The organism is Maribacter chungangensis (assembly GCF_042676845.1).
In the GTDB taxonomy this organism is placed as follows: domain Bacteria; phylum Bacteroidota; class Bacteroidia; order Flavobacteriales; family Flavobacteriaceae; genus Maribacter; species Maribacter chungangensis.
This window is the reverse complement of record NZ_JBHTHY010000003.1, coordinates 288,357-519,042: the sequence shown is the minus strand read 5'-3', so window position 1 is coordinate 519,042 and position 230,686 is coordinate 288,357. Positions and strand designations below refer to the sequence as shown.

Here is a 230,686-nt window from a genome sequence, read left to right as displayed (position 1 = left end):
GGCATCAATATCTTCCGAATCTTTGTCCTGGGTTAGAGGTATTTGGGTAGATGCCTCAAATTTACCTGAGGTAGTTTGTATGAACAAGGTGCCCGATGTTCCCTTAGCCCCTCCGATAAACACATCGATCAACCCGTCTCCATTGACATCGGCGGTAGCTAGGGCAGGGCCTTGTGTGGAGAGTTTGTGTGGTAAAAGTTGTTCCCGTTTAAAATCGTTATAATTATTTTCCTGATGACTATAGGTGATTATACTATCATTTGAGACGGCGGAAAAAAAGGTGTTTTGTTTTTGTTCCTTTATGGTTGACCCGTGAGCAGCATCTTTTTGCGCCAATACCACTATTTGATTGGCGGGAACATCACTTACTTCCTGTACTTGACCGTTAGACCAGGTTACCTTAACACTAGCTACTTCATTTGCAAGGCCTAAACCAAATACCAGAGCATAATCTACAGAAGATTGATAGCCCCTAGTAGGATATACTTCTTGCACCAATAGCTTATCCGCAACAAGGAGTTCCACTTTTGCTCCAATACCATAGGTATTGCCACCATTTCCCAAAAGTTTTAGTTTTAAGTGATTATTGGTGTTTTTTAGGTTACTATTATTTTTATACACAAAAGCACGTTCATCAATATTGTTCACCACAAGATCTAAATCGCCATCATTGTCCAAATCTGCAAAACTAGCACCATTGGAAAGTGTTTTTTGGTCCAGGCCCCATGTGGTGTTCATTTTATCGAAGGTTAGGTCTCCATTATTCCTATAGGTGTAATTCTCTTCTATGGTGGCAGGAATATTTGAGATAAGCTCCATTATCGCGGTCTGTTGTCCAGTTTTGTTTTCGTTTAATTTTTCCTGTACGGCATAGTTCATGAAATCCATATTGGTATAATCCTTTTTATAGCCGTTGGTAATGAACAAGTCCTTAAAACCATCATTATCCAAATCCGCAAAAAGCGATGCCCAGCTCCAATCCGTATTGGAAATTCCAGAAAACTGTCCTATTTCAGAAAATGACATGCCCTTGTTGTTGAGCTGTAACATATTCCTCATGGTTTGATTGTAAAACCCTGAGTTTACGAGTCGTTGATACTTATCGTAATTATCAGGTCCGGAAACCATTTTTTGGCGATCGTTACCTTCTGGAAGCATATCCAGGGTCATAATATCCATAAACCCATCATTATTAATATCGGCGATATCCGACCCCATTGAAAATAGGGAGGTATGCCCAACAAACTGTTCTAAACTTTCAGTAAACGTGCCATCTTGATTGTTTATATACAAATAATCCTGTTCGTTGTAATCGTTGGAGACATAAATGTCCGGCCAATTATCATTGTTCAAATCAGAAATACCTATACCTAAGCCAAAACCCAATACATTGGAAATGAGTCCGGCCTCATCACTTACCTCTTTATATTTTCCGTTATCGTTCCTATATAATTTATCTGAATACGACTTGTTTTTTCTATTTTTCAACGAGGCTGTTATTTGTCCAAAACCGGCATACTCCTGGGTTGAATGATTCAATACATATAAGTCCAAATCTCCATCCCTATCATAATCAAAAAAGGAACCCTGGGTTGAGTATCCGGAATCCGCTATCCCATATTCCTCAGCGCTTTCTGTAAAAGTAAGATTTCCATTATTAATAAATAACAGGTTTTTTCTTTTACTGGCTGCAGGTGCGGCAGAACGGCATACGTAAATATCCAAAAAGCCATCTGCATTTACATCGGCCATAGTTACCCCTGTATTCCATAACCCTTCGGCAAAAACTCCGGCGTCCTTGGCTACCTCCTTAAACTCCAAATCTCCTTGATTGATGTATAGATGACTACCCACCATATTACCGGTAAAGTAAATATCTGGTAGTCCGTCATTGTTTACATCACCAATAGCGACACCACCACCATTATATAGATATCCATATTTTAAAACATTGAACTCTTCAGTTTCTTTCAAGATATTCCTAAAATCGACCCCAGTTTGGTTTGAAGACAAAAGCGTAAACATTTTATCATCATTTGTGTTTCCACAGGATACGAAGAGCATTACAACTCCGAATAACATAATCATTTTACACTTTCGCATGCTAAAAAGTTCTTTTTTTTAAAATCCCAATTCTAATTTCACAAACTAAAAGGTACAAAAAAGACCGCTGCGGCAGCGGTCTTTTTTTTACTAAAATATAATTAAGTTAGTTCTTCTTATCCCACCAAAGTTTGGTTGTCCCTAAATCGGGGCCACCCAATAAGTTGGCAACAGCGGCTAACGTCTGCGCATTATTATCGGCATATTCGGTAGCTGTGTACGTCATTCTTCTTGGAATCTCCGTCACTGGGATATCTGGATTCAAGGTGTTTATACGGTCATAAAGAATAGGATATCCAGTTCTCCTGCGTTCTGCATAGGCTTCTTTACTGTCCGGCCAAAGAGCAATCCATTTTTGTGTAATGATCTGCTCTAGCTGTTCCTCCTCGGAGCCAGCAGCATTATACGCCACCGGAACAGTTGAAACAGGAGGTGTAGTGCCATCATAAGAAGCAGGTGTTAACGTACTGGTCACATAATCGTCTCCAGATAAATTAGTTCCATCATACCCCAACTGCACATGGTTTTCTACTATCCCTTGATTATATAAATCAGCAGCAGAGCCCCCCATATTCCAACCAATCATAGCACCTTCCGCTCTTAAAAAATAGGCTTCTGCGGAAGACATGATCCTTACCGTAGGCCCTGGATCTCCACCCAAGGTATAAGGAGCAGCCATATTTGAGGCCAGTGCGTTAAAATTAGTAGTTGCTTTTGTTTCAGCAGTTTGTCCATTTCTCATACCTTCATAAGGAAAAGGTACCCCTGCAGGATCATCGGTAGGGTCTGGCTCCCCGGCCGGTGCGGCAATGCTAGCGATACGTGGATCTTGATATCCCTTTAGAATACTTTCCATATCCGCGCTCATTCTAAACTCACCCCATTGTGTTATAGTGGTATAGGAATTTTGAAAGTTAATATTCGTATCTATTGTTGCGTTATCGTCATTGGATAAAAACACACCATCGGCAACAGCTTTTTCCGCATTTGTTTGAGCTAAAGAGGCATCGGCATATCTTACTCGCATAGCCAAACGCAATCTCAACGTATTTGCAAATTTTAACCATGAATCTACATCACCTCCATAGATTACATCATTTCCTGCCAAAAAAGACGTACCGCCGGCGTTCGCTTTAAGTACTGCGACAGCTTCGTCAAGTGTTACAAAAAAGTCGTTATAGATAGCTTCTTGAGAATCATAAGGCACTTCGTTTTCTCCATTCCCAAACTGAGAATAGGGAATAGGACCCCAATAATCAGTGATTCTATGGTAGGCATAAACCCTCCAAACCTTCATCATAGCGCCCTCCAAAGCAAAGTCCAAATCTGCGGCGGCATCTTCGCTGAATTTGATGTTGGTCGCAGCACGCTGATAAAAGTACCGATACGCACCGTTTAGCCAACCGCCTACCAATTCGTATTGATCACTGTTAAAGTTAGGTGCGGTGGTTGCAAAGTAATTGGAATACACATCTGCAAAAAGAGATTGTGATAATTGAAACGGACCTCTAGCCTGATCAAAAGGCATAAAATTGGGTGTATACAAGGCACGTTTAACAAATAAACCATATTCCGAAGAAGTTACTGCATCTTCCGTAAAGTTTTTGGGGTCGGTATTTAACTCCGTAAAGTCATCCGTGCAGCTAATCCCAAAAGACGTAATGGCAAGCCCTAAGACTATTAATTTTAATTTATTTTTCATTTTTTTTCTTTAAAATTACAATTTTATTTTTAGAATCCAAGGTTAATAGATACCCCGATGTTTCGTGTCGTTGGCAATGCAAAGGACTCACGACCTTCTTGATCATTGGCGGTACCGCCTACAACTTCAGGATCAAAATTTTCGGCCGCATTACTGAAAAAGAATAAATTCCTTCCAACTAAAGATACATTTGCCGATGTTAAAAAGGTTTTAGAAAGAAAGCTTTGTGGCACAGAATAACCTATAACCAATTCCCTTAACCGAACGTTAGAAAGCTCGCGAACGAAGGCCTCCCCTACAGGTGTGTTCCTACCCCCTACACGGTTCCAGAAATCTTCTGCCGTAACAGCGATATTGTTTGGCGTACCATCTGCAAATACAGCGTTCTGCCCACTAAAGAAGTTATCTCCAAAAACGAGTCCTCCATCACGACCCTCCGTGGTATAATCCAATACACCATCACGAGCTAAAATAGCTTCCGAAAAACTAGTTACGCTACCACCTTGACGAATATCTATCAAAACGCTCGCATTAAAATTCTTGTAACGGAACGAATTTCTGATACCGCCCAACCAGTCAGGATTAAAGTTGGCTACCTTAACCGCGTCACGACCCGGTGTAATTATTGGAAGACCAAAAGCATCCACAATTACATCACCGTTAGCATTACGCTCATAGCCCCTGGAATAAATATCACCAAACTGGCCTCCTACTTCCAGGACATAATCCCTAATAAAATCGCTATTTACCGTTAATCTGTCAAAACCGTCCGCAATCGCCAATACCTCGTTCACGTTTCTTGCCCAGTTCAGATCTAAATCCCAAGAAAAATCAGGATTATCAATCAAAGTACCTCCCAAAACTATCTCAAAACCTCGGTTCTGAATATCACCACCATTCTGGAAACGACTTGCTATACCTGAACCAACTGGGGTTGGAGTGGCAAAAATTTGATCAAAGGTATTTGTTTTATAGTACGTCAAATCAAAACGAAGACGGTTCTCAAAGAAACGGGAATCAAAACCAAGTTCCAAGGATTGTGTGCTTTCAGGTCTTAAATCTGCATTTGGCTGGGTTGGGTTAATATCCAAACTACCAAAACGAATATCCGCACGTCTAGACAAACTAAAAGCGTCTGTATCATTACCAACTTCTGCCCAGTTGGCCCTTAATTTCAGGAAACTTAATGGCGTGCTACTTACATCCACCAAATCGCTTACTACAGCGGTAAGACCCACCGAGGGATAAAAATAAGACCTATTGGCCTCCGGAAGCGTAGAACTCCAGTCATTCCTTGCCGTTGCGTTAAGGAAGATGGCGTTCTTATAAGAGAATTCGGCTAAACCGTATACGGATTGCACCTCAAATCTTTCCAGTTCCTCAGTAGCTAAGGGCTGCTGCGTGTTACTCAAGGCAAAGAAATTCTCAATGGTAAAATTATTTCCCTGACCTTGTAAACGATTTCTCTCGAAAATTCTTTGGTTGGCTCCTGCACTTACATCAATTTTAAAATCGTCAGAAATCTGCTTTTTATAATTTACCAGTACATCGTTGTTCCAATCGTACTGATTACTTGCCACCTTTTGATACTGACCAAATTGAGCCACTGTATAGGTGTCATTATACCAGAATGTTTCCTGAGAAGCACTGGTACGGTCCAAAGCCGACCTAAGCAGTACAGATAGATCATCATTAACCTGATATTTAAATGAAAGCAATCCAAGTACCTGTTCGTTCAATCTAGGATTGGTTCTATTATTAATGGTCCAATACGGGTTACCACCACCGTTAAATTGTGGTAAAAAATAATGTTGCCTTAGTTTCCCCTCAGGATTAATGAACTGAAAATCCTGAAAATCCTCGGTGCGAATATTCCTTGGTATTTTGTACAGATATCGCATTGGATTATCAAAACCTTCACCTGTTGCCAAAAAGTTGGAGAAATTATCGCGAATATAATTCACCTTAGCATCTACTGTTAGCTTGTCGGTAATGTTAGAATTTACCCTAATGTTGATACTATGCCTGTCCAAGTTGTTTCCTGGCACGATACCACCTGCATCTGTAAACGTATAGCCTAAAAAGACGTTACTCTTTTCACTATTCATATTTACACCTAAATTGGTCGCCAATTCATGACCTGTAGCAAAAAAGTCGTTTACGTTATCAGGCTGGGCTTCGTAGGCGTACGTAGACCCAAAATTAGGGTTCTCAGGGTTATTGGACCAATGCGCTACCTGGCTACCATCAAAACGCGGACCCCAAGATGTAGTTGCCACCTCAGAATAAGAACCTCCGGCACCTTGACCATACTCGTTCTGTAGTTTCAATAAATTTATTGGTGTTGAAATTGTAGATGCGAATCCTATGGTAGTCGAAACTCCTGATTTTGCACCTTTACCGCTTTTTGTAGTAATAACGATTGCACCGTTAGATGCCCTACTTCCGTAAAGTGCAGCGGCATTTGCACCTCTTAAGACCGATATTTCTTGAATATCATCAGGGCTTATGTTGTTAATGTCCCCTGACAAAAGTATACCATCAACTACATATAGCGGTTGACTGCTACCGCCAATAGACCTGTTACCCCTCATAACCACCTTGGTAGGAGCACCAACACCCGAAGCAGAACGTGTTACCGAAATACCGGCAACCTTACCACTTAAACCTTCCAATACGTTTACCGAACGCGCTTTGGTAAGCTCATCGGTTTCTACCTGCTGGTTAGAGTAGGATAACGACTTGGATTGTCTTTCCAGACCCAAAGCAGTTACCACCACCTCATCTAGTTGACTTGCGTCTTCCTCCATGATTACATTAACCGTACTAGAAGAACCAACTGTTACCGTTTGTTGTTTCATCCCTAAATAAGAGAATACAAGAACATCTCCCGTGGAAGCGGAAATCGTATAATTTCCATCAAAATCGGTCTGTGTACCATTTGTAGTTCCCTGAACCAAGACGTTTACACCTGGAAGCGGCATATTGTCACTGGAGCTGGTTACCGTACCAGACACCGTGCTATTCTGTGCTAGTACCCCTTGTGAAAAGAGAACACACACTAATGTCAAAAAACTAAAGATTTTTTTGTTCATAAAGTTGAGTTTAGTTTAAAATTAGCTTGTTAAGATAAAGTTAACGCTTAAAAGTGAGAACTTACCCCTGTGGACTAAAAAAAATTCGACCAACGACGAACATGCAAAGCTAAAGAACGTTGCAATTAAAGGATGAGCGTTAGGTACTGTTATAGGAATCCAATGTTTAAATCCTTAGTTGTTCTTCTAGGATTGGCTTCCTATTGCTATTTTGGCAACCTAAACGTTAAAGAATATCCCCAATGGTTTTAAGTTCCAAACCCTTATGATTTAAAAGTAAACCAGCTAGCTTACACTACCAAAATACGACTGTAAGTACGTTGTGTTAATACTCCAATTCTAAATAATCCATCACCTCTTCATAACAGCTTGTATCAATACCCGCGCTTTTCATTCCTTCTAAAGAAGATATATCGTTTCTTCCTAAAAGACTTTACGGGGCAATAAGCACATAACGTATTTCATGGTTCTTTGTTGGAGTCTGAAATAGCAAAGATAATATGAGCATTATACGTATCACTTGTTATTTCCATGATATATTGATGACTAAAACTGTAGCCATCCAATTTTTCAGCCTTATTTTTTTTAAAAAGCCTACACTTATCATTAATGGCCGTATCAAAGGTTTTATCCGTTTCGCGTTCTGTCTTCACAGAAACCTTACGTTCTATTGTCTGTTCTGCAGCTTCCTTGGCGCGGTACGTTACTTTTTTCCCAAACTGGGTATTGGTCGTCAACGTAATTCCAAATAACAAAATAAGACTGTAGTTTAATTTTGCGTTGACAGCTTTATGTTGTACTAAGCAAAATAGAACCTTTTGAAATTATCGCTATACACTTTCATTTTCGGTCTGTGTTCCTTCCCCTTTGCAGGGTAAGGAACCATAATGGGAACAGTTTGTTCAAAAAAAAAGGAGTTCCTGTCAAGAAATATGCGCAAGCGACCCATAGCCCACAGGGCTTCGAACCTTAGCGAACCCTTTTAAACGATACGTTTATGGATTTGGTAAATCATCGCTGTTTTTAACTAGAGCTTAAAATAATAATAGGATAAGTATCTTGCCGGTTTTGGTGCTGTTGTAATTTTATATTCCCTAATGTATCTAGGTGTTTCAAAAAGCTTAACACCGATCTTATGTTTTTAACCTAAGTTTCTTTAAACAGTTTCCTAAACTAAAACTGATTAAATGGTGTCAATGGGATTTCAGAGTTGATAAATAATTAGCAAAACTAATTGTTGTAAGGGAATTAAATGACCCGTTTCTTATGGGAGAAGCCTAAAAAAATACAAGTGAGCGTCCTTTAATTTGTTTGCCATAAAATTAGAACATAGACTAGCGATAAAAACATATAAAACTTTACAATCACTTTAAATCGCACTAAATATCAGGTTTGTGTTGTTCTATATTCTAGGACGTTTTTAAGATTCCACGTAAATATCGATTGTTGTGCCTGTAACTTTCCATCATATCCGAATTTTCGGGAACGGCACCTTCTATTTGCACCCAGCCTTCATATCCAATATCGGTCATGGCTTTATATACTTGGGCAAAGTCTACCGGACCCTGCCCAAGTAAAAAACCATTTTCCTTTGCATGGAATTCACATATATTTTCTTTCCCCAACAACCGGATTTCTTCATAAATATCATAACCCATTTTATTGGAGTTTGCCACATCATAGTACACCTTAACGTTGGGAGAGTTTACCTCGGTTATGATTTCCAAGTGCTCTTCTGCACTTAACCATGATTCAATTCCTAAAATTATTCCTTGACCCTCTGCTTTTCTTGCGACTCCTTTGAGCCGTTTTATGGTTTCTTGTGTGCCTTTGGCATCGTTCTTAAGATCACCCTTATTAAAAAAGGCCAAAAGAACTACCTTAACGTTCAAAGCAACTGCAACATCTATACTATCCATGACCCATTGCTTTGCTCTTGGGTCGGATTTATAGGGAACGTTGTTCAATTCGCCTATGGCTATACCACCAATGGCCATGTTCAGTTCCTTGCAAGCTTCCTTATAGGCCAATTGTATTTTTTTGTTACGAAGATGCATATCGTCCTTTAGGGTCCCCAAACTAATTTGAACACCATCCAACCCTATCCGTTTGCCAACCTCCATAGCTTCTACGTTAGCCATTTGGTTGATAGACCAATCACAGGCCCCAATGCGAAAGCGATTGTTTTTTTCCGTTGCAAAGGCTTCATAAGCCGTTAGATAGGATATTCCTACCAATCCTAGGGCCGATTTCAAGAGCTCTCTTCTTGTAACTGTGGTATTCATAGTGGTATCATTTTAGGGTAAGTAAATAGGATGATAGATCGGACAGTTCCTGCTCTTTTAAGCCTAGCGTAAACGCATCTGGCATTAGGCTGAGCTGTAAACGTGTTTTTTCTATGACATCATTTGGATCCAAAATTATTTTATTGCCCAACACATCTTTTAGGACCATTGTTTCGCCTTCCGAAAGTAAAAAGCCGTAAAAGACAAGACCGTTTCTAAGTTTCACCATTAGAGGTTCATATCCGAAGACTATCGAAGCACTTGGCTCTATTAGCGCTTGTAGCATTGCGGTCTTATCAAATTTATTCCCTATTTGGCTAAGATCGGGACCAATATCATTACCACCTTCAGGGGATTTATGACAACTGGCACATTTTGCCATAAACAGGTTTTTTCCATCAGCGGGCACTCCTTTCAAGGCAATGGACTTTACCAATGATACCTCTCTACTCGTGCTTTGCTTAAAATAGACTTTTGCCAAGGTGCGTACTTCAAGATATGGGTTATCAAATATAGTCTTGGCAATTTCAGGCAAAAGTTCTTGGTCTAGTTCACCATTATGAGCCATCGCCATCAATATACGCGCTCCAACCAAATCTTGCGACAAGGCCTTGGCCGCACCCACTTTGTCCTTAACATTGTTATTGTTCTCAAGGACGGTTCTCAGCGAATCTATTGCCTGCGGTAACTCAGATGCTACACCGTCTTCCGGCTTCCAACTCCATAGCGAGAACCAATCGTTGGTTTTCCGAAAATCCAACCACCAATCTGCCCACTCTTTTATTATATCACTATCGGAAACCTCTTGTATCTCTATCATCGCCGCTACCGCATCTTCATCCTGTATAAAAGCCAGGGCATCTATGGCCTGCTTCCGCTGTTTGACCGAAAGGGATATTTCCGTTGCCCTTGCCTTAAGTGCTTCAATAGCAGTTTTGGGGCGTATTCGCCAAACTACATTTGCAAAAGTATCTGACCATTGTGCATAATCCTTCTCTTGCCCTTCTAATAGCGCAGCGTAACTTTCTTCTTCTTTCCCTTCCATTGCGGTACCCAATGCTTCAAGATACCAAAGGTCGGTACCGTTATAGCCTTCGTATAGTTTTTGAATAAGCGATCCAGATTTTAGCCATGCCACGTCACGTAAAGAAATGGCAACCTCTCTCCTAACTTCTGGAGCTGGATCATCTACAGCCCATTGGGCATATTTTAAGATGTCCCCTTCATTATTTTTAAGTGCCCTATATGCAGTGACGCGGAGTCTCGGGTCTGGATGATATTTAAGAATGGACTCCACTTCCAAGATACCGAGCTCACCCAAATTGGACAAAAGCCATACGGCCCTGGCTTGGTGCAATGAACGTGGAGATTCCAATACTTTTTTCACCTCACCTATTACGGCCGTGCCTTGGCTTTTTAGTTTTTCAAAGCCCAAATTCCTGACATTAATGGCAGGGTTAAGTAGCGCTTTGATTTGTCCCTTAATGGTACTTAGGTCGATTTTCGGGGTTTTAAGTACTTTTCCTCTTGGGGTTATCCTATAGATTCTGCCATAAGCCAAGGTATCCATCATTTGATGCCCTCCCACTACGGGATCGTACCAATCTGCAATATAAATCGCACCATCGGTACCTACGGTTACATCGCTAGGACGAAACCATTTTCGATTGTCACTGTCCACATCGTTCCAAACATAGTCCTCCGTAGATTCTTGAGTAGAGGTAATCAAGTCTTTTCTGTTCAAGTGGAAACCTGCACCGTTCTGCGAAGGCTGATAGGCGAAAATGACATTTCTTCCCGCGTCTGCACTCAGTAGCATACCTTCAAACTCGGCACCGAAAGCATCTCCTTCATAAACAACGACCCCTGTTGGCGATCCGGCACCTGTATTGTCGCCTGCGGGCATAACACCAGGGTCTTCTTGATGCCAGTGCGAAGTAAAAATTTCCTGTCCAGGGCGTTGATCCGCCTGCCATGTCCTTTTACCGTTCGCGCTAAAATATCCGGCGTTTCCTCCTTCCATTACATAGGACACCCGGCACGTGACCACCTGATCATCGTTATCGTTTTGCCACATGGTACCATACGAATCCAACGCCACCTCATACGAGTTTCTGAAATTATGCCCCATAACCTCCAACTCGCCGCCGTCTTTGTTTGTGCGCAATGCAAGACCACCTACCCAAACACGGCCATCGTCGCTTACCTGGGCGGGCTCATTTTTGAGGTTATGAGGACTACCGCCGGTGTAAACGCTACCGGAACGTAAGGTCCATCCAGATCGATCGGTTACAAGATGCGGGCCAGCATTGCCGGCATTGAAATAATATTTACCGTCCGGACCTACAATCAATGAGTGTAGACTATGATCATGGTCCAATCCACCAAAACCAGTTAGGAACACTTCCTTTTTATCCGGCACGTCGTCGCCATCCTCATCTGTATATACTAGTAAATTTGGAGCGGATGAAACAAAAATCCTATTGCCAATAACAGCGATTCCCATAGGAGCGACCAAATCTTCGTCTTGTACAAAAACCTTTGAGGAATCACTTACGCCATCGCCATCCGTATCTTCCAAAATTACTATTCTGTCCCCTCCCTCGAAATTTAGATGTGTTTCCGAACTATTATTAAAATTCCTATAATTTACGGCCTCCGTTACCCATACGCGCCCTTTGGCATCAACATCCATATTTGTAGGATTGAAAAGATCTGGTGATTCCGCCCATAGTTTTACCTCCCAATCCTTAGGAACAACGAACCCATTATTGATGGTTGTGGTAAAATCGAGAGTTGGGGTACTATACTCGCGTAATCTGGTATCCGTACAACTCGCTAAAATTGAAACAAAAGCGGCTGTTAAAAAAATGGCCTTGGTTGGATTAGCACTATAGTTCCTTTTCATAAACTGGTTTTTAAAAGAAATGCTCCCTAAAGATAAACCATATTACTTGTACGTACAAGCTGAAAAATTATTAACTCTAACACCCTTAATAGTAGTTCATTGCACTGTTAATCAAACACATACTTGCTAAATATGAAAGACGATTTACCGAGAACCATCTTCTATAACGGGTTTACCGACTTCATGCAGGGAAACCTTATGCAGGCGATCCTCTTTCTGAACACCTCTTGTTTGGGGAATCGCGCCGGGATTTCGTTCATCGACTCGACCCCGGTCGGGGTCTGTAAGAACAAACGTGTAACCTACCGTAAAGTATTCAAACCAATTTAAGTTTTGAATGTCGTATTGAAAATTTGAATTATTTTTTTCTCAGTTTAGGAATGAAATCTAAGCATAGCATTAGCTATGGTTCTATTTTATGACGACAAATGAGTAAAAAAGAAACTTGTTTTATGCGACATCTAGAATTTAAATTGGTATCAAAGGTATCGCGACCACAGAGTGTTCCACCGTGGGATGGTTCCGCAGTTTCTAACTGCTCATTATCATAAACGATAAAGGGGCTATACTGAACTTTGCGATAACCTAGGTAAACCTGTAGGTTAGGGGACCACTTTAAGTAGAACGTTTTCTGTATAAACTCTTTGTAAAATTTTTAACCGCTAAACGCTATATTAGGAATGAGCCTTACGGAAATATAGCTCATATACGAGGTACACTTTACAACCTAAATTAGGAAGAATATAAAAAAATCCCTGATGACCATGTCCGACAAAATAGCAATAAGAGAACGCTCCGTCATGGAAACGGTCAACAACGAACCCAAGAACATATACCAAATAGAATAGTTAAGGTACAGGAATTTTGACAACTCCCTTTATGCTATCATGACAGGAGCAATAGTCTATTATAGTTTCTTGATTAAAAAAACAAGTGTTAAATAGCACGCCGTCAAGATTAATCAGCTTATCCTTTTTTAATCGAACTTAGGTTATTAGTACCTTTGAGAACTAATAAGCGTAAGAATATAGAACAGCTACTTTTAAGCACCTAAACGCCATTTCTAAGCTATCACATTAATTACGATAAGGGTTAAATAGGTATTACTGCGTTCTTAAATTAAAACCATGTCCGGCGAAACATACAGAAGATGCCCTAATTGTGGAAAAATGTCTTTAAACCAAGACTATTGTCCGGCGTGTGGCAGTATTGTTAATATCACCTTAAAACGGGAACTGGAACGAAAAGAAAAAGCACGTCAACGGATCAAGGAACTCAATGATCCAAAAAAGAAAAGTGCGGTTACGCTGTTCTTGGAAAACGTAAAGGACCACGATAATGTATTTATAAAATATATTGCCCGTTTCTTTTACGGTATTTGGATCGTTGTACTCGCTATAGGTTCTTTTTTAGCACTGCTCTTTAGTTATATAGCGGCCTAACACTTACCCTATGCTCATTACCAATATACGACGATGGTACTTCTTGGTTTTTGCCTGTATCGCTATTGTAGTGTATGGGGCACAGCAGCTCTCTTTCCCCTTGTACCATCCCATAAACAATTACCTCAACGATTTACTTTGCATGCCCATTGTATTGAAACTATGCCAATATGCTGTTCGATCTATCAAAAGGGATGAACACCTAAACATACCCGTAAAACTTTCGGTTACGGTTACAATTTTATACGCTATCTACTTTGAGGTGCTACTTCCAAAATTCAATGATCGATATACGGCTGATTTTATTGATGTTATTTTATACTTTATAGGACTAGTGTTTTTTATATGGATGGAAAATATAACACAACCGCAACATAAAAATGAACCTGACAAAAACAGCACTAGTCCGTAAGTTATTTTTGATCTTTAATTCGCCAACGGGTTCTTTGATTTGCCAAATACCTTGGCGCTCGTTTTCATATCGGCATATCTAGGGTCTTGCACATAGTCCTGTTTTTGCATTTTCACTACCTCGATACTCAAAAACCCGAATTCGCTCACCACCTTGCCGTAAAAACGATAGATCCCCCTCCCTTGAAAAGGATATACCGCTGCCACGGGAGGAAACAGCACCGTATCAAAAACAGCGCCTTGCTGGTCTACCAAAGTAGCAAACTGCATTCGTTTTCCTTTATGGGTCTTGGTATTTTTAACCGTAACGATATACCCATAAATATCTATATGCCTGTTCAGGTAGCGTTCCAAATCTTTACATCCCGTACTATTCTTAGGAGGTTCCACTAATAAATCATAGGGGCTGCACAAACAAAACCCCAACAGTTCCAATTGGGTAAAGGCCTGTTCTAAATCCGTGGTATGCAATTTGGGAATTTGAAAATCCTGCTGCTTGGGCCTAAACAATTTAGGATGGTCTATTTTAACGTTCTTGGTCAAATACAAATGTGCTTTCCACAAGAGTTCGTGCTTATTGGTTCCCGTGAACCTAAAGGCATCGATACGAATGAGAATACTTGCCTGTTCTATGGATATGAGCACACGATCTAAAAAATCTTCCAAAGAAATGTAGCTACCGTTTACTGTCCGTTCCTTTAAAATTCGGTCTACTACACGAACCTCCAATTCCTTTAAATACATAAAACCCAAATAGAGTTCTTTTCCATAGATGCGATTCCTGGCATCGCTATTGTTTATGCATGGAGCATGAATGATAGCCCCCAACATACGCGCCTCATGGATATAAAATTCCGACCGATAAAAACCACCACCATTATTGAGTACGGCCACCATATATTCCAACGGAAAATAGGCTCGCAGAAACAGCGTCTGGTAACTCTCTACGGCATAGGAGGCAGAGTGCCCTTTGGCAAAGGCATAGCCGGCAAAACTGGCCACTTGGTTCCAGATTTCAAAAATCAACGTATCCGCGTATCCCTTTTCCCGGCAATTGGAAATAAACTTCTCCTCTACCCTTTGGAACTCTGCACGCGACCTAAATTTACCGCTCATACCACGCCGCAGCACATCTGCTTCGCCCAGATCCAGCCCTGCAAAATGGTGGGCCACCTTGATCACATCTTCCTGGTAGACCATAACGCCATAGGTTTCTGGCATAATGCGCAACATTACAGGATGTGCCAACTTCTCTGCCCTACCTGGATTACGGTGGCGTAAAATATACTCCCGCATCATCCCACTTTTAGCGACCCCCGGACGAATGATGGAACTCGCCGCTACCAAGCCCAAATAATTAGCTACCTGTAACTTTTTTAGCAGCATACGCATAGCTGGGGATTCCACGTAAAAACAACCCATGCACTGCGCGGTCCTGACCAACCCGTTTATCTTGGGGTCGTTCTTGAACCGTTTGATGTCGTGAATATCCCACTGGGCAATCTCGTCTGGTCTGGCTTCCTCTAAAATGGTGATGCATTCCTTGATCTTTGAAAGTCCGCGCTGCCCTAGAATATCAAACTTGTACAAGCCTACATCCTCTGCAATGACCATATCGTAATGCGTTGTTGGGTAACCTTTGGGCGGCAAATGCGTTGCCGAAAACCAGTGCAAAGGCTTATCGCTGATCAAAATACCACCGGCATGGATACTCAGATAATTGGGCATGCCTTCCAAAAGTTTGGTGTATTTGACCACCAAGGAAGAAACACCGTCCAGTCTGGCATCTTTAAAATTACCATCACATAATTTATCTATTTCATCCTTGGGCAGGCCAAATACCTTTCCCAATTCGCGCACCATACCGCGCCACTTAAAGGTAACGTAGGTACCCAATAGGGCCACATGTTCAAAACGTTCAAAAATATATTGGGTCATGATGGGCCTATCATGATGTGAGAAATCGATATCAAAATCGGGGGGATTGGCGCGGTACAGGTTCATGAAACGCTCAAAATAAAGGTCCAGCTCCATAGGGTCCACATCCGTAATACGCAATAAATACGCAACGATGCTATTGGCACCACTGCCCCTTCCTACATGGAAAAAATTGCGGCTACGGGCATAACTTACAATATCCCAATTGATTAAAAAATAGGAAACAAAACCCATTTGCTTAATGAGGTCCAGCTCCTTTTCCAAGCGCGCGCGCACGTCCTCGCCTACTTCTGGATACCGATACGGTAGCCCTTCTTCACAGAGTTTTTCCAACAGTCGCTCGTCTTCGGCCTGACTACCTAGATAATTTTTCAGATTTTGAGGTTTTCGTCCTTTGGAAAAATCGAAATGAATGGAACAGGCCTTCATGAAACGTTCCGTGTTTTCCAGTATAAAGGGGTATTCAGAAAAGGCTGCCGCTAGGTTTTGGATCGGAAACATCTTCTCCTCTGGATCGGCCTGTTCAGTAACACAAAGCTTGCTCAACAAGGTGTTATTATCTATGGCACGCAATAAACGGTGGGCGTTAAAATCTCGTTTGTTCCTAAAAGTTACGGGCTGTTGTACTACCAGTCTATCCTTGAGACCTATCAACCTAGAAAAACGTAAACGTCTTAAATCGGCAATGGAAATACCTATAAACTCATGTTCCAAAAAGTTTGTTATCTCGTGCTGTAGCACGGTTTCAAAAGGATAGATGACATAAGCATTCTTAAATTTGGGAGGCCTGACCGGAAAATCCTTTTTATGGTGCAAGTGTTCCGACAAGTAATCATTGAGTTCCAGGTAGCCATGATTATTCTTTGCGATGCACACAAAGCAGGGTTCTACCCCATTTCTAAAATCGATTCCCAAAATAGGTTTAATGTCCAATTCCTGTGCCTTTCTTACAAAATTTAATCCCGCCGAAGTACAGTTGATATCGGTAAGCGCCAATTGGGCCACCTGATTTTCTTGCGCCAGTTGCAGCAGCGCCACCTCTGAAAAAGTACCGTAACGCAAGCTGTAATATGTATGGCAATTGAGATAGATAGTAGTATTGGGATTTTTAGCTATTAAACTTATTTTATTGTTGGATGTTGGGTCTTATTTTAAGTTTCTTTTGTTTCAAAGCCTCCCCTGGCCCCTCCCAAGGAGGGGGATGGTTTCTGACCTGGAATAGGTATTTTTAACACTTAGACTTTGAGCTTATGTAGTACCCTCTTTTTAAATACAAATCCAAATATTAAACACAAATACAATTCTTGCCTTTACATTTTTTCTATCCTCTAAAGACTACCAACTTTCTATCGTTCGTCTTTGCGAGGAGCATTTTCGCGACGAAACAATCTGTTGATGGCGGTTATCTTGGCCAATAGCCATATTTCACTTAATTCAACAAAGTATACTTTCTGTACCAAAAACCTCCCCTAGCACCTCCCGAGGAGGGGAATGACTTAGTTAATATTTTCAAACGAACCTCATTGCAAGGCCCTTTTCGGCCAAAGCAATCTGTTGTGTAGAGGTTCCAAGACTACAGATCACTTCGTCGTACCTCCTCGTGAGGACGTGCATTTTTTATCGCTATTGCACACTTTTTACTAATTACTTTTTACTTAATACAAAATACTACCTACCGCTACTGCATACTAAAAACTATTTTACTATCGACTAAAGACAACCAACTACCCTCTAAGTCATTGCTTCCTGTGCGCCAACACCACCGGCGGCCTCCCGTCAAACGGATTGTTCATCCTACCTATCGTTTTGGCATCCATACCCGCTGCCCTTAGTACACTTTTGTCCCCATACCGTTTTCTAATCGTATCCATCGCATTGTACAGGTTAAGCGTTTCTTCGGTATCCTCGAACAAGTCTATCTGGTAATTACCTGTGACCAAGTGACTGAACCGAACTCCTATGAGACGCACCAACAAACGCCTATTATAAAGTGTTCTGAACAGCTCCAAAACCTTGGGAATCAAAATATGGTCTGCGCTCGTATACGGAATCCGCAATTGCTTGGAGTAGGTATTAAAGTCCGAATATCGAATTTTAACGTTGATACATGCCGTCAACTTTTCGCCCCTACGTAGTTGATAGGCCAAGTTCTCGGTCATGGCAATAAGGATACCTTTTAGTTTTACAACATCGATCGTATCCCTGGTAAAGGTACGTTCGGTAGATATCGATTTTCGTTCGCAAAAGGGAATCACCGGGGTGTTGTCTATTCCGTTGGACCGTTTCCATATAATACCCCCATTTTTGCCCAATACCCGCTGCATTACATGTATTGGCATTTCTTGCACCGTACGCACCTGGCGCAATCCTAGGTTACGGAGTATTTGGTAGGTTTTATCCCCTACCATGGGTATTTTTTTTACGGACAAAGGTGCCAAAAAGGACTTCTCAAAACCTTCGTCCACCTTTAAATGGTTATTGGGCTTGGCCTCGTTCGTAGCTACTTTGGACACTACCTTGTTAGCGGAAAGTCCAAAGGAAATGGGCAATCCTGTTTCTTTAATAATACGCTTACGCAACTCACCGGAAAACTTATAGGAACCAAAAAAACGGTCCATCCCCGTTAAGTCGGCATAAAACTCGTCTATACTGGATTTCTCAAAAAGGGGCACTTCTTCCTTTATAATTTCGGTCACTATATCCGAATGCTTACTGTACTCTCCTGAATTGCCACGGATCACAAAAGCCTCCGGGCATAGCTCTTTGGCCATTTTCATAGGCATACCGGAATGCACCCCAAACCCACGTGTTTCATAACTACAGGCAGCTACGACACCACGGTCCCCGGTACCACCGACCAACAAGGGTTTGTTTTGTAAATACCGGTTATTGAGTCGCTCAACGGACACGTAAAACGTATCTAGATCGATATGTAAAATGGTTTTTTGCATTGCTATCCTGAAATTTGGGATAGCTAATTTATGGATTAATTCCTATTTTTTGGATTTATTCCAATAAAAATGATTAAGATTTTTGATAAAAGTGTTCAATCCAACATTTTAGCATAATTAACGTTATGCTAGTGATAAACTATTTTATATTAATTAAATTTAGATTAGGTAAATCGATATGTTATTAAATCAAAAGTGTCTTTTGAATCCTATCTATCCCCTATGACATCCCCACTACTAAATTACTTCTCTCTCTTTGTTATTGGTATATCGACATGTTTTTCCCAAAATGGCAAATCGGAAATTACCATAACGCAACCCACCACAGGTACTATATGGTCAATCCCCGACATGGTTACCTTGGAATGGTCCGTAAAAAATATCGATTCGGAAAAATCTACCCGTTTCTTTCTGATCAGGGACGAGATGGTAGTACAAGAACTAGGATCCTTTAAAAACAAGGGCATTGCAGAAGATATCGTATTGGCGAAAAACATTGGTTCCGGAGACCGGTACCAAGTAGTAGGCATAGAATTATTCCCAGAAGATAAATTTCAGATCGCTAAATTCATAAGTCCGTTATTTACAATAGTCAATAAGGCCTCCGATGAACGCAAAAAACAGCGAGAACAGGCAAAAGCAACAGAAATAACAAAAACGCCTGCAAAAAGGAAAAAACAAAAACGGAAGAAAAAAAACAAAAAAGCGGAAGAAAAACCCTTGGTAACAAAGAACATATCAACACAAGAAAAGAAAAAAGAAAAGGCACTACCATCAGAAAACCAAAACAAAGTAGCCATAGAAACCAAAAAAGCACGAGAAGAGTTTGAAGGCAGAAAAATATCCTATACCAAGGATTTAGAATTTAACAGCACAAGTATTGTCGTAAAAATATGGGATCACGGAAGACAGGACGGGGATATTGTTTCTATATACCTCAATGGTGCCTCCGTTGTCAACAAACACTACCTAACCTATTACAAGAGGGAGTTTAAGATAGAATTAGACCCCTACAAATCCAATGACCTTTTTCTATATGCCCACAACTTAGGCAATTCCCCACCAAACACCGTATCCATTGAAATTTCAGATGGCACCAAATCTGAGAATATTATACTTAATTCGGACTTGGAAAGCTGTGAGGCGGTCATGATAAGTGTTAAAAAGTAAAATTTCCCTTTAAGACCATAGCCTCAGTTAAATCAAAAAGAGGCACTTTTTACAAAGAACTTCTTTTCAGTACTCGGGGCGGCCCCGAAGCCTCGGGGGAACCCACACCCTCCAAAACCAAAAAAACCTCCCCGAAATGGGAAGGTTATTTTTCTGTACTCGAGGTGGCCCCGAAGCCTCGGGGGAACCCACACCCTCCAGAACCAAAAAAACCTCCCCGAAATGGGAAGGTTATTTTTCAGTACTCGGGGCGGGAATATCCGTTTCATACCAAATGAAACCATATGAATACAAATAACTGTAAATCAGTTATTTAAAATGTTAAAAATTTGGTTTGCTTTCCCTTTATTTCCTATTTTTAGATGAAAACCGTCACTAAACCGTCACTTTTATGTCTGTACAATTAAGAAGTAGGAAGCTAAAATCTGGAGAAAAAAGTTTGTATTTGGATATACATCACAATGGAGAACGATGGCGGGAATTTCTCAAAATTAGATTGTCGCCAAAAGATGCTGACCGAATTGAAAAGAAAAGGTTAGCGGATAAAATTAGGGCAAATCGTGAATTGGAAATACTATCTGATGAAACCGGGCATGTACCGCAACATTTAAAAAATCAGAACTTCTATTTATTTGCGGAACACTTCATCAAGACATACAAGTTTAAAGATGTTCGAATTGTGGCTAGTGCAGTTGAAAAATTTAAACTGGCAATAGATAACCCAAGGTTAAAAATTTCTCAAGTTACCCCTTCAGTAATGGAAATTTATAAGAACTATTTAGTATATGACGCCGGACTTGCGGGGGAAACGGCCCATAATTACTTCACAAGGTTTAAGAAAGTTCTACGGTCTGCTAAAATCCAAGGATATTTAAAGGTAATGCCTACCGAGGATATTCGGTTTTCGAACCCTAATAAGGATGATACTTTAAGAAAACAGGTGCTTGACGGAGAAGAATTGCAAAAGCTTGCTAATACACATTGTGGCAATTCAGAAGTAAAGAAAGCCTTCTTGTTCGCCTGTTATACTTCATTAGGTTTTGCCGAAATTAGAGAATTAACTTGGGGGAACATCAACAAAAGTCGTTTAATTACAGATAGAAAAAAGACAGGTGAATTGATTAATAATCGATTGAACCCGACTGCTCTTGCTATACTCGGCACACCTAAAAAAAAGGACGATTTTGTTTTTAATGTTCAAGACCTTAGTATTAATGGTCTCAACAAAACAATCGGTTATTGGGTGCAGCGGGCGAGAATCAATAAACATATTACTTTCTACTGTGCCAGACATACATTTGCCTGTTTGTTGCTTATGAATGGTGCAAACCTAAAAACGGTAGCCGATGCTATGGGGCATAGCTCTACCAAAAGCACATTAAAATATTTAAACTTCATCAACAAGCTGCAAGACGAGGCCATTGACAATCTCCCAGCTTTAAAAATTGCTTAATTAATAGCCCATATTGAGCGTGGGCAAGATAAGGGCATGGAGCGTTTTTCGCGCTCCATGCTATTATGCACGGTGCCGAGGGTGTTGGAAAACCCATAGGTTTTTTAACTTCCGCAGGTACATGGACTTATATGGATAAAAGCTCTTTTTTATTTCAGTAGTAGTAAGTCAAGTTTTTTGCGCAAAAAACTTGACATTTTAGACTTCTAGTCCCGTTTTTAGAGCAAAAAAATCAAAAGGTAGTCCGAGAACGAGAGGAGTAATACTGTACCCTTTTTACCTTGCGAGTAACAAAGGCACTCGCAAGGTAAAAAGGGTACATGGGCAATGCGAATAAAAATATCAAAACTTATTAAAATATGTCCAGTTTTTTAACAAATAAACTGGACATTTTGAATACCTTTGTGAAAATAGCTTCCAATGAAAACCTCTGAATACATTGAAGATAAGATTAATAAATTACCCAAAGGGTATGTGTTTACCTATATGGATTTTATGAACGAGGTGACTAGAAGGGAAGCCATCATTAAACATTTGAATAGAATGGCTGCTTCCGGTAAGATAAACAAACTATCCAAAGGTAAATACTTCAAGCCGCAAGAAACGGTATTCGGTACGTTGTTGCCAGACCAACATCAAATTGTAAAAGACTTGTTGGAGGAAAATGGAAAACTTGCCGGATATATTACGGGGTATAGCGTTTATAATTCTTTGGGACTAACTACACAAGTAAGTAGCACGATACAGATAGGCAAACGGGAGATACGCCCCTCTTTTAAAAGAGGACGTTTTAGAATTTCGTTCATCAAACAAAAGAATACCATTAATAAGGAAAATATTCCTTTACTACAATTGTTGGATGCCATACGCTACATCAAGAAAATACCCGATACCATCATTGAGAAAAGCTGTATCCGATTGATGGCATTATTGGGCGAATTGAAAACCAGCGAAAAAATAAGGCTAATAAAATTGGCTTTTAAATATTCTCCAGCAACCAGAGCTTTATTAGGTGCGTTGCTAAGCGAAATTGGTTGTAAGGCGGAGACTGAACTAAGAGACCTTCAAGACAGTTTAAACCCAATAACGATTTATAATTTTGATATTTCTGAAAAGGTATTGTCAAATGCTAAATACTGGAATATAAAATGAAGCTGCACGAGAACGAACCACTTTTCAGGCAAGCGGTACAGGTAACCGCAGAGCGAATGGGTATTTTAGATATCTATATCGAAAAGGACTATTGGGTATGCTATGCCTTAAAACTAATCTTTGATAGTGCAATCAAAGATGAAGTCATATTTAAGGGAGGTACGGCCTTGTCAAAGTGTTATAAATTCATCGAACGTTTTTCCGAGGATATTGATTTAGTCGTATTACGCAGAGAAGAAGAAACAGGGAACCAACTAAAGACGAAGCTCAAAAAAATTACTAAGGAAATAACTGCACCATTCGTAGAGGTAGAAATGGAAGGGATTACCAACAAAATGGGAATGATTCGAAAGATAGCATATAACTACCCCAAAATTTTCAAAGGAAATTACGGACAGGTACGGGATGCAATTATCATAGAAGCAACATGGTTGGGCTATTTTGAACCATACACTAAGCGAGTCTTGAATACCTATATCTATGATATGATGAATGCCACCAATCAAACGACATTGGCGGAAGAATACAACCTACGGCCTTTTGAAGCACTTGTTCTGGATTCTCGAAGAACGCTTTGTGAAAAGATAATGAGTTTGGTTCGGTTCTCACATACTAAAAAACCAATTATCGACCTGAATGCTAAAATTAGGCACGTATATGATATTCATCAGCTATTGACAGATGAAACAGTTCTAGAATTCTTCACTTCGGCTGCTTTTGATACAATGTTATTAAAGGTGGCTCATGACGACGTACAAAGTTTTAAGAACAACAACGATTGGTTAAAGCACCACCCTAAAGAAGCATTGATTTTCAAAGAACCGGAAGAAACTTGGAACCAACTGAAAGTAACATATCAAGATGATTTTAAGAATTTAGTTTATGGAGAGTTGCCAAAAGAAGAAAATGTTTTGGATACAATTATTAATGTATCTAAACGATTGGCTATTTTAAACTGGACTATATCGCTTTAGAAATCCATAGATTTACTCAAAATATTACAGCTATTAGATGGAGTTACATACACATAAGAGATTAAATATTCTTTTCAAAAATCCGTTTAGGAAACTACTTCAAGTAACAACTGGTCGACTTGTCAAGCAAATTAAAGATATGCCTGATAATTTGTTTTCGTCGCAAAGTGTTGATGATATTGTTAATGACCTTTTTGAAGAGTATAAAATTGGCGATTTACCAATCATTTTCTGGGAAAAAGGAACTACCAAAATATCTAATGTACAGTTGACTTCACAGGATTTACCAAGTTCTTTTGACAGAGGTTTTAATGGCACGATTGAGCGAAAAAAAATCGACTTCTTTATACCAATGAGTGATGGCAGACACGACATAATGGTCTACAGGCAAGACAAGATAGACTATAATAAAGCCTTCGTGGGAAGTATGAGCTATTCTACCAAGGCTTTTAATCCAGTCGGAGTGCCGTACGTAATTGATGGCAACAAACTTCAATTTACATACATAGACCTTTGGCAAAATCCAGAAAAAACCAATGAAACGTTTTTTGATGACAAGAAAATTTTCAATGAATTTTACTTAGGGTTAAAAACCACAATTGAAGAGTATAATTTTAATTTACCCAATGTTTTACGTTCACTTGTAAATCAAAGAATTGAAAAGTCAAAACGGGATGAGGAATATGAATCAAAGCTTGTCTTCCCCATAGTTAGCGACCCAAATCTAACCGATTTTTTTATACCTAAAAAGGTTCTTAAATCAAAAAAAATTCAACCCAAACCTAAAAAGATAACTCCGGACACTCCTGCTTATGAGTGGTATATTACCGAAGATGATTACGCTAATATTTTAAAAATACTCCATGATTGTGGCAAGATGTGGGAAAAATATCCAAGATTATATAAGGGTAGGGATGAAGAAACCTTAAGGGATCAATTGTTGTTTGTATTGGTGCCCAACATTATTGCCGTAGTTGCAGGCGAAGCCTATAACAAGAAAGGTAAAACGGACATTTCAATTAAACATGAGAATACAAATCTATTTATTGGAGAATGCAAGATTTGGAAAGGGCCTAAAACTCTTCTTGAAACAATAAATCAAATTTTGAAATATTTGACTTGGAGAGATTCCAAATCAGCCGTACTGAACTTTGTACCCAATGACGATTTTTCACACGTCTTGGATAGTGCCGAAAAAACTATTCAACAGCATCCGAATTATATTAGTAAGATTAAAGAGTATGAAAAAGGATGGTCTAATTATAGTTTTCGTTTATCAGAGAAATCTGATGTAACTATTACTATAGCTTTTCAATTTGTACACACACCAGAACTTTATAATATAGACTAGATACTAATACTCATTTGAAGATTTGCTGTTCAGTTTTAAACGATGAACTTTTACTGGGACGCCAAGCACTTCTAATTTCAAGCAAACAGCGTGTCCCCAAATCTTACCCAAAAACTTTGCGCGTGGATCCTGTCCGGTTTTTGCAGCGATTCCGGCAGATTAGCGTAAAGCAAAAACCGGATAGGGCGCACCCTACTTTTTGCTTTGGGGTTCTCGCCATTTTTGGTAGAGTTCGCTGGCCTCTGGGCTGGCCTCGAAGAAAGCCCTGAAATGCCCTATTGCATTTTCTTCTCCCTGTCCATAAGCCTCTTGCCTTATTTCAGGGATTCGGGAGACCCTGTAAAAGGAGAAGCCCAATACCAGAAAGATTATTACCAAAAGACCCCAAAACAGCTTTATGGCCCATTTCGGAAAAGTCAACGACTTTTTAATATAGTAGACCACGTTCCCCATTAGTTTATGGTGGTCATCAATTACTTTCTTTTGATGGTCATTGTATCGCTTCAAAATAAAGTCAATATCCGTAGTGTCGGGCTTGATTTTGTAGTTCATCAAAAAAGCTTGTAGTTCTTCCAGGCGACTGACCGAGTTTTCAAACTCTTGGATTTCCTCCGTTAGCAATTCTGCTATTTCGTCTAGTTTTGCCATGATATTATATTTCCATTCCTAATCCAATTGTTTTCTTAACGGCCATTTTAATTGCCTTTTTTGTAATATTAGCTGCGAGGTTGGGGGATAACCCTACAGTTTTTCCTAGTATTGATAGTGAGTTTTCCTTGACTATTTTTTGGGCAACATTTCTATTAAAGCCAATCCTTTCGGCGATTCGCCTCATTGACATGGAACGATGTACTTCACTTCCTTTAAGGTTTTGGCCTTTGTATTCAAAACGGAAACCCCGCAATTGATTCGATTTATTGATGCTTGGAATGACTTCGACATTCCTTTGTTTCATATACTTGATGTATTGGTCAAAATCTTTGGGTTTCATTTCTGCAATAACCTTTTCATGGACATGCTTTATTTCGTGGCGTACATTTTTAATTTCGTTCAGTTTTTCTTGTTGCACTTCTCTTACCGTTGTCAATCCCATTTGTTGAGCCACTTTTTCTGCTGCCTGTTGGCTTCGTTTTCCGATGTAGCTGTCCTTGTATGCCGTGCCGTCGAAACCGATACGGTTTACATATAAATGGATATGCCGATGACTTTTATCTTGATGCACAAAGGCAATCGCCTGTCGTTCTTGTAGTTTCATTTCTTTGATGAATCTTTCCGTGATTTCCTTTAGTTCTTTTTCTTTTAATTTTTGTCCATCTTTTATCGTGGGACTAAGGACGAAACTCAGCGTGTTCTTTTTACATCGATGGTTTTGTGTTTGAATGATTTTGAATTCCTGTGTAATCTCTTTTGGATTGTCTCCTGCTAAATGTTCGCGATAAACCACCTTGGCATCTTTCTCTTCGTTCCACCCATAACCCATGGACGCTCCCGTATGCGATATCGATTTTCCCATGCCTATCATTTCTTAAAACTGTAAAGATGTTTACGTATTTCATTTGCCAGCTGTACCACTTCATCAGCTAGTTTCGGATTTCTTTTCCGGTACATATTTCCGATACGTTTAAAGTTGACTTGATACTGCACCAGTAATTTATATACATCGATTTGTTCCTCGGAAAATCGTTCGACAATTCGATGGTCAAAGGCAGCACGCCGACAATATTCACTTATGGAGAGTCCGCTCTTTTTGGCCTTGATTTTGAGCAGCTTCTTCTCATAAATAGAACATCGAAATTGTACAAATTCCTTTTTCACTTTAGGTTTTTTTTACTCTTTTTCAATCGAATTACACTTTGTTAAATTATATATCGAAAACTCATTTAATAGTTCCTATCCTTTTGCGACCAACGGGAGTAAAAGCAAGATTTGTCATGACAATGACACATCTTGAATTCTTACTCAGACGCATTTCTACACCTACCTACCGTTTCCTCCATTTGTCCCTATCCACATCTCATTCAAATCTTTATAACCTTCATATAAATAGGATTTATCGATACATCTTTTATCGTTTTTCATCAACCATTCCGTAGCTTCTTTTCCTGCTTTATCATTGTCCAGGTACAGTTTCACATCCTTGAACAATTCGATATATTTCATGGCCTTTTTTAGAAAGGAAAGCGAGTTCAAAATGAGAAAGGTCATGTTATCGTGACAGAAGTTGGTGACCGTTAAAAAATCGAACATTCCTTCCGTTACCACTAACTGCATGCATCCGTTTGAAATATAGGTAATGTCCTTTGGGGAGGAAGAACTCTTGTAGTACATGTTGCGAAGTTCCCAACCGCCCGAATCGTTCTGTAGTCCGATACCGAAATAGTGGTTTCCTTTTCGAGAGTAATGAACTTCCTTACAGTATTTATTTGCGGTTTTCAGGGTTATGTTTCTTTTCTTCAAGTAAACTTTCAGCCCGTAATGCCAAATAGGATTGGCACTTTTGATAATCAATTTATCGTTTGATGGCGGAACAAAAGGTTGCGGGTGAAAAGAAAAAGAGGGCGGTATATCGGAAAGGAAGTCAAGCGCATCCAGTAAACGGCAGTCATAAAGCCGGACGACCAAATCGAGCGTGTTACCACCGAAGCCCGACCCATGGTAGAACCAAAGGTTCTTAATTTTCGATACCTTAAAAGAGGCATGGTTTTCTAGCCGGAACGGACTTAGAAACCAAGCTTCTTTCTTTGTTTCCCTGCAGGGAAAGTGCCCTGCCTTTGCCATCGTTTTCACGATGCAGATGGCTCGGGCTTTTTGCCAGCTTATTTCATCCCCTTTCATCTACGTCTATTTCTAAAGGTATAGTCCAAGGCTTCGGTCTCGATTTCCGAATTTGACTTCCTGCTATTCTGAAGAAGCCACGCATTGAGTTTGGCCTTTTCAAAGAACAGCATCTTGCCATTGGGTTTTGAGTGCGGGATATTTCCAGAGGCCGTCAATTTGTATAGATAGCTTCTGGATATTCCGGTGTAGTCGCAGGTTTCCTCAAAGGTGAGTACTTCCTTATTGGCTATTAAAAGCCGCTCCAAACGATCAAGTCGTTCAAGGATTAAATAATTGTCCATTGTTTTCCTTTTTAAGGTTACTAAATGAACAAAAGCGCTTTTGTTTTCTTTTGAAGAATTCCTGGTATAAAGGTAAAATAAAGGAAGGTGTAACCCTTGATTTTGTGATTTTAGTTATTCACAAAAAACTGATATACAATAATTTACGTCATATAAATTCAAATGAAACTATATTAAATATAATAATATAGATTGGGTTTCAAATGGCTTCAAATAGTATCATTTGAATGTTGTCAAAAATGGCGGGATTTTGAGTTATTAACAATTTAAAATAGCTAAATATGAAAAATCTGGCTTGAGAAGAATCGATTTTGTTGTTTTAGAGCAGTCGATTACATAATCGTTATTTTAAGAAATTTCCAATATAATTAGGAATGCTACCCCTTTAAAAGTTGGTGTTACAGAACTCTTTTAATAAAACTTCTTTTTCTCGAATGATATTGGTTTTTGTCCTTATCAAAATAGATTCATTAGTGATGCTTACAACACAAAATTAGAGTTATACAACAAAAGCCATTTAGATTACAACATAAGTAGTATTATTCTTACTAATATCAATAGGTTTGTGTTCTTAACCAGTAATAAAATTACTAAAATGAGCATAAAAACCAACCTAACCTTTGCAACTCTGATTTTTGGTTTATTTGTCGTACGAGCGCAAATGATTCAAGTTTCCGGCGACAATCAATCCATAGGTGTTGAAGCCACTATATCTACTGTTATAGCACCCAATTTGACAATTACCTCGAGTACAGATATAACGGATTTTACTGTTTCCATAACCAACTCCTTTACCACGACAGATCAGCTAGGCTATAATAGTACATTACCTTCCGGAGTGACCACAAGTGGCTGGAACAGTAATACGCGGTCGATAGTCTTCAAAGGCACTTTATCTGCATCAGAATGGCAGACATTTCTCAGGACGGTGACGATGACCTCAGGCCCAATTTGCTCACCAGAAACGCGGCAGGTCACCTTTGTTGCGGAAGAAACTTTCTATAATCCCTTGAACGACCATTATTATCGGGTCACAGATACACAAACTTCATGGACAGCAACCAAGGCGGCCGCCTCTTCACTTTCATTTTTTGGCAGGGAGGCTTATTTGGTAACCCTGACCTCTAATGCGGAGAACATTTTTGTCACTAGAATTGTTGGTCAAAATTCTTGGATGGGAGCTTCGGACGACCATAACCAGATTAACGAAGCATTGGGATATAATCTATTTGCGGATACAAATGCTTCTGAAGGAAAATTTTATTGGGTTACCGGCCCAGAAAGGGGTACTCAGATTACTACGGATAACGGTAACGGGAATGGAGTTCCCGGAGTATACCAAAACTGGCGGTCCGGCGAGCCAAACGATTACAATAATGGAAATCCTGGAGAGTCATTCGGTCATGTATATTCCAGTGCCGGCGATTGGAACGATTTTCCCAATAGTTCTAGTATTTTTGGAATAATTGAATTTGGCGATATGCCAAACGACCAATTAAGTGCAACTCCTTTCTTTACAAAAGATATCACAATTAATGGAGCACCAGGCGGCAATATAAGCGGTGGAGAGGTGTCTGTATGCTCTGGCACCAACAGTACTACGCTGACACTGAATGGTCTAAATGGTTCGGTAATCCGTTGGGAGAGTTCGGATAATAACTTTATCGACAACCCAACAGTTATTAGTAATACCACGACAACATTAACGGTCAATAATATTTCCACAACAACATATTACAGGGCAATCGTGAATACGAATGCCCCGACAAATTGTAGTAATCTGACCACTTCCAGTACACCAATTTTTGTAAGGGAAGCGGATGCCGGAAACGTATTGGCCCAAAATACCACTATTTGCGCTGGATCCAACGTTGAACTCTTCGTTTCTGGGCAAGAAGGTGATGTTCAAAAATGGCAACGTTCAGACGACAATTCAAATTGGGTGGATATTGCCATTACTACAACTACCTTAGAAGAAACTATTCCTTCAACGGGTTCTTGGTACTATCGTGCCATTACGGAAATATCCGAGTGTGGAACATCAGCTATATCCGATTCGAAAGAAATCACTGTTGTTTCAGGCACCCCACCCGTTGGAGGTCAAGTAAGTTCTGGCATACATAACTCAACAAGTAATTCCGGAACCTTAACGTTGACTGGACATACGGGAACTGTTGAGAAATGGCAACAATCGACCGATAATGGTATAATTTGGTCTGACATAGTTAATTCCAACAGTACATATACATATTCCAATTTAGTCGAAACCACCCTTTTTAGAGCGGTCATTGTAAATGGTAGTTGTGGTACTACTAATAGCGATACCGGATCGGTAACAATAGATACTGAGGCACCCTCTGGATATGCCGTAGTCATTGACCAAAATCCTATTGATACTGCAAACGAAACGAACGCATCCTTTACTTTTTCTGGAGCAGAAATCGGAATAACATATAATTACAACTTTACTAGCGATGCAGGCGGAACTCCTATTACCGGAACGGGAACCATTACAACCGCTACCGATCAGATAACAGGGTTGGACCTCAGTGGTTTGGGAGATGGATCGATTACCCTTTCCGTTACCCTAACAGATACCGCAGGAAACATAGGTAATACGTCAACGGATACAAAAACAAAGGATACTACAGCTCCCTCTGGATATTCTGTAATAATTGACCAAGACCCTATCGATACTACTAATGAAACCGCGGCGTCATTCACTTTTTCTGGAGCCGAAGTCGGGACAACTTACAATTACGCATTTACCAGCAATGGAGGTGGAACCTCCGTTTTGGGAAGTGGAACAATTAGCACTCCCACCGATCAAATTAGCGGTGTAGACCTAAGCGGTTTAAGTGATGGCTTAGTAACATTGGAGGTGACCTTAACGGATACCGTTGGAAATGAAGGAAGCTCATCTACTGATACCGTAACCAAAGAAACGGATGGAGATGATGATGGTATCAAAGATGACGTGGACAATTGTCCAACCATTGCCAACGCCGACCAAATTAATACAGATGGAGATGGCGAGGGAGATGTTTGTGATGACGATGACGATGGTGACGGTACGCCCGATACGGAGGATGACTTTCCATTGGATGAAAACGAGGATACCGATACCGATGGTGACGGAACAGGCGACAACGCAGATACCGATGATGATAATGACGGTACGCCCGATACGGACGATGACTTCCCATTGGATGATGAAGAAGATACCGATACGGACGGCGATGGTACAGGCGACAATGCCGATACTGATGACGATAATGACGGTTCGCTCGATACTGAAGATGATTTCCCATTAGATGAGAACGAGGATACCGATACCGATGGTGACGGAACCGGAGACAACGTAGATACCGATGACGACAATGACGGTACGCCCGATACGGACGATGACTTCCCATTGGATGATGAAGAAGATACCGATACGGACGGCGATGGTACAGGCGACAATGCCGATACTGATGACGATAATGACGGTACGCCCGATACGGACGATAACTTCCCATTGGATGAAAACGAGGATACCGATACCGATGGTGACGGAACAGGCGACAACGCAGATACCGACGACGACAATGACGGTACGCCCGATACGGATGACGACTTCCCATTGGATGAAAACGAGGATACCGATAGCGATGGTGACGGAACAGGAGACAACGCAGATACCGATGATGATAATGACGGTACGCCCGATACGGACGATAACTTCCCATTGGATGAAAACGAGGATACCGATACCGATGGTGACGGAACCGGAGACAACGCAGATACCGATGATGATAATGACGGTACGCCCGATACGGACTATGACTTCCCATTGGATGATGAAGAAGATACCGATACGGACGGCGATGGTACAGGCGACAATGCCGATACTGATGACGATAATGACGGTTCGCTCGATACTGAAGATGATTTCCCATTAGATGAGAACGAGGATACCGATACCGATGGTGACGGAACCGGAGACAACGTAGATACCGATGACGACAATGACGGTACGCCCGATACGGATGACGACTTCCCATTGGATGATGAAGAAGATACCGATTTTGATGGTGATGGTATAGGAGATAATGCTGATACTGATGACGATAATGACGGTATTCCGGATGCGGAGGACAGTGATCCAAAAAACTCAACGGACAGTGACAATGACGGTATTCCCGATTCCGAGGACGAGGACGACGACAACGATGGTGTCCCGGACAGTGAAGATGATTTTCCTTTAGATGAAAATGAGGATACCGATACGGATGGTGATGGCACTGGCGATAACTCGGATGAAGATGATGATAATGATGGTACGACCGACGAGGAAGACGATTTCCCACTGGATGAAAATGAAGATACCGATTCGGACGCCGATGGAACGGGGGATAATGCGGATAACGACGATGACAACGATGGTGTCACGGATATACAAGACGATTTCCCGACCAACAAGGAACCGGTCTTAAGACCTGCTGAGGCCTTTACACCGAATGGTGACGGGGTTAACGATTATTGGGTAATACCGGGTATCGACAACTACTCCAATACCACGGTAATGGTGTACAACCGGTACGGTCATGAGGTCTTTTCCGCTGTCAACTATCGCAACGACTGGCGAGGTAACTACAGCTCGAATTCCGATTTGCTGCCCCCAGGATCCTATCTGTACGTTATCGACCTAGGCAACGGTAGCGCACCGATACAGGGGTGGATATTTATCAATTATTAATACTAAAAATACTTAAATGAAGACCAACCATATATATCGATTTTTTATCTTTTTTACGCTTCTTGTCGTAGGCAGGGTATCAGCACAACAAGATCCTAATTATTCCTTCTACCGATTCAATATGAACCTGATTAACCCTGCCTTTGCAGGTGCGGACGAAACGACCGATTTCGGCATTAACCTACGAAGCCAATGGTCAGGAGTACAGGGAGCTCCTGAAACGCAGAGCTTCATCTTTGGTACTCCACTTGGAAAAAATGTAGGAATCGGCCTCTCGGTAATCAACGACAAAACCTTTATCGAAAGCCAAACGGCAATCGCTCTAGACATATCCTATAAATTAAAATTGAGTGAGAGCCATAATCTCTTTTTTGGTGTAAAGGGAGGCTTTACTTCCTACGATGCCAATACAGATGGCCTGTTGACCTATGGAATTATGCAAGATGCTTCGTTGATGAATATTGACGGGCGGTTCAATCCCAATGTTGGGGCAGGTGTTTACCTCAAGCACGAATCCTACTTCATTTCATTATCAATTCCCAAGATATTGACTCCAGATCGCCTTGAGCAGAACGATGGCCTTGCGAGACTGGGAACGGACAAGCCCCACATGTACCTAGTAGGAGCGTACGATATTAATCTAGGCGGCAACTTGATGCTAAAACCTTCGACATCCATTCGTTATGTCGAAGCAGCCCCTCTTTCAGTAGACATGACAGGCATCTTAGAGTTCAATCAAAAATTCGGATTAGGAGCCGCATATCGTCTCAATGAAAGCATTAGTGGACTATTTATGATCAAAACTAACTGGATCGACATCGGCTATGCCTATGAAATTGCTCTAGAAAATAATATCAGCAATATAGATAACGGTACCCATGAAATATTGATGAGTCTGAGGCTATAAGTAGATTACTATTAGAAGAATGACTAGCGTTTTTCTGTGGTTAATATGTTAAGGTGGAATAATTATTAGGTGCACTAATTACTTACTGTAAAACGGCGGCTTTACGGGACAGTTTCGACAAAGTGCAAAATCTAACCTCGTAGTGTCCCTTTCTTAGTCTCTTTTAGTATTCTCGTTAATTAACCTTTTACGGGACAGTTATTGACACAAAAAAAACTTGTAAAGGCTTTGACCAATATTTAGATTCAATTCAGAAATCAAATTAGCCGCTGCATTCACTTTTTTATCTTTGGTTTTGCTATAGATGTCGGTTTTTTACATTTAGCATTACCTAAGATGCTTTAATATGTTTTAGATATCGACACCATTTTCAATTTGAATTAAATAAAACATCAATAACTAGCAGCAATTTTAATATCTTCCTTTCAGGAAAATAAAAGGTAAAAATTAGGTTTATATTTAAAAACCCGTCACTCAACCGTCACTTCAAAAAACACAAAACCCTGAAAATCATTAGATTAACAGGGTTAAAATGTACTCGAGGTGGGAATCGAACCCACACTCCAAAGGAACTGGATTTTGAATCCAGCGCGTCTACCAGTTCCGCCACTCGAGCTTAGCTGCCGTAACTAACGGCATTTTAAAAGTAGGACTGCAAAATTAAAAAAATAATCCATTACAGCTACAAAATTATTGACATTTATAGTTTAGCAACCCATTTTAATTTTTAAATTTGCACCTCCTTAGAAATCAGGGGTATTAAGAACCAACTTATATCGCATTAAAGACTCAATTTTGTAAATTATGGCATACCTAGTTCCGGAACCAAAGATTTTTGCCTGCACCCAGAGTATGGAGCTTGGCAAAAAAATTGCCAAGGCATACGGCACAGAGCTAGGCAATGTGCTGTTCTCTAGATATAGCGATGGGGAATTTCAACCTTCGTTCGAGGAGTCTATCAGGGGCACAAGGATTTTCATTATCGGCTCCACACACCCAAGTTCAGAAAACTTGATGGAAATGTTATTGATGATAGATGCCGCCAAAAGAGCTTCTGCGCGTCACATTACTGCCGTAATGCCCTACTTTGGTTGGGCAAGACAGGATAGAAAAGACAAACCAAGAGTACCTATTGCGGCAAAACTGGTTGCCAAAATGTTGGAAACCGCGGGGGCAACACGGATTATTACGATGGACTTGCATGCAGACCAGATCCAAGGGTTTTTTGAAAAACCGGTAGACCACCTTTTTGCCTCTACATTATTCCTGCCCTATTTAAAGAACTTAGGCCTGGAAAACCTTACGATAGCATCTCCGGATATGGGCGGCTCCAAAAGAGCTTACGCGTATTCCAAAGCATTGGAAAGCGATGTTGTGGTGTGTTACAAGCAAAGGGCAAAAGCCAATGTTATAAGCCACATGGAACTTATTGGCGATGTTCAGGGCAAGAATGTTGTACTGGTAGACGATATGGTAGATACCGCCGGTACATTAACAAAAGCGGCCGATTTAATGATGGAACGCGGTGCTGTAAGCGTTCGTGCTATTACCACCCACGGACTGCTATCTGGTGATGCTTATGAAAAAATAGAAAAATCCAAGCTTACGGAACTGATCATTACAGACTCTATTCCTATCGAAATAAAAAGTGATAAAGTCCGTGTCCTAAGCTGTGCAAACCTATTCGCAGAAGTTATGGACAAGGTACATAACAACAACTCCATTTCCTCCAAGTTTCTAATGTAGATCGGGAAATCAAAGCAAGAATTATTAATTTTTAATATATATAATGAAGTCAATTACAATTAAAGGATCAGAAAGAGAAAGCGTGGGCAAGAAGTCAACAAAGGCCTTACGTAATGCTGGAATGGTTCCTTGCGTAGTATACGGAGGGGATAAACCACTACACTTTTCAGCACCAGAACTAGCGTTTAGGGATTTAGTGTACACCGCAGCTGCGCATACCGTTGAAATTGATTTAGGCGATGGCAAGGTAAGAGCTATTATGCAGGACATTCAATTTCATCCGGTTACGGATAGGATTTTGCATATCGATTTTTATCAATTATTCGATGACAAGGAAGTTACCATGGATATTCCTGTGCGTTTACAAGGTAATTCTCCAGGTGTAAGAAATGGTGGGCGCTTACTGTTCAGAAAAAGAAAATTGGCGATCAAAGCCCTACCGGACAAATTACCCGATTTCTTTGATGTTGATATTTCCAAATTAAAGATAGGCGAGAACATTAGCGTTGCTTCCCTATTGAACGACGATTTTAATATTCTACACCCAGACAGTACAACCGTTGTACAAGTTAAAATGGCACGTACGGCCGTTGTTGCAGATGACGAAGAAGATGAAGAAGGCGAAGGTGAAGAAGGAGCAGCCGAAACACCATCGGAAGAAGGAGCACAAGAATAACCTTAAGTTATTTTTAAAGAGCGACAAAAAGCATCCCGGTACTGGTATCGGGATGCTTTTGTATTTTTACAGCTGTACAAACGATTTAAATCAATGCGCAAGCTCCTTAAATCCCTCTTTAGAAAAAATCACGATTATTTAAACGAAGAAGATCCCATGAAGAAATTTTTGATCGTAGGTCTTGGTAATATAGGTGACGAATACAAGGAAACACGCCACAATATTGGCTTTACCATTTTAGATGCCTTGGCCGCTAAAGAAGGGTTTACCTTTGAAACGGCAAAATTGGGAGCTATAGGAATGTTCAAAGCAAAAGGCCGAAGCGTACTTTGCCTAAAACCATCTACCTATATGAACCGAAGCGGAAAAGCGCTAAAATATTGGATGGACAAAGAGAATATTCCTCTTGAAAACATACTGGTGATCACAGACGATATCAACCTTGCTTTCGGAACCATACGTATTAAAACCAAAGGTAGTGATGGTGGCCACAATGGGTTAAAGGATATACAATTATTTCTTCAAAGCACTGCATATAACAGGTTCCGATTTGGTGTTGGGTCAGATTTTGGCAAAGGGAGACAGGTAGCATACGTTCTTGGAAAATTTAACGAAGAGGAAAATGCAAAAATGGACGAACGCCTTAAGAAATCTACCGAGGTAGTGACTTCTTTTGTATTGGCAGGTATTGCGCGAACCATGAACCAATTCAACAACTCATAAAACCCAATAAGGGATTTATGGAAACCACCTCTACATGAGATTAAGCCGCCAGGGAATCAATTAAAACTACAATATCTTAAAGGTATATACCCCAGAGCTGGTGGCGTTGCCTTGGGCATCCGTGGTAATTACACTCCAATAATAAACGGTATTGGACGCCACGGAAACCTTTAGTTGCAATGTGTTGGCTCCCAAGGTAGCTTTCAGGTCTTCCGGTGGGTTCTCGGTTGACAGATATACTTCAAAACTATCAATATCATTATCAAGATCGCTTGCGGACCAGGAAAGGATTGTTTCGTTATTGATATCCTTAAAAACACGTTGAGACATTCTTGGACTTATTATGTCCGCCGGAAATGGCACAAAAGAGGTGGTAGACCCTGAGTTATAAAAACTCCATACCTCACTGGAAACACTTTCTTGCACTTGGTTGTTTCTTGATCGTACCTGCCATGAAAACGGGGTCCCTTTTTCTATTGGAAGGTTTGCAGATGTTGCCGCCGTGCTAATGGTTTGCGTGCTGCCCGTATTTAGATTGGTTACCCTTAGCTCATAGGTCTGTACATTATCGGCCTCTTGCCACCTAAATGTTACCCGACTTGTAGTCGCGCCCAAAGATTGCCCCGTAGTACATTCCGAATTTTTATCCGGAAACACCAATTGCACCTGACCGGGAGGTTTAGGTTCCCGATTTTTCCTGCATCCTAAAGACAAGGTCAAAATAGCGCACAACAAGAGAATAGTCCGTGTCATTTCTTTATGATTTTAGCAGTTCCCTTTATTCCTTCTCCTTTAAACTTTACATAATATATCCCATTTGCCATTGAACCCAAATCTATTTGGGTGCCGGTAACATCTACATCCAGCATCATGCTTTTTACCAATCTACCATCTGCAGAAAATATCTGCATGGAAACATTTGCTCCTAGACCTCCAAAATAAACCCCAACAATATCCGTAAACGGATTTGGAACTATTAAGGGCTTGCTGGAACGTACAAATCGCTCTGTGTACGCTCCTTGACAGGGAATATCGGTATATACCTTTAGACTATTGATTCCTTTTTTTAGGTCTAAAACTATGCTTGATGCCCGCGTTTGAACAACTTGCCCGTTAAGTTCTATGTTATATACATCGGAACCGGCCAGACCAATGGTAAGTTTTGTACCGTCTTCCGATAATTTTGAGGTAACACCCAACGGGTCTGGTTCAGAGATGACCACCTGGGTGCAGAACTCCTCATAAACTATAGTACCATCCGTACCATTAATACAGATATCATAAGTACCGGAACTTAATTCGTCCAAGCTGAACATATTTGTAAAACCTTGGGTTTGATCAACTCCTGCGCCCGTTATCGTAACTTCGTACGCAAGGCCCACCTTTGGCGTAATTGTAATCACACCATCGTTGTTAGCCCTACAGGTTTCACTTTCAAGGCTGATATTAAAATTTTGGTTCGTAAACCTATATATGGGACATCCAGATGAATCCACCTCTTGTCCGGCGGGCGTATCCAAACACAGATCATCTCCATCATCAAAAACACCGTCATTATCCAAATCCGGTCTAAAATCCCCCTCAACGCAAATTTCCAATGAAAACGAATTTAACCTACCCCCATCGGATGCGGCATTATCCTTAATCTCAAGGGTCCACTCCCCTAGTATAGATTCTCCGTTAAAAGAGCCCAATGAGCCCAATGGCGCAACCGTTCCGCTTATTGCCGGGTTTCCACCGCAAACAAATTCCGGGGCATCATCATCAAAAACAGCATTTATATTTCTAGAGTCGTTACACGAGCTAGAGGCAAGCACTACCGTAGTGCCGGCGGGTGAGATCAGACTTATCTGTAAATCTGCCAAGAAACTGTGCTCTATATTCAAGGATACGTTAATATCCGCTATTGGCAAGTCCTCATAGAATACAATTTTTGAAGTAATGGTCGGCGTGCCTACAGGGGATATTTCTAATGGCACATCAAAAGCAGCTTGGGTATCACAATTAAAAACTATGGTGTTAAAACCAAATGGCAATCCAAAAACACCTTCACCACAACTATTCTTAGGTTTTACCCGCCAAAAGTAAGCCGCATTGTTCTCCAAGTTCGTTGGAATATAAAAGGGATTAGAAACACCTACGGCCTCCACAATATTGGTAAAAGCCATATCCGTAGCAATTTCAACATCATATTCCGTGTTTCTTTCATTACCCTCCCATGCCAAAACCACATCTGTAGAAACATCGGTAGCTCCGTTTAAAGGTGCAGTGTAAACCACATCTATAAAATCCGTATTGTAAACAGTAAGATTTAAGGTGATTTCTTTGGTTACGCTCGGCGATGTTGATACGATTTGTATAGGATAGGTGCCCACGGCCAAACTCCCCGTACCCGAAAAAGTTATGTTTACAGGAACCCTATCTGCAACGGCGGTCGTATCAGAAAATACGGCAGTCAATCCTGCAGGAAGTCCTGAGGCACTGAATACGCTTTCTTCTGCAAAGCCCAAGTAGGTTTCATAAGTAAAATCAACGACCAAATCGCCCGGTTGACATACCTCATAATCCAATTCTGTAAAGTTTAGCACCACCTCCGATGGTGTTATATTAAAATTTGTAGAATTAATAGCAAAAAAAATATTGTCGGAAGCTTTTACCATGAACCTGCCATTTGTAGTTGGCAGGCCGGGCACTACAATGTTGCGCACCCCGGTATTAGGAACATTTTCGGCAACGGTGACCGGAAAGGTCTGTCCGCCATCCGTAGATAAAAAAACATCTACCGTTTGGGCAGAAACAGGTGCCAAATGCGTGTCGGCGACCTCCCAAGTAAGGGTCTGTACCTCACCTGCCACGTAAGTCGCAAACGTATCTTGGGAGGTTACTTGGAACGGACCGGCATCATTGGTAACAAATACGGATACCTCATCAGAAATCAACTGTCCCCCGTTCAAAGCATTATCACGAACGGTAACCGCAAAATTCAGTTCCCGTTCTACCGATGGCACGGTCTCCCAAGCCTCGTTCAAGCCCGGTGCGGTTTGTGTTAGGTTTCCAGCTACTACACGGTCCAATCTTGGAAAATAACGAGTGGGCGAGGCATTGGGCGGAAGAGACCTGAACAAAGCACCTGTTGGGCTATTGGGCCCAAAAGTAGCTTGGGTTACTATTCCATTATCGGTTTGTTCCCAAGTGTATGACAATGCATCGCCAACATCTGTATCGGATGCATTTCCGGTAAGGACAAATGCCGTTCCTTTTGGAATAGTGAAATCGGCAACAGGAACCAGACTGGGCGGCATATTAATCAAGGGTATTGCTTCACCACAAGTAACGGTTTCCAAAAAATCCCGGATCTGTACAATACTTGTATAATGAAAATAAGGGTCGCTGTTCGGAGCTACATCGTTTGTTCCGGTGATACCGGCATATCCCATAATAGTAGTACCGCTACCAGGCTCTACTTGGGCCAGAGTTCCTTCGGAAATATGGGAAAATGTGTGATTTGCCCCAAATTGATGTCCCATTTCGTGGGCAACCAAGTCTATGGCAAAAGACTCTCCCTGGGGCGATGACAAGGTGCTATACGCACTGCCCTTTCTGCCAGTGCGACAAACGGCCCCTACAAAACCTGCATTGCCGTCCAAGGCATCGTCCTTTTGATTAAAAAGGTGCCCAATGTCATAATTTTCATCACCAATTACGGAATCCAGCGTATTCTGCGTCTGGGAACTTAAACTACCTGTAAAGGGATCAGTTTCGGCATCTAGGTAAATGACTTCATCCGTATTCCCTATTAACTCCAAAGTAACGGCGAAATCATTTTCAAAAACTTCATTGATCCTGGTAACCGTAGCATTTATAGCCGCTAAAGCATCAATTTTAGTGCCCCCATGAAAATTAGTGTATTCACCGGAGGCGGCTACGGCGAGTCTAAACTTTCGCAATACCTGATCGTTCACCAACCGGGCGGCCAAACCACTTCCCAGTGCCGATATTTGAGGCGATGTATTACAAACGAACGCTTCTTTAGCAGCACGATCTTTGGCATGGTACAGGACGTAGTTGCCTTTCTTTCCTTTCTCCATAAAAACAGAACCGCTTTTACCCACAGCCGACATCATACTATGGATTCCCTTGTGCGATACACTAAAGCGTATTCGTTTTCCGTCACCAAGGGTACTTCTGCCCTTATAAGATTTAATACCGGGGTATTTTTGTGCTAATTCTTCGGAAAACGTACTGGCCTCGATCACCTCAAAAGGAATCTGCGTCCCATTTTCGTCAGGAAAATAAACAACCCCGTTGCCTCTTCGGGACTTAGATCCGCCTACCAACTGGTTTTTAAAACGGGTTTCATCTAGGGTGTAGGAATTTACTTTTTGGATTCCGAACTCCTTTAAAATAGCCCGCTCTTGGGCCCGGGTCAAATCAGTATCTTTCCAATAATTGGTCTGTGCAGCTCCATAAAAGGATACAAATACCATGGTAATTGAAAAAACTAAGCGTAATTTTGTACTCATTGAGGGGCTTTTATCTCAGTTTCAAATATAGTTCTTTTATTTTCCATCATAAGTGAACACATTCCATAGCATTTCCGAATACAAAGCACTAGAACCTGTTGCCATTACCATAGGCACTTTTGATGGCGTACATATAGGTCACAGAAAAATACTTGAAAAAGTCATAAACCATGCCAAAGTAGCGCATCTAAAATCGGCGGTACTTACCTTTTTTCCACATCCTAGAATGGTGCTTCAAAAAGATACGGACATTAAATTATTGAACACCATAGCGGAAAAGGAGGCCATTCTTGCCAAAATGGGACTGGATGTTTTGGTCATTCACCCCTTTACGCGTGAATTTTCCAGACTAACGGCTACCGAATTCGTAAGGGACCTTTTAGTGAACAACCTAAAATCCAAAAAAATAATCATAGGGTATGACCACCGTTTTGGACGTAATCGCACCGCAAACATAACAGACCTCATTGCTTTTGGCAATGCCCTGGATTTTTCCGTAGAGGAAATACAGGCACAGGAAATAGAAGAGGTTTCGGTTAGCTCCACTAAAATAAGAAAGGCATTGGAAGAAGGAGACGTGGACACTGCCAACGCTTATTTAGGCTATGAATATATGCTCACGGGCACGGTTAAAAAAGGGAAAGGTTTGGGTAGACAACTTAACTTTCCAACGGCGAACCTTACCATTGACGAGCCCTACAAACTCATTCCCAAAACAGGAGCGTACGCTGTAAAAAGCAACATAAATGGAAAGGACGTCTACGGTATGATGAACATTGGCTACAACCCTACAGTGAATGGAAAATTCAAGACCATAGAAATCCATTTTTTTGATTTTAATGGCGACCTGTACGACCAAACGATTCAAATAGATTTGTTACAAAGGCTACGGGACGAAAAAAAATTCGGTTCCTTGGAGGCCCTAAAAGAACAATTAGCGAAAGATAAAGAAAGATCTCTTCGATTGATATCCCAATAATTATGTGGAACAGGTGGTTATTTCGGAAGATGGACAACAGCCCGTTGATCATCTTTCGGATATTTTTCGGATTCTTGGTCGCCTGTGAAAGTTTTGGTGCCATCGCAACAGGTTGGGTGCACAGAAATCTGATAGCTCCCCGTTTCACGTTTCCTTTTATTGATTTTGATTGGCTGCAACCCTTACCTGGTGTTGGAATGTACATCTACTTTGCTGTCATGGGGCTATTGGGTCTCTTCATAGCTTTAGGCTACAAATACAGATTCAGCATCATTTTGTTCACCATACTCTGGGCTGCGGTTTATCTTATGCAAAAGACGGCCTATAACAATCATTATTATTTATTGGTGCTAATTTCACTATTTATGTGTTTTGTTCCGGCGAACAAAAACTATTCCCTTGATACCAAAAAACATCAGGAAAAACAAACCGACGCTATGTACTCCTATGTGAAGTGGTTTATCGTTTTACAATTGTTTATCGTTTATGTATACGCATCGATTGCAAAACTATACGGAGATTGGCTGGATTTTAGTATGATTCGAATTTTAATGCAACCCGTGGCGGATTATCCTTTCATAGGCGAACCGTTGCAACAAGACTGGGCGCACAAAATTATAGGCACCACGGGTATTCTATTTGACCTATTGATTATTCCTGCACTACTCTGGAGGCGTACGCGCAAGACGGCTTTCTTTTTATCCATCTTTTTTCATTTGTTCAACGCCATTGTGTTTCAGATCGGTATTTTCCCTTTTCTATCGTTGGCGTTCAATGTCTTTTTCTTTGAGCCAAAAACGATACGGAAGCTATTTTTCAGAAAAAAAAAGGCCTATACCGCAAATGAACTTGTAATTCCAAAGTACAACAACACGCTATTGGCGGTAATGTCCATATATTTTAGCATACAACTACTACTCCCGGTACGGCACCATTTAATTGCAGATAATGTATTATGGACAGAAGAAGGGCATAGACTTAGCTGGCGAATGATGCTAAGGAGCAGGGCCGGAAAAGGACAGTTTAAGTTGGTTAACAATGACACCGGAAAAGAAACGATCATAAAGCCCGCAGAATTCTTAAACAGTAGCCAACAACGTAAAGTTTTTGCCTATCCGGACTTTGCATGGCAATTTGCAGGATATCTAGAAAAAGAATATTCTAAAAATGGAGAAGACATATCGGTATATCTAGAAAATTCTCAAGTTAGCATAAACGATAGGCCTTATGCACCTTTTATTGACTCAAGGACAGATTTGGCCAATACGCCATGGTTACGATTTACCCATCATGAGTGGATTTTACCATCACAATTGGAAGACAAATAACGGGTAGGCCTCTAAAACTTTAGAAACGAAACAGGTTTATCCATTGCCAACACCTTTTACCGAAAACCGTACCGTTCGTTGACAAAGCTGTAAGGGCATTCCAAAAGGATCTCGCAACATAACTATATGGGTTCCATCCTCCTTTTTTAGTTCTTCCACGAAAACAGCACCCTCTATTTCCAAGCGCTCCCTATCTTTTTGTGCATTCTCGGAAACAAAAGCCACATGAAATGTAAGCGGATGAGCTGTCCTGAAATCTGTAATCACGGCATCCGGCCTATGATAGAACTCTATTACCACTCTTCCGGTGGAATCTGCCAAAAAGCTCATATACGGAGGCTCTTTTTGTTGGGATGCGATGGTAAGTCCAAGATTGTCCGTATACCATTCCACTACTTTTTTAACATCTGTTACGTTTACTGCAAAATGTTCAAAAACCATAAGCTACCTGTTTGATCGTTATACAGAGCGAAGGTATCTATTTTAAATCGCAAGATTAGTTTAAATTTGCACACTTAAACAGCAAAACCATGTTACAGTTACAGGCTATTCGAGAGCAAAAGGAAGAAATGATCACGGCGCTCAAAAAAAGGAATATTGACGGCAGTGCGCTACTTGAAGATGTATTGAAATTAGATGAAAAAAGACGCACTACGCAAACACGTTTAGATTCCGTTTTAGCGGAGTCCAATTCGCTTTCCAAAGAAATAGGTATCCTGTACAAGTCCGGTAAAGGGAAAGAAGCTAATGTTCTTAAAGAAAAAACAGCGGCCTTAAAGGAAGAATCCAAGCAATTGACCGAAGAACTTGGCACCGCTACAGATGCTTTGCAAGCATTACTCTACCAAATTCCGAACGTACCACATAGTTCTGTTCCGGCAGGGAATTCAGAAGCGGATAACGAGGAAATTTTCACGGAGGGCGATATACCAAAACTACTAACGGATGCCCTACCCCACTGGGAACTGGCCAAAAAATATGACATTATAGATTTTGAGCTCGGCGTTAAAATTGCAGGAGCGGGATTTCCTGTTTATAAAGGCAAGGGAGCACGACTTCAGCGCGCACTAATTTCCTACTTCCTAGACAAGAACACTGCCGCCGGTTACACCGAAATACAAGTACCTCACTTAGTAAATGAACTTTCCGGTTATGGAACCGGACAGCTCCCTGACAAAGAGGGGCAAATGTACCATGTTACCGCAGACGACCTCTATCTGATACCAACCGCGGAAGTGCCCGTGACCAATATTTTCAGGGACCTTATCTTAAACGAAAGTGATTTTCCGGTAACCTATACCGGATATACACCATGTTTTAGAAGAGAGGCGGGAAGTTATGGCGCCCATGTTCGAGGTCTAAACCGCTTGCATCAATTCGACAAAGTAGAAATTGTACGGGTAGAACATCCAAGTAAATCTTACGAAGCCTTGGACGGGATGGTAGCGCATGTAAAGGACATTTTACGCGAACTAAAACTACCTTACAGAATACTGCGACTTTGCGGGGGCGATCTGGGCTTTACCGCAGCACTAACCTATGATTTTGAAGTGTTTTCTGCCGCTCAGGACCGTTGGCTGGAGATCAGCTCGGTCTCCAATTTTGAAACCTACCAGGCCAACCGTCTAAAATTGCGTTACAAGGATGAAAACGGAAAAAGCCAACTCGCACATACCCTAAACGGAAGTTCCTTGGCACTGCCCCGTGTTCTGGCAGGTATCCTAGAGAACTACCAAACTGCCGATGGCATTCAAATTCCGGAAGTTTTAGTTCCGTATTGCGGATTTGACGTGATAGATTAAGAATTTAATACATATTTTCCAATCAAGAAATAGTATGCCTAAGGGGTATGAAATGTATCATCCCTTAGGCTTAGTTTTTTCATCCTAGAACCCATGAAGCTATTCGCACCAAAGATCGAAACAAAAAAACTAACAAAAAAAGAACTTGCCTTATACCACAACTTAAACGCGGTTCCTTATGGGAACGCCCTGGCCACAAGTGTTAGCCAAAAACTGATAAAATCCAAAGACGCACATCATGGCCTTTACCACTCCCATCGCGATTATTGCGGCTTGGGTCTGTTTTATGAAAATGGATTGTTTACACTAGCAACGGTAAACGATGGCTATGGCCCCGATAGTACTGTTGCAAGTTTTGATTCACAAACCTACTTTATATCCTGGCTTGCCCACGAAAACGACCAAAGTATGTCGCTTTATGGGGAGAAATTCAATAACCAGACCATTACCAAGATACGACTGGAATGGTATCTAGAAGATAATTATTCACCGGTTTGGAATGCCTATTGCACTTATGTGCGTTCGTTTTAGTTGATTTATGGCACAATCGATTTTTAATTGAAAAAAACAAGAGCATATTTTTACCTTGTTTTACGACAATCAAAATAAATGGGCGTAACCCTCCTATTTCAACTAATTTTCTATGGTAAACTTCCCATTTCTTTAACACCTTCTTATCCCATTCTCCTTATCTTTGGGTATGCGTTTTTATCTTTTTCTAATTGTATTTTTTGCAGTGTGCAACACCATAGCTGCCCAAGAAGATTTCTTGGCCAAGCAATACTTTGACGATGGGGATTTTGAAAAAGCCGTTGTTTTTTATGAAAAACTAACGAAAAAAAATCCCAGAAGAACGGATTATCTTCAAGGTCTCGTGGCTTGCTACCAGCAGTTGGAACGTTACGAAGACGCCAAACATTTTTTAAAGGAACGCTTAGAGGACAAAAACGCGCATCCAACATTACTTGTGGAACTAGGTTATAATTTTACGCTCCAAGATTCTACGATACAGGCAAACACCTACTTTGACAAAGCATTGGATATAATAACCGAAAACCCTAATTATGGGTACGCCCTGGGCTACCAATTTCAAAAATATAGCTTGTTGGACAATGCGATTTCTGCCTATCAAAAAGCAATGGAACTCAACCCTAAAGCAGACTACAGCTTTCAACTGGCACGCATTTATGGGGAGCAGGGCAATGTAGATAAAATGTACCGTTCCTACCTCAACCTCATGCAGAACGGCAGAACTTCCAAATCAAATATCCTTAGAAGTATTGACGCTTTTGTAACGGCCGACCCGGAAAGTTATAATAACGTAACGCTAAAAACTATCTTGCTGGAAAACGTACAGAAAAATCCAGATGTAATATGGAACGAACTGTTGAGCTGGCTTTTTGTACAGCAGCAACAATACAGCAGTGCATTTAGGCAGGAGAAGGCCATCTACAAACGTATGGAGGACGGCAATACCCTGCGCTTGGAAAACTTGGGCAAACTTGCATTGGAAGAAAACGAGACCGATATTGCTCGCGACATTTTCGAATATATCGTTAAGGAATCCAACAATATGGTTACTGTGTTGGACGCGGAGCTAAACCTTATCGATATTGATTTACTGGACGCGAATAAAAATGAACTGGAAACCATCCAAAAAAAATACGAGGTATTGATCGAAACCAATGGATACAAGACCCAAACCTTGCAATTGCAAGTGGCCTACGCTAATTTTCTCACGTTTCGCAAAGATGATCCCGAGCCCGCCATTAACCTATTAAAAAATTCTTTGGAACTGCCGTTGAACCAAAGAGGTATGGCCTACATAAAATTAGCATTGGGGGATATTTTGGTGTACAACAGAAGATTTAACGAGGCATTGATTTACTTTTCCCAAGTACAGCAAAAATTAAAAAATGATATCCTGGGCCAGAATGCAAGATATAAAGTGGCCGAAACCAGTTTTTACAAGGGCGATTTTGAATGGGCCTTAACACAGCTGAAAGTCTTAAGAGGTTCCACATCGCAACTTATCGCCAACGATGCCATGCAGTTAAGCCTCTTAATTTCGGACAACTCGCTGGAAGACTCCACCCAAACAGCGCTTAAAAAATATGCAAGAGCAGATTTTTTAGCCTACCAGAACAAAACGCAGGAAGCTGTAGAAGCCTTAGAAGACATACTTCAAAACCACAAAGGGGAAAAAATAGAGGATGAAGCCCTGCTAAAACAGGCACAACTGTTCGAGTCCCAAAAAAAATATGAAGCAGCAGAATTGAACTACATAAAAATCATAGAATTTTATGGGAGCGGTATTTTAGCAGACGATGCCTATTTTGCCTTGGGCGAACTCTACAGGAAAATCCTGGACCAGCCGGATAGGGCAAAAGCACAGTACGAAAAAATCATTTACAATTACCAGGACAGTTACTATTTTCCACAGGCCCGCAAGAATTTTAGAATGTTACGCGGGGATGTTGTTAATTAGTGGATTGTCGGTAGGCGTTAGTCGGTAGTAAAAAATATGCAGCTGCAGTTTGCAGTAGCAGTAGGATGAGTGAATAGTAATTGGCAAAAAGTTTATAGCATGAAGTTCACTGAACGTCTTCGCGAAGAGGTACCACGAAGCGATCTGTTACTTTGGAACACCTATACAACAGATAGCACGGTCACCAAAAGGGTATCATTGACGAACCTGAAACAGACGAAACCTTAAATAACACCGAACCCATAAAAGATTTCCACTTTTAGGAAAACAACTAATTTCTAAACATGCTCATATACAACGTAACCACGAACATAGAAGAAAGTGCGGAAAAAGAATGGCTGCATTGGATGAAGGAAAAACATATTCCAGATGTATTGGATACCGGTAAGTTCCTTAGCGCAAAAATGACCAAGGTACTTGTGGAAGAGGATATGGGCGGTATCACCTATTCCGTCCAGTTCACGGCAGCGAACAAGGAAATGCTCCAAAAATATTACGACGAGGATGCTCCGAGATTACGCAAAGAAACCAACACCTTGTTCGCTGGCCGGTTCGTAGCTTTTAGGACGGAATTAGAGGTAGTGAACGAACAGCATGTCCTGCGCCCCAGTGCCACACATTTGCTATTTACCTACGGTACCTTACAGGAAGAAGCGGTACAGCTCGGTGTTTTTTCAAGATTATTGCACGGAAGCTGCGATACCTTGCCCAAGTATAAAATAGCATCAAAAAAAGTAGCCGATCGCTACCCCACCCTAGAGCACACAAAAAATGAGAAAGACCAAATAACAGGTCAAGTATATACCGTAAGTCCGGAAGAACTGAAACAAGTAGATGCCTACGAAGGAGCCGCTTACGAGCGTATACAAATCACATTGGTCTCCGGTAGGAAAGCATGGGCGTACCAAGCCAAGAACAGTTAGGAAGCAACCAACATCATGGGTAAAAAGAAAAAAAAGAAGGGCGAACCTTTCCGTAAAAAACACGAAGACAAAGGGCCGGTAAAAGCAAAAAAACACTTGGGCCAGCATTTTCTAAAGGACGAGGGTATCGCAAAACAGATTGCCGAAACCTTAAGCCTGGAACAGAGTACCAATGTCATAGAAATAGGTCCAGGAACCGGCGTGCTTACCAAGTACCTTTTATTACAGGAGATAGACCTTGTAGCGATGGATCTCGATGCGGACTCCATAATCTACCTTAACCATAGCTTTCCGTTAGAGCATCCAAAAGTCATGCAAGGAAAGGGATCCTTTAGGGTCATAGAAGCCGATTTTTTAAAATATGATCTGCATAGCCTTTTTAGCAATGAACAATTTGCCATCACAGGTAATTTTCCCTATAACATTTCTACCCAGATCGTTTTTAAAATGTTGGAAATGCGCCAGCACATCCCTGAATTTTCCGGTATGTTCCAAAAAGAAGTGGCACAGCGAATTTGCGCTCTCCACGGTAGTAAAACTTATGGTATTCTATCGGTCTTGGCGCAGGCTTTTTATGAGGCGGAATATTTGTTTACAGTGCATCCACAGGTATTTGATCCACCGCCCAAAGTACAATCCGGAGTCCTACGGCTTACCAGAAAAACGGATTTTGAACTGCACTGCGACGAAAAACTGTTCTATACCGTGGTGAAAACGGCTTTTAACCAACGTAGGAAAACACTTAGAAACAGTTTAAAGAGCCTTGATCTTTCAGATATTCTTAAAGAAGATACTATCTTTGACCAACGCCCAGAACAACTTGCCGTTGCCGATTTTATAGCACTTACCAAGAAGATAGCAGATGACACCCTTTAAACTCACCGATGAACTTGTAAACGAAATTGAGCAGCTCATTATATCTCAAGAAGATACAAAGCTCAATTCTCTGCTGGAAGATGTGCATTATGCAGATGTTGCAGAAATCATCAATGAACTTAACGAAAACGAAGCCACCTATCTTATAAAATTACTGGATAGCGATAAAACCTCCGATGTTCTTACCGAACTTAACGAAGATGTGCGGGAAGCCATTTTGGGGAATATGTCTTCCAAAGAGATTGCAGGGGAACTAGAGGAACTGGATACGGACGATGCCGCCGATATTATTGGAGAACTTCCCCAAGAAATTGTACAGCAGGTCATTTCCGAAATAGAGGACCGGGAACATGCCAAGGATATTGTAGACCTCTTACGTTATGATGAAAATTCCGCAGGCGGACTCATGGCAAAGGAACTTGTAAAAGTCCATGACAGTTGGAACGTCCTGGCCTGTGTAAAAGAAATGCGCGAACAAGCAGAAAACGTTACCCGCGTACATTCTATCTATGTAGTAAACGACGATGATATACTTATGGGCCGCCTATCCCTAAAGGATTTGCTAACCGCTAAGAACACCTCCAAAATAAAAGATGTATACATCCCTAAGGTAGACTCCGTAAACGTTAACGAGAAACCGGAGGAGGTTGCCAAGATCATGAGTAAATACGACCTGGAAGCCATTCCGGTAGTTGATGAAATTGGCAGATTGGTAGGGCGAATTACCATTGATGATATTGTAGATGTAATTCGTGAAGAAGCAGATAAAGACTACCAAATGGCCGCAGGTATCTCGCAAGATGTAGAAGCGGACGATAGTATATGGGAATTGACACGTGCACGCCTACCTTGGCTTATTTTAGGGCTCTTTGGCGGTGCAGGTGCGGCAGTTATCATGGGAGGTTTTGAGGAAATGTTCAGGCAATACACCATCCTCTTTTTGTTTACGCCTTTAATTGCGGCAATGGCCGGTAATGTAGGCGTGCAGTCCAGTGCGATCATCGTACAAGGTTTGGCAAATGATGATATTAAAGGAAGTATTGGGAGCAGGCTCGTAAAAGAAATGCTCTTGGCACTTCTCAACGGTGTAATTTTAGCTGCATTACTGTTGCTGTTTACATGGGTCTGGAAAGGAGATTTTCTCACGGCCTTGGCCATATCCCTTTCTCTAATTGCCGTTATCGTAGTTGCGGGCTTCATAGGCACCTTTACGCCACTCTTCTTGCACAAGAGAGGCATAGATCCGGCAATTGCCACAGGACCTTTTATCACCACCAGCAATGATATTTTTGGAATACTTATTTACTTTATGATCGCCAAGATGGTTTTGGGGATTTAGGGCATTCCGCACCAAAAAAGGTGCGGCCGGGCTATACGCACTACACGGTAGTTTGCTCCTATCCCTAATGCAAAAAAATACCGTACCTAGCAACTAAAATACACCAAAAGCGGTCTAACATAAAAAAAGAGTATGAAACCCATCAACCTTAAACAAAAACATTCCCAGTTCTCAAAGCAATGGCACCCACATCAAATCGCCACGGTAGACAACATGCAGGTGTTATTGGCTAAGGTACAGGGAGAATTCGTTTGGCATGCGCACGAAAACGAGGACGAGCTTTTTCAGGTCTTGAAAGGTACCTTGTACATGAAGTTCAGGGACCGTACAGAAGTGGTCAAGGAAGGCGAAATCATAGTCGTGCCCAAAGGCGTGGAACATTGCCCTGCTACACTAAATAATGAAGAAGTACATTTATTACTTTTTGAAAAACTGGACACCGCACATACCGGAGCGGTAAAGCATGAACTCACCCAAACCAACTACCCTAAAATCTAAGCCAGATGAAGGTATTACATGTAGATATAAACCACCCCTTGATTATTGAACAATTTAAAGCACTGGGGTTTACCAATGATGAGGACTACACGGCCACCAAAGCTGAAATAGAAGAAAAAATACACCGTTATGACGGACTCATCATCCGCAGTAGGTTTACGATAGACGAGTCCTTTCTTAGAAAAGCGACCCGGTTAAAGTTTATTGGCCGCTTGGGTGCCGGTCTTGAAAATATAGATACCCGTTTTGCCAAGGAACAGGGAATATTCTTGGCCGCCGCACCTGAAGGCAACAGAAACGCCGTTGGGGAGCACACCTTGGGAATGCTGCTATCCCTTTTCAACAAACTCAACAAAGCGGATCGAGAGGTACGTAATGGTACCTGGGACCGTGAAGGCAACAGAGGTCTAGAACTGGACGGAAAGACCGTAGGCATCATCGGGTATGGGAATATGGGCAAGGCCTTTGCCAAAAAACTACGGGGTTTTGATGTAGAGGTCATCTGTTATGACATCCAAGGTGGTGTAGAGGACGAAAACGCGCGACAGGTAGGGATTATGGAACTGCACCAACGAACGGAAATACTGAGTTTGCACGTACCACAAACCGAGGCCACCATAGGTATGATCAATACGGAATTCATAGACAAATTCCATCGTCCTTTTTGGATCTTGAACACGGCACGGGGCAAATGTATCCGAACGGAAGACCTTGTGGCCGCATTGCACTCCGGTAAAATTCTTGGCGCGGGCCTAGATGTGCTGGAATATGAAAAAACCTCTTTTGAAGATATGTTCAAAACAGCAACGGGCAATACCCAAATGCCCAGCGCTTTTCAAGAACTCCTAAAATTGGACAATGTACTGTTATCCCCACACGTAGCAGGGTGGACAGTGGAGAGCAAGAAAAAACTGGCGCAGACCGTGGTAGATAAAATCAAAAAGGAGTTTTGTTGAATCTCAAAGATTTCTTGAGGGAACGTTCTGCAACAGAAAGCACCAAATAGCCACTTGGCCTCAATCATCCACAGCAGTAAATACCATTTGCTTAAACTTCAAACTGGTTGCTCATGATACTGTTGACCGTAGTCCGGCTCAGTAATCGTACGCCTTTCAGTTCGCCTTTGCTAAGGCACATCTTTAAAAAAGTGGTGTAGTCGTTAGCGGTACTGGAGAATCCGGCGCAACCGAAAAAAAAGGTTTTAGCGCCTTTTAAGGGGTAATCGGGGTCGTAAAACGTAACCCGATACTTTACCCATTTGTTTCCTTCCTTACGCTGTCCAGCAACCAAGCGGTCCTGGTTTTCTTAAGAGGCAGAACCAAGGGGCTTCCATCCCCAAGGGTGCAAAAATCCTGGTTTTCAGAACATCATCAAAAGTCATTTCGGAAATCACTTCCACAAAATAGGCCGGCACGTCCAAACCCTCTATTAGGTTCGGCGATTGATTTATAGATGCCGTTTGCTCCAGGATATCTGTAAATACAGATAAGAAAAGCAGAAGGACTATTTTTTGTATCATAATTTCAATTGGTGATCGCTCTACAAATAGGGAACGTTTTATTTCTTAGTTTTTGCGTTAATTTCAAATAGTACGGAAGACATAGCATAATTTAAACCTATTTTCAGCTCCGCTATTAATCCCATGAAAGTTGGTGTGCTTCTTATGGATGTCTTATATTAGACCCTATTAATTACGTTATGACGTCTATTCTTTGAGCTTAAACCGCCTCCGGAATAACTTGAAATCTGATCAACAAACCAAACAACCTCTATTTTATGGATTTTTTAGCGATTTTATCTTTTGTAGGATTTACCACCTTGGTTGCCATTATAGCTTGGTATTCCACAAAATCAACGAACGAAAAATCATCCGACGGATACTTTTTGGGCGGGCGTAGTCTTACCGCGGGTGTTATTGCCGGCTCCCTATTATTAACCAACCTATCTACAGAACAAATCGTTGGACTTAATGGAGACGCCTACAGGGACGGAATTTTGGTCATGGCCTGGGAAACCTTAGCGGCTATCGCCATGGTTATCTGCGCCATATTTTTACTGCCCCGGTATTTAAAAGGGGGCATAAGCACCATACCTACTTATTTGGAACGTAGATTTGACACCACGACAAAAGCAATGACCTCGGGACTATTTTTAAGTGGTTATGCAATCGTTTTATTACCCATTGTGCTCTACTCAGGTTCCTTGGCCATCAGTGGCATGTTCGATCTACCCGGTAAGCTGGGTATTTCCGAGTGGGCATCTATTTGGCTCTGTGTTTGGACCATTGGTATCATTGGTGGTATTTATGCAATTTTTGGCGGACTAAAAGCGGTTGCGGTATCCGATAGCATCAATGCGATCGGTTTATTGTTGGGCGGACTCCTAATTCCTGTTTTCGGACTCTTGGCGATAAGCGACGACGGTAGTATTTTAGGAGGAATCACAAAATTAACCGCGGAGCATCCCGAGAAATTCAATGCCATCGGTTCCGAATCTTCCAGTATTCCCTTCCACACCATTTTCACGGGTATGGTGCTGGTACAGCTCTTTTACTGGGGTACCAACCAACAAATTATTCAACGTGCGCTTGGGGCAAAAAATCTCGTAGAAGGCCAAAAAGGACTTATGTTGGCCGCATTTTTTAAAATATTGGGACCCATTATTGTTGTGTTGCCAGGTATCATAGCCTATCACATGTTCGACGGACAGTTGGAACGGCCGGACCAGGCATACCCCAAATTAGTGGCCGAGGTTCTGCCCCCGGCTTTTGTAGGTTTCTTTGCAGCGGTACTTTTCGGGGCCATCTTAAGTTCCTTTAATAGCGCCTTGAATAGTTGTGTCACCTTGTTCGGTGTGGATATTTACAAACAATACATCAATAAGGAGGCCCCGGAGAGTTTGGTGGTACAAAAAGGGAAACAGTTCGGGATCGGCCTGGCCCTTTTCGCCATGGTACTTGCACCGTTTTTATACTATGCATCCAGCGGATTGTTCGGTTATTTACAACAGGTAAACGGGGCGTATAGCGTGCCTATCCTAGCAGCTATTGTCGTAGGGTTTTTGACCAAACGGGTACCCGCCATTGCGGCGAAAACGGGAATTGCCTTCGCTTTTATAGTCTATGTCGCCTACATCGTTCTATCGAGAGGTATTGGTGTAGAATGGCTACCGCACATGCTGGATGTGCAGGCGATTACCTTTGTATCTACCATTATTTTGATGTTGGTTATAGGAAAATTAAATCCAAGGGAAACAGACTATGTGCAGGATTATACCAAGGAGGTGGACATTACCGCTTGGAAATATGTAAAACCCGTGGGCCTTGTCATCACCTTGGTGGTTATTAGCACCTATATTATTTTTAGGTAACGAGCTTGATGTATTTTTAAGATCGATGCAAAAAAAAAGTAGGACTCAAAAAAAGATTTCCTGTGCCAACCGAAACGTATTGGCGTGGGCATCTACAATGGTTTTGATATCCGGGGAGTAGCCTCCGCCCATACTACATTGCACAGGGATTCCAAGCTTCTGGCAGGTTTCCAACACAAAGCGATCACGCTCTTTACAACCTTCGACCGTTAATCCCAAGGTGCCTAACTTGTCGGTCGCGATGACGTCTACGCCGCAGAGGTAAAAAATGAAATCAGGTTGTTCTTCCTGGATCAGTTTTGGGAGTGTATTTTTTAAGATGGACAGATATTCTTTATCCGATGTGCCTTTTTTCAGGGGAATATCCAAATCGGACCGTTCTTTCTTGAACGGATAATTGGACGCACCATGCATGGAAAAGGTAAAGACCGATGCATCATCCCTAAAAATCTCCGCGGTGCCGTTTCCTTGATGTACATCCAAATCTACGATGAGTATTTTTTTGGCTAGTTTTTGAACCTGTAGGTAGCGTGCGCCAATGGCTTGGTCGTTCAACATACAAAAGGCCTCGCCCCTATCCGTATACGCGTGGTGCGTGCCTCCTGCTATGTTCATCGCTACGCCATGTTGCAAAGCAAACTCACAGCCCTTCATAGTGCCATCGGCGATGATGCGCTCTCGTTCTACCAAATCTTCGGTCAGCGGAAAACCGATTTTCCGAGCTTCTTTTGGCGGAATCTTAATATTCAATAAATCATAAAAATACTCAGGGTCGTGTACCGCCACGATATATTTATCGTTGGGGATTTCAGGTTCAAAAAAATTATGTATTTCACAGGTCCCCTCGTACAGTAACTGTTTTGGCAAGAGTTCATACTTGAGCATCGGAAATCGATGGCCTTCCGGTAAGGGATGTTGGTAGATAGGATGAAAGGCAATTTTAAACATACTTTGGTTTCGTTTTAGTACTTGGTTTCTAGTGGCTTATTAATTATTCAGCAGCATTACATAGCCAACTTTTGGCGGTAGTATTTCTTGATTTGTCCGTTGGCAAAGAAAAAGGATGCAAAGATAACCACCGCTATCACAAAGAGTAAAATCCCAACAACCCCTTTATCCTGTGTCCAGAAATCCACTGGAGCAATATAGGACATGGCATCCCTCTGTTTTTTCCGTTCCGCTATTTTGGCGAGCTTCCGAACGTGTACGATCTCAAAACTTGGCGCTTTGTTATGTTGGGCCTTGTTCGTGTTGATAAGGGCCATATCCTGGGTGTCCATCGGCTTTTGATTCTTCGGCCTAAGGCAAAACAGATGGCGATCGCCACAATTTCGTAGGGCATTCATCCTATCCTCAGGCATATAGATAAACGGAATGGGTAAAAAATGGGACGCAAAGGCCACATCAGGTTGAAAGCGATCGCCATAACTTCTTATTTGCTGTTCCAAAGTGGCATTGTCCACACCCAACAAACTGGCCTTGGCCTTTTCTCGCGAAGCCTCGGATACGTCCGTACTTTTGGCAATGGCCCCAATGATCGCCATGCGATAGTCTTCCAAGATCTTGGCCGATGCCGGCTTGTGCCCCAGCAAAACGCCCGGTTGCACCTGAGATACGCGCATGATGATCTTATACTCTTCCACCGTAAGTAGGAACGGACGGTTGTTGTGGCCGAAACTGACATCAACATAGTCAAACGGTTCGGTGGGTCTCAACACCTGATGGCCATAGGTGCTATCTTCCGTAAAAAGGGGCAAACCGCGTTCCGCAAGCATTTCGGCATTAATGGCTTGCCCCAAATTCAATTCCGCTTCCAGGTGCATCACCGTGTTTTCAAGGGCTTGCACCTCTTTATTGTTGTTTTCCAGTTGAGTGGAAAGGTAAATGGACCCAAAAACGCCCACAATGGCAGCTACGAAAGCGAAGGCCAACCAAAAATGATGTCCCCTGACAAGCGGCAATCCCTGTCTTACATCTTCCTTAACGCTGAGCGGCCCACAGGAAAGAGCTTGGTATTGGTAGTCTTGAAAGCGGCTCATTTTTGTGCCTATGTTTCTTATTCGGTACAGATAGCTAAAGGCGGTATTGGAGGCATCTTTGCGCCTTACGGCCCACAAGGATAATTTTGGCAGCAGTTCTTCATCTTTGAATATGGGATAAATGTAGGGTTGCCAGTGCGGGGGTATTTGAAAGTGGGTATTGTTGAGTTTGTACACTTTTTCGGTATGGCCCACAGGGTCTATCTGAATTCCCAATTGTCCCGAAAGTTCTACCGCCTCCAAATGCTTTAGGGACAACCATATTTTTGTCCGTTTTGGGTAGCGTTTCCACGTTAAGGCGATAAAGCCCAAGGAGAGCAGTAAGGGAATTCCAAAGCGTACCAAACCGGATAGTAGGGGCGACGAAATCAATGTGCCCAGAAAAATCCCGATCAAGAGCCATAGGCCAAAAAGAATTGAAAATACAATGGCCAAATAGGAAACATAGTCGAGCAAAGCCAATATCCGAACCCAGTTGGATTTTCTAACGTAGCGCATTTCCTCTAGGGTAAGCGGGCGTGTTTGCCCTACCTCGACTTCTACCGTGGTTGTGAAAACAGAAAAGCTATCCCTTGTTTTTTCGTGTTTTGGGGTTTTGGTCATTGGGTGGTGTAGGTTTACTTATTTCTATGTTCCGATAAAATGGGATGCTGTAGTTTTTATAAAAATGCGCAAACCTGAGGTTAATTCTAAAATTTAGAAGTTGTAATAACATAAGTTATTTTATCACAGCCATGAATCGTTAACCTCAGAAAAATTTATTTCAAAATTCAGTTTGTATTCGGTTTTAAGCAATGAGAGCATTTTTTTGAATTCAGGTTTTGAGTTTGGCGAGATGTAAATATTCTTAACAAGTTCATTTAAATCTACTTCTACTAATTTACTTTCATGCTCTTCGTCATGTCTGCAAGAGGTTATACAACGTAGTTCTTTCTCAGAACTATAATAATTAAGTTTTACCAGAAAAGGATAGTACAAATTGTTGGTTGGGTATCGAAAATTTTCTTCATCAAAATAACTGACTTCTCCAATGTAAATATCTCTTTCAGTTTTATTGAAACAACTAATAAGAGAAACGAAGTCTGTCTTAATTGCAATTCCCATTTTGTCCTTAGCATACATTTTCCACATCGCAAAAGATTCCTTCTCGTCGTAAGTCCATGAAGAAATTAATGTCTCTTTTCTTAAATGTGATTCTAAATAATCATTTGTGTCTTGGTTGTTAGTATTCCCATTTTCTTTATCCTCTGCAATCATCAGTTCGTAAACAATCTTTGGGATGCGACCTTCATAGTTGTCTCCTAAATTTTCAGCATTTGAAAAATACAATGAACTAGTTTCAAGAAGATTTAAAAATTTCCAAAAATCCATATATCTCCAAATAGGCTTATGAAGAGATTCTTTAATTATAAAAGTTGGATGGTCTTTGTTGTACATAACTTATGTTATTACAAATATAATCGTAATTACTCTGACATAAAAAGTAGCGCGGCCAATCAAAACCAAAGAAGATGTATGCTATAAAATACCAACCAACTACACTACCTTTGTGGTCATGCATAATGTCATCACAAAAGATATAGCCCATTGCCAGCAATTGTTAAAAGACAACCAATTGGTGGCCGTCCCCACAGAAACGGTGTACGGACTGGCAGCGAATGCTTTTGATACGGATGCCGTGAACCAAATTTTTGAAATGAAAGGTCGGCCGCATTTTAATCCTTTGATCGTTCATATTCATGACACCGGTCAATTAAAGGACTTGGCAAAAGACATTCCGGAGGAGGCCCTAAAATTGGCAAAAGCCTTTTGGCCCGGTTCCCTAACGTTGATTTTACCCAAACAAGCCACTGTTCCTGATATCATAACAGCAGGTAAGCCTACTGTGGGCGTTCGGATGCCGAACCACCCCATGACTTTGGAATTATTAAAGGGATTACCTTTTCCTTTGGCGGCTCCAAGCGCAAATCCCTTTACACGTGTGAGTCCAACTTCAGCGGAACATGTAGCAAATTATTTTGGTACTCGCATCCCTGCAATCTTGGATGGCGGGCCTTGCCAAGTAGGGTTGGAATCTACCATTGTCGGTTTTGACGGGAATACTCCCGTGGTGTATCGCAAAGGCGGAATTTCAATTGAATCCATAGAAAACGTGGTCGGCAAGGTAACCGTGCTGACCGAAAACGACACCGCACCCCAAGCGCCCGGGATGCTGTTAAAACATTACTCCCCAAGCACCCCGTTGATCATAAGTGATGACATTCAACAAAGTCTTATTACCCATAACAATAAGCGTATTGGCGTACTATCCTTTTATTCCGACGATTTTTCGGGCGCGGAAATTATTAAAGTATTATCACCGTCTAAAAATCTTGACGAAGTCGCACGAGTGCTTTTTGCTACCTTACATGAACTCGACACCCTACATCTCGATTTGATTATTGCGGAACGCTTCCCTGAAGAAGGTCTGGGAAGTAGCATTAATGACCGTTTGCGCAGGGCGCAGAATTAACCACGTTTAATTTATTTCATCGATGACCTTGGTTTCGAAAAAAACGATAAGCTGATCTGCAGTAAAGTATTCATCTTCACAGGTGTAAAGAACATCTGAAAGGTACAACTCGGTCTCATTATTTTCGTTTTCCAAAAAAGTGAATGAGTATTCGAATAAGCCCGTGCACGACTCAACTTGAAAAGTAATGATTCCAAAGGTTTGATTGTTTTCGTTCGTTAAATCTTCCAGGTATTCGGCAGATGTAAGTGCCTCAAATTTCGCACGAACCGTATCTATGCCGTATGGCAGTATATAGCTTTTGTCCAATGGTATGAATTCATTTACTTGGTCATCCACCCGACTAGTGGCGGTGAATGCAAAAACAGCAATTCCTAAAGCTAGTACTTTAGAAATTTTTAAACTGGATAAAACGTATGCTTTTTTGGCATACATGCAGGCTAACGGGAGAACGCTCAAAGCGAAAAGATCGGTATGGTCAACAACTCTTGCAATTGTGAAGGGTGCGTAGGTATTCCATAACCCAATAAACGAACCGCTTATAGGAGATTTCCATAGTATAAACAATAGACCTATAATGAATACTATTGGTTTTTGCGCTTTCTTAGAAAAGGATAAAAAGAAAAGAGAAAACGCAAACAGACCTGCAAAATCGGATAGTTTTCCTGTAAACCAGTTGTGCAACTCAGCCTTTAGGTAAAAATCGTTCAGGAACAACAACGAAATACCGATAACAAAACCTGGGGATGTTAATAAATTTAATTTTGTGTGGCGCATCCGTTTAAAGTATTTTCAGTTTTCTGTTTTAAAACAACTATGCCGGAGTAAACCCTACTTACTGTTGTGGGATGTTACGTTTCAATTCGATAAAAAAATTTCTTGTCTAATAGGATACAAAAAGGCTGAAGCAATTAAAATTAACCTTTAGCGAACAACCCTAAATCTTATGCATCGCCAATTGAATACGTTTCCGTGGAATATCCACAGATAATACCTTTACGATAATCTGTTGGTGCAAATGCACATGTGCGTTCACATCTTTTACGAAGGTGTTGGACAGGTTGGATACATGGATCAGCCCGCTTTCCTTGATACCGATATCTACAAAACAGCCAAAGTTGGTGATATTGTTTACGATTCCCGGTAATAATTGCCCCTCCCTAAGGTCTTCTATGGAACGTATATTTTGGTCAAAGGTGAATACCTTGGCTTTTTCGCGCCGGTCCAATCCCGGCTTTTCGAGTTCTTCCAAAATATCTTTTAATGTCGGAAGGCCCACGTCATCCGTACAATAATTTTTCAACTCTATTTCTTGTAGCAAGGTTTTGTTTCCGATCAGATCCAGCACCTTGGTTTTTTTATCTTTCGCCATTTGCTGTACTACGGCGTAGCGCTCGGGATGCACTGCGGAATCGTCCAAGGGATTTTCCCCGTCTTTGATACGAAGGAATCCCGCACCCTGTTCATAGGCCTTACCCCCCAAACGGGCGACTTTCTTAATTTCGTTCCGTGATGCAAAAGCCCCATGTTCACTCCTATGGTTCACAATATTCTCCGCCAATTTTGGGCCAATTCCACTTACATAACTCAATAATGGAACACTGGCGGTATTGATGTTTACACCCACCGAGTTTACACAGCTCTCTACCACACGGTCCAACGCCGTCTTTAATTTGGTTTGATTTACATCGTGTTGGTACTGTCCCACCCCAATGGACTTTGGGTCTATTTTTACCAATTCCGCAAGAGGGTCGGCCAAACGCCTTCCAATTGAAACCGCGCCCCTTACCGTTACATCATAATTGGGAAACTCATCCCTGGCAATTTTAGAGGCGGAATAAATGGATGCCCCGGCCTCGCTCACCACAAAGACTTCGATCGGGTCTCTAAACTGTACCTTTTTGACCAAGCGTTCGGTTTCCCTGGATGCCGTGCCGTTGCCAATGGCGATGGCTTCTATTCTATAGGCATTGGCCAGGGAACTCAATTTTTTTATCGCCCCGGAAACATCATTCTGCGGTGCATGGGGATAAATGGTTTCATTATGTACCAAATTGCCCTGGGCATCCAAACAGACCACCTTACAACCTGTACGAAAGCCCGGGTCAATAGCCAATATGGTTTTCTCCCCTAGCGGTGCCCCTAATAACAATTGCCTTAAGTTCTTGGCGAAGACCCCAATAGCTTCCTCATCTGCCTTTTCTTTGGCACTTTTTACCAATTCGTTGCTCAACGAAGGGAACAAAAGCCTTTTATAGGCATCTGCAATCGCCATTTGAATCTGGGACGCGCACTCGGTATTCGGGTTTTTAATGATGCGTTGTTCTATTCGTTGCAAGGCACGTTCATCGTCAATCTCAATTTTAATACGGATGAATTTTTCCGATTCCGCACGGGAAATAGCTAAAAATCGATGCGATGGACAACGATTCAAAGCCTCGCTCCAATCAAAATAATCGCGGTATTTCTGTGCTTTTTCCTCGTCCTTTTGCTTGGCTATTACTTTGGTGGTAATCTGGGCGAATCGTTCTAACTGACTACGCAGCTGGTTTCTAATATCGGTACGTTCGTTGATCCATTCCGAAATAATATGCCGGGCACCTTCCAGCGCTTCATCCTCGTTCCGTACATCTTTGTTCACGTACTTGCCAGCCAAATATTCGATATCCTCCGAACGCTGCGCCATGATGATCTTGGCCAAGGGTTCCAGTCCGTTTTTACGCGCTACTTCTGCTTTTGTCTTTTTACTTTTCTTAAAGGGTAGATACAAGTCTTCCAATTGAATCAAGTCGGTGGCCGATTCGAATTTAGTCTTGAGTTCCAGTGTCAAGGCATCCTGTTCGTCTACCGCCTTGATGATCGCTTTTTTGCGTTTTTCCAAGGCTTCAAACTGCTCTTTAAACTGCACGATGGCCCCGATCTGAACTTCATCTAAATTACCCGTACGTTCCTTTCGGTACCGGGAAATAAAAGGCACCGTACAATCTTCATTGAGTAGGGCTACGGTATTTTGGATGCTCTTTTCAGGGAGTTGGGTGTGTTTGGTAATAAAAGATATAAGGTTCATGGCTGGTGATAAGCAACAAAGATAAAAAATACCCATTACTAGGTATTGTTTCGGATTTGTATTTACAATACTCTTGGTGAACGAAAGTCGACCACCATTCCCTCTCCGGTCCTTTTAACCCGGTCCCCCTAAAAATTCAGTTTTAGCAACCCACAATGTCCCCTAATAGACGGATATAATAATAAACACTAAATACATGATTATGAAAAAACCAATGATGGTATTAATTTGCGCAATGATGGCCTTTAGTGCCTGTAACAAAGATGATGATGGGCCAGTGAAAGAGCCTAAGAACGAAACAGTAAAACCACCTAAGGAGGAAACAGTAGAACCGCCAGCGGTGCTTACAGGTGTTTTTAGGGATAGCGAGGTACAGGGCCTTAGTTTTAGCACCACCACGCAGAACGGAATCACAAACGACAAGGGCGAATTCACCTATCTAGAAGGTGAGACGGTTACTTTTAAAGTTGGAGAACTTACGTTGGGCAGCGCAACAGGAGCTGCTTTGATCACGCCTATTTCACTACTGCAAACCGTAGATGCATCTGCTTCGATAGAAAGCCATGAAGTGCAGAACATGGCGGCTTTCCTACAAACATTGGATAAGGATGCCGATCATAGCAACGGCATAGAAATTAATGCTAGCGTGGTTGGTGCCATTGGCCTACCCGGAATAGACTTTTCCGTACCTATAGAAAGCACTTTGGCAGATATAGTGCTCAACGTAGCTCAGAACGAAGGAACCGCCTTGAAAATAGTCTATCCAGGAGAAGCGGCAGAAAACATGGCCGGTGCTTTGAATATTGAGTACACCGCATCTCCTAATTATACGCTCACGCACTTTATGCCTACATTAAAGGCGTATTTTCAGAGCTATGATCGTAACCATACACCGGCATCCGCAGTGTATAAAAACACTTTTGATGAAGAAGGAAAACTTCTTTCCACCTCCATTATTTCGAGGTTTTCCGGAAAAGTATTCTATGACTTTACCTTTAGCGCTTATGCGACCAATGGCCAACCTACGAACGGAAGCTATACGCAGTACAATGCAGCTAGTCTCAACGGTGGCTCTTTTGGTTTCCAAACTAGTATGTTGGATATAGAACTTACCTACAATGCCGATAACCAATTAGCAACGTTTACGGAATTAAGGGATGGACAAAGATTTAATACCAACCAATTTACCGCGTTTGACGAAGAAAATAGACCTTTGGCATACTTTAGGGATTTGGCCGAAAACGACTCGGATGTTACGTTTACAATCTCGCTTAGTTTTACCTACGAGAACGGACTTATAAAAACATCGGGGCGTGATTACTATAGGGAGGAAACCGGAGAGGATTATTATTACTTGGACGAAACGCAACGAGACTTCACATACACCTACAACGAATATAACAACATTACGGTAATAGATTATCCCCGTTCATTTGAGTTCACTTCTATCCTTAATGGAGAAGAAAACAATAGTCTCCTTGAATCTGTCGCCAAAGAGACGTTCAAATATGACAGTTCCCAAAAGTTGACTTCAATTACCAAAAACGAGCAAGGTACCAATACCGATGGGTCTTCTTTTCTACAAAATAGTGTAAGTATTTTTGATGAAAATGAGCTATTGGAGTCGCAAAACTATACCTCACCTAACTCAGAAACAAGCATAGACTATGAGGCCGGATTGCAGGTGTCCTATGTTTCCATTTTCAACGGTCAAGTTACTAGGGAAGAGGAATACGGTGACGATGGATCTTCCGTATCCACAACCTATTATTATGATGTAAATGGTAATCTTAAGGACACTATAAAACGTGAATATAATGCCGATTTTAACTTATTCAATGAAGTTTACACCTACTTTTTTGAAGATGGTACGGTAGACGCCATTTATGATCTGGATTACGATGCCAATGGCAACCGTATCAAGGAAACAGGCCTCGATGCCAATGGTGATATCTTTTCAGTTTGGTACTATGAAAAAAATCTATTAACTAGACAGGATATCTATTTTGAAGGTGAGTTCGATTACTATTCTGAATATACTTATAATGATACTATAGAATTGATAGCGCTAAGGAACTTTTGGCCAGATGGTGAATTATTCGGGATGATTGCCTATACCTATTATCCTGATGGAAACTGGGAAAGCTTGACATATAGCGATGCCAATGGCGAAGTATACCTGAACGATTTTTACGAGTACGATGAAGATGGATTTTTATTGCGCATAACAGGAACAGGGGGCAACGGCATAACCAATTACATTTTGTTTTATGAAAACGGGGTGTTGGTCAGAGAGGAGATTTATGACGATAGTGGCGAGTTAGTCGATGTTATTGAGTACAACACCACAGGAAAAAGTAGCGTGCTTGCCCAAAAACGTTCAAATATTACGGCCAATATTGTTGCGATGCCAGCGCAAAATCACACATTTGTAAGGGAAACAAGTGCATTTAATAGTACTACAATAAGCTCGCAGCGTAGAAAGAACAAGGTAAAAATACCCACAAACAATAAGCATTTGCAAAGGGCTTCTACACGCATTCAAAAAATAAGGATGGGTACCGAATAAGTGTAAAAACAGTAAATAGCTTAGTTTGAGTTAGCCAAAAATCTCCAGTCAGTAGACTGGAGATTTTTTAATTTATAGTATTTCCATTTTGAACGCCACCCGTATCCGGATTCACAAACACCAATTTCCCATCGGCATCTTCGGTCATTAAAATCATGCCTTCACTTTCCACGCCGCGCAGGGCTCTTGGTGCTAAATTGACCAGGACCGTGACTTGTTTTCCAACAATTTCCCCAGGCGTAAAACTCTCTGCTATTCCTGAAACGATGGTGCGCACATCCAAACCAGTATCTACCTTTAGTACCAATAATTTTTTGGCCTTGGGCATCTTCTCCGCTTCGATAATGGTACCTACGCGCATATCCAGTTTGCTAAAATCATCAAAAGTGATGGTGTCCTTTTGTGGTGCTACGGCTTTGTTCATTTGTTCGTTTGCTTTTTTGGTAGCTTCTAGTTTGGCCAGTTGGGCTTCAATTTCTTGATCTTCTACTTTACGGAATAATAGTTCGGCTTTATTTATTTTATGATCTGATCCAAGTAGCGTTTCTTTTGTAGAAACATCGCTCCAATTTAAAACACCATTTTGGGACTCCTTTTTTAGGTTCGCAGCAATCTGCTGAGGGTTGGCCGCGTCGCTATGCTCCTCGCCAAGACGTAGTATTTTTTTAAGCTTATTGGAAGTAAACGGTAAAAATGGCTCACTTAAAACTGCTAGCCCGGTGGCGATCTGCAAGGCCACATACATAATGGTCTTTACGCGTTCTTCGTCTTGCTTTATCACTTTCCAAGGCTCTTCGTCCGCCAGATATTTATTACCCAAACGGGCTAGGTTCATCAATTCCTGACCTGCCTCCCTAAAACGGTAGCGTTCAATAGAGCTGGAAATGGTTTCTGGAAATTGTTTTAATGCGGCCAACGTTTCCAAATCTATCTCTGAAAAATCGTTCGGTTCCGGTATAAGCCCATCATAATATTTATTGGTCAATACCACTACCCGGTTGATGAAATTCCCAAAAATGGCCACCAACTCGTTATTGTTCCGAGCTTGAAAATCCTTCCAAGTAAAGTCGTTGTCCTTGGTCTCCGGCGCATTGGCCGTTAGGGTATACCGCAAGACATCTTGCATTTCCGGAAACTCCTGTAGATATTCATGCAACCAAACCGCCCAGTTTTTAGAAGTGGATAGTTTGTTCCCTTCCAGATTCAAAAACTCATTTGCCGGTACGTTTTCGGGCAGGATAAAATCGCCATGTGCTTTTAAAATAGTAGGGAAAATAATACAGTGGAACACAATATTATCCTTACCTATAAAATGCACCAGTTTCGTGTCTTTGGATTTCCAGTAGGGTTCCCAGTTCTTCCCTTCTCTTGAAGCCCACTCCTTTGTAGAAGATATATAACCAATAGGTGCATCGAACCACACATACAATACCTTGCCATCCCCACCTTTTACAGGAACGGGAATGCCCCAATCCAGATCACGTGTTACCGCCCTGGGTTCCAGTCCGCCATCGATCCACGATTTACATTGTCCGTATACATTAGGTTTCCAATCGTTCTTATGGCCTTCTAAAATCCATTTTCGCAAAAAATTCTCATAACGGTCCAAGGGCAAAAACCAGTGCGTGGTTTCCTTGGTCGTAGGAACAGACCCGGTTATTGTAGATTTTGGATTGATAAGGTCCGTAGCGTTTAAGGTAGAGCCGCAATTTTCACATTGATCTCCGTAGGCTTCCTCATTGCCACATTTGGGACAGGTGCCCGTAACAAAGCGATCGGCCAAAAACTGCTTGGCCTCATCATCGTACAATTGTGCGGTGGTTTCCTCTATAAAATCGCCCTGCTCGTATAATTTTACAAAAATATCGGAGGCTGTTTTATGATGGATCTGTGCAGAAGTCCTGGAATAATTATCAAAAGTAATCCCAAAATCCAAAAACGATTGTTTGATGATGGCATGGTATTTATCCACCACCTCTTGTGGCGTAATCCCTTCTTTCTTCGCTTTCATGGAAATAGCTACCCCATGCTCATCACTGCCACATATAAAGGCAACGTCTTTTCCAATACCCCTTAAATATCTGGCGTAAATATCTGCAGGGACATAAACACCAGCCAAATGGCCAATATGAATAGGCCCGTTCGTATAGGGCAGTGCTGCGGTAATCGTGTATCTTTTTGGTAACTCTAATGTGGCCATCTAATTCTATTAAGCCACAAAAATACTGAAATTGTTGCTGGAAATAGTAGGATATTCGGCATCAAAAATGTCTCGCCGTTGCCAACGTATTAATTTAGCGAATTTGCATAAAACAAAACCTTCGACGCATCTAAAAGACACGACCGAAGGTTAAGTACATAGTGGGGAAAATTTTAAGCTACCATAACGGACTTGCTCATTCTTTGGTTTTGTACACTAATGCGATAAATGTACTTACCGGTAGATAAATGCTCGGGCAGGCGTTCTCGAATATTGATTTCTGTGGAACCTTCTAGCATCATTTCATTAAAGACGGTTCCGACATTTTGCCCCAAGATGTTGAACAGTTGAATATCTACATGAGCCGAAAATGGCATTTCCAGATAGATATGCGGTGTACTGTCCGTTGGGTAGTAGGGTTTATGCACAACGGCATTTAAAAGATTTGGGTCGAAAGGGGCTGTTGACGGATCGCTTCCGTCCGGGTCTGCGGGCGTTGGTGGTGTTACATCCCCGTCACTGTAGGCAATATCCGGAAAATCCACGCCACTGCAATTAAAACCTAGGTTTACCGGTGCGTACGGGTGGTCCAATAAATGTTGTTCCACTAAGGGAATGTCTACACATAGCCATTCCGCCAGCACCGTGGCATATAGGTCTCTAAAATCCATGGTATATTCCAGATTTCCCCTACCATCGGGATCTTCCAAGGTAGGATGGTCACCAACAAAAGCACTACCATTAAGTCCGGAACCAAAAAATAGGGTCGGTGCCGCTTTACCATGATCGGTACCATTGGAGCCATTTTCAAAAATCCGACGTCCAAATTCGGAAAAAGTCATGCTCAACACCTTATCATCTTGCTGCGTAAAAGCTAAATCTTGATAAAAAGCATTCACGGCAACGGATAAATTGGTCATAAGCCGTTCATGTGCCAAGGGTTGGTTACCATGGGTGTCAAAACCGCCCATGGAAATCATATACACTTTGGTTCCCAAGTTGCCTTTGATGAGTTTTGCCAATAGTTTCATTTGTCTGGCAAAACCGTTGTCTTGATATTCTACTTGGTTTTGACCTCTTTCGTAAGCATCATGGATAATTCCGGAATACTCGTAGGTGGTATTCGCGACACCCCTTAAAAATTTAAGCTGATCACCGTACATACAATCGTTAAAAAGCTCGTCTCCAAGACCATAAACAACTCCGGATTCCGCAATTTCCTCTAGCTGATTAATATTTGAGGTGGTGAACGCGTAGTTGGTTTCTTCACCTTGGAACACCAAATTACCGAACTGGCCAATTTGAATCGCCGCAGGTGCTGCAGGTGGATTAATAAGGTAATCCGGATATACATTTTCAAAATGTCTTCCCATCCAGCCGGTATTCAACCCACTGAATCCGTTGGTATCCAAATCGGTATTGGCAAAAATATCGGAGCCCGTGAAATGTGAAAGACTCTGGCCTTCATAACCTACACCGTGCGCCGCTTTAAACTGACCTTCGCCCCAGAGGGATTCCAATGCACTCATATAAGAAGGTACGCCAAATTCATCGGTGAGTTTTAACACCTTGCTTTCAGGAATATAAATATTGGGCCTCGCATTTGCATAGGCGTCATACTGTTCGATAGGTATAACGGTACTTAGACCGTCGTTACCACCGGATAGGCGAATGAGAATAAGAATATTGTCCGTTTCAGCCGCAGCAATACCGGCCGATAATGGAGACGGCGCGTTTGCAGTAAGCATATTCGAACCAAGCATCATGGAGCCGGATCCGGCTATTCCCAGTGCTTGTAGAAAGGAACGGCGGCTCCAGTATTTGTGTTCGTCGTCATGACCTTCGTGTTGTAATCCTTTATGAGGGGTGTGGTGTGTATGGCACATAGTAGTAGGTGTTATTTTAATTGATATTCAGGTTGTCTTGCTAGATATTGTAAAAGAAGGTATACTTGGAACGGGGCTTGGGGCCAACCGAACAAGGTCCAGGATTCCTGGTTCCCTCCTTCAAAATATACTTCTTCTACATCGCTCCTGAAAATAGCGAAGGCTTTATCATACTCTCCTTCGTCCAAAAGTCCTTTTGGGAGTATAAAATCAATAATCAATCTAGCAACAACATCGGGGTTATAGGTGGTTAAACCAACGTTACCCGTAATGGACAGTCCCAAACGTCTAAACTGCTCGTTATCCTGTTGGTAGAACATCTCCAGGATACTCTCCATGGTAAGCCAACGACCTATTATAAAATTATTGTTGATCCACTGTCTGTCGCGTTGCCAACCGGCCACGTCAAAAGGGTCAAAAAGTTCCTGGCTTAACAATCTGCTATAATTGACCACCTCGCTTATATTCGTATCCGTATACGCGAAATCTGTTTCGTTTAAGGTATTAAAGTACAGATCAAACGGACTCTTAATTATAACACCAATAGCCTCATCGTCAAAGAAATGTTGACTTTTAAATAACTGTCTCAACACGGGCGCCAATTCAAAATTGTTGGAGACCATGGTGGCGGCCATGCCGTTTAAGATAGCCTCGGCCTCCGGTGCCAAAGCATCTGGGTGGACGAAAAATTTATATAATTTCTTGGAGATGAAGAATGCGATTTGATCTGCCCTTTCATTGAAAAGGATATCGATTACATCATCATAGCCCCAATTTCCGGTCTGTCCCAAAATGGTCTTGGTACCGGCATCGTGACGGTCCGCCCTAAAAGTTACCTGCGAACAGCCCTCTTCCCCGCGTTCTACATATCCGGTTAGCGCCCTGGCGGTCTCTATAATATCTTCTTCCGTATAACCCTGTCCTTCTCCCAAGGTAAATAGCTCATATAGCTCACGGGCATAGTTTTCATTGGGATTGTTGCCGTTGTTAAAAGCACCGTCCAAATAAAACAACATGGCGCTCGTAAGTCCAATTTCACTGACAAAGGTCTTAAAATTCCCTAAGGCGTTGCGTTGTAAACAATTGATGTAATGATAGAGAAAGGAGTTACAGTTATATACATCTACCTCGGTAACAAAATGATTGCTCCAAAAAAAACTCAAACGGTCACGAAGATTGTTTTTCAATAATCCATTTGCATAATCCAGTCGAAACTGGGCGCGCTGTTCGTTTCTCAACTGTCTTCTGGCATCGTTATCCTCAGGATAATTTGCATTGTTCCAGTTTGCCCAAACGGGAGCCGGTAAAACAGGCATATTCAAGGCTTGGTCTACCAAGGAGTCTACGAGTGTACCTGCGTTTTGACCTACTGCCTGCTGAATAGTTTCCACAGATGCGCTAAATCCTAGCCTCCGGTATAGGTGCAAAGCACGTGTTTGGTCCAGGGGTACTGTGTACGGCGCAAGAGTAGAAGTATTACAATTAATGAAATATTCCATAGTCTTAAAAAGGCGTTAGTAAATTACGTTCATAGAGTTGGGGCTCTTATCTAACGTAACGAAATTTGGCTTAGTACGCTAAACCTGTTATTTTCGTTAACTGACATTCGAATGTACATTGTAAAATCGAAAATGACCGTTGAAGAGCTCATATTTTCGATGAAATACAGCTTTTTGAAACAATTCTATGGGAAAACACAACGAATTTGGTAAAGAAGGGGAACAAATTGCCGCAGATTTTTTGCTAAAGAAAGGCTATACCATTTCCTATAGGAATTATAGATACCTAAAGGCCGAAATTGATATTATTGCTAAAAAAGATGATATCATTGCCATTGTTGAAGTGCGCTCCAGAACGTCCGATTATTTGGAAAATATAGCGGAAACCATTACGCCCAAAAAAATAAAATTGCTGGTCATGGCGGCAGACCACTACATACAAAGCTCCGGTATAGACCTTGAAGTTAGATTTGATATCATTACGATCTTAAGAAATAAGCACCGTTTAGAAATCGAACATCTGGAAAATGCTTTTTATCATTTCTGATATACTTAGTAAATCATAGGGCAATTTTAAAACACATTTTGTTTTATTTGTAACAAGTTGTTATATTTGCAAATAACCCGACCCGTATGAAAACTATTTCTTCCGTAGTAGAACAGTACATTAAGAAAAAACCTTTTTTACAAAGTGCTCTTGCCCAGGGAATTATTAACCTGACATCCCTTTCGAGAATCGTTAAACCCGAAATCGAAGAAGAATTGGGCAAGGAAATTAGAAATGGAGCCATTGTGATGTCGCTTAAACGCCTATCCGACGATCTAGAGTTTAGGGCCACGCATAAAATCATTAAGGTACTTAAGAATATCGGTGAAATCACTGTACGGTCTTCCTTAACGGACTATACTTTCTTGGCCTCGGACCATATTCTGGCACAACAGGCAAAACTATTGGAGGAAATCAACGCCAATCAAGATGTGTTTTACACCTCGTCCAGAGGGGTGAACGAAATAAACATTGTCATCAGCAATGTGATGGACGACACCGTAGAACGACTCTTCGCTGCCGAAAAATGTACTCAGAAAGCGGAGGAACTTTCTTCCATCACCGTAAAGCTACCTGCAGAAAACGTTTCTGTACCCGGTATTTACTATTTTATATTCCAACGATTGGCGTGGGAGGGGATTGTTTTGTACGAAGTGATTTCTACTACCAATGAATTTACCATACTCGTAAACGATGCACAGGTAGATATCGCCTTTAAAACGATTAAAGATCTTAAGATGCTTTAAAGGTTGGTCCCTTTTTAATTTTTGTCTAAAAATTCAACCACTTCCTTATCATCTTCCGGTGCAGCCAAAAATCGTTTTTCCGTGTCCAAAATAAAATAGGTAGGTGTTTGTTGTATCCCAAAAAGCTTGGCGTGATCGCTTTCCCATTTTCCCAAAGCAATCGCGTGTTTAAAATTGGGCAAGTTCATTATCTCCTTGTTCCAGTACGTGTCATCATCTTCTAGACCAACTGCAACAACGGTTACGTTATCGTAGGTCTTCAATGCTGTATGTAGTAAAGGTAACTCCTTTAAACAATGCGAACAGGTACTACTCCAGAATACAAGCACATACTTTTCCGCCCCTTGCAGCCCCAATAACGTTTTCGTAGTTCCATTTTCCTCCCATGAAATTTCAGGAGAAACAGCCCCAATTCTTAAGCGAGACGAAAGTTCAATTGCATCAACTAAGGCCTGGTCTCCATTCTGCGTTGCCAAATCCTTTAAATAAGCATCGAAAATAGTATCTGATACCGCGTATAAATTGTTTTCACTTGCTGTTTTCCATAAATCATGGAACACCTCAGTTCTAAACGGAACCGGTGTATCGCTAAGCTTTTTGGACACCACATCAACATTAACTAAAATAGTATCTTGTATGGGTTCATTGTTTTGCCCGTTGGAAGGCAGCGCTGAAAAAACATAATTGGACAACTTTTGTTCTAAGAAACCGGATGACTGCAATAGTGCATTAGTAACATCTAAAGCATCGAAGTACCGTTTCTTCCTAATAGTATTGTACGTATCAAAATTCTCATAAGTTTCAGGTATGTACGGTAAATTAGACGATACGAATTGATGTACCAATAAGTCACCCGCCTTAACCTCGTATCTGGCTTGTACCTCGGAGATTTTTTTTGCTATTTCGCTAAATTCCTTTTTATCGTTGTTTTTAGCCGCGTAAAAATCAGAAAGCTCCTTGTCTACAGTGTTTATCTCGGAAAAGTAGTTGTAATAGGTCTTGTTTTCTTCGGATGCTATTACGTGAATACCTTCCTCTAGATTAAAATTAAATTCGATGTCTTCTTTACCGTTGTAAATCACATCGATATAGAACTCATCTTGTGGCACGGCATACACGATCCTGTACATGCCAACGGAAGCATTCTCAGGCAATTCCAACTTAAAATAGCCTTCCTTGATAGCCGTATCGGTAACGTAACGCTGGCTCCCGGGCGTTAATTGATATAAAATGAGCCATTTAAAATCGGTAGACGGGGTAAAATTACCTGATATGGAATGCTGTGCCAGCCCGGTTAGACTAAACAAAAAGATAAAAAGAACTATTAATGGGGTTTTCATATACAAGCTATACCAAAAATGAGACCTTAATTAGAATTAACGTCAAATATAAGGACTCTTAGGCACGAAAACGGCATCTGTCTAAAAGCTATCGGACTTCAGCTTGGTCCAAGAAACTTAAGGTATAGCGTAAAAAAGAGTCTTGACCCTTGTTAAGATTAGAAATAAATATCCCTGAAAAAGGGGGGCTTGTACTACAATCTACCTTGTACTTTTGCCGTTGAATAAAGTTATACGCATTAGTTATGATTTACTTTTTTGGAACAAGGGCTAGTAAAATAAAGCAGCGTAAGCTTCGCAAAACAGTTTGTCCGTATTGTAGTACGCAGGATTCTTTTGTGGTAAGCACCTATAGTAGGTACTTTCATTTTTTTTGGATCCCTATCATACCGCTTTTCAAAACGAATGTGGCGGAATGTTCGCATTGCAAAAAATCCTATTCCTTAAGTGAGTTCACACCCGAGATGCAGCGCGCCCTAGACCGCGAAAACCAGACCAATCCGGCAAAGCGTCCTCTATGGCAAGGATGCGGCTGTATTATTCTAGTGCTGTTTTTTACCATTATGATGAGTTTGTCTTTTTACGGCGTATATCTCAGGTCCCAGGGAGACGACACCTACACGGTGAAAACTGATGCCAGAATGGAACTGTTACTTGCAGATATGGATCAAATGAGCAGTCTATTGCACCGCGAAAAAGATTCCGTTTCCTTTCTGTTAAAAGAATGTGTGGACTACGATTTACTTGGTGGTCTGGACACCAAGGAAATAGGATACTTTACCAAACAACAGAACGATAAATTACTAGTATTACTCCGCGTAGAAAATATAAAAAAGATAAAACCGGAGTTTAGAAAGGACATTTTAACCGTTGTAGAAGACTGCCTATCCCAACAGGAACTGGACGTCACTGAAATTTACATAGGTATAGAAGGCCGATGGAACACTGTCTTGGTTAAAACACCAACTGATGCAGATTTAAGCGGACGATTTGCCGACAAGAACAAACTGTTGCCTTTTTACGGTGATACCGCCCAACAAGCTGATACAAATACGCTGATAGACTCTAGTATAAATCTAAATTAGACTACACCTCCATAGAAGCCAGCACATTGTTAAGGAGTTCTATTTCCTTTTCATGAACGAAGCCGTCCGATTTTGCCAAATCCTCCAAGATTTTGGTCAATCCCTTTTTTTTGTCATCCGTCATCTTTTGTAAAATTGCAACACTTTGCGATTCTTCAATGTTTTGTGCATACTGAATTTGATTGCTGTCAAAATCAATGAGTTTCATTAACTTCCCAACTTCGTTGATTTCTCCGCTATGCACAATACCATCTGCATGTACCATGGAATAGATCATTTTTATTATAGCCAGTTTCTCCGCTAAATTAAGTTCCATTTACAATGTTAGTTTATTGATGCGCTGCAAGATAAAAACAAATACCTGTTTAGGAACCATCTATAGGTAAATTTTTAAATAGGTCAATGAAATTAGGCCCCGACAACCATGGTTATTTTTTGACCATCTGTCTAATCTTGATCAAAAGCACCACCTCTACGATAACCGTAGGAAATTGAGTAACTAGACCAACCAAGGCCAAAATAACGATTAGAAAGCAGAACGCAGTAAACAGCTCCAAGCCACCGGCAACGTAGCCCAAAACACCCCATTCCTTGGACGATTTAATTAAGGAAATACCAAACAGCAACCCTAGTGTTCCTACGATAATGGACTGCGCCACGAGTATACCTTCAATGGGAAGTACGCTTGCGTAAAACAAGGAAACGATATCGTAGCTATAAAAAAGCAACAATACCGAAATAAGAAGTACGGCGGCAATTTTCATCAGGTAATTTTGATATAATTTGCCTATGATAAGGAAACCATATATGAAAAGTGCGTAGCTAAAATAGGAGACTATTTTTATAAAGACATGTCCGCCAAGACCAAATACCATACGCTCCCCCCCAAACCTGTAATAATCTAAAAACGCCTCAAAAGGGCCTACCAATAAATATAGAATACCCGATATCGCCGCGAGGGTCAATAAAAACTTTACAGACTTGACCTCGGTTTCGGAGCCTAAGACAATACTATCTTTCGCTGTCGTCTTTTCCTCACCATATAGCTCCTCATAATCGTGGTCTAAAGCTGACAATATGGTTTTGATGGTATAACTTCGTGGTGAGACTTCGCCGTTTTCTATGCGTTGTAGCGTGCGTACGTTGATGTTGCAACGTTCTACCAATTCCTCTTGTGTGAATCCTTTTTGTTTGCGTAAGGCGATAATCTTGTTCCCTAATTCCGGTTGTTGCATAATGTGTGAATTTAAAATTATTCCACAATGTTAGGCTCAAGATAAAACGAAACCAAAGAACTTTCCGTGATTTGACCCGACATTAGCACGGCATTACAGTACAATACGTGGTTTAGAGTGTTTTTAATTATAATTAGGAATCTAAAACCGATAAGATTAATGACAGTTCATATCCATTAAAAGTTTTGTTAAGATAATCCTCTTTTATTATTGAAACTCTATAAAAATCTATGTTCCGTTCCATTCCTTTCCCACTTAAAAGAGATTTTTCCAACCATATCGGAGGTTTTCTTTTTAATGCGTACCAAAATAGTATTTTTCCAAGTTTGCAAAGCACCTCGTGTGCTTCTTGTAAATCCTCCAAACGGTTAACATTAAGTGCTAGTTTTAATCTTTTTGCTGTAGTTTCTTTTCCTGTGATATAGTATGATATGTTGCTATTTAAAAATCCGTTTCCTATTTCTAAATAATCTGAACATGAGTACCAATCTTCATAAGATGACTCCTTGTAATATCCAGTACCTAGACCTTGGTTCCTAAGAACATCCTTTATTATATAAGGTGACCAACCTTTTCTTGGGTTTACTAATTTAGGATTTCGTTCTGCACGTCTCATTTTAAAGATTTTCTTTAAGGACAGAATCAAACCTTTATAACTATCAGTATTCTCCTGGTAAAGACTATTTATCCATCTTTGAAAAAGATTGATTCTAACATTGAAAACAATAACTGCAATAATTTTAGCAAAAACTCTTTTTCTTTTATTCTTAATGTAGGTCCCAAGTGTTATAAAGAAATTTTCATAAGACGATGTGACAACCATAAAAAACAAAAATGGAATAAACAGAATCGTTAGTAAAATAGGAACGACAAAATCCAAACCTGTATTTTTATTCAAAAACTCATTTGGTAAAGAAGTGACTTTAAAAATAGCATAAGACAAAAGTGCTAGACCAAATAAAGACAGGACTCCTTCTAAGAAATTCTTAACTTTTGAGTCTTTGTTTCTATGTTCATAAAATACCACAATTACTCCTATAAATACCATTACCGGTATGATTATCAATTCAGTAATCAATGAGAAGGTATAGAAGTCAACAACAAATTGGACTAATGCAATAAACTTGAAGTTATCAAATACGATTCGCTTCAAATAGTTGCCATCTTTTTTAATAGCATTCATTTGAAATTGGGAAAGAAATGCAACTGAAACAAACCAAATAAAAGTATTCTTAATTTGACTAAAATCCCAAAGGTTAACTTTGACAAGTAGATACACAATTGCCAGATTATAGAGTAGCATTAAAGCTAAGAAAATCTGAAGTTTTGAATTTAAAAATATCTTTAGAAGATTTTTAAAACTCGTTTTCATCTTTTTAGTTTGCGGCTGTACAAGTAAAATTAGTACGATTATAAAACCCCAAACAATAATTGAAATCTCTCTATTATTTAGAATTTGATTTTCAACCAAAATACTTAGTGTTAAACCGTCTCTATCTTAGACTTTTCGGTTTGTAGTGGCTGCAAGGCCAAAAACGCCCTGTCCACACTTCTAATTCCATCAAAAACCAGCAGTAAACGCAGTCCGTTTCGGGTTTTCTTTTCTTTCATGGTACATTTCTGGGGATTGCTTTGTACGAATTTTAAAACCTTGGTAAATGCAGCAGTCTGATAAAATTCGGACTGTTGGTCGGAAATAAAGTAGCCTATCAACTTGCCCTGTTTCATCACTATTTTTTCGATACCAATGCTGTTGGCGATCCACTTGATACGCACGGAATTCAACAAATCTTCGGCTTGTGGCGGTAGTTCGCCAAAGCGATCTACCAACTGCGCTTCAAATTTTTGGAGTTCTTCTTCGTCCTTTACCTGGTTTAATTCTGTGTACAGATTCAGGCGCTCCGTTATATTATTGATGTAGGCATCCGGGAAAAGCAGTTCAAAATCGGAATCTATCTGGGTTTCCTTTACATAGATTTTTTCTTTTGCGCCTTCTACCTCGTCATACAGGTCCTTGAATTCGTTTTCCTTGAGTTCGTCTATGGCTTCGGCCAATATTTTTTGATAGGTCTCAAAGCCAATTTCGTTAATAAATCCACTTTGCTCGCCTCCTAGCAAATCTCCAGCACCCCTAATTTCCAAATCCTTCATGGCAATGTTAAAGCCACTGCCCAACTCGGAAAACTGTTCTAGCGCTTCAATACGTTTACGCGCATCGCTGGTCATGGATTCATAAGGCGGCGTAATGAAATAACAGAATGCCTTTTTATTGCTTCTACCCACACGGCCCCGCATTTGATGCAGATCGCTTAATCCAAAATTATTGGCATTGTTAATAAAAATGGTGTTCGCGTTGGTCACGTCCAATCCACTTTCTACGATGGTGGTGGAAACCAGCACATCAAACTCGCCGTTAATAAAACTCAGCATTAAGGTCTCCAGTTTTTTGCCTTCCATCTGGCCGTGGCCAATACCCACTTTGGCATCGGGTACCAGGCGCTGGATCATACCGGCAACTTCCTTAATGTTTTCAATTCGGTTGTGAATAAAGAACACCTGACCCCCACGTTCAATTTCGTAGGCAATGGCGTCCCTAATGGTTTCCTCGTTAAAACCGATCACGGCACTTTCTATAGGATAGCGGTTGGGTGGCGGGGTAGTGATGACAGACAGGTCACGCGCCGCCATAAGGCTAAACTGCAGGGTCCGGGGAATAGGCGTTGCGGTGAGGGTGAGTACATCTACATTCTCTTTGATGGACTTTAATTTATCCTTTACGGCAACCCCGAATTTTTGTTCCTCATCAACAATTAGAAGCCCTAAATCCTTGAATTTAACGTTCTTGTTCACCAGTTGATGCGTCCCGATAATAATATCGACGTTGCCCGCCTCAAGATTCGCTAGAGTTTCCTTGCGTTCTTTCGCGGTTCGGAAACGATTGAGGTAGTCTACGGACACCGGCATTTCCTTTAGACGCTCGGTAAAGGTCCTATGGTGCTGAAAAGCTAGAATAGTGGTCGGCACCAAAACGGCTACCTGCTTACCATTGTCAACGGCCTTAAATGCCGCACGGATGGCAACTTCGGTCTTACCAAAACCTACATCACCGCAGACAAGTCGGTCCATTGGGCGCTCACTTTCCATGTCTTTCTTAATATCCTCGGTCGCTTTGCCTTGATCTGGTGTATCCTCATAAATAAAAGAGGCTTCCAGCTCGTTCTGCAAGTAGCTGTCCGGATCGTACTGGAACCCTTTTTCCAAACGTCTTTTGGCATATACCTTTATCAGGTTAAATGCAATTTTCTTAACGCGCGATTTGGTCTTGTCCTTTACTTTTTTCCAGGCTCCGGAACCAAGCTTATAAATCTTAGGGGGTGCCCCATCCTTACCATTGAACTTGGATATTTTATGCAGGGAATGGATGCTTACGTATAAAATATCGCGTTCGCCGTACATCAATTTGATGGCTTCCTGCTTTTTGCCTTCGACATCGATTTTTTGCAAGCCGCCAAACTTTCCAATGCCATGGTCTATATGGGTCACATAATCCCCTATCTCCAGCTTGTTAAGCTCCTTTAGCGTAATAGCCTGCTTTTTAGCATAGCCATTCTTAAGGTGGAATTTATGGTAGCGTTCAAAAATTTGATGATCGGTATAACAGACCAATTTTAAGTCTTTTGCTATAAACCCTTGGTGCAGGGGAAAGACAATTGTTTTGTAGTGTACCTTTTCTGATATCTCCTCAAAGATGTCATTAAATCGCCGCGCTTGCTGATCCGTTGCGCAACAGATAAAGTTTTCAAAACCTGCGGTATGAAATTCGTTCAAGTTCTGTATAAGCAGATCGAATTTTTTGTTGAAGGAAGGCTGTGGTGTAGTATCAAAACCAATTATTTTCTCAGGTGACGAAACATCGTTCGCATTTCCACCTAAAGTAACTAAGCCGAAGTCCTTTAATTGCTCTTTAAAGGCCGTGCCGTTAAGAAAAAGCTCGGCCGGTGCGGCATGTTTTATGTCCTCGGACAGTTTTGTAAACGCTTCTTGGGCCTTTTCAAAAAAATCGTCCAAACGAGCGTATAATAAGCTTGTATTTTTAGAGAATACTATCGTTTTGTCTGATATATAACCCAGAAAACTTTCCCGTTTTTCTTCTAGGAATTTATTGGCCACATTGGGTACGATGCTAATTTTTTTTACCTTTTGGGTAGACAATTGCGTTTCTACGTCAAAAGTACGTATACTGTCTACCTCATCTCCAAAAAACTCCAGCCTGTAAGGTTCATCGTGAGAGAAGGAAAACACATCTACAATACCGCCACGGACGGAAAACTCTCCCGGTTCCGTGACAAAATCGACACGTTTGAACTTGTATTCGAAAAGCACCTCGTTCAGGAAATCCAATGAAAGGGTATCCTCTAATTGTATTTTCAAGGTATTTTTATCCAACTCCTTTCGAGTAACTACTTTCTCGAACAAGGCATCGGGATAACTTACGATAACCGCAGGTTTTTTTCTTGAGTTGATACGGTTAAGCACCTCGGCCCTGAGCAGCACATTGGCATTGTTGGTCTCTTCAATTTGATAGGGCCTACGATAACTGCCCGGGTAGAAAAGCACATCTTTTTCCCCGATAATAAGTTCAAGGTCGTTTAAATAATAGGCCGCCTCTTCCTTGTCATTGAAAATGAGGAGAAATGGAGCCTCTGCCTTTTTGAACGCCTCCGCTAAAACAAAGGACAACGAAGAGCCTACCAGACCTTTTAATTCGGCATTTAAGAGGTTTGAAGGTTCGGATTTGGCAATAGCGTTTTGCAGTTCCTGTACGTTAGGAGCCGTTGAAAACAGTTCGGGAATGGTCAATTTTGACAAAAAATAAGGTATTGAGGTACAAAGATAGTTTCTAAAGGAGGTTTATACCAAGGATTGGTGTTTAAATATGGTTTTTTGGTTTGTTCTATCCAATTTTGAACATTAAATAGTACTAAGTTCGCACTTTATATTAGAGGAGAAAATGAGTATTGATAGTATCCTATGACACTATCAGAATTCAAAACGAACTGATAATTAAATAGTTATACCCCAGAGCATTATGTTGTAGGGTAAGTGAGTACTAAAAGGCGATTATTACATGGATGTCAGTCTGAGCGCAGTCGAAGACCGTGTTATTTCGACTGCGCTCACTATGACCTTTTTATGATGTATCCTCTACGAGGAAACCGACTTAAAAAACGGATTCGACTTCCTATTCTGAAAACCATGCCAACCCATATATATAAATATAATAAGGCTTCCTGCCAAAGCGGTGTAGGCTATTAGTTCCAACGTGTCTTTATGCCTGATGTAAATAGCAAACAAGGCCCATACACCAACAGCGGCGAACTCGCGCATATTGCGTTTCCAAATCATGACAACATTTAATATGGTAGCGATGGCAATCATAATCACCGTCCAAGTAACTTCAGAAAACGGTGCGCCCTCCCACCCTATTTTGGTTAGATAAGCCGCAATATTTGCGATGGTCGCTACAGCTATCCATCCACTATAGAGACAAATAGGCCACCAAACGAAGGCAATGGTGCTTTTTGGTGCATGCCAGCGTGCCATATTCGTGTTCAAAATGATTTTAATTAAGGAAAACAGGATCCCCAACATAATCAGCACCGAAAGACCTGTATAGTCATATACGAAGGCTATTACCCAAAGGGAGTTCAACACATTGGCAAGGACAAACCAGTAGCCGGTCTGGCTTATGAATTCAGTAGGCTTATCACTAAAAAAGGAACGTCTTACTTGAAAAATACCATACGCCAAAAGTCCTATAAAGATAATGCCCCAAATAGCGAAAGCATAGCTGGCAGGCGTAAACAAATTATCGTATTGTTTACTTATTTCACCTATGGTGGTATTGTTAAGTCGTAGGGCTTGGGAGATATAGTTTACCCCAATCACCAAGATGACCGATAACAAGTTTAGAATAGCGAGGGTTTTTTTCATATTGAAATTTTCTTAAAAGTAAAGAATGGCCGGCGTGATTACGAACCTTATCCATTTAAAAAATCATCTTTTTGACGAACGTCCTTTTCGTTTGGATTCGGTAAGTGTAACGGGTAACACGGCATCGCCTAACAGAGCAAAAACTTCACAGTCTTTTTTTGCTTCCAAGGTATAGGTGCCCGTAAATGTTCCAAAAGCGGGCAATATCATCTGTAGGGGCGATTTATAAAAACAAGGGAGCCGCACCATTTGTCTGCCGAATCCCGTCAATTTAATGGCCGGATGTATATGACCGCAAAAATTAAAAAACCCGTCCCGTTCTTCCGGATGATGGGTGAATAAAAAGGTGTTCAAAACGAGTTCTTCTATCACTTCAACTCCTAATGCCTCATACTTTAAAGGGGATATGATATCATGGTTGCCGCTCACTAAAATAAACTGTACAGATTGTGCCGTTACCCAAGTTTCAAAAAGTTCCCACTCGGTATTTAAGGAAGAATGAAACAGATCCCCCATAAATAGGACCGTTTTGGGGTTAAAGAAGGTAATGGCGGTATCCATTGCCGTAAAATTCTTTTGAACGGCCTGCTGCGGTACGGCTGCTCCAAATTTTCTAAAATGCGATACTTTCCCCAAGTGCACATCGCTGATCAATAACATAGATCGATCTTCCCAAAACAAAACACCGGAGGCATGCATTTTAAAATTCTGGTTATGGATTTGGATGGGGTGGGTCATTTTTGAATCAATAGTTTATCGGGATCTTGTCTGTTATCCCAAACGAGAGATATAATCAATTCATTGGGTTTTAATTCGTAGAATATTTTAAAATTACCCTTTATGAATACCCGTATTCCTTTGGTATCGGTCTTTACCCCTAGAAAAGGATAAAGGCTTAGTAGTTGTACTACCTTATTGATTTCGCGGTTGAGTTTTCTACTGTATGACTTTGATTTGTTTCGATTAACATAAAATCTTAAAACCTCGGAAAAAAGTTCGTCCGCTCTGGAAGTCCAGACTATTCTTCTAGCCATTTATCATTTCTTTGAAACAAAGTTTCGTGATCTATGGTTTTGCCTCTTCTGTAATCTTCTCGACTTTCTTCTATGATTTGGCGCTCAAACGTTGAAAGCACATAGTTTTCTTGATTCGTTTTTTCAGAGAGAACTTCCTTGAATAAGGCTAAGGTATCCACATCTTTAATGGTAAGTACTTTTTTAATAATATCTTCTTGCAGTTCTGAGAGTGTCATGCCTTAATCTTTAATCAAAGATACTAAATAACGCTCCAATGTTTTATTGCACCATTAAGATAGATATCCGTTTGCTGTTCATTTTAAAGGGTACGATAAACCATTGAGTACAAATCATTCAACATTGCCAAAGCTTTTCCATTTTAGTCGATGACTTAATGAGTTCCCTGCCCAAGGCGGGTTAGGGACTTTTTATTTCATTAAAACAGCCGTCATTCGTTTGATACGGTCCGCTAATTTTTCACTGGACAATTTTTCACGCAAGCGATCCGTAATAATGGGAAAGGAAAATGGTGTGGCCTTGGTACATTGTTTCCAAACGATATCCTGGGCGGCAATGCGTTCCAGTGCCATTCTAAGTCGGCCTTCTTCTAACTGATGCTCAAACGTTTCGGTATATGCTTGTTGATATAATAGATTATCGGCCTCGAAATCCTTAAAAACATCGAACAACAATTGGGAACTACTTTGCAGGTGTTTCATCTTTATGCCCTTGTTGGGATACCCTGTAAATACCATACCACTAATGACCGCGATGTCCCGGAATTTACGCCTGGCCATTTCATTGGAGTTCAAACTTTTTTGAAGGTCGGATAGCATGTACTCAGTTGTGAACAGATTATTGTCCAATACCTCTTGGATATCAATTTGTTTATCCGATAGCAACTCAAAACCGTAATCATTATAGGCGAGGGAACAGGTAATAGGCAGTAACAAACTAATCCTGTACGCCAATAGACTGCTCATAGCTTCATGTACCCCACGTCCTTCAAAAGGATAAAAAATATGGTGGTAGCCGTCTCGTGTTTTGAACGTTTCTATGAGAAATTCATTGGGTTTGGGGACTATACTTTCTTCCCGTTGTTTTTTGAACATGGGCGCTAATGATCGGATTTCAATGGACTGTTGTTTTTTCTCCAGCTCGGCCGTATACAGCTCTTGCCGCAACAATTCCGACATTTGTGCCGAAAAGCTGAGCCTCCCGCCCATCCAGCTGGGTACCTTATTCGTTTTTTTGGTCGAATTTTTAACTTGGGCCTGCATGCCTTTTACCCGGATAAACTCGAGATTTCGTCCCGCAAAGGTAAACACGTCCCCTCTTGTGAGTTTAGAGATAAAGAACTCCTCAATGGTTCCTATATACCCTCCTTTTTGATATTTTACCGTTATGTTGGCATCACCAACGATCGTCCCGATCTGAAACCGATGTCGCATGGCGATTCCCCTATTGTGCACCTTAAACTTTCCATCTTCTTCAATTTCCACTTTTTTGTACTCGTCATACGACTGCAGGCTTTGACTCCCCATTACCAAAAAGTTCAATAACCATTGCCATTGTGCTTCAGAAATACCTTGATAACAAAACGTTCCCTTAATTTCCCGGTAAATCTCCTCCGGATAAAATCCGTCCGAAACGGCCAATGTGGTAAGGTACTGCAGTAGGACATCGAAACTATTTAAATAAGGAATTCTGTCTTCTACGGCCTCATGCTTAACGGCCTGTTGCATGGCCGAGGCTTCAATGAGTTCCATGGCATGTGTGGGCAAAAAGTGGATGACACTTTCCTTTCCCGGGCTATGACCGCTGCGACCGGCGCGTTGCAAAAAACGCGCTACGCCCTTTGGCCCACCGATTTGAATCACGGTCTCTACCGGAGCAAAATCGACCCCTAAATCCAGGCTTGAGGTACAGACCACCGCTTTCAGGCTTTCGTTACGTATTGCTTGTTCTACCCATACCCGGGTCTCTTTGTTTACACTCCCGTGGTGCATGGCAAATTCCCCCGCATATTCCGGATGTTTTTCCAATATTTTCTGAAACCATATCTCACACTGACTTCGTGTATTGGTAAAGAGCAGGGTCGTTTTACTTTTATTGATAATAGGGACAACATCTTCTAAAAGCCGTAAACCTAAATGCCCCCGCCAAGGAAAAGTTTCCATCTCTTTTGGTATGATACTCTTTACCGTGATTTTTTTGTTCAGCTTCGCCTTGATCAAGACCGAGTTTTTAAGGGTACTGGTTTGTGGTCCCAACAAGACTTCACGCGCTTGTTCCAAATTCCCAATGGTCGCCGAAATTCCCCAAATTCGTAACTCCCGACTCACACTTTTTAAACGTGAAAGTCCCAGTTCCATCTGTACGCCACGTTTGGTTCCCAAGAGTTCGTGCCATTCATCAACTACAATCGCAGAGCAATCTTTAAAAACTTTCGCATAGCCTTTGGAAGATAACAATAGCTGCAAGCTTTCTGGAGTAGTGATGAGCAGGTCCGGCATGTTCCGTTTCTGTTGGGAGCGCTCCTTGGTAGAGGTATCGCCTGTGCGGATACCCACCGTCATTTGTGTACCCAAATCTTTGGTTATCCGTTCCGCGGATTGCTTTATTTCGTTGCTCAGCGCACGCAAAGGTGTTATCCAAATGGCCTTTAAGCCTTTTTTATGCTCGGTCTTATAATCAGGATTTTTTTTGATGTAATTAAGCACAATGGGAAACCAAAGCGCATAGGTTTTCCCACTACCTGTTGGGGCATTTAAGAGTCCATGTTTGCCTTGCAGAAAAGCAGTCCAGGTATCCTTTTGGAATTTAAAGGGTTTCCATTCTTGGTCTTTGAACCAATCTTGAGCAATAGTGTACAGTTCTTCTCTATTCATGTTTACTAATGACGTATAAAACTCCCAATATAATCGGATTTTTTTTGTTCCTTCCCCTAGCAGGGGAAGGTGGCCTAGCCGAAGGCGATGGTCGGAAGGGGTTGAGCCCGAGCCGTTATCTCAAATCCCATACATTTATACTAATGCTTAACCTAGTCATAAAAGTAGTGGTTTGGTCTTTAGTGCTATGGTTTGCGCTTTTACCCCTTCCGTCTTCCTATCAGCCTAAGGCTGTGGAATTCGCCTTTACAGTCCCCTCACGAAAATATTCGTAGGATACAAGTTTGGGGAAGGAATTGTTTAAGGTGTTTTCTAATTCTTTGCCCCCTTGTTTATTAAGAGACACCTTCTCTCGAATTCGGGCTCGGGATCAGTGCCTTTAGATCGGCCAAGGTATTTGCTTCATGAATGGTTTTATCCTGTCGCCAACGTAAAATTCTTGGGAACCGGGTAGCAATACCGCTTTTATGCCTTTTGGACAGGGCAATACCTTCAAAGGCAATCTCAAAAACATGATAGGGCGTAACACTACGTACGGGGCCAAAGCGTTCCAAGGTATTTTTCTTTATCCACGCATCCACTTTCTTTAGCTCGGCGTCGGTAAGTCCGGAATATGCTTTTGCAAACGTGACCAATTCCTTTTCTCCATGTTCATTTTCTTGCCATAAGGCAAAGGTGTAATCCGTAAATAGGTTACTTCTTCTGCCATGGCCACGCATCGCATAAGTAAGCACGGCATCAATGGTTAAGGGGTCTACTTTCCATTTCCACCAATCGCCTTTTTTTCTGCCGACTAAATAGGGGGAGTTTTTATTTTTCAGCATCAAGCCCTCGCTTCGCATTTCACGAGCACGCTGTCTTTCTTTAGCTACTTCCTCCCATGAATGAAAATTTATGGTTTCCGAGAGGTGAAAAGGTAATGATTTTTGTTTATCTGATGGTCTTCTACTGCGCTCAGACTGACATAAATCAACATGTAATTTTTCTAATAGCTTTCTGCGCTCTACAAACGCAAGTGCCCGAATGTCTTTCCCGTTCCATTCCAAAAGATCATAGGCTTTGAGAATCACCGGTACTTTTTGCAGCAGTGTTTTGGAAACCGTTTTCCGACCTATTCTGGTCTGCAAGTCATTAAAGCTTCCTATTTCGTTATTTGCGAAGGGAAGTATTTCTCCGTCCAATACGGTTCCATTAGGTATGCTACCTATGAATGCTGAAAATTCTGGATACTTGTCCGTTACCAGTTCTTCGCCACGGCTCCAAACAAAAATCTCGTTGTTTCTAAGGATAACCTGTGAGCGTATACCGTCCCATTTATGTTCCGCAGACCAATCCGCAACCCCTCCGAGATCGGTCACCTCGCCCTCAATAGCATACGCGAGGTAAAAAGGATAAGGTTTGGATACATAGGCACTTTCATTTTCTTCCAAGATCAATTCCGAAAAACTGATCTTGCTCGGATCCCAATTGCCCATTAGTTTGTAGGCCAATATATCCTCGTCTATTTCCGTTGCCCTGGACAACGCCCTAGTCATTAATTTTTGACTTACCCCGATCCGAAACCCTCCCGTGATCAGTTTCGTAAACACAAAACGCTCATAATAGTCCAGCATTTTCCAATTGCTCAGCAAATAGGCCTTTTTGTCTACGTCGGATTTCTTTTTCAAGGCAATCATTTCTTCCAAGAACTGGGTCAATGTTTTTTTCGTAGTAGATTTTGTTGTTGGGATTACCAAGGCAATAGTTTCAGCTAAATCACCCACAATATGATAGCTTTCTTCAAAAAGCCACAAGGGTATATTCGCCAATTCTGAAGCCCATGCCCTAAGCAAGGTGGTATTCACCGGCCTTGGAGGTCTACGATGCGATAGAATAGCAATGGTCCATACCTTGTCCCTATCGTTCGCCTTTTGAAAATATGCTACCAAAGCGGCCACCTTCAAGTTGGTCTTATTGGTGCTATCCAATGTTTTTATAAGTAGTGCAAAATCCTTCATTTTTTGTTATTGCGAACGTAGTGAAGCAATCTGTTTAATTAGTAGTTAAGCTTGCTTGATTTATCGATTCATTTTCTTCTTCTCCGTACTGCGTACTTTCCGTTCGCGCATCATATCCCAATTCTCTTAGGTACCTTGAAAAAATATCGGTATAGCCATGGGTACATATAATTTTTTCGGCACTAGTGGCTTCAATACTCGTTAACAATTGTTGCCAGTCGCAATGGTCGCTTAATACGAATCCTTTGTCCACGGCGCGCCTTCGTCTTGCTCCTCTAAAAGCCATCCATCCGCTTGCGGTACCAGTTACATAGGGCACCATTTTCCGAATCCAAGTAGAACCGTGGGCACTAGGGGGCGCTAAAACGATGTTTCCCAAAAGTTCGGATTTTTTTGTTTCTCTTGTGATAAGATGGGTTTCTGGAAAATCGACCAACGGTCGCAATACAGCGGTCATATTTTCAATGGCGCCATGGGTGTAAATCTTACCGATATCCGTATCCAAATATTTTAACAGTCGTTGTGCCTTTCCTAGACTATACCCAAATAGTACCGATGTTTGCCCATTTTCCTTATTTTGACCCCACCATTGGTTAATATTGTTCAAAACTTCCTGTTGAGGCGTCCATGAAAAGGCAGGTAGTCCGAAGGTACATTCCGTAATAAACGTATGGCATTTAATAGGCTCATAGGGAGTGGATATCCCGTCGTTTTCGGTTTTATAATCTCCGGTAAACACCCAGACTTCCCCTTTATGCTCTACCCGTATTTGCGAGGATCCGATAATATGACCAGCGGGATGTAGACTAAATTTTACATTGTTGACATAAAAATCCTCTCCCCACTCCACTCCGTTTACTTTAATCTCCCCTAAACGATGTGAAATGATGGGAACGTTTCTATGGTGGGTAATATACTGTTTATGTCCCCAGCGACTGTGATCGGCATGACCATGGGAAATAATAGCCTTGTCTACAGGTTTCCAAGGGTCTAAATATACTTTTGCCGCTGCACAATAAATACCCTTGTCCGTAAATTCTAAAAGAGGTTTTTTCATAGCACGGTGAAATTACAAATTAGCTGGTAAAACAAAGTCCGCTATCATGTAAACTATGAATTCTAAAAAATTTATCTTTGTGTCCTATAAAATAGGAAATATGTCATTTACAGATTTATACGGTAACCCCGAGCATAGAAAAAACGTAGCACATTTTGCCGCAATGGCCACATTAGCAGCCTCCGATGGCGCAATAAGTGCAGAGGAAAAAACAATGTTGGACAATTTCGCGAAAAAGTTAGAGATTTCGGAAAAAGAGTATAAGGAGGTGATGAAACCGGAGAATAAATTTCCGATAGAACCACCTGTTGATTCAGAAAAGCGATTGGAACGTTTGTACGACCTGTTCCGAATTATCTTTGCCGATCATATTATCGACGATGAAGAAATGGTCTTACTCAAAAAGTACGCTATTGGACTTGGTTTTTCTGGGGATAGCGCCAATAAAGTGATTGAACGCTCTGTGGCTATATTTAGCGGCAAAATAGATTTTGACGATTACCTGTATTTGCTGAAGCACTAAATTAATAGCAGGCCGGTACCATTAAAAAGGGAGGGAATTCCCCCATTTTTAATGATACTTATCCAAGCATTCTTGTAATTTCTCTACCATTTTTCGGCTACCACAGAAAAAAGGCACACGTTGATGCAACTCTGTTGGTTCTATGTCCATTATTCGCGACTTCCCCCCAACTGCCAAGCCATTTGCCTGCTCGGCAATAAATGCCATTGGATTACATTCATAGAGTAACCGTAGTTTCCCACTTTCGGTAACACTACTTTTTGGGTACATGTAAATACCACCCTTTATCATGTTCCTATGAAAATCGGAAACCAAGGAACCAATATATCGCGATGTATAGGGTCTGTCTCCTTCCTCCTGTTGACAATATTTTATGTAATCCTTAACCCCCTGCAGAAAGTGAACATAATTGCCTTCGTTTACGGAGTAGATCTTTCCTGTTTCAGGAAACTGCATGTTGGGATGTGATAAATAGAAGGTTCCTAAAGCTGGGTTCAATGTAAATCCGTTTACACCATCACCGGTAGTGTACACCAGCATAGTAGATGTACCATATACGACGTACCCGGCCGCTACCTGTTTGTTTCCAGGTTGCAGGAAATCTGCTAACGTAACAGGTGTCCCTACGGGAGTAACACGCCTGTAAATAGAAAAGATAGTACCAACGGATACATTTACATCTACATTGGAGGATCCATCCAAAGGATCGATAAGCACCACATATTTGTTCTGATGTTTATTATCATTACTATTGATAGCGATAAAACTGTCTTCCTCTTCCGATGCAATACCACAAACAATTTCTCTGTTCTTAAGGGTAGAAATAAATTTTTCATTGGCAAAAACATCCAGTTTCTTTTGTTCTTCACCTTGTACATTGGTGTCTCCGGCATCACCCAATATATCCACTAGTCCCGCCTTATTTACTTCGTGGTTTACCACTTTAGCCGCTAAGCGTATCGCATTGATGAGTTTTGACAGCTCCCCGGAAGAATATTTGAAGGAAGATTGGTTTTCAATGATAAACTCGCCTAGTGTCTGATTTTTCTTTGTCATGGATAGTATGGTTGTATTTACCCACAAATATCGCCTATTTTGTGAAACTACTTCGATTTCGCCCCTTTAAGATTTTGTAAATTTATAACTTTGTGTTTTATTTGTAACAATATGGGATTTATCATACGAGACGCCGTAAAAACCGATATGCCACAAGTACTGGCGCTTATACAAGAACTTGCGGTTTTCGAAAAAGAAGATGATGCTGTGGAAATCACCGTGGAAGATTTGGTTGCAGATGGCTTTGGCGCGGTAACAAAGTTTCATTGCTTTGTAGCGGAAAAGGAAGGAAGCATTGCTGGAATGGCACTAATATATCCTAGGTACTCCACATGGAAAGGTGCTATAATTCATTTAGAGGATTTAATTGTAACGGAAAAAATGCGCGGCAGCGGTCTGGGTACGGCACTTCTGAACAAAGTCGTGCAATATGGTCATGAGCTGGGCGTAAAACGTATTAGTTGGGAGGTGATAGATTGGAACGAGGCTGCCATAAAGTTTTACGAAAGCAAAGGTGCAAAAGTTATGCGGGACTGGGACGTAGTGCAATTGAACGAAGAGGGCATGCACACCTATTTAAATAATTTATAAGTAATTTTTTTCCGGTCATACCGGCAAACCAAACGATAATCTTTATATGAGGGTTTTTAAATTCGGGGGAGCATCGATTAAGGATGCAGATAGCATACGAAATGTTGTAGCAGTACTAAAGCATACAGGGCATGCCAATACGCTCCTAGTAATATCTGCCATGGGTAAGACCACCAACGCCATGGAAGCTATAGTTGATGCCTATTTTAAGGACAAGTCTGCCCTTGTATCGGAGATTGCCGAGATGGTAGACTACCATACCATAATTTTAAATGAGCTATTCCCCAATTCACAACACAAGGTTTACAAGGACATCAAAGTACTGATCGATGAAGTCAACGGATTCTTGGCTTGGAACAAATCTCCCAACTACAATTTCGTTTATGACCAAGTGGTTGGTTACGGAGAGCTTATAGCAACGACCATTATAAGCGCCTACTTCGAGGAAATTGGCCTCAAAAATAATTGGCTAGACATTAGAAACTATATAAAAACAGACGCCAATTATAGGGACACAACAGTAAATTGGGAGAAAACTCAGGAGCATATTTCCACTATTGACAAAAGTATTTTAAACATTACCCAAGGGTTCTTAGGAAGCGACGATAATAATTTTACGACTACCCTTGGAAGGGAAGGTTCCGATTATTCGGCCGCTATATTGGCCTACTGCCTAAACGCGGATTCCGTAACGATCTGGAAAGATGTTCCTGGCGTACTCAATGCAGACCCTAGACATTTTAAAGAAACCCAACTATTAAACAATATCTCTTATCGTGAGGCAATAGAGCTGGCTTTCTATGGCGCATCGGTCATACATCCAAAAACGCTGCAACCTTTACAAAAAAAAGAAATACCCCTGCATGTAAAGTCTTTTGTAAACCCTAAAGATAAAGGTACTACCGTGGGAAAAGGAGTTGGAATAGAGCCTAAAGTCCCTTGTTTTATCGTTAAAAAAAATCAGGTTCTAATGAAATTGTCGTCCCTGGATTTTTCCTTTATCGTAGAAGATAGTATTAGTGAACTTTTTAAACTGTTCCATGAGCACAAAATGAAGGTTGATCTTATACAGAATTCAGCTATTAGTTTTTCTGTCTGTGTAGACAATAAATTTGGCGGTTTGGAAGCTTTGTTAAACCGACTCAAAAGCACCTTTAAGATAGTTCATCATGAAAATGTATCGCTGTATACCATACGTCATTTTAATACTAAAGCGTTAACATCGCTACAAAATGGACATGAAATTCTTTTGGAACAACGCGGCAAGGAAACAGTGCAGCTGGTTGTAAAGTAACAACAACTTACCAAGAATTACGGCAAAAGTAAATCGCTCACTACTGCTTTTTGCTATCTTTACGCCTTCATAATTATTTCTGGCTATGGGTCTGGTAACCGCAAAAGAAGTTGCGAAAGCTATTAATGTTTCCAAGTATGGTTATTTAGGTACGTTCATTGCTTGGTTGCTGATGAGGGCAACCCGTATTTCTGCCATAAACTCCTATTACGACACTATAGCCCACCTAGACTGCGAGGCTTATGCCAAAGCCATTTTGGAACATTACGAAATTGATTATGATATTCCCGAAGAAGATTTTAAACGATTGCCAAAAGAGGGGCCTTACATAACCATATCCAACCATCCCCTAGGTGCCATTGATGGTATTTTATTGATGCGCTTACTGCTTCCCATGCGAAAGGACTACAAGATCATGGCCAACTTTCTTTTGGAGCGCATGGTACCCTTAAAACCATACATACTTCCAGTAAATCCGTTCGAGGAACATAAAGACGCCAGAAGTAGCATCGCCGGTTTTAAAAAGGCCTTACTGCATATTAGGAGCGGTCACCCCCTTGGAATTTTCCCGGCAGGGGAAGTTTCTACCCATAAAGATGGGAAGTTGATCATAGACAAACCTTGGGAAGAAGCCGTCTTAAAACTGATTAAAAAAGCTCAAGTACCTGTTGTGCCCATATACTTTCACGGAAAAAACAGTGCATTATTCTATAGGTTATCTAGATGGAACCCTATTTTCAGAACCGCTTTGATTCCATCTCAGGTGCTTTCGCAACGTAACCGCCCCTTAAAAGTGCGTATTGGTCAACCCATTTCTGTACAAACACAAAATGAACAAGAGCGTTTAGAAGATTTTACAGACCTACTGCGAAGAAAAACTTACATCCTATCGAATGCGTTCCAAAAAGAACGGCTAATAGATCAATTACCTTCAACACTTAAAATACCAAAAGCACCTAAAAAAATTGCAGAAGCAATGCGAAAAGAGGTGATGCAAGGCGAAATAGAGAAGTTAAGGGAAAAGGACTGCAGACTACTACAAAGCAAAAACTACGAAGTATTTCTTGCCAAAGAACCGGACATGCCGTTTATCCTAAAAGAAATAGGCAGGCAGCGAGAAGTAACCTTTAGGGCCATTGGCGAAGGAACCAACAAAGCCATCGATTTGGATATTTTTGACACCTACTATCATCATCTGTTTTTATGGGACAATGATGATAATTGTATTGTGGGCGCATACCGTATGGGAATGGGTTCAGAAATATTTCCAAAACACGGCATCGATGGTTTTTATTTACAAGACCTGTTTCGTGTAGAACCCGAACTGTATGGTATGATGGGGCATTCCATAGAAATGGGTCGCGCTTATATCGTTAAGGAATACCAACAGAAACCCATGCCATTATTTCTTTTATGGAAGGGAATCGTACATACCACGTTAAGACATCCGGAACACAAATACCTTATTGGTGGGGTAAGTATAAGTAATCAGTTTTCCAACTTCTCCAAGTCCTTGATGATAGAGTTTATGAAATCCAATTACTGGGATCCGTATGTAGCGCAATATATTCGCCCCAAAAAAGAGTTTAAGGTAAAACTGAACGATGCGGATAAGGAGTTTGTTTTTGATGAAACCAAGGCCGATTTAAACAAGTTTGACCGCTTAATAGACGAAGTAGAACCGGGAAGTCTACGTTTGCCCGTGCTTATTAAAAAGTATATTAAGCAAAATGCGAAAGTGGTGGCCTTTAACGTGGACCCCCTTTTTAACAATTCTGTAGACGGACTCATGTACATTAAAATAGCGGACTTACCCGAAAGCACGGTAAAGCCTGTCATGGAGGAGTTCCAGGCAGAACTGGAACGTAAACTGGCGGAAGCGCAGTCTGCGGACAAGGAGACAAACTAGTCCGTTTCCGTAACGCTACTTCGTATTTTAAAAAGTGCATTAACTTTAGTGATTCGATTTTCTGTCCCAATATTTTTCGCGATTACCGATTTTAACAACAGCTGATTTTTGAACGGTAGGTGTTCCATAACGATTTTGGCTTGTGCAGCAACAGAGCCCCATGTAAAAGGGCTAAAACGATAGCACCTGGAACGAGGTTTAAACTTACGAACATAAATACCTCTTTAGCCAAGGACAGAGGTATCGCATTTACGAATAACAGAGAACCTTCTACAACATCAATTTTTATGGCAAGGACCAACACTATCGCTGCGAAGTGGAGAGAATTCGAAAACAGATGTATGATATATTCCCATTTTGGGAGTCCGCCCATAAATTTCCTGCTCTCCGTTTCGGAATAGGCATCTATGCCCAAAACGACTAAATCCAGTACAACCAACCCGATTCCAAATAGAAATAGCGTAGCGCCAGTCTCGTTTACGAAAAGACTCCATACTATCATGGGAAAAAGTACCGCCCTTATCGTATGCGTTATATGCTCAAAAGTGCTTTCCTCATGATTAAAAAGGGAATACTTAAAAATATGTAGATAAAAACCGTCATAGGTAGCTAAAACCATAAACAGCACCAGGCAAACCGAGGCAAGAATCAAAAGAATTTCCATAATTCAAGTTTTAACCTAACAGCAAACGCTAACAGCTGTACAGCCATTATCTGAAACGCTTTCTAATTGAACCAGATTCACAAAAGTGCCATTGGCCTTGCAGTTCGTTGCATTTATTCCTAGTGCTACGATAAGTTGTCCGCCGGCTACATGGTGGTTATGTACAAACAATTGGGCGGTATGAAATTGGGCATTGCCATATTCAAATTTCACCTCAACCTCTTTTTCCAAGGGTTTAATGCTATCTACCCGGTTTAGTATTTCCAAGGCTTTATCAGTAGTTAGAAAATCTTGTTTACCTATTTCTTTAGGACTTTCCCATAGTTGAACAATTGTTTCTTTCCAGAAATTAGTTCCACCACCACAATCTACGGTGTCTATAGTAACATTTTTAACTTCCGTAATATGATAATTCGCTCCTACTGTTTTTTCGGGTGCATACCGGAACAACAACTCCTTGTTGGGATTTTGCCGTATTAGTGCTAAGAATTCATGTGTTTTCATTTGTATCTAGTTTTATATCAACAACATTTTATTTTAGTATTCGTAAAAAAAGAATTTAATCGCTTTTGAACGGCAGACCATTTTTTTAAATTGATGCAATAACAGATGCTCTTTCCGTTAACCTCACCATGGATCAACTCTATGCTTTTGAGTTCTTTTAGATGTTGGGAAATGGTAGGTTGTGCCAAACCTATCTCATCTACAATATCATTGCAGATACATGCATCTTGTTTACTTATGAACTCCAGTATGGCTATCCGTGCCGGGTTGGAAAGCACCTTAAAGATATTGGCAAGTTCGTTCTGTTCCTTGTTGTATATTTGTGTTTTGGTAACGCCCATAAATTATATTTATATATTGCAATATTACGATAATAAGTGGATTAAAAAAAGACCGATGCTAAAAATCGGTCTTTGTAAACTTATAAACTTTTAAACCAGTCTTGGAAAAGATGTCCAACACCTACGGTTGGTGTCATTTTACCGTTTGCTGCTGCGATTATACTAATCACTATTAAAACCAAGCCGATTAGTCCAGCAAAACAACCTACAATTGGCACAAACCCAAGCACCATCATAAATATCCATATACCTAGTGTTTGTCGAATATAAAAACTTCCAAATTCCGTTTTATTACTACTATTCATTACTATAGCCACTATCCATCCAATAAATGTTATGTGTGCGATTATAGCCACTGTTTTCCCGTTGTCGGGCTTGTTTGGGTCAAAAGTATCCTTTACCTCTTCTTTAAAGTCTTTTGCCGCTTCTTCTGCCTTGTCCGCGAAATCACTTGCCTTTTCTTTTGCATCATCTGCAAAATCACCAGCCTTTTCTTTGGCGTTGTCAAAAGCATCTTCAGCCTTATCCCCTAAGTTTTCCGCTTTCTTTTTTGCATTGTCCAAGGCATCTTTTGCCTCGTCCCCTAAATCCTTATTCTCGTCAGACATATTACTAATTTTTTGGTGGTTAAATAATGACTAAATGTAACAAAAAAATCAATAGCCAGAGAAACAGTTTGTCAACAGGTTTTTTAGAATCCTATCTCAATGGCTTAACTACCTCCAATTTAGAGCTTATCGGTTCTCCCCGTTCCTTCGGATTACGTTAATTACCACCTAACCGCATAAGCAGTAATCTCAGTTTTCTCCCAGATAAATAAAGTTAAGTTATCCATCCAATAAATACAGGCCCAGCTTAATTTTCCAATAGGGAACTTTTTCTTCAAAAAAATCAAAATACTCCCGTAAGCCTTGGGCATCCGGTAGTGATTCCTTTGCTTTGGCAATACTATCTTGTTCCTCTTTACTCATAAATTGGTGCATGTCCAACTCCTCGCCTTCGGCGTGTATTTTCATCAGGTGACCGTAAATCGTATTCTCGGAAAGTTCCCGTTTGTCGGCTATTTCTTGCACGGTACATCCATCTTTAAACAACAGATAGGATTGCTTATGTGTAGGCACTTTGCTTTTCTTCTTTTCGGGTTTGTATGCGGTAATTTCTTTAAGGAACACCTCGGCATATTTTTCCAATTTTGCCTGCCCTACCCCGGTAATATTCATAAACTCGGTTTCGTTCTGTGGCATTTTGGCCTCCATATCCTTTAAACTGGCATCGCCAAAAATCACATAAGCTGGTACATTTTGCTCCGTGGCCAACCGCTGACGCAACACGCGCAGTTTCTCGAAGAGTCCGTCTTTCCCTGCTCTTGTGGCTCGCTCGGTCTTCTTGCGCTCTACCGCTTTTTCCAATACGGCCAACTGAATTGGCTTTTTTGAGAACAATACTTCCTTGGCCAAAGGGGTAAGTCCCAACCGCGCACCTTCCCTAAAGTTGATACTCAATACCCCTTGGTTCAAAAGCTGGATCACGTATTGCTGAACATCCAACCAAGAAATATCCTTGACCGCTCCGTATGTTTTTATATGCTGATAGCCTTTGTCGTATACCTGGGCGTTTTTTGCGCCGCGCAACACATCTATTACCGTTCCCATGGGTTCGCTTTCCTTTAAGCGCGCCACGGCCGAACAGATTTTTTGTGCGAGAAGGGTACCGTCAAAATACGCTGGGGGTCGCCTACAGATATCGCAATTACCACAGCCTTTGGTAACATGCTCCCCAAAATAGTTCAACAAGGCGATGCGCCTGCAGCTCAAAGCCTCGGCAAATTGCTGCATGCGTTCCAGTTTGGCGTATTCTACCTCTGCATTTTCACTTTCGGATATGAAACGTCGCAATTGCGCCACATCGCCAAAACTATAAAACAACAAGGCGTGTGCCGGTAGGCCGTCCCTGCCGCCACGACCAATTTCCTGATAATAGCCTTCTACGTTCTTGGGAAGGTTATAGTGTATCACCCATCGGACATTACTTTTATCGATTCCCATACCAAAAGCGATGGTAGCCGCAATGATGGGTACCTTATCCGTAATAAACCCCTCCTGCGCGGCAGTCCGTTCTTGCGGTGATAGTCCGGCATGGTAGGCTTTTGCATTATATCCCGCCGTTTGCAATTTCTCTGCGAGTTTCTCCGTACTTTTTCGACTTAGGCAGTAGATAATTCCGCTTTCGTTGGGCCGTTCGTCCAAAAAATCCAATATGTGTTTGATACGGTTCTGCGCCGGGCGTACTTCTAAAAACAAATTGGGCCGGTTAAAGGATGCCAAGTGGCGCGCTCCTTCGGTTATTTTTAGCTGATCGGCGATATCCTCTTGGGTTGTGCCGTCCGCCGTGGCCGTTAAGGCAATGATGGGCGTGTTTGGAAAACGCTCCTTTAAATTGCCCAATTGGGTGTAGGCCGGTCTAAAATCGTGCCCCCATGAAGATATACAATGCGCCTCGTCTATCGCGAACAGACTTATATGGATTTCCTGAAACACGGTATGGAACCCGCCCAAGCTTTCCGGTGCCACATAGAATAACTTTAGCCCTCCCGATTTCAAATCCGAGAAGATTTCCTGTTGCTGTTCTTGGGATTGTGAGCTATTGTAATATGCCGCAGCAATACCGTTTGCCCTGAGTACATCTACTTGGTCTTTCATCAAGGCAATCAAAGGCGATACTACGATTGCCGTACCTTCCAAGGCCAAGGCCGAAAGTTGGTAGCAAAGCGATTTTCCGCCACCCGTTGGCATAATGGCCAACACATCTTTTTTATCCATGACATCGGCAATAACCGCCAACTGATTGGGTTTGAAGGAATCATACCCGAAATGAGTCTTTAATAAAGGTAACAGCTTTTCTTCTACGGTGGTTGTCATAGGCGTAAAAATAAGGATTGTGGGTTTGTTGTTGTGGGGTTATTGGGAGAATCTATTTAATCAATAAATCCCATACCGTCTTTGCGAGGCCATTTTCGGCCGAAGCAATCTGTTGAATCAAAGTCAGCTAACCAATTGTTCGAGTATAAGAAAAACCTATTCACCGATAACAAACAGATCACTTCGTCGTGCCTCCTCGTGAAGACGTACAATCAAAAACGTCTTTGCGAGGCCATTTTCGGCCGAAGCAATCTGTTGAATCAAAGTCAGCAAACCAATTGCTCGAGCATAAAAAAAACCTACTCCCTGATAACAAACAGATCACTTCGTCGTGCCTCCTCGTGAAGACGTACAATCAAGAACGTCTTTGCAAGGCCTTTTTCCGGTCGAAGCAATCTGTTGAATCATATTGTAAAAGGTTTTTAATGTCTATTCTAGAAAAAAGGGAACTTTGCCGCTCCAAACAAACAGCTCACGACGTCATACCTTCCCGTGAAGACGTAATGATATCTAACCTACTTCCCCAACATCAACAACTCATTGCAACGAACTTCTGTGAAATAACGCTTCTCGCCCTCCTTGGTTTCGTAGGAACGGTGCATTAACTTGCCATCAACGGCCACCTGCTTTCCTTTGGTCAGATAGTTTTCTACAAGGTCGGCCGTTTTGCCCCAAGCCACAATATTGTGCCATTGCGTATCCTCTACTTTTTCTCCTTTCGCGTTCTTGTAACTGTCCGTTGTAGCGATTGAAAATTTTGCGAGTTTCGCGCCTCCGTCCAAGGTTACGATTTCTGGGTCTTGACCTAAGTTTCCGATCAACTGTACTCTGTTTTTAAGTGCATTCATAATACTATGTTTTATTATTTATAGTTTGTAATCCCAAGCCACCTTGACTTGACACTGCAAACCTAAACCCGACTTCAAAAGTTATTCGGTTACAAAATATTTACTTTCGTTTGTAATCGTTTGTTGTCGTTTAAAAACTTTTTTATTATTGATTATCAATTATATAAATAAGTTTCGTTTTAAACTTAAATCATTATCTAATTAAATGTCAATTATATAAAAGGCAACAAAGTTGCCCTATACAATCATCAAAAGCTCCTAAATTTGAAACTCTGAAATATATTAGAAGAGAAAATTGAAGTGTGCCGTCTCTCATTTGGATAGGGCTTTAAAAAATTACCGTCGGAAAACGTCAATGTTCCGAGCATTGGCGTTTTTTCATTGGTCAAACTGAGCAAATATAAAATCGGGATTCGAATTTTAACACGTCTTTTTGTCGAAATATCATGTATAAATTATCGATTTTTCTTGTGGATGCGGTGTATTTTTACTTGCCCACTACGTATATAGATGCCTACTTACAGATAACTATATACAAAGAGCAGCAAAAAAATAAAATGTATTACGTCCTTCTAAAAGATGGAGTTCCATTAGGTACGTTCGGTAATCTAAAAAAGATCACGGAATTTGTAGAAGATGAAAACTTTCCTAGTTATTGGACATTAGTAAGAAAAGACGATAATCCTTTAGAGTGTTTAGATTATCTAATCTATAAAGTAAAGCATTATTAAATAACAATTATACTCGAAATTATTTGTATTTGTGATTTTGATCGAATATCGTAATTTTGTATCTTTACAAAATCAAAGAGCCGATAACCGTAAATTATCGACTCTAAGCAACTGAAATAATGATTTGTAACGTATAACTTTTGAATTATGATTTCAAAGTTATGTTTATTTCAACCTACATATATTGACAGGTCTTCAAATCATTACTACAATTGGTCTCCGATGAAGAGACATTTTTTGAAAAAAAGGTAGACTGCTTATCGAAGTTACTTTCGAACAACCGATAGTAGAGCTTCTTACACAGTCTCCTAAAACTGGCACTAGATAACCCCCTTACAATGGGGGTTTTTCTTTTCAAAACTTTATAGATTCTTGGGATTCTTTTTTCTTTGCTATGTACATGTGTTCTTGTTTTATGTTTTTGTTTTCATCTATCCACTTTACACTACCCCAAACGTAAGATTGATTCGATTTTGAATACTTTACGCTCGTGAGAATATCTTTTTTCTTTGCTTTGCCTAACTCTACGGCTAATCTTTGGTCTAATTGCTTTTCGCTTCTATCCTTATTAAAAGGTTTTATAATATCTGCGATTTCTGATTTATGTAAAAATCGATTAGCTTGTTTTAAAACTTCAAGAGCTTGATTCTGAATAGACTTCCCGCTTAAATTAAGTTCTTTGGCTTGCACGGGGTCTAAAATAGCGGAGGTATTGTTAATAACGCCCACTTGGTCATAACCAAGCGAGTTTAACTTATCATTTATAACATTTAGCCTTGATGTTAACTTGTCTTTCTTAGCTATTAAAAGTTCTATTACAATATCCATAACATATACTAAATTACGAGAAGATTAATTTGATTTTCAAACAATCTATGTTACATATATAGATACTTATTAGATAAGAGAAAGAAAAAATATGAAAATTTATTATTTTCTTTTATATATTGTTATATTTTATCTTATTTTGTAATATATAAAATGCTTAAAATCAGATATTTATTACTTATCTTTTATCTTATTTAAAATTATCAAATTATACTTATAATTAATTGCTTTTTTATTAAAAAATCAATTTTAAGATAAGACTATAGGTAAGTAATTTAAGTAATACTCTTGATTTTCACTCGCCCACATTGTATATAGATGCCGATTATTAGTTATTTATATGATTTCAATTATAACACTAAATCATTTTTATAATTAAATGTCATGCCTTTGAACCTCAGCAGTTATAACGTACTGAACGAAAGCGTAAAAATCAGACTAAAAATTCCATAGTCAAAACACACTCCCGTTCATTCTTTATTTCCTATCTTGTTCAGTAAGAACCTATACCGTAATAAAGATGAAAAAAACAAGTATTTTCTTAACATTTCTCCTGCTATGTATTAGCACAATATCCTGGTCCCAAACCTCAGAAGAAATCGTAACGGCCATAGAAAAAGAGGCCACAGAGAACTCCCAACTGGAACGCTTGGCCTATGAGGTCTTGGACCTGAACGGCCCTAGGTTGGTGGGCACGCCACAGATGAAGACCGCGCACGACTGGGCAGTAAGCGAATTTGCCAAATGGGGCATTTCCGCAGAAAACGAAGCCTACGGCACCTGGCGCGGTTGGGACCGTGGTATTACCCATGTGGACATGGTCTCGCCCAGAATAGTTAGTCTCAGCGCCACCCAATTGGCCTGGAGCCCCAGTACGGGAAAGAAGCCCCTGCAAGCACCCGTGATACTATTGCCCACAGTGGCAGATTCCGTGGGCTTTGCCCAATGGTTGCCCAATGCAAAAGGCAAGATCGTAATGGTGAGCATGCTGCAGCCCACGGGACGGCCAGACTACAATTGGGAAGAATGGGCCACCCCGGAATCTTTTGAAAAAATGAAGAAGGAGCGCGAGGCCCTGGAAAACGCTTGGAGCGAAAACATGCGAAATACGGGCTATACCAGCAGAAACATCAATGCCGCTTTGGAAAAAGCAGGAGCCGTTGGTATTGCCCAATCACGCTGGTCCAATGGATTTGGCGCAAACAAAATATTCAGTGCGGGTACCAAGAAAATCCCTGTGGTGGATATCTCCTTGGAAGATTATGGCATGCTATATCGCATGGCGAAAAACGGAAATACACCTACCCTAAGTATCACGGCCAAATCCAAAGACCTTGGCGAAGTGCCCACCTTTAACACCATTGCCACTATTCCAGGCTCGGCACTGCCCAATGAATACATCATCCTCTCGGCACATTTCGATTCTTGGGACGGCGGTACCGGCGCTACCGATAATGGCACGGGCGTGATCACCATGATGGAAGCAGCCAGAATATTGAAAAAAGTGTACCCCAACCCAAAACGTACCATCATTGTGGGACTTTGGGGCGGTGAGGAGCAAGGACTCAACGGCTCTGCGGCCTACGTGGAAGACCATCCTGAAATTGTGGACAACATGCAGGCACTTTTTAATCAGGACAACGGTACCGGACGCGTGGTGCGCTTAACCGGCCAAGGCTTTTTGCACGCTTATGATTATTTGAACAAATGGATGGAACCTGTGCCGGAAGATATTAAAAAACATATTGAGACCACCTTCCCCGGTACGCCCGCCAGTGGCGGATCGGACTATGCCTCGTTCGTGGCGGCGGGTGCTCCCGGTTTTTCCTTAAGCTCCCTGAGCTGGAGCTATTGGAACTACACTTGGCATACCAATTTGGATACTTATGACAAAATTGTTTTTGACGATGTGCGGAACAATGCCATCTTAACTGCGATCCTAACCTATATGGCTTCGGAAGACCCGGAGAAAACGTCGAGGGAAAAAGCCACCTTGTTCGGTAAAAACCGTAGAACCGGTGAGCCAATGACCTGGCCAACACCGCGCACACCAAATCGTAGAGGGGGATTGGATTAGAGGTCTTTAGCGATTATATATCAAGTAGCCAACATCTCGAAACGACAAATAACTGAACAAAGATGTAAGTCTTTTCGCTATGCGGTCAACCTTGGTTATGAAGTGGTTTAAACCTTTCGCGTTCAAGCGAAAATTATTGATTTTTTGAACATTTGAATACTTTTTTGAGTTGCATAGCAGCGCTACGGAAGGAAAAAAATCAGGGCCGAAACAAAAGCCAACAATTTGGCTTTTGAATGAGGAGCCAGCTACAGCGCGCAGTGAAAAAGAGCAATTTTTTAACAAACGGAAAAAGTTTAAATGACTTCTATATGAAAGGGAAAACTAAAAACCTCTTGGGAGACCTCGGTTCATTTTTTCTTCCGCTGAAAAAATTAGTTGGCAAAAAAAGTAACTATTGCTATCCCTTACCCCTCTCACAGCCTACAGTCCGCAAAGCTGTTTCAAACGGAAACATGGAAGAGGATACGTTACGGACTGGTTTCAAATTAAAAAAGAATAGGTCAGCGTATGACCTCAATTTCAAATGACCAAGTTTAACAACAAATACCGTATTGAATCCAATCGATTAAAAGGATGGAATTATGGTTCCAATGCCTTATACTTTGTTACTATTTGCTGTAAGAACAGAAAGTGTTTTTTTGGTAGTATTTCAGAAAAGAAAATGATTCTGTCCGAAGAAGGAAAAATCGCCGAAAAATTCTGGTTAGAAATACCGGAACACTTTTCTTTTGCTATTTTGCACAATCATATTATAATGCCCAATCACATGCACGCCATTATCGAAATCAATAAAACCAATACCGATAACGCCCAAGAAACCAATTTAGGCGCTTCTCCCATTAAAAAGATATCCCCTAGAACCAAAAGTGCATCTTTAAAATGGAAGCCCGGTATTTTAGGCGTTATACTTAACCAATATAAAAGGATATGCACCATCAACGCTCGCAAAATAAATCCGGATTTTGGATGGCAAGCGAATTATCATGAACACATCATACGAGACCAAAGAGCCTATAAAAATATTTTCAATTATATTACGAACAATCCGTTCAAATGGAAAGAAGATACCTTTAACCAAAGGTAACGTACAGACGCCCAAATTGGGCGTCTCAACGAATACCAAACGCCCAAATTGGGCGTCTCAACGAATACCAAACGACCAAATTGGGCGTCCCAACGAAAACCAAACGCCCAAATTGGGCGTCCCAACGAAAACCAAACGCCCAAATTGGGCGTCCCAACGAAAACCAAACGCCCAAATTGGGCGTCCCAACGAATACCAAACGCCCAAATTGGGCGTCTCAACCCTAAGAAAAATGAAAAGAATAAAACTACTCCTCATCGCACTGCTTATCCTCCCGGTTACGCTGCAATCACAAAAAAGAAAAAAGAAAGCAGTCGAACCTGTAATCACTATTCAAGATTCGCTATTCCACGGACTAAAATGGCGCAATATAGGACCGTTTAGAGGTGGTAGAAGTGTAGCGTCCACGGGCGTTTTGGGCGAACCTATGACCTATTATAAAGGTACCGTAGGCGGTGGTGTCTGGAAAACTACGGATGACGGTATCACCTGGAAAAATATTTCGGACGGATTCTTCAAGACCGCTACGGTAGGTTCCATTGCGGTATCCGAGAGCAATCCAAATATTGTTGTTGTAGGTATGGGCGAACATGCAGCGCGGGGAGTTATGACATCCATGGGCGATGGCGTGTACAAATCTACCGATGCAGGAAAAACCTGGAAACATTTAGGTCTGGATGAAACACGGCACATATCCGACGTGGTCATTCATCCTACCGATCCGGATATTATTTTCGTAGCGGCCCAAGGCGCACAATATGGCCCAAACGCACAACGTGGCATTTATCGTTCTACCGATGGCGGGGATACTTGGGAAAATGTACTCTTTGTAGATAACGATACGGGAGCATCGGATCTGGTCATGGACATGAAAAATCCATTAATTCTATACGCCGCACTATGGCAGCACCGGAGATATCCTTGGGTGATGGAATCGGGCGGAAAAAATTCCGGCCTATATAAATCTACCGATGGCGGTACTACATGGAAGCAATTAAAGGAAGGCTTACCAAAAGAATTTGGAAAGGCAGGGGTATCGGTCTCCAGGGCAAATCCGGAACGTGTATTTGCCGTCATAGAAGCGGAGGGCGAAAAAGCGGGCGTGTACCGATCTGACGATGCCGGCAAAAAATGGACACAGGTGAACAAAGAGCGGATCAACATCACCCGATCGTGGTATTACATGAAGGTTTTCGCCGATACCCAAGATGAAAATTTGGTCTATGTCCTAAACGCCCCGGTAATGAAATCCATAGACGGCGGCAAAAGTTTTACCCCTGTTGCTGTTCCGCATGGGGACAACCACCATTTGTGGATACATCCCTTGGACAATCAGAAAATGATAAATTCCAATGACGGGGGCGCCAATGTGTCCAATAACGGCGGAAATAGCTGGAGTACACAGGAAAATCAGCCCACAGCACAGTTTTATAGGGTAATAACCGATAATCTGGTTCCATATAATGTCTACGGAGGACAACAGGATAATTCTACCGTGGCCATTGCATCCCGCACCAACGGCCGGGGAATTGGTTGGAAGGACTGGGAGCGAACCGCAGGTGGGGAAAGTGCCTTTTTGGCCTTTGACCCGGACAATCCCGTTCTTGTTTATGGTGGCACCTACCAAGGCATTATAGGAAAATGGGATACCAGAACACAGGAATCCAAGTCCATAAAACAATACCCCGAACTGGGCCTGAGTATAGCGCCGAAGGATTCCCGATACCGGTACAACTGGAACGCGCCCATTATTACATCGCCCCATGACCGAAATACGATTTACCACGCTGGTAATGTAGTCTTCAAATCCACCGATGAAGGCCAAAACTGGACCGCCATTAGTCCGGACCTGACCCGAAACGAAAAAGAAAGGCACGGCCCCGGCGGCGGACCCTTTACCAACGAAGCTGCAGGCGGGGAAAATTACAACACCATTACCTATTTGACCGAGTCTCCACATGAGGAAGGCGTACTTTGGGCCGGAACAGACGATGGACTGCTCCAAGTAACACGAGACAGTGGTAGTAATTGGAGCAATGTTACGCCAACAGGCATCAAAGATGGTATCATCAATTCCATTGAGGTATCGCCCCATGATGCGGCGACGGCCTATATCGTGGTTATGCGCTACAAATCCATGGATTTAGCATCGTATATTTTTAAAACATCCGATTATGGACAGACGTGGACCAAAATCACCAACGGAATTACAGGAGAACATACCTTTACCAGAGTAGTTCGCGAGGATAAAAAACAAAAAGGACTCCTATACGCCGGAACCGAAACCGGCCTTTTTATCTCATTGAACGATGGTGCAAATTGGCAGCCCTTTCAGCTCAACCTACCTGTTGTTCCCATTAACGATATCACCATACAGGATAACGATTTGGTGATAGCAACATCGGGCCGTGCGTTTTGGATTCTGGATGATATAGCAGCAATTCAAAACATCGCCAAAACAAAACAATCCCTCACTATTTTTCAACCTAAGGACACCTATCTTTATTTTGGAGGCCATTCGGACAAACCTGTTCCCGGTCTGGGCCAAAACCCGAAAAGCGGGGTTACGTTCGACTATTATCTACCTACCAAAATGGATTCAACGGTACTTACCCTTGAAGTGTTGCAGAATGAAAAAGTGATACGCACCATTACCAATCAAAAGCCTAAAAAGTTTACGACTTGGCCGGGAGGCCCATCCAAACCGGACATCCTGCCGTCCAAAAAGGGATACAACCGATTTACATGGGATTTTACCAAAGAAGGATTGCCAAGTATAGAAAAAGTCTTTGTTTTTGGCGGACATGAAGGCTCCGCCGTAGGGCCCGGCAACTACACATTGAGACTTCGCACGGATATGGATACAGCAGAAACCACCGTAACCATTTTACCCAATCCGAAGGTAAAAGGAAGCACTGCGGATTATGACGAACAACAAGAAATGCTCACTACCATTGAAGAAACCGTACGTGCCATGCATACCGCGGTAAACGCCATGCGCTCCGCAAAATCGCAGCTAACACAATACGCCCAATTACTAAAAAACAACGAAAATGCCTCCGAGTTGGTCAAAAAAGGTGATTCCCTACTAAAACGTATTACGACCTGGGAGGAAAACCTCATACAGCCCAAGCAAAAGACCTTTCAGGATGTCATCAATTTTACAAATAAATTAAACGCTCAATTCTTGCACCTTCGCGGGTACATATCCTCCGTGGAGCCTAAGCCAACGGCAGGCTCCAAAGAGCGGTTACAGGATTTAATGCAACAGTGGCAAGGATACAAAAAAGAGCACGACGCCATTGTAAACAAAGAAATGAGCGCCTTCAACAGCCTGTATAAGGAACTGGACCTACCCGCCATTATCCTTACCGAAGAGTAACTATAATCGTGATGATGACCCATTTTGTATCCGACAAAACCTTCACCGGAGTCGATTTTTCCAAAAAACGGCTCCCTCGTGGTGAATATGAAAACTGCACTTTTGAAACCTGTGATTTCTCAGGTGGGTTTCTGGACGGGCAAAACTTCATGGAGTGTACCTTTACGGATTGCAATCTCAGCAATGCGAACATAGCGCACACGACCTTTAAAGAGGTTTCTTTTGAACACTGTAAGATGATGGGGCTGCATTTTGAAACCTGCAACCCCTTTCTTATGGATTTCTCGTTCACCCATTGCCGCTTGGACCTGAGCTCGTTTACAGGAATGGAGCTTAAAAACCAGCAATTTACAGACTGTAAATTGATTGCCGTCGATTTTTCCAATAGCATACTGTCACAAGCTGTATTTGGGGACTGTGATCTGGAAAAAGCGATTTTTTTGAATACTGATTTGAGCAAGGCAGATTTGAGCACGGCCTTTAACATCACTTTAATTCCCGATCAAAACAGACTAAGTGGTGCCACCTTTCATCGCAACAGTCTAGCAGGGTTACTTTTGAGCCATAAAATTAAGGTGGTCGACTCCTAAAGAGCCGTTTACAAACGGATAATTTGTATCTTATGGCTATAAAGTCGTCACAAATGAAGTGTTTTCTTATTTTTTTATTGGTATCGGTTACCACCTTGACCGCACAGAATACCCTGTCTTTACCTGAAGGTGAAACTTCCCCGCCGGCCACCATAGCACAAATAGAATGGATGACGGGGCATTGGAAAGGCAAGGCCTTCGGGGGAATTACCGAGGAAATTTGGAGTCCGCCCGCAGCAGGCACCATGATGTTCGTTTTTAGATTGATATCGGACAACGAAATCGGTTTTTATGAACTTGGACATGTTAGGGAACTAGCCGGCTCTTTAATCTTTGAGTTAAAGCATTTTGGTGCGGACCTTAAAGGCTGGGAAGAAAAAGACGAGGTACAAAGGTTTAAATTTATCAAGGCAGAAGAGAACAGGTTGTATTTTGAAGGGTTTACCTTTGAACGCATCAGCGACCAGGAAATTAACATCTACGGACTCATAGGGAACGAAGACGGCTCCGCCGAGGAAATGAAATTCAATTACAAAAGAACCTAAGGTGGAAAAGCGAACCTGTTTGGAATGTGATACGATAATCATGGGCCGTGTAGACAAAAAATTCTGCAACGATTATTGTCGCAATGCCTATAACAACCGTGTAAACAAGGACAGTAAAAACCTGATGCGCAACATAAATAACCGTCTGCGCAAAAACTACCGCATTTTGGACAGCTTTAAACTAACGGACGGCAAGACCAAAACTACCCGCACCCGTTTACTGGACAAAGGATTTGATTTTGATTTCATCACCAATTTGTATACCACCAAAAAAGGGACTGCGTATTATTTTGTGTACGATTTGGGATATCTGCCTTTGGACAATGATTATTATATGATCGTGAAAAGGGAGTAAGAAGACACTAACCACTAGAGGGGAAATTCTTACTCGAAAGTTTTTAATACAACAGATTTTTGTAGCAATACCAGTTCTCTTTTAAAATTCAGCCAAAGAAATTTAATTGTTTTTTTTGCCTGCGAGAAAGAAAAACCGGCCATAGCCTAGCTACGGCATATTTTTATTTTGAAGTAGGGCGTAAAAAGAAACGATTTATCGGCTTATTTTCAATTGGAAATGGTGTAAGACTGCCTCTAAGGTTGGCAGATTGTTAAATCGTGAAGAAAAACAAAAATAATCACAGCTTAATGAACACCTGATTTAGCTCAACACAAAAGTTTCTACAACGTACGGAATTACCTCCTAAGACCAGTTAGGGGACATTTTGTTATTTATAATTATGCCCACTAAGTTTCAATGCCGCAATAACAATGTCCTTTCTGCTGATCTGGCCAACGAGCACATCATTTTTCATTACGGGCAATCGTCTTCTATTGTGTTTTACGAAAATACCGGCCGCATCAAAAATGGAGGTATCATGAGGAATGGTTTCCACTCCTTTTGTCATAAAGCGCTCTACACTCTTATCCAATATAGGCTGATTAAAATATCGGCTCTCGGATATCTGTTTCATACAATCGGCCTCAGAGATAATACCTACCAAAAACCCGTTGTTGTCCAGAACCGGCCCACCTGAAATATGATTCTTCGCAAATTGTTCCATCACCTCCAAAATGGACTGATCAGGACTGAAGGTAACCAACTTTTTTGTCATGTAATCCTCTACTAAAATAGGAGCGTCAAACTCCTTTTTAACTGTCTTGCGTGCGCCTTGGAAGCTTTTGATACCCATAATAATTCTGTTTAGAGGTTGATTACTAAAGATAGGAAAAAATAATGAATTCCGTAAAAAAATCGATGTACCGTTATTGAAACGCTAATATTTCCTAATTTTAGGGTCGAACACCATACCAATGAAAAAGACAACCTCCGTAGGTACCCTACTACTGATTCTTCTAGCTATTTACTGGAGTTTTAGGTCCCAATTACCCACATACACCAAAGATGCGGATGCCCCTAAAACCGAATTCTCTACAGATCGGGCGTTAACCCATGTAAAAGCTATTTCGCAAGAACCGCACGGGGTAGGTTTTGAAGGTCACGAAAAAGTGAAACAATATATTGTTTCCGAGTTAACCAATTTGGGTCTTGAGACTACGATACAGGAAGGATATACCGCCGGAGACTGGGCAAATTTAAGCAAAGCGGAAAACATCCTCGCCAAAATTAAAGGAACCGAGAACGGGAAGGCCTTATTACTGCTCACACATTACGATAGCAGTCCCCATTCCTCCCTGGGCGCAAGTGACGCCGGTAGTGGCGTAGCAACGATACTAGAAGGAATTAGAGCCTTTTTAGCCCAAGACAAACAACCTAAGAACGACATCATCATTCTTATTACCGATGCAGAGGAACTAGGGCTTAATGGTGCAGATCTATTTGTTAAAAAACATCCGTGGGTAAAAGATGTAGGCTTGGTTCTTAATTTTGAGGCAAGGGGTAGTGGAGGCCCGGGCTATATGCTTATGGAGACCAACCGAGGTAATGGTAACCTTATTAAGGAATTTATTGCTGCGAGTCCAAATTATCCTGTTGCAAATTCCTTGGCCTATAGTATTTACAAAATGCTGCCCAATGATACCGACCTAACGGTATTTAGGGAAGATGCGGACATCGAAGGCTTTAACTTTGCCTTTATAGATGATCATTTCGACTACCATACCGTTCGAGACAGCTATGAACGCTTGGACAGGAACACCCTAGCCCACCAAGGTAGCTATCTCATGCCCTTACTTGCACATTTTAGCGAGATAGACTTAGGTCAGATGAAGAGTCTCAATGATTATGTATACTTTAACATCCCCTTCTTTAAAATGGTCTCGTATCCTTTTGAGTGGATATGGCCAATGTTGGGTTTAGCCGTGCTGTTATTTATTGTCTTTCTTAGTATTGGTGTTAGAAAAAATGTCTTGAACCTTAAGGACATGGCCAAGGGATTCCTACCCCTACTAATTGCCTTGATCATAAATGGCTTGGTCGGTTTTTACGCCTATACCTTTCTAATCTGGCTATATCCTAGTTATGCCGATATGCTTCATGGTTTTACCTATAATGGACATGCCTATATTCTAGCCTTTAGTCTATTCGCCATAGGAGTCTGTTTTTACTCCTATCATAGGTTTAGGGTGGTAAAAACACCTAATTTGCTGGTAGCACCAAGTTTCGTATGGCTTATCGTATGCGGATTAGCTGCAAACTACCTGCCCGGCGCGGCGTTTTTTGTAATCCCCGTTTTTGGGATACTCGTTGCACTTTACATCCTTGTTAATCAAAAAAATCCCAATGCGTTACTATTGGTGTTCTTGGCTATCCCAGCCATTTTTATATTCGCTCCTTTCATAAAAATGTTTCCGGTTGGCTTAGGTTTAAAAATGATGGTGGCCACGACTATTTTTACTACGCTTACCTTCTTTTTGCTGCTTCCGGTATTTTCGCGCTACAAGAACCAATTGGCCATGGCCCTATTAAGTTTTCTTTTGTGTTTAGGTTTCTTGGTATCGGCACACATGACATCAAATTTCTCTAAAGACAATGCTAGGCCTACCAGTCTACTATATGTGATGGATTTGGACGATCAACAATCAAAATGGGCCACTTACGATAAAACGATTTCCGACTGGACCGCTCAATACATTGGCGATAACAGAACCGTCCCCGAACAACTATCCGAAAACACCATAAGTAGTAAATATGGTTCTGGTTTTACGTATGTATCCGAGGCGCCCACGAAAAACATTTTAGGCCCAAAAATAGAAGTCGCTAGAGATACGTTGGTAGGAAATAATAGGGTCTTGGACTTTTGCATTGTACCCCAACGAAACGTAAATAGACTGGAACTATTTACAAATGATGTTGAAATCTCAAAAGCAACGGTGAACGGAATAGCACTTTCCGATTATTTTCTAGCAAACCGAAATAGAGGAAAATTGGTAACACACTATATTAGCGATAACGACTACACCGATATTATTTTAGAAATCCCCAAAGATGCCGTTTTGGAGCTGACCATTTACGAAGCATCCAACGATCTGCTGGATAACGATCAATTCTCAATACCAAAAAGGCCGGAGGACAATATTCCGAAACCCTTTATACTTAATGACGCCATACTAACTACACAAACCCTGATTTTTGACTAAGACAATTGGCATTATGGGCTGCGGCTGGCTTGGATTACCACTAGCAAAAAGCTTACTGGCAGACGGCTATGCGGTATACGGTACGACCACTTCACCAGAAAAATTACAAGTATTGACCAAAGCCGGAATACACGCATTCCATATTTCCATTTCGGAACAAAAAGTAAGTGGTGCTATCGATGAGTTTCTAAAACCGTGTAATGTACTCATCATAAACGTACCGCCGGGATTAAGGGGTAACCGCACAAAAACCTCATATATAGAAAAAATGCAACGGTTATTGGAATGCGTAAAAGAAAGTCCCGTTAAGAAAGTGATTTTCGTAAGCAGTACATCGGTATACGGAGACGAGCAAGGTGAAGTAAACGAGGAAACCACACCAATACCTACAACGGAATCGGGAAAGCAACTCTTAAATAGCGAACAACTGTTCAAAGGCCAAACCCATTTTAAAAGTACGGTTCTACGATTTGGTGGACTAATAGGTCCAGATAGGCATCCCATTAACATGCTCTCCGGCAAGGAAAACCTAAAAAACGGAGATGCGCCTGTAAACCTTATTCATAGAAACGACTGTATTCGCATACTAAAACAAATAATTCATGAAAAACAATGGGGAGAAACGATCAACGCAGTACATCCAGAGCATCCAACTAAACGGGTTTATTACACACAAATAGCGGTTAAAAAACACTTGCCTCCCCCCAGATACAGTGTATCTGCACACAAAAATTATAAAATTATCAATTCTTGTAAGTTTTTTCTTACTAATAATAGGGATGATTTCACATCGTTGTAGTATTAATTCACAACAGATTTATCGATTTTCACAACAGAATCCTTATTATATTGTTAATATATATCTGATTTTTAAGTACTTATCGATGAAATGCATATCTTTATATAAACCTTATAAATTGATATGTCATGGAAAAGTCAAAATTGAAAGGAAAGATCTTAATGGAGTTGGATACCTTGATATCCCTAAGTTGTAAGAGTAGCAAAAGCCTTAAAAAGTATGAAGAGCTTCACATCGCCCTACTCAAAAAGTACTACAATGCCGCCGATGTGAATATAGATTATCATAGGCATCGCGTTAAAATGGATATTGTAACGGATGACACTTTTTATGACCCGAAAAAAGTAAATACACATTTACCGATATTGTATACCAATCTATTGTTCGATAATCTAAAAAGCTTTCTTAGCTCTTGTATAGATAACGATGAAAAAAGTATTGGCTTTTATTCTCAGCTATTAACCAGTTTTACCGGTAAGAAGCTTACCCCTAGTTTAGTCTAATCCATTTTAATCATTATTACGGCACATAGTAAACCAAGTTACTTCTTAGTCTACTTAATCTTAGATTAATCTGGTCAATCAAAGCCCTAGAAAGCACTAAAAAGAAAAATAGAACGGAAAATAAAGGGGTTATCACGGTTCGTTTTATTACTCAAATTAGTTTCACTATCCCAAATAATACAGGGCGCCGTAGGGCGCTTTTTCCTTTTTCTCATATTTAAACCTTTCCTTAACAAGTTCTTAAGAATTATTTTAATAGTTTAGCCCACCTAAAAAAATAATCAAAATGAAAAAAGTATTTCTCGTGCTCACTATGCTAGTAGGAATTGGCATTAATGCACAAACTACGACCGATCTAAAGGCGCACTATGAGGCATTTTACAAAGAAATGCGTTTACAGGGCGATGTTACAGGTGTTATAAACGCACTTACCCATTTAAACATTCTAGCTCCCACACAAGCACGTAGGGATACCCTTGCATATATTTATGCCAATGAAAACCAGCACATGCAGGCATTGAATACTATTGGTATTGAAAAACTAGCTACAGATTCCGACCTTGCCGTGCAAGTAAAGGCAATTTCCCTAAAGGCACTGAACCAGCCCAAAAGAGCACTAGAGCATTTTGAGGTTTTGAATACCAGAATGCCAAATCCATATTTGGCTTACGAGCTCGCCGACCTTAAAATTCAATTGAGTGACATAGCGGGTGCCACCACCCATATAGAATATGGCATTGCAAATGCAAAAGACGATATGAAGTATGCATTCTATGAGCGCCAACAACCTTATGAAGCATCGCTTAAAGCGGCATTTTTGCATCTAAAAGCTTTAGTAGCCTTTAACAAGGATCAAAATGATTTAGATACCGCTATCGGGTTTATAGATGAAGCTTTGGCCATAGACCCTAATTTTAACCTTGCCAGCCTAAGCAAACAAGCGTTGGAATCCAAAAAAACGACACCTGAGGAGTCTAAGGAATAGTATTTCTAGAAATCACCCTATATTTCGAAAGTAAGGATAAGCCGTTTGACCTATTCGCGGTTGGAACGGTCTAAAAAATCTACAACAACAAAACCTAATTGGCTTTGTTTAGAATAAGATCTTCCGGAAGCGTATTATTAACCTCTACATTTAGCTGATTGCGAAAACTATTATAAGCCGCTATCATTTCGGTAATAGAAACTTTAGGGTCTTGACGGTATTCCAAGTCGCCCTTTGTTTTTAATATAAAGGTTTTGAGTACTTTCTGACGGCCCTTAACCTGAGGAATATCAAATTCGACCGGGTATGTAGACGATTCCAAGGCTTTCTGGTTTTCCACTAGGTCTTCAATAATAAGTACAAGATCCTCCCTGTACGTAGCGTCATACATACGGTCAAAGCTAGCATCAAAGGTGTTAAAGGCCGCCCAGTCGGCAACAATGGATTTGGACTTGCCGTTAAGGGCTATCTTTGTAGGAAGTTGGCTCGCAGCAATCTCCCACTCGGTTTCTTGCCCATCGTCGAGTGCTACATTGATATCCTTGCAAGATACAGATACCACTAGTAACGTAAATAAATAACGGATTTTTGACATGGGACGAATGTACAAATTTTAAGAAAAGGTATCTTTATGCTCGAATTGTTTTAACTCATTATTTAGATGCAAAAATACATATTGATCATAGGTGCGTGCGGACAAATAGGAACAGAACTAACCATGGCCCTTCGCGAAAAACATGGAAACGACCATGTAATCGCCAGCGATATACGTGAAGGAAACGATAACTTGATGGAAAGTGGGCCTTTTGAAATCTTGGATGCAACCGATTATGATGCTTTAGAAGAAGTAATTGCCTATTATGAAATTAACGAGGTATATCTCATGGCGGCCATGCTAAGTGCTACCGCCGAAAAATTCCCCATGAGGGCTTGGAACCTGAATATGAATTCGCTTTTTAATGTCTTAAATCTGGGCAAAGAAAAAAAGATAGATAAAATTTTCTGGCCATCTAGTATTGCCGTTTTTGGACCCAATACGCCAAAAGATCATACGCCTCAAAATACGATTATGGAGCCCAGCACCGTATATGGTATAAGTAAGCAGAGTGGTGAACGCTGGTGCGAATATTATTTTAACAAGTTTGATGTTGATGTACGCAGCATTCGCTATCCGGGCCTCATTAGTTGGAAAACCATGCCCGGTGGCGGTACTACGGATTACGCCGTAGAAATATACCACAAAGCGCTGTCCGATGGAGCTTACACATGCTTTCTAAAAGAAGATACCGCCTTACCAATGATGTTTATGGACGATGCCATTCGCGCCACCTTACAGCTTATGGAGGCGGAGGGCAATCGTATTAAAGTGCGCTCCTCGTATAACTTGTCCGGTATGAGTTTTACACCAAGCGAAATGGCCCAGAGCGTTCAGGGGAAGTTGCCAAATTTCAAAATGTCCTACGCCCCGGATTTTAGACAGGCCATTGCCGATTCTTGGCCCAGTAGTATAGATGATTCAAATGCACAACAGGATTGGGGCTGGAAAGCGGAGTTTGACTTAAAAAGGACCACGGAGGAGATGTTGGCAAACCTGAAACCGGATTAAAGCCATTATGTAACTACCGAACAACAAAGAACTCTTAAAAATAGAGATTGAAAACGATCAAAAAATATTCCCAAATCCAACAGTATATCAAAAAACGGATACAAACAGGCGTCTACCCGATCAATAGTTATTTGCCCTCGGAAAACGAAATTTGTGAGAAATTCAACACCACTAGGACTACGGTAAGAAAAGCCCTGGACGAGTTGCTACGAGAAGGGTTTATCGAAAAAGAGCAGGGAAAGGGAAGCAAGGTCATTGAGCGCCGAAAATCCTTGGGACTGCTAACGGTAAAAGGCTTCTCTGGAGCTACAGATTATAAAGTAAAAACAAAGCTCACACAAGCACCCAAAATTACGGATTGGGACCCAATTATCGTTTTTGGCTTAACGCGTGAAGAGCAGAAATCAAAATGTGTTTATTTTCAACGGATTCGTCACATAAATGGAAAACCTGTAGTTCTGGAGAACAATTGGTATGCCCTAAACGCCATGGAAATCATTAAGCCTACCGAATTCATAGAAGGTTCCTTCTTTAAAACCCTAAGTCAAAAATATTTTATTGAAATTATGGGTGCCGAACAAGAGCTAAGATCTATTCCTGCTACAGCGGAAATAGCCAAAAGCCTTGAGCTTGCCGAAGGCGAACCCATTCTTCATATTTCCGTGAGATTTAGGACCAGTAAGCCCGGTTTCAATCTCTATGGAGATCTGTACTGCAATACCAGTGAGTATCCCATTCGTAACACCTATTTTTCGTAAGCCATTATCCCAGTTACTTTCAGCAATAACACATGCTTCTTCCCTTAGTAGCCGAAGGCAAGGCTCGGAAGGGGTCGAGCCCGAGCCGTTCCGAGACCCCCGAACCCGTATTCACGCCTAGGTAATGGCGATAAAAAGAATGGTTTGGAAAGGCTTTTATTTTAATATATCCATCAAAAAAAGGAATACAAGCTTTTAGGATTATCAAAAAACAGCTTTTGATAATAATCTTCTAAGCCTTTTGATTTCAGGAAATTTGGAATGGTCTCAATTAGATAATTTAAACCGGGACTGCCGCCATAACTTTTCCAATAGGCGTTTTTGGCCATGTCCATACCTAGGGTAATCTGCTCGGGATAGTCCGGTAGTAGGTGCTCTAGCAAATTAAAGGTGTGGTTGGTTTCCCCTTTCTTCCATCTAAAGGCACTATCATATTCCACCCGGACACCAACATCCAAAACCGAACGGTTATAATCCACACTTTTGGCGCGGTCTACATGGGACAGTACTACGTGCTCCAGTTTTGCGCCCAACTGCTCAAATAGTTGTGCCTGTTCCAAGGCCTGCCTCCCAAAATTGGTATGGGTCAGGATAGGAGCCCCGGTTTCTAAATGTGCGTTGACCACTGCCCGGAAAATAAGTTCTTGGTGTTTGGTAAAAGGGTCGTCCCCGGTAGCCAGTTTTATGAGTCCGGCTTTGTAAGGCGTGCGTTTTACAAAAGGGCCCGAATAGTCAAAGGCATCGATTCCTTCTTCAATATCGGCAATAAAGAGTCGGGTAAGTTCATCTTCGGAATAGCCGTAACGCCAATGGTTCTCCGGATAATACTGTTCTAAATGAATGCCCGTTGGCACTACGATATGCACGCCACTTCGTTGGCTTACTTCTACCGACTTTAATACATTACGGCCGGCATTGGCAGGCATGGTGTCTATGACCGTTCTTCCGCCCGCCTTATAAAAATGGAGAAGTTCCTCGGCTATTCTATCGGTATCGTTCAATAAAAATTCGGGATGCTTTCCGGTGACATAGCAATCATCGATAACAATATGTTCGTGTGCGTAGGTTAGCCCCATCTCCGCACTTGGCAGATCTCCCCGCACTGTTCTAAAAAAATCCTTGTTCATAGTAGTCCTTGATTATTTGCCCAGCCGTTGCGAGAGGTATCCGCAATGGCATCGGGTAGTTCCAACACGGCACCTAAACGCACCAAGCTGTCTTGCAATTTTTTAATATCGATGTTTTTTGCGTCCGAATCGTGCCCCAAAGAAAGTACCGCGGCCATCCCTGCAGCCTGACCCATACTCATGGTCTGTGCCATAGATCGGCACGAGGCATGCGCATCGTGGGTAGCGGAAAAACAACGGCCTACCACCCAAACGGTCTGGGTTTCCTTAGGAACGATAGTACCATAAGGCACACCGTAAATACCGCCATTGGGCACGTATTGCCAAAAGGTTTCCGAACCTCCGTCCGGACCTTTCCTATGGTCCTCAATGGGCGCACCACAAAGAAAGATTTGGTCAGCAAAGGTCTTGGCTTGCATACAATCCTCTTTTGTGAGTCGGTAATTACCATAGACCCTTCTGGTCTCCCGTACCCCGATCTGATGGGAAAGTCCTATAATTTTTGCATTTTCATACCCGGGTACCTCAGCCCTAAAAAAATCCTCGAAAACAAAGGACTGTCGCCTGCCCTCTATTTCGGCCTTGGTAATGCCTTCTACATCCAAGGGGTCTAAGTCGGTCACCTTAACGGCTACGGTGGAAATACATTTGGGCTGACACATCTCGTGCGCACTTCCCTCTTTTCTAGATAAGGGATGCGTTCCCTTGCTATACGCTTCCGCCATCTTCTCCTTCAGCATTTTTTTACCTCCGGCAGCTTCGTATATATCGTGTTCCACGTTGGACATCCGAAAGGTGGTCGTCATACTCTGTGCAGGTGCCTTTTCCCCAGCTTTTTCATACCCGATATCCGCCCAATGACAAAAATCCGCATCTCCCGATGCATCTATAACACGCTTTGCGGTAATGGTAAAGAAGCCAGTACCTTTATGGAAAAAGACACAAACAGTTTGCGCTCCAAGCTTTTCTACGCCTACCAAAGTTGTGTGGTAAAAAAGTTCCACACCACTTTTAAGCAGGAGCTTATCCCATACCTGTTTCAATTTTTCCGGATTATAATTGACCCCGGTACCGGCACCATAGGTGTTGGGCCTCAAGAATATATCCCCGGAGGTATCCAAGGCGTTCACAATAGTATCCGGTATACCGCCCACTATTTTTTTAGGGCTATCGGACGGCGTAAAAAAGCCGTAAAAGGTATCCAGCATTTGTGTAGAGGTCCCGCCCGGAAATCCGTAACGTTCTACAAGGGTGACCTTGTATTTACTGTTAGCGGCCGCTATGGCAGCCGTAGATCCGGCACTGCCGCTACCAATGATAAGAATATCCGTTTGATAGGTTTTGGCGATTACAGAAGAAAATGTCATACTACTATTATTTAGGACCTACGTTGGCGTACAATTTGGCCAATAAATGTGCATGTTCGTCATAGGCGGATTCAAACAAATCTACCGCACGCTGGTCGCCCACAATTTTGCCACTGCTCAATACTTTAGGGGATTTTCCGCTTTCATGAAGTATTTTCGCCGTTTCGGCCTTTAGACAATTAATAAGTAATACACCACCTAGGGTAGAACCAGGTGCCACGGGCGAATCCAGTCCGTCCAAATAGATCATGGCATCGCCCAAGGGTGCACCCGTATCCAGTACATAATCGGCAAAATCTATCAATTTTTTTCCGTCGGATTTCTTTGAGGTACTGCCTTCCAGGTGCAGTTTGCTCACTAGCGCCACCACTTTTACGTTTCGCCTTTGAAATTCCTCGGCCATTTCTATGGGTACCACATTACATCCGCTGGAAGAAACCACCAACGCCGTATCCTGCTCGCTGGTATCAAAATTCCTAAGAATCCGTGAAGCGAGTCCGGGAACGTTCTCCAAAAACATAGCCTGCCGCTGTCCGTTGGCGCCTACCACCAAGTTGTGAAAGGAAAGGGAGAGCTCCACAATGGGGTTGAACCCTGGAAAGGAACCGTACCTGGGCCACATTTCCTCTACCATCATCCGGCTGTGACCGGACCCAAAGAGATGCACCATCCGCCCTGCCAAAATGGATTTGGCGAACAACTGCGCTACTTCTTGGATGACTTTTTCCTGTTCGGCCACGACCGAGACAATGTCTTTTCCTTTTGCTAAATATTCCTGTGTAACACTCATACTTTTTTTTGTTTATGTTTTGTTTTTGCGAAAAATGCGGCACCCATGGCGCCCGCATACGCGCCCAATTTGGCATGGACTATTTTTGCCCTATACCCTCCAGGCCTCCATTCATACTTTTCCATATACGTTTCCAAAGGCCGCATCAAAGCCTTGTTTGCTCCTGCCGCAATACCGCCGCCCAACACAATCAGTTCGGGCGAAAGGATGTTGGTCAACGAAGCGAGTCCTACCGCTAATTTTTGGACGGACTCCAGCCACCAAATCCTTGCTTTTTCATCACCTTGTTCATAGGCGGCTACCAATTCCCTAACCGATTTGTACCTGCCCCCGGTTCTTTCCGAAACCGAAAAATTTCCCACGGCATGCTCCAAACTGCCCGGCATATTGGTCATAGTTGGCTCCCCATTATACTGAACCGTCATGTGGCCGACATGCCCGGCACGCTGTAAATTACCTTGGTACAATGCACCGTTAACAATAATACCGCCACCTACACCGGTTCCTAGCGTAAGCATGAGCAAATGTTGCACGCCTTGACTACGATAAAACGATTCATATTCCGCCAAACAGGCGGAGTGTCCATCGTTGAGCGCATATATAGATCTGCCTACTGCTTCTGACCAATTGAACTGCTCTATTCCTTGCAGCCTTTCGGGCATGTGCAAGGTCATTTTATGCTGCGCATCTACCAGGCCGGGCGCGGAAATGGCACAGCGTAGGGCTTCCGGATTTGCCTTTGCATAAGTTTCGGATTTGTTTTCGATGAGGTCGATGATCTTCCTTTTCCACCGCTCCTTTTCGGGTGCCGAATCTTCCGTAAGTACTTCGCTTTGCTCCAACACGGTTCCTTCTTCGTTTAAAACCACGGTTTTGATCTTGGTTCCGCCAATATCGATTCCTAAATAATAGTGTTCCATAACAAATAGAAATCAATATTGACCTTCGCTCAGCGTCCAGCCCCCATCGACCGCCAAGACCTGTCCCGTTATAAATTTAGAGTCCGGATGCAGGAACATCAATACCGCGCTGTTGATATCTTCCGATGCTCCGGGGCGGCCACCGTCCAAAGGTTGTTTGGTTTTTAAAAAGTGAAGAATGGCATCGTCCTCGGCGGCTCGTTTGGCCATGGGCGTAATGAAGAGGCTCGGTGCAATTACGTTTACACGGATGTTCTTGTTGGCATAGTAAGCGGCTATGGATTTTGAAAACCCGATAATGGCCGATTTTGCCGCCGCATACGCATGGGTGGTAAAGTATTTGGGTGACGGACTAAATCCCAACACGGAGCCCATGTTCAAAATGACCCCGTTACGACCCTGTTCCAAAAAATAATTGACCATTGCCTGGTTGGACAGCATCATGGAGGTAAGGTTCAGTTCCATGGTTTTGTTCCAGCCCTCAAGTGTTATTTTATCCAATGGTCCGTCTCCCCATTTTCTTCCGCTACCACCGGCCACATGAAAGAGTCCTGAAATAGTTCCAAAGGTATCATGCGCGATAGAAATGGCGGCTTTCATGGTTTTTGCATTTGTTGCGTCTCCACAAAAAAAAAGGGCTCCCGCACCCAAAGTCTCTTGCGCCGAAGCGCAGCTTTCCAGATTCCTGCCTACGACAAGGACATTGGCTCCTTTTTCCTTTAAGGCGATTGCGGAAGCCAGTCCCATGCCGGTAGTGCCTCCCATGATAATGTACGTGGTGTCTTTAAAATTCATATCCTTTTAGGTTGCCCAAACTTTAGTGCCTTTTTCGTACTGAATACAGGCCTCAAACTTTCCCGGTAGCGGTAAGTATTCCCGTGCCTGTGTCATTCCTATTTCCGAGGTAAAATAGCCGGAAAGCGTTAAACTTTTCAGTTGTTGAAAGTAATGTGGCGGTATCTTCTCTTGCCCTTCCCTTTCTTCATAATAGGCTTCCGCCTCGACCTGCAAGGTTTGTAACAGTGCCAATTTATCTTCCGCTTTGGCGGATTCAAAAGCACTTGAAAAGGTCTTTGCCGCCCGGGCATCCAAATCGTTCAATCCCTCCAAAAAAATACCCTGTTCCTCCGCAGGCATGCAATCTTGGTACATTAGCAGCATATAAGCACCGATGTTGACAGCCTTTGCCCCCGGGGAATCTGCCGTTGTGGGTATAATGGCCTCCCCAATTTCATCCAATAAAGGAATATCGGCCTCGGAAAGGGTTGTTCTGGGTGTTGGTCTGTATTCACAGCCCTGCATCAAACTTAACGATGGCACCGCTAACAGGCCGCCCGTGCCCAAGGTTAATCGATGTATAAAGGTCTTTCTTTTCATCTGTTTATTTTTACAGTTCTTTCATTTGTAGGTCCATAGCATTTTGTTTTATAATACATTAGCCTGAAACAGTTCAGGTGGATGACCACTTTTGTTTTTAAACCAAGCCCTATTTTTGATTCTGGCGGATTTTCATCTTAAATATGATTGACACCTTTCATAAAACACTCATAAACAAGTAAATAAATGTAGTTCATAGTTCGGTGCTTTTATTGAATTTTGGGCATTACAATTGCGGTTTGGGCGCTCACCCCTCCGTCTTCCTCCCGAAAAGGGTCGGAATCCACCTCCCCTTGAAAAAAGGGGAGGAGCTTTTTACTACCTTTATTCATCAATATAAATAACCTACATTTCATTTTTCGCCATAAGATATTCTTTATGAGAGTCGATGCTATCTTAAAAGATTAAATTTAAAGATTCATTTTCTTGAGTTCGTTCACGGCAAAATCGGCCGCTCGTGCGGTCAGGGCCATATAGGTCAGGGATGGATTTTGACAGGCACTGGAGGTCATACAGGAACCATCGGTTACGAAGACGTTCTCCGCTCCCCAGACTTGATTGTTCCCGTTCAATACCGATGTTTTTGGGTCGCGGCCCATGCTAGCAGTTCCCATTTCGTGAATGTTAAGGCCAAAATTCCGGAATTCCTTTTTATCCGTGATATTCTTGAACTTCAACTTATCCAACATTTCCATGGCGGTCTGTACCATATCCTTGGTCATAGCGGTCTCGTTCTGCTTGTACTCGGCTTCTATTTCCAAGAGTGGCATGCCCCATTCATCCACTTTGTCCGGACTCAGTGAAATATGATTTTCGTGATAGGGCAAACACTCGCCCATACCACTAAGCCCAAATTTCCAAGACCCCAACTGCGTCATGTCCGCTTTTAAGGTTTGTCCAACGGCCGTTTCACTGATTTCGGTGGAAGCGCTTCTTGAGGCACCGCCCGCGTAGGCATAGCCCCTTTTGAAATCGGGATGCTCCTCCTTGCCCACATTCCTAAAACGCGCCAAATAGGTTCCCGTGGGCCGCCGGCCCGAATAATAGCGATCCTCAAATCCTTCATATTCGCCTTCTACCTTGCAATTGTAGTTATGGTCCATAAGGTTATGCCCCAATTCCCCGGAATCGTTACCCATGCCATTGGGAAACCGGTCGGATTTGGAATTTAGCAACAACAGCGTGGAGTTCAGGGTAGCACCGTTTACGAATACTATTTTGGCGTAGTATTCCCTAACTTCCTTGGTGTTGGTGTCAACGACCCGTACGCCAGTAGCTTTACCGGTATCGGTATCGTATAGGATGGATTGTGCCACGGAAAAAGGGCGTATGGTCATGTTTCCCGTTTTTTCGGCAGCCGGTAAGGTAGAGGAATTACTGCTGAAATAGCCACCAAAAGGACAGCCCCTGCTGCATAAACTCCTGTATTGACAGGGTCCCCGCCCGTTGATCCTGGCCGTAAGGTTCGCTGTTCTGGAAATGACCAAATGGCGGTCGTCATAATGTTTCTTTAAGGTCTCCTGTACATGTTTTTCCAAACAGTTCATTTCCATAGGTGGCAGAAATTCCCCATCGGGTATTACGGCTAGTCCGTCCCTGTTTCCACTTATACCGGCAAATTTTTCCACATAGCTGTACCAAGGAGCGATATCCCCATACCGGATAGGCCAATCGATACCGATACCGTCTTTGGCATTGGCCTCAAAATCCATATTGCTCCACCGTTGTGTCCACCGTGCCCAAAGCAAGGACTTGCCCCCTACCTGGTAGCCACGTATCCAATCGAAGGGTTTTTTCTGCTCGTAGGGATGCTCCGTGTCCTTAACAAAAAAGTGCTCCGTAGCTTCGTTAAAAGCATAACAGCGACTTACCACGGGATTCTCGTCCTTTATTTTTTGCGGGATGGTACCGCGGTGCTTAAATTCCCATGGGTGCATGGTAGCGGTGGGGTAGTCCTTAATATGTTCTACCATCCTGCCCCGTTCCAAGACCAAGGTTTTCAGTCCTTTTTCGCAGAGTTCCTTAGCGGCCCATCCGCCGCTGATGCCGGATCCTATCACAATAGCGTCATAGGTATTCTCCGCAGTTCCTTTTCCGTTGATGTACATAAATTCAGATGTTATTCTTCTGCCCGGGTCACTTTTCTTGAGACCGCGCCCGTATTTTTATTTTTTAGGATGACGGCAACATCACCGTTGGGTAAAATTTCCTCTTTTACCAGATAGTGATGCTCATCGTAGGATGCCCATTTTTTTTGGGATTTCTCAGGTGCGTCCCCACGCCAGTCCTCCAGGATTACAGGCTCCCAAAGTTTTGTTTCGGCGGACTTAAAGGCAGCGTCCAAAATCGCGTTGACCACATAGCCGTCATAAAATGTTTCCAGCGGCTCCCTGCCTTCCTCTATGGCCGAGAACATATCGGTAAACATGTGCGGATAGCCCAGTTCGTGCGCTTCGTCCCCCACGGGGAACAACCAACCGGTATTGGATTCCGCCTTTTCAGCTACATAACCATCACCGCCCTTGCCGGTAGTAAACATTTCAAAACCCGTACGAAGAAAACTATTGACCCAAATGGTGCCTTCCGTACCCATAACCTCATCGCGCAGATCCATACCGCCCCTAAAGGTCCAACTGACCTCGAACTGTCCAATGGCACCATTGGCATATTTGACCAGGCCAATGGCGTGATCCTCCGCATCTATGGGGTGCACTTGCGTATCTGCCCAACACATCACCTCAATGGGCTTTATATTTTTTCCGATAAAATTCCGGCTAATCTCCACACAATGGCAGCCCAGGTCTATAATGGCACCACCACCGGATTGTTCCTTGTCCCAAAACCAATCGCTATGCGGGCCGGGATGTGTTTCCCTTGATTTTGCCCAAAGCACCTCGCCAATAGCCCCTTTTTTAACGCTCTCCATGGACTTCAGGAATTTTGGGGTATAACACAAGTCCTCCAAATAGCCGCCAAAAATACCTGCCTGCTCTACGGCATCCAACATGCGCTTGGCCTCGGCAGCCGTCCTGCCCAAAGGTTTTGTGCAGATTACATGCTTTTTGAATTTTACACAAGCATGTACGGCAGCTTCGTGCAAATGGTTGGGAAGGGAAATCAACACCACATCCACATCCGGATGCGCAATAGCTTCATCCATGTCCGTGCTGTAATACGGTAGGCCATAATCGCTTGCAAAACGCTTTGCATTCTCCTCATTTCTTGAATACACCATTACCACCTCGTCTTTTCTGCGCTGTGCGTGCAAGGATTCCGCATAAAACCTGGCTATAAAACCAGAACCTAATACTGCTATTTTCATACTACCTTATATTACGTTTAGGACCATTTAAATGTCTCTTTAATAAAATCCCTGCTCATTTTCCAATTCTCCTTCAACTCGTTCTCCGGGGTAAAGTTGTCCGGAAAAGCCAACTCTATGGCCGCTTGTCCATTAAAATTTTGAGCTTCCAAGGCTGTTGCGATAGGCTGGAAATCCGTATCGCCCTGACCTACATATTCGCTCCACGTCCCATCTTTATATTCATCGCGAATATGGAGATAAACGATTTGCTTGCCGTAGGTATTAATGAAATCTACCGGATCTACACCGGCACGTATAAGCCAATTGATATCAGGGCCCAGTTCAAAATCGGGAATACGGGCCAAGGTGCCTTTAAGGTCGTGCATATCGTGCTCCACCTCGTAGGTGTGGTTGTGTAAGTTGGCCACGATTCCGCTATCGGTACAAATAGCCCTTATTTTCTTCAGCAGATCGGCCTGGGCGTCCAGTTCCGCTTCCGTTTTTAGCCCTTTCGGTTTGCTGCCCACGGAAATACCAAAGGTCTTGCCACCCACTTTTCCCAGTCGCGGCACTACGGTTTTAATATCTTCTAAGATCGTTTTATGTTGTGCAACATCCCACATACCAAAACCTACGCCATAGGACGATCCGGAAACCGGCACTTTGTATTTAGAACTAAGTGCATTTAGACGTGGTACGGCATCATCGTGCCGCAGTTGCCCTTCCATGAGTTCGAGACCTTGGATACCAGCGTAACTCAGGTCGGAAAAAATGGTATCCAATACTGGCGTGCAATCCCAATTGGGCGGGAATTTGCTCGCATATACCCACAAATGGGCATTAATAGGTATTTTTTTTACCTGCGTTTCACAGGCCATGGCGTTCATAGCTACCGATGGCAGTAAAAAGGACGCTGCAGCACCCGCGGCCGACTTTTTTAAAAAGACTCTTCGGGCATTGTTTGTTTTAGATGACATAGATTACAAAATAGGATGAGTGGCACGCGCCGTAATTTTATGCCCTAAATATAACAGTTTTAACTTGTACGTACAAGTTTACAGTCCGTTAAAAAATTACATTCTGTTTAGCAACAGTAAAGAGAACAATGCTAAGGACTTTTTAATCTTCGATTTAAGGAAGTATGCCTGATCGGTCCTCTCCTGCAAAGTACTTGTTTATAACTTACCCAATAGGGTGCCAAATACGTTTTGTTTTCAGGTTTTCCGATTCGATACAAGGAAACAGGTCAAAAATAAAGTAGTAAAAACAAAAGGCCGTTTGAATGTATCCCCTGTCCCAGAAAAGAACAAGAACGTAACATCATTGATTTGATTTACGCTTAGATTACTTGAACAAAACAAGTCATTATTACCTTATGACGCGTGCCCCAGTCAGTTCCGCATCCGTTGGTTTTTCAAACCAGCTTTCCATAAAATCGAAATTTTCCTGGGTGACTTCAAATGCAAAGGTTTCTCCTTTTTCGGTGTTCCTTTGCATCACCCTTTGCAGTCGGGTTTCCTTTGAAATATCCAAGAAGTGCATTTGTAGTTCATAGTTATGCTCCGCTGCAAAATTTCTAAACTTTTCCCTATGCTCAAATTTTGAGAGTCCCAAATCCAGAATAGCATCGGTTTTTGAGTCCTGTAACTGTGAAACCAAACCCAGAATAAGGGTTTCTGCACGTTCTATCCGTTCTAAAAACCAATCTAACCCGTCGGTAGGTTTTTTATCGGCCAGAAACAAGGTCTTGTTCCATGTATCGATGGAGAAAATTACCCCATTGGTTTTCGCTTTCAATTCCTTTGCATACGTGGTTTTGCCCGAACCTGTATTTCCAACAATGAGATGTATCATTTTTTAGCTATTATCGTTTGTATTTGCTTTGGATAAAGAAGTAAAAACCCATCTAAATACTAAACTTCAATTTCTTTTCGATCGCCACGATCATTTCGTTGGCAATGTCCTTTCCCGTAGCATTTTCGATACCTTCCAAGCCTGGGGAGGAATTCACTTCCAACAACAAAGGTCCTTTGTTGGAACGAATAATGTCTACACCGGCCACGGCCAGATTTAGAATTTTAGCGGCTTTTACGGCCAATTTCTTTTCTTCGGCCGTAATCTTGATAATGGATGCCCTACCGCCTTGATGGATATTGGCCCTAAATTCCCCTTTTTGAGCTTGCCGCTGCATACTGGCCACTACTTTTCCGTTCACCACAAAACAACGGATATCCTGTCCGTTGGCTTCTTTGATAAACTCCTGCACCAAAATGTTGGTGTTCACACTTTTAAACGCATTGATCACACTCTCCGCTGCCTTATTGGTTTCGGCCAGCACTACACCTTTGCCCTGGGTGCTTTCCAACAATTTTATGATCAACGGGGCTCCGTTGACCATTTTTATAAGGTCTTTGGTATCCATGGGCGATTTGGCAAACCCGGTAATGGGGATATGGATGTCGTTCTTGGAGAACAATTGCGAGGCGAACAATTTATCGCGCGATTGTGTAATGGCCTCTGCGGAATTTTGGCAATAGGCACCTAGATTGGTAAACTGTCTGATCAAAGCGCAACCATAGAAGGTAACCGAAGGTTTTATTCTGGGAATCACGGCATCGAAATCACTTAAAATAGTACCGCCACGGTAACGTATTTCGGGCGAATTGGCATCTAACTTCATGTAGGCCAACTCTACGTTCAAAAACTGGATTTCATGACCACGTGCCTCCGCCGCCTCCATAATACGCATATTACTGTACAGATTGGGATTACTTGCCAATAACCCAATTTTTAGTCCTGTTTTTTCCTTTTTGAAAGGAGCATATTTTAAATCTATTTCTGCGTTTGAAAAATCTCCGGCAGCATAGCTGACCGCGGGGTTTACAATAAAACGTTCGTTCAGCGCTTCACGGCCTAAAAGCATCCGAAATTCCATAGTATCCCTATTGGCCAAAGTCAGTTCCACATCAAAAGTATCCTCCCCAACGGTTACGGGTGTTTTTACGACCAAACGTTCCTCCGAGATTCCGGAAGAACTTTTTACCATGCGGCGATCGATTAATCTAGCCTCGCACTGGATGGCTATACTCCTATTTTCCTGTAACGGGTTTACCTCAAAACGCACCCATTCCTGGGTGCCTTTGGAAATCACCTTTAAATTAGTTGCTTGAATAGAGGAAGTCTTCGCTCCAGAATCTACCCGTGCTTTAATCGCAGGCACACCCAAATGCTCAAAAACACACCACTCTTCACTTCCTATTACTTTTAAATCTTTCAAATCGTGTTATTTTTTTCTTAGCTCAAAGATATCGGTTCTTCGGTCTTTTAAGTTACGAACGGCACCAAATTGATTCAACTCCCGCAATAAATCGATATCCACATCGGCAATCAGTATCATTTCGGTATTTGGTGTGGCCTCCGCTTTTATCCCATTTGTAGGAAAAGAAAAATCACAGGGCGTAAATACCATTGATTGGGCGAACTGTATGTCCATGTTCTGTACGTTGGGCAAATTACCCACACTACCGGCAATGGCTACATAGCACTCGTTTTCTATAGCCCTTGCCTGTGCGCAATGCCGTACCCTGGAATAACCGTTCTGCGTATCGGTCAGAAAGGGGATAAAAAGGATGTCCATTCCCTCGTCCGCCAACAGGCGACTCAGCTCCGGGAACTCGGAATCATAACAAATCAGAATACCAATTTTACCGCAATCGGTATCGAATGCCTTTAGCTGCGTACCACCTTGCATACCCCACACCTTGGCCTCATCCGGGGTTACATGTAATTTTTCGTAACGCTCCATACTACCATCGCGACGGCACAGATAACCCACGTTATACAATCTGCCATCCATCATCTCCGGCATGCTTCCGGTAATGATGTTGATGTTGTAAGAAATAGAAAATTCCGAAAACTTTTGTACGATAGCCTCCGTGTGTTTTGCAAGCTCGCGTATGGCATCCGGGGTGGACAAATGATTGTCCTTGGCCATTAAAGGCGCGTTAAAAAACTCGGGGAACAGAGCAAAATCCGATCGGTATCCAGAAACGGCATCAATAAAATACTCCGCCTGCTGCAACAACTCTTCCAAATCCTTGTACGGGCGCATTTGCCATTGGATCAGACCAAGGCGAATAACCTTCTTTTTAGTGGCGGCCTTTTTACTGGGTTTTTGATAGTAGATATTGTCCCATTCCATTAGGATGGCAAAGTCATTGGAGGCGGCATCTCCAGGCAGGTAACCCTTCATGACCTTGGCGGGATGAAAATCGTTACTGATCTGAAAGTTAAGTACCGGATCTTGAATTTCTTTTCGCCTTACTTTGGCGATGTATTCTTTTGGTGTCAGCTCGTTGGCATAGGTATGGTAATTGGGCATTCTACCCCCAAAAACGATACTCTTTAAATTTAATTTTTCGCACAGTTCCTTTCGGTAATCGTATAGTCTTCTTCCCAAGCGCAAGCCTCTAAATTGTGGCTTTATAAACACTTCTATGCCGTATAGCACATCCCCATCGGGGTTGTGTGTGCTAAAGGAATAATTTCCTGTTATCTCCTCGTATGTATGCTCGTCATCGTATTGATCATAGTCTACGATAATGGAGAGCGCAACCCCGGCCAACTGACCATTGATCTTTATGACCACCTGCCCTTCCGGGAATTTTTTGATCAAGGAAGTAATATGTTCTTCCTTCCAATATGCGCCGGGCATATTGGTATACGCAGAGATCATAGCGGTCTTTAGTTCCTGATAATCATCAAGGTCCAAAAACTTCAATTCTATATTTTCAATTTCCTCTATATTCATGTAAGATGGATTACTAAGCTGTTTTAGCTGAGGTCAAAAACAAAATTGTGCCAAAATAGTTTGGCACAATGAAATACGTGTTCAACAAAATGATGGATACCTTAGTCTTCTTCATCCTCGGTATCCGCCATATCTTCGGGGCTTGGCTCTACAACGGCAGTTGGGTCGTCATCCTCAAAATCGGCATAATCCGCGGCATCGTAATTCTCCATGGTATATTCCAGTTTTTCACTGATCTTAACCAAATACTTGGTATCGGCCGTTAAAACCTCAACCGCCTCTATGCGCTCGCCTTTGGCATTACGAAACGTGATAACATCACGGTCATCGTATCCGTCCGGATAACGTTCCACGGTAAGTTTTAAAACTTCCGGCGTCAATTTTTTAAAATCGACAATGACTTTTCTTAAATGTGGGTGCTTGTCCATAATTACATGTCCAAAAGATAAGCAAAAATTAAAGGCGCAACAATAGTTGCATCGCTCTCAATGATAAATTTTGGTGTATTGATGTCCAATTTCCCCCAAGTGATTTTCTCATTGGGTACCGCACCGGAATACGAACCATAACTAGTGGTACTATCGCTTATCTGACAGAAATAACTCCAAAATGGGGTATCCGTACGTTCCATATCCTGGTACAACATGGGCACCACACAGATTGGAAAATCCCCTGCAATACCGCCACCAATTTGAAAGAATCCAATTCCTCCCGAAGTTTCGGGATTGGAGTTTTCCGTATACCAATCCGCCAAAAAGGTCATGTATTCAATGCCGGATTTCATGGTGCTCGCCTTCAATTCGCCCTTCATTACATACGAGGCAAAAATGTTTCCCATAGTACTGTCTTCCCAACCCGGACAGATTATGGGCAGGTTTTTCTCGGCTGCGGCATACATCCATGAATCTTTTAAATCTATTTCATAATATGCTTCCAGAGCACCGGATAGCAATAGTTTGTACATGTACTCGTGCGGTAGGTAGCGCTCTCCTTTTGCTTCGGCATCCTTCCAAATTTTTACAATATGTTCTTGGATTCTTCTAAAGGCCTCTTCTTCGGGAATACAGGTATCCGTAACCCGGTTTAGTCCTTTTTCAAGTAAGGCCCACTCATCTTGGGGCGTTAAATCACGATAATTAGGCACGCGTTTGTAATGGGAATGTGCTACCAAGTTCATGATATCCTCTTCCAAATTGGCACCGGTACACGAGATGATATGCACCTTGTCCTGCCGAATCATTTCCGCGAAAATCTTGCCCAACTCCGCCGTACTCATGGCTCCCGCTAAGGAAACCAACATTTTAGAGCCTTGATCCAGTTGTGCTTCATAACCTTTGGCGGCATCTACCAAAGCTGCAGCGTTAAAATGTAAATAATACTTTTCTATAAAATCGGAAATTGCTCCCTTATGCTTCGTCATCTTGGAATTTTGAATTGGTATTGGGTTTATAATCTACGTCATACGTATTGTCATACTCCTCATCTGCATCCTGCCCCATAAACTTATAGCTTAACATTTTGTAATATAATTTAGCGGCCAAGAAATCGGAAGATGCATCGGCCTCGTTCGGACACAGCTCTACCATATCAAAGCCAACTACATTTTTCTCCGCAAATACCTGTTTTAAAAATTCCAAGGTCTCATACCATAGTAAACCGCCCGGCTCCGGTGTTCCGGTCGATGGCATTATGGAGGGGTCCAACACATCTAGATCAAAAGTAATAAAGACATTGTCTGTACAAACTTCAACTACCTTATCTATCCAATACTCGTCATTTACCATATCATGCGCAAAAAAGGTCTTTTCCTCGTCCATGAACGTTTTTTCGATAGCATCCATAGAGCGTATACCTACTTGAATTAAGTTCGTGGTCTGGCTAGCCTCGTGCACGGCGCAGGCATGATTATACACTGTGCCTTCATACGACTCGCGCAAATCTGCATGAGCGTCTATGTGAAGCACCGTAAGATTGTCAAAACACTCGTTAAAGGCACGGATACTTCCTATAGAAACCGAATGCTCCCCACCAAAAAGCGTAACAAACTTGTTGCGTTTTATGAAGTCCTTTGTAATTTTATGGACCTCGTTCACCATAGCCTCCGGACTCCTATTTTCTGTTATGGGTTCTGTAAGGTGTATGCCCTGCTCATATACTTCCGAAGCGGTTTCTATATCATACAGCTCCATGTTCTCAGAGGCTTCCAAAAATGCTTTTGGCCCTTTATCGGCGCCTTTGCCCCAGGTACTTGTTCCATCATAGGGAACGGGAATTAAAACCACCTTAGCGGTTTCCAATTGTGCGAATTCATCGGGGATACCGGCGTAATTCTTTGATGTGCTCATTGTTCGTATTTGTTAATTTTTAATATTTTTTAAAGCGCTTCTTGTTTTACCTCTTCCAGTTCTTCTACTGTTTTCCCGGAAGTACCGTAACCTAATATGTTTAGTAAATCCTCGGCTTTTTGTTGTGGATTAAATAGGCTGGTCACCATATTTCCATCGGCATCCTTATCTATTAGAATATGCTTTGGCTGTGGAATTAGGCAATGCTGCAAACCTCCGTAACCGCCAATGGTCTCTTGATATGCCCCAGTGTTAAAGAACCCGATATATAACGGTTTATCGCGCTTGTATTTAGGGAGATAAATAGCGTTCATGTTCTGCTCACTATTGTAATAGTCATCACTATCGCAGGTAAGTCCGCCTAACAGCACGCGCTCGTATTCATCTTTCCATCTATTAATGGGCAGCATAATAAAACGTTTGTTTATGGCCCAAGTATCGGGCAGGGTGGTAATGAAGGAAGAATCGATCATATTCCATTTTTCCCTATCGTTTTGTTGTTTTTGATACAATATCTCATAAATAGCTCCGCCACTCTCACCTACCGTAAAGCTCCCGAACTCGGTAAAAATATGGGGCACCGGCACATCTGCCTCTGCACAGGTAATGGTGATTTGGTTTAAGATCTCATCGATCATATACTGATAATCGTACTCGAATGCCAAACTGTTTTTAATGGGAAAGCCACCACCGATATTAAGACTGTCCAAAGACGGGCATATCTTTTTCAATCTCACATACACCTTAAGGCATTTTACCATCTCGTTCCAGTAATACGCATTGTCCCGTATACCGGTATTTATGAAAAAGTGCAACATTTTAAGTTCTACCTTATCGTTGTCCTTTATCTGGTTTTCATAAAAAGGAACAATGTTTTTATATCCTATTCCCAATCTAGAAGTATAGAACTCAAACTTTGGCTCCTCTTCCGAGGCAATACGGATCCCTACTTTAAAAGTGTCCTCTATAACATCCGACAACAAATCTATCTCCTCATAGTTATCTATGATCGGAATACAATTCCGGTGTCCACTGTTGATGAGCCTCCCAATATTTTCAACATACTGGTCACGCTTAAAACCATTGCAAATGACATAGGTGTCATTTGTTAGCTTCCCATCTGCCTTTAATTGCTCTACGATATTGATGTCAAATGCAGAGGAGGTCTCTATGTGAATATCGTTCTTCAAGGCCTCGTGCAATACATGCTGAAAATGTGAACTTTTGGTACAATAGCAATAATGGTACTTACCTTTGTATTGATTTTTTTCGATAGCATTGGCGAACCAGTTTTTTGCCCGTTGGATGTTATCGGAAATTTTGGGCAAATACGTAAACTTTAACGGACTCCCGTACTGGGCTATCAACTGGTTTAAATCTATGCCGTGAAAACGAAGGTGCTCACCTTCCAAGGTAAATTCTTCTTGAGGGAAATGATAGGTTTGATCGATGAGATCAATGTATTTGGTATTCATTTTTTAAGTAACTTTTGAAATTTGAAAATCGACAAAAATGGGCATGCGTTCTAACGCGATGCATTAAAATACTAGTACAAATGCGATTTTCAAATCAAAAATTTTTCCTCGGTAGTAGGAATAAAGAAGTAATCGTGCTGACTTTGCACAATAGTGGTGTTGTAATCAGAAGTTAGCTTTAAAATTCGGTTGCCCATCTGATGGGCCGCTAAAGGGTTTGACTTCTTAATTCCCCTTAGCCCGAACATAGAAACACGGTTCATGATGTTCAGCTAATGCCAAAAAAAGCAAATCGTTATGTTCCGATTTGATACGACAAATGAAATACAAAAAATTGGAAAAACAAGACTTTTGAAAAAAAATATTAAAAATTAACTATATACGGATTATTTATAATACAATAGCTTGATTTTTAATGGATTGATTTGGTATATTTAGCTTTATTTTAATCGATTATATCCTATGAAAATGCTTAAATCCCTTGTTTGTACACTCTTTTTTTTCGGAGTACAGGCCGCAATGGCACAAATACCCTCCGGAGTTTATACAGCCGATGTTGACAACGTACGCCACGAGATAAAAATTAATGATGGTTATTTCATCTATTCCGAATATGAAAGTAACCCGGCCGAGTTCATTAGAACCCTAGGTGGCTTTGCCCAGGTGGAAAATACCCTTGGCGGGGAAAAGCTCGTTGTGCTTCTGGAATTCAACTCACAATACGAGCAGGATTCCGTACGCCAATTAAGTATCCCAGTTAGCATGAAAGACGAAACACTGCACTTGGACTGGTTTGCAAAACTACAATTGACTCCCATAAAAAAGACAGCCCAGGATCTGGACGGACAATGGTTGTTCGCAACCCGAGGCCCCGACAAGGGACAAGAACGCCGTGGCGAGGCCAATACCCGAAAAACGCTGAAATACCTGCAAGATGGCCGTTTCCAATGGGTGGCCTACGACACCAACGATATGAAATTTAGCGGCACCGGCGGTGGCAACTACAGTGCCGTAAACGGCGTATACGTGGAACAGATCGAGTATTTTTCCAGGAACAATTCTAGGGTAGGTGCGTCTTTGGAGTTCAATTACGAAGTAAAGGGAAACGACTGGCACCATACGGGAAAAAGTAGCAAGGGCGAACCTATGTACGAGATTTGGAGCAGAAGACCTACCTCCGAATAGTCTTTCCACATTTTTTTAGGGCAGCTAACTAAATAATTTTATTTTTGCATTCTTATTTTGGCCTCGTAGTTCAATGGATAGAATAGAAATTTCCTAAACTTTAGATGCAAGTTCCCCCGAAACGTCGGGGTTGCCGGCATGTTGGTTTGACATAGTGATTTTAGTAAAAGGCCTCGTAGTTCAATGGATAGAATAGAAGTTTCCTAAACTTTAGATGCAAGTTCCCCCGAAACGTCGGGGTTGCCGGCATATTGGTTTGACATAGTGATTTTAGTAAAAGGCCTCGTAGTTCAATGGATAGAATAGAAGTTTCCTAAACTTTAGATGCAAGTTCCCCCGAAGCCTCGGGGTTGCCGGCATGTTGGTTTGACATAGTGATTTTAGTAAAAGGCCTCGTAGTTCAATGGATAGAATAGAAGTTTCCTAAACTTTAGATGCAAGTTCGATTCTTGCCGAGGCTACTTTTTTTGCGAAAAATAAGACACCCCAAAACTGGACAATGCCTTGTTTAGTTCAATTCAGATTCTTCTGTAAAGGCGTGTTCATCCAATAATCGGCAAAATTAGCTGGTTTCCTTAAAGGTTGGTCTTGAAATATGGGTTTTGTATTATCCATAAACAATTTGTCCTCTAAGTTATACGGATCCAGTTTTACTTCTTGCACAAAGAATTCTCGAAATTGGTTGTAGTCGGTATACTCCATGGTATTTAAAGAATTCCCTTCTAAATCTTGAAGGCCACTTACCGTAAATCTCAATATCTGGCCAATATCCTGTTTCTCCTGTTGCATTTTTGATAAGGTATTCATCATATTTCTCAGCTGTATGGCATCCATTCTTGGATATAGGTAAACTGTTTTATTATCCATCACCAAGATTTTATCGAATTTTAGTTTTTTTCCGTTTAGGTTAAAGTCGTACCATTTTCTGTTATCCACTTTGCGTTCAATCTCCCTCAGGGTAGGCTTTATGTAAGCTAGCGGGTTGTTAAATCTAAGAACAAAAGCACCTTCATAAGGTACTATTGCTAATTCCTCCAATAGAAATTTGGAGGGTTTAGCTACCTTAAACGTATTATGAAATGAAATATAATTCAGATACATTTTATCTTTTTCACCTCTAGCATAGGCCACCATAACCTCAAATAATAGTTTCCCGTATATGCGCCTTTGTTGCAACCAAGGATCATTATTCTTCTCGCGCTCATCATAAATGGCATATTCCAGTTTGTGAATGGCGTAGTCGTTTTTAGAAATATAAATACGCCCAATTACACTAAATCCAGGTGCCTTTTTTGTGATATTTATAGTGTATAGGTACTCTTTGTTACTATAGGTATCCGCCTTTTTTTCAAAGGAATGGTTTCGCAGGATTTCCCCTTTACTCATGTTATTGACGAAATCGAAAGAATTAGTTCTGTAGTTACGAATGGCATCATGAATGCGTAAGATAACGAACTCGTTTCCTCCATAGCTTGGTAAATAGGCATTGTTCATAATCTTGCTAACGTCGCCATAGCTGTAAGGCTTGTCAGCTAAGGTGTCCCGCAAGAAATCCGTGTTCTTCTTATAGTCATATAAGCTCGTCTTGGTTGTTTCATAGTCGAATTCATTAAATCCAGAATCAAATACTTCCAATATTGCTTCATTGAGATTGATATACTCATCCTCTTTCTTCTGGTAATCTCGATAATACCCAAGCACAGAAAAAGGCGTAGTCGGGTAATTATCCGGTATTGCTGCAATAGCTCTCTTAACTATTTGTCTAGCCGTTAAAACCCTTCTGCGCTTTCGTTTACCAACAACAACGGATTCCTCCAATTCTAGTACACCAGGTTCCAATCTAACTATGTTCAAATCCTTGGTGAGGAGACTTTCAATGGCCAGTTCTATGTTTTGATACCCCATGGAAGATACTTCAATAACATCGCCATACTCTTTATACTTCAAGGGAATTCTAAAGCTACCGTCCTCATTTGTAATGATGCCCAAAGCCCTACCCTTTACGCGTATCGTGGCAAAGACAATTGGTTCTGCCGTTTTTGCATCCACTACTTTTCCTGTTATAAATTGCTGTTGGGACCAAACTGAATTTATCATCAGAAAAAACAAAACAAGACAACTTTTTAGTGTCATAGTATTTTTCATTATGGACCTTTATTTATTCAAGGAAGTTAAAAATATATTTTGACTAAACGTTATGGCTCCACTACTCTTGTAGCCCTATGAAGCGAACCTCAGCACTTTCGCTATTATGTACGTATTACACACTAAAACTCAATAACGATCGTAGAAAAATGAAAGCCCAGGCCCGTGTTGAACGTTATTACCGCCCATCTCGATCCACCTCTATTTGTACTACCAAAAAAAACTACGGTAAGGTCAAATGTTAAAAAATTCTAAATATAGTACCTTTTTATGCATAGTACTGTAACAAAATACTTCTCCCTTCGTCTACTCAGTGTAGGTCGTTTAGAAACAACTAATAATACCCTATTATATCTAAGAAATTATGAAAACATCAATCTCAGTAATAGCAACAGAATCTATGACAGGACCTTACTTTTCATTTTTCAGCAAAAGTAAAAGAGTACCATCTTTAGGATATAGAGAATTTAATGGGTATGAATTGCTCTGGCACCGAATAACAACAGTTTGGAGCTCAAAAGTAACAACTTGGAAAAAGTAAGTTCTAAACTACCGTAAATCAATACATCTTTGTATCAACAAAACATCATTTATCAATTTAATCATCAAAAAACAAACATCATGAAAGCATCGATCTCAAAAACAGCAACGGAATCCAGAACAGGACAGTATTTCTCTTCCCTTAGTAAGAGTAAAAGAGCGCAATGGGCAGGGTACAGAAACTTTAATCGCTAATCACGATTTAAACGTCACATCAATCAATTCAATCATCAAAAAACAACAATCATGAAAGCATCGATCTCAAAAACAGCAACAGAATCCAGAACAGGACAGTATTTCTCTTCCTTTAGTAAGAGTAAAAGAGCGCAATGGGCGGGGTACAGAAACTTTAATCGCTAATCACGATTTAAACGTCACATCAATCAGCAGTCAATTCAACCATCAAAAAACAACAATCATGAATACCTTCATCAATCACAGTCCTAAAACATCGTATAAGTTCATTCTCTTTTCCAACGAACAAGAGAGAAAACGAATACGATGGTCTAGACCTGAACCTTACCTTTAATTCCGGTAAGGTTACAAAACCAAAAACGGGGATACGTTTCATCAACGTATCCCCGTTTTTATGACTTTATATTTCCCTAAATCCTTCGTTTTTAGAAACTCGTTCCTTAGCGATATGTACCTTGGGCAATACCAGCCTAAATGTAGTACCCTTTCCTTCTCCTTGGGATGTAGCGGTTATCTGTCCGCCATGCGCAACAGCGATTTGACGAACCATATACAGCCCCAAACCAGTTCCCTTAACACTAGAATGAAATCGCTCAAACGGGGTAAAAAGTCTTTTTAACGCGTCTGTATTCATCCCAGAACCATTATCCTCTACTAGAAACGTTACATACTCTCCATGGCTATGGGAATGTACGCGTATATGCGGTTGCGGTTGATTTCCCATGTATTTAACGGCATTATCCAGAAAATTACCAAATACCTGGATCATCCTGTTTCTATCCCCATAAATTTTAGGCAAGGAATCATCTACCTGAAGCGTTACTTGACCCATCTCCAAATTTTCACTGTTCATCTTTTGTGCCAAAGCTATGATCTCATTGGCATCCAAAACTTCATAATTATTTTCGATTTTACCAAGTTTGGCAATTAGGGAAATATCGGTTATAAGCTTGTTCATGATATCATAACACACATCTATTAGTCCTAGGTATTTTTTTAAATTGCTAGAACTAGCACCCGCTACTTCATTGGGAATAAGGGTGGCTATACTTTTAATATTATTTAGAGGCCCTTTTAGGTCGTGCGTGACCGCAAATGTAAAACGTTGTATTTCTTCGTTTTTAACGGAAAGTTCGTCCGCTACCTCGGCAAGTTTGTCCTTTTGATACTGCAACTCCTTGGTTCGTTCCTCTATAAGCGTTTCTAATTCTTGCTGTCTTTTTTGAATACTTCGCATTTTTATATGATAGGCCAGGGAAATACTTAGGATTATCAACGTAAGAACTAGTAACCGGAACCAAGTTGTTTGCCAATATGGGGGCTGAACAACAATAAAAAGTTGCTTTTCATTGGGCACCCAAATTCCATCGGAATTGGTGGATTTTACTCGAAAGGTGTAAGAGCCGGGATTCAAATTGGTGTAAGTAGCGTTTGCATTCGTACCCACATAGTTCCAATCCGTTTCAAAGCCTTCTAAAAAATAAGCATAGTTAACGGCCTTTGAATGTCTAAAAGTCAGCGCATTAAAGTTAAAGTTTATCACGGAGTGATCGTAGTTGAACTGAATGGAATCTAGCCTACTTATATCTTTGTCCAAAACATCAAAATCATCATTGGCCAATACGGGTTCATTAAAAATGTTTAATCCAGAAATAACCAATTCGGGAACATCTGTCCGCTTTTTTATGTTATCCGGGTCAAATAGGTTAAAACCGTTTATACCTCCAAAGACAAATTCGCCAGTTGCGGTTTTAAAAGAGGAGCTAGCATTAAACTCATTGGCTTGTAAGCCATCATTTTCAACGTAGTGTACAATACTATCGTTTTGTTTAATGTATTTGTATATACCGTTATCACTACTTAACCAAAGTGCGTCTTGCGTGCCTTCGATTATGGCTTTTACGGCCGTGGCCTTTTCCGTTTCCACAAACCGGGAAACGAAGGTGTCGTTTTCAAGGTCATATTTGTCCAAGCCTGCATTGGTTCCGGCCCAAACATTGCTTTCGGCATCTTGTAAGATCACATTCACAAAATCATTGCTTAATTTGCGAGATGCCGAGATGCTATGGTAATGGGTAGTGGACCAGCCCTTTTCGCTTTCGGTCAATTTTAGGATACCGGATGTCTGTGTACCTATCCAAATGTTCCCCTGGGCATCTTCTGCAACCTTGTATACCGTATTTATTTCCGCATTATCTACATCTGATATAAGTGTTATCTTTTCATAATGCCCGGTCTTGGGGTCGTATACCTGAAGACCGCCAAACAAATTCACGATCCAAATACGCCCTTTATGATCTCGCATCAAATCGGATATGTTGTTGGACAACAAGAACGAATTTGTAGTATCCCATGTCTCATAGGTTTTGTTTTTAGTATTGAATACCACCATTCCGTTTGCCCAAGTACCTACCCATAGCTCATCAACATCTACTTTTAGCAACGTAAGTATTACGTTACTCGGAAAATTGGACTCATTTAAGGAAAAATATGTAAACGTATCCGTACTTCTATCCCAATAATTAAGACCCCCACCGTCTGTTCCAATCCATAAGTTACCCTTATTATCCTCGTTAAAACAGTTGATTATTCCATTGTTTATCGTGTTATCTATCCACGGTTTCTGCGTGATTTTTTTAAACTTATAATATTCCGGGTCATAAAAACTAAGGCCCTTTTTGTAAGGTGCCAGCCACATTACATTGTTCTTGGTATTCAATAAGGCCCAAATAGAGTTGTTTGGAATAGAATTGGGAGAAGCTATATCCGTTTTAAAATGATCTAAAGTCTCAGTAGATTCGTTATAACGATATAACCCATTATTTTCCGTACCTATCCAAATAGCTTCGTCCCTATCCCTTGCCAGTGACAAAACAGGATAGTTAGGCGCAATTTTTTTATGCTTAGTTTCCAAGCTACCATCAGGATGAACAGTTAGCTTTATTAATGAACCTTGACCCGTTCCAATTAAAAAATTTTGGGCGTCCACGTTAACGGCTACATTTAAAAATTCATCGGACGAAATGGTTTTCAAAATTTGTAAGTCATAATCCAAAATAAAAATTTTAGAACTTGCAATAACAAGCAAACGTTTACCGGATAAAGGCACAATTTTTATGATAAGGTTATCTGTCTTGTTATCGATAACCAATTTTTCCGAAACCAAAAATTGATTGGTCTCCCCAGTATTTGTATTATATTTATATAGCCCATTGGAGAAGGTGCCCAGCCAAAGAAGGCTATCTACTTTGGCTATGGCCCTGATATTTCTAGTGTTGAGTTTTGCCCCTTCGGGTTTAAAATCAAATGGTTGGATAAGATTAAGGTCGCGATCGTATAAACTTAATCCTTGGTTGGTCCCAATGTACAAATTCGATTGAGACTCGTAAAGGGAAGTGATGTAACGATTGGTGTATATGTTCGACGAATTTTCAAATAATTCGAAATTCGTACCATTATATTTATTTAGACCGTTTGGCGTTCCTACCCATATAAACCCATAACTGTCTTCGAACAAAACAGTAGCCGAGTTTTGGGGCATGCCATTTGTAATATGATGAAAATCAATATCAGGTTCACCTTGAGCGCTGGTGCACAGGTTGTTACCAAAAAATAAAATAAACAAGCATACTAATGCAGCACGATTTATGATCATAGAGCAACCCTAATGCTAAAAAACACCTAAAATAAAATTAGAAATTTAAGACAAAAAACAGGAACTAAAAAGCCACTGGGCTTTGTTTTGCCATGAAGCTATAATGATAGTGCAACTCCTTCTATCTCACTAAAACAGCTAAAGGTAACAATTATCAACACATCTAAGTTTCTCTTACGTTTCCGCCCTAATATTTGCTAAGGTTTGGTAAAAGTACATTTTAAGCCGAACATCGGGTTTTCCATGACCTAAACCAAACCTTGATCTATTGTATGGGCAACACAAAACCCAATTTTAAAATTATCCAAATGAAATCGTTTTATAAAAATGTGAACACTGAATCCTAACATTTCCTATCTTACACGCACTAAACCAACCTAAATTTACTAAATGACCCTTTCCCCATGGGATATCGGAATCGTAATCGCCTACGTTGTGGGTGTTTTGGCACTAGGTTTTTACCTGTCCAAAAAATCCTCCAAAAATCTGGAATCCTATTTTTTAGGCGGTAACGAACTGCCTTGGTACTACCTTGGCCTTAGCAATGCCTCCGGGATGTTCGATATTTCGGGCACCATGTGGTCCGTGGGCATCCTTTTTGTCTACGGATTAAAAAGCGCGTGGCTACCATGGCTGTGGCCCGTATGGAACCAAGTTTTTGTTTTTGTGTACCTGGCTATTTGGATGCGCAGATCCAACGTTATGACGGGCGCGGAGTGGATTACCTTTCGTTTTGGGGATGGCCGTGGCGCAAAACTCTCCCACATCATCATCGTTATTTTTGCCGTGATCAGTGTTCTTGGTTTTATCGCTTACTTTTTTGAGGGTATAGGGAAATATTGCACATCTATACTGCCTTGGGATATGGCCTTTGATTTCTTGGGCTATGAAGTTTCCTCGGCCAGAAGTTATGCCCTTATCATTTGCGGACTCACATCGTTATACACCGTAAAGGGTGGAATGCACAGCGTTGTCGCTACCGAAGTAATGCAATTCGTGATCATGACCATTGCCTGTATTGGGGTGGGAATCGTTGCCTACAATATGGTCACCGCGGAACAGATTGCCGCCGTTGTGCCAGACACTTGGGACAAGCTCTGGTTTGGATGGAACTTGGATTTGGACTGGAGCAACTCCGCCTTTCCGCAGGTAAACAATAAAATCGCCTCGGACGGTTTTGACCTTTTTGGAATACTGTTCATTTTAATGGTGCTTAAAGGGGTTTTTGCCTCCGTTGCAGGGCCGGTTCCCAGTTATGACATGCAACGTATTTTGGCCACCAAAACCCCGGCCGAAGCAGCAAAAATGAGTTTTCTGACCGTGTGCGTCCTGTATATTCCGCGTTATTTTATGATCATCGGTTTTGCCGTATTGGCCTTGGTCTTTTTAGGTCCGGAGCTTATGGCTATGGGAGATTCTATAGATTTTGAACAGGTACTGCCTATGGCCATCAATAAATTTTTGCCTGTAGGTTTAAAAGGACTAATGCTTGCAGGTTTCTTGGCAGCGTTTATGGGGACTTTTGCAGCTTTTGTGAATTCGGCCCCTGCTTATATTGTAAATGACATTTATAAAAAATACATCAATCCCGGTGCGCCGGACAAAAAACTGGTACAACTAAGCATCCTCTCCTCACTTGCCTTGGTCATGGTGGGTATTGCCTTTGGATTTAATGCAGGATCCTTGAACAGTTTGATTCTTTGGCTAAGTTCCTCTTTGTACGGTGGCTATGTGGCCGCCAATGTGCTAAAATGGGTATGGTGGCGCTTTTCGGGGAATGGTTATTTCTGGGGAATGCTTTTTGGCCTTATCGCCTCTACTGTAAAATTCATATTTTTCCCTAATTATGTAGATATCTTTGTTTTCCCGATCATCTTCGCTTTTGCCTTTCTCGGCTGTATCATTGGAACGTATATGGAACCTTTACCCAATAGGGAACAGATAAAGACATTCTATAAACAGACGAAACCTTGGGGATTTTGGGGTCCGATAAAAAAAGAAGTTATGGAGGAAGACCCAAGCTTTGTTCCCAATATGGATTTCAAACGTGACAGTTTTAACGTAGTCATCGGTATTATCTGGCAAATGGCTCAAGTGCTGATTCCCATGTATTTTATGTTACGCCAAGATACCGAAATGGTGATATGGAGCGCTGTTTTGATACTAACAAGCGTACTATTGAAAAAATATTGGTGGGACAACCTTGAAAAAGCCCCCCAACCCCCAAAGGGGGAGTGAAAAAAGTTCCTGTTTTAGGTTGAAGGTTTTCTTAATGATAATCAACTATGGAATCCAACCTTTAAAAAAGAATTTTGATATTTGACACTATTATTTCGTGAGGTTAAAATCATCTAATACACAGTAACTTTTTAACTTATTTCCTCAGTAACTTAAATTTACGGAATAGACGCAACCCTGAACCTTGAACTTTACAACCTTGAATAATGAAAAATGCAAATAACAGGAACCTTTATAGACGAGATCAGCCATGATATTCCCCATCAAAACTGGGGAGCTGAAGAATGGGATACGGACTTCGCCCACATGAAAGCCATGGGTATCGATACCGTGATTTTGATTCGCTGTGGTTATCAACAATTTTTGACCTACCCCTCCAACTACCTCATTAAGGAATATAATTGCTTTGCTCCTCCGGTAGATTTGGTACAGCTCTATTTGGAACTGGCGGACAAATACGGGATGACTTTCTATTTTGGCACATACGACAGTGGGGAATACTGGAAAACAGGTGATATGCGGCACGAAATTGACGTAAACCTTCACGTAATAGAGGAAGTATATGACAGCTACGGCCACTACAAAAGCTTTGGCGGCTGGTATTTGAGTTTGGAGCTGAGCCGAAAGACCAAAGGTGCCGTAACCTCCATTGCCCAATTGGGTGCCAAATGCAAAGCGGTAAGCAAGGGGTTGCCTGTATTGATTTCCCCTTGGATCGATGGTAAAAAAGCAGTGATGGCGTCAAACAACGAACTGACCAAGGATTCGGGTATTTCCCTAAAAGAACACGAAGAAGAATGGGACGAGATATTTGAGGGCATAAAGGGCAGTGTAGACGTCGTAGCCTTTCAAGATGGTCATGTAGATTATACCGATTTGGAGGGTTATCTAAAACTGAACAAAAAACTAGCGGATAAACACGGCCTACAATCATGGACCAACTCGGAATCCTTTGACCGCGATATGCCCATCAAATTTTTACCCATAAAATGGGAAAAACTCCTCTTAAAACTGAATGCCGCCAAACGCGCCGGATGCGAAAAGGCAATTACGTTTGAATTCTCCCATTTTATGAGTCCGCAATCGGCCTACAAGCAGGCCGGTCACTTATATAACCGGTATATGGAGAGCCCTCTAGCCCGCCATAGGCGGGGAACCGAATAGTTATCATGTATAAAATTAAAGATATATTTTTAGCTCCTCCCCTCAGATGAGGGGAAGTGGATCCCGACTTCTTTCGGTCGGGAGACGAAGGGGTTGAAAGCCCAAGCCATAAGAAAAAAGACAAAATTTTGAAACAAACAAGAAAATTCCTGCACACACTGAAATAATTTCATCGCAAACGCGAGAATGACAATAAAATTTGAAATCATTGAAACACTACGCAGCACTATACAAAAACGAACTCCTAAACGAAGTGATTCCCTTTTGGGAAAATCACTCCTTGGATAAGGAATATGGAGGTTACTTCACTTGCTTAACACCAAAAGGAGATGTTTATGATACCGATAAATTCATCTGGCTACAGGCACGGCAAGTCTGGATGTTCGCTACCTTGTACCAACAAGTAGCACAAAAACAGGAATGGAAGGAAATCACCAAATTAGGTGCCGACTTTCTGGAAAACTATGGAAGAGATGATCACGGCGATTGGTACTTTTCCCTAAACCAAAAAGGACAGCCTCTGGTACAGCCTTACAATATATTTTCGGACTGTTTTGCAGCTATGGCCTTTGGGAAATTATATGAAATAGACCCGCAGGAAAAGTATGCGGAAATTGCCAAAACCACTTTTAAGCATATTTTAAAGCGGCAGCACCATCCCAAGGGAAAATACGACAAATCGGTTCCCGGTACGCGACCCATGCAAAACTTTGCCCTGCCGATGATTTTATGTAACCTTTCCTTAGAATTGGAACCTTTACTTGGTTCGGATAAGGTTTCGGAGGTGACGGACAACGTAATCGATTTGGTCATGAATACCTTTTATGACGAGAGGACCGGATTTATACTTGAAAACGTATCGGACACCGGAAAGTTTGTAGATAGCTTTGAAGGCAGATTATTAAATCCAGGACACGCCATTGAGGCCATGTGGTTTATCATGAATCTGGGCATCCGTAAAAATGATAACGCACTCATCAACAAAGCGGAGCAACTATTGTTCCAACAACTGGAGCACGGATGGGACGAAAAATATGGTGGTATCCTCTATTTTATGGACTGCAAAGGTCATCCGCCGCAGCAACTGGAACACGACCAAAAACTCTGGTGGGTACACTTGGAAACCTTGGTAGCCTTGGCAAAAACATACACCTACAACCAAAATCCAAAAGTAGCGGAATGGTTTAAAAAAGTACATGACTATACTTGGTCCCATTTTAGGGATGTAGAAAACGGTGGCGAATGGTTCGGTTACCTGAACCGGGAGGGAAAAGTGCACCTCAACCTAAAAGGTGGTAAATGGAAAGGCTGCTTTCATGTACCCAGAGCCTTGTTGGAAGTTTGGAAAACTTTGGAGAAGGTTTAGAAGTTGGATTCGAGATAAGTGTTGGTATAAGGGGCAAGAACATGGATGGACTGTCAATTTCAATACAACCGTCTATTTGCTCCTTCCTCTAGCCTTGCATCCTACGAGCGAAATATGAGCGAGAGAAACGTGTTGTTTTATTGTTCCTTCCCCTAGCAGGGGAAGGTGGCATCTATTCCCATAGGAGAATAGATGACGGAAGGGGTTGAGCACTTACCACCCCAAAAGTTCAAATTACATAACCGTTTAATTAAATTGAACCCCTAACTTTATAAGGTAAAATAATTCCATCTTTCAAAGTAATAGCGGAAGCTAACCATTATTTTTCTAAATTATACCCCAAACTAACATGACTATGAAAAAACTAACTATCGCCATTGTTTGCTTTTTTTCCGGTATTATGGTATCGGCCCAAAACAAAGTAGATGTTCTGATTATTGGCGGTGGTGCCGGTGGTACTTCAGCAGGTATCCAAGCGGCACGAATGGGCATAAAGGTGCAAATTATCGAGGCCACACCTTGGTTGGGCGGTATGTTGACCTCGGCCGGGGTTTCTGCCATTGACGGCAACCATGAGATGCCTTCCGGTATCTGGGGAGAATTTCGGCAAAAACTTCGCGACCATTACGGCGGTGCCAAGGCCTTGGCCACGGGTTGGGTAAGTCACACCTTGTTCGAACCCTCGGTGGGCAACAAAATCCTTCAGGAAATGGCAAATATTCCCAATTTGGATATCGCTTTTAACGCAGTATACACCGATGTAAAAAAAGATGGGGAAGGATGGCAAATTACCTACCGTCAAAACAAAAAAACCTACACCACAAAGGCCAAAATACTCATAGATGCTACCGAAATAGGCGAATTATTGCCCTTGGTAGGTGCCAACTTTAGATTAGGTATGGATGCCAAGAGCGAAACGGGCGAAAAAGAGGCTCCGGAAACGGCCAACAGTATTGTGCAGGATCTGACCTATGTTTTAATACTGGAGGATGTTTCAAAAAACCCTCGCCTTGATCAGGGTAGAAAAGGGCTAGTAAAGAAACCTAAAAACTACGACCCTGAAGCGTATGCTTGCGCCTGTAAACGGGAGGACGGCGAAATGTTCGGTGCAGTATCCGGATGTGAACAAATGCTCAATTACGGTAAGCTGCCCAACAACAAGTACATGATGAACTGGCCTAATTGCGGTAACGACTTTTATGTAAACTGGCCAGAACTATCGGCGCAGGAACGCGAAGAAAAACTGGAAGAGGCCAAGGATTTTACACAAGGCTTTGTTTATTACATCCAAAACGAACTCGGCTTTAAACACCTATGGGTAGCGGAAGAATTTCCTACCAAGGACAAGTTTCCCATGATTCCCTATGACCGGGAGGCGAGAAGGGTAACAGGCAAAACCTTCTTGACCGTAGACCACTTGGAACGCCCTTATGATTTTACCTTGTACAGAACAGGGGTTGCGGTCGGTGATTATCCTATTGATCATCATCATGATAAAAATCCCGATACGCCGAAAATAGACTTTATTAACATAAAAGTGCCCAGCTACAATGTCCCCCTAGGAAGTCTGGTGCCGGAAAGCGTTGAAAATTTTGTCGTTGCCGAAAAAAATATTAGCGTATCCAATATTGTAAACGGTGCTACGAGGCTTCAACCCGTGGTGCTCGGTATCGGTCAGGCGGCAGGTGCATTGGCGGCCACATCCATCCAAAAAAACCAAAAACCGTCCGAAATATCGATTCGAACCGTTCAAAATGCATTATTAGAAAGTAATGCCTACATCATGCCTTTTATCGATGTCAAAAAAGAGGATACCGCCTTTATGGCCATGCAACGTATGGGTGGCACCGGTGTACTAAAAGCAAGCGGAATAACGTACAAATGGGCCAACCAAACTTGGTTCTACCCCAATCGCATTGTTTCCGAACACGAATGGAAAACGGGACTCCTCCCCTATTTCCCACAATTGGAAAAAACAGCAGCCTCGGGCGCGGGACTTACCTTGCCCTTCGTAACATCGGTTTTGAAAATGATCCAACCAAAAACGGATACCTCCATTACGCAACAAGATTGGACGGATTGGGGAATGGACCAAGCTTTTAACGATAATACCGAACTAAACAGGCGTACCGTAAGCATTCTCACCGATAAATTATTGAATCCGTTTGAGATGGAAATAAGTTGGGACGGTAGGATTAAATAGTACGCAGTTAGCAGTAGCGGTAGGCAGTAATGAGTATTTCATTAAACGGGTTTGGTTTCATTTGGTAGTATTCCATAATTGGGAATCAAATTTTTACCATTAAAAACTAGGTGAGACAAGAAACGTAAAACCCTTAGTAACAGCAGAGACGTTTTAGTCTCAGTGAATTTGTATTTGCAACAAAACCAAAGTCTATTTAACGCGCAAGATTAAATTAATGTATAAAAGCTAATACTGCGTGGTAAACTGTGAAATCTTTTCACCACGTTCAAAAGATTGCTTCGTACCGCGCCAAGACGCCTTTGAAAACCAGCTAGAGCGAAACGGTTTGTATTTGAACTAGAACTTGACTCTTGAACTTGAACTTGAGTTTGGGTTTTGAGTTGGTATTTGAATTTAATCACTCATACACCTCAACGATCATTTCCACTTCCACCGCCATATTACCCGGCAAGGAGCCCATACCCACCGCGGCTCTGGCGTGTTTCCCGGCATCGCCAAAAACAGCAACCATAAGATCGGAATATCCATTTATGACCTTGGAATGATCGGTAAACTCCGGAACGGCGTTAACCATTCCTTTTACCTTTACTATTCTTTTTACTTTGTTCAGATTTCCTAATTCCGACTTTAAAACGGATAATTGATTAATAGCGACTTCCCTTGCCGCCGCATAACCTTCCTCAATGCTTAAATCAGCACCTAGTTTCCCAACGATATTCTCTCCATTCGCCTGTTTAGGTCCTTTCCCTGCCAAAAAGAGTAGATTCCCTGCTCTAACGGCATGCACGTAATTGGCTACAGGCGTGCCCTGATCCCTTAAAACAATATCCAATTCTTGAAGTTTTGCCTCCGGATCGTAGTCCTTTGGAGGTGCTTGCAGCGAACTCACTTCATTGTTCGTTTTAATCTCCTTTTCCTGTTGTTCCCCACAAGAAACAAACAACAAGAGTGCCACTACTATTGAGAATTTATACATACCGTTTTTCTTAGTTGATTTGCAGTCTATTATAACTTTTAATGATAACAAAAATATGATAATATGTTAACGTTGATCTCCTACAGATAGGATTTAGCTAAAAAATACGTAAAATAATTTCATTTTTATTAGATTAGCAGTTGAACCAAACCACTAAAATCAATTTCAAATATGGAAAATTCAAAGGTAAATGCCAACAGACTGTTTTATGGCAGCTGTTTTGCATTGATAACTACGGCGTTCTCCTTTGCCATTGCGGCAGGAATATTAGACCAACTTAAAACAGAACTGGAATTAACTGCGAGTCAGGCGGGATTAATTGCCTCCATGTGGTTTTTAGGCTTTCCCATTTCCATGGTCATCGGTGGACTAATATACCACAAGGTAGGAGGAAAGGCCATTATGCAATTCGCCTTTTTTGCGCATGCAGTTGGTATTATATTACTCATTTATTCCGGCAACTATATGCTTTTGTTAGTGGCCAATCTTCTTATAGGTTTGGGCAATGGCTGTACGGAGGCCGCCTGTAACCCTATGATTGCCGATGCTTACCAAGGAAATAGGATGAGTACCATGATGAACCGTTTTCACATGTGGTTCCCAGGAGGTATCGCCATTGGTAGTTTATTATCGGGTTTTATGACAGATTTTGGCATTATGGGGCAAAGCCAAATGTGGCTCCTCATGATTCCTACCGTGATCTATGCCTATCTATTTTTTGGTCAGGAATGGCCAAAAGCCAAGGTACAGGAAGCGGCTACTATTGGAGGCAACTTAAAAGGTATGGCAACTCCTTTATTCGTTTTTATAGCATTATGCATGTCACTTACCGCAATTTCTGAATTTGGACCTAACCAATGGGTTAGCTTAATTTTGGCTAAAAGTGGAGCTGAACCACTTCTGGTCTTAGCACTTACAGCAGGTTTAATGGCCGTGGCACGATATTTTGGCGGGGATATGGTAAAACGTTTTGACCAAACAGGTGTATTATTGGGTTCTGCCATTTTAGCCACCATTGGCATTTACTTGTTCAGTACGCAAACCGGGGCAATGGCTTATGTTGCCGCTATTATTTTCGCATTGGGGATTGCGTACTTTTGGCCGAACATGATTGGCTTGGTCGCCACAAAAGTACCTAAAAGTGGGGCTTTGGGAATGTCCATTATTGGTGCCATTGGGATGTTTTCCTCTTCCATTTTCCAACCGATTATCGGTGGATGGATCGATTCCGATAAGGCAGCTGCCGCCGCGGAAGGCTTTACAGGAGATGAGTTGGAATTGGTATCGGGACAAGCAACTTTAGGAACTATGGTGCTATTTCCAGGGATATTGATCGTACTATTTACCATACTTTACTTCTGGATGAAAAACAGAAAGGACGATGTGGAGATAGCTGCCGCCTAAACAGTCTTTATAATCTTAAAAATGCCCAAACAGTTTTCTGTTTGGGCATTTTAAGTTTTATTTTTAAGCGCTTTATCCTTCTAAAAGCAGCTCTAATATCTCAATAGCAGCTTCACTAACCTTGGTACCCGGGCCAAATACCGCGACAGCTCCGGCATCAAATAAAAAGGGATAATCCTGTTTGGGAACCACGCCCCCAACAATGACCCTAATATCTTCTCGGCCGTATTTTTTGAGTTCGGCGATTACTGCTGGCACTAGTGTTTTATGACCAGCCGCCAAGGAAGAAACACCAAGAATATGCACATCGTTCTCCACGGCTTGTTTGGCGGCTTCTTGTGATGTCTGAAATAACGGCCCAATATCCACGTCAAAACCTAGGTCGGCATATCCCGTAGCCACTACCTTAGCCCCACGATCATGCCCATCCTGACCCATTTTGGCGATCATAATGCGCGGCCTACGACCATCTTGCTCCGCAAAAACATCGGCAAGCTCTTGTGCTTTCTTAAAACTACTGTCGTTTTTTATTTCTTTGGAATACACTCCTGTAAATGATTTTATTTCTGCTTTATGGCGCCCAAAGGCAACTTCCAAAGCATCACTAATTTCTCCTAAAGTTGCTCTAGCTCTAGCGGCTTCTACGGCTAAAGCTAATAAATTATCCGCAGCCCCGTTACCTCCCATTTTATTTTTGGCCGCTTGTGTTAGCTCTTGCAAGCAAACTTCTACTTTTTTGGCATCCCTATTCCGCTTTATCGCCTCCAATCTTTCTACCTGTTCCTTACGCACTGCTTGGTTGTCAACCTCTAAAATCTGTAGCTCGTCCTCTTCTTCCAGTCTGTACTTATTGACTCCCACCAGCACATCTTGTGCGCTATCCAAACGTGCCTGTTTTCTGGCCGCTGCTTCTTCAATTCTCATTTTAGGGATTCCGGCTTCAATGGCTTTTGTCATGCCGCCCAATTCTTCCACCTCATTCATCAACTCCCATGCTTTGTTCGCCAGTTCGTGGGTCAAGGTTTCTACATAATAGCTACCCGCCCATGGATCTACAGTTTTGGTTATCTTAGTTTCTTCTTGCAAGTATATCTGTGTCTCACGTGCAATACGTGCCGAAAAATCGGTTGGTAAGGCTATGGCCTCGTCCAGGGCATTGGTATGCAAACTCTGGGTACCGCCAAAAACTGCCGCGGTTGCTTCAATGGTCGTACGGGCCACATTGTTAAACGGATCTTGTTCCGTTAAACTCCAACCGCTGGTCTGGCAATGGGTTCGTAAGGCCAATGATTTGTCACTTTTTGGATCGAACTGTTTTACCAATTTCGCCCACAACATACGCGCTGCCCGCATTTTGGCTATTTCCATAAAATGATTCATCCCAATACCCCAAAAGAAGGAAAGTCTAGGGGCAAAATCATCTATTTTTAGTCCGGCTTTTAGTCCCGTACGGATGTATTCTAGTCCGTCTGCTAAGGTATACGCCAATTCTATATGGGCAGGCGCTCCTGCTTCGTGCATGTGGTACCCGGAAATACTGATGCTGTTAAACTTGGGCATGAACCGACTCGTATATTCAAAAATATCGGCCACCAGTTGCATAGAAGGTTTTGGTGGATAGATATAGGTGTTCCGCACCATAAATTCTTTTAAAATATCGTTCTGTATGGTTCCGGCCAATAGTTCTTTAGCTACACCCTGCTCTTCTGCCGCTACGATATAAAATGCCATAATAGGCAGCACGGCTCCGTTCATGGTCATGGAGACCGACATCTTATCCAAGGGAATTCCGTCGAAGAGCAATTTCATATCCTCTACGGAATCAATGGCAACGCCTGCCTTACCAACATCGCCCACCACACGTTCATGATCACTGTCATAACCCCTATGGGTAGGCAAATCAAAGGCAACGGAAAGCCCTTTTTGTCCGCCTTTCAAGTTTCTTCTATAAAATGCATTGCTCTCTTGTGCCGTGGAGAATCCGGCATATTGGCGAATGGTCCAAGGCCGTCTCACATACATGGCAGCATAAGGTCCGCGCAAATAAGGTGGAATTCCTGCTGCAAAATTCAAGTGTTCCAAAGGTGCTATGTCCAGCTCGGAATAGATCTTTTTTAATTCGATGTTTTCCGCGGTAACATACCCAGTGCTACCATCTGAGGTAACATTCGTTTTTTTAGCAGTTCCCGCCAAAGAATTTATACTAAGATTGTCAAGGTTTTTTCTACTCATCCTTCAATCTATTTTGTTCTATGGATTCCGCTAAACGCTTTTCGATAATTGGAACGATCAATGTTTTTCTGGCCTTGGTTTTTACAAACGGATAAAGCTCCAAGTTCTCTTTCATGGTATCCATTTCGTTCTGGAATTTGTTGGTTCCTACTAAAACTTCTTCTTGTGCAGTAAAACGTTCCTGTTGCTTGTTGGCAGACTCTTTTATCTTTCCTTGGATGGTGTGATTTTTAAGCTGTTTTAAAAAGCCGCCACCTTTCTCGATGGACTTTAAGAGTTCCAAGCCCTTTTCCGCAAGTTGGTCCGTAAGGGATTCGATATAATATGACCCGTCCGGTGCATTGCCGACCTTATCAAAATAGCTTTCTTCTTTTAAGACCAACAACTGATTTATCGCAATGCGCTCCCCAAAATCGTTGGACTTATGATATAGCGCATCATAAGGCATATTGATAATTGTGTTTGCACCTCCCAATACGGCCGACATACATTCCGTAGTGGTCCGCAGCATGTTTACATTATAGTCGTACAGTGTTTTATTCCGTTTAGACGGATAAGCAAGAATGTGGCACGCTATCTTCATGGAATAAACTGAAATTAGATTTTCCCACAGCACTCGTAAGGCCCTTAGTTTGGCTATTTCAAAGAAATAATTACCCCCAACGGCTACCTTAAAAACCATGGATTTTATCTGGTGACCGCTTCCATCTTGATCTACGTGGTTTAAATACTCATTGGTATGTGCCATGGCGTAGCCTAATTGCTGTACCATATTGGCACCCGCATTCTCATATAAGGAAACATCCACGCTTAGGATGTGTTGCGCTTTAGTTTTCAGCATCAAATCCAAGCATCGGTGGTCTTTTTCTAGGCTAGTGTACCAATTTCCGGTTCGTGCCAAATTCCCGATGATATCTATATTAAAATAAATGGCATCTTCATGACCCTCGGCAACCTCCAAGACCGACAACATATACGCCTCCGAAAGAAACCGCATCTCCAAATAAACAGAAGTCCGTTTTAAGTCGATATTCTTTAACAACACCGAACTATCAACCGTCTCGGAAGGAATTACAAACCGTACCCGTTCTGCTCCGTTTTGCAGTACTTTAAGGGCTTTCTTATTCGCCATGGCAGCATTGCCGGCGTAAATTTCCTGTCCGATAGACCACCCATGTTCAGGCAATGTTATTTCCGAAACCGTATCCGATATGGAATCTTTATGGTAAAACGGTTTTACCTTAATCCCTTCTGGCGATTCCCAAACCAAGGTATCGTTATAGTCCGCCCCCTTAAGGTCGTACTGGATTTTCTGTTTCCAGGCCTTTTCGGAGACTTCTTCAAATTCGTTAAATAGTTTTTGATTCATATCTTAGGCAAACTTAGAGAAATATGTGGTCTTATCACGGATTTTACAATAGTCATGACCATCATTCCATTACAATATTAAAGGTAGAACCACTGACGCTAAAATCCATCGGTTTATTGTCCCAAAAGGTATCCTTAGCATTTTTTTTGAACCCCTTTTTTAAATCTATTAAAGGGCGTTTTATAACACTGATATTTTTGGTTTCTATGTCGTCCGATATGAGTGTTTGAACGTTAAAATAAGTACCCAAGTACACATTTTGAGGAGAAAACACATCAGTTGTCCTTGACATTTCAAGAAGATTGATAAAATAGGTGCCATTAACCTTTTTATAGGATTGTACAATATGATGACTCCACTTATTGGTATTCTTGCTTTTCTTTGATACGAACGGTTCACGAATAATGTAATGTTCATATTTAAGAACGGCGTAATTTTCGGTGTCTATAAATATGGAGCCATTTGATTTTTCGGGGGCTGGATACCCAAAGCCTGTAGAATAGGCTCCAGGGGAATTGTTTACAAAGCTAATTTTATGCACCTTACGACCTTCGTAATTTACAATACCCTCTGTTGCTACTTCGTAAGAAGCAGTTCTATGTAATACATTTGTCTTCCCTAAAATGATGTCTTTCCCTAAAACCACCCACAAACCACCTACTCCGTTACGCCAACGGTTTTTATCGTAGACATCGGTATTACTTCTGATATGTTGGATCTCTCCAAAAAATCCGTTCTCAACTTTATTAGATCCGTTAATGCCTTTTTTATTGAAGGTTTCAATAAACGCTTCCTCTCCATAAGTAATTGAATCCTTAACGTTGTAATCCATCACCCTAAATAAGAGTCTTTGGTTATAAGGCGTTTGCACGTAATTCGTTGGTATATTTTTTCGTGCTCTTTTTATGATTTCTTCCGCTGTTAAAGGGGTAGATTTTGTAGTGACTACTACCTCATTTAACACAATATCATCCTTTGAAATTTTCAGACCAATGCTTTGTTTCTTTTTTAGATTACGGACTTGGATAGAATCGCTCTTGTAACCTATGGCAGAAAAGACTAAATAGGCATCAGTATTGTTGGAACTGGAAATTGAAAAAGCACCTTTGGCATCTGTAACCGTGCTACGGTTCGTATCCGAATAATACACATCTGCATAAGGAATTTCTTCTGAGGTTTCGGCATCCAGGACAGCTCCAGAAATCATATTGGGTCTAGTTGAGATCAAAAGTTGTTCCCGTTCGGAACCATATTCCGTATACACGGGAGGTGTCATTTTTTCGATATAATAGATACCATCAAAAATGGTATTCCAATGAGCAAATACCGGTATATAACCTAGGACGGAGGAATATGTTTTCTCTTTGTTCTGCTCCAAAAAATGGAGTTTTTCTGTAATCCCCTGCTTTTTTAATGTGTATTCAAGGCTATTGATAGGTGGTTGCGGTACTGGAACAATGATATCATGTATAAAATTTTGATAGGTGCCTTCATACGAGGTAAAAGCCAAACTAAATAGTTTATCTCCGTATTCTTCTTTTAGGATTTGCCCCATGGGTACGGCAAAGCTCAATTCCTTTATTTGGTCTATTTCTTCTTGTAGTTCTGTGTGGTTGTGCCCTGCAAGGCTGTCTATACTTTGGAATACCTTTTTTATATAATTCTCTGTTGTCGATGTAAATTCAAAATCGCTTAAACGGTTGGCAAAATGATAGCTGGCACCCCAACCCATTATCTTTTCGTTGGGGTAGGTTTCTTTCAAAAAAATCAGATTTTCTGCCATCTGCTTGTCCCTAGGGTTCTGAACGTATATTTTTTCTTTCTGAAGGTCTTTTAATATAAAATCCATATCCGAAAACACACTTTTAAAGGTTTGCACCAGTATCTTGGTTTCTAAATCCTTTTTCGGAATCTGGTCTAGCTGATCCTGTATGGATCGTATGGTAGAATACAAGGCAGTGGAATCCTTTTGGTTACCTACATAGGACTCTAAATCCCTAACAACAAGCGTCTTTTCTAATGTCCTGTAGGTTTCGGCCGAAATGGAAATAGCATTCTTTTGACAAAGTGCTTTAAAATCATCTATAAAATAGGTTTCAAATAAGCTGGATTCCTGAGAGTCAAATCCCATGATTTTCAATTTTGGATGCATGTCCATATACTCCAAAAGTTCTTGGAATACTTTGGTGTCGGAATACAACCAACCTACACTTTGTTTAAAAATACTGCTATCCTCCTTGTTCGCAGCATACAACTGATCGGCCTTAAAATTATCGTACATCCCACTTTCAAAAATCAAGAGGTTAAAACCGCCTTTTTCGTGCAGTTCCTTGACCATTTCAAGCTTTTTTTCAAAAACGGCCCCATCGCCATGGGTTTGTTCGCCCAGCAGGACAACCTCAAACCTGTTATAAAAAGTGGTTTCAAAAATGGGTTTTTGCGCCAATGCACTAGTTGTAAAACAAATACAAAGCAAAATCAATATGTTCAATGTTTGAATTAGCTTCATTTTAATAATTTAAAAATCCAATGCATATCGTGCAATATTATCCTTTAATGCAATTTAATCACTTATTATGAACTAATTCACCTCTATATCATCAGTAAAAGAAATTATTCATTTTTCTAAAGTTTAAAGTAAACCAGTACTTATGAGCAATATCATTTTATAATGTTTAACCCATCTGTATCTTGTTATCTTAAAAACACCTTAGAATATGTTTAAAAGAGTTCTCTTTGTGCTGTTTCTTATCTGTGCTTTCTATTCTTGTGCAGATGATGATTCAAGTACTATTCCTAAAGAGGAAAACCCCATATTTCTGGCCGCTAACGGTATAAGTATAAGATGCTACGATTGGGCACAAATTGGCGACAAAGGTACTCTTAACGGTGTAATCTATACCATTGCGGACGAATCCATGTTGAGACAAGCCATTAAGGACAAAGAAGATGTGACGGGATTTTGTACGACCCGAGTAACTAGCATGAATGGATTGTTTAAACGTACAGACCTAAACCCGAATATTAGTTCTTGGGACACCGGCAACGTTAAAGATATGAGCGAAATGTTCTTGGAATCTTCTTTCAATCAAGATATTAGCTCTTGGGACGTAAGTGCAGTTACTACCATGGCAAGTATGTTTGCATACTCGCCGTTCAACCAAGATCTTAACTCTTGGGATGTGGGTAATGTTATTGATATGAATAGCATGTTTGCAGGCACATTATTCGACCAATACATTGGTTCATGGGATGTACGTAATGTTACCCTTATGTACGACATGTTCTATTTTTCTACCTTCAATAGAGATATCGGCGATTGGAATGTTGGTAATATAACTTCAATGTCGCGCATGTTTTCTAAATCTTCTTTTAATCAAGATATTAGCTCTTGGAACGTAGGATACGTCACCAATATGAACAGTATGTTTAGTTTATCACCTTTTAACCAAGACCTAAGCGGATGGGATGTGGCCAATGTGAGCAATTGTTTTTGGTTCGACCTGTATACCGAACCGACTTGGGTGCTGCCGAAACCAAGTTTTGTAAACTGCGCCTTAAATTAGAAAAGAGGACTTAAACCGGTGGTTCTTGGCTATTTTGGCGGAAACAACTTTTACGCTTATTTACTGAAACCCCGATTGGAAATATCCTGACATGTTTATAAGGCACATACATTATAACGGAATATTACCATGCTTCTTCTTGGGCATCTGCTCCACCTTATTTTCCAATAACGCAAAAGCCTTGATCAATTTTCTTCGGGTGTTCTTCGGTAGTATCACCTCATCTATAAATCCTCTTTCTGCGGCGCTATAGGGATTAGCGAATTTATCCGCATATTCCTGTTCCTTTTCGGCGAGTTTAGCCGTGGGGTCGCTGGCTTTATGGATTTCTTTCTTAAAAATAATCTCACTGGCACCCTTGGCACCCATAACGGCAATTTCGGCACTAGGCCAAGCATAGTTCATATCCGCGCCAATGTGTTTGGAGTTCATTACATCATAAGCTCCTCCGTAAGCCTTTCTTGTAATCACCGTGATTTTTGGCACCGTAGCTTCACTTAAAGCATACAGTAATTTGGCGCCGTTGGTGATAATTCCGTTCCATTCCTGATCGGTTCCCGGTAAAAAACCCGGAACATCTACCAAGACCAGCAAGGGAATATTAAAACAGTCACAGAAACGGGTAAAACGTGCCGCTTTCTTGGAGGCATTTACATCTAAAACGCCGGCAAGACTATTGGGCTGATTGGCGACAATACCCACACTACGCCCGCCCAGCCTACAAAAGCCCACCACGATGTTCTCGGCATAGTCCTTATGAATTTCAAAAAAGGAAGCTTCGTCTATAATGCCCTTGATGACCAAGCGCATGTCATAAGGTTTATTGGCGTTTTCCGGCACTATTTGCTCCAGTTCCTCCCTGATTTCATTACCCAGAGCAAGGGGTAACGTTTCTGGCCGCTCCTCGCAATTTTGGGGCATATAGGAAAGTAATTGTTTGAGCTGTGCTATACATTCGATATCGTTGGCGGAGGTCAGATGTGTAACACCGGATTTGGTCGCATGGGTCATAGCACCGCCCAGCTCCTCGGAGGTAACTTCTTCATTGGTAACGGTCTTGACTACATTGGGGCCGGTAACGAACATATAACTGGAGTTTTCTACCATCAGGGTAAAGTCCGTTATGGCGGGTGAATAGACCGCACCGCCGGCGCAAGGCCCCATAATGGCCGAAAGCTGTGGCACCACCCCGGAAGCCTTTACATTTTTATGAAAGATATCGGCATAACCGCCCAATGAGCGCACCCCTTCCTGAATACGTGCGCCACCGCTATCGTTGAGCCCGATTATGGGTACACCAATTTTCAGGGCCATGTCCATCACCTTACAAATTTTCTCCGCATGGGTCTCTGATAAAGCACCGCCAAAAACGGTAAAATCCTGCGCAAACACACACACTTGCCTTCCGTTGATCGTTCCGTAGCCTGTGACGACACCATCACCATAAAACTGTTGTTTGTCCATCCCAAAATCGGTAGTCCTGTGGGTAACCAAGGCGCCAAGCTCCTCAAAAGAACCTTTGTCCAACAAAAAATGTAAACGTTCCCTGGCGGTCAGCTTTCCTTTTTCGTGCTGCTTTTTTATGCGTTCCTCCCCACCACCCAAACGTGATGCGTTCAACTTGTCCTGTAGGATTTTTAACTTATCGCTCATTCAATATTTTTTTCTAGTCTTATCTATAACTAAACTATTTTCAAGTTTTTTAAGGTTGACCGGCCTTATTGGATGTTATAACAGCCGCTTACTGTCCTTGCCACCGTCAGCTGTTTTTCATTGTCCCATACATTCTTATAATAGGTGGCAAGCATTAGCCTAGGCAATGGTTTGATACTTTTAGCTTCTATTTTGTTTCCAATCTTTTGGGGTGGCCTTGGGCAGTTTTACCTCTTGGTTATGTTCCAAATAAAGCTGTAATCCCACCAAGGCGGCAATCTCTTCCTCTACTGCGTATTTGGACTTCAATGCAGCGGGACTGTAATGCCGTTGCACAAAATGGGTATCGAAATTGCCGGAGGTAAAGGCCTCGTGCTCACAAACGAATTTCCCGAATGACAAGGTCGTAGCCACACCTTCTACCCTGTAATCGCTTATGGCATCGATCATTAAACGGATGGCTTCTTCCCTGGTTTTTCCATAGGTAATCAACTTGGAAATCATAGGGTCGTAGAACATGGGGACCGTCATTCCTTCCTCAAAACCGTCATCGACCCGGACACCTATTCCAGTTGGCGTTTTGTAGGTAGACAAGGTACCGATACTGGGCATAAAATTATCCAAAGGATCTTCCGCGTACACACGGACTTCCACCGCATGCCCATTTATCGTTAGATCGGCCTGCGTAAACTCCAATACTTCCCCTCTAGCTATCTTTATCTGTTGTTCTACCAAATCCAGACCGGTAATAAGTTCAGTGACCGGATGCTCCACTTGTAGGCGGGTATTCATTTCAAGAAAATAGAAATTCTTGTTTTCGTCCAACAGAAATTCAACTGTTCCCGCACCCACATAATCACATGCCTTGGCCACACGGACGGCAGCTTCGCCCATTTCGGTGCGCAGTGCAGGAGTCAATACGGAAGAAGGTGCTTCCTCCACTACTTTTTGATGCCTGCGCTGTACGCTGCACTCCCGCTCGAACAAATGCACCACATTACCGTGCGTATCTGCCAATACCTGAATCTCTATATGCCGTGGCGAACCCACATATTTTTCTATGAAGACGGCACCGTCCCCAAATGCCGCGATCGCCTCACCAATGGCTCGATCCATTTGTTCCGGAAGTTCGGACATGTTGTGCACCACACGCATCCCTTTTCCGCCACCACCGGCAGCCGCTTTTATGAGGATGGGAAAACCTATTTCCCCCGCTATCTTTTTTGCCAACTCTTGGTCCGTTATGGCCTCATCTATGCCGGGCACCATGGGAATATCATAAGATTTTACGGCTTCCTTCGCCGCCAGTTTATTCCCCATAACCCTAATAGCATGGGGTAAGGGACCAATAAAAGTAATACCACTATCGGTAACCATTTGGGCAAAATCGGCATTCTCGCTCAAAAATCCGTAACCGGGGTGTATGCCTTCCGCTCCGGTCTGTTTTGCTGCAGCAATGACTTTTTCCATGACCAAATAGGATTCGGAAGAAGGAGCATTGCCCAAAAGTACGGCCTCATCGGCATAGCGCACGTGAGGTGAGTTTCTGTCGGCCTCTGAGTACACGGCAACAGTTTTTATACCCATTTTCCGTATCGTCTTCATGATTCTTAGGGCAATTTCCCCGCGATTGGCAATTAGTATTTTTTGCATTTTTTCTATTTATTCGATCTCAATAATCAACTGCCCTTTATCCACGGTATCCCCTGTTTTCAGATGAATCGCTTTAACAATTCCCGCACCCTGTGCCAACAGTTGATTTTCCATTTTCATAGCGGAAAGTACCAATAAAGGTGTGCCATCCTGTATTTCCTGACCGGCTTCCACGAGCACGTTCAATATCAAACCGGGCATAGGCGCCAGAATGTTTTTGACCTTATTGGTGGTATTGGATAACAGGCCCATCTGTTCTACCAGTTGGTCGTACTTGTCCTTTATCGCAATGGTATATGTATTGCCGTTTACGGAGAGTTTAAGGGTTTTTGATTCAAAATCGGTCTCCAAGATGTGAACATTATAAGCGATATTGTTCTTTAATACATGATACCTGTTTCCAAGTTTTTTTTGAATATCCAAAACCTTTAGGTCATCATTGCCCACTTCAAATTCCGTGTCTTTTATTTTTACTAGGTACTTTTCCATGCGCTTATTATTGGTAGTTAAATTCGATGCCGCATTAAATCGCTCTTGTTATCCTATCTTTTTTACAGCTCTAATTTACGACCATAAAACCGATCCGTCAAACCTTGCGGTTGGGTTCGTCATTACTTTTCCTTAGGAATAAAGGCACATTCCCGAATCTATCAGTTTACAGAAACCAGCATACCATGAGCCATCTAATTTTATACTTCAACAAACACCCTGAAAACAGGGAGCTTTTACATTTTCGAATACTTTAATTTTGGCAACAAGTTAGTTAGGGTTACGTTATCCCTATACATATAAGAATACTTAACCGATTTAGGACCTTGGGCAAACCTATCTATTCATATAAAAACAATTGTGCCGTAAACATGCGAATGTACCTCGTACTAGTATTGGTTACAGGGTTTTACTGTATATCACAGCAGAGATTATTGGCACAGGACATCGTTAATTTCAAGGCTTTTGGGCATACGCCTAGTTTGATAAAGGATTCTTTATATGTTGCCCTGAACAATGTGGATTCCCCGGAACGCCAATTACCCGTTCTGTACGCTATTGGCGAAGAACATAAAAACTATGGCAATGCAGATTCCGTGGTACATTACGCACAACGGATGGCCAATATCCCAAACACATATAGCGAATTTGTTATGCCTCCGTTGTATGAAGCCCGCGCACAACTACTACTTGGCGAGGGAAAATATCTTAACGGGCTGTATGACTCCGCTTTGGAAGCTTTTCTAACCGGCCTGTCCGTAGTGGACGAGCCCAAAAACGAAGCTATAGTTAGGAGACTACAACTTGGTCTTGGCAAGGTATACCTACAGAAACATAGGTATGGAAAAGCGGAAGCGATGTTCCAAGAAGTTGCCCTCATTGCAGACGATGCGAGCCTTAAAGCGAAGGCCAAACTGTTTTTAGGCCGTAGTTTTTTTCAACAGGGAGACCTTGTGGCTGCCGCCCGATATTACGACGAAGCACAAGGGTCTTTAGACGAAAAATCCGGAACAAAGCTTAAGTTAGAAGTCCGGTTGGCCATGGCCGAACTAGCATTAAAGCAAAAGAATTACACCATCTCCCTACCTCTGTACGAGGAAATAATTAGAACAGGGCTAGAAGAAAATTATTTTGATGTATATACCGTTGCCGTTCAAGGATACGGAACGGCACAGCGCGAACTTGGTAATTTCGAGGTAGCGGAAATGACCTTGTCCACGGCCTACGCCAACGCGATGCAATGGAACCGCTTGGACCTTCAGAAGAAAATAGTGAACAGCCTTCGCCTTACGTATTCGGCCAAAGGGGATTTTGAGAACGCTTACAACCTTATGACCCAATTCACGGCTATATCCAACGAAATTATTGCACAGCAAAACAGTAAGGCCATTCAGGAACTGGAAATTAAATATCAGACCCTGCAAAAGGAAAACGAAATCTATGAGCTTAAGGAGGAACAAGCGGAAAAACAGAACGAGATCGAACGCCAAAAAACCATAAAAAAAGCAGTGCTCATCGGTTTTTTGGCATTGTTGATCCCCATTATTGCCCTACTTTATGTCTACTACCAAAAATTGCAGGCCCAAAGTGCCCTGAACAAACAGCAAGAAGAACTCAATGCCCAACGTATTAGTGGCCTTTTGAACGAGCAAGAGCTTAAACTTGCACGCACCTCCCTAGAGGCACAACAAGAGGAACGTGCCCGTATCGCCCAGCAACTGCATGATAGTATTGGAGGCAACTTGGCCGGGATAAAGCTACAAATGGCAAACATGGAGGACAAAAACAAGCTACAAAAGGGCATAATGAACCAAATCAACGAAACCTACGAATTGGTGCGCGAAATTTCGCATGACCTTACGCCGAAAAAATTCAATGAAAGTGCGTTTACTCTTCTGATAGCGGAGTATGTCGAAAAAATAAAGAACAGTTCAAAGATGGAAGTTACCTTTCAGGCGCATCCAAAAGAACGCATCAATAACTTGGGAGAGCCCCTAAAAGTAGTGCTCTACCAAGTGGTACAGGAGCTTTTTACGAATACCATAAAACACGCCAACGCCAAACAGGTAGAACTACATTTAACCGTACACAAAAATGTATTTCAATTATTGTTCGAAGACGATGGAGCCGGTTTTGAAGTGAAAAATACCCCAAACGGTATTGGATTATATAACATAAAAAACAGAATAGAGCAGTGGAACGGAAGCCTACTCGTAGATAGTGCATTAGGCCGTGGCACAGTAGTCACTATAGAAATACCAATAAAACATAAGCATGAAAACATATAAACTTATCATTGCGGACGACCATAAAATGTTCTTGGATGGCGTAATGAGTATCTTGGCACATAAAGACAATTATGAGGTTATCCTTACCGCAAATAACGGAAAGAACGTGGCCAAATACATAGACATTAATGCTAAGGACGGGATAGATTTAGTAATTACGGATGTAAACATGCCAGAGTACAACGGGATAGAACTCAACAAACACATCAAACAAAACCATCCCAAAATTAAAACCTTGGTGGTAAGTATGCTGCACGATGCCACGACGGTACAGACCTTGACAAAGGACAACGTAGACGGTTACATTCCAAAAAATGCTGAAAAGGACGAATTGCTGACCGCAATAGAGACGATCCTTAATGGGGACAAGTATTTTGCACAAGCTATCAAGGACGTCTATTTAAAAGGAATGTTTTCCAACGAACAAAGCTTGGAAGACTCCTTATCCAAAAGAGAAAAGGAAGTACTTACCTTAATTGCCAAGGAATTTACCACGCAAGAAATCGCGGACGAACTGTTCTTGAGCAAGCACACCATAGAAAGTTACCGAAAGAACCTCATCTCCAAACTAGACGTAAGAAACCTCGCCGGACTGACCAAATATGCCATAAAATTCGGCTTGTTGGATTAACAGTTTCCGATAACAGTTTCTTTAACGCAACGCCTTAGCATTTTCCCAAAACAGCAATCGGTCACAAATCCGTATTTGAGAAATGTGACCGATTGCTAATTTCAATGCTTTTCGATACAACTATCACCTAGAAGATTCAAAATATTTAGGGATTGTATCCCTATCACCCTACGATGTAATGCTCCTAATTTAAACATTTACGGTACCATACCCCTGTTTTCAGGGAACGTATTTCTACGGAAAACAGGGCTAAAAAAAATAGGTGTAGGCTGCATCTTTGCAGTATAAACATATAAAAACTTACATCATGATCAACGGAATTTTTTTAGTCTTGTTAAGTATTATCGCGGTACCCTCCCTTGTACTGTCCAAAAAACCAAATGCTAAAGAATTATTGGAGAAAATAGAGCCCTACCAAGGTTGGATAGGACTAATATTTTGCATCTTGGGTGTTTGGGGCATCATTACCAGTATTATAAACCTTGGCTGGTTAACTACTGCTCCAATATGGTGGATTACTCTAGCCGCTGGTAGTGTAGTCCAAGCCACATTAGGCTTCATGTTAGGCTCTGGTCTTATGAACAAACTTTTTATGGGTAAAAACCCAGAAGCGCAAAAAAGAGCGGCAGAACTTAGAAGTAAAATCGCACCAAAACAAGGAAAACTGGGTATTCTTGGCCTTGCAGTGGGGGTATGGATGATCGTTGCCTCCTTTCTTTTCACTATTTCCTAATCCTAAAACACAGAAAGCATGAAAAAAACAATGACCCTAATAGTATTGTTCGCCGCCATAATTGGCAATGCACAGACAAAAGAGACACAAAGAACCACCACAGTTATGGGGAGCGCTACCTTAGAAAGAGAAGTAACCGCCTATAAAATAAAGGTTACCTTGAATATGGATCAGGTATATTATGCAGACCCACAATGCAAAACCTTGGAAGAATTTAAGGACAAATATTACGCCGCGCTTACAAGAGAAGGATTTGACCCTTCCCAGTTGGTTGAAAAGAAAATGGAGTTTATGACCTTGGGATACCAAAAAGAAGGTACTATACTTCAATTAGAAACTACCTCCAAAGAGATGGCGGAAAAATTGATGAAGGTAAGATTAAATGGTGTTTCACTACAGTTTAACACAAAAAATACCCTCACGGCCGCCAAGAGGAGTCTAGCGAGAAAAGAGGCTTTGGAAGATGCCAGGACCCATGCGGAAGAACTTTGTAAAATTGCCGGAAAATCTTTAGGAGAAATCGTGTATATAAGTGAAAATACGCCAGTAACGGGAATCTGGAAAAGCTATTATGATTCTTATGAAGAGTATTTTAGTATTACCGTGGGCTATCAAATGAAATAATACAGTGTTGGTTGTTTTTGGGCCCGGGAAGAAACTATTTGGGTTTTTTCCGGGTCTTTTGTTTTAATATGGGCAACAATACAAAACTATCCTAAGCGATATTAAACCAATTTAAGTTTTGAATGTGATATTGAAAATTTGAATTATTTTTTTCTCAGTTTAGGAATGAAATCTAAGCATAGCATTAGCTATGGTTCTATTTTATGACGACAAATGAGTAAAAAAGAAACTTATTTTATGCGACATCTAGAATTTAAATTGGTATTAATGGGGCAGTTACCATATTCTTTAGTGGTTTGTAGCTGCATCCAAACAATTAATTTAGCGTTACCGCATAATTAAAAGTAACACCAAAAAAATCATTTATTTTTCAAGTAATATTAAATTAAGGTGTTTTCCTTTCAATGTGGTATTTTAGGGAAAAAATTGATAGTTGTAAATTACCCCTAAACTTTTAAAACTATATGCCCAGTATCTCAAAAAGTGCCATTGCCACTGGTGATGGTAAATTTATCGTAGACCAAGTAATCGTAGCCGACCCAGGGCCGGACGAAGTACTGGTACAAATGAAGGCTGCTGGACTATGCCATACCGATCACGATTCCCTTTCTTGGGGCAAGCCCATTGTTATGGGACACGAAGGTGCAGGAATTGTAGGTGCCATTGGAAAAGACGTGCTACATGTAGCCGTAGGCGATAGCGTAATCCTTAATTGGGCTACACCTTGCAACAACTGTTTTCAGTGTAACCGAGGAAACGAACATATCTGCGAAAATAATTCCCCTGTAGTGGCCGGTGCCAACGGATACACCCAAGGACACGCGCATTTAGAAGGCACAACATATAAGGGCAGTCCTATAGAACGGTCCTTTAATATAGGTACCTTGTCCGAATATACCTTGGTAAAAGCATCCGCAGTGGTCAAAAATCCGCTGAAGACCATTTCCTTTGCCGCGGCAAGTATTATCAGCTGTGGGGTAATGACGGGCTACGGTTCCGTTATCAATATCGCAAAAGTCACTGCTGGCAGTTCCATAGTGGTGCTTGGAACGGGCGGGGTGGGCCTTAGCGTGGTACAGGGAGCCAAAATAAGTAAGGCCGATAAAATTATTGCCATAGACATCAACGAAAAACGTCTTGCTATGGCAAAACAATTCGGTGCAACACATACCATCCTGGCCCATAAGAACGATAAAGGTTTATTAAAAGCGGCCTTGAAGGTGAAAAAACTAACCGAGGGCCGAGGGGCCGATTATGCCTTTGAGTGTACAGCCGTACCGGAACTGGGTGCCGCGCCGTTGGCCATGGTCCGCAACGCGGGCACGGCCGTACAGGTAAGTGGCATAGAGCAGGAAATCCCTTTTGATATGAACCTTTTTGAATGGGACAAAATTTATATCAATCCGCTTTATGGCGGTTGCCGACCCCAACAGGATTTTCCAAAAATATTGGAGCGCTACGCCTCCGGAGCTTTGCAACTGGAAGAAATGATTACAAAAACCTATACCTTGGAAGAGCTGCCCTTGGCCTTTGACGACATGCTCTCCGGTAAAAATGCCAAGGGTGTCATCCTTTTTTAAATGGAAAAACAGTTTAGAACTACCGAAATATCAAATCCTACTTTTGAGAGCAATAACCTCCGTTTTATTACGGTAAAGAGCAATAACCTCAAAGGCAGGGGCGATATCTGCGTTTTTGTGCCGCCGTTGGCCAATCTGGCAAATATACCTTTGGCCATTTTACTGCACGGTGTTTACGGCAGTGCCTGGTCATGGTCGCAACAAGGTGGCGTACACCATACGGCATGGGAACTGATGCAAAAAGGGGCCATAGGGCCCATGGTCATCGCCATGCCCTCGGACGGACTCTGGGGAGACGGGTCGGGTTATCTACCCCATCACCAACGGGACTTTGAGAAATGGATCGTGGACGATGTTCCTACTGCCGTGCGCCAGAACATTTCAATGGTCGGCGATATGTCCCCGGTTTATATTTCGGGACTTTCCATGGGCGGCTTCGGAGCCCTGAGATTAGGACTTAAATACCCTGAAAAGTTCCAAGCGATTTCTGCCCATTCTTCCATTACCCATCTAGACCAAATGGCACTTTTTGTAGCGGAAAACTTATCGGGATACACGCAAAGCCATAGTAGCGAACATTCCGTATTGGGAATACTGGACAAGCAATCGGGCACATTACCTAAAATCAGATTCGATTGTGGTACGGAAGACCTTTTGCTGGAACACAACAGAACCCTGCACCAAGCTCTTAAACAACGTAAGGTTCCACATATTTATGAGGAATTTAAAGGTGGACATGAATGGTCCTATTGGCAAAATCATGTAAAAGACAGTTTGCTTTTTTTTAATCCAACATAAAGTATAGTGCTATCGATATGCCGATTTTATTCTTTATCCGCCACATTGTATTTACCATCAGTTTGTGTAAACAGAATAAAAAAAGTTAATATGCCCTTCATTTTAAGAAATAAGGCCCTTTATTAAAAATCTAATCCTTCTTCTTATAAAAATCGACCGTTCTCCCTTTGAAATTACAATAGATAAGATTAAACCCAAATTACGCATTAAAAAAACCATTACAATTCCGAGCTACTGCGAATACTACCCCCGCGCTACTTTTTTACGATGTAACCATAGCGGTGCTATCCTAAAATCGATACAACCCCAGATTTCATTGTATTTCGAAGCTTCTTAACGAACGATCCAAAACATAATTTGGGCTAACTTGTGTACTTCTTTTTCGCACAAAAAAAGGATGTTCGCATAGCAAACATCCTTTCTAAAACACCTTATTAAGAATTTTATTTGACTATAATAAATTCTGACCTTCTGTTCAATTCATGCTGTGCTTTGCCACATTCGATTGAATTTTCTGCGGAATTACCACAGTTGTTCGTCAATTGTGTTTCCCCATATCCCTTAGCTGAAAGCCTTGACGAGTCTATTCCCATATCTATGAGGTAACTACGTGTAGCCTGAGCTCTTTTTTCAGATAAACTTAAGTTGTAATAATCATTACCACGGCTATCTGTATGCGAACCTATTTCTATATTAACTTCTGGATATTCGTTCATGAACGCTACAATCTTATCCAGCTCCAACGCAGCATCTGGTCTTATGTTTGATTTATCAAAATCAAAGTAGATCATAGGCATATTTAAATACTTCGCTACATCTTCACCTAAGCCAACTTTATTGGCTTTAGGTGCCAGAAGGAATTCTAAGGTAATCCCATTTTTATTTGGCGTAAACGACCTACCACCTACTTCATATTCAGCTAAAGTAATAACGGTAGAAAGTTCTTTTGTTGTGCTTTTAAAAGGAATATTAAAATATCCTGTTTCATCTGTCTTAGCGGTAGCAATTATGCTGCCTTCGATATTTTTTATTTCTACGGTTGCATTGGGAAGGATGGCACCATTTTCAAGATTCTTTACTACCCCGTCCAAGGTAGACTCAAATTCAAAATTAAGATCTTTGGTTTCCTTAAACGAATAAATATCATCGTCCCCTTTTCCCTCTTTTCTATTCGAGGCAAAATAGCCAGTTTTCGATGTTTCGTTGAAGATAAAAGAAAAGTCATCTTCGGGCGTATTTATTGGGCTACCCAGATTAATTACGGTACTGATTTCCGAATCTTCCAAATTGGCAGCAAAAATATCTAAGCCTCCTAGGCCAGGATGTCCGTCCGATGCAAAATAAAGTATATTCGCTTCGGTTACAAATGGAAACGTTTCGCGAGACTCCGTATTAATACCTGGACCTAGGTTCTTTGGTGGCCCAAAGCTTCCATCGGTATTTATCTCAACGACAAAAATATCAGATGCTCCAAGGGTACCCTCCATATCCGAGGCAAAATATAATTTGCTTTCATCAGCGTTCAAGGCTGGGTGGGCTACGGAGTAATTTTCCCCGTTAAAAGGAAGTTCCTCTATATTGGACCATTCACCATTCTTTAATTTGGACCTATAAATTTTTAGCCTACTCACTCCCTCGTCATCTCTGGAAAATTTTCCATTTTTGGAATTATTCCTTGTAAAGTACATCGTGTTTCCGTCCTTAGTGAACGCTGTTGAAGATTCGTGGGTTTTTTTGTTTAACAGGCCACTTAATTGTTTGGGATTGCTAAGTTCTCCGTTTTCGGAAATATCAGCACTGTATAAATTTAAAAATGATTTGTTGTTCCAATTGTGGATTCGTTTCGCAAATAGACCACTGTCCCTTGCCGTAGAAAAAATGAGCTGTTTACCATTCAAGGAAGGCGCAAAATCTGACGAACTTGAGTTGATATCTAAATTTTTGATCTTATATCTCCCCGAATTTTCTTTAATTGTTTTCAAGTAATCATCATTATTAATGTACTTTGATAGTCTATTATCTTTTTCTTTAGCCAATTCCAGTTTTTTCATCCATTTGTCGGATTCGGCATAGTTCTCAATGGATTTTAAACTTTGAGCATATCGGTATAGGTATTCCGATGCTACCTCCGGGTTTTCCAGATCAAAGAGTTTTCCATACCATTTGGCCGCGTCTTGATAGTTGGCGTTAAAATAATTGGCGTTACCTAGGTTTTTGAATATTTCCAGATCTGTAAACCCTTGTTCCAACAAGCTTTCATAACTTTCTATAGCTTCTGCGTAAGCATATTTATTAAAATTATCGGTTACTTTTTGCACCTTCTTTTCTTGCCCTACAATAGAAGAACAGGTAAGAAGAAGCGTGTATATCGTTATCGTTGCTGTTATTTTTTGTATAAAGGTCATGTTAAAAGAATCTCGGGGTTAATACTTTATTATATCTTGTTTTGAACTCATATCTGAGAAAAACCTCAAAGGAACCGTCGTTAAATGCCGTATTCCCCAATTGTGTTGTTTCTTTGTCGTAGGCGAGACCGACCATAAACTGGTCGGAAACCTGCATGCCGACCAGGGCACTTAATGCCGCGCTCCAACGGTAGGCCGCTCCAAATGAAAACTTATCCCTTAAAAGAAATGTTGCCGATAGGTCTGCTTGTAACGGTGCTCCCTGTACCGCTTTCAATAAAATGGCGGGCTTAAACTTCAAGTCCCTGTTCATGTCAAAAACATAACCGGAAATCAAATAGAGGTTCAACCGTTCCCGTGCCAGGGCAGAAGTACCACCAGCAGCCCCTGACCGATCAAAATGTTCGGTTTCCAAGAAATTGGGCACCGAAAGTCCTGCATAGAATTTATTAGTATGATAATACACCCCTGCACCAAAGTTGGGAGAGAATTTTTTATCGATATTCACAGGGGCAACCGCCGCTCCTTGAGCTCCATAATTCCGGAGCTGGTTAAAATCTATATTTAAAAAATGACCTCCCGCTTTTAATCCAAAAGAGAGTTTTCCGTTTTCAGACGTTGGTACCGTATAGGAGAATACCCCATCAAAATAAGTATCCTGATTGGTACCGTTCCCTATCTCGTCATTTACGATAGAAAGACCTATACCTACCCGTTTAGATACAGGTGTATGGAAGTTAAAGGTTTGAGTGGTAGGAGCACCATCCAAACCAACCCATTGCGAACGGTGTAAAGCAGCTATGCTGAACACCCCTCTGGAACCGGCGTAGGCAGGATTCACCGCCATGGTATTGTACATGTATTGCGTGTATTGCGCATCTTGCTGGGCCATTAGTCCTCCAAAGGACAAGAAGGTTAGCAGCAGTGTTGTATAGATATAATTTTTCATGATATTATTTTCTTTTATGGATATGCTGTTCATTATCTGTTGATGTATAAGTAACCGGATTTGGATTTACCTTGTCCGGTATCCCTATAGTTGATAATATAATAGTATACCCCTACTGGTAACTCTTCGTTAACTTTGACAGTAGCTCTACCATTGGAAACACCTTTAAACGCATTGGATATGTTGTCATAGCCATTAGTTTCAAAGACCTTTACGCCCCATCTGTTGTAGATTTCCACGGTATTGTCAGGGAACTGCTCTATGTTTCTAATAATGAACGTACTATTGTTCACATTCGGGTCAACCATGTCGTTTTCGATTTCAATATCACAAATGGTTCCGGTGGGAGGTGTTCCTCCATTAGAACTGCAAGGTTCCAAAGGATCAGTGGTATCCGATACCTCTTGTCCGTCATTGATACCGTCACCATCCGTATCCGGATTATTAGGGTCGGTACCCGCCGTGGCTTCCTCTGCATTGGTCAAGCCATCAGAATCGCAATCACTTGTTCCCAATGGTGTGCCATCTACCGAATCACAATCGTCCAACGGATTGGTTCCGTCTAGCACTTCTTGGCCATCGGAAATGCCATCGCCATCCGTATCCGCATTATTTGGATCCGTACCCAAAGTAACTTCCTCGGCATCTGTTAGCCCATCACCATCCGTATCGCAACGTGTATTTGCGTTATCCGGGTCACATGGGTTTAATGGATCGGAGCCATTGGTGATTTCATCGCCGTCGCTGACACCATCGCCATCCGTATCCGGATTGTTAGGATCCGTGCCCGCAATGTTTTCCTCAGCATTGGTCAACCCATCGTTATCACAATCGACGGTTTCAATAGGCGTACCTCCAACGGAACTGCAAGAATCGTTAGGATCTGTACCGTCCAAGGCTTCCTGACCATCGTTGATGCCATCACCGTCCGTATCGGCTAGATCAGGATCTGTAGTAATCCCTGCTGGATTTGCAGGAGTTGAAGGGTCATCTACACCTGTAGTTTCCTCATCATTGGTTAAACCATCATTATCACAATCAGCAGTTCCCAACGGTATTCCGCCAATAGAACTACAAGAATCGTTAGGATCTGTCCCATCCAAGGCTTCCTGTCCATCGGAAATACCATCTCCATCCGTATCCACTACATTAGGATCGGTTATATTCCCGTTAGGGTTTCCTGGTGTGGAAGGGTCGTCCACACCTGTAGTTTCCTCATCGTTCGTTAAACCATCATTATCACAATCTGCAATTCCCGACGGTATTCCACCAATAGAACTACAGGAATCGTTAGGATCTGTACCGTCCAAAGCCTCTTGGCCATCGTTGATACCATCACCATCCGTATCCTCATTTGCTGGATCCGTGGTTTGTCCGTTTGGATTTGCCGCTGTGGATGGGTCGTCCACACCTGTTGTTTCCTCGTCGTTCGTTAAACCATCATTATCACAATCTGCAGTTCCTAATGGTGTACCACCGATAGAACTACAAGAATCGTTAGGGTCTGTACCGTCCAAAGCCTCTTGGCCATCGTTGATACCATCACCATCCGTATCTTCATCTGCCGGATTTGTTAATTCTCCGTTTGGATCTGCCGGTGTCGAAGGATCATCCACACCTGTGGTTTCCTCTGCATAGGTAAGTCCATCACCATCACAATCACTAGTAGCTACCGGTCTCCAATCTGCATCGGATATGGGAATGCAAGGATCGTTTGGTGCCGGATCAACACCATCACAAATATTATCACCATCTGTATCTACACATGAAGGTATAGTTATGAACACTGTTGCCGTAGCACATACGGTACCGTTACAAACTTGATATGTTACCGTTACCGTAGAATTATCTTCGGCGGGTATGGCCGTATACGTAAGTTCTCCTGTAGCTTGGTCAAAAGTAACCGTACCTGCTGCAGTACCTCCTGTAATAGTTACGCTACTGCCATTTAGGAAATCATCATTAAATAAGATATCCAAGGTTTTAGGTATACCAACGTCTGCGGTAGTATTATCGTCCACTGCCGTTGCTACCGTTGGGTTAGGATCTGTTCCGTTAGGATTACCGTCTCCATCACAATCACTGGTAGCCAATGGCGTACCACCGATAGAATCACAATCGTTATTTGGATCAGTACCGTCCAAAGCTTCTTGCCCGTCGGATATACCATCTCCATCCGAATCCGGATTGCTTGGATCTGTTAGTTCTCCATTTGGATTCGATGGAGTCGTAAGGTCATCTACCCCCGTAGTTTCCTCGTTATTTGTTAGTCCGTCGTTATCACAATCTGCGGTTCCTAATGGCGTACCACCGATAGAACTACAGGAATCGTTAGGATCTGTACCGTCCAAGGCTTCCTGACCATCGTTGATGCCATCACCGTCCGTATCCTCATTTGTTGGATCTGTTGCTTCACCGTTTGGATTTGCCGCTGTGGATGGGTCGTCTACACCTGTTGTTTCCTCATCATTGGTTAAACCATCATTATCACAATCAGCAGTTCCTAACGGTATTCCGCCAATAGAACTACAGGAATCGTTAGGATCTGTACCGTCCAAAGCTTCCTGGCCATCGTTGATGCCATCGCCGTCCGTATCCTCATTTGCTGGATCCGTGGTTTGTCCGTTTGGATTTGCCGCTGTGGATGGGTCGTCCACACCTGTTGTTTCCTCGTCATTTGTTAAACCATCATTATCACAATCTGCGGTTCCCAACGGTGTACCACCGATAGAACTACAGGAATCGTTAGGGTCTGTACCGTCCAAGGCTTCCTGGCCATCGTTGATACCGTCGCCATCCGTATCCTCATTTGCTGGATCCGTGGTTTGTCCGTTTGGATTTGCCGCTGTGGATGGGTCGTCTACACCTGTTGTTTCCTCGTCATTTGTTAGTCCGTCGTTATCACAATCGCTGTTTCCTAGTGGAGTCCCACCAACGGAATCACAGTCGTTGTTCGGGTCTGTTCCGTCCAAAGCTTCTTGTCCGTCGGAGATACCATCTCCATCGGTGTCTTCATCCATTGGATCTGTAGTAATCCCTGCTGGATTTGCAGGAGTTGAAGGGTCATCTACACCCGTAATTTCCTCATCATAGGTTAAGCCGTCATTATCACAATCACTGGTACCTACTGGTATCCAATTAGGATCGGACATTGGGGCACAGGGGTCGTTTGGTGCGCTATCATCAACATCACATATATTATCACCGTCTGTATCTACACAGGCCGGTATGGTAATATTAACCGTGGCATTGGCACAAACGGTACCGTTACAAACTTGATATGTTACCGTTACCGTAGAATTGTCTTCCGCGGCTATAGCTGTATAGGTCAGTTCACCTGTTGCTTGATCTACGGTTATCGTACCTGCTGCGGTGCCGCCTGTAACCGTTATTATACTGCCAGCAGCAAAATCATCATTGAATAAAATGTCAATTGTTTTTAGAACACCCACGTCTGCCGTAGTATTGTCGTCTACTGCGGTAGGGGTATCGGGATTTGGATCCGAACTGGTAGGATTACCATCGCCGTCGCAATCGCTTGTAGGTAATGGTGTTCCTCCGTTAGAACTACAATCATCGTTAGGATCTGTACCGTCCAGGGCTTCTTGTCCATCTGAAATACCATCACCATCCGTATCTATAAGATTGGGGTCGGTGGTTTCGCCATTTGGATTTGCCGGTGTGGATGGGTCGTCCACGCCTGTTGTTTCCTCGTCGTTCGTTAAACCGTCGTTATCACAATCTGCGGTTCCCAATGGGGTGCCACCTACAGAACTACATGAATCGTTAGGATCTGTACCGTCCAAGGCTTCCTGGCCATCGTTGATGCCATCGCCGTCCGTATCCTCATTTGTTGGATCTGTTGTTTCACCGTTTGGATTTGCCGCTGTGGATGGGTCGTCTACGCCTGTTGTTTCCTCGTCATTGGTTAATCCGTCACCATCATCGTCACATCCACCTCCGGTAATCGCTGCATCCCCAGCGCCAAGTCTGGCTTGACCAGATCCAGCTACCAGCGGTATTCCTGTAATTGGATCTACTCCCCCGGTAAGCCTTCCGTTCGCATCCAAGTCGTTTTGACCAAAACCGCCATCGCCCTCTAGAGCATCCTCACAAGCATCCGTATCCGAACTGTTATCTTGAAAATCCGGTATACCATCCGCATCCGAATCACAAATGATCTGTGTAACGGTAATATCATCAAGGGCTAAATCGTTACCACTACCACCACTGGCATTGTTGGTAAGTACAAGCTGTATTTGAGTATTATTTCCTGGATTAACAGCTATATTATAATTGTTCCACATTCCGTTTTCCGGTATATCACCCGTACTAACAGCAGCACCTATTTGTGCTCCGGCCATTGTTTCTATGCTTAGTGATATATTGGGAAGTATTAAATTATTACCTGGGTTAATTACATTTAGCAACCATAGGTTTACATCAACTAATTTATTTGGGTCTACGGTTATGGTGCGTCTGTAAAACTCGTCTGCCGCAAAAGAAGCGTTAACTATCATCATCCGTCCGCCTGGGTTACCTGTGTGGTCCCCTTGTGTAGTCCAATCAGCTGCATTTGATGTATCGGGATTTGGAAATTGTGCAACGGCATATTCCCCATCATTTAAAATAGTACTGCCAGGCAGCACGGAACAAGTAGTGTTCCCGGACCCATCTTCATAACAGTAATTGGTAAACGGAGTTGTTGTTTTTGCACCCGTTCCAAAATCATCAAAAATAAGTGTGTTGCTAATACCTGTTGGACATTCCCCAAATTCGACCGTATCTAAAATTCCATCATTATCATCATCCAGATCACATCCGTCCGGTACCCCGTCCAAGTCATTGTCAACATTATCATCAAAACCATCACAGATATCCGATGCATTTGGTACACCATCAGCATCACAGTCTCCTGTTGGTAATGGAGTTCCTCCAATTGAGCTACAATCGTCCAATGGATTGGTGCCATCTATTGCTTCTTGAGCATCACTGATACCGTCGTTATCATCATCCGGATCTGTACTATCCGGAATACCGTCTCCATCGGCGTCGCTTTGTATGGTAACATCTTCATCGGTATCGTCTACGATGGTGTTAACCTCGGAACCCGATTCATCAAAAGTAGCGGATATGGAATTGGTTACCGTAATGTCCGAAGGAACACTATTTGCCGTAGCCGTAAGCTCCAATGTAAAGAATTGTCCGCGCTGCATCGTTCCTATGGTCCAATTAGGTTCGGAGAAGGTACCCGCATCGGTGGTAGCACTCACAAAAGAAAACTCGGAAGGTAAAACATCGGTGATAACCACGTTATTTATAGCGTTAAAACCTAAATATTCTGCTGTAATGGTAAACGTAACATCATTGCCCGCAATAACAGGATCCACATCGTCTACCTTAGTCAATACCAATTCCGGTGCACAACTGTACACAGACAGTATGGCAGAGTCATAAGTACATCCACCTTTTGTTACTCTTACAAAATAGGCTCCCGGGGTTGCCGGTGTAAACGAACTAGCAGTTTGGCCTGTAAGAACAGTACCGTCCTGAAACCATTGATAAGCGTCAAAACCTCCTGTTGCCTCAAAAACATCCGCTGGTAGGCAGCCGCCTCCGGTAACATCCAACTCAACAACGGGAACGGTATCAAAACCAGAAAAGTAGCCGGCAATTCCAGCGTTCCCACTTGCGCCTAAAAAACCTACAGCTATAGGGCCTGTAGAATTCACAGAAACATTACCGGTAAGTCCACTTACGAAAAATGTCTTCCATTCCGAAGTCCCTGCAACGGCAGCTGCCGCTGGCAGGGCCACACTGCCAGTACCATCGGTTACCGTAATATTGGCGTCCGGTGTTGCAGTAGACGCTACGATGGTTACACCACCATCAAAATTTAATCCGTCTACATCCCTAATGTCAGGAATATTACTAAGTATGCTTGGCAGTAAACAGTTTACCGGTGCAATAAAATTTAGTCCTAAGGTCTGTATTCCCGATGCTCCCGTCAAACATTGATACGCATAAGCCTCTTTGGAAGTTGTTACGAACATGTTGGCTCCTGCGGTATTGGAAGAATAGTTACTTCCCGGCACTTCAAAATACTCCCCTTCATTTATGGTGGCTATGGGTGTTGTTGATCCGTTAACAAAAATATCCGTATTGTTCTGTGTACCAATGATAATAGGGAATTCCGTTTCATTGTTTGTTTGTCCATTTCCGCGAATAAAAACATACTCCCTACCTAAAACATTCTCAGGAACAGGTTGGTCAATGGCCGCATCTCTGGAGCCGGATGTTGTCCGTATCCCAACATTAAGACCTCCATTACTGATTACAATTTTCTTATCCGATTTTATCGAAGCGCCCAACCAACCGTCAATATTGGCCGTAGTCTGATTTTTCGCAGCCTCTAACACATAGGTCTGACCAGCATTTAAGGTTATTTGAATAGCATCTGATGTAATACCACCGCGGTTACTACCTAATCTAAATTCACAATTAGGGTCGTAACCGAAAATATCTACGGTCGTATTGTCCTCCGTGGCCATGATGCCCAGGGTCGAAGTTAAATTACCGTTATTGGCTCTGTTCGGAATACCGCCCCATTTAAAGCTTGTTCCGGCGGCCGCACGACCTTTAGATGTCAAGGAAGTTCCTTGTGCTCCTGAACGCCCTCGGTAATTTACATAGAATTTTTCGCCTCCCGGAGCTTCAAAACGAAGTCCACTGGTACTTAGCACAATACCCGTATTAGTTTCATCAACGAGACTAATATTATTATCTCCGTCCGAAACATCATATTGCCCCGAAGCTGCATTGGAGATGGACAAGGTTGCAACTGGAGTAGTTCCGGTACCTTGATATACGTTTACATTAAACGCAGTGGTTTCCGGGGTAGACAGATAGAACGCCTGTTGTACAATTGCCTGATTATTTGCAACCTGTTTTAACGGTGGTAAATAATGGACATCGCTTAGTTGGGCGTGGGTTTTTAATAATCCTGTGAACAGAATTACCGCTAAAACAAAAAGTGTGTGTACGGAATTACGATTAAAAATCGTGGTTGGGGAGACTTCTTTCATACTTTGGTTAATGGTTTGTATTTAGACTATACTGCTGGTCAGCAATAGTATTTTTTATGATAAAGCTCATGCCGTTTACAAAAAATGCAAGTGCATGATTGTTTATATCGATAGATTCTTCTTATAAATTAGAACCACTTATTTGTTTTGGTCACTATTTTTTTTTATTTATTTAAACAATAAAAAGGTTAGATAACCCGATCTTGGATAACAAAACTGAAACCTTATGTGGCCAACATACTTAAGGAAGGACTTTGGGGGAAACAGTAATTCGCCAATACTTACAGGTAAAGATCGATGAAATGCACGTCTAAAAGGAAATTTTGTTGTCAACTACATAAAACTGTAGACGAATTAAGGCGGTTTTGTAGTCGGGCAAAAAATTTTCGTTCAGAATTTAGAAGTATTACAGCTGCACGTACCCTAGGGCACTGTTTCGAAAAACCGAAATCTAATTCTTAGCTGGCCGTAAAACAAACACATATCTATACTGCTTTGGAGCGATCATATACTCTTCATGCACCATGGCGCCCCATGAATTATCACCGCCAACGCCCATTTGCAGGTAATCCAAATTCCATTGTACGGTGTTTCCAATGCTAATATCGGCACCATGTTTTTTGGTTACGGGTACCAAGCCCGATGCCGATGCCGCCCCATCCTTTTCCGCATCAAAATCGAGCTCGGTTATGGCAAAGGGCCATACGCTCATATTTAAGGAACCCTTCTTTGGCACCGCTTTTATGGAAATAGCACCATTAGAAACCGTTGCCCAGCGGACATCGGTTTTGTTTCCTGTTTCCTGCGGGCGGGAGTAGCGATGAAACTGATCCTTTATTTTTCCAGTGTACATGCCTGCCTTTACCCCTGTTTTGCGGTCCCAATAACTCTCTACAGGGCCGTTACCGTACCATGCTATATCGGTAAAGGTATCCGGGAGGGTGAGGTACATGCCTATTCTAGGAATGTTGGGCAGGTTCTCCTGCTTGGGCCGGAATTCATAATCCACTACCAGGCTGCCATCGGGTGCCAAGGTACAGAGCACTGTTACTTCCGCTTTCGTGTTCGGCAAACTATAGTGGACGGTAAACATAACATTCACTCCTGCTTTTTTCGGTACTTGCAGCAGTTCCGCCACATACCCATAGGTGGCGTCTTGCCAAATTTTCGCCCATTTTTCCATTCCGTTCCCTAAGTCGTTGTCTGTTGGTGGTCTCCAAAAATTGGGTCGGATGGGCTGGCGCGTAATTTCCGATCCGTGATAACGCCACGATATAATTTCGCCGGTCTTTGCACTAAGTTCCAGCTGTAGACTTTCGTTTTCGATACGAATATTTTCTCCTAAGGAGCTAATTTGTAATGCGGTGCCTTTGGTGTCCATAGTAAAGGACTCTTTAGATCTATGTAGCACAAACTGGTCCCAGGCCACCTCTTCCCCAATAGTAAAAATCGGAGAGGCTTCCTGTTGCAGCAATCCTACTTCCAAGATATATTCATCAGAATCATTAAAGTGTTTAGGGATAATGCTAAGCGCTAGTTCGGTGCTCGCCCTTGGTGCTACATCCACCAAAATACCCGTTTGTTCATCCGCTACCTCGCCGTTGACCAATAACCGTATGCGAAGTTCCTTGTCCGACAGATCGGTAAAGAAGTTTTTGTTGGCAATACCCAAGCGCCCTTTTCCGATATAGTAAAACTGGACAGGTTCATAAACTTTCTTGACCTCAGACAAATGGGGATGCGGATTTCTATAAGGATCTACCAGCCCGTTATTCAAAAAATTGCCGTCCGTGGGCAGGTCCGGATGAAAATCGTGCCCATAAGCCAAATAAGGTTTGCCATTTTCGTCCTTATACTCCAAGCTTTGATCTACCCAGTCCCAAATATAGCCACCTTGCAGGTTGGGGTAGGTCTCCATAATATCCCAATAGTCCTGCAAGTTTCCTACGGAATTCCCCATGGCATGGGCATACTCGATGAGGATGGATGGCTTGTCGGAATCCGATTTGCCATGGGCAATGAGATAATCCGGCTTTGGATACATGGGGCAATAGACATCGGTATAGTCATCTTTGCCGGCGGGCTCATACTGCACAATGCGGTTGTCCTCACGTGCTTTTAACCAGGCATAGGTGGTCTTGAAAATTTCGCCCTCCCCGGCCTCATTGCCCAAGGACCACGAATAAATAGATGGGTGGTTCCGGTCTCGGTAATACATCCGCTGGATGCGTACCATGTGGGCTGGCAGCCAACTCATCTCGTTCCCTATTTGGGTGTTCTCGTCAATAGCCAAGGGATGACTCTCTATATTGGCCTCGTCTACGACATAAAGTCCGTATCGGTCGCAAAGTTCCAGCCAATACGGGTCGTTCGGGTAGTGAGCGCTTCGAACGGCGTTGATGTTGTTCCGCTTCATCAACTTGATGTCCTTTTCCATAGACGCCTTGGACACTACATGCCCGGTAAAGGGATCGGTTTCGTGACGGTCCACACCCTTAATGTAAATTGCTTTTCCGTTGATCAGCACCTGACCGTCTTTAATCTCTACCCTCTTAAAACCCGTCCATCGTTTGATATAACTATTGTTGGCGGCATCTGCCTCATCTTCTAAACTGATATTGAGGTCGTACAGTTTAGGGATTTCAGCGGACCAAGGCTGTACGTGCTCTAGAAGGGTTTCGGCCTTAAATTCCAGTGTGCTATTGGGGGCAATGGTCACCTGTTTTGTGCTTGTATAGACCAATGTTTCCCCGTCCAGCAATGCTAGGGACACCTTTCTTGTGCTGTTTTCGGCAGTGCTATTGGCAAGGGAAACTGTTGCTTTAAAAATTCCTTGGGTGTAACTGTCATCAAGAGAAGCTTGGGCATGGTAGTCCGCAATATGGACCTTGGGTCGGACATAGAGGTAAACGTCGCGCGTAATACCGCTCATGCGCAGCATATCCTGACTCTCCAAATAACTGGCATCGCTCCAGCGAAATAGCTGTAGGGCAATGGTATTGGTGCCCTCGGATACATAGGGCGTAATATCAAATTCCGCAGGTGTCTTACTTCCTTGGGAATAGCCCACATAAGCACCGTTGATGTACACGTACATGGCCGATTTGGCCCCTGCAAAATGAAGCATGAGGTCTTGGGACAGGAAGTCTTTGGTTAGTATGATTTCTTTACGGTACGTACCCACGGGATTGTAATCGTTGGGTGCATTGGGCCATCTGGTATCAAAAGGGTAGCGTTCGTCCAAGTAAATGGGATGGTCGTAGCCTTCCACTTCCCAGTTGGCTGGCACGGGAATGGTAGTCCAACCGCTATCATCAAAATTAGGATGCTGAAAGGTGGTGGGGCGTTGCTTGGGATCCTTGGTAAAGTGAAATTTCCAATCCCCGTTTAAGGATAGAAAACGCCCAGAATCCTCCATGGAAGAAACAGTGCTGGATTCATAGCCAAAAAAACTTGCTCGCGGGGACAATTTGTTATCTTCGAAAACAGTATGGTCAAAGTGGCTTATCTGTTCGGGAACAGGTTTCAATCTGGTATTGTCGCAACTCGCTAGGGCTACTAATAGGAAACTAAAGAGGGTATGTTTTAAGGTCATAAGCCAAGGTGTTCACACAATGTACAAAATACAACAATCAGATGAGATTATGGCAGCCGTATTTTATGGCAACAAACATCAAAGCTCTGCTCTCTTTACCCCGGATCATGCATTAAAAATTCTATTAGAGCTTTAAATCCCCGCAAAATCAATCGCTGCGGCGACTTTAGCTAAATCACCGCAGCGGTGGTAAACATCAATCACAAAAGTCTTGATTTTATTGGGCTTTACACCCTCCTTACCAAAGCCTGGTACGTAATCTGGGTTTAATTGCGATTCCATTAGTTTCTTACCATATTTCGGTATGACATATATAGTAAAACTTTGTGCAAAATGATTCTTACACATCTGGTTCACTTCACTAATCCATGCTTTTGCAAACTATAAAACCATATTGACAACATAATGTAGGAATTTACTTATAAAAAATAGATTTTTATATGGTCATATTAGGTCTCAATTCATCTAAACCAATCCACACTATGGAAGAATTCTCTCAACGTAGGGTACGACTTGTATTTATACTTTCTCTGGTAACCACGGTTATTTCGGCACTATGGTTCTTTTTGGCCAGAAGTTTGAATTTGCATGAGTTGAGCCTGTATATTGGATCAACGGTACCCCTATTTATAGGTGCCGCTATCATCTCTAAAGTAGGAAACCTCACCCTTGCCCGTTTTATATATCTCCTAGCCTTTAATATTAGCGTAGCCATAACTTCTTCTTTCATAGGAAAGTCAGGTAGCGTTGAATTTATATTGATGTTTGCTATGGCATTGCCCTTTGTATTTTTCTCGTTTAGACGGGAAAAATCATACGTTGCAATTTTTCCTGTGCTATCCATAGTACTTTGGATACTACTCTATAGTACTGATTTTAACCTATTTACCGTTACAAAGATGGATCCGGTACTTGCGGCCACCTATATTTATCCCGTTTCTATTTTCACTACCGCTGTCCTTGTGACCTACCAATTGATATTTTTCAGTTTGATCAACGCCCGATTTTATTCCAATATACAAGATCAACGAGAAAACGCCATTGAAGCATCCAATGCCAAGTCACAATTTTTAAGCATGATGAGCCATGAAATACGGACTCCTATGAACGCTATTATAGGACTTTCCCATATTCTGGGCGATACTGATCCCAGACCAGATCAGAAAGAAAATATAGAAGCCTTAAACTACTCCGGTAAAATACTATTGAATTTATTGAACAATGTGCTGGATTATAGCAAGATGGAAACAAAAGGGGTAGAACTTGACGCTATTCCTACGGATATTTTGACAGCGGTAAAGCAAATTAAAAAGATTCATGAGCCCGGATGTTTAAGTAAAGGTATCACCTTTAATTTACAGGTAGACGAAAAACTTCCAAACGTAATGTTGGATATCGTACGTTTTAATCAGGTAATCAACAACCTGGTTACCAATGCCATAAAGTTCACAAAAACAGGAAGTATCACCTTAAAAATTTCTAGACAGGAAGACCGCGATGGCTATGTGCGCGTGCGTACCGAAATTATAGATACAGGCATTGGTATTACCAAAGAACAACAAGAGGCGATATGGCAGCCGTTTGCCCAGGCCTCTGTAAGTACCAATCGCTTATACGGAGGTACCGGTCTTGGACTTCCCATCGTAAAAGCCGTTGTAGCGGCCATGGGTTCTAAGGTGCAAATCGAAAGCAAACCGGCACAGGGTAGTCGTTTTTATTTTGATTTAGAGTTGGAAACAATATCCAAAAAGCAATTAAACCTAGGTGGTGGAAAAAAAGACCGTAATCTAAAGGGTCGAAGAATACTACTTGTAGAGGACAACAAAATAAATATAATGGTAGGCAAACAGATCCTGGAAAAGGCCAACCTTGTGGTAGATGTTGCCTTTGACGGTCTAATGGCCGTAAACATGGTGAAAAAAAACGACTATGGTGTGGTTCTTATGGATATTCAAATGCCTGTGATGGACGGGTATACCTCGGCTATGGAAATAAGGAAATTCAATACCGAACTACCTATTTTGGCATTATCCGCATCTGTATTTATTGAAGTGAAGAGCAAAATAGAAAATAGCGGTATGAACGGCTTTATCTTTAAACCTTTTGATCCGGAAGACCTTTTTAATAGAATAGAAGAGGTGATGGATATCCCACTAGCCTCGTAATTTTGTAGCGACGCGCAGCGGAACTTCAAGGATGCACTGTTACTTTACATGATTTCTACGATTTTTATAGGAGAAGAAATATAAGACCGTAAAGTGCTTTAAATCTGGTAAGTACTACCCATTATTTTAGTACTAAAAATCGTATTTACATCTATCTTTATTGAGCCCTCAAGGAGATTTCAAAAATAATTTACTACATTACCATCTCAATAAGATTAAATTCCCCCTTATGATACAGCATACCCATGTATCTCCAAATCTTTATGAACCTGCCACGCTATTTAATTTTTTGACGGACATTGGCCCCATAATGCTACTATCTTTGTCTTTTTCCGGTGCGTTATTTTGCTTTTGGTACTTTGTATTGGAGCTTAACAAGCAGGAGATGGAGCGAAAGATATGGCTTGGACAAAATAAAAATCTGCTATTACAATATGAAGACCTACACTATCTTCTAGATGATTTCGGGCAAAAAGTTCCCTGCTGTAGTCATTGTAAAAATGATAAAATGCAGCTTTGGGATTACTTTCATAATTTGTTGGTCGTACGCTGCACATCTTGTAAAATGAACTATACCTTTAGCAAGGGCTACGATGAATTGTTACAACCACTTTTTTGTCAGCTAGACGGGGCTACGGCTCTTGTGAACGCAGTTAGTAGACATAGACACGAACTCCTGGGAAAACATCTGGCACGGAAATTTAGCATTGACGTTACTGGCATACATAAGAACAAAAGTCCTTTGGGAGTTATAAAGTTCAACGCATCTAGGGCAAATGCAACCTCAATTAAATCGGTATTCGATATTTCCCTGAATACCTGGGAGGTCGTTACTCCGGAAAAACGAATTGCTTCGTGATGTTTCTTCAGGCTAGGAGCACTGTGCTTTATTTAACCTTTTCAGCCTCCTGATCATAGCCAAGGCGGTCACGAATAGTGCCGTCCGCCCTGTGGATAATCACATCTGCTTGGTGTTTTCTAGCAATGGTTTTGGCTTTGTTGATGGCGGTGCTTTGTTTCCGGTGTTTGGAGGTGATGCGTTTATTACCCTCTCGCCGTACCGCCCAGCCCTCCTCATAGGGAACTACGTGTTGGTGCCAGGTTCTTGGCCTGTTTTGTTTTTGGGAGCTGTTTAAGAAAACCTCCACGAATTCTATAAGCATGGTAATCCACGATTTAAAAGGGCTATTATTGGCCATAAGGTCTTCGTTTCTTGTTTGCAGAGCTACTTTATGTTACCATGATATCAATCGGTGGTATGCTATTATACCAATTTAAATTCTAGATGTCGCATAAAACAAGTTTCATTTTTTACTCATTTGTCGTCATAAAATACAACCATAGCTAATGCTTTGCTTAGATTTCATTATTAAACTGAGTAAAAAATAATTCAAATTTCGATACGCATTCAAAACCTACATGGGTATATCTAGAATTAAATACCAGATTAGGGTTTCAAATCCTGATTAAAAAGTAGATATCCGTAATTTTTGGGATTTGCCCAGCTATTCCCGTTTCCGTACTCCAAAGAAAGCATGTGCGAATCCAAAACCGGGAACATTGGCTCTCTTTTCCTTTCTGCATATCCAAGAGCCTATCACTTGTCGATTTATATCAATATACTCACTATATGTGGTATTTAAAACCTACAATGGTATTCAACTGCTTCAGTGACCGGTGATCTGCTTTTATCAAAATAGCGTTATCAAGGAATAGGCCATGGTAGGTACGTTTAGATTATATCGATAGCATCCGCAGGACATAAAAAACTCATCCGAACTAGCGATCAGTAGCGCCAAAATCCTACATTTGTATAATATCTTGAAGCTTCAACGGCAGACTTGAGTCGTTTAATTTTGACTTATTCAAACGCAGTTTGTTCTTTATACATTTTGTGCCGATAACGTAAGCCTTGGCACAATTTATAGCATCTACAGCCAATAACATCCCATTCTTAAAATACCATATTGATAGTACGTTTTGCTTTCCTTCCTCAAAACGAAGCACACAGTCATCATAGCCATTGGACAAGCCCACCATTTGCAATTTAATATCGTACTGATCCGACCAAAACCAAGGGATACTGTCGTAAGTCGCTCCCTTACCACAAATTGCAGCGGCAGCAACTTTAGCCTGATCCACCGCATTTTGAACAGATTCCAAACGAACGAACCGTGCGTAATGCGGATTGTAATGAAAGGTGCAGTCGCCAATGGCATATATAGCGTCATCATTGGTGGTACATGCCGGGTCTACCTTGATGCCGTTCTCAATGTGCAGGCCACAATCTTCTGCCAAGGCGGTATTCACCACTATCCCACAGCCCAATATAATAATGGCCGCCGTGTAGGTGCTCTCATCATCGCACGTAACGAGATGTTCGTCATTTTCCATAGCTATACCCACCACATTTTTATTGGTCTCTATGGTTACCCCGTTCGTTGCATGCAGCTTGGTGAAAAAACCGGATATAATGGGAGAAGTTACACGGGCCAAAACCCGGTTTTCCCGTTCTAGGACCGTAACCTCTGCCCCCATTTTTTTTAAGGACGCGGCGGTTTCCAAACCAATGAATCCACCGCCCATGACCACTACCTTTTTAGTTGCACTATTTTCTACGGCCTCCTTAATACGCAGGGTATCCTTGAGGGTCCGAAGCGTAAAGAGCCGCGTGGCGCTTTCCAGGCCCATGATGGGCGGAATCAACGACCTGGCACCCGTTGCCAAAATGAGTGCGTCGTAGGGTTGTAGACCATCTGCGCCATATTGGATATGTTTTGCCGTTCTATTGATTTTCGTAACCCTTAGCCCAAGGTGCAATTGTATATCCTCTTTCTCATAACTTTCCAGAGGCTTTAGTGCATACTCATTTGAGGAATAGGCCATGGTTAGAAACGTTTTGGACAGTGGTGGCCTATGGTAAGGCAGGGAACGGTCTGCATCAAAAACGTGTATACTCCCCTGCCAACCTTCTTTCCTTAACATAAAGGCGGCATTGACCCCGGCATGGCTTGCGCCGATAATTACGACTGTTTTATTCTTTGATCGTTCCAAACTCTAGTTTAATTAACCACTTTGAAAACGACACCGTCCAAAGCATCGCTAATGGGTATTTGACAGCTTAAGCGACTGTGTTCCGATACGTTATCGTCCAACTCCAACATATCCGCTTCAATTTCGTTGGGTCGCCCTACCTTTTCCATATCCTCCGCTTGCAGATGTACATGACAGGTGGCGCAGGAACAAACACCTCCACAATCCCCATCAATGCCCCTTACATTATGGTTTACGGCGAGTTCCATAACGGAACCCGAGTTTGCCTCCGCGGTAATTGTTTCTTTATCTTGGGTAATAAACGTGATTTTAGCCATGCTTCTAACTTAACCTATTAAACTTCACTTGGATACTATTAAAGCCCACTTTACGCTTAAACTCATCCAAGTCCTCTATATTTTCCTTGTATTCCAAAACAGTCATCGTAGCTACATTAGCTATCAAGACCTGTATCAATGTTCGTAAAACCTGTCTTGCATGGGTGGCACCCAAACATTTGTGATGACCAAAACCAAAGCCCAGATGGGGATTTAATTTACGGTCCAAAACAATATCATTAGGGGTATCAAAGACACGTTCGTCCCTATTTGCCGAAGCCCAACATAATGAGACCCGTGAATTTGCCTTTACGGCATGGGCACAAATTTGGGTATCTTCCGTAGCCACGCGCCCCATTTGGGTCAAAGGCGAAAAATACCGCACAAATTCTTCCACGGCCCTTCCTATAAGGTCTGGATTATCTCTTAGTTTTTGAAGCGATTCCGGGTGTTCGGCAAAGTATGCGATGGTATTCGTTACCATATTGATGACCGTATCCCTGCCGCCTGCAAAGGTTAGTACCAGTATACCCTTTATCTCCTCCTTTGTTAATTTTCTTCCGTTAATATCGGTATCCAGTAAAACGGAATAGAGGTCATCTCCCGGGTTTGCGGTAGCGTTATCTATGCGATCATCTATGTACTTATAAAGTACATTGGCCTTATCTTTATCCAAAGCCGTGGTTTCACTGCGGAATACATGGACTCCCCAAGCTATCCACAGTTCGGATTCCGCATAAGGAATATTCAACAATAAGGTAAGGGCCCTGGATTGCAGGGGCAATGCAAATTCAGACACAACTTCGACACTATCCTTTTTGAGCACCTCGTGTACAAGAGTACCGATCTGTTGTTCCAGTTTTTTTTGATACCCCGCTTCTTGGGGGCGTTTGAACCAAGCCTCCAATAACTGTCTATATTCTCCATGTTCAGGAGGATCTAGCTCAAAAGGAATTTGGCGTATATCGCGAATTTTTTGCTCAGAAGGTATTACGATACGACCAATTTCACTCCCGCCAGATTGAAAGGTTTTCCAATTGTGCGCCGTTTTTCTAACATCTTTAAGCCCTAAGACCATTTGAACATGGTCTTCTTGGTCATTCATGTGGCCAATACCCTTTTCTTTTCTTGCTTTTTCAAATGGGTCCGGTATCCTGCTTACTTTCATAATCGCCAGTTTTCAATACTATACATACAAATATCACTAGGCAAATCAATACTTAGTTTCTTTTTCTTGACCAGAAACTAAACTATTCTGTTGTATTTTTATAAATTATAACGTATTATATAAAAAAATAGCTAATAATTGAAGCCCATATTCGAACAAATTGTTTTTGAAGAAACAGCATCCATATTTGCCTTTGAGCACAATGAACCACATTTTGAAATCCCGTGGCATTTTCATCCACAACACGAACTTACCTTTATAAAAAACAGTAAAGGAACCAAGTTCATTGGTGATTATGTAGGTCCCTACCAACCCGGAGAATTGGTGTTATTGCGCTCTAACCTGCCCCATTGTTGGAAAAATTTCGCAGAAAAGGATGTACCGGCGGTGTCATTGGTGATTCAATGGAACAAAGGTATTTATGCGAAAGCACCGGAACTAAAAGCCGTATTCCAACTTTTAAAATCGGCCTCGAGAGGAATACTGTTCGATAAAGAGCAAACAAAACCCTTGCTCCCTCAGCTAGAACGTTTAATTCATTTGCGAAACCAAGATCTCTACGTACAACTCCTGCAGTTGTTGGTGGCGCTTTCCCAATGCAATTTCACTTACTTGTCCGACACCAGTTTCACCGATAACCTTCCACAGGAATATGGCACGCGTATGACCAAGATCAATGATTTTGTGGCCGTGGAGTACGGTCGTAAAATCTATTTAAAAGAGTTGGCAGACCTAGTGAACATGTCCGAACAATCCTTCTCTCGCTTTTTTAGTAAAATGATGGGGAGACCGTTCTTTTATTATTTAAACGAATATCGAATAAATATGGCTGCCAGAAAACTGATAGATACCGGTGACTCTATCTCTGAAATCGGTTTTTCATGCGGATACGAATCATTGCCGTTTTTCTTTAAAAAATTTAACGAACTACACGGCACCACACCCAAACGGTATCGTAAAAAATACGCTGTAAAGAGATGATTATTTTGTGTGAATATATTTTTGTCCCAAGGTATAATCCAATCACCTAACTAATTCCTTTGTTATCCGGTAGAATGTAATTTTTATATGCTATTATAACTACAAATAATCAAATTATATAAATATCATACATAATAGTTAATTTTTCTATCAAAAAAGATAATGAAATTCTTGTTTTGGAAGCAGATATTTGTTGGGAACAAAAAAATACTGAGTGCGTTTGGTTAAACGTATTATAAGTTTAGCTGTCTTCAAGAATGAGTATGGCGCAAAACCAACTTAACTATGGAAATTTTAGAAGTCATCTACAAAGAATTTGTTGCTTTTTTCGGCATTACCCAAGTTTGGGAAATTTTGAGTTCTGGCGATTATAGTTCCTTTAGGACCTTTGACGGGATTGTAGCCCTATTGGCACCTATTATTCCTTTTTTGCTGGTTATAGAGTTTGTGGCCGGGCTGGTGCACAAAAAACCGCACATGAAGGTGTACAAAGTTAATTTTCTGATCTACTTTTTTAACCGGGTATTATTTTTGGTCATTTCGCTGGCCACCATCACGTTTATCATTGGACTATTACAACCCTATGCCCAATGGCAAACCAGCCCTACTTGGTATTGGTACATCTATGCTTATCTGGTTTGGGACCTTGGCCATTTTATATATCATTATTTTGGTCATAAAGTACGGCTGTTCTGGTGTTTGCACTCTACCCACCATGCGCCGGAAACAATGAACCTTACCGTAAATTTTGCTCATTTTTTCCTGGAATATCCCTACGCCGATGTTATTAGAACCTCTGTTTGTATCCTATTAGGTGTATCCCCAGAAATGTTATTTGTGATTATGTTCATTGATGGCACCTGGGGGGCGTTTATTCATCTTGGGGAAAATGTACTAAAAGATGGTAGGTTGGGCTTTTTGAATAAAATAATCTTGACCCCGTCGCACCATCGCGTACATCATGCAAAGAACCCGCTTTACTTGGACACGAATTACTGTAATTTATTTAACGTTTGGGATAGAATATTTGGAACCTACCAAGAAGAACGGAAGGATATCCAAATTGAATACGGTATTACCCGAGAAGTAAAGTCGGGCAGTTTCTGGGATGCTTATTTTGGCGAAATTATACTACTTGCAAAGGATGTAGCCAAAGCACCCGGTCTAAAGAATAAGTTACTGTACATTTTTATGCCACCGGGATGGAGCCACACGGGAAATCATCAAACCGCTAAAATAGCCCGGCAAGAGTTCTTAATGAACGAGGCAAGTATGACAACACCGGTGGAGAATTAAACCGTACTGCCCGTACAGTACCGCATATAATGTTCCTAACTAAAGACACGGATAAATCCCAATGTAAGTTTTAAGGGTGTACAGGTGCAGCTGTAAGGTTCCCCTCATTTCGGCTAAGCTCAATGCAACGCTTGGGCTCCCTTCGGCTCGTGCCTCGCTCAGGACAGGCTTCTCGCCCCGAAACCATCGGACACAAAAAAAACCTTACCGTAAACGATAAGGCTTTCTCTTCGTAATGCTCCCCCTCTTGGGCTCGAACCAAGGACCCTCTGATTAACAGTCAGATGCTCTAACCAACTGAGCTAAGGAGGAAAATAACCCGCTTTAATCACTCAAAGCGGCTGCAAATATAATCGTTTTTTGAAATTAGCCAAACAAAAGAAACCGCTTTTTCTATTTAATTAACCATTTGTACAAATCATTACCGTTTGCGAACAACAATAAGGCTATCAATAAAAAGAAACCTATCATTTGTGCGTTCTCCAAAAACTTGTCGCTGGGCTTTCTTCCCGTTATCATTTCATAGAGCAAAAAGGTAACGTGCCCGCCATCTAATGCAGGTATCGGCAGTATATTCATAAAGGCCAAAATAATGGAAATAAATGCCGTAGCGCTCCAAAAACCAGGCCAGTCCCAAGTATCCGGGAAAATGCTGCCAATGGCGGCAAAACCACCTACACCCTTGTACGCACCGGTTGAAGGATTGAATATTTTCTTCATTTGCCCTACATAGTTGCTCAGGGTAGAAACGCCCTTGTCTATTCCTGCGGGAATCGCTTCTAAAAAGGAGTACTTTATTTTTTCGATCTTCATCAACCCACGCTCCTGCATTACATCCATACTCAGTACACCAGGGCGCACCCCTATGGTTGCCGTGTCACTGATCATTACGGGTATCTCCATGCGATTATTACCGTTCCTTACCACAGTGAGCGCCACTTCTTGCGACTTATAATTTTCTAAAATCGCTTTTGCTTCGTCAAAATACTTAATTTCGGTGCCTCCAATGGCCACGACCTCGTCCTCCGGCAATAATCCGGCATTTTTGTTTTCAGAGTCTGGAGATACCTCACCGATTACGAATGGAAATCTATAGGATATAAACCGCATCCTATCCTCGTCCTCTATAAGGGTTGCGATAAAATCTACCGGTATTTCCTGTTCAAAGGTTTGGCCATCCCTAAGAACGGTCATGGTATTGCCCGTAACCAGTTCCGGAAGAATTGCTCCGAATTTTTCTATCTTGTTACCATCGACGGCTACGATCAAATCTCCGGTCTTCACACCTAATTTATCACCAATGTTCTTTTCGGTTACCCAAAAACCGTCTTTTAAGCTATCTGCCTTCATGTACTGATCTCCGTAGGACCATGCCATTCCAATATAAATGAGGACCGCAAGGATAAAGTTCACCGTTACCCCGCCCAACATAATAATCAAACGTTGCCAGGCCGGCTTACTCCGAAACTCCCACTCTTTAGGTTCTTCTTTCATGGCCTCGGTATCCATGCTTTCGTCTATCATCCCCGATATTTTTACATAGCCGCCCAAAGGCAACCAGCCAATACCGTACTCCGTACCCCCTATTTTCTTTTTAAACAGCGCAAATTTTACATCAAAAAAGAGGTAAAATTTCTCCACCCTCGTTTTGAATATTTTTGCCGGTATAAAGTGGCCTAACTCATGTAGTACAATAAGCAGGGAAAGGCTTAAAAAGAATTGTATGATTTTTATTAAAATGGGATCCATTCGTTTTTTGGTCAAGATTAAAATCGGACAAAAGTACATTTTTACGACCGCTTAAAAAAAGAAACGGATAACCGTTCCATCATTTTAAGAATAATTTGGCAGCTATGGCACACGCCAAATTTGAAAGGATGCCCGTGCTGCCGTACCTTTACAAAAAAAAAGATGCGTTCCTTTCTAAGTCAGTTTAAGTTGTTGGGGATGGTACTTCTAGGTATCTCGGCGGTCATTTGCTATCTGTTCTATAATGCGCTACAACCCAAAAAAACATTACGTGTATATTCGCCCGCCATGGTCAATGAAGAATTAGTGGCCGAAGAGATCCAACATGTGCGAAAGTACCATACCATAGGTGATTTTAGCCTAACCAACCAGAACGGGGAAACCGTTACCCAGGAAACCTACAAGGACAAAATTTATATTGCCGACTTCTTCTTTACCACCTGCCCTACCATTTGCCCCATTATGACCAAAAATATGGCAAGTATCCAAGAGAAAATTTTGGACGACCCCCAAGTTATGCTGCTCTCCCACTCCGTTACCCCACAAATAGACTCCGTGCCCCAATTAAAAAAATACGCCTTGGAAAAAGGGGTCGTAGATACCAAATGGAACTTGGTTACGGGCAACAAAAAGGACATCTACGAGCTCGCCAGAAAATCGTACTTGGCCGTTAAAACAGATGGGGACGGCGGACCGTATGACATGATACATACAGAGAATTTTATTTTGGTAGATAAGGAGCGGCGCATTAGAGGGTTCTATGACGGAACCAAGGAAGAAGATATAGAAAAACTCCTAGAGGACTTGAACGTATTAAAACAAAGCTATCTCAAATGATTTTTAAAACAGGCCTTTTGCTTTAACAGTACCCACAGAACCCTAAGGTCATTTTTTGCTGTTACAGGGATAAAATCTGGTAATTTTCGTGTATTTTTGATGTTTAATTATAGTCAATCTAAATAAAAATTGGATACAACCGTAGCACATCTCAAAAGAGGACAACGGGGAATCATCAAAGAATTCTCCAGCGACGCTATCCCCGTAAAACTGCTTGAATTAGGTTGTTTACCGGGCAATGAGATAGAACTGGTGCAAGTGGCTCCGCTAAACGACCCGATCTATATTAATGTTAACGGTTCGCATATTGCCATACGGCGCGAAATGGCCTTGAAAATTGCTTTGGAACTTATAGACGAAAACACCGTATCATGAGCAAACAGATCAATGTAGCGCTCATTGGCAATCCCAACACCGGTAAAACATCGGTCTTTAACCAACTTACGGGACTCAACCAAAAAGTAGGCAATTATCCGGGCATAACGGTTGAAAAAAAAGAAGGCATCTGCAAGCTTCCGAGAGGTGTTAAGGCACACATATTGGACCTACCCGGAACCTACAGCCTTAACACCACATCTTTGGACGAAAGTGTTACGGTAGAACTGCTACTGAACAAGAACGATAAGAACCACCCGGACGTAGCCCTTGTCATAACGGATGTAGAAAACCTAAAACGGAACCTACTTCTTTTTACCCAGATCAAAGATCTAAAAATACCCGCGATACTTGTCATCAATATGGCCGATAGAATGTCTCGTAAGGGGATAAGTATAGACGTGCCGCTACTCGAAGAAAAATTACGGTCAAAAATAGCTCTGGTAAGCACCAGAAAAGGAACTGGTATAGATCATTTGAAAGAGTTGATCACCGATTATAAAAACCTGTCCAAGGCACCAAATGTTGATATTGGCCGTATAGCACCCGAGTATTTTCAAAACTTAAAAAATACGTTTCCTAACGAAGACCTTTACAAACTTTGGCTGGTAATTACACAGGACGTTAATTTTATGCCCGTAGAAAAGAAACTTATAGAAGATGCATCGGCGTTTAGTACCAAATCAAAATCCGAACTAAAACGGCTCCAACAAAAAGAAACTATTCTTAGGTATCAATTTATAAACGGAATTTTAAAACAAACATATAAAGTAGATCTTAATGCTGCCAAAGGTTTTAGGGCCTCACTGGATAAGATATTGACCCATAAAATATTTGGTTACCTTATCTTCTTCCTGATTTTACTTACCATTTTTCAAGCAATATATGGTTGGAGCGAATACCCTATGGACATGATCGATGGTTTTTTTGCATCGGCAACCGAATGGGTTAAAAACACACTTCCGGCCGGGGTATTTACGGACCTGATAGCAGAAGGTATCCTTTCGGGTATCGGGGGCATCGTCATCTTTATACCTCAGATTGCCTTTCTTTTCCTTTTCATCGCCTTGCTCGAAGAATCGGGATATATGAGCCGTGTAGTTTTCTTAATGGATCGTGTTATGCGCCCGTTTGGCCTTAGCGGTAAAAGTGTGGTGCCACTTATATCGGGTACGGCATGCGCAATACCGGCGGTAATGGCAACACGGACCATAGAAAACTGGAAAGAGCGCTTGATCACCATTCTGGTTACCCCTTTTACAACATGCGCCGCCAGGTTACCGGTTTATTTGATCATAATCGCCCTCGTAATCCCAGAGGGAACATTTTTAGGGTTAAGCTATAAGGCACTTACCCTTATGCTCCTCTATTTGATCGGCTTTGGTACCGCAATACTATCTGCGGTAATCCTCAATAAAATACTGAAGATAAAGAGCAGGTCTTTCTTTGTGGTAGAAATGCCCAGCTATAAACTACCGCTGTTAAAAAACGTAGGCTATACCGTACTGGAAAAAACCAAAAGTTTTGTTTTTGGTGCCGGTAAAATTATCCTCGCCATATCTATTGTACTTTGGTTTTTAGGTTCCAATGGTTTTTCTGACGAGTTTAAAAATGCGGAGAACATCGTTAGCAAGCGTGTTGCCGAAACGGGATTAAGCACCAATAGCATTACCTACGTACAAAATAAACTGGAAGCCTATTCCCATGAATTGACTACTGCCGAGCCCGAATTAGGAAACAACTTGAGTCCTTCTTTACTAAACGAAACCCTTGCTTTGAAAAAGGCCGAGCTAGAGGAGCGGGCACTGAACCAAGAAATTGCCAGCCATAAATTGGAGCACTCCTATATGGGATATATGGGCAAAGGAATCGAACCTATCGTACGCCCCTTGGGATATGACTGGAAAATTGGTATCGCCGTACTAACCTCCTTTGCGGCCAGGGAGGTTTTTGTTGGGACCTTGGCCACTATCTACAGCGTTGGCAACGACGAAGAGGAGACGATAAAGTACCGAATGGCGGAAGAGGTAGACCCGATTACCAAAAAACCCTTGTTCAATTTGGCGTCCGGGATATCTCTTTTGTTGTTCTATGCCTTTGCGATGCAGTGTATGAGTACCCTGGCGGTGGTAAAGCGCGAAACAAATTCTTGGAAATGGCCCACCGGACAGTTGGTCTTTATGAGCATTTTTGCCTATATCGTTGCATTGATCGCCTACCAAATTCTAAAATAGTCCTATGGAGTTCCTACAACAGATTTTGGTTTATGTTACGGTTATCTTAGCTGCCGCCTACCTAGTGAATAAATTTTTGATTCCAAAATCACTCTTTAACAAGAAAAAATCGCGTACCAAGAGCTGTGGGCAAGACGATTGCGGTTGCAACTGACCCGGACCATATTTTATGGTTTTTTCCCATTACCCATCCAAACCAAGGCCTTGCTTTCAACACATTTAGAAGACTGTACGGGCCAAGGTAACATTTTGTTCCATAGCTCGTCTTAGCAAGTAAGAAGTCCATAATTCCGTTAAGAAAACAATAAATTCATCCTAAAAAAATCAAAAACCGAATGCTCTTTTGGCAGGCTATTTGTTAGTTTGAAGACTATTAAGAACCATCCATGCATAAAAAAATAATTTTTGCCGGCCTTATCTGTTTCGTTTTGTCAACCCTAAATACGGAGGCGCAACGTCTTAGTTCAAGAATACTCGACAGTATTACCCAACAACCCATCCCTTACGTTACTGTTCAGCTAAAAAACAAAGGAGTTATTACGAACGAAGAAGGACAATTCACCTTTCAATTGGATGAATCGATACAGGCTACCGATTCGCTTCTTATTTCAAGCATGGGCTATGAATCTTTAGGCAAGCCGATAAGTGAATTCACCGAAAAGATAATCTACCTAAGCCCAAAGGCCATTGAACTCAGAGAAGTGGTGGTATCGAACAAGAATTATACGGCCGATGAAATTATGGAGTTTGTAGAAGATAATCTGGAAAAAAACTACTCCAACAGCCTTACAAAAAAAAGAGTATTTCATAGACAATCTAGCTTTGACCGCTGGATCAAAAGCGATTTTACGGTCAAAAAATCCACCATTGACGTTTTGGACCAACGCCTATTGGACAGTGTCATCGCCTCAGTTCCCAAATACGACCACTACTATTCCGAAATATTGGGAGATTTATACAAAGGGAGCCAGACCGACTCTACAAAATTGGACTTGCTAAAAGCGTCCAAGCTTTATGATAAAAGCACCGAGCTAGATGCGGAAAAACTAGAAGAGCAATTTAACGACATCCTTAGGAAAAATGTAAAGGACGGTTCCTATTTTAAAATAAAGTCGGGCCTGTTAAGCTTTAAGATAGACGCCGACGAAGTGAGCGAGCTTTTTGAAGAAGAAATCGACTCTACCGATACGGCTGCCTTGAACAAAGAGCTGGAAGAAAAAAAGAAAGACAAGGAAGAGGAGAAAAAGAATTATGTACGATGGAAAAGAAATAGCTTGGCCCGGATTTTTAAGGGCTTGCCCACAGCAGAGGATACCGATCTTAATTTCATATCCAAATCCCGGAAATATAAATACTACCTTAAAGAATTTACATTTTTGGGCGATGATGCCGTTTACGTCATCGACTTTAAATCCAAAGGTTCGGCGGACTACGAGGGTACCTTATACATCAATGCGGATGATTTTGCGGTTTTACAGGTAAACTATGAAAACACAAAACCGCTCCGTAAGTTTAGTCTGTTAGGGGTATCGTTAAACAACTATTTGGCAAAAGGCAAGATCATATACGGCAAAGGCGCCAACGGGTTTTACGGCCTGCGGTACTATGAATCCGAATCTGCGAACCGGGTGGGCATCAAACGTTCGTTGAAAATTATTGAAAAGAATAAAATCGTTAAGGGAAGAAACAAACAAAATGAGCTTTCCGGCCGAATGGATTTTGCCTTTAACAACAGGGTAAAAAACGAAGTGGTCGTTTTTGAGACCGAAGACATAAGTGAGGCTGCCTTTGCGGCCTTTAAAGAGAACAACACGGTCCTACCCACATACATGGCCAATTACGACCCTGAATTTTGGAACGGTTATGCCATTTTGGAACCCAATACCGCGATCAAACAGTTTGCTTCTACAGGAGACAAAGGGGAGTAATACCAATTTAAGTTTTGAATGTCGTATTGAAAATTTGAATTATTTTTTTCTCAGTTTAGGAATGAAATCTAAGCATAGCATTAGCTATGGTTCTATTTTATGACGACAAATGAGTAAAAAAGAAACTTGTTTTATGCGACATCTGGAACTTAAATTGGTATAAAATACTTAACGATAAATTATTGCGAACCAGCTTTCCAAGCGCTGCTTGGTTTTTAACCCAAATTATGTATTGGAACTTCGTTATGAAGCCTTGAGACACAATGAATACTGGGGTTGCATCGATTTTAACATAGCATCGCTATGGTTACATCGTAAAAAAGTAGCGCAGCGGTAGTATTGGAAGTAGCTCGGGGCCGTAATAGTTTTTCTAATCCATATTTTAGGTTTAAAGGTTTTAGGCTAGTTCATAAGTGTGCCCCGGCGAGCCATACGCCACCTTCGATTTTTGGTGAAACGTTGGCTTATTTTCGTTTCTTGTTCTCTATTTTTCCAACTGCTTTTTCAAAATCGTCTTCTCCGATTGTTTTTTGACTACGCTCTTTAAATTTCCTGTATTCACGTTCTGCATTTTCTTTTCCTAGTTCCTGCGAAACACTTCCAGCATTATTTAGTATTTCTCGGTCATTTAACGCTAAGAACCCATTTAGTTTTTCAATCCAATTATTCATATACATCGGCACTCTTCGTTGTGCTTGTCCTTGTGCAAAAATCAAATACTGCTCAACCAAGTTGTTTAACGCTGTAAGTTCTTCTTCATTTAAATAGTTTTTTGCAATTGAGACATCTGTTTTTCTGATATTCTCACCTCTCCAATTGGTCAATCCCATATTTTCTTTTGAACTATTAGCTCTTTGGTTAATTAGCTCCGCAGCTGTTTGTCCGGTTATAGCCCAGTGTAATTTATTCTGAACTGTTTTAAAGAAACTAATACTTATTTCTAAAGTTGGATCATAGTCAACACTTGTTGCATAAATATCTGTTATTTTACGGTAAAATCGTTTTTCAGAAGTACGAATATCCTGTATTCGCTTTTCTAGTTCCTCAAAATAATCGAATGGTAGGTCAGGATTTTTCAAGCGTTCATCATCTAAAACAAATCCTTTTACAATGTATTCCCGTAATTGATTAGTTGCCCACTGTCTAAATTTAGTTGCCACGTGAGATTTTATGCGGTAACCAACAGAAATAATGGCATCAAGATTATAAAATACTTGCTTTCTTTTGACATCTCTATTTCCTTCTTTTTGAACTATTAAGAAATCCTTAATAGTTCGGTTTTCTTCCAATTCACCTTCTTCAAATATGTTTTTTAGATGCATATTAATATTAGGAATGGAAGTCTGAAACAATTGCGCCATCAATTTTTGATTAAGCCAGACGGTCTCATCTTGAAAACGAACATCTAATTTTGTTTCCCCGTTCTCAGATTGATAAATTACTATTTGGGATTTGTTTTCTTCCATGATTTCATCTTGTTGGTCTTTAATGTGAATTTTAAAATTAAAACTCTTTCAAACGAAGTACAATACCTTTCAGAAAGAATAACTCTTTCCCATGTTTTGCGCAAGCCAAGTCTAACTATTTCCTTTATCTATTAGACCCTTTTTAATTCGGTTCATTTTAAACCAAGTTTAATTCGAAAGTATTCCAGTAAAAGTTCATTGAATCCTAACGGGATTATCCACTGTATTGTAAAAAGTAGTACTGACAAAAAGAGTTGACTTTGTGATTGGCTTTTCCTAATCAATACGTATCTCTCCAACAACAAACACCCTAAAAATAATTCTGTACAAAAGAGTACAGCAACAAGGCCCATCCTGCTACCAAGAAAAGTCCGCCCAAGGGCGTTACGGGACCTAAAAACTTCCATTTTTTCCCCTTTGCACTGCTAATACAAAGTCCGTAAATACTAAACGAGAACAGAAACGTTCCCAAGATAAAACAGTACACCATGTACTTTTCCAGAGCCGTGTCCAGGTTCATGTTGAAGCTGAGCATCAGCAATACCAAGGCATGGTACATTTGATATTTTACACCGGTCTCAAAACTGGACAATTGCTCCACAGTCATTATTTTCTTAAGGGCATGTGCACCAAAAGCGCCAAATATAATTGCGGTCGTTCCAAAAAGTGAGCCTATAAATTGTGCTATTAAAACCATGTTGCTTTTTTTCAAAGATACATCATAGACCCAAAAGGTTGCTAGAGACCAACCTTCTATTATTGGATATGCCCCACTACCCCATTCAACCTAATCGAAGGGAATCGATATTTCCATATCCTCTTTAATTTCAAAAGCACATTCCTTAAATTTTGGAGGACCAAAGGTTTTCATTTTTGCCTTGGAGAAAGCAACAGGCTCCTTTGGGATACCCAACATATTCGTATCCAATTTCCCGTTCCCATTTTTATCATGAAAAACGGCTACGGCATAGGTTCCATCGGGGATATCATTCACAACAAGGGTAGTAACCCCTTTCACGGCTTTTGCGGAAACTGCTTTGAACACTTTGTCAAACTTTAAAAACGAATGTTGATCGGTATACAATGCGGCACTCACTTCTCCTTTTGTTGATTCTACCCCTGTAATTTCCATACGCAAGGTATGCTGGGCGAAACTTGCACCAGTGGTCAACATAGCAATAATCATAAATACGTAGTTTAGGTTCATTCTATACATTTATAAGCCATTGGAGCAATTAGCATACCAGAAACAATACGATAATCTTGCTATTTGGATTGAAACAAAAAAACAGTTTCAATTGGGCGCTTCCATTCCATTGCCACCTTTAAGGGCAAGTTTATTGTACAAATCCAAAGTTTGAACGGAATCCGTTAAGTTCAGGTACAGTTTTACCGAATCCCGGTAGACCAGTTTTATCTTTTGCTGGGAAATATTATCAACAAAAACATATACCTTTTTATCTGTAAGCGAATCTTTAAATTCCCTAAAAATACCTTTTTCCTTTTCCAATGCAGAAAATCCGTTCAACCGTTCCATAGGCGGTAATCGCGCTACAAAAACGACACTGTCCAGCTCCTGGTACTTTACGGATTGATTATAAAACCCGGACTTTACCCTTATAAGATCCGATTCTAAACTCACCCAGTTCTTGTAGTGCATTGCTAAGGCCCACGTGCAAACGATGACGGTTAACACCAAAAGAAAATTCCAGATCCAATGTCTTTTTTTGTTATTCATTACATCATTCTTTATTGACCCATGCTATATTAGATATTACCAGCGGTTGGCACTAATTTCTTCTTCAGTATCCCGTCACGTATTTTAAATAACTTGTTTCGTTACAAAATAGTACACGGACCGACTTAGATTTTGATTAATTTTAATCGATTCCATGACATGACATCTTCCCTTGGTTCACAAAGCAAGGTTTTCAGCTATTCGTCCTCTGTAACTTCTAAAAATAAGTTGGACGCAATTTGGTCGGATATCTGAATTTCCTTTTGGTCGATTTTTATTTTCATGGAACCATCGAACTCCTCACGTTCCAAGACAAGTATGTTATTGCCAAGTGCAATTCCTTTTTTTTCTAAAAACTTTAAAAAGGCAGCAGAAGCATCGTTTATACCAACACAGATACCCTTTGTGCCGGGGGTAAGTCCATTCAATAACTTTTTGACCGTTTTCTTAAACTTTCCGTCTTTATGTGGAATGGATGCCCCAAAAAAACCTACCCGAGGATTCCCTAGATAGGCATCCAATTTTGCTATTAACCGTTCGCTTTTAATGTGCTTCAGTTGCTCGGCCAAATTGGCAATTTCCTCTTCTGGAACTTCTAATTTCTCTCCAAGAAAAACCTCCCATAAGTACTGTTTTCTAATAACGGACAAGGCGGATAGGGTACCGGACTCCGTCAAGGAAACACCCTTATACTTTTTATAGGCAATCAGGTTTTTATCGGATAACTTTTTAATCATATCCGTTACGGATGATGGTTTGGTTTCCATACGGGCCGCTATTGCGTTAGTGGTCACGGTAGCCTTGCCGTCCTTTCCCAAATGATAAATAGCTTTAATATAGTCTTCCTCCGCAGGAGTCATAATGAAGTTGATTTTTAGGCTAAAATACAAGCTTATCGCGAAAGTTGCACCGTATTGTACAACAGAACGAACATGGGTAAAGGATAAGCCGTAAATTAAAGTAAAACCACGGATTAATTCCTATTTTTGATAGATGGCTATAGTACACTACGATTATATTATTGTTGGCGCCGGTGCAGCAGGTCTCATGCTACTAAACAGCATGATGGATGATGATTTTTTTGCTGACAAGTCTATTTTGGTTTTGGACAAAGATGTAAAACAGACCAATGACCGCACTTGGTGCTTTTGGGAAAAAGGAGAAGGAGTATTTGATGCTATCGTACATAAAAAATGGCAGCACATCTATTTTGCGGGAAAAAAAATGGCCAAACGATATACCATCGCTCCATATTCCTATAAGATGATTCGTGGCATCGATTTCTATAACTTGGTGCTAAACCGGATCAACGAACATGACCATATTACCTTTCTACAAGCAGAAATTACGAATGCCATGGATAACGGTAATCTTGTTACCGTAAGCACAAAGGAAACTACGTATACCGCAAATAAGGTGTTCAACAGCCTGTTTCGTTATGACATGGCCACCCATCAAACAAAATATCCCGTTCTACAACAGCACTTTGTAGGGTGGTTCGTAAAAACGACCAAACCTATTTTTGACAGCGACCAGGCTACCTACATGGATTTCTCCATAGCACAAAAAGGGAATACCCGCTTTATGTACGTATTGCCTACGGCAGCGAACGAAGCCCTGATAGAGTACACCCTATTTTCCGAACATTTATTACCAAAAGAGGATTATGAAACAGCCATCAAAGACTACCTTAAAGATGATTTACACTGTTCCGATTACCAAATTACAGAAACCGAGATGGGCAGCATACCTATGACCGTGTATGACTTTCAAGAGCACCATTCCAAAAACATGCGTTATATAGGCACAGCCGGCGGATGGGCCAAACCAAGTACCGGGTACACCTTTAAAAGTACGACCAAAAAAATACCCAAACTCGTAGCGCATATCAAAACCGGAAAACCTTTGGACGCGCTCGGTTATACAAACAAATTCTGGTATTACGACCTCTTGTTTTTAGATGTTTTGTATAAAGACAACGCCAGAGGATATCATGTTTTTGAAACCTTGTTCAAGAACAGAACACCGCAACAGATATTTAAATTTCTGGACGAGGAGACCAGTTTTGCCGAAGATATCGGAAACATGTTGGGAAGCCCTATAATTCCATTTACAAAAGCTTTGCTTCGCAGGCTTTTCTAAACTTTTCTACGCATCAAATTCTCTCCAAAGAGTTGTAGTAGGTCCTTTTTTTCTTCTGTAAGCTGTAAACCCTCTAGCACTGCGAACGCCTTATTGGTAAAGGCTTCGATCTCTCGCTGCGTCAAGGCTGCCGAACCGGTTTCCACGAACAAATTTTTAATGGTCGTGATCTTGTCCGCAGGGTCCTTGGGCTGTATGGAAAATAAATGGGAGAGCTCCTTTTGTTGTAGCTGAGATCCATTTTCCAGGGCTTTTAAGTATAAAAAGGTTTTCTTGTTCTCTATAATATCGCCTCCTACTTGTTTTCCAAAACTTTCAGGGTCGCCAAAGGCATCCAAATAATCGTCTTGAAGTTGAAATGCAATACCCAGGTTGCGCCCAAACTCATAAATACTGTTTTGGTCTTCCAAGGATGCACCCGCTACAATACCGCCCATCTTTAAAGCCGCGGCCACTAAAACTGCCGTTTTGTATTCTATCATTTTAAGGTACTCGGTTTCGGATACGTCGTCGCGCGTTTCAAAATCAACATCGTACTGCTGACCTTCGCATACTTCTAATGCCGTTTTACTGAATAATTTAGCCAGATTTCGAAAGGTCTCTCCTTCGTAATTTTCGAACAGTTGATAGGCATTGATCAACATGGCATCGCCGGAGAGTATACCGGTATTTATATCCCATTTTTCATGTACCGTGGCTTTTCCCCTTCGTAAAGGAGCGGCATCCATAATATCATCGTGCACCAAGGAAAAATTATGAAAAACTTCTATTGCCAAGGCGGCATCCATGGCCTTTTCATAGTCGGTGCCGAATACCTCGGCAGCCATTAGCACCAAAACCGGACGTAACCGTTTACCCCCTAATTCTAAGATATAGGTTATTGGGGCATACAAATTCTTTGGTTCCTTGGTAATGGTCCTTGACTCTAAATAAGAAATAAACTCGTTGCGATAATGTTCTATGGAATGCATAGCGTGTTTTTTTTCAAAAATACAGCCATTGTAACAAATAGCAGGCATAACCGTCAAGCATATACCTAAAAAAGTTAGTTTATTGCAATAGATCTTAAGATCATCGTCTTTACTAATGAAGACAAACCAACACGCGTTAAAAGTGCCCGAGCAACAAAAAAGTAAGCTAAGCCATTTTTTTAAGGACGAATATCAGTCCTTAAAGGGATACGTACGCTCAAAAATTGAGCATACATCGGAAAGCGATGCCGAAGATATTATCCAAGACGTTGCCCTAAGGATTTTCTCAAGACCTCCGGAATCCCTGCCCATATCAAATATTGGTGGTTTTGTGTACCGTGCGATACGGAACAAAGTTATCGATACGATGCGAACTAAAAAAGAACGGATAAGTGATGAAGATGAATTGGAACAGCTATGGACAGAATTTGTGTCTGTATTCTATGAATCGAATTCGTACAGCTATACCCCACAACTAATGGAAAAATTAAAGTTCGCAATCATCTCCTTAAAACCCGCCTATAGGGATATCATACTTGCGGTGGATTTTGAGGGCTACTCGTACAGGGAAATATCGGAGGAGACCGGTATTTCTCCCGGAACACTAATGTCCAGAAGACATAGGGCCATCGCTATCCTATCAAAACAAATCGAAATAAATAAAGAACTATAAAATGTACAATCATGGATTACAAGCAGAACATTGAAAAGCAAGTCGAAAGCAAAACCGCAGAATTCATAGGTAAAGGGGTTAAAATATTCTTTTTTATATTATTGGGGATAGGGATCGCTTTTTTGGTCGGGTATGTTGTTATGCGCTTATGGAATTGGCTAATGCCCGAACTTTTTAATTTACCACTGATAAGCTATTGGCAAGCCATTGGGGTACTTGCTTTAGCTAAAATCATCTTTGGATTCGGAGGTGGTGATGGCCCCCGTAGAAACAAAAAGTCTAGAAAGCCATCAAGACGGGTTAGCTGCAACCCGTTACGAAAAGAGTTTTCCGATTGGCAACACTACGATGAGTTTTGGAAAGAAGAAGGAGCGCAAGCATACACCAACTATTTGGAAAGACGCAATAAAAACTTGAACAAAGAATAAGTAGGGCAAAAACATCCATACCCAATTTATGAGCTTTACTTTTTATAATGAGATATTATGTTATGTATAAAAGGGTAATTAGAAAAACTGACGGATGTCATAGGAAGTCCAAAACCTAATGCTTTGTTAAAAAGAGAAAAACTATGGAAACTTATACTGTTTTTAAAGTTTCCGTTCGTATATTTGTCGCCCATTATGAAAGAAAAAATTCTTAAAAAGGCAACCGATATGTTCTTAAACTTTGGCTTTAAGAGCGTTACAATGGACGATATTGCCAACGAAATGGGTATTTCAAAGAAAACCATCTATTCTCATTTTAAAAACAAAACACATTTGGTAGAAGAAAGTACGGCAAACTTATTCTGTACCATTTCCGAAGGAATAGCACATATTTGCTCTTTAGGTCAGAATCCGATAGCGGAGCTTTATGAGATTAAGAAGTTTGCGATGCTGCACCTAAAGGATGAAAAATCCTCGCCACAGTACCAGTTGCAAAAATACTATCCAAAGATTCATGAATCCATGCGTTTTAAACAGTTTGACCTAATGCAGGAGTGCGTACTGGAGAACGTAAAAAAAGGAGTGGAGTTAGGTATTTACAGAGCAAACCTTGACATAGACTTTGTATCCAGAATATATTTTACCGGCGTAGTAAGCATAAAGGACCATAAGATATTTCCGGTAGACAAATTTCCCATGACCGACCTAATGGACACTTACCTGGAATATCATCTAAGAGGCATCGTTACGCCTACTGGAAGAAAAATATTAAATAAGATCATCAACTCAAACCAAGAATAAATGCAATCACTAAGAATACTGGTAATGGCACTACTTATAGGCAGTTGGTCTTTTGGCCAAGAACAGACCTATACCTTTACTTTAGAGGAAGCCATAGCCTTTGCCCTTGAAAACAATTACAGTGCAGTTAACGCGGACCGTGATGTACTGGATGCAAAAAAACAAAAATGGGAAACCATAGCGGCGGGACTTCCGCAAATAAACGGTGCAATAGGATATCAAAATCAATTGATACAACCTGTTTCCCAAATACCGGCAGAGTTTTTTGGTGGGGAACCCGGTACGTTTCAAACGGTGGTATTTGGTCAACCGCAATCGGCAGTAGCCTCGGCAACATTGACTCAACAGATTTTTGACGGGTCGTACATCGTTGGCGTACAGGCCACCAAGGCGTTTATGAGCTTTAGTGCCAACAATAAGGAAAAAACCCAGTTAGAGGTTAGAAAGGCCGTAACCGAGGCCTATGGCAATGTGCTATTGGCCTTGGAAAGTGTTCAGATATTAGAAAAAAATATTGAAAACCTTGAAAAAAATCTTTTTGAGACTACCAAAATTTTTGAAAACGGTCTTGGAGACGAAGAGAGTGTAGAGCAGTTGCAGATAACCTTATCCTCCGTCCAAAATCAACTAAAAAACGGAATACGATTACAAGAAATCACCCTACAAATGTTAAATCTGGTTATGGGTATCGCTATTGATGCTCCTACCCAACTAACTGAAAATTTGGATATCCTTACACAAAAACAAATCGATTTCGAATTATTGGAGAGCGACTTTGAACTAGAAAACAATGTCGATTACAAACTGGCCAACAACCTTAACGAGCAACGTTATTTTGAGTTAAAACTGGCCAAAAGCAGGGCGTTGCCCACACTAAACGCTTTTGTAAATTACGGTGCCAACTCCTTTGCGCAAAACTTCGATTTTTTGAACAGGGGGCAAAATTGGTTTGAACAATCTATCGTAGGGGTAGACCTTAGCATCCCTATATTTAGTTCGGGAAAAAGAAGTGCAACTACGGCTAGAGCTAAAATTGCCCTGGAAAAAGCCGAAACCCAGTTAACAGAAGCAGAGGAGCAAATAAGGCTTCAACTACAAAGTTCAAAAAGTGAATATATCCTTGCTATTGAAGAATACGAAACCGCTAAAAACAATCTAAACCTAGCGGAACGAATAGAGAACAAAAATCAGATTAAATATGCCGAAGGCCTTGCCAGTAGTTTTGAACTACGGCAGGCACAAACCCAGCTTTACGATGCCCAACAAGGATACCTGCAAAGTATGGTAGAAGTAATTAACAAGAAAACAATATTGCAAACGATACTAAATAACGAACTATAATATGGCAACCTTAAAACTAATAACATTGAAAAATACGAGTTACATATTCATCCTTCTCTTGCTACTATCTAGTTGCGGAGACCAAACCGCACCATCGGTAAGCGATTTGGTCGCCTCGGGAGACCTAGAAGCCCTAAGAGCGAGAAAAACGGAGATAAGCGAAAAGCAACGGGAATTTGAAAAAAACATAAAATTATTGGATTCGGCTATTGCTACAAAATCCGGTGAGGAGCGCTTGCCTTTGGTCACTACCATAACGGTAGAAGCCAAAAAATTCGAACATTTCCTGGAATTACAGGGCGATGTAGCCACCAAACAAAATGTCCTTATTTATCCGGAAATGCCAGGAACCCTTCAACGGGTTTACGTAAAAGAGGGACAGCAGGTAAGCAAAGGACAGATTTTAGCCACAATCGACGATGGCGGCATGAGCAGTCAGGTTTCCCAACTAAAGACACAAGCAGCACTGGCAAAAACGACCTATGAACGCCAGAAAAGATTATGGGAACAGCAAATTGGGTCGGAAATACAATTTCTGCAGGCCAAGTCTAATTACGAAGCAACTGAAAACGCAGTAAAACAAGCAGAAAGCCAACTAGGAAAATCGGTTATAAGAGCTCCTTTTTCGGGTATTATAGACGATGTGATCAAAGATCAAGGTACCGTGGTAAGTCCGGGTCCGGGGTCAGAGGTGTTCAGGATCGTTAATCTATCCGATATGTACATAAGCGTAGATGTCCCGGAAAGTCATTTAAAGGGAATACAAAAAGGTAAGGCGGCCGTTGTTTATTTTCCAGTACTAGGGGATACCATTATATCGGAAGTGCGCCAAACCGGTAATTTTATCAATCCGGGCAATAGGGCGTTTTCCGTTGAGATTCCCGTACCCAATAAAAAAGGGAATATAAAGCCTAACCTTACGGCCAGAGTACGTCTTAACGACTATACCAGTGAGAATGCCATCATCATTCCACAAAGTATCATTTCAGAAAACGCCGATGGAGAGCAGTATGTGTATGTTGCCACCGCAATTGAAGGGGAAAACAAAGCCGTGGTCAAAAGAAATATCATCGTCACCGGAAAAACACAAGGCAGTATGGTAGAGATTTTATCGGGTGTATCGGATGGAGACAAATTGGTGAAAGAAGGCGCTAGAAGTGTTAAGGACGGACAGAATGTGCAGGTTCTCAACGGTAAGTAGACGGTAGACGAAAGACGAAAAAAAATAAAAAATACGGGCTAACCTATGTTTTATGTTGGAAACTCCAAAAAGGGTTGGCATGAAAATAAATGTTAGCAACGAAAATGATGATTTGCAAGTCAAATCAATGTGATAAAAGAAAATTATGGATTAAAAGTTCGAGGAAATACGAACTACAAACTAAAGACTACTAATGAGCAAACAGAAGAAGAACGCAGATAAAGAATTTGGATTATCCTCTTGGTCCATAGACAACCCATCGGTTATCTATGTGATGATCGCTATTTTTCTTTGGATAGGATACCAAGGCTACCAAGCAATGCCACGTGAGGATTTTCCGGAAATCGTAGAGACCAAAGTGTACATTAGTACTCCATACCCCGGAAATACCGCAGAAGACGTAGAGCGCCTACTGACAGACCCTTTGGAAGAGCGTTTAAAAAACGTAAGCAATGTGGTCGAAATCACTTCTACCTCCCAAGAAGACTACTCCATTATCACTGTTGAGTTCGACGAGGAAATCTCGGTAGAATCTGCAAAACTAAAAGTGAAGGATGAAGTGGACGGCGAAAAAGCAAGCGAGGATTGGCCCACCTTTAACAACGCCAAGGTAGAACCCAATATTTTCGACCTTAACCTTTCCGAATCTTTTCCCATTATCAACGTAAACTTTACAGGAGATTATCCTGTGGAGAAACTGAAAGAGTTCGCTGAATACATGCAGGACGAAATCGAAGATTTACCACAGATCAAGGAAGTTAGTATTCGCGGAGCACAGGAAAAAGAAGTAGAAGTTGCGGTAGACGTGTACAAAATGATGGCGGCCAAGGTTAGCTTTCAAGATGTATTGGGCGCTATAAGCAATGGAAACATGACCATGTCCGCCGGCAATATAGAATCCGGGGGACAGCGGCGTACCATACGCGTCCTAGGTGAAATAGAAGATCCCAAACAATTGAACGACTTTGTGGTTAAATCGGAACAAGGCGCCATCTACCTTAAAGATATTGCGAAGGTCACTTTTAGCGAAGAAGAAAAAACGACGTATGCACGCGAATTTGGCAGAAATGTTGTCATGCTGGATATTAAAAAACGCTCTGGCAAGAACATGATCGAAGCTGCCAATAACGTACGGGAACTCGTAAAAGAGGCACAGGAAAATTACTATCCGGCCGATTTGAACATAACCATTGCCAATGACTCTTCCGGACGTACCTTAAACCAGGTAGACGATTTGGTCAACAACATCATCTTTGGTATTCTCCTCGTAGTTACCGTACTCATGTTCTTTTTAGGCTTTAGAAATGCCCTTTTCGTAGGGTTTGCGATACCCATGTCCATGTTCATGTCCTTTATGATACTGAACTTATTGGGCTATACCCTGAACACGATGATCTTGTTCGGGATGATCATGGGACTGGGCATGCTGGTAGACAACGGTATTGTGGTGGTAGAGAACGTGTACCGCCTTATGAGCGAGGGCATGTCCCGTACGGAAGCTGCAAAAAAAGGTATCGGGGAAATTGCCTTTCCTATCATTATATCGACCATTACTACGGTAGCTGCCTTTGTGCCGCTTGGCCTTTGGCCGGGAATCTTTGGGCAGTTTATGAAGTATTTCCCCATTACCCTTTCTGTCGTATTGGGATCATCGCTCTTTGTGGCCATTTTCATGAACTCCATGTTGGTATCCCAATTTATGGAAATCGGCGAAAAGGAACTTACCAAAAAACAGTTGATACGTTTAAGTATCATCTTGGGCGGTTTTGGTACCGTTATCCTTATTCTTGGTGGCCCCTTACGTGGTTTGGGCAGTGTAATGATACTAACCGCACTATTGTTTTGGGTATATAAATACGCTATTAAAAGAATGGCCATAAGCTTTCAGAATAACGCCATGGTACGTTTTGAAAACTGGTATGAGAGACGCTTAAAACATGCGCTTAGAGGCAGCAATGTCTATTGGTACTTTGGAATCACCTTTACCATGCTGATCGTTGTTTTCATGCTATTTGGCGCTTCTTTGGGCAGTGGCAGGACCAAAGTAGAATTTTTTCCGGACAACAAACCCAATGAAATATATGCCTATATAGAATACCCGCAAGGAACGTCCATTGAAAAGACCAACACCTTGACAAAGGCTATAGAACAACGGGTATACGAAGTTGCCAACCAAGACAAATACACCAACGGGGAACACAACTTTCTTGTGGAGTCTGCGGTATCCCAAGTTGGGGAAGGTGCCGGTAACCCTATGACAGATGGAGGATCTTCGGCAGAGATGCCTCACCGTGGTAAAGTCACCCTTTCTATGCGCGAATACAAGTTTAGAAACGGATTGGACACCGAAGTGCTTAGGGGTGAAATCCAAGAGGCCCTCACAGGTATATATCCCGGTGTTGCCATATCCATTGAAAAAGAAGCCGCCGGACCGCCAGCCGGATATCCCATAAATATTGAACTGGAAGGAAAGGATTATACCGAACTGATCAATACGGCAGAGGATATTAGAAATTTTATCAATACGAAAAATATTGCAGGCATCGAAGAACTAAAGATTGATGTTAATAAAGGTAAACCGTCTATGCAGGTGGTGGTCGATAGAGAAAAAGCTGGAGAGCTTGGTATTTCGGTCGCTCAGGTAGGCCAGCAATTGCGTAGATCTGTATTTGGCGAAAAAGCGGGCGTTTACAAAATAGACGGCGAAGATTATGATATCAATATCCGTTTTAACGAGGACATGCGCTATGATAAAAGTGCGCTGTTCAATCAAAATATCATTTTCAGAGATCCGGCCAACGGTCAAATAAAGGAAATTCCCATTTCTGCCGTAGCCTCTCAGCAAAATTCGTCCGGATTTAGTGCCATTAAGCACAAAGATGCCAAAAGAGTGGTTACGGTATACTCGCAATTAAAGCCTGGGTTTAGCGATGCAGGTGCCATTGTTGCAGAAATACAGAAGGAAATGGAAAATTTCAGGCAGCTTCCACCAGACATAAAACTAGATTTTACCGGACAGATAGAGGAACAAAATAAACAAATGCAGTTTTTGGTAGGTGCATTTTTCTCTGGATTAGGACTAATTTTCTTGATTTTAATTTTTCAGTTTGGCGGAATTTCCAAGCCTTTGATCATTATGATCGCCATCTTCCTAAGTTTTATAGGAGTATTTGGCGGATTAATGATCACCGGATGGTCCTTTGTGATCATGATGACCATGATGGGTATTATTTCCTTGGCAGGTATCGTAGTGAACAATGGCGTGGTACTCTTGGATTATACCCAGATTTTAATAGACCGTAAAAAAGTGGAACTGGACCTGGATGATAAAGCCTTGGTCTCTATGGAACAGGTTACGGAAATTATTACCAGAGGAGGTAAAGCGAGACTGCGCCCTGTTATTCTTACGGCGATTACCACAGTTTTAGGACTAATTCCCTTAGCTATAGGGCTCAATATAGATTTTTTCTCTTTATTCACCGAGTTTGACCCAAAAATCTATGTTGGTGGAGACAATGTTATTTTCTGGGGACCCTTGGCTTGGACAGTAATTTTTGGCCTGATAGTGGCCACCTTCTTGACCCTAATCATTGTACCGGTCCTTTTCAATATCACCTACAGGATCAAAACGGCATTAAGAAGCGGTAGAAAGAAAACGGAAGCACTGGAAGAATCCTTGGAAACTGCGGCTTAATTTACTGGAATCTAAAAGGTTTCACAAAGACCTTTCTAACCGGGCAATCAATAAATACCGGACAGAAAGGTCTTCCTGTTTTTACTTAAAAATAATCTGCATTATAAGCAAAGCTCTAAAAAGTTCGCATAGGGTTACCCGGTTTTGATGTTGGTGTTGGTGTTGGTGTTGGTGTTGGTATTTGTAAAAGATTCAATCGCTCAAAAAATATAATCTGAAATTTTATTCTGAAATTGAATGCCTAAGTCTATAGGCTTTCATAAAGTCTTGTATTAAAAGACGGTACTAATAAAAGTAAATTATATAGAACAGTTTTTTACCATTTTCAGTTACCCTTTTTGATACTGACGTTCTAAATTTGTACTTAATCTTAACAAATAGCAACATGAAAAAAACATTTACCTTGTCCAGTAACGATTTAGGCGGAGAAGCTACAAAAGTCCAAGAATTCAATGGATTTGGTTGTTCGGGAGAGAACCAATCTCCACAATTATCATGGCAAAACACACCTGAGGAAACAAAGAGTTTCGCCATTACCATGTACGACCCGGATGCACCAACGGGAAGTGGTTTCTGGCATTGGGTCGTCTTTGACATTCCGGCTAGCGTTAACGAACTGGTAACCAACGCGGGCAATGCAGCACTAAATCTGATTCCGAAAGGAGCTGTTCAAAGCATAACGGATTATGGCATAAAAGGGTTTGGAGGACCCTGCCCGCCAGAAGGACACGGATTTCACCAATACATAATAACAGTCCATGCCTTAAAAACCGAAAAGTTGGGACTGGACGAAAATACAAATCCTGCTATTGTAGGTTTTAACCTTTGGAACCATACCTTGGCAAAGGCCAGTATTGTGGCTTATTACAAACGATAAAAATAGGTGCTATAGCGTTTGCACACATCAACCGGAACACTGTATCATGTTCGTTACACATAGTAAATCCAACGTTTCAGAAAATACTGCTAAGGCATAATATAACAGAGCCGAGGCACTCTGAACCCAAGAGGCCCGTAGTGCTCGACTCTGCTTATTTTTAGTAATGGCGTACCAGGGTACGACCATTTTAAACTAACTCATCTACTCGTTTTCCGATAATGGAATAGGGAGTTGGTTAAATATCTGGTCGCCTTCGCGATCTATGGGCAAGGTATTGGACAGGCCATAGCGTCTTAGGTCAAAGAAACGATGGTTCTCCGCCCATAGGGAATACCTTCTTTGGTTTAGCATTTCCGTGGTCAAGGCATCGGCTGTTACGGGGCCACTATAGGCAGGTAACGCAGCAGAAGTACGTATGACATTAAGTGCCGTCTCTGCCTCCCCTAAGTCATCTGTTAAAATATTTGCTTCGGCGTATACCAATATCAACTCTTCGTTTCTAATAATATCTATCGTAGATACGTTGGTGGCGTACAAAGCCGTCTCATGCGTACCATTAAGGTCATCCTGGCTACTTGGGTCTGGCCGTACCGCAGATTTGGCGGCTACCCTGGCATCACCGGCTTCTGCTTCTGTAATCCAGCTATTATGAACAATAATCTGATCTCCGTTATTTGGCAACTCCGGCGTAGACGCTACCCTGAACAAAGGATTGGCCTGATCGCCGGCACCTAATCCGAAAATATGCTTAGGTCCCACCGTTAAGTCTCCCGTCAAATCAAAGTAAGAAGCGTTCAATGCTGCCAATGAACCTGCCCCGTCTCCATCATATAACGCAGCTACGGCAGCGACAGCGCGGTTAAACTGTGCAAAAGTACCTGGTGTGTCAAATCCTTCAAAACCACTGCTAAGGGAAAATGCAAAGGTGGCGCCAGCGTTTCCTAAATCTGTATTCGCTTCATCCAACAATGCCCTTATGGCATCCATGGCCGGATCAAAGTCTACAATTGGCCCTAAATTATCGGGATCAACCACATCTATCCTCGCTCGTCCGTGCGCCTTTAACAATTGTATTAGGCGATAGGCTTTTATGGTCTTTGCAAAACCTAAATAACCACTTCGTTCGGCATCGTTTACCAATTCGGTGTTGGCAACGGCATCTATCAAAAGATTTACGTTCTTAATATTCCTGTAACTCGCATTCCATAATCCTGTAACATAAAAGCCATTTGGATCTAAAGGAATTCCATTTTTTCCCAATACGTCTCCCGTATTCCTCGGATCCGCATTAAAAACATAAAGTTCACGCGCCATTGATCCCATTTGCGCAGTTGCACCACCCAAACCGTTTCTCAAGGTAGATTCAATGGCCGTAACCAATTCATTTAATTGCCCCTTAGATGCTCCTTCACCAACCCCATCTATACTAGGGCCGTTAGGGTCCACAACAGGCTCTATTGAGCAAGATACAGCCAATACAGCACATAAAAGTGTAAAGGCCGACCGTGTTATTATTTTAATACTATTTCTCATCATCAATTTTTTTAAAAGTTAACATTTAAGTGAAAGTACACTTGACGTGAACTTGGAAAAGGGGTTACCTCGATACCTGTTGACAGACCACTACTTCCGTTTACGGATACTTCGGGGTCATAACTCGTATAATCGGTAACCAAAAACAAATTTCTTCCTGAAAAGCCCAATTTTACAGCTTCGACCGTATCACCAAAAATAGTGGCAATAGTGGCCGATGGTAATCTATAGTAAATTGCTGCCTCTCGTAATCTTAAATAACCGGCCGGCTCCAAGAAACGTTGTCCGTTTGCAGGTATAGACAATCGAGCCTGTCCGTCAGCAGTCTCCAAATCTGGTGTTACCCCACCCAGATCTGTTAAGAACTTGGATAGGTTTAAGTTGTCCCCGCCCACTTTCATCTGAAAGATAAAGGAAACATCAAATTGCTTGAACAAGGTAATATTGTTGTTCCAGCCCATTTGATAATCAGGTTCTGCAACACCAATCTGTGTAGGTTCCGTAACCCCATCGCCATCTAAGTCTAAATTTGTGGCAAATTGATTTACCGGCTTCCCTTCTTGGATAAAAATAGTTCCTAATCCCAACCCAAAACCTGCTCCTGGTTGTGGAAACGCCGGTACCTCTAAACGGGTAATCTCCGATCGGTTCCTAAACCAGTTTAAACCTGTATTCCATCTGAAGTTTTCATTATCCACTACGTCGGCACGCAAGGCAAGTTCTACACCTTTATTAACCAAATCACCCAAGTTTGTGGTTTCCGAGGTAAAACCTGATGATGCTGGCAAGGCTCTGGTAAGAATTAGGTCATTGACCGCTTTATTATAGTAGGTTGCCTCAAAAGCTACTTTATTGTCAAAAAGACCTAAATCAAAACCAATTTCAAATTCTGCTGAGGTTTCTGGTTCTACGTCTGGATCGCCTTTAGAACCTAAAACCGATTGCCCAATAGCACCACCGATATTACTAGCTCCTAAACTTGTGAAGGTTGCCCCAAAATTCGCAGGACTCCCGGTTTCACCATAAGCTGTTCTAAACTTCAATTGACTAATCGCTTCAACGTTCCAAAAATCTAGATTAGCAACGTTTACGGCCAAAGAAGCTTTCGGAAATCCATAAAACTTATTGGGGTCTCCATTTCTACTGGACTTATCCAAACGATACCCTACAGTTGCAATGAACTGGTCTTTATAATTTGCCTCTAGCTGACCAAAATACCCGAAATCTTCTTCGCTACTTAAAAATTGGTCAATTTCTTGATTCACCGAATTATCTACGTTGGTTTGCCCAGCTGCTAATAAAGCACCACGACTGTTTACCAAATTAGACTCTTGTGATAAATAGGTAATACCCGCCTGGGTAGTCAAACCTAAATCACCATCCATAGCATCATGGTTCCAAAGCATAATCGCCTGACCATTAAATTGTGTGAAGTTGTTTTTTCCCTGTGCTATAAAACCTCCTTGGTTCCCTATCTGTGCTTGGTGTGTTTCTGGAACGTACACATACGTTTCGTTTGCCAAATAATCCAAACCACCACTTAAAACTAGTTTGACACGGTTCTTTTCAGTAGTCAATATCTTAGTATTCAACGTTAATCCTTGTACCACACGGTTGTTGCTATCCTCGTTCAAGGCATTGTCCCGCACAAAAATAGGGTTACCGGAATAGTTGGGGTTGTTGGGATAGTTACCGTTCGCATCTGGGAATTGATTGTTCCAAGGTCTTGTAAAAGCCAAGGTATAGCCATAACTAAGTCCACCTTCGTTTTCATTACCCGTAAAACTTCTACTAGAGTTACTTCTTGTAAAGTTTGTACTTGAAGTAAAATCAAATACATCGGAAATCTTGTGCTCTATGTTGGCACGTAAGGTTAAACGGTCAAACCCGGTATTTTTGATAATACCTTCTTCGTCCCTAAAACCACCACCCACATAAAATCTGGTTTTTTCATTACCACCGGTAGCATTTAATCGGGTATCCGTAATAAATCCTGTTTCGCCGTAAATGATATCCTCATAATCGTACAGACTGCCACGTTCCGCTATAGTTGCTTCGTATTTGGCACGTTCTGCAGCGTTAAAAGTGCTTTCCACAGAATCCGCTGTCCAAGGACGCATGCCCAACGGATTTGCAATGGTGTTTGAACCCACATCTTGACTAAAGCTAATCTTGGTCTTACCGGCCTGCCCTCTTTTGGTCGTAATCAAGATAACCCCTGCACCCCCGCGTTGTCCGTAAATGGCAGCAGCGGAAGAACCTTTAAGTATTTCGATATTCTGAATGTCGTTTGGGTCTAAATCTGCCAATCTGTTTCCAGAGTTCTCTTCATTCCCACGGTTTGCACCGGAAGCGAAACGAAGACCCGACGGAATCTCCACGTTATTGTAATACACGCCATCAACAATAATCAAAGGTTGGTTGTTCCCGTTAATAGATGAAATACCTCTAAGACGTAAAGCAAAACCTCCACCCGGTGCTCCTGAGGAAGATGTGATATTAAGACCTGGAACTTTACCGTAAAGCGCCCCATCTACGGTTGTTTGTCCTGTAGTACCCACCAATTCCTCGGCAGATACCGTAGCTACGGCATTGGCCAAATTCTCTCTTTTTACGGAGGAGGCCAGTCCCGTGACTACGACTTCGTCCAAGCCGGTTACAGCTTCTTCCAAAGTCATGTTCAGGGTAGCCGCTCCGGTTACATTAACTTCCTTCGTCGAATACCCTAAAGACGAAAATACTAAAGTGGCAGGAAAACTATCTACGGTAATGCTATAATTTCCATCAAAATCGGAAATTGTTCCGTTAGTGGTTCCTTTTACCACTACACTTGCCCCAGGTACGGGCACGTCTGTTTCATCAGAGACAACACCTTGTATCGTTCCTTGTGCCATCATCGTCAAAGGCAACAAAAACAATACAAAGGCCATCGCATTTTTGCATAAAGCTTTTTTCATGTTCATAAATTTGAGTTAGTATATAAAATTCAAATAAAAGAAACATTTATGGAACTAATTAATAATATTTATGTTTTTTTGAGATTTAACGGTTTGCTTCTGAAGGATTTGGATAAATAATAGAAACGAAAAAATTACTTTTCTAGTCGTCGTGAAAAGTTTAAAACCTGTAATGCCCTAAAAATTCTCAAAATAAATGAGGCTAAGGTGATTAACAATCAATCATTTGTGAAAATTTTAAAATAAAAAAGCCCGTACATTAAAGCACAGGCATGTTCATTACAAAAAAAAAGTACTATTTAATTTTTCACAATAGACTTCCTACGTTTAGACTCCGTTACCGCAGCAATTCGATTATCATTAAAATCAACTTCCTTTACCGTATCGCCCTCCCAAAACATCCAAGTTCCTGTTTTAGCACCTTTGAAATAGTTGCCCATGGCAATTTTATCGCCCTTTTCGTTGAACATAGTCCATTCGCCTTCTAATTTTTCGTTCAGAAAATAACCTTGTTGTGCTATTTCTCCATTGGTATGAAAGTAAGTCGCTTTTACTTTATTACCTTCCTTCTCGAATTTTGGTGCTACATCCTGGGCATAAACACCAAAGGAAAATGTAAGTGCCACTATGTAAAATATTTTTTTCATTGCTATGTTTTTAAGTTGATGTACCTATAAATTAAACGATACTAAGATACCATTATTTTCCACAATTAGAACAATTAACTAACTTTTAATTTACATTAATTTAACATTACACCTGTAAAACATTTATAATCATGCAATTAACTAATTACATGTAATATTATTATCGTTCATAATTCTTATGCAAAACCATTATTCTCTTTATGCCTTTAATGGATTAGACTTCTTAAATTTGCGCGGTATTTAAAAAAGACATCATGTATAGAAGCCATTCCTGCGGAGAGTTAAGAGAATCACATATACAAACAGCCGTTACCCTATCTGGGTGGGTCTCCAAAACACGTGATAAAGGCTTTGTGGTCTGGGTAGATCTCCGCGATCGTTACGGCATTACGCAATTGGTGTTCGATACGGACAGGACAGCTCCCGAATTGCTGGAAAAGGCCCGTAATTTAGGTCGGGAATTCGTTATACAGATTAAAGGTAATGTAATAGAACGGGCTTCTAAAAACGCAAACATACCTACGGGTGATATAGAGGTTTTAGTAGAGGAACTAGTAGTCCTTAACGAATCCAAAACCCCTCCCTTTACCATAGAAAACGAAACTGATGGTGGCGAAGACCTACGGATGAAGTATAGGTATCTGGATATCCGTAGAAATCCGGTAAAAGAGAACCTCATCTTCCGTAGTAAAGTAGCCATGGAGGTGCGCAATTACCTTTCCGACCAAGAGTTCATAGAGGTAGAAACGCCTTATTTAATAAAATCCACCCCGGAGGGTGCCCGTGATTTTGTAGTACCAAGCCGAATGAACGAAGGGCAGTTTTACGCCCTGCCACAATCCCCACAAACTTTTAAGCAGTTGCTTATGGTAGGTGGTTTGGATAAATATTTTCAAATTGTAAAATGTTTTAGGGACGAGGATTTACGTGCGGACAGACAGCCAGAATTTACACAGATCGATTGTGAAATGGCCTTTGTGGAGCAAGAGGATATTTTAAACACCTTTGAAGGACTTACAAAACACCTGCTCAAAAGCATAAAAGGCGTAGACGTCGAAAATTTCCCTAGAATGACTTATGATGCCGCCATGGCCAAATACGGCAACGACAAACCGGACATTCGCTTTGGGATGGAGTTTGGTGAGTTGAACGCAGTAGCCCAACACAAGGAATTTAATGTTTTTAATTCCGCAGAATTGGTGGTTGGCATTGCCGTACCAGGTGCAAATTCATACACCCGTAAAGAAATTGACAAACTGATAGATTGGGTAAAACGCCCCCAAATAGGTGCCTTAGGAATGGTCTATTGCCGGTGTAATGATGACGGAAGTTTTAAATCTTCGGTCGATAAATTTTATGACCAGGAAGACATGGCCAAATGGGCCGAAACCACCGGGGCAAAACCTGGTGATTTAATTTGTATATTATCCGGAGATACAAACAAAGTAAGAGCCCAATTAAGTGCCTTGCGTATGGAATTGGCAACAAGATTAGGGCTGCGGCAAAATACGGAATTTGCCCCACTGTGGGTAATAGATTTCCCCTTGTTGGAACTGGATGAGGAAACAGGACATTACCATGCCATGCACCACCCGTTTACATCTCCAAAACCCGGACAGTTGGCATTATTGGATACGGATCCAGCGGCAGTGCGCGCCAATGCCTACGATTTGGTATTAAACGGAAACGAAATAGGCGGCGGTTCTATTCGTATACACGATAAGGAAACCCAAGCTACCATGTTCAAGCATTTGGGCTTTACCCCGGAAGAGGCAAAAGCACAGTTTGGTTTTCTAATGGATGCCTTCCAGTATGGTGCTCCGCCACACGGCGGCATCGCTTTTGGCCTCGATAGATTGGTCGCTATTTTAGGCGGACAGGAAACCATACGGGACTTTATCGCCTTCCCAAAAAACAACAGCGGCCGCGATGTAATGATCGATGCCCCTGCCCCGATTGATGACGCACAACTAAAAGAACTGGGGCTGAAGTTGGATTTCTAGTAGTTTTTGGGTCGTCACTCTTAGTTTCAGGTTCGTCTTTGCGAGGAGCTATTCCAAGATTGAAACAATAAACAAAAGCTGATGCGACGCGGCAAACTGTTTCACCTGTATAATGTGGTCCAAAAAAAATCAAAAATCCGTCTTTGCGAGGAGCAGTTCCAAACTTGAAATTTTGAAGGAAGCCCGATGCGACGCGGCAAACTGTTTCACCTCCATACAAGGATTCAACAGATTGCTTCGTACCTCGCAAAGACAAGGCCAATGGTTAGTTGCGGTATAGAAAACTGGAACAATATTCCAAAACCAAACCTCCTCATTTCCAGAAAAGCGGTGGCGGATTTTATGGTAGACTGTTTGAAAGAACTATCAAAGAACAACAGTATCCTTACAATTTCCAATCCGTGGGACTACTTTATTTTTCCTTACTTTTAAAGTCATGAAGAACTGGGTTAAAATATTGCTTTTTAGTCTTTTAGGGCTAGGTTTGATGCTGGGAGGTGTTTATATGTATACTTGGTATACCTATTACAAAAGATACGTTCCGTCTACCAATGTCTATATGCAGCGTGTGGGCTACATTGACCCTGATATTGCAGTTTTTTCGGAAGGTTTTGAGCCCTGCGGGGACTATATTTTTGATTATTATAACCCAGAACGCGCTAGGTACGGTGAAGGGAAAAACGGACTCCGAAAGTTTATTCTTAACAATTTCAATACGAATGACTACACAGAGTCCGGATACCTAAATATTCGCTTTGTTATTAATTGCAAGGGAGAAACTGGCAGGTATGTACTTCATGAAAATGATTTGAACCTAGTTCCCAAAAGATTCAATCCTAAACTAAAAGAACAGCTTCTTAAACTTACCTTGGCATTAAAAAACTGGAATCCAAATGTTATAAATGGCAACAAAGTTGATTCTTACATGTACATATCATACCGAATTGAAGATGGAAAAATCACAGAAATTATTCCTTAGTGTTCTGTTAGGCCTGTTTTTATTCTCGTGTAATACAAAAGAGGAAAAGATAGATGCAGCTATGGAATTTGGCAAACATGCCAATTACCAAGGCACCCCAACCTGCATGAATGCATTTGCCCATATATTAGAATTGGATTCCACCAATGCCGAAGCCTACCGAGAGTTATCCATTCCGTATTTAAAGAGGGGTATTCCGCACGAATGGGAAAAATGGATAAAAGAGGCGGTTAAATATGACGCTGTGAAATGGCAACCGTACCGTGGCTATAATTACCTCTGGTTCTACCGAGATTACAAGAGAGCCATTGCAGATTTTAACGCTTCCGACACCTTAACGCCGTATTTAGATTATCCCCAAGGCCACAGTGTAGATTTTTGGCGCGGCATTGCTTATTTAGGTCTTAAAGACTATAAAAATTCTATTACTTACTGGGACAAACACATTAGTAAAGAAACCGAAGATTCCGGAGAGGATTGGGTAGAATTGGAGGCCTTTTTATATCGTGGTATCGCTTATTACGAATCGGGTAATAACGAAAAAGCATTGGAAAATTTTGATAAAGCCATACGGTATTTTAAACAAACAGCGGATAGTAAATATTATAAAGCCAAAATTCTATCTGAACAAGGTCAAAAACAAGAAGCCTTGCTTCTGGTGGAAGAAGCCATCGCAGATTTTACTGCAGGGTACTATAATAACCGTGCCTACGTAGAAACTCTGAGACAGCTTTATATGGGAGATTTGACGGAGCTTAAAGATTCCCTTACGAATTAGCAAGCGAAAGTGATCCGTGAACCCTATTTTTTATACTTTTAATCTAGCAAAAACGGTTCATGCCCACCCTACAACAAAAACTCTTTACCAAATTTATAAAATGGCGGTATAAAAATATCTCCAACAAGACCTTTACCCACGTTCTGGCGGTGATTGTGGGTCTGCTTGCCGGGTTGGCGGCCGTTACCTTAAAAAACCTTACTTATTTTATAGAATCTGCCTTGGAGGACGGTATCGTGTTTTCAAGTAACCAGCTTTATTTTATTCTCCCGATTATAGGTTTGACCTTGGTCTACCTCTATGTAAAGTTTGTTCATAAGGAAAAACTGGAGCACGCTATTTCATCCATTTTGTTCGCCTTGTCCAAAAAGAAAGGGATCATCAACCTTAAAAAAATATATACGCCTCTAATTACCGCCCCCTTAACCGTAGGTTTTGGTGGTTCTGTAGGACTTTTGGGACCTGCTGTGGCATCGGGTTCTGCCATAAGCTCCAATTTGGGTCAATTACTCCATGTGAACGCCAAAACACGTAAACTCCTGATCGCCTGTGCCTCTGCAGGTGCTATTTCCTCTATTTTCCAGGCTCCGATTGCAGCTATTATTTTTGCCGTAGAGGTATTTAGCATGGATTTTACCATGGTCTCCATGCTACCCTTACTTTTATCCTCTATATCCGGGGTGCTTACCTCCTATTTCTTTTTAGGGAACGAAGTACTCTTTAACTTTTCCCTTGCCGATAGTTTTGAGGTCAACGACACCCTGTTCTATATTATCCTTGGCATTGGCACGGCAATAGCATCTGTCTATTTTACTAAAATGTACTTTGGCATCCTAAAATTGTTCGAGCCTTTAAAAAGTCCGAAATACCGATTACTGTTCGGGGGGCTTGCCATTGGGGTTATGCTTTATTTTATTCCCCCACTCTATGGGGAAGGTTTCGACTTTATCAATAACCTATTAAAAGGAGACCATATTGCCGCCTTGGGCAGCAACCCGTTCGATGGATATATGGATAATATTTGGGTGGTCATTGCGCTGTTATTTGGTCTTACTATTTTCAAGGCCGTTGCCATGACCACCACCTTTGCTGCCGGTGGGGCGGGTGGAATCTTTATTCCTACCATGGTCATGGGAAGCGCGCTGGGCAACGTGGTGGCAAAAATCATCAATAATCTGGGTTTTGGATTTGAAGTGTCCGAAAGTAATTTCACGCTAATAGGTATGGCCGGACTCATTGCCGGAGTGCTCCATGCGCCCTTAACGGCTATATTCCTTATTGCCGAAATAACCGGTGGTTATGAGCTTTTTGTTCCTCTAATGATTACCGCTGCCATCTCCTACCTCATCACCAAAAACACCTTGGACCACACCATATATACAAGGGAGTTGGCGGAACAAGGTGCTTTGCTTACGCATGACAAGGATAAAAACGTTCTCACCGTTATGCGGCTAGATGATGTAATAGAAAGGGATTTTAAAACCATAACTCCGGACATGACGCTCGGCGAAATGCTGCACCGATCGGTTTCCAAGTCTACCAGAAACCTATACCCCGTAGTAAACCAAGATCACCTATTGGTAGGTATTGTACTCTTGGACGATATCCGTGAATTCATGTTCGACACCACACTTTACGACACCACTACCGTAAGTACCTTTATGCACCAGCCACCTGATGTCATTTTTTACGGGGAAGATAGTATGGAAAAGGTAATGGCCAAGTTTCAAAAAAGTGGTGCATGGAATTTACCGGTAATAAAAAAAGGAAACTACTTAGGTTTCGTTTCCAAGTCTAAACTACTGACTGCATATCGCAAAGAACTTATTAATTTTACGGAGAATTGATAATGCTTTTGGTTACTGGCCATGATGTGCTTGGCATCTATAATTGAATTTCTTTTCGCTTTATCAATTTTGTAACTTTATACTATTGCGTATGTAGCAAAAAGGTTGAAATACTAAGTATTCTAAACAGGCTTACTTTTTAACGGACGCATTCCAATTAAAAATCAATACTTTAGAAATATTTCGAAAATATATTTTTATGGGATACAACTTAAAAATGCTTTTCGGTGCGGACGCCATATTAATCTCTTACTAATACAACCATGAATTACTACCTTCTATTTACGATAGTCCTAATGGCCGCAATTTTTATTTTAATACCGTTAGTAGACAAATGGACAAAATCCAAAAAGCGCAGAGGTGGCAGAAATCCTAGAAGAGGAAGGCGTAGGTGAGCTGTTCGCTTTACAAATTCATCATTCTTTGTGTAACTTTGTATATATGAAGTTGAAGTATATCATTACCATAATCGTATTAGCATCTTTGGGCTCCATTATCTACGGCTATACCTTGGATGCGGAGGAACAAGCCCTAGCACACAAATACATAGGTGGTGGAACTTTGGGCCTGTTTTTATTGGCCATGCCCCTGTTTCTATACAAGGAGAGCAAAACCCGAAATTGGGACGACTATATGCTGAACGAAAAGAACGTGCGAAAAATGCAGGGAAGACCGCCTAAGGATTCGGAAGACAAATAAAAGCACGGTCTTAGCATACTATCGATATTTTAGGCCTCCAGGAAAAAACAGCTTTACTATCCCACAAAAAATATGGTAGTAAATTCATACCTATCGTTCACGCCCTACTTTGTAAAAGCTAATCTTGTACCAAAAGATCTTGTTTAAGAACACCAGGTTCGGGTATAGGCTGCAGCTGTGGTTTTAACCGCATATATTCCTGCCAACGGTAAGACTCAAGCACATCTGCCATTTCAGAGGTCTCACGGCTGCTCAACTGTTTCAATAGCTCATATTTTGCTTTTTGTGATAAGGAAGGATCCTGTTCCACGGCCTGTTTTTTGACCAAAAATCGGGCTACGGTAGATTGGAATTCCAAGGCTTGGTCCATGCCCATAACCAGACGCGGTTGATATGCAGCTGTAATATCCCTTGCCTCAAAACGAATTTTGCGGTCTATTTTTAAGGCGTACAAGGTTTGAGCCTTTAGCGAGGGCAAGGCGAACAATAACATAAATACAAGAACAAGGTAATGTGCTTTTAAAGTTGAATATGTTTTCATACTAAGTTATTTTTGGCTTTTGTTTCATTTATTTCTTTAATGTTTATCGTCTTCTGGATCGTTTAACGTTCCCGATAGTTCTTTTCTTTGAGCGTTTTACTCTTTAAGAATCAAAATAAAACTTGGTTGACCCTAATCTGCAATACCTATTTTATCCGAAGAATTCCAGTCATCTAAACAGCGTGATGCATGGTCGTAACCGATAACAAACGCTTTATCGATTCCTTTTTTGTCCAGAACGCCAATATGCTCCAAACCTGCAGGTCTGAACAAAAGATCCGTGGCATATAACTTTTCCATACTATTGGCATGCAGCATCAATTGATTGGTTCGATTTGCCAATTGAATCGGGTTTTTTAAAACTCCGTTACCCACCACCTTCATGCCCGAGGTATAGCATCCGATGATAAAGCCGGCCTTATTGAGCAATGGTTCAATAGGAAAATTGTTCATTATACCGCCATCTGCATAAAGACGGCCATCGATGGTCACGGGATTAAAGACCGGAGGCAGCGCTGCAGAGGCCAACAAAGGACGTAGCAATTCGCCAGAACTAAATACTTTAGCAACCCCAGATTGTAGGTCGGTAGCGGTAACGAATAACGACTTCTCCAAGGTATTGAACGTATCTTTCTCAAAGTATTTCGAAAAAAAGGAATGATATTTTTCTGTATCGAAAAGTCCAGGTTTGTTAAACGTAAAAAAATTATATTTGAACAATGGTGTTTCCTTAAAAAAGTCAAGCATATCGGAAGAACCGATACCGTTGGCGTACAAGGCGCCGACAATGGCCCCGGCACTGACACCGGAAACGAATTCAGGATAGATCCCTCTCTCATGTAGCGCTTTTAATAGGCCTATATGCGCCATTCCTTTAACCCCTCCACCCGAAAGAACCAGGCCTATGCCCTTTTCCTCAAGATATTGTAGTTTCATGCTATCAAAATCTATTATTCTGTTGCTGTTTTAAAACTTAGTCTTATTAGCTAAAATCACTGGAATATTTGATATGTTCCTTCCATGTTTCCTTATACCGTTTAACCCAAATTTTGTATTGGCACTTCGTATGAAGCTTCGAGATACAATGAATACTGGCATTTTATCGATTTTAGCATAGCACCGCTAAGGTTACATCGTGAAAAAGTAGCGCAGCGGTAGTATTCGCAGTACCTTGGAGCTGTAATAGTTTTTCTGATGCATATCTTAGGCTTAAGCTTTATCTCTTTCATTAACCCTTACCTTTTGCGCGTATAATTCTTGATACTGGCAATAGGTATAGTAGTAACCTAACGGTCGTTAATTGAATTCATTTCCGTGTAGAAAATTACAACCTTCGGCATTTTATCCCCCAATCACTGAGTTATCCAATTATTTTTGGTTCCAATTGAAAAGAACTACAAAAAGTTACGGAGCCAAGCTATGTATAAGACTCACGCTCCGATAACCTTGCTAATCCAATTACGAAATCTTAATACTTCTTGCGGGTTTTTGTTTGGCCTCTTCTTTCTTGGGTAAATGTATTTGAAGTACACCTTCTTCATATTTTGCTTTTATAGCATCCTCGTTTACGGTTTCCGGCAAGGAAAAGGTGCGTTTAAAGGAGGCATACCCAAACTCCCTGCGCGTAAAATGAACATCTTCCTGTTCCTTGCTTTCCTCTAGTTCAGTGGAAATAGAAAGTAATTGATTCTCCAGGTCTATCTGAAAATCCGATTTTTTAAGACCGGGAACGGCCATATCTACAAAATAAGCATCCTTGGTTTCCCTAATATTGACTTTAGGCAGGGTAATACCCGTGTTAAAGTTGGAGGTAAAGACAGATGGCAGGTCCCTGTTGAAGACTTCATCTATCCAAGAGGACCAGATGGGAGAAGTAAGGCCATTCGAATTTGTATTTGCCAAACTTCCATTTTTTCTTGTTGTTACCAAATTACTCATAACTACAACATTTTAAGTTAAACAATAATTCAAATTTTCTAAAAGCAAAAAGGCAAATCAAGTGCCAAATTACAAGCTGTAGCTACCTGACAAATTCTTTTAAAATTTCTTTAGGATTTTGACAGGTTTCTATTAAAAAAAACTAAAATAAAATGTCAGTTTGGCATTTTCAATCAAATTGAAAATGTCATTTTTTCACCCGCAAGAAACTGTATGTCATACGTTTACAGTATCAATTCGTATAGTAAAAAGCCCTGTATATTAGCGTTGTCCATAACTATAAATAAGAAAATCGCACACTTTAGCCGCGTACGTTTGGCATGACATTTGAAATTTTGTACACAACTACATGGAGTTAAAATCCATAACAAAACACGCAATAAAATAAATAGTACAAATTGTTTAACCAGTTCCCATAAGGGTACCCTTTAAAACTATCATTATGGAAAAAAAACCTATCGCAGTAAAACTGATCGGTAAAAAGCAGGAGTATTATCAAATCCAATTTCCCAACCTTCAAATACCGGTTCAGGTCAACGACGACCTTTACCGTAGAATGAGAAAGAGCGAACAATATCAATTTGTAGGCAGCCCATAAACTACAGGGTTCGCTAGCTCTAAACCTAGCTTCGCTTGCAAATGAGTTTAAAGAACTTTGGCATTTTTAAGGCTTTTTCCGGCACGGGATTTGTCAAAATCTGTAAAATAAAAATTCATTTTATATTAATGTAGTTATGGAAAAACTGGCGTTTGGCCTATCGTTGTTGACCCTCCTTTATATCGTTTTTTTATATCTGACCACAAAAACGCTATTTAAGGACAATTCAAAGACCTCATCATCTTTTGGCAAGAAAGATGAAGATACCCAAGACTAAAATTGGGTTACCATATTTCAAATTTGATTATAAGAAAACAGGAAAGAGAAAACCTAAATTTTAATTTAATACTTAGTACAATGAAAACTGAATATAAACCTCAAAATATGTGGAAAACTTATGTTATTTCCGGACTTATTGCGCTCTTAGTTAGTTTTGGTGTCATTATGGGCAACCAATGGTCGCAAGATGAAAAAATAACCCTAGAAAAAGTAGATGGCATCCAAAGTGAGCACGTACTATATACCGCAGATAAAGAGGGCAATATCACCCCTTTGGATTTTACCGCTACCACCAATAAAGTGTTGAATGCGGTGGTTCATATTAAATCGATCCGGACCGTGGAGGCCAATAATTCCCCGCGGTTAGAGTATAGGCAATTGCCCGACCCCTTTAGGGACTTCTTCGGGGACATGTTCCGGAATTCCCCACAAGTACCGGAAGGCAAGCTACAACCACAGCCCATGTACGGAACAGGATCCGGGGTTATCATAAACGATAAAGGATACATCATTACCAACAACCACGTCATAGACAATGCAGACGAAGTAGAGGTAACCCTGTACGATAATGAAGTTTACCCGGCTACCGTTATCGGTACAGACCCTACTACCGATCTGGCCTTGCTTCAGATCAAGGCCAACAATCTAAAGACCATGGCCATGGTAAACTCGGATGATGTTGAAGTTGGCGAGTGGGTATTGGCCGTTGGCAACCCCATGGGACTGAATTCTACGGTAACGGCAGGTATCGTAAGTGCAAAAGCCCGTAATATTAATATTAACAAGGAGAAGTTTGCGGTAGAAAGCTTCATCCAGACAGATGCTGCTATCAATCCCGGTAATAGTGGGGGCGCCTTGGTAAATTTGGAAGGCAACTTAATCGGCATCAATACGGCGATTGCCAGTAGAACGGGAACCTATAATGGCTATGGTTTTGCTGTGCCCAGCAATATCGTTACCAAAGTGGTAGAGGATATTTTAAAATACGGCAGCGTTCAACGCGGTATGTTGGGCGTAACCATCCGCACCATGGACGGTAATCTGGCCAAGGAAAAGAACGTGGACTTCACCAAGGGCGTTTGGATAGAAAATGTTGGTGAGGACAGCGCGGCCGAAAAGGCCGGTATTGCAGAAGGAGATGTGATTACCAAGGTCAACGATATTTTGGTGCATACATCGCCAAGGCTGCAAGAACTAATTGCCAGCAAACGACCAGGTGATACCGTAGCAGTTACCGTTAAACGCGATGGTAAGGAGAAAGTTTTTGATGTTGTGCTGGAGAACTCCAACGGCGGCACGGATATCATGAAAAAAGAAAAGAAGGAAGTGCTTAATCTTCTAGGTGCGGATTTTGAAACTTTGGACAAATCAGCTGCGAAAAAACTGGATATCGATGGAGGCGTAAAAGTAACTCGTTTATA

Annotated in this window: 179 protein-coding genes, 3 tRNA genes and 1 pseudogene (2 of these 183 only partly in view); 86 read left to right on the top strand and 97 right to left on the bottom strand. The window is 41.6% G+C overall.

Features of this window, described 5'->3' with window-relative positions; translation table 11 throughout:
• From ACFQZJ_RS02175 to ACFQZJ_RS02150, 6 genes are all read right to left on the bottom strand, one after another.
• On the bottom strand, positions 1–2,103 hold the 5' portion of the coding sequence (locus ACFQZJ_RS02175) for a VCBS repeat-containing protein (protein ID WP_379931950.1). It extends 1,212 nt beyond the left edge of the window; the window shows 2,103 of its 3,315 coding nt (coding positions 1–2,103); the start codon lies at positions 2,101–2,103; the stop codon falls past the left edge of the window.
• A 106-nt stretch (positions 2,104–2,209) separates the two neighbouring features.
• Positions 2,210–3,805 carry a SusD/RagB family nutrient-binding outer membrane lipoprotein gene (locus tag ACFQZJ_RS02170; RefSeq protein ID WP_379931949.1) on the bottom strand — a complete coding sequence of 532 codons (1,596 nt, stop codon included), beginning with the start codon at positions 3,803–3,805 and terminating at the stop codon, positions 2,210–2,212.
• A gap of 29 nt (positions 3,806–3,834) precedes the next feature.
• The gene (locus ACFQZJ_RS02165; protein WP_379931947.1) at positions 3,835–6,900 is read right to left on the bottom strand and encodes a SusC/RagA family TonB-linked outer membrane protein; all 3,066 of its coding nucleotides are present in this window, start codon (positions 6,898–6,900) and stop codon (positions 3,835–3,837) included.
• A 461-nt stretch (positions 6,901–7,361) separates the two neighbouring features.
• Entirely contained in the window at positions 7,362–7,655 is a 294-nt protein-coding gene (locus ACFQZJ_RS02160; RefSeq protein WP_379931946.1) for a hypothetical protein, read from the bottom strand.
• 654 nt (positions 7,656–8,309) lie between these two features.
• Positions 8,310–9,185 carry a sugar phosphate isomerase/epimerase family protein gene (locus ACFQZJ_RS02155; RefSeq protein ID WP_379931945.1) on the bottom strand — a complete coding sequence of 292 codons (876 nt, stop codon included), beginning with the start codon at positions 9,183–9,185 and terminating at the stop codon, positions 8,310–8,312.
• Positions 9,186–9,192: 7 nt separating this feature from the next.
• Entirely contained in the window at positions 9,193–12,093 is a 2,901-nt protein-coding gene (locus tag ACFQZJ_RS02150) for a PVC-type heme-binding CxxCH protein (RefSeq protein WP_379931944.1), read from the bottom strand.
• Positions 12,094–12,240: 147 nt separating this feature from the next.
• Here ACFQZJ_RS02150 and ACFQZJ_RS19745 point away from each other — a divergent pair.
• The 4 genes and pseudogenes from ACFQZJ_RS19745 to ACFQZJ_RS02135 form a co-directional block, all read left to right on the top strand.
• Positions 12,241–12,420, top strand: a pseudogene (locus ACFQZJ_RS19745) (transposase); the annotation flags it as partial.
• Positions 12,421–12,824: 404 nt separating this feature from the next.
• Positions 12,825–12,941: a transposase gene (locus ACFQZJ_RS02145; protein ID WP_379933107.1), complete on the top strand. Its 117-nt coding sequence runs from the start codon at positions 12,825–12,827 to the stop codon at positions 12,939–12,941.
• A gap of 279 nt (positions 12,942–13,220) precedes the next feature.
• The gene (locus ACFQZJ_RS02140) at positions 13,221–13,535 is read left to right on the top strand and encodes a hypothetical protein (RefSeq protein WP_379931943.1); all 315 of its coding nucleotides are present in this window, start codon (positions 13,221–13,223) and stop codon (positions 13,533–13,535) included.
• 10 nt (positions 13,536–13,545) lie between these two features.
• A complete protein-coding gene (locus tag ACFQZJ_RS02135; RefSeq protein ID WP_379931942.1) occupies positions 13,546–13,947 on the top strand; it encodes a hypothetical protein in 402 nt (133 codons plus the stop codon).
• A gap of 14 nt (positions 13,948–13,961) precedes the next feature.
• On the opposite strand, the gene ACFQZJ_RS02130 is transcribed toward ACFQZJ_RS02135, so the two are convergent.
• Both ACFQZJ_RS02130 and ACFQZJ_RS02125 read right to left on the bottom strand, forming a co-directional pair.
• Positions 13,962–16,976 (bottom strand): DNA polymerase III subunit alpha, encoded by a 3,015-nt coding sequence (locus ACFQZJ_RS02130; protein ID WP_379933105.1) that lies wholly within the window; start codon positions 16,974–16,976, stop codon positions 13,962–13,964.
• A gap of 644 nt (positions 16,977–17,620) precedes the next feature.
• Entirely contained in the window at positions 17,621–18,835 is a 1,215-nt protein-coding gene (locus ACFQZJ_RS02125) for a DNA polymerase Y family protein (protein ID WP_379931940.1), read from the bottom strand.
• A 222-nt stretch (positions 18,836–19,057) separates the two neighbouring features.
• Between ACFQZJ_RS02125 and ACFQZJ_RS02120 the strand changes: the two genes are divergently transcribed.
• The 5 genes from ACFQZJ_RS02120 (at position 19,058) to ACFQZJ_RS02100 (ending at position 24,935) form a co-directional block, all read left to right on the top strand.
• The gene (locus ACFQZJ_RS02120; RefSeq protein WP_379931939.1) at positions 19,058–20,005 is read left to right on the top strand and encodes a hypothetical protein; all 948 of its coding nucleotides are present in this window, start codon (positions 19,058–19,060) and stop codon (positions 20,003–20,005) included.
• Positions 20,006–20,396: 391 nt separating this feature from the next.
• Positions 20,397–21,458: a tyrosine-type recombinase/integrase gene (locus ACFQZJ_RS02115; RefSeq protein WP_379931937.1), complete on the top strand. Its 1,062-nt coding sequence runs from the start codon at positions 20,397–20,399 to the stop codon at positions 21,456–21,458.
• A 420-nt stretch (positions 21,459–21,878) separates the two neighbouring features.
• Positions 21,879–22,610, top strand: coding sequence for a DUF6088 family protein (locus tag ACFQZJ_RS02110; protein ID WP_379931935.1), 732 nt, complete (start codon positions 21,879–21,881; stop codon positions 22,608–22,610).
• Positions 22,607–23,584, top strand: a complete 978-nt coding sequence (locus ACFQZJ_RS02105; protein ID WP_379931934.1) for a nucleotidyl transferase AbiEii/AbiGii toxin family protein — start codon at positions 22,607–22,609, stop codon at positions 23,582–23,584. The genes ACFQZJ_RS02110 and ACFQZJ_RS02105 overlap by 4 nt, the downstream gene beginning before the upstream one ends.
• 37 nt (positions 23,585–23,621) lie before the next feature.
• A complete protein-coding gene (locus ACFQZJ_RS02100; protein WP_379931932.1) occupies positions 23,622–24,935 on the top strand; it encodes a hypothetical protein in 1,314 nt (437 codons plus the stop codon).
• A gap of 192 nt (positions 24,936–25,127) precedes the next feature.
• On the opposite strand, the gene ACFQZJ_RS02095 is transcribed toward ACFQZJ_RS02100, so the two are convergent.
• The 5 genes from ACFQZJ_RS02095 to ACFQZJ_RS02075 form a co-directional block, all read right to left on the bottom strand.
• Positions 25,128–25,583, bottom strand: coding sequence for a DUF6730 family protein (locus ACFQZJ_RS02095; protein ID WP_379931930.1), 456 nt, complete (start codon positions 25,581–25,583; stop codon positions 25,128–25,130).
• Between the two features lie 4 nt (positions 25,584–25,587).
• On the bottom strand, positions 25,588–26,448 hold the full coding sequence (locus tag ACFQZJ_RS02090) for a relaxase/mobilization nuclease domain-containing protein (protein WP_379931929.1): 861 nt from the start codon (positions 26,446–26,448) through the stop codon (positions 25,588–25,590).
• A 5-nt stretch (positions 26,449–26,453) separates the two neighbouring features.
• The gene (gene mbpA, locus ACFQZJ_RS02085) at positions 26,454–26,750 is read right to left on the bottom strand and encodes a mobilization protein MbpA (RefSeq protein WP_379931927.1); all 297 of its coding nucleotides are present in this window, start codon (positions 26,748–26,750) and stop codon (positions 26,454–26,456) included.
• A 162-nt stretch (positions 26,751–26,912) separates the two neighbouring features.
• Complete coding sequence (locus ACFQZJ_RS02080; RefSeq protein ID WP_379931926.1) at positions 26,913–27,770, bottom strand: toprim domain-containing protein; 858 nt, start codon at positions 27,768–27,770, stop codon at positions 26,913–26,915.
• Complete coding sequence (locus ACFQZJ_RS02075; protein WP_379931925.1) at positions 27,767–28,054, bottom strand: helix-turn-helix transcriptional regulator; 288 nt, start codon at positions 28,052–28,054, stop codon at positions 27,767–27,769. Before ACFQZJ_RS02075 ends, ACFQZJ_RS02080 begins: the two co-directional genes overlap by 4 nt.
• 595 nt (positions 28,055–28,649) lie before the next feature.
• Here ACFQZJ_RS02075 and ACFQZJ_RS02070 point away from each other — a divergent pair.
• Both ACFQZJ_RS02070 and ACFQZJ_RS02065 read left to right on the top strand, forming a co-directional pair.
• Entirely contained in the window at positions 28,650–32,795 is a 4,146-nt protein-coding gene (locus tag ACFQZJ_RS02070; RefSeq protein ID WP_379931924.1) for a T9SS type B sorting domain-containing protein, read from the top strand.
• A gap of 16 nt (positions 32,796–32,811) precedes the next feature.
• A complete protein-coding gene (locus ACFQZJ_RS02065) occupies positions 32,812–33,702 on the top strand; it encodes a PorP/SprF family type IX secretion system membrane protein (protein ID WP_379931922.1) in 891 nt (296 codons plus the stop codon).
• 535 nt (positions 33,703–34,237) lie between these two features.
• Here the strand turns inward: ACFQZJ_RS02065 and ACFQZJ_RS02060 are convergent.
• Positions 34,238–34,318 (bottom strand) — tRNA-Leu (locus ACFQZJ_RS02060).
• Between the two features lie 188 nt (positions 34,319–34,506).
• Between ACFQZJ_RS02060 and ACFQZJ_RS02055 the strand changes: the two genes are divergently transcribed.
• The 3 genes from ACFQZJ_RS02055 (at position 34,507) to pth (ending at position 36,847) form a co-directional block, all read left to right on the top strand.
• On the top strand, positions 34,507–35,448 hold the full coding sequence (locus tag ACFQZJ_RS02055; protein WP_379931920.1) for a ribose-phosphate pyrophosphokinase: 942 nt from the start codon (positions 34,507–34,509) through the stop codon (positions 35,446–35,448).
• A gap of 43 nt (positions 35,449–35,491) precedes the next feature.
• Positions 35,492–36,124: a 50S ribosomal protein L25/general stress protein Ctc gene (locus ACFQZJ_RS02050; RefSeq protein WP_379931919.1), complete on the top strand. Its 633-nt coding sequence runs from the start codon at positions 35,492–35,494 to the stop codon at positions 36,122–36,124.
• A gap of 93 nt (positions 36,125–36,217) precedes the next feature.
• On the top strand, positions 36,218–36,847 hold the full coding sequence (gene pth / locus ACFQZJ_RS02045) for an aminoacyl-tRNA hydrolase (protein WP_379931917.1): 630 nt from the start codon (positions 36,218–36,220) through the stop codon (positions 36,845–36,847).
• Between the two features lie 66 nt (positions 36,848–36,913).
• Here pth and ACFQZJ_RS02040 read toward each other — a convergent pair whose 3' ends face one another.
• Positions 36,914–37,600 carry a hypothetical protein gene (locus ACFQZJ_RS02040; RefSeq protein WP_379931916.1) on the bottom strand — a complete coding sequence of 229 codons (687 nt, stop codon included), beginning with the start codon at positions 37,598–37,600 and terminating at the stop codon, positions 36,914–36,916.
• On the bottom strand, positions 37,597–41,370 hold the full coding sequence (locus ACFQZJ_RS02035; RefSeq protein WP_379931915.1) for a reprolysin-like metallopeptidase: 3,774 nt from the start codon (positions 41,368–41,370) through the stop codon (positions 37,597–37,599). The genes ACFQZJ_RS02040 and ACFQZJ_RS02035 overlap by 4 nt, the downstream gene beginning before the upstream one ends.
• Positions 41,371–41,422: 52 nt before the next feature.
• On the opposite strand from ACFQZJ_RS02035, the gene ACFQZJ_RS02030 reads away from it, so the two are divergent.
• On the top strand, positions 41,423–42,349 hold the full coding sequence (locus ACFQZJ_RS02030; protein WP_379931914.1) for a bifunctional riboflavin kinase/FAD synthetase: 927 nt from the start codon (positions 41,423–41,425) through the stop codon (positions 42,347–42,349).
• A 29-nt stretch (positions 42,350–42,378) separates the two neighbouring features.
• Entirely contained in the window at positions 42,379–43,677 is a 1,299-nt protein-coding gene (locus ACFQZJ_RS02025) for an HTTM domain-containing protein (protein ID WP_379931912.1), read from the top strand.
• A 36-nt stretch (positions 43,678–43,713) separates the two neighbouring features.
• Here ACFQZJ_RS02025 and ACFQZJ_RS02020 read toward each other — a convergent pair whose 3' ends face one another.
• Positions 43,714–44,118 (bottom strand): VOC family protein, encoded by a 405-nt coding sequence (locus ACFQZJ_RS02020; protein WP_379931910.1) that lies wholly within the window; start codon positions 44,116–44,118, stop codon positions 43,714–43,716.
• Positions 44,119–44,207: 89 nt separating this feature from the next.
• On the opposite strand from ACFQZJ_RS02020, the gene serS reads away from it, so the two are divergent.
• The 8 genes from serS (at position 44,208) to ACFQZJ_RS01980 (ending at position 52,559) form a co-directional block, all read left to right on the top strand.
• Positions 44,208–45,479 carry a serine--tRNA ligase gene (gene serS / locus ACFQZJ_RS02015; protein WP_379931908.1) on the top strand — a complete coding sequence of 424 codons (1,272 nt, stop codon included), beginning with the start codon at positions 44,208–44,210 and terminating at the stop codon, positions 45,477–45,479.
• A gap of 93 nt (positions 45,480–45,572) precedes the next feature.
• Positions 45,573–46,010 (top strand): hypothetical protein, encoded by a 438-nt coding sequence (locus tag ACFQZJ_RS02010; RefSeq protein ID WP_379931907.1) that lies wholly within the window; start codon positions 45,573–45,575, stop codon positions 46,008–46,010.
• A gap of 169 nt (positions 46,011–46,179) precedes the next feature.
• Positions 46,180–47,967, top strand: a complete 1,788-nt coding sequence (locus tag ACFQZJ_RS02005; RefSeq protein ID WP_379931906.1) for a tetratricopeptide repeat protein — start codon at positions 46,180–46,182, stop codon at positions 47,965–47,967.
• Between the two features lie 284 nt (positions 47,968–48,251).
• Complete coding sequence (locus ACFQZJ_RS02000; RefSeq protein WP_379931905.1) at positions 48,252–48,890, top strand: DUF4286 family protein; 639 nt, start codon at positions 48,252–48,254, stop codon at positions 48,888–48,890.
• A 15-nt stretch (positions 48,891–48,905) separates the two neighbouring features.
• Complete coding sequence (gene rsmA, locus ACFQZJ_RS01995; protein WP_379931904.1) at positions 48,906–49,766, top strand: 16S rRNA (adenine(1518)-N(6)/adenine(1519)-N(6))-dimethyltransferase RsmA; 861 nt, start codon at positions 48,906–48,908, stop codon at positions 49,764–49,766.
• Positions 49,753–51,105 carry a magnesium transporter gene (gene mgtE, locus ACFQZJ_RS01990; RefSeq protein ID WP_379931902.1) on the top strand — a complete coding sequence of 451 codons (1,353 nt, stop codon included), beginning with the start codon at positions 49,753–49,755 and terminating at the stop codon, positions 51,103–51,105. Before rsmA ends, mgtE begins: the two co-directional genes overlap by 14 nt.
• 132 nt (positions 51,106–51,237) lie before the next feature.
• Positions 51,238–51,603 carry a cupin domain-containing protein gene (locus ACFQZJ_RS01985; protein WP_379931901.1) on the top strand — a complete coding sequence of 122 codons (366 nt, stop codon included), beginning with the start codon at positions 51,238–51,240 and terminating at the stop codon, positions 51,601–51,603.
• 5 nt (positions 51,604–51,608) lie between these two features.
• A complete protein-coding gene (locus ACFQZJ_RS01980; protein WP_379931900.1) occupies positions 51,609–52,559 on the top strand; it encodes a 2-hydroxyacid dehydrogenase in 951 nt (316 codons plus the stop codon).
• Between the two features lie 91 nt (positions 52,560–52,650).
• Here the strand turns inward: ACFQZJ_RS01980 and ACFQZJ_RS01975 are convergent, their stop codons facing one another.
• Positions 52,651–52,893, bottom strand: a complete 243-nt coding sequence (locus tag ACFQZJ_RS01975; RefSeq protein ID WP_379931899.1) for a hypothetical protein — start codon at positions 52,891–52,893, stop codon at positions 52,651–52,653.
• On the bottom strand, positions 52,874–53,122 hold the full coding sequence (locus ACFQZJ_RS01970; protein ID WP_379931898.1) for a hypothetical protein: 249 nt from the start codon (positions 53,120–53,122) through the stop codon (positions 52,874–52,876). Before ACFQZJ_RS01970 ends, ACFQZJ_RS01975 begins: the two co-directional genes overlap by 20 nt.
• A gap of 257 nt (positions 53,123–53,379) precedes the next feature.
• Between ACFQZJ_RS01970 and ACFQZJ_RS01965 the strand changes: the two genes are divergently transcribed.
• Entirely contained in the window at positions 53,380–54,972 is a 1,593-nt protein-coding gene (locus ACFQZJ_RS01965; RefSeq protein ID WP_379931896.1) for a solute:sodium symporter family transporter, read from the top strand.
• Between the two features lie 45 nt (positions 54,973–55,017).
• Here the strand turns inward: ACFQZJ_RS01965 and ACFQZJ_RS01960 are convergent, their stop codons facing one another.
• The 3 genes from ACFQZJ_RS01960 to ACFQZJ_RS01950 all read right to left on the bottom strand — a co-directional run bounded on the left by ACFQZJ_RS01960 (position 55,018) and on the right by ACFQZJ_RS01950 (position 58,448).
• Positions 55,018–55,920 carry a histone deacetylase family protein gene (locus ACFQZJ_RS01960; RefSeq protein WP_379931895.1) on the bottom strand — a complete coding sequence of 301 codons (903 nt, stop codon included), beginning with the start codon at positions 55,918–55,920 and terminating at the stop codon, positions 55,018–55,020.
• A 56-nt stretch (positions 55,921–55,976) separates the two neighbouring features.
• Entirely contained in the window at positions 55,977–57,614 is a 1,638-nt protein-coding gene (locus ACFQZJ_RS01955; protein WP_379931894.1) for a hypothetical protein, read from the bottom strand.
• Between the two features lie 123 nt (positions 57,615–57,737).
• Positions 57,738–58,448 carry a hypothetical protein gene (locus ACFQZJ_RS01950; RefSeq protein ID WP_379931893.1) on the bottom strand — a complete coding sequence of 237 codons (711 nt, stop codon included), beginning with the start codon at positions 58,446–58,448 and terminating at the stop codon, positions 57,738–57,740.
• A 118-nt stretch (positions 58,449–58,566) separates the two neighbouring features.
• On the opposite strand from ACFQZJ_RS01950, the gene ACFQZJ_RS01945 reads away from it, so the two are divergent.
• A complete protein-coding gene (locus ACFQZJ_RS01945; protein WP_379931892.1) occupies positions 58,567–59,523 on the top strand; it encodes an L-threonylcarbamoyladenylate synthase in 957 nt (318 codons plus the stop codon).
• A gap of 6 nt (positions 59,524–59,529) precedes the next feature.
• Here the strand turns inward: ACFQZJ_RS01945 and ACFQZJ_RS01940 are convergent, their stop codons facing one another.
• Both ACFQZJ_RS01940 and ACFQZJ_RS01935 read right to left on the bottom strand, forming a co-directional pair.
• Entirely contained in the window at positions 59,530–60,300 is a 771-nt protein-coding gene (locus tag ACFQZJ_RS01940) for a hypothetical protein (protein WP_379931891.1), read from the bottom strand.
• A gap of 160 nt (positions 60,301–60,460) precedes the next feature.
• Positions 60,461–62,590 carry a Tex family protein gene (locus ACFQZJ_RS01935; RefSeq protein ID WP_379931890.1) on the bottom strand — a complete coding sequence of 710 codons (2,130 nt, stop codon included), beginning with the start codon at positions 62,588–62,590 and terminating at the stop codon, positions 60,461–60,463.
• 202 nt (positions 62,591–62,792) lie between these two features.
• Between ACFQZJ_RS01935 and ACFQZJ_RS01930 the strand changes: the two genes are divergently transcribed.
• Positions 62,793–65,159: a hypothetical protein gene (locus ACFQZJ_RS01930; protein ID WP_379931889.1), complete on the top strand. Its 2,367-nt coding sequence runs from the start codon at positions 62,793–62,795 to the stop codon at positions 65,157–65,159.
• 67 nt (positions 65,160–65,226) lie between these two features.
• On the opposite strand, the gene metG is transcribed toward ACFQZJ_RS01930, so the two are convergent.
• The 3 genes from metG to ACFQZJ_RS01915 all read right to left on the bottom strand — a co-directional run bounded on the left by metG (position 65,227) and on the right by ACFQZJ_RS01915 (position 70,744).
• On the bottom strand, positions 65,227–67,359 hold the full coding sequence (gene metG, locus ACFQZJ_RS01925) for a methionine--tRNA ligase (protein ID WP_379931888.1): 2,133 nt from the start codon (positions 67,357–67,359) through the stop codon (positions 65,227–65,229).
• Between the two features lie 173 nt (positions 67,360–67,532).
• Positions 67,533–69,245: a DUF1501 domain-containing protein gene (locus ACFQZJ_RS01920; RefSeq protein ID WP_379931887.1), complete on the bottom strand. Its 1,713-nt coding sequence runs from the start codon at positions 69,243–69,245 to the stop codon at positions 67,533–67,535.
• 11 nt (positions 69,246–69,256) lie between these two features.
• Positions 69,257–70,744, bottom strand: coding sequence for a DUF1800 domain-containing protein (locus ACFQZJ_RS01915; protein WP_379931886.1), 1,488 nt, complete (start codon positions 70,742–70,744; stop codon positions 69,257–69,259).
• A 187-nt stretch (positions 70,745–70,931) separates the two neighbouring features.
• Here ACFQZJ_RS01915 and ACFQZJ_RS01910 point away from each other — a divergent pair, with 187 nt between their 5' ends.
• Positions 70,932–71,291 carry a YraN family protein gene (locus tag ACFQZJ_RS01910; protein ID WP_379931885.1) on the top strand — a complete coding sequence of 120 codons (360 nt, stop codon included), beginning with the start codon at positions 70,932–70,934 and terminating at the stop codon, positions 71,289–71,291.
• Between the two features lie 86 nt (positions 71,292–71,377).
• On the top strand, positions 71,378–72,037 hold the full coding sequence (locus ACFQZJ_RS01905) for an aspartate kinase (RefSeq protein WP_379931884.1): 660 nt from the start codon (positions 71,378–71,380) through the stop codon (positions 72,035–72,037).
• A gap of 14 nt (positions 72,038–72,051) precedes the next feature.
• Here ACFQZJ_RS01905 and ACFQZJ_RS01900 read toward each other — a convergent pair whose 3' ends face one another.
• Entirely contained in the window at positions 72,052–73,377 is a 1,326-nt protein-coding gene (locus ACFQZJ_RS01900; RefSeq protein ID WP_379931882.1) for a TlpA family protein disulfide reductase, read from the bottom strand.
• 245 nt (positions 73,378–73,622) lie between these two features.
• Here ACFQZJ_RS01900 and ACFQZJ_RS01895 point away from each other — a divergent pair, with 245 nt between their 5' ends.
• Positions 73,623–74,462 carry a zinc-ribbon domain-containing protein gene (locus ACFQZJ_RS01895; RefSeq protein WP_379931881.1) on the top strand — a complete coding sequence of 280 codons (840 nt, stop codon included), beginning with the start codon at positions 73,623–73,625 and terminating at the stop codon, positions 74,460–74,462.
• A 1-nt stretch (position 74,463) separates the two neighbouring features.
• Here ACFQZJ_RS01895 and ACFQZJ_RS01890 read toward each other — a convergent pair whose 3' ends face one another.
• From ACFQZJ_RS01890 to ACFQZJ_RS01840, 11 genes are all read right to left on the bottom strand, one after another.
• Positions 74,464–74,778, bottom strand: a complete 315-nt coding sequence (locus tag ACFQZJ_RS01890) for a TerB family tellurite resistance protein (RefSeq protein ID WP_379931880.1) — start codon at positions 74,776–74,778, stop codon at positions 74,464–74,466.
• Between the two features lie 112 nt (positions 74,779–74,890).
• On the bottom strand, positions 74,891–75,697 hold the full coding sequence (locus ACFQZJ_RS01885) for a helix-turn-helix domain-containing protein (RefSeq protein WP_379931879.1): 807 nt from the start codon (positions 75,695–75,697) through the stop codon (positions 74,891–74,893).
• Between the two features lie 133 nt (positions 75,698–75,830).
• Entirely contained in the window at positions 75,831–77,069 is a 1,239-nt protein-coding gene (locus ACFQZJ_RS01880) for a hypothetical protein (RefSeq protein WP_379931878.1), read from the bottom strand.
• Positions 77,070–77,179: 110 nt separating this feature from the next.
• Positions 77,180–80,566 carry a transcription-repair coupling factor gene (mfd, locus tag ACFQZJ_RS01875; RefSeq protein ID WP_379931877.1) on the bottom strand — a complete coding sequence of 1,129 codons (3,387 nt, stop codon included), beginning with the start codon at positions 80,564–80,566 and terminating at the stop codon, positions 77,180–77,182.
• 336 nt (positions 80,567–80,902) lie between these two features.
• Positions 80,903–81,691, bottom strand: a complete 789-nt coding sequence (locus tag ACFQZJ_RS01870) for a tryptophan-rich sensory protein (protein WP_379931876.1) — start codon at positions 81,689–81,691, stop codon at positions 80,903–80,905.
• Positions 81,692–81,754: 63 nt separating this feature from the next.
• Positions 81,755–82,429, bottom strand: a complete 675-nt coding sequence (pdeM, locus tag ACFQZJ_RS01865) for a ligase-associated DNA damage response endonuclease PdeM (RefSeq protein WP_379931875.1) — start codon at positions 82,427–82,429, stop codon at positions 81,755–81,757.
• A complete protein-coding gene (locus tag ACFQZJ_RS01860; RefSeq protein ID WP_379931873.1) occupies positions 82,426–82,725 on the bottom strand; it encodes a type II toxin-antitoxin system RelE/ParE family toxin in 300 nt (99 codons plus the stop codon). Before ACFQZJ_RS01860 ends, pdeM begins: the two co-directional genes overlap by 4 nt.
• The gene (locus ACFQZJ_RS01855) at positions 82,710–82,943 is read right to left on the bottom strand and encodes a hypothetical protein (RefSeq protein ID WP_379931871.1); all 234 of its coding nucleotides are present in this window, start codon (positions 82,941–82,943) and stop codon (positions 82,710–82,712) included. The genes ACFQZJ_RS01860 and ACFQZJ_RS01855 overlap by 16 nt, the downstream gene beginning before the upstream one ends.
• A 192-nt stretch (positions 82,944–83,135) precedes the next feature.
• The gene (locus ACFQZJ_RS01850) at positions 83,136–85,598 is read right to left on the bottom strand and encodes a ligase-associated DNA damage response DEXH box helicase (RefSeq protein ID WP_379931869.1); all 2,463 of its coding nucleotides are present in this window, start codon (positions 85,596–85,598) and stop codon (positions 83,136–83,138) included.
• 335 nt (positions 85,599–85,933) lie between these two features.
• Positions 85,934–87,595 (bottom strand): ATP-dependent DNA ligase, encoded by a 1,662-nt coding sequence (locus ACFQZJ_RS01845; protein ID WP_379931868.1) that lies wholly within the window; start codon positions 87,593–87,595, stop codon positions 85,934–85,936.
• Between the two features lie 34 nt (positions 87,596–87,629).
• Positions 87,630–88,652 (bottom strand): ligase-associated DNA damage response exonuclease, encoded by a 1,023-nt coding sequence (locus tag ACFQZJ_RS01840; RefSeq protein ID WP_379931866.1) that lies wholly within the window; start codon positions 88,650–88,652, stop codon positions 87,630–87,632.
• A gap of 100 nt (positions 88,653–88,752) precedes the next feature.
• Between ACFQZJ_RS01840 and ACFQZJ_RS01835 the strand changes: the two genes are divergently transcribed.
• Positions 88,753–89,175: a tellurite resistance TerB family protein gene (locus ACFQZJ_RS01835; protein ID WP_379931864.1), complete on the top strand. Its 423-nt coding sequence runs from the start codon at positions 88,753–88,755 to the stop codon at positions 89,173–89,175.
• A gap of 48 nt (positions 89,176–89,223) precedes the next feature.
• Here the strand turns inward: ACFQZJ_RS01835 and fbp are convergent, their stop codons facing one another.
• Positions 89,224–90,231 carry a class 1 fructose-bisphosphatase gene (fbp, locus tag ACFQZJ_RS01830; protein ID WP_379931863.1) on the bottom strand — a complete coding sequence of 336 codons (1,008 nt, stop codon included), beginning with the start codon at positions 90,229–90,231 and terminating at the stop codon, positions 89,224–89,226.
• A gap of 111 nt (positions 90,232–90,342) precedes the next feature.
• On the opposite strand from fbp, the gene ACFQZJ_RS01825 reads away from it, so the two are divergent.
• The 3 genes from ACFQZJ_RS01825 (at position 90,343) to ACFQZJ_RS01815 (ending at position 94,025) form a co-directional block, all read left to right on the top strand.
• Positions 90,343–90,822, top strand: coding sequence for a GNAT family N-acetyltransferase (locus ACFQZJ_RS01825; protein WP_379931862.1), 480 nt, complete (start codon positions 90,343–90,345; stop codon positions 90,820–90,822).
• A gap of 46 nt (positions 90,823–90,868) precedes the next feature.
• Positions 90,869–92,116: an aspartate kinase gene (locus ACFQZJ_RS01820; protein WP_379931861.1), complete on the top strand. Its 1,248-nt coding sequence runs from the start codon at positions 90,869–90,871 to the stop codon at positions 92,114–92,116.
• A gap of 85 nt (positions 92,117–92,201) precedes the next feature.
• Positions 92,202–94,025 (top strand): GNAT family N-acyltransferase, encoded by a 1,824-nt coding sequence (locus tag ACFQZJ_RS01815; protein ID WP_379931860.1) that lies wholly within the window; start codon positions 92,202–92,204, stop codon positions 94,023–94,025.
• A 91-nt stretch (positions 94,026–94,116) separates the two neighbouring features.
• On the opposite strand, the gene ACFQZJ_RS01810 is transcribed toward ACFQZJ_RS01815, so the two are convergent.
• The 6 genes from ACFQZJ_RS01810 to ACFQZJ_RS01785 form a co-directional block, all read right to left on the bottom strand.
• The gene (locus tag ACFQZJ_RS01810) at positions 94,117–94,689 is read right to left on the bottom strand and encodes a hypothetical protein (RefSeq protein ID WP_379931858.1); all 573 of its coding nucleotides are present in this window, start codon (positions 94,687–94,689) and stop codon (positions 94,117–94,119) included.
• A 15-nt stretch (positions 94,690–94,704) separates the two neighbouring features.
• On the bottom strand, positions 94,705–95,193 hold the full coding sequence (locus ACFQZJ_RS01805; RefSeq protein ID WP_379931857.1) for a DUF6428 family protein: 489 nt from the start codon (positions 95,191–95,193) through the stop codon (positions 94,705–94,707).
• A 17-nt stretch (positions 95,194–95,210) separates the two neighbouring features.
• Entirely contained in the window at positions 95,211–95,534 is a 324-nt protein-coding gene (locus ACFQZJ_RS01800; RefSeq protein ID WP_379931856.1) for an ArsR/SmtB family transcription factor, read from the bottom strand.
• An 80-nt stretch (positions 95,535–95,614) separates the two neighbouring features.
• On the bottom strand, positions 95,615–96,142 hold the full coding sequence (locus tag ACFQZJ_RS01795; protein WP_379931855.1) for a YtxH domain-containing protein: 528 nt from the start codon (positions 96,140–96,142) through the stop codon (positions 95,615–95,617).
• 219 nt (positions 96,143–96,361) lie between these two features.
• Positions 96,362–98,452, bottom strand: a complete 2,091-nt coding sequence (gene recQ, locus ACFQZJ_RS01790; RefSeq protein WP_379931853.1) for a DNA helicase RecQ — start codon at positions 98,450–98,452, stop codon at positions 96,362–96,364.
• A 515-nt stretch (positions 98,453–98,967) separates the two neighbouring features.
• A complete protein-coding gene (locus ACFQZJ_RS01785; RefSeq protein WP_379931852.1) occupies positions 98,968–99,300 on the bottom strand; it encodes a single-stranded DNA-binding protein in 333 nt (110 codons plus the stop codon).
• A gap of 446 nt (positions 99,301–99,746) precedes the next feature.
• On the opposite strand from ACFQZJ_RS01785, the gene ACFQZJ_RS01780 reads away from it, so the two are divergent.
• Positions 99,747–100,031 (top strand): hypothetical protein, encoded by a 285-nt coding sequence (locus ACFQZJ_RS01780; protein ID WP_379931851.1) that lies wholly within the window; start codon positions 99,747–99,749, stop codon positions 100,029–100,031.
• 354 nt (positions 100,032–100,385) lie between these two features.
• Here ACFQZJ_RS01780 and ACFQZJ_RS01775 read toward each other — a convergent pair whose 3' ends face one another.
• Positions 100,386–100,859, bottom strand: a complete 474-nt coding sequence (locus tag ACFQZJ_RS01775) for a hypothetical protein (RefSeq protein WP_379931850.1) — start codon at positions 100,857–100,859, stop codon at positions 100,386–100,388.
• Between the two features lie 520 nt (positions 100,860–101,379).
• Here ACFQZJ_RS01775 and ACFQZJ_RS01770 point away from each other — a divergent pair.
• The 6 genes from ACFQZJ_RS01770 to ACFQZJ_RS01745 all read left to right on the top strand — a co-directional run bounded on the left by ACFQZJ_RS01770 (position 101,380) and on the right by ACFQZJ_RS01745 (position 108,895).
• Entirely contained in the window at positions 101,380–102,936 is a 1,557-nt protein-coding gene (locus tag ACFQZJ_RS01770) for a M20/M25/M40 family metallo-hydrolase (protein WP_379931848.1), read from the top strand.
• Between the two features lie 526 nt (positions 102,937–103,462).
• The gene (locus ACFQZJ_RS01765; protein ID WP_379931847.1) at positions 103,463–104,023 is read left to right on the top strand and encodes a transposase; all 561 of its coding nucleotides are present in this window, start codon (positions 103,463–103,465) and stop codon (positions 104,021–104,023) included.
• Positions 103,923–107,405 (top strand): VPS10 domain-containing protein, encoded by a 3,483-nt coding sequence (locus ACFQZJ_RS01760; protein WP_379931846.1) that lies wholly within the window; start codon positions 103,923–103,925, stop codon positions 107,403–107,405. Before ACFQZJ_RS01765 ends, ACFQZJ_RS01760 begins: the two co-directional genes overlap by 101 nt.
• Positions 107,406–107,416: 11 nt before the next feature.
• The gene (locus tag ACFQZJ_RS01755; protein ID WP_379931845.1) at positions 107,417–107,995 is read left to right on the top strand and encodes a pentapeptide repeat-containing protein; all 579 of its coding nucleotides are present in this window, start codon (positions 107,417–107,419) and stop codon (positions 107,993–107,995) included.
• Positions 107,996–108,048: 53 nt separating this feature from the next.
• Positions 108,049–108,540, top strand: coding sequence for a DUF6265 family protein (locus ACFQZJ_RS01750; protein WP_379931844.1), 492 nt, complete (start codon positions 108,049–108,051; stop codon positions 108,538–108,540).
• Between the two features lie 40 nt (positions 108,541–108,580).
• On the top strand, positions 108,581–108,895 hold the full coding sequence (locus ACFQZJ_RS01745) for a hypothetical protein (protein ID WP_379933103.1): 315 nt from the start codon (positions 108,581–108,583) through the stop codon (positions 108,893–108,895).
• Positions 108,896–109,265: 370 nt separating this feature from the next.
• Here ACFQZJ_RS01745 and ACFQZJ_RS01740 read toward each other — a convergent pair whose 3' ends face one another.
• Positions 109,266–109,730 (bottom strand): CBS domain-containing protein, encoded by a 465-nt coding sequence (locus ACFQZJ_RS01740; RefSeq protein WP_379931843.1) that lies wholly within the window; start codon positions 109,728–109,730, stop codon positions 109,266–109,268.
• A 121-nt stretch (positions 109,731–109,851) separates the two neighbouring features.
• Here ACFQZJ_RS01740 and ACFQZJ_RS01735 point away from each other — a divergent pair, with 121 nt between their 5' ends.
• The 4 genes from ACFQZJ_RS01735 (at position 109,852) to ACFQZJ_RS01720 (ending at position 114,424) form a co-directional block, all read left to right on the top strand.
• Positions 109,852–112,137, top strand: a complete 2,286-nt coding sequence (locus ACFQZJ_RS01735) for a M28 family peptidase (protein WP_379931842.1) — start codon at positions 109,852–109,854, stop codon at positions 112,135–112,137.
• On the top strand, positions 112,130–112,936 hold the full coding sequence (locus ACFQZJ_RS01730; protein WP_379931841.1) for an SDR family oxidoreductase: 807 nt from the start codon (positions 112,130–112,132) through the stop codon (positions 112,934–112,936). The genes ACFQZJ_RS01735 and ACFQZJ_RS01730 overlap by 8 nt, the downstream gene beginning before the upstream one ends.
• A gap of 128 nt (positions 112,937–113,064) precedes the next feature.
• On the top strand, positions 113,065–113,439 hold the full coding sequence (locus tag ACFQZJ_RS01725; protein WP_379931840.1) for a hypothetical protein: 375 nt from the start codon (positions 113,065–113,067) through the stop codon (positions 113,437–113,439).
• Positions 113,440–113,725: 286 nt separating this feature from the next.
• Positions 113,726–114,424, top strand: a complete 699-nt coding sequence (locus ACFQZJ_RS01720) for a hypothetical protein (protein ID WP_379931839.1) — start codon at positions 113,726–113,728, stop codon at positions 114,422–114,424.
• 94 nt (positions 114,425–114,518) lie between these two features.
• Here the strand turns inward: ACFQZJ_RS01720 and ACFQZJ_RS01715 are convergent, their stop codons facing one another.
• Positions 114,519–115,019, bottom strand: a complete 501-nt coding sequence (locus tag ACFQZJ_RS01715) for a hypothetical protein (RefSeq protein WP_379931838.1) — start codon at positions 115,017–115,019, stop codon at positions 114,519–114,521.
• 66 nt (positions 115,020–115,085) lie between these two features.
• Here ACFQZJ_RS01715 and ACFQZJ_RS01710 point away from each other — a divergent pair, with 66 nt between their 5' ends.
• Entirely contained in the window at positions 115,086–116,030 is a 945-nt protein-coding gene (locus ACFQZJ_RS01710; protein ID WP_379931837.1) for an NAD-dependent epimerase/dehydratase family protein, read from the top strand.
• A 47-nt stretch (positions 116,031–116,077) separates the two neighbouring features.
• Positions 116,078–116,788 carry a GntR family transcriptional regulator gene (locus tag ACFQZJ_RS01705; protein ID WP_379931836.1) on the top strand — a complete coding sequence of 237 codons (711 nt, stop codon included), beginning with the start codon at positions 116,078–116,080 and terminating at the stop codon, positions 116,786–116,788.
• A gap of 173 nt (positions 116,789–116,961) precedes the next feature.
• Here ACFQZJ_RS01705 and ACFQZJ_RS01700 read toward each other — a convergent pair whose 3' ends face one another.
• The 16 genes from ACFQZJ_RS01700 to ACFQZJ_RS01625 form a co-directional block, all read right to left on the bottom strand.
• Positions 116,962–117,915, bottom strand: coding sequence for a phosphotriesterase family protein (locus ACFQZJ_RS01700; RefSeq protein ID WP_379931835.1), 954 nt, complete (start codon positions 117,913–117,915; stop codon positions 116,962–116,964).
• The gene (locus ACFQZJ_RS01695; protein WP_379931834.1) at positions 117,912–119,282 is read right to left on the bottom strand and encodes an FAD-dependent oxidoreductase; all 1,371 of its coding nucleotides are present in this window, start codon (positions 119,280–119,282) and stop codon (positions 117,912–117,914) included. The genes ACFQZJ_RS01700 and ACFQZJ_RS01695 overlap by 4 nt, the downstream gene beginning before the upstream one ends.
• A gap of 7 nt (positions 119,283–119,289) precedes the next feature.
• Positions 119,290–120,072 (bottom strand): sugar isomerase domain-containing protein, encoded by a 783-nt coding sequence (locus ACFQZJ_RS01690; RefSeq protein WP_379931833.1) that lies wholly within the window; start codon positions 120,070–120,072, stop codon positions 119,290–119,292.
• Entirely contained in the window at positions 120,069–120,992 is a 924-nt protein-coding gene (locus ACFQZJ_RS01685; protein ID WP_379931832.1) for an ROK family protein, read from the bottom strand. The genes ACFQZJ_RS01690 and ACFQZJ_RS01685 overlap by 4 nt, the downstream gene beginning before the upstream one ends.
• 12 nt (positions 120,993–121,004) lie before the next feature.
• Positions 121,005–121,787, bottom strand: coding sequence for an SDR family NAD(P)-dependent oxidoreductase (locus ACFQZJ_RS01680; RefSeq protein ID WP_379931831.1), 783 nt, complete (start codon positions 121,785–121,787; stop codon positions 121,005–121,007).
• A 6-nt stretch (positions 121,788–121,793) separates the two neighbouring features.
• On the bottom strand, positions 121,794–122,369 hold the full coding sequence (locus ACFQZJ_RS01675; protein ID WP_379931830.1) for a gluconate 2-dehydrogenase subunit 3 family protein: 576 nt from the start codon (positions 122,367–122,369) through the stop codon (positions 121,794–121,796).
• Between the two features lie 410 nt (positions 122,370–122,779).
• Positions 122,780–124,477 carry a GMC oxidoreductase gene (locus ACFQZJ_RS01670; protein ID WP_379931829.1) on the bottom strand — a complete coding sequence of 566 codons (1,698 nt, stop codon included), beginning with the start codon at positions 124,475–124,477 and terminating at the stop codon, positions 122,780–122,782.
• An 11-nt stretch (positions 124,478–124,488) separates the two neighbouring features.
• Positions 124,489–125,691 (bottom strand): Gfo/Idh/MocA family protein, encoded by a 1,203-nt coding sequence (locus ACFQZJ_RS01665; RefSeq protein WP_379931828.1) that lies wholly within the window; start codon positions 125,689–125,691, stop codon positions 124,489–124,491.
• 17 nt (positions 125,692–125,708) lie between these two features.
• Positions 125,709–126,650 carry a sugar phosphate isomerase/epimerase family protein gene (locus ACFQZJ_RS01660; protein WP_379931827.1) on the bottom strand — a complete coding sequence of 314 codons (942 nt, stop codon included), beginning with the start codon at positions 126,648–126,650 and terminating at the stop codon, positions 125,709–125,711.
• A gap of 391 nt (positions 126,651–127,041) precedes the next feature.
• On the bottom strand, positions 127,042–127,527 hold the full coding sequence (locus ACFQZJ_RS01655; protein WP_379931826.1) for an AAA family ATPase: 486 nt from the start codon (positions 127,525–127,527) through the stop codon (positions 127,042–127,044).
• Between the two features lie 52 nt (positions 127,528–127,579).
• Positions 127,580–128,950 carry a 30S ribosomal protein S6--L-glutamate ligase gene (gene rimK / locus ACFQZJ_RS01650; RefSeq protein WP_379931825.1) on the bottom strand — a complete coding sequence of 457 codons (1,371 nt, stop codon included), beginning with the start codon at positions 128,948–128,950 and terminating at the stop codon, positions 127,580–127,582.
• A gap of 6 nt (positions 128,951–128,956) precedes the next feature.
• On the bottom strand, positions 128,957–130,483 hold the full coding sequence (locus ACFQZJ_RS01645) for a bifunctional GNAT family N-acetyltransferase/carbon-nitrogen hydrolase family protein (RefSeq protein WP_379931824.1): 1,527 nt from the start codon (positions 130,481–130,483) through the stop codon (positions 128,957–128,959).
• A gap of 101 nt (positions 130,484–130,584) precedes the next feature.
• Complete coding sequence (locus tag ACFQZJ_RS01640; protein WP_379931822.1) at positions 130,585–130,911, bottom strand: hypothetical protein; 327 nt, start codon at positions 130,909–130,911, stop codon at positions 130,585–130,587.
• Between the two features lie 2 nt (positions 130,912–130,913).
• Positions 130,914–131,903, bottom strand: coding sequence for a deoxyhypusine synthase family protein (locus ACFQZJ_RS01635; RefSeq protein WP_379931821.1), 990 nt, complete (start codon positions 131,901–131,903; stop codon positions 130,914–130,916).
• On the bottom strand, positions 131,890–132,828 hold the full coding sequence (gene speB, locus ACFQZJ_RS01630; protein WP_379931820.1) for an agmatinase: 939 nt from the start codon (positions 132,826–132,828) through the stop codon (positions 131,890–131,892). The genes ACFQZJ_RS01635 and speB overlap by 14 nt, the downstream gene beginning before the upstream one ends.
• Positions 132,829–132,857: 29 nt before the next feature.
• Positions 132,858–134,303 (bottom strand): arginine decarboxylase, encoded by a 1,446-nt coding sequence (locus ACFQZJ_RS01625; protein ID WP_379931819.1) that lies wholly within the window; start codon positions 134,301–134,303, stop codon positions 132,858–132,860.
• A gap of 462 nt (positions 134,304–134,765) precedes the next feature.
• On the opposite strand from ACFQZJ_RS01625, the gene ACFQZJ_RS01620 reads away from it, so the two are divergent.
• Positions 134,766–135,488: a hypothetical protein gene (locus tag ACFQZJ_RS01620; protein ID WP_379931818.1), complete on the top strand. Its 723-nt coding sequence runs from the start codon at positions 134,766–134,768 to the stop codon at positions 135,486–135,488.
• A 389-nt stretch (positions 135,489–135,877) separates the two neighbouring features.
• Positions 135,878–135,949 (top strand) — tRNA-Arg (locus tag ACFQZJ_RS01615).
• A 52-nt stretch (positions 135,950–136,001) separates the two neighbouring features.
• On the opposite strand, the gene ACFQZJ_RS01610 is transcribed toward ACFQZJ_RS01615, so the two are convergent.
• Both ACFQZJ_RS01610 and ACFQZJ_RS01605 read right to left on the bottom strand, forming a co-directional pair.
• Positions 136,002–137,633, bottom strand: coding sequence for a carboxypeptidase-like regulatory domain-containing protein (locus tag ACFQZJ_RS01610; RefSeq protein WP_379931817.1), 1,632 nt, complete (start codon positions 137,631–137,633; stop codon positions 136,002–136,004).
• 1,135 nt (positions 137,634–138,768) lie between these two features.
• Positions 138,769–141,909, bottom strand: a complete 3,141-nt coding sequence (locus ACFQZJ_RS01605) for a two-component regulator propeller domain-containing protein (protein ID WP_379931816.1) — start codon at positions 141,907–141,909, stop codon at positions 138,769–138,771.
• Between the two features lie 504 nt (positions 141,910–142,413).
• On the opposite strand from ACFQZJ_RS01605, the gene ACFQZJ_RS01600 reads away from it, so the two are divergent.
• The 4 genes from ACFQZJ_RS01600 (at position 142,414) to ACFQZJ_RS01585 (ending at position 148,994) form a co-directional block, all read left to right on the top strand.
• Positions 142,414–144,261 (top strand): sodium:solute symporter family protein, encoded by a 1,848-nt coding sequence (locus ACFQZJ_RS01600; RefSeq protein WP_379931815.1) that lies wholly within the window; start codon positions 142,414–142,416, stop codon positions 144,259–144,261.
• Between the two features lie 213 nt (positions 144,262–144,474).
• Positions 144,475–145,425, top strand: a complete 951-nt coding sequence (locus ACFQZJ_RS01595) for a DUF4434 domain-containing protein (RefSeq protein WP_379931814.1) — start codon at positions 144,475–144,477, stop codon at positions 145,423–145,425.
• A 208-nt stretch (positions 145,426–145,633) separates the two neighbouring features.
• Positions 145,634–146,791: an AGE family epimerase/isomerase gene (locus tag ACFQZJ_RS01590; protein ID WP_379931813.1), complete on the top strand. Its 1,158-nt coding sequence runs from the start codon at positions 145,634–145,636 to the stop codon at positions 146,789–146,791.
• Positions 146,792–147,146: 355 nt separating this feature from the next.
• On the top strand, positions 147,147–148,994 hold the full coding sequence (locus ACFQZJ_RS01585) for an FAD-dependent oxidoreductase (protein WP_379931812.1): 1,848 nt from the start codon (positions 147,147–147,149) through the stop codon (positions 148,992–148,994).
• A 400-nt stretch (positions 148,995–149,394) separates the two neighbouring features.
• On the opposite strand, the gene ACFQZJ_RS01580 is transcribed toward ACFQZJ_RS01585, so the two are convergent.
• Entirely contained in the window at positions 149,395–149,973 is a 579-nt protein-coding gene (locus ACFQZJ_RS01580) for a RidA family protein (RefSeq protein ID WP_379931811.1), read from the bottom strand.
• A gap of 171 nt (positions 149,974–150,144) precedes the next feature.
• Here ACFQZJ_RS01580 and ACFQZJ_RS01575 point away from each other — a divergent pair, with 171 nt between their 5' ends.
• Positions 150,145–151,377 (top strand): MFS transporter, encoded by a 1,233-nt coding sequence (locus ACFQZJ_RS01575; protein WP_379931810.1) that lies wholly within the window; start codon positions 150,145–150,147, stop codon positions 151,375–151,377.
• Between the two features lie 72 nt (positions 151,378–151,449).
• On the opposite strand, the gene scpA is transcribed toward ACFQZJ_RS01575, so the two are convergent.
• The 3 genes from scpA to ACFQZJ_RS01560 all read right to left on the bottom strand — a co-directional run bounded on the left by scpA (position 151,450) and on the right by ACFQZJ_RS01560 (position 157,487).
• Positions 151,450–153,609, bottom strand: a complete 2,160-nt coding sequence (scpA, locus tag ACFQZJ_RS01570; RefSeq protein WP_379931809.1) for a methylmalonyl-CoA mutase — start codon at positions 153,607–153,609, stop codon at positions 151,450–151,452.
• The gene (locus ACFQZJ_RS01565) at positions 153,602–154,978 is read right to left on the bottom strand and encodes a methylmalonyl-CoA mutase subunit beta (protein ID WP_379931808.1); all 1,377 of its coding nucleotides are present in this window, start codon (positions 154,976–154,978) and stop codon (positions 153,602–153,604) included. Before ACFQZJ_RS01565 ends, scpA begins: the two co-directional genes overlap by 8 nt.
• Before the next feature lie 61 nt (positions 154,979–155,039).
• A complete protein-coding gene (locus ACFQZJ_RS01560; protein ID WP_379931807.1) occupies positions 155,040–157,487 on the bottom strand; it encodes a carboxypeptidase-like regulatory domain-containing protein in 2,448 nt (815 codons plus the stop codon).
• A 208-nt stretch (positions 157,488–157,695) separates the two neighbouring features.
• Here ACFQZJ_RS01560 and ACFQZJ_RS01555 point away from each other — a divergent pair, with 208 nt between their 5' ends.
• Positions 157,696–158,544 (top strand): BspA family leucine-rich repeat surface protein, encoded by an 849-nt coding sequence (locus tag ACFQZJ_RS01555; RefSeq protein WP_379931806.1) that lies wholly within the window; start codon positions 157,696–157,698, stop codon positions 158,542–158,544.
• Positions 158,545–158,655: 111 nt separating this feature from the next.
• On the opposite strand, the gene ACFQZJ_RS01550 is transcribed toward ACFQZJ_RS01555, so the two are convergent.
• The 3 genes from ACFQZJ_RS01550 to ACFQZJ_RS01540 form a co-directional block, all read right to left on the bottom strand.
• Positions 158,656–160,197 (bottom strand): acyl-CoA carboxylase subunit beta, encoded by a 1,542-nt coding sequence (locus ACFQZJ_RS01550; RefSeq protein WP_379931805.1) that lies wholly within the window; start codon positions 160,195–160,197, stop codon positions 158,656–158,658.
• A gap of 180 nt (positions 160,198–160,377) precedes the next feature.
• Positions 160,378–161,850 (bottom strand): acetyl-CoA carboxylase biotin carboxylase subunit, encoded by a 1,473-nt coding sequence (accC, locus tag ACFQZJ_RS01545; protein WP_379931804.1) that lies wholly within the window; start codon positions 161,848–161,850, stop codon positions 160,378–160,380.
• Positions 161,851–161,859: 9 nt separating this feature from the next.
• Complete coding sequence (locus tag ACFQZJ_RS01540; protein WP_379931803.1) at positions 161,860–162,339, bottom strand: acetyl-CoA carboxylase biotin carboxyl carrier protein subunit; 480 nt, start codon at positions 162,337–162,339, stop codon at positions 161,860–161,862.
• Positions 162,340–162,716: 377 nt separating this feature from the next.
• On the opposite strand from ACFQZJ_RS01540, the gene ACFQZJ_RS01535 reads away from it, so the two are divergent.
• From ACFQZJ_RS01535 to ACFQZJ_RS01510, 6 genes are all read left to right on the top strand, one after another.
• The gene (locus ACFQZJ_RS01535) at positions 162,717–164,627 is read left to right on the top strand and encodes a tetratricopeptide repeat-containing sensor histidine kinase (protein ID WP_379931802.1); all 1,911 of its coding nucleotides are present in this window, start codon (positions 162,717–162,719) and stop codon (positions 164,625–164,627) included.
• Positions 164,614–165,258, top strand: a complete 645-nt coding sequence (locus ACFQZJ_RS01530; RefSeq protein WP_379931801.1) for a response regulator — start codon at positions 164,614–164,616, stop codon at positions 165,256–165,258. The genes ACFQZJ_RS01535 and ACFQZJ_RS01530 overlap by 14 nt, the downstream gene beginning before the upstream one ends.
• Positions 165,259–165,565: 307 nt before the next feature.
• The gene (locus tag ACFQZJ_RS01525; RefSeq protein ID WP_379931800.1) at positions 165,566–165,991 is read left to right on the top strand and encodes a hypothetical protein; all 426 of its coding nucleotides are present in this window, start codon (positions 165,566–165,568) and stop codon (positions 165,989–165,991) included.
• A gap of 18 nt (positions 165,992–166,009) precedes the next feature.
• Complete coding sequence (locus ACFQZJ_RS01520; RefSeq protein WP_379931799.1) at positions 166,010–166,615, top strand: SIMPL domain-containing protein; 606 nt, start codon at positions 166,010–166,012, stop codon at positions 166,613–166,615.
• 464 nt (positions 166,616–167,079) lie between these two features.
• Positions 167,080–168,195, top strand: coding sequence for a Zn-dependent alcohol dehydrogenase (locus ACFQZJ_RS01515; RefSeq protein WP_379931798.1), 1,116 nt, complete (start codon positions 167,080–167,082; stop codon positions 168,193–168,195).
• Positions 168,196–168,993, top strand: a complete 798-nt coding sequence (locus tag ACFQZJ_RS01510) for an alpha/beta hydrolase (RefSeq protein WP_379931797.1) — start codon at positions 168,196–168,198, stop codon at positions 168,991–168,993.
• Positions 168,994–169,436: 443 nt separating this feature from the next.
• Here the strand turns inward: ACFQZJ_RS01510 and ACFQZJ_RS01505 are convergent, their stop codons facing one another.
• The 5 genes from ACFQZJ_RS01505 to ACFQZJ_RS01485 form a co-directional block, all read right to left on the bottom strand.
• Complete coding sequence (locus ACFQZJ_RS01505; protein ID WP_379931795.1) at positions 169,437–171,398, bottom strand: OmpA family protein; 1,962 nt, start codon at positions 171,396–171,398, stop codon at positions 169,437–169,439.
• A 1-nt stretch (position 171,399) separates the two neighbouring features.
• Positions 171,400–172,347, bottom strand: coding sequence for a PorP/SprF family type IX secretion system membrane protein (locus ACFQZJ_RS01500; RefSeq protein WP_379931794.1), 948 nt, complete (start codon positions 172,345–172,347; stop codon positions 171,400–171,402).
• A 32-nt stretch (positions 172,348–172,379) separates the two neighbouring features.
• The gene (locus tag ACFQZJ_RS01495; protein WP_379931793.1) at positions 172,380–179,432 is read right to left on the bottom strand and encodes a T9SS type B sorting domain-containing protein; all 7,053 of its coding nucleotides are present in this window, start codon (positions 179,430–179,432) and stop codon (positions 172,380–172,382) included.
• Positions 179,433–179,883: 451 nt separating this feature from the next.
• Complete coding sequence (locus ACFQZJ_RS01490; RefSeq protein ID WP_379931792.1) at positions 179,884–183,027, bottom strand: glycoside hydrolase family 2 TIM barrel-domain containing protein; 3,144 nt, start codon at positions 183,025–183,027, stop codon at positions 179,884–179,886.
• A gap of 132 nt (positions 183,028–183,159) precedes the next feature.
• On the bottom strand, positions 183,160–183,309 hold the full coding sequence (locus ACFQZJ_RS01485) for a hypothetical protein (protein ID WP_379931790.1): 150 nt from the start codon (positions 183,307–183,309) through the stop codon (positions 183,160–183,162).
• Between the two features lie 200 nt (positions 183,310–183,509).
• Between ACFQZJ_RS01485 and ACFQZJ_RS01480 the strand changes: the two genes are divergently transcribed.
• Positions 183,510–185,192 (top strand): ATP-binding protein, encoded by a 1,683-nt coding sequence (locus ACFQZJ_RS01480; protein WP_379931788.1) that lies wholly within the window; start codon positions 183,510–183,512, stop codon positions 185,190–185,192.
• 229 nt (positions 185,193–185,421) lie between these two features.
• Positions 185,422–186,051, top strand: a complete 630-nt coding sequence (locus tag ACFQZJ_RS01475) for a hypothetical protein (RefSeq protein WP_379931787.1) — start codon at positions 185,422–185,424, stop codon at positions 186,049–186,051.
• A 28-nt stretch (positions 186,052–186,079) separates the two neighbouring features.
• Here the strand turns inward: ACFQZJ_RS01475 and ACFQZJ_RS01470 are convergent, their stop codons facing one another.
• From ACFQZJ_RS01470 to ACFQZJ_RS01455, 4 genes are all read right to left on the bottom strand, one after another.
• Positions 186,080–186,391, bottom strand: coding sequence for a DUF2188 domain-containing protein (locus ACFQZJ_RS01470; protein ID WP_379931785.1), 312 nt, complete (start codon positions 186,389–186,391; stop codon positions 186,080–186,082).
• Between the two features lie 604 nt (positions 186,392–186,995).
• Complete coding sequence (locus ACFQZJ_RS01465; protein WP_379931784.1) at positions 186,996–188,246, bottom strand: NAD(P)/FAD-dependent oxidoreductase; 1,251 nt, start codon at positions 188,244–188,246, stop codon at positions 186,996–186,998.
• 8 nt (positions 188,247–188,254) lie between these two features.
• The gene (locus ACFQZJ_RS01460; RefSeq protein WP_379931782.1) at positions 188,255–188,563 is read right to left on the bottom strand and encodes a 2Fe-2S iron-sulfur cluster-binding protein; all 309 of its coding nucleotides are present in this window, start codon (positions 188,561–188,563) and stop codon (positions 188,255–188,257) included.
• A gap of 4 nt (positions 188,564–188,567) precedes the next feature.
• Entirely contained in the window at positions 188,568–189,731 is a 1,164-nt protein-coding gene (locus ACFQZJ_RS01455; RefSeq protein ID WP_379931780.1) for a cytochrome P450, read from the bottom strand.
• A gap of 138 nt (positions 189,732–189,869) precedes the next feature.
• Between ACFQZJ_RS01455 and ACFQZJ_RS01450 the strand changes: the two genes are divergently transcribed.
• Positions 189,870–190,712 (top strand): AraC family transcriptional regulator, encoded by an 843-nt coding sequence (locus ACFQZJ_RS01450; RefSeq protein ID WP_379931779.1) that lies wholly within the window; start codon positions 189,870–189,872, stop codon positions 190,710–190,712.
• A 285-nt stretch (positions 190,713–190,997) separates the two neighbouring features.
• Positions 190,998–192,008 carry a sterol desaturase family protein gene (locus ACFQZJ_RS01445; protein ID WP_379931778.1) on the top strand — a complete coding sequence of 337 codons (1,011 nt, stop codon included), beginning with the start codon at positions 190,998–191,000 and terminating at the stop codon, positions 192,006–192,008.
• Positions 192,009–192,246: 238 nt separating this feature from the next.
• On the opposite strand, the gene ACFQZJ_RS01440 is transcribed toward ACFQZJ_RS01445, so the two are convergent.
• A tRNA-Asn gene (locus tag ACFQZJ_RS01440) sits at positions 192,247–192,320 on the bottom strand.
• A gap of 81 nt (positions 192,321–192,401) precedes the next feature.
• On the bottom strand, positions 192,402–193,757 hold the full coding sequence (gene rseP, locus ACFQZJ_RS01435; protein ID WP_379931777.1) for an RIP metalloprotease RseP: 1,356 nt from the start codon (positions 193,755–193,757) through the stop codon (positions 192,402–192,404).
• A 162-nt stretch (positions 193,758–193,919) separates the two neighbouring features.
• Here rseP and ACFQZJ_RS01430 point away from each other — a divergent pair, with 162 nt between their 5' ends.
• From ACFQZJ_RS01430 to ACFQZJ_RS01415, 4 genes are all read left to right on the top strand, one after another.
• Positions 193,920–194,594 carry an SCO family protein gene (locus tag ACFQZJ_RS01430; RefSeq protein ID WP_379931776.1) on the top strand — a complete coding sequence of 225 codons (675 nt, stop codon included), beginning with the start codon at positions 193,920–193,922 and terminating at the stop codon, positions 194,592–194,594.
• A 129-nt stretch (positions 194,595–194,723) separates the two neighbouring features.
• Positions 194,724–194,969 (top strand): FeoA family protein, encoded by a 246-nt coding sequence (locus ACFQZJ_RS01425; protein WP_379931775.1) that lies wholly within the window; start codon positions 194,724–194,726, stop codon positions 194,967–194,969.
• On the top strand, positions 194,966–197,203 hold the full coding sequence (gene feoB / locus ACFQZJ_RS01420) for a ferrous iron transport protein B (RefSeq protein ID WP_379931774.1): 2,238 nt from the start codon (positions 194,966–194,968) through the stop codon (positions 197,201–197,203). The genes ACFQZJ_RS01425 and feoB overlap by 4 nt, the downstream gene beginning before the upstream one ends.
• Before the next feature lie 386 nt (positions 197,204–197,589).
• Complete coding sequence (locus ACFQZJ_RS01415; protein WP_379931773.1) at positions 197,590–199,131, top strand: carboxypeptidase-like regulatory domain-containing protein; 1,542 nt, start codon at positions 197,590–197,592, stop codon at positions 199,129–199,131.
• 464 nt (positions 199,132–199,595) lie between these two features.
• On the opposite strand, the gene ACFQZJ_RS01410 is transcribed toward ACFQZJ_RS01415, so the two are convergent.
• The 5 genes from ACFQZJ_RS01410 to ACFQZJ_RS01390 all read right to left on the bottom strand — a co-directional run bounded on the left by ACFQZJ_RS01410 (position 199,596) and on the right by ACFQZJ_RS01390 (position 203,195).
• A complete protein-coding gene (locus ACFQZJ_RS01410; protein WP_379931772.1) occupies positions 199,596–200,597 on the bottom strand; it encodes a virulence RhuM family protein in 1,002 nt (333 codons plus the stop codon).
• Between the two features lie 310 nt (positions 200,598–200,907).
• Positions 200,908–201,294 (bottom strand): DUF423 domain-containing protein, encoded by a 387-nt coding sequence (locus tag ACFQZJ_RS01405; protein ID WP_379931771.1) that lies wholly within the window; start codon positions 201,292–201,294, stop codon positions 200,908–200,910.
• A 90-nt stretch (positions 201,295–201,384) separates the two neighbouring features.
• Positions 201,385–201,804: a DUF2141 domain-containing protein gene (locus ACFQZJ_RS01400; protein WP_379931770.1), complete on the bottom strand. Its 420-nt coding sequence runs from the start codon at positions 201,802–201,804 to the stop codon at positions 201,385–201,387.
• 87 nt (positions 201,805–201,891) lie between these two features.
• Positions 201,892–202,335, bottom strand: coding sequence for a hypothetical protein (locus ACFQZJ_RS01395; protein WP_379931769.1), 444 nt, complete (start codon positions 202,333–202,335; stop codon positions 201,892–201,894).
• A 197-nt stretch (positions 202,336–202,532) separates the two neighbouring features.
• Positions 202,533–203,195: a metal-dependent transcriptional regulator gene (locus ACFQZJ_RS01390; RefSeq protein ID WP_379931768.1), complete on the bottom strand. Its 663-nt coding sequence runs from the start codon at positions 203,193–203,195 to the stop codon at positions 202,533–202,535.
• Positions 203,196–203,328: 133 nt separating this feature from the next.
• Here ACFQZJ_RS01390 and ACFQZJ_RS01385 point away from each other — a divergent pair, with 133 nt between their 5' ends.
• Positions 203,329–204,477, top strand: a complete 1,149-nt coding sequence (locus ACFQZJ_RS01385) for a lycopene cyclase family protein (protein WP_379931767.1) — start codon at positions 203,329–203,331, stop codon at positions 204,475–204,477.
• Here the strand turns inward: ACFQZJ_RS01385 and ACFQZJ_RS01380 are convergent.
• A complete protein-coding gene (locus ACFQZJ_RS01380) occupies positions 204,474–205,448 on the bottom strand; it encodes a polyprenyl synthetase family protein (RefSeq protein ID WP_379931766.1) in 975 nt (324 codons plus the stop codon). The two genes, ACFQZJ_RS01385 and ACFQZJ_RS01380, sit on opposite strands and share 4 nt — an antisense overlap.
• A 115-nt stretch (positions 205,449–205,563) precedes the next feature.
• Between ACFQZJ_RS01380 and ACFQZJ_RS01375 the strand changes: the two genes are divergently transcribed.
• The 7 genes from ACFQZJ_RS01375 (at position 205,564) to ACFQZJ_RS01345 (ending at position 214,463) form a co-directional block, all read left to right on the top strand.
• On the top strand, positions 205,564–206,121 hold the full coding sequence (locus ACFQZJ_RS01375; RefSeq protein ID WP_379931765.1) for an RNA polymerase sigma factor: 558 nt from the start codon (positions 205,564–205,566) through the stop codon (positions 206,119–206,121).
• An 11-nt stretch (positions 206,122–206,132) separates the two neighbouring features.
• Positions 206,133–206,549 (top strand): hypothetical protein, encoded by a 417-nt coding sequence (locus ACFQZJ_RS01370; protein WP_379931764.1) that lies wholly within the window; start codon positions 206,133–206,135, stop codon positions 206,547–206,549.
• 195 nt (positions 206,550–206,744) lie between these two features.
• Complete coding sequence (locus ACFQZJ_RS01365; RefSeq protein WP_379931763.1) at positions 206,745–207,350, top strand: TetR/AcrR family transcriptional regulator; 606 nt, start codon at positions 206,745–206,747, stop codon at positions 207,348–207,350.
• Positions 207,351–208,691 carry a TolC family protein gene (locus tag ACFQZJ_RS01360; protein WP_379931762.1) on the top strand — a complete coding sequence of 447 codons (1,341 nt, stop codon included), beginning with the start codon at positions 207,351–207,353 and terminating at the stop codon, positions 208,689–208,691.
• A 25-nt stretch (positions 208,692–208,716) separates the two neighbouring features.
• Positions 208,717–209,892: an efflux RND transporter periplasmic adaptor subunit gene (locus tag ACFQZJ_RS01355; protein ID WP_379931761.1), complete on the top strand. Its 1,176-nt coding sequence runs from the start codon at positions 208,717–208,719 to the stop codon at positions 209,890–209,892.
• A 193-nt stretch (positions 209,893–210,085) separates the two neighbouring features.
• Entirely contained in the window at positions 210,086–213,586 is a 3,501-nt protein-coding gene (locus ACFQZJ_RS01350) for an efflux RND transporter permease subunit (RefSeq protein ID WP_379931760.1), read from the top strand.
• A gap of 385 nt (positions 213,587–213,971) precedes the next feature.
• Entirely contained in the window at positions 213,972–214,463 is a 492-nt protein-coding gene (locus ACFQZJ_RS01345; RefSeq protein ID WP_379931759.1) for a YbhB/YbcL family Raf kinase inhibitor-like protein, read from the top strand.
• Between the two features lie 204 nt (positions 214,464–214,667).
• Here the strand turns inward: ACFQZJ_RS01345 and ACFQZJ_RS01340 are convergent, their stop codons facing one another.
• The 3 genes from ACFQZJ_RS01340 to ACFQZJ_RS01330 form a co-directional block, all read right to left on the bottom strand.
• Positions 214,668–216,002: a RagB/SusD family nutrient uptake outer membrane protein gene (locus tag ACFQZJ_RS01340; RefSeq protein WP_379931758.1), complete on the bottom strand. Its 1,335-nt coding sequence runs from the start codon at positions 216,000–216,002 to the stop codon at positions 214,668–214,670.
• Positions 216,003–216,010: 8 nt separating this feature from the next.
• Positions 216,011–218,956: a SusC/RagA family TonB-linked outer membrane protein gene (locus tag ACFQZJ_RS01335; RefSeq protein WP_379931757.1), complete on the bottom strand. Its 2,946-nt coding sequence runs from the start codon at positions 218,954–218,956 to the stop codon at positions 216,011–216,013.
• Between the two features lie 299 nt (positions 218,957–219,255).
• Positions 219,256–219,603, bottom strand: coding sequence for a nicotinic acid mononucleotide adenyltransferase (locus tag ACFQZJ_RS01330; protein ID WP_379931756.1), 348 nt, complete (start codon positions 219,601–219,603; stop codon positions 219,256–219,258).
• A 254-nt stretch (positions 219,604–219,857) separates the two neighbouring features.
• Here ACFQZJ_RS01330 and aspS point away from each other — a divergent pair, with 254 nt between their 5' ends.
• The 6 genes from aspS (at position 219,858) to ACFQZJ_RS01300 (ending at position 225,909) form a co-directional block, all read left to right on the top strand.
• Positions 219,858–221,606 carry an aspartate--tRNA ligase gene (gene aspS, locus ACFQZJ_RS01325; protein WP_379931755.1) on the top strand — a complete coding sequence of 583 codons (1,749 nt, stop codon included), beginning with the start codon at positions 219,858–219,860 and terminating at the stop codon, positions 221,604–221,606.
• 261 nt (positions 221,607–221,867) lie between these two features.
• Complete coding sequence (locus tag ACFQZJ_RS01320; RefSeq protein ID WP_379931754.1) at positions 221,868–222,038, top strand: hypothetical protein; 171 nt, start codon at positions 221,868–221,870, stop codon at positions 222,036–222,038.
• Positions 222,039–222,042: 4 nt separating this feature from the next.
• Positions 222,043–222,585, top strand: a complete 543-nt coding sequence (locus ACFQZJ_RS01315) for a hypothetical protein (protein ID WP_379931753.1) — start codon at positions 222,043–222,045, stop codon at positions 222,583–222,585.
• On the top strand, positions 222,557–223,363 hold the full coding sequence (locus ACFQZJ_RS01310; protein ID WP_379931752.1) for a tetratricopeptide repeat protein: 807 nt from the start codon (positions 222,557–222,559) through the stop codon (positions 223,361–223,363). The genes ACFQZJ_RS01315 and ACFQZJ_RS01310 overlap by 29 nt, the downstream gene beginning before the upstream one ends.
• Before the next feature lie 59 nt (positions 223,364–223,422).
• Positions 223,423–225,210 carry a chloride channel protein gene (locus tag ACFQZJ_RS01305; RefSeq protein ID WP_379931751.1) on the top strand — a complete coding sequence of 596 codons (1,788 nt, stop codon included), beginning with the start codon at positions 223,423–223,425 and terminating at the stop codon, positions 225,208–225,210.
• A 360-nt stretch (positions 225,211–225,570) separates the two neighbouring features.
• Positions 225,571–225,909, top strand: coding sequence for a hypothetical protein (locus ACFQZJ_RS01300; protein ID WP_379931750.1), 339 nt, complete (start codon positions 225,571–225,573; stop codon positions 225,907–225,909).
• Between the two features lie 118 nt (positions 225,910–226,027).
• Here the strand turns inward: ACFQZJ_RS01300 and ACFQZJ_RS01295 are convergent, their stop codons facing one another.
• The 3 genes from ACFQZJ_RS01295 to ACFQZJ_RS01285 all read right to left on the bottom strand — a co-directional run bounded on the left by ACFQZJ_RS01295 (position 226,028) and on the right by ACFQZJ_RS01285 (position 228,388).
• Positions 226,028–226,450 carry a hypothetical protein gene (locus tag ACFQZJ_RS01295; RefSeq protein WP_379931749.1) on the bottom strand — a complete coding sequence of 141 codons (423 nt, stop codon included), beginning with the start codon at positions 226,448–226,450 and terminating at the stop codon, positions 226,028–226,030.
• A gap of 132 nt (positions 226,451–226,582) precedes the next feature.
• Positions 226,583–227,386: a patatin-like phospholipase family protein gene (locus ACFQZJ_RS01290; protein ID WP_379931748.1), complete on the bottom strand. Its 804-nt coding sequence runs from the start codon at positions 227,384–227,386 to the stop codon at positions 226,583–226,585.
• Between the two features lie 522 nt (positions 227,387–227,908).
• A complete protein-coding gene (locus ACFQZJ_RS01285; protein ID WP_379931747.1) occupies positions 227,909–228,388 on the bottom strand; it encodes an Hsp20/alpha crystallin family protein in 480 nt (159 codons plus the stop codon).
• Between the two features lie 442 nt (positions 228,389–228,830).
• On the opposite strand from ACFQZJ_RS01285, the gene ACFQZJ_RS01280 reads away from it, so the two are divergent.
• The 3 genes from ACFQZJ_RS01280 to ACFQZJ_RS01270 all read left to right on the top strand — a co-directional run.
• Positions 228,831–228,986 (top strand): hypothetical protein, encoded by a 156-nt coding sequence (locus ACFQZJ_RS01280; RefSeq protein WP_379931746.1) that lies wholly within the window; start codon positions 228,831–228,833, stop codon positions 228,984–228,986.
• Between the two features lie 136 nt (positions 228,987–229,122).
• On the top strand, positions 229,123–229,263 hold the full coding sequence (locus ACFQZJ_RS01275; RefSeq protein ID WP_379931745.1) for a hypothetical protein: 141 nt from the start codon (positions 229,123–229,125) through the stop codon (positions 229,261–229,263).
• Positions 229,264–229,343: 80 nt separating this feature from the next.
• Positions 229,344–230,686, top strand: the 5' portion of a protein-coding gene (locus ACFQZJ_RS01270; protein WP_379931744.1) for a Do family serine endopeptidase. 190 nt of this gene lie beyond the right edge of the window; only the first 1,343 of its 1,533 coding nucleotides appear in the window; the start codon lies at positions 229,344–229,346; the stop codon falls past the right edge of the window.

Bases quoted from the DNA above. Each gene is read 5' to 3' on its own strand.
- ACFQZJ_RS02170 (WP_379931949.1), bottom strand. From the start codon at position 3,805: ATGAAAAATAAATTAAAATTAATAGTCTTAGGGCTTGCCATTACGTCT.
- ACFQZJ_RS02165 (WP_379931947.1), bottom strand. From the start codon at position 6,900: ATGAACAAAAAAATCTTTAGTTTTTTGACATTAGTGTGTGTTCTCTTT.
- ACFQZJ_RS02155 (WP_379931945.1), bottom strand. From the start codon at position 9,185: ATGAATACCACAGTTACAAGAAGAGAGCTCTTGAAATCGGCCCTAGGA.
- ACFQZJ_RS02150 (WP_379931944.1), bottom strand. From the start codon at position 12,093: ATGAAAAGGAACTATAGTGCTAATCCAACCAAGGCCATTTTTTTAACA.
- ACFQZJ_RS02140 (WP_379931943.1), top strand. From the start codon at position 13,221: ATGTCCGGCGAAACATACAGAAGATGCCCTAATTGTGGAAAAATGTCT.
- ACFQZJ_RS02135 (WP_379931942.1), top strand. From the start codon at position 13,546: ATGCTCATTACCAATATACGACGATGGTACTTCTTGGTTTTTGCCTGT.
- ACFQZJ_RS02125 (WP_379931940.1), bottom strand. From the start codon at position 18,835: ATGCAAAAAACCATTTTACATATCGATCTAGATACGTTTTACGTGTCC.
- ACFQZJ_RS02120 (WP_379931939.1), top strand. From the start codon at position 19,058: ATGACATCCCCACTACTAAATTACTTCTCTCTCTTTGTTATTGGTATA.
- ACFQZJ_RS02115 (WP_379931937.1), top strand. From the start codon at position 20,397: ATGTCTGTACAATTAAGAAGTAGGAAGCTAAAATCTGGAGAAAAAAGT.
- ACFQZJ_RS02110 (WP_379931935.1), top strand. From the start codon at position 21,879: ATGAAAACCTCTGAATACATTGAAGATAAGATTAATAAATTACCCAAA.
- ACFQZJ_RS02105 (WP_379931934.1), top strand. From the start codon at position 22,607: ATGAAGCTGCACGAGAACGAACCACTTTTCAGGCAAGCGGTACAGGTA.
- ACFQZJ_RS02100 (WP_379931932.1), top strand. From the start codon at position 23,622: ATGGAGTTACATACACATAAGAGATTAAATATTCTTTTCAAAAATCCG.
- ACFQZJ_RS02095 (WP_379931930.1), bottom strand. From the start codon at position 25,583: ATGGCAAAACTAGACGAAATAGCAGAATTGCTAACGGAGGAAATCCAA.
- ACFQZJ_RS02090 (WP_379931929.1), bottom strand. From the start codon at position 26,448: ATGGGAAAATCGATATCGCATACGGGAGCGTCCATGGGTTATGGGTGG.
- ACFQZJ_RS02080 (WP_379931926.1), bottom strand. From the start codon at position 27,770: ATGAAAGGGGATGAAATAAGCTGGCAAAAAGCCCGAGCCATCTGCATC.
- ACFQZJ_RS02075 (WP_379931925.1), bottom strand. From the start codon at position 28,054: ATGGACAATTATTTAATCCTTGAACGACTTGATCGTTTGGAGCGGCTT.
- ACFQZJ_RS02070 (WP_379931924.1), top strand. From the start codon at position 28,650: ATGAGCATAAAAACCAACCTAACCTTTGCAACTCTGATTTTTGGTTTA.
- ACFQZJ_RS02065 (WP_379931922.1), top strand. From the start codon at position 32,812: ATGAAGACCAACCATATATATCGATTTTTTATCTTTTTTACGCTTCTT.
- ACFQZJ_RS02055 (WP_379931920.1), top strand. From the start codon at position 34,507: ATGGCATACCTAGTTCCGGAACCAAAGATTTTTGCCTGCACCCAGAGT.
- ACFQZJ_RS02050 (WP_379931919.1), top strand. From the start codon at position 35,492: ATGAAGTCAATTACAATTAAAGGATCAGAAAGAGAAAGCGTGGGCAAG.
- pth (WP_379931917.1), top strand. From the start codon at position 36,218: ATGCGCAAGCTCCTTAAATCCCTCTTTAGAAAAAATCACGATTATTTA.
- ACFQZJ_RS02040 (WP_379931916.1), bottom strand. From the start codon at position 37,600: ATGACACGGACTATTCTCTTGTTGTGCGCTATTTTGACCTTGTCTTTA.
- ACFQZJ_RS02035 (WP_379931915.1), bottom strand. From the start codon at position 41,370: ATGAGTACAAAATTACGCTTAGTTTTTTCAATTACCATGGTATTTGTA.
- ACFQZJ_RS02025 (WP_379931912.1), top strand. From the start codon at position 42,379: ATGGACAACAGCCCGTTGATCATCTTTCGGATATTTTTCGGATTCTTG.
- ACFQZJ_RS02020 (WP_379931910.1), bottom strand. From the start codon at position 44,118: ATGGTTTTTGAACATTTTGCAGTAAACGTAACAGATGTTAAAAAAGTA.
- serS (WP_379931908.1), top strand. From the start codon at position 44,208: ATGTTACAGTTACAGGCTATTCGAGAGCAAAAGGAAGAAATGATCACG.
- ACFQZJ_RS02010 (WP_379931907.1), top strand. From the start codon at position 45,573: ATGAAGCTATTCGCACCAAAGATCGAAACAAAAAAACTAACAAAAAAA.
- ACFQZJ_RS02005 (WP_379931906.1), top strand. From the start codon at position 46,180: ATGCGTTTTTATCTTTTTCTAATTGTATTTTTTGCAGTGTGCAACACC.
- ACFQZJ_RS02000 (WP_379931905.1), top strand. From the start codon at position 48,252: ATGCTCATATACAACGTAACCACGAACATAGAAGAAAGTGCGGAAAAA.
- rsmA (WP_379931904.1), top strand. From the start codon at position 48,906: ATGGGTAAAAAGAAAAAAAAGAAGGGCGAACCTTTCCGTAAAAAACAC.
- mgtE (WP_379931902.1), top strand. From the start codon at position 49,753: ATGACACCCTTTAAACTCACCGATGAACTTGTAAACGAAATTGAGCAG.
- ACFQZJ_RS01985 (WP_379931901.1), top strand. From the start codon at position 51,238: ATGAAACCCATCAACCTTAAACAAAAACATTCCCAGTTCTCAAAGCAA.
- ACFQZJ_RS01980 (WP_379931900.1), top strand. From the start codon at position 51,609: ATGAAGGTATTACATGTAGATATAAACCACCCCTTGATTATTGAACAA.
- ACFQZJ_RS01970 (WP_379931898.1), bottom strand. From the start codon at position 53,122: ATGATACAAAAAATAGTCCTTCTGCTTTTCTTATCTGTATTTACAGAT.
- ACFQZJ_RS01965 (WP_379931896.1), top strand. From the start codon at position 53,380: ATGGATTTTTTAGCGATTTTATCTTTTGTAGGATTTACCACCTTGGTT.
- ACFQZJ_RS01960 (WP_379931895.1), bottom strand. From the start codon at position 55,920: ATGTTTAAAATTGCCTTTCATCCTATCTACCAACATCCCTTACCGGAA.
- ACFQZJ_RS01955 (WP_379931894.1), bottom strand. From the start codon at position 57,614: ATGACCAAAACCCCAAAACACGAAAAAACAAGGGATAGCTTTTCTGTT.
- ACFQZJ_RS01950 (WP_379931893.1), bottom strand. From the start codon at position 58,448: ATGTACAACAAAGACCATCCAACTTTTATAATTAAAGAATCTCTTCAT.
- ACFQZJ_RS01945 (WP_379931892.1), top strand. From the start codon at position 58,567: ATGCATAATGTCATCACAAAAGATATAGCCCATTGCCAGCAATTGTTA.
- ACFQZJ_RS01940 (WP_379931891.1), bottom strand. From the start codon at position 60,300: ATGCGCCACACAAAATTAAATTTATTAACATCCCCAGGTTTTGTTATC.
- ACFQZJ_RS01935 (WP_379931890.1), bottom strand. From the start codon at position 62,590: ATGAACCTTATATCTTTTATTACCAAACACACCCAACTCCCTGAAAAG.
- ACFQZJ_RS01930 (WP_379931889.1), top strand. From the start codon at position 62,793: ATGAAAAAACCAATGATGGTATTAATTTGCGCAATGATGGCCTTTAGT.
- metG (WP_379931888.1), bottom strand. From the start codon at position 67,359: ATGGCCACATTAGAGTTACCAAAAAGATACACGATTACCGCAGCACTG.
- ACFQZJ_RS01920 (WP_379931887.1), bottom strand. From the start codon at position 69,245: ATGTGCCATACACACCACACCCCTCATAAAGGATTACAACACGAAGGT.
- ACFQZJ_RS01915 (WP_379931886.1), bottom strand. From the start codon at position 70,744: ATGGAATATTTCATTAATTGTAATACTTCTACTCTTGCGCCGTACACA.
- ACFQZJ_RS01910 (WP_379931885.1), top strand. From the start codon at position 70,932: ATGGGAAAACACAACGAATTTGGTAAAGAAGGGGAACAAATTGCCGCA.
- ACFQZJ_RS01905 (WP_379931884.1), top strand. From the start codon at position 71,378: ATGAAAACTATTTCTTCCGTAGTAGAACAGTACATTAAGAAAAAACCT.
- ACFQZJ_RS01900 (WP_379931882.1), bottom strand. From the start codon at position 73,377: ATGAAAACCCCATTAATAGTTCTTTTTATCTTTTTGTTTAGTCTAACC.
- ACFQZJ_RS01895 (WP_379931881.1), top strand. From the start codon at position 73,623: ATGATTTACTTTTTTGGAACAAGGGCTAGTAAAATAAAGCAGCGTAAG.
- ACFQZJ_RS01890 (WP_379931880.1), bottom strand. From the start codon at position 74,778: ATGGAACTTAATTTAGCGGAGAAACTGGCTATAATAAAAATGATCTAT.
- ACFQZJ_RS01885 (WP_379931879.1), bottom strand. From the start codon at position 75,697: ATGCAACAACCGGAATTAGGGAACAAGATTATCGCCTTACGCAAACAA.
- ACFQZJ_RS01880 (WP_379931878.1), bottom strand. From the start codon at position 77,069: ATGAAAACGAGTTTTAAAAATCTTCTAAAGATATTTTTAAATTCAAAA.
- ACFQZJ_RS01870 (WP_379931876.1), bottom strand. From the start codon at position 81,691: ATGAAAAAAACCCTCGCTATTCTAAACTTGTTATCGGTCATCTTGGTG.
- pdeM (WP_379931875.1), bottom strand. From the start codon at position 82,429: ATGACCCACCCCATCCAAATCCATAACCAGAATTTTAAAATGCATGCC.
- ACFQZJ_RS01860 (WP_379931873.1), bottom strand. From the start codon at position 82,725: ATGGCTAGAAGAATAGTCTGGACTTCCAGAGCGGACGAACTTTTTTCC.
- ACFQZJ_RS01855 (WP_379931871.1), bottom strand. From the start codon at position 82,943: ATGACACTCTCAGAACTGCAAGAAGATATTATTAAAAAAGTACTTACC.
- ACFQZJ_RS01850 (WP_379931869.1), bottom strand. From the start codon at position 85,598: ATGAATAGAGAAGAACTGTACACTATTGCTCAAGATTGGTTCAAAGAC.
- ACFQZJ_RS01845 (WP_379931868.1), bottom strand. From the start codon at position 87,595: ATGAAGGATTTTGCACTACTTATAAAAACATTGGATAGCACCAATAAG.
- ACFQZJ_RS01840 (WP_379931866.1), bottom strand. From the start codon at position 88,652: ATGAAAAAACCTCTTTTAGAATTTACGGACAAGGGTATTTATTGTGCA.
- ACFQZJ_RS01835 (WP_379931864.1), top strand. From the start codon at position 88,753: ATGTCATTTACAGATTTATACGGTAACCCCGAGCATAGAAAAAACGTA.
- fbp (WP_379931863.1), bottom strand. From the start codon at position 90,231: ATGACAAAGAAAAATCAGACACTAGGCGAGTTTATCATTGAAAACCAA.
- ACFQZJ_RS01825 (WP_379931862.1), top strand. From the start codon at position 90,343: ATGGGATTTATCATACGAGACGCCGTAAAAACCGATATGCCACAAGTA.
- ACFQZJ_RS01820 (WP_379931861.1), top strand. From the start codon at position 90,869: ATGAGGGTTTTTAAATTCGGGGGAGCATCGATTAAGGATGCAGATAGC.
- ACFQZJ_RS01815 (WP_379931860.1), top strand. From the start codon at position 92,202: ATGGGTCTGGTAACCGCAAAAGAAGTTGCGAAAGCTATTAATGTTTCC.
- ACFQZJ_RS01810 (WP_379931858.1), bottom strand. From the start codon at position 94,689: ATGGAAATTCTTTTGATTCTTGCCTCGGTTTGCCTGGTGCTGTTTATG.
- ACFQZJ_RS01805 (WP_379931857.1), bottom strand. From the start codon at position 95,193: ATGAAAACACATGAATTCTTAGCACTAATACGGCAAAATCCCAACAAG.
- ACFQZJ_RS01800 (WP_379931856.1), bottom strand. From the start codon at position 95,534: ATGGGCGTTACCAAAACACAAATATACAACAAGGAACAGAACGAACTT.
- ACFQZJ_RS01795 (WP_379931855.1), bottom strand. From the start codon at position 96,142: ATGTCTGACGAGAATAAGGATTTAGGGGACGAGGCAAAAGATGCCTTG.
- recQ (WP_379931853.1), bottom strand. From the start codon at position 98,452: ATGACAACCACCGTAGAAGAAAAGCTGTTACCTTTATTAAAGACTCAT.
- ACFQZJ_RS01785 (WP_379931852.1), bottom strand. From the start codon at position 99,300: ATGAATGCACTTAAAAACAGAGTACAGTTGATCGGAAACTTAGGTCAA.
- ACFQZJ_RS01780 (WP_379931851.1), top strand. From the start codon at position 99,747: ATGTATAAATTATCGATTTTTCTTGTGGATGCGGTGTATTTTTACTTG.
- ACFQZJ_RS01775 (WP_379931850.1), bottom strand. From the start codon at position 100,859: ATGGATATTGTAATAGAACTTTTAATAGCTAAGAAAGACAAGTTAACA.
- ACFQZJ_RS01770 (WP_379931848.1), top strand. From the start codon at position 101,380: ATGAAAAAAACAAGTATTTTCTTAACATTTCTCCTGCTATGTATTAGC.
- ACFQZJ_RS01765 (WP_379931847.1), top strand. From the start codon at position 103,463: ATGACCAAGTTTAACAACAAATACCGTATTGAATCCAATCGATTAAAA.
- ACFQZJ_RS01760 (WP_379931846.1), top strand. From the start codon at position 103,923: ATGAACACATCATACGAGACCAAAGAGCCTATAAAAATATTTTCAATT.
- ACFQZJ_RS01755 (WP_379931845.1), top strand. From the start codon at position 107,417: ATGATGACCCATTTTGTATCCGACAAAACCTTCACCGGAGTCGATTTT.
- ACFQZJ_RS01750 (WP_379931844.1), top strand. From the start codon at position 108,049: ATGAAGTGTTTTCTTATTTTTTTATTGGTATCGGTTACCACCTTGACC.
- ACFQZJ_RS01745 (WP_379933103.1), top strand. From the start codon at position 108,581: ATGGGCCGTGTAGACAAAAAATTCTGCAACGATTATTGTCGCAATGCC.
- ACFQZJ_RS01740 (WP_379931843.1), bottom strand. From the start codon at position 109,730: ATGGGTATCAAAAGCTTCCAAGGCGCACGCAAGACAGTTAAAAAGGAG.
- ACFQZJ_RS01735 (WP_379931842.1), top strand. From the start codon at position 109,852: ATGAAAAAGACAACCTCCGTAGGTACCCTACTACTGATTCTTCTAGCT.
- ACFQZJ_RS01725 (WP_379931840.1), top strand. From the start codon at position 113,065: ATGGAAAAGTCAAAATTGAAAGGAAAGATCTTAATGGAGTTGGATACC.
- ACFQZJ_RS01720 (WP_379931839.1), top strand. From the start codon at position 113,726: ATGAAAAAAGTATTTCTCGTGCTCACTATGCTAGTAGGAATTGGCATT.
- ACFQZJ_RS01715 (WP_379931838.1), bottom strand. From the start codon at position 115,019: ATGTCAAAAATCCGTTATTTATTTACGTTACTAGTGGTATCTGTATCT.
- ACFQZJ_RS01710 (WP_379931837.1), top strand. From the start codon at position 115,086: ATGCAAAAATACATATTGATCATAGGTGCGTGCGGACAAATAGGAACA.
- ACFQZJ_RS01700 (WP_379931835.1), bottom strand. From the start codon at position 117,915: ATGAACAAGGATTTTTTTAGAACAGTGCGGGGAGATCTGCCAAGTGCG.
- ACFQZJ_RS01695 (WP_379931834.1), bottom strand. From the start codon at position 119,282: ATGACATTTTCTTCTGTAATCGCCAAAACCTATCAAACGGATATTCTT.
- ACFQZJ_RS01690 (WP_379931833.1), bottom strand. From the start codon at position 120,072: ATGAGTGTTACACAGGAATATTTAGCAAAAGGAAAAGACATTGTCTCG.
- ACFQZJ_RS01685 (WP_379931832.1), bottom strand. From the start codon at position 120,992: ATGGAACACTATTATTTAGGAATCGATATTGGCGGAACCAAGATCAAA.
- ACFQZJ_RS01680 (WP_379931831.1), bottom strand. From the start codon at position 121,787: ATGAATTTTAAAGACACCACGTACATTATCATGGGAGGCACTACCGGC.
- ACFQZJ_RS01675 (WP_379931830.1), bottom strand. From the start codon at position 122,369: ATGAAAAGAAAGACCTTTATACATCGATTAACCTTGGGCACGGGCGGC.
- ACFQZJ_RS01670 (WP_379931829.1), bottom strand. From the start codon at position 124,477: ATGTACATCAACGGAAAAGGAACTGCGGAGAATACCTATGACGCTATT.
- ACFQZJ_RS01665 (WP_379931828.1), bottom strand. From the start codon at position 125,691: ATGAAAATAGCAGTATTAGGTTCTGGTTTTATAGCCAGGTTTTATGCG.
- ACFQZJ_RS01660 (WP_379931827.1), bottom strand. From the start codon at position 126,650: ATGTCATCTAAAACAAACAATGCCCGAAGAGTCTTTTTAAAAAAGTCG.
- ACFQZJ_RS01655 (WP_379931826.1), bottom strand. From the start codon at position 127,527: ATGATACATCTCATTGTTGGAAATACAGGTTCGGGCAAAACCACGTAT.
- ACFQZJ_RS01645 (WP_379931824.1), bottom strand. From the start codon at position 130,483: ATGAATATAGAGGAAATTGAAAATATAGAATTGAAGTTTTTGGACCTT.
- ACFQZJ_RS01640 (WP_379931822.1), bottom strand. From the start codon at position 130,911: ATGGACAAGCACCCACATTTAAGAAAAGTCATTGTCGATTTTAAAAAA.
- ACFQZJ_RS01635 (WP_379931821.1), bottom strand. From the start codon at position 131,903: ATGACGAAGCATAAGGGAGCAATTTCCGATTTTATAGAAAAGTATTAT.
- speB (WP_379931820.1), bottom strand. From the start codon at position 132,828: ATGAGCACATCAAAGAATTACGCCGGTATCCCCGATGAATTCGCACAA.
- ACFQZJ_RS01625 (WP_379931819.1), bottom strand. From the start codon at position 134,303: ATGAATACCAAATACATTGATCTCATCGATCAAACCTATCATTTCCCT.
- ACFQZJ_RS01620 (WP_379931818.1), top strand. From the start codon at position 134,766: ATGAAAATGCTTAAATCCCTTGTTTGTACACTCTTTTTTTTCGGAGTA.
- ACFQZJ_RS01610 (WP_379931817.1), bottom strand. From the start codon at position 137,633: ATGAAAAATACTATGACACTAAAAAGTTGTCTTGTTTTGTTTTTTCTG.
- ACFQZJ_RS01605 (WP_379931816.1), bottom strand. From the start codon at position 141,909: ATGCCCCAAAACTCGGCTACTGTTTTGTTCGAAGACAGTTATGGGTTT.
- ACFQZJ_RS01600 (WP_379931815.1), top strand. From the start codon at position 142,414: ATGACCCTTTCCCCATGGGATATCGGAATCGTAATCGCCTACGTTGTG.
- ACFQZJ_RS01595 (WP_379931814.1), top strand. From the start codon at position 144,475: ATGCAAATAACAGGAACCTTTATAGACGAGATCAGCCATGATATTCCC.
- ACFQZJ_RS01585 (WP_379931812.1), top strand. From the start codon at position 147,147: ATGAAAAAACTAACTATCGCCATTGTTTGCTTTTTTTCCGGTATTATG.
- ACFQZJ_RS01580 (WP_379931811.1), bottom strand. From the start codon at position 149,973: ATGTATAAATTCTCAATAGTAGTGGCACTCTTGTTGTTTGTTTCTTGT.
- ACFQZJ_RS01575 (WP_379931810.1), top strand. From the start codon at position 150,145: ATGGAAAATTCAAAGGTAAATGCCAACAGACTGTTTTATGGCAGCTGT.
- scpA (WP_379931809.1), bottom strand. From the start codon at position 153,609: ATGAGTAGAAAAAACCTTGACAATCTTAGTATAAATTCTTTGGCGGGA.
- ACFQZJ_RS01565 (WP_379931808.1), bottom strand. From the start codon at position 154,978: ATGAATCAAAAACTATTTAACGAATTTGAAGAAGTCTCCGAAAAGGCC.
- ACFQZJ_RS01560 (WP_379931807.1), bottom strand. From the start codon at position 157,487: ATGAAGCTAATTCAAACATTGAACATATTGATTTTGCTTTGTATTTGT.
- ACFQZJ_RS01555 (WP_379931806.1), top strand. From the start codon at position 157,696: ATGTTTAAAAGAGTTCTCTTTGTGCTGTTTCTTATCTGTGCTTTCTAT.
- ACFQZJ_RS01550 (WP_379931805.1), bottom strand. From the start codon at position 160,197: ATGAGCGATAAGTTAAAAATCCTACAGGACAAGTTGAACGCATCACGT.
- accC (WP_379931804.1), bottom strand. From the start codon at position 161,850: ATGCAAAAAATACTAATTGCCAATCGCGGGGAAATTGCCCTAAGAATC.
- ACFQZJ_RS01540 (WP_379931803.1), bottom strand. From the start codon at position 162,339: ATGGAAAAGTACCTAGTAAAAATAAAAGACACGGAATTTGAAGTGGGC.
- ACFQZJ_RS01535 (WP_379931802.1), top strand. From the start codon at position 162,717: ATGTACCTCGTACTAGTATTGGTTACAGGGTTTTACTGTATATCACAG.
- ACFQZJ_RS01530 (WP_379931801.1), top strand. From the start codon at position 164,614: ATGAAAACATATAAACTTATCATTGCGGACGACCATAAAATGTTCTTG.
- ACFQZJ_RS01525 (WP_379931800.1), top strand. From the start codon at position 165,566: ATGATCAACGGAATTTTTTTAGTCTTGTTAAGTATTATCGCGGTACCC.
- ACFQZJ_RS01520 (WP_379931799.1), top strand. From the start codon at position 166,010: ATGAAAAAAACAATGACCCTAATAGTATTGTTCGCCGCCATAATTGGC.
- ACFQZJ_RS01515 (WP_379931798.1), top strand. From the start codon at position 167,080: ATGCCCAGTATCTCAAAAAGTGCCATTGCCACTGGTGATGGTAAATTT.
- ACFQZJ_RS01510 (WP_379931797.1), top strand. From the start codon at position 168,196: ATGGAAAAACAGTTTAGAACTACCGAAATATCAAATCCTACTTTTGAG.
- ACFQZJ_RS01505 (WP_379931795.1), bottom strand. From the start codon at position 171,398: ATGACCTTTATACAAAAAATAACAGCAACGATAACGATATACACGCTT.
- ACFQZJ_RS01500 (WP_379931794.1), bottom strand. From the start codon at position 172,347: ATGAAAAATTATATCTATACAACACTGCTGCTAACCTTCTTGTCCTTT.
- ACFQZJ_RS01495 (WP_379931793.1), bottom strand. From the start codon at position 179,432: ATGAAAGAAGTCTCCCCAACCACGATTTTTAATCGTAATTCCGTACAC.
- ACFQZJ_RS01490 (WP_379931792.1), bottom strand. From the start codon at position 183,027: ATGACCTTAAAACATACCCTCTTTAGTTTCCTATTAGTAGCCCTAGCG.
- ACFQZJ_RS01485 (WP_379931790.1), bottom strand. From the start codon at position 183,309: ATGGAATCGCAATTAAACCCAGATTACGTACCAGGCTTTGGTAAGGAG.
- ACFQZJ_RS01480 (WP_379931788.1), top strand. From the start codon at position 183,510: ATGGAAGAATTCTCTCAACGTAGGGTACGACTTGTATTTATACTTTCT.
- ACFQZJ_RS01475 (WP_379931787.1), top strand. From the start codon at position 185,422: ATGATACAGCATACCCATGTATCTCCAAATCTTTATGAACCTGCCACG.
- ACFQZJ_RS01470 (WP_379931785.1), bottom strand. From the start codon at position 186,391: ATGGCCAATAATAGCCCTTTTAAATCGTGGATTACCATGCTTATAGAA.
- ACFQZJ_RS01460 (WP_379931782.1), bottom strand. From the start codon at position 188,563: ATGGCTAAAATCACGTTTATTACCCAAGATAAAGAAACAATTACCGCG.
- ACFQZJ_RS01455 (WP_379931780.1), bottom strand. From the start codon at position 189,731: ATGAAAGTAAGCAGGATACCGGACCCATTTGAAAAAGCAAGAAAAGAA.
- ACFQZJ_RS01445 (WP_379931778.1), top strand. From the start codon at position 190,998: ATGGAAATTTTAGAAGTCATCTACAAAGAATTTGTTGCTTTTTTCGGC.
- rseP (WP_379931777.1), bottom strand. From the start codon at position 193,757: ATGGATCCCATTTTAATAAAAATCATACAATTCTTTTTAAGCCTTTCC.
- ACFQZJ_RS01430 (WP_379931776.1), top strand. From the start codon at position 193,920: ATGCGTTCCTTTCTAAGTCAGTTTAAGTTGTTGGGGATGGTACTTCTA.
- feoB (WP_379931774.1), top strand. From the start codon at position 194,966: ATGAGCAAACAGATCAATGTAGCGCTCATTGGCAATCCCAACACCGGT.
- ACFQZJ_RS01415 (WP_379931773.1), top strand. From the start codon at position 197,590: ATGCATAAAAAAATAATTTTTGCCGGCCTTATCTGTTTCGTTTTGTCA.
- ACFQZJ_RS01410 (WP_379931772.1), bottom strand. From the start codon at position 200,597: ATGGAAGAAAACAAATCCCAAATAGTAATTTATCAATCTGAGAACGGG.
- ACFQZJ_RS01405 (WP_379931771.1), bottom strand. From the start codon at position 201,294: ATGGTTTTAATAGCACAATTTATAGGCTCACTTTTTGGAACGACCGCA.
- ACFQZJ_RS01400 (WP_379931770.1), bottom strand. From the start codon at position 201,804: ATGAACCTAAACTACGTATTTATGATTATTGCTATGTTGACCACTGGT.
- ACFQZJ_RS01395 (WP_379931769.1), bottom strand. From the start codon at position 202,335: ATGAATAACAAAAAAAGACATTGGATCTGGAATTTTCTTTTGGTGTTA.
- ACFQZJ_RS01390 (WP_379931768.1), bottom strand. From the start codon at position 203,195: ATGACTCCTGCGGAGGAAGACTATATTAAAGCTATTTATCATTTGGGA.
- ACFQZJ_RS01385 (WP_379931767.1), top strand. From the start codon at position 203,329: ATGGCTATAGTACACTACGATTATATTATTGTTGGCGCCGGTGCAGCA.
- ACFQZJ_RS01380 (WP_379931766.1), bottom strand. From the start codon at position 205,448: ATGCATTCCATAGAACATTATCGCAACGAGTTTATTTCTTATTTAGAG.
- ACFQZJ_RS01375 (WP_379931765.1), top strand. From the start codon at position 205,564: ATGAAGACAAACCAACACGCGTTAAAAGTGCCCGAGCAACAAAAAAGT.
- ACFQZJ_RS01370 (WP_379931764.1), top strand. From the start codon at position 206,133: ATGGATTACAAGCAGAACATTGAAAAGCAAGTCGAAAGCAAAACCGCA.
- ACFQZJ_RS01365 (WP_379931763.1), top strand. From the start codon at position 206,745: ATGAAAGAAAAAATTCTTAAAAAGGCAACCGATATGTTCTTAAACTTT.
- ACFQZJ_RS01360 (WP_379931762.1), top strand. From the start codon at position 207,351: ATGCAATCACTAAGAATACTGGTAATGGCACTACTTATAGGCAGTTGG.
- ACFQZJ_RS01350 (WP_379931760.1), top strand. From the start codon at position 210,086: ATGAGCAAACAGAAGAAGAACGCAGATAAAGAATTTGGATTATCCTCT.
- ACFQZJ_RS01345 (WP_379931759.1), top strand. From the start codon at position 213,972: ATGAAAAAAACATTTACCTTGTCCAGTAACGATTTAGGCGGAGAAGCT.
- ACFQZJ_RS01340 (WP_379931758.1), bottom strand. From the start codon at position 216,002: ATGATGAGAAATAGTATTAAAATAATAACACGGTCGGCCTTTACACTT.
- ACFQZJ_RS01335 (WP_379931757.1), bottom strand. From the start codon at position 218,956: ATGAAAAAAGCTTTATGCAAAAATGCGATGGCCTTTGTATTGTTTTTG.
- ACFQZJ_RS01330 (WP_379931756.1), bottom strand. From the start codon at position 219,603: ATGAAAAAAATATTTTACATAGTGGCACTTACATTTTCCTTTGGTGTT.
- aspS (WP_379931755.1), top strand. From the start codon at position 219,858: ATGTATAGAAGCCATTCCTGCGGAGAGTTAAGAGAATCACATATACAA.
- ACFQZJ_RS01320 (WP_379931754.1), top strand. From the start codon at position 221,868: ATGGTTAGTTGCGGTATAGAAAACTGGAACAATATTCCAAAACCAAAC.
- ACFQZJ_RS01315 (WP_379931753.1), top strand. From the start codon at position 222,043: ATGAAGAACTGGGTTAAAATATTGCTTTTTAGTCTTTTAGGGCTAGGT.
- ACFQZJ_RS01310 (WP_379931752.1), top strand. From the start codon at position 222,557: ATGGAAAAATCACAGAAATTATTCCTTAGTGTTCTGTTAGGCCTGTTT.
- ACFQZJ_RS01305 (WP_379931751.1), top strand. From the start codon at position 223,423: ATGCCCACCCTACAACAAAAACTCTTTACCAAATTTATAAAATGGCGG.
- ACFQZJ_RS01295 (WP_379931749.1), bottom strand. From the start codon at position 226,450: ATGAAAACATATTCAACTTTAAAAGCACATTACCTTGTTCTTGTATTT.
- ACFQZJ_RS01290 (WP_379931748.1), bottom strand. From the start codon at position 227,386: ATGAAACTACAATATCTTGAGGAAAAGGGCATAGGCCTGGTTCTTTCG.
- ACFQZJ_RS01285 (WP_379931747.1), bottom strand. From the start codon at position 228,388: ATGAGTAATTTGGTAACAACAAGAAAAAATGGAAGTTTGGCAAATACA.
- ACFQZJ_RS01280 (WP_379931746.1), top strand. From the start codon at position 228,831: ATGGAAAAAAAACCTATCGCAGTAAAACTGATCGGTAAAAAGCAGGAG.
- ACFQZJ_RS01275 (WP_379931745.1), top strand. From the start codon at position 229,123: ATGGAAAAACTGGCGTTTGGCCTATCGTTGTTGACCCTCCTTTATATC.